The organism is Pseudoduganella sp. R-34, assembly GCF_049904655.1.
Lineage (GTDB): Bacteria > Pseudomonadota > Gammaproteobacteria > Burkholderiales > Burkholderiaceae_D > Rugamonas.
On the sequence record NZ_CP184572.1, the window covers coordinates 5,596,210 to 5,824,870 of the forward strand.

At 63.9% G+C, this 228,661-nt stretch carries 200 protein-coding genes and 1 tRNA gene (2 of these 201 running past the window's edge); 97 read left to right on the forward strand and 104 right to left on the reverse strand.

Features of this window, described 5'->3' with window-relative positions:
* From ACN9MW_RS25750 to ACN9MW_RS25790, 9 genes are all read left to right on the forward strand, one after another.
* Positions 1 to 105 carry the final stretch of a sensor histidine kinase gene (locus tag ACN9MW_RS25750; protein ID WP_426164165.1) on the forward strand. It extends 1,587 nt beyond the left edge of the window, so only the last 105 of its 1,692 coding nucleotides appear in the window; its start codon lies off the left edge, out of view; the stop codon is at positions 103 to 105.
* A complete protein-coding gene (locus ACN9MW_RS25755) occupies positions 102 to 1,643 on the forward strand; it encodes a sigma-54-dependent transcriptional regulator (protein WP_426164167.1) in 1,542 nt (513 codons plus the stop codon). Before ACN9MW_RS25750 ends, ACN9MW_RS25755 begins: the two co-directional genes overlap by 4 nt.
* Before the next feature lie 62 nt (positions 1,644 to 1,705).
* Positions 1,706 to 4,441 (forward strand): alpha-1,6-glucosidase domain-containing protein, encoded by a 2,736-nt coding sequence (locus ACN9MW_RS25760; RefSeq protein ID WP_426164169.1) that lies wholly within the window; start codon positions 1,706 to 1,708, stop codon positions 4,439 to 4,441.
* Positions 4,442 to 4,467: 26 nt separating this feature from the next.
* Positions 4,468 to 4,977 carry an O-acetyl-ADP-ribose deacetylase gene (locus ACN9MW_RS25765; protein WP_426164171.1) on the forward strand — a complete coding sequence of 170 codons (510 nt, stop codon included), beginning with the start codon at positions 4,468 to 4,470 and terminating at the stop codon, positions 4,975 to 4,977.
* A 42-nt stretch (positions 4,978 to 5,019) separates the two neighbouring features.
* Positions 5,020 to 5,322 (forward strand): hypothetical protein, encoded by a 303-nt coding sequence (locus ACN9MW_RS25770; RefSeq protein WP_426164173.1) that lies wholly within the window; start codon positions 5,020 to 5,022, stop codon positions 5,320 to 5,322.
* A gap of 20 nt (positions 5,323 to 5,342) precedes the next feature.
* Positions 5,343 to 5,885 (forward strand): DUF488 family protein, encoded by a 543-nt coding sequence (locus ACN9MW_RS25775; RefSeq protein ID WP_426164175.1) that lies wholly within the window; start codon positions 5,343 to 5,345, stop codon positions 5,883 to 5,885.
* A 199-nt stretch (positions 5,886 to 6,084) separates the two neighbouring features.
* Positions 6,085 to 6,546, forward strand: coding sequence for a GNAT family N-acetyltransferase (locus ACN9MW_RS25780; protein ID WP_426164177.1), 462 nt, complete (start codon positions 6,085 to 6,087; stop codon positions 6,544 to 6,546).
* Positions 6,543 to 6,995, forward strand: coding sequence for an HAD domain-containing protein (locus tag ACN9MW_RS25785; protein ID WP_426164179.1), 453 nt, complete (start codon positions 6,543 to 6,545; stop codon positions 6,993 to 6,995). Before ACN9MW_RS25780 ends, ACN9MW_RS25785 begins: the two co-directional genes overlap by 4 nt.
* Positions 6,996 to 7,344: 349 nt before the next feature.
* Positions 7,345 to 7,824, forward strand: coding sequence for a hypothetical protein (locus ACN9MW_RS25790; RefSeq protein ID WP_426164181.1), 480 nt, complete (start codon positions 7,345 to 7,347; stop codon positions 7,822 to 7,824).
* Between the two features lie 300 nt (positions 7,825 to 8,124).
* On the opposite strand, the gene ACN9MW_RS25795 is transcribed toward ACN9MW_RS25790, so the two are convergent.
* From ACN9MW_RS25795 to ACN9MW_RS25815, 5 genes are all read right to left on the reverse strand, one after another.
* The gene (locus ACN9MW_RS25795) at positions 8,125 to 8,805 is read right to left on the reverse strand and encodes a hypothetical protein (RefSeq protein WP_426164183.1); all 681 of its coding nucleotides are present in this window, start codon (positions 8,803 to 8,805) and stop codon (positions 8,125 to 8,127) included.
* A 172-nt stretch (positions 8,806 to 8,977) separates the two neighbouring features.
* On the reverse strand, positions 8,978 to 10,597 hold the full coding sequence (locus ACN9MW_RS25800; RefSeq protein WP_426164185.1) for an alpha-amylase family glycosyl hydrolase: 1,620 nt from the start codon (positions 10,595 to 10,597) through the stop codon (positions 8,978 to 8,980).
* Between the two features lie 10 nt (positions 10,598 to 10,607).
* Positions 10,608 to 12,242, reverse strand: a complete 1,635-nt coding sequence (locus ACN9MW_RS25805; RefSeq protein ID WP_426164187.1) for an alpha-D-glucose phosphate-specific phosphoglucomutase — start codon at positions 12,240 to 12,242, stop codon at positions 10,608 to 10,610.
* A gap of 69 nt (positions 12,243 to 12,311) precedes the next feature.
* Entirely contained in the window at positions 12,312 to 13,643 is a 1,332-nt protein-coding gene (locus ACN9MW_RS25810) for an MFS transporter (protein ID WP_426164189.1), read from the reverse strand.
* A gap of 104 nt (positions 13,644 to 13,747) precedes the next feature.
* Positions 13,748 to 16,081, reverse strand: coding sequence for a TIM-barrel domain-containing protein (locus tag ACN9MW_RS25815; protein WP_426164191.1), 2,334 nt, complete (start codon positions 16,079 to 16,081; stop codon positions 13,748 to 13,750).
* A 92-nt stretch (positions 16,082 to 16,173) separates the two neighbouring features.
* Between ACN9MW_RS25815 and ACN9MW_RS25820 the strand changes: the two genes are divergently transcribed.
* Positions 16,174 to 17,991 (forward strand): M2 family metallopeptidase, encoded by a 1,818-nt coding sequence (locus tag ACN9MW_RS25820; RefSeq protein ID WP_426164193.1) that lies wholly within the window; start codon positions 16,174 to 16,176, stop codon positions 17,989 to 17,991.
* A 58-nt stretch (positions 17,992 to 18,049) separates the two neighbouring features.
* Here the strand turns inward: ACN9MW_RS25820 and ACN9MW_RS25825 are convergent, their stop codons facing one another.
* Positions 18,050 to 20,788 carry a TonB-dependent receptor gene (locus tag ACN9MW_RS25825; RefSeq protein WP_426164195.1) on the reverse strand — a complete coding sequence of 913 codons (2,739 nt, stop codon included), beginning with the start codon at positions 20,786 to 20,788 and terminating at the stop codon, positions 18,050 to 18,052.
* Positions 20,789 to 21,103: 315 nt separating this feature from the next.
* Between ACN9MW_RS25825 and ACN9MW_RS25830 the strand changes: the two genes are divergently transcribed.
* A complete protein-coding gene (locus ACN9MW_RS25830; RefSeq protein WP_426164197.1) occupies positions 21,104 to 22,927 on the forward strand; it encodes a glycoside hydrolase family 13 protein in 1,824 nt (607 codons plus the stop codon).
* A complete protein-coding gene (locus tag ACN9MW_RS25835) occupies positions 22,927 to 26,100 on the forward strand; it encodes an alpha/beta hydrolase-fold protein (protein WP_426164199.1) in 3,174 nt (1,057 codons plus the stop codon). The genes ACN9MW_RS25830 and ACN9MW_RS25835 overlap by 1 nt, the downstream gene beginning before the upstream one ends.
* On the opposite strand, the gene ACN9MW_RS25840 is transcribed toward ACN9MW_RS25835, so the two are convergent.
* The 4 genes from ACN9MW_RS25840 to ACN9MW_RS25855 form a co-directional block, all read right to left on the reverse strand.
* Entirely contained in the window at positions 26,097 to 27,728 is a 1,632-nt protein-coding gene (locus tag ACN9MW_RS25840; protein WP_426164201.1) for a methyl-accepting chemotaxis protein, read from the reverse strand. The genes ACN9MW_RS25835 and ACN9MW_RS25840 overlap by 4 nt on opposite strands.
* Positions 27,729 to 27,833: 105 nt before the next feature.
* Positions 27,834 to 28,340 carry a GNAT family N-acetyltransferase gene (locus ACN9MW_RS25845; protein ID WP_426164203.1) on the reverse strand — a complete coding sequence of 169 codons (507 nt, stop codon included), beginning with the start codon at positions 28,338 to 28,340 and terminating at the stop codon, positions 27,834 to 27,836.
* Positions 28,337 to 28,900 (reverse strand): GNAT family N-acetyltransferase, encoded by a 564-nt coding sequence (locus ACN9MW_RS25850; protein WP_426164205.1) that lies wholly within the window; start codon positions 28,898 to 28,900, stop codon positions 28,337 to 28,339. Before ACN9MW_RS25850 ends, ACN9MW_RS25845 begins: the two co-directional genes overlap by 4 nt.
* Positions 28,893 to 30,194, reverse strand: coding sequence for an amidohydrolase family protein (locus ACN9MW_RS25855; RefSeq protein ID WP_426164207.1), 1,302 nt, complete (start codon positions 30,192 to 30,194; stop codon positions 28,893 to 28,895). The genes ACN9MW_RS25850 and ACN9MW_RS25855 overlap by 8 nt, the downstream gene beginning before the upstream one ends.
* A 174-nt stretch (positions 30,195 to 30,368) precedes the next feature.
* Between ACN9MW_RS25855 and phaP the strand changes: the two genes are divergently transcribed.
* The 4 genes from phaP to ACN9MW_RS25875 all read left to right on the forward strand — a co-directional run bounded on the left by phaP (position 30,369) and on the right by ACN9MW_RS25875 (position 36,605).
* Positions 30,369 to 30,989: a TIGR01841 family phasin gene (phaP, locus tag ACN9MW_RS25860; RefSeq protein ID WP_426164209.1), complete on the forward strand. Its 621-nt coding sequence runs from the start codon at positions 30,369 to 30,371 to the stop codon at positions 30,987 to 30,989.
* 144 nt (positions 30,990 to 31,133) lie between these two features.
* A complete protein-coding gene (locus ACN9MW_RS25865; RefSeq protein WP_426164211.1) occupies positions 31,134 to 32,885 on the forward strand; it encodes an ABC transporter ATP-binding protein in 1,752 nt (583 codons plus the stop codon).
* 115 nt (positions 32,886 to 33,000) lie between these two features.
* Entirely contained in the window at positions 33,001 to 34,659 is a 1,659-nt protein-coding gene (locus ACN9MW_RS25870; RefSeq protein WP_426172301.1) for an ABC transporter ATP-binding protein, read from the forward strand.
* Positions 34,660 to 34,736: 77 nt separating this feature from the next.
* The gene (locus ACN9MW_RS25875) at positions 34,737 to 36,605 is read left to right on the forward strand and encodes a methyl-accepting chemotaxis protein (protein ID WP_426164214.1); all 1,869 of its coding nucleotides are present in this window, start codon (positions 34,737 to 34,739) and stop codon (positions 36,603 to 36,605) included.
* Here the strand turns inward: ACN9MW_RS25875 and ACN9MW_RS25880 are convergent.
* Positions 36,602 to 38,152, reverse strand: coding sequence for a hypothetical protein (locus ACN9MW_RS25880; RefSeq protein ID WP_426164216.1), 1,551 nt, complete (start codon positions 38,150 to 38,152; stop codon positions 36,602 to 36,604). The genes ACN9MW_RS25875 and ACN9MW_RS25880 overlap by 4 nt on opposite strands.
* Entirely contained in the window at positions 38,149 to 39,024 is an 876-nt protein-coding gene (locus tag ACN9MW_RS25885; protein WP_426164218.1) for an ABC transporter ATP-binding protein, read from the reverse strand. The genes ACN9MW_RS25880 and ACN9MW_RS25885 overlap by 4 nt, the downstream gene beginning before the upstream one ends.
* 279 nt (positions 39,025 to 39,303) lie before the next feature.
* Here ACN9MW_RS25885 and ACN9MW_RS25890 point away from each other — a divergent pair, with 279 nt between their 5' ends.
* Positions 39,304 to 41,376 (forward strand): GGDEF domain-containing protein, encoded by a 2,073-nt coding sequence (locus ACN9MW_RS25890; RefSeq protein ID WP_426164220.1) that lies wholly within the window; start codon positions 39,304 to 39,306, stop codon positions 41,374 to 41,376.
* On the opposite strand, the gene ACN9MW_RS25895 is transcribed toward ACN9MW_RS25890, so the two are convergent.
* Positions 41,373 to 41,696, reverse strand: a complete 324-nt coding sequence (locus ACN9MW_RS25895) for a hypothetical protein (protein WP_426164222.1) — start codon at positions 41,694 to 41,696, stop codon at positions 41,373 to 41,375. The two genes, ACN9MW_RS25890 and ACN9MW_RS25895, sit on opposite strands and share 4 nt — an antisense overlap.
* A 51-nt stretch (positions 41,697 to 41,747) precedes the next feature.
* Here ACN9MW_RS25895 and ACN9MW_RS25900 point away from each other — a divergent pair, with 51 nt between their 5' ends.
* A complete protein-coding gene (locus ACN9MW_RS25900; RefSeq protein WP_426164224.1) occupies positions 41,748 to 42,386 on the forward strand; it encodes a hypothetical protein in 639 nt (212 codons plus the stop codon).
* Here ACN9MW_RS25900 and ACN9MW_RS25905 read toward each other — a convergent pair.
* Positions 42,370 to 42,651, reverse strand: coding sequence for a hypothetical protein (locus tag ACN9MW_RS25905; protein WP_426164226.1), 282 nt, complete (start codon positions 42,649 to 42,651; stop codon positions 42,370 to 42,372). The two genes, ACN9MW_RS25900 and ACN9MW_RS25905, sit on opposite strands and share 17 nt — an antisense overlap.
* A gap of 44 nt (positions 42,652 to 42,695) precedes the next feature.
* Positions 42,696 to 43,151 carry a hypothetical protein gene (locus ACN9MW_RS25910; protein WP_426164228.1) on the reverse strand — a complete coding sequence of 152 codons (456 nt, stop codon included), beginning with the start codon at positions 43,149 to 43,151 and terminating at the stop codon, positions 42,696 to 42,698.
* 109 nt (positions 43,152 to 43,260) lie between these two features.
* Here ACN9MW_RS25910 and ACN9MW_RS25915 point away from each other — a divergent pair, with 109 nt between their 5' ends.
* Entirely contained in the window at positions 43,261 to 44,289 is a 1,029-nt protein-coding gene (locus ACN9MW_RS25915) for a hypothetical protein (RefSeq protein WP_426164230.1), read from the forward strand.
* On the opposite strand, the gene ACN9MW_RS25920 is transcribed toward ACN9MW_RS25915, so the two are convergent.
* Genes ACN9MW_RS25920 through ACN9MW_RS25930 form a run of 3 tightly spaced genes read right to left on the reverse strand, consistent with a single transcriptional unit; the run spans position 44,256 to position 46,762 of the window.
* Positions 44,256 to 45,458 carry a DUF418 domain-containing protein gene (locus ACN9MW_RS25920; RefSeq protein ID WP_426164232.1) on the reverse strand — a complete coding sequence of 401 codons (1,203 nt, stop codon included), beginning with the start codon at positions 45,456 to 45,458 and terminating at the stop codon, positions 44,256 to 44,258. The two genes, ACN9MW_RS25915 and ACN9MW_RS25920, sit on opposite strands and share 34 nt — an antisense overlap.
* A complete protein-coding gene (locus ACN9MW_RS25925) occupies positions 45,455 to 45,808 on the reverse strand; it encodes a DUF6404 family protein (protein WP_426164234.1) in 354 nt (117 codons plus the stop codon). The genes ACN9MW_RS25920 and ACN9MW_RS25925 overlap by 4 nt, the downstream gene beginning before the upstream one ends.
* 18 nt (positions 45,809 to 45,826) lie before the next feature.
* Positions 45,827 to 46,762, reverse strand: a complete 936-nt coding sequence (locus tag ACN9MW_RS25930) for a LysR family transcriptional regulator (RefSeq protein ID WP_426164236.1) — start codon at positions 46,760 to 46,762, stop codon at positions 45,827 to 45,829.
* Between the two features lie 103 nt (positions 46,763 to 46,865).
* On the opposite strand from ACN9MW_RS25930, the gene ACN9MW_RS25935 reads away from it, so the two are divergent.
* The 12 genes from ACN9MW_RS25935 to ACN9MW_RS25990 all read left to right on the forward strand — a co-directional run bounded on the left by ACN9MW_RS25935 (position 46,866) and on the right by ACN9MW_RS25990 (position 55,019).
* Positions 46,866 to 47,705: a phytanoyl-CoA dioxygenase family protein gene (locus ACN9MW_RS25935; protein WP_426164239.1), complete on the forward strand. Its 840-nt coding sequence runs from the start codon at positions 46,866 to 46,868 to the stop codon at positions 47,703 to 47,705.
* Positions 47,702 to 48,520 carry a sugar phosphate isomerase/epimerase family protein gene (locus ACN9MW_RS25940; protein WP_426164241.1) on the forward strand — a complete coding sequence of 273 codons (819 nt, stop codon included), beginning with the start codon at positions 47,702 to 47,704 and terminating at the stop codon, positions 48,518 to 48,520. Before ACN9MW_RS25935 ends, ACN9MW_RS25940 begins: the two co-directional genes overlap by 4 nt.
* Positions 48,521 to 48,544: 24 nt before the next feature.
* Positions 48,545 to 49,501 (forward strand): hypothetical protein, encoded by a 957-nt coding sequence (locus ACN9MW_RS25945; RefSeq protein ID WP_426164243.1) that lies wholly within the window; start codon positions 48,545 to 48,547, stop codon positions 49,499 to 49,501.
* Positions 49,502 to 49,614: 113 nt separating this feature from the next.
* On the forward strand, positions 49,615 to 50,082 hold the full coding sequence (locus ACN9MW_RS25950; RefSeq protein WP_426164245.1) for a hypothetical protein: 468 nt from the start codon (positions 49,615 to 49,617) through the stop codon (positions 50,080 to 50,082).
* A complete protein-coding gene (locus ACN9MW_RS25955; RefSeq protein ID WP_426164247.1) occupies positions 50,075 to 50,581 on the forward strand; it encodes a DUF4240 domain-containing protein in 507 nt (168 codons plus the stop codon). Before ACN9MW_RS25950 ends, ACN9MW_RS25955 begins: the two co-directional genes overlap by 8 nt.
* A gap of 16 nt (positions 50,582 to 50,597) precedes the next feature.
* On the forward strand, positions 50,598 to 51,260 hold the full coding sequence (locus ACN9MW_RS25960; protein ID WP_426164249.1) for a site-2 protease family protein: 663 nt from the start codon (positions 50,598 to 50,600) through the stop codon (positions 51,258 to 51,260).
* Positions 51,257 to 51,919 (forward strand): hypothetical protein, encoded by a 663-nt coding sequence (locus tag ACN9MW_RS25965; protein WP_426164252.1) that lies wholly within the window; start codon positions 51,257 to 51,259, stop codon positions 51,917 to 51,919. Before ACN9MW_RS25960 ends, ACN9MW_RS25965 begins: the two co-directional genes overlap by 4 nt.
* 359 nt (positions 51,920 to 52,278) lie before the next feature.
* The gene (locus ACN9MW_RS25970) at positions 52,279 to 52,641 is read left to right on the forward strand and encodes a hypothetical protein (protein WP_426164254.1); all 363 of its coding nucleotides are present in this window, start codon (positions 52,279 to 52,281) and stop codon (positions 52,639 to 52,641) included.
* A gap of 93 nt (positions 52,642 to 52,734) precedes the next feature.
* Positions 52,735 to 53,187 carry a nuclear transport factor 2 family protein gene (locus ACN9MW_RS25975; protein ID WP_426164256.1) on the forward strand — a complete coding sequence of 151 codons (453 nt, stop codon included), beginning with the start codon at positions 52,735 to 52,737 and terminating at the stop codon, positions 53,185 to 53,187.
* Between the two features lie 105 nt (positions 53,188 to 53,292).
* The gene (locus tag ACN9MW_RS25980; protein WP_426164259.1) at positions 53,293 to 53,598 is read left to right on the forward strand and encodes an NIPSNAP family protein; all 306 of its coding nucleotides are present in this window, start codon (positions 53,293 to 53,295) and stop codon (positions 53,596 to 53,598) included.
* Between the two features lie 57 nt (positions 53,599 to 53,655).
* Positions 53,656 to 54,132, forward strand: a complete 477-nt coding sequence (locus ACN9MW_RS25985; protein WP_426164261.1) for a cupin domain-containing protein — start codon at positions 53,656 to 53,658, stop codon at positions 54,130 to 54,132.
* An 11-nt stretch (positions 54,133 to 54,143) separates the two neighbouring features.
* Positions 54,144 to 55,019 carry an alpha/beta hydrolase gene (locus tag ACN9MW_RS25990; protein ID WP_426164263.1) on the forward strand — a complete coding sequence of 292 codons (876 nt, stop codon included), beginning with the start codon at positions 54,144 to 54,146 and terminating at the stop codon, positions 55,017 to 55,019.
* A gap of 4 nt (positions 55,020 to 55,023) precedes the next feature.
* On the opposite strand, the gene ACN9MW_RS25995 is transcribed toward ACN9MW_RS25990, so the two are convergent.
* Genes ACN9MW_RS25995 through ACN9MW_RS26005 form a run of 3 tightly spaced genes read right to left on the reverse strand, consistent with a single transcriptional unit; the run spans position 55,024 to position 57,632 of the window.
* Entirely contained in the window at positions 55,024 to 55,767 is a 744-nt protein-coding gene (locus tag ACN9MW_RS25995) for an anaerobic ribonucleoside-triphosphate reductase activating protein (protein WP_426164265.1), read from the reverse strand.
* On the reverse strand, positions 55,727 to 55,900 hold the full coding sequence (gene nrdD / locus ACN9MW_RS26000; protein WP_426164268.1) for an anaerobic ribonucleoside-triphosphate reductase: 174 nt from the start codon (positions 55,898 to 55,900) through the stop codon (positions 55,727 to 55,729). Before nrdD ends, ACN9MW_RS25995 begins: the two co-directional genes overlap by 41 nt.
* A gap of 10 nt (positions 55,901 to 55,910) precedes the next feature.
* Entirely contained in the window at positions 55,911 to 57,632 is a 1,722-nt protein-coding gene (locus tag ACN9MW_RS26005) for a ribonucleoside triphosphate reductase (protein ID WP_426164271.1), read from the reverse strand.
* Positions 57,633 to 57,769: 137 nt separating this feature from the next.
* On the opposite strand from ACN9MW_RS26005, the gene ACN9MW_RS26010 reads away from it, so the two are divergent.
* A complete protein-coding gene (locus ACN9MW_RS26010; protein WP_426164274.1) occupies positions 57,770 to 58,093 on the forward strand; it encodes a low molecular weight protein tyrosine phosphatase family protein in 324 nt (107 codons plus the stop codon).
* Between the two features lie 13 nt (positions 58,094 to 58,106).
* Positions 58,107 to 58,343: a hypothetical protein gene (locus ACN9MW_RS26015; protein ID WP_426164276.1), complete on the forward strand. Its 237-nt coding sequence runs from the start codon at positions 58,107 to 58,109 to the stop codon at positions 58,341 to 58,343.
* A 17-nt stretch (positions 58,344 to 58,360) separates the two neighbouring features.
* Here the strand turns inward: ACN9MW_RS26015 and ACN9MW_RS26020 are convergent, their stop codons facing one another.
* The 3 genes from ACN9MW_RS26020 to ACN9MW_RS26030 form a co-directional block, all read right to left on the reverse strand.
* Positions 58,361 to 60,676 (reverse strand): CHASE domain-containing protein, encoded by a 2,316-nt coding sequence (locus ACN9MW_RS26020; protein WP_426164279.1) that lies wholly within the window; start codon positions 60,674 to 60,676, stop codon positions 58,361 to 58,363.
* A gap of 77 nt (positions 60,677 to 60,753) precedes the next feature.
* Positions 60,754 to 61,821 carry an HD-GYP domain-containing protein gene (locus ACN9MW_RS26025; protein ID WP_426164282.1) on the reverse strand — a complete coding sequence of 356 codons (1,068 nt, stop codon included), beginning with the start codon at positions 61,819 to 61,821 and terminating at the stop codon, positions 60,754 to 60,756.
* A 40-nt stretch (positions 61,822 to 61,861) separates the two neighbouring features.
* Positions 61,862 to 62,173: a hypothetical protein gene (locus ACN9MW_RS26030; protein WP_426164285.1), complete on the reverse strand. Its 312-nt coding sequence runs from the start codon at positions 62,171 to 62,173 to the stop codon at positions 61,862 to 61,864.
* A 123-nt stretch (positions 62,174 to 62,296) separates the two neighbouring features.
* Between ACN9MW_RS26030 and ACN9MW_RS26035 the strand changes: the two genes are divergently transcribed.
* From ACN9MW_RS26035 to ACN9MW_RS26090, 12 genes are all read left to right on the forward strand, one after another.
* Entirely contained in the window at positions 62,297 to 62,752 is a 456-nt protein-coding gene (locus ACN9MW_RS26035) for a MarR family winged helix-turn-helix transcriptional regulator (protein ID WP_426164288.1), read from the forward strand.
* Between the two features lie 94 nt (positions 62,753 to 62,846).
* Positions 62,847 to 63,845: an alpha/beta hydrolase fold domain-containing protein gene (locus ACN9MW_RS26040; protein WP_426164291.1), complete on the forward strand. Its 999-nt coding sequence runs from the start codon at positions 62,847 to 62,849 to the stop codon at positions 63,843 to 63,845.
* Between the two features lie 168 nt (positions 63,846 to 64,013).
* Complete coding sequence (locus tag ACN9MW_RS26045; RefSeq protein WP_426164294.1) at positions 64,014 to 66,389, forward strand: M1 family metallopeptidase; 2,376 nt, start codon at positions 64,014 to 64,016, stop codon at positions 66,387 to 66,389.
* On the forward strand, positions 66,386 to 66,874 hold the full coding sequence (locus tag ACN9MW_RS26050) for a DUF6702 family protein (RefSeq protein WP_426164297.1): 489 nt from the start codon (positions 66,386 to 66,388) through the stop codon (positions 66,872 to 66,874). The genes ACN9MW_RS26045 and ACN9MW_RS26050 overlap by 4 nt, the downstream gene beginning before the upstream one ends.
* A gap of 73 nt (positions 66,875 to 66,947) precedes the next feature.
* Positions 66,948 to 68,873 (forward strand): TonB-dependent receptor, encoded by a 1,926-nt coding sequence (locus ACN9MW_RS26055; protein WP_426172303.1) that lies wholly within the window; start codon positions 66,948 to 66,950, stop codon positions 68,871 to 68,873.
* Positions 68,874 to 68,887: 14 nt separating this feature from the next.
* Positions 68,888 to 69,601 (forward strand): 2OG-Fe dioxygenase family protein, encoded by a 714-nt coding sequence (locus ACN9MW_RS26060; protein ID WP_426164300.1) that lies wholly within the window; start codon positions 68,888 to 68,890, stop codon positions 69,599 to 69,601.
* 42 nt (positions 69,602 to 69,643) lie between these two features.
* A complete protein-coding gene (locus ACN9MW_RS26065) occupies positions 69,644 to 71,005 on the forward strand; it encodes a hybrid sensor histidine kinase/response regulator (RefSeq protein WP_426164303.1) in 1,362 nt (453 codons plus the stop codon).
* Complete coding sequence (locus ACN9MW_RS26070; protein ID WP_426164306.1) at positions 70,987 to 71,802, forward strand: response regulator; 816 nt, start codon at positions 70,987 to 70,989, stop codon at positions 71,800 to 71,802. Before ACN9MW_RS26065 ends, ACN9MW_RS26070 begins: the two co-directional genes overlap by 19 nt.
* A 74-nt stretch (positions 71,803 to 71,876) precedes the next feature.
* Positions 71,877 to 72,761 (forward strand): DUF6662 family protein, encoded by an 885-nt coding sequence (locus ACN9MW_RS26075; RefSeq protein ID WP_426164309.1) that lies wholly within the window; start codon positions 71,877 to 71,879, stop codon positions 72,759 to 72,761.
* A gap of 11 nt (positions 72,762 to 72,772) precedes the next feature.
* The gene (locus ACN9MW_RS26080; RefSeq protein WP_426164311.1) at positions 72,773 to 73,312 is read left to right on the forward strand and encodes an FMN-binding protein; all 540 of its coding nucleotides are present in this window, start codon (positions 72,773 to 72,775) and stop codon (positions 73,310 to 73,312) included.
* Positions 73,312 to 74,103, forward strand: a complete 792-nt coding sequence (locus ACN9MW_RS26085; protein ID WP_426164313.1) for an FAD:protein FMN transferase — start codon at positions 73,312 to 73,314, stop codon at positions 74,101 to 74,103. The genes ACN9MW_RS26080 and ACN9MW_RS26085 overlap by 1 nt, the downstream gene beginning before the upstream one ends.
* Positions 74,100 to 74,549 (forward strand): hypothetical protein, encoded by a 450-nt coding sequence (locus ACN9MW_RS26090; protein WP_426164315.1) that lies wholly within the window; start codon positions 74,100 to 74,102, stop codon positions 74,547 to 74,549. Before ACN9MW_RS26085 ends, ACN9MW_RS26090 begins: the two co-directional genes overlap by 4 nt.
* A 72-nt stretch (positions 74,550 to 74,621) precedes the next feature.
* Here the strand turns inward: ACN9MW_RS26090 and ACN9MW_RS26095 are convergent, their stop codons facing one another.
* Positions 74,622 to 75,566: a LysR family transcriptional regulator gene (locus ACN9MW_RS26095; protein WP_426164317.1), complete on the reverse strand. Its 945-nt coding sequence runs from the start codon at positions 75,564 to 75,566 to the stop codon at positions 74,622 to 74,624.
* A 97-nt stretch (positions 75,567 to 75,663) separates the two neighbouring features.
* Between ACN9MW_RS26095 and ACN9MW_RS26100 the strand changes: the two genes are divergently transcribed.
* Positions 75,664 to 76,197, forward strand: a complete 534-nt coding sequence (locus ACN9MW_RS26100) for an ester cyclase (protein WP_426164319.1) — start codon at positions 75,664 to 75,666, stop codon at positions 76,195 to 76,197.
* Here ACN9MW_RS26100 and ACN9MW_RS26105 read toward each other — a convergent pair.
* Positions 76,194 to 77,441 carry a DUF1501 domain-containing protein gene (locus ACN9MW_RS26105; RefSeq protein ID WP_426164321.1) on the reverse strand — a complete coding sequence of 416 codons (1,248 nt, stop codon included), beginning with the start codon at positions 77,439 to 77,441 and terminating at the stop codon, positions 76,194 to 76,196. The two genes, ACN9MW_RS26100 and ACN9MW_RS26105, sit on opposite strands and share 4 nt — an antisense overlap.
* 11 nt (positions 77,442 to 77,452) lie before the next feature.
* Positions 77,453 to 78,814, reverse strand: a complete 1,362-nt coding sequence (locus tag ACN9MW_RS26110; protein WP_426164323.1) for a DUF1800 domain-containing protein — start codon at positions 78,812 to 78,814, stop codon at positions 77,453 to 77,455.
* Between the two features lie 140 nt (positions 78,815 to 78,954).
* Between ACN9MW_RS26110 and ACN9MW_RS26115 the strand changes: the two genes are divergently transcribed.
* The 8 genes from ACN9MW_RS26115 (at position 78,955) to ACN9MW_RS26150 (ending at position 89,331) form a co-directional block, all read left to right on the forward strand.
* Positions 78,955 to 80,358, forward strand: coding sequence for an efflux transporter outer membrane subunit (locus ACN9MW_RS26115; protein WP_426164325.1), 1,404 nt, complete (start codon positions 78,955 to 78,957; stop codon positions 80,356 to 80,358).
* A 13-nt stretch (positions 80,359 to 80,371) separates the two neighbouring features.
* Positions 80,372 to 81,517 carry an efflux RND transporter periplasmic adaptor subunit gene (locus ACN9MW_RS26120; RefSeq protein WP_426164327.1) on the forward strand — a complete coding sequence of 382 codons (1,146 nt, stop codon included), beginning with the start codon at positions 80,372 to 80,374 and terminating at the stop codon, positions 81,515 to 81,517.
* A 9-nt stretch (positions 81,518 to 81,526) separates the two neighbouring features.
* A complete protein-coding gene (locus tag ACN9MW_RS26125) occupies positions 81,527 to 84,625 on the forward strand; it encodes an efflux RND transporter permease subunit (protein WP_426164329.1) in 3,099 nt (1,032 codons plus the stop codon).
* Between the two features lie 10 nt (positions 84,626 to 84,635).
* Positions 84,636 to 85,100, forward strand: coding sequence for an AraC family transcriptional regulator (locus tag ACN9MW_RS26130; protein ID WP_426164331.1), 465 nt, complete (start codon positions 84,636 to 84,638; stop codon positions 85,098 to 85,100).
* Positions 85,101 to 85,102: 2 nt separating this feature from the next.
* A complete protein-coding gene (locus tag ACN9MW_RS26135) occupies positions 85,103 to 85,606 on the forward strand; it encodes a DUF1003 domain-containing protein (protein ID WP_426164334.1) in 504 nt (167 codons plus the stop codon).
* An 85-nt stretch (positions 85,607 to 85,691) separates the two neighbouring features.
* Positions 85,692 to 88,025, forward strand: a complete 2,334-nt coding sequence (locus tag ACN9MW_RS26140; RefSeq protein ID WP_426164336.1) for a VIT domain-containing protein — start codon at positions 85,692 to 85,694, stop codon at positions 88,023 to 88,025.
* Complete coding sequence (locus ACN9MW_RS26145; RefSeq protein ID WP_426164338.1) at positions 88,022 to 88,807, forward strand: archaeosortase/exosortase family protein; 786 nt, start codon at positions 88,022 to 88,024, stop codon at positions 88,805 to 88,807. The genes ACN9MW_RS26140 and ACN9MW_RS26145 overlap by 4 nt, the downstream gene beginning before the upstream one ends.
* Positions 88,804 to 89,331 carry a hypothetical protein gene (locus ACN9MW_RS26150; protein WP_426164340.1) on the forward strand — a complete coding sequence of 176 codons (528 nt, stop codon included), beginning with the start codon at positions 88,804 to 88,806 and terminating at the stop codon, positions 89,329 to 89,331. The genes ACN9MW_RS26145 and ACN9MW_RS26150 overlap by 4 nt, the downstream gene beginning before the upstream one ends.
* Here the strand turns inward: ACN9MW_RS26150 and ACN9MW_RS26155 are convergent.
* From ACN9MW_RS26155 to ACN9MW_RS26175, 5 genes are read right to left on the reverse strand one after another with little or no spacing between them, the layout of a single operon-like run.
* A complete protein-coding gene (locus ACN9MW_RS26155; RefSeq protein WP_426164342.1) occupies positions 89,328 to 90,716 on the reverse strand; it encodes an efflux transporter outer membrane subunit in 1,389 nt (462 codons plus the stop codon). The two genes, ACN9MW_RS26150 and ACN9MW_RS26155, sit on opposite strands and share 4 nt — an antisense overlap.
* Complete coding sequence (locus ACN9MW_RS26160; RefSeq protein WP_426164344.1) at positions 90,713 to 91,855, reverse strand: HlyD family secretion protein; 1,143 nt, start codon at positions 91,853 to 91,855, stop codon at positions 90,713 to 90,715. The genes ACN9MW_RS26155 and ACN9MW_RS26160 overlap by 4 nt, the downstream gene beginning before the upstream one ends.
* Positions 91,852 to 93,477 (reverse strand): MFS transporter, encoded by a 1,626-nt coding sequence (locus ACN9MW_RS26165; RefSeq protein WP_426164346.1) that lies wholly within the window; start codon positions 93,475 to 93,477, stop codon positions 91,852 to 91,854. The genes ACN9MW_RS26160 and ACN9MW_RS26165 overlap by 4 nt, the downstream gene beginning before the upstream one ends.
* Positions 93,478 to 93,515: 38 nt before the next feature.
* Positions 93,516 to 95,795 (reverse strand): catalase, encoded by a 2,280-nt coding sequence (locus ACN9MW_RS26170; RefSeq protein WP_426164348.1) that lies wholly within the window; start codon positions 95,793 to 95,795, stop codon positions 93,516 to 93,518.
* A gap of 15 nt (positions 95,796 to 95,810) precedes the next feature.
* Positions 95,811 to 96,071: a hypothetical protein gene (locus tag ACN9MW_RS26175; RefSeq protein WP_426164350.1), complete on the reverse strand. Its 261-nt coding sequence runs from the start codon at positions 96,069 to 96,071 to the stop codon at positions 95,811 to 95,813.
* 136 nt (positions 96,072 to 96,207) lie between these two features.
* On the opposite strand from ACN9MW_RS26175, the gene ACN9MW_RS26180 reads away from it, so the two are divergent.
* The 4 genes from ACN9MW_RS26180 to ACN9MW_RS26195 all read left to right on the forward strand — a co-directional run bounded on the left by ACN9MW_RS26180 (position 96,208) and on the right by ACN9MW_RS26195 (position 102,410).
* On the forward strand, positions 96,208 to 98,319 hold the full coding sequence (locus tag ACN9MW_RS26180) for a hypothetical protein (RefSeq protein WP_426164352.1): 2,112 nt from the start codon (positions 96,208 to 96,210) through the stop codon (positions 98,317 to 98,319).
* Between the two features lie 83 nt (positions 98,320 to 98,402).
* The gene (locus tag ACN9MW_RS26185) at positions 98,403 to 99,200 is read left to right on the forward strand and encodes a substrate-binding periplasmic protein (RefSeq protein WP_426164354.1); all 798 of its coding nucleotides are present in this window, start codon (positions 98,403 to 98,405) and stop codon (positions 99,198 to 99,200) included.
* A gap of 71 nt (positions 99,201 to 99,271) precedes the next feature.
* A complete protein-coding gene (locus ACN9MW_RS26190; protein WP_426164356.1) occupies positions 99,272 to 100,396 on the forward strand; it encodes a branched-chain amino acid ABC transporter substrate-binding protein in 1,125 nt (374 codons plus the stop codon).
* 253 nt (positions 100,397 to 100,649) lie between these two features.
* Positions 100,650 to 102,410, forward strand: coding sequence for a methyl-accepting chemotaxis protein (locus tag ACN9MW_RS26195; RefSeq protein ID WP_426164358.1), 1,761 nt, complete (start codon positions 100,650 to 100,652; stop codon positions 102,408 to 102,410).
* A gap of 1 nt (position 102,411) precedes the next feature.
* Here ACN9MW_RS26195 and ACN9MW_RS26200 read toward each other — a convergent pair whose 3' ends face one another.
* From ACN9MW_RS26200 to ACN9MW_RS26270, 15 genes are all read right to left on the reverse strand, one after another.
* Positions 102,412 to 103,080: a 4'-phosphopantetheinyl transferase superfamily protein gene (locus ACN9MW_RS26200; protein WP_426164360.1), complete on the reverse strand. Its 669-nt coding sequence runs from the start codon at positions 103,078 to 103,080 to the stop codon at positions 102,412 to 102,414.
* The gene (gene entS, locus ACN9MW_RS26205; protein WP_426164362.1) at positions 103,070 to 104,293 is read right to left on the reverse strand and encodes an enterobactin transporter EntS; all 1,224 of its coding nucleotides are present in this window, start codon (positions 104,291 to 104,293) and stop codon (positions 103,070 to 103,072) included. The genes ACN9MW_RS26200 and entS overlap by 11 nt, the downstream gene beginning before the upstream one ends.
* Positions 104,294 to 104,313: 20 nt before the next feature.
* The gene (locus ACN9MW_RS26210) at positions 104,314 to 111,507 is read right to left on the reverse strand and encodes an amino acid adenylation domain-containing protein (RefSeq protein ID WP_426164364.1); all 7,194 of its coding nucleotides are present in this window, start codon (positions 111,505 to 111,507) and stop codon (positions 104,314 to 104,316) included.
* 9 nt (positions 111,508 to 111,516) lie between these two features.
* On the reverse strand, positions 111,517 to 111,729 hold the full coding sequence (locus ACN9MW_RS26215; RefSeq protein WP_426164367.1) for an MbtH family protein: 213 nt from the start codon (positions 111,727 to 111,729) through the stop codon (positions 111,517 to 111,519).
* Positions 111,726 to 112,928 carry an enterochelin esterase gene (gene fes / locus ACN9MW_RS26220; protein WP_426164369.1) on the reverse strand — a complete coding sequence of 401 codons (1,203 nt, stop codon included), beginning with the start codon at positions 112,926 to 112,928 and terminating at the stop codon, positions 111,726 to 111,728. Before fes ends, ACN9MW_RS26215 begins: the two co-directional genes overlap by 4 nt.
* Positions 112,925 to 114,571, reverse strand: coding sequence for a PepSY-associated TM helix domain-containing protein (locus ACN9MW_RS26225; protein ID WP_426164371.1), 1,647 nt, complete (start codon positions 114,569 to 114,571; stop codon positions 112,925 to 112,927). Before ACN9MW_RS26225 ends, fes begins: the two co-directional genes overlap by 4 nt.
* Before the next feature lie 3 nt (positions 114,572 to 114,574).
* On the reverse strand, positions 114,575 to 114,871 hold the full coding sequence (locus ACN9MW_RS26230) for a hypothetical protein (protein WP_426164374.1): 297 nt from the start codon (positions 114,869 to 114,871) through the stop codon (positions 114,575 to 114,577).
* Positions 114,868 to 115,116 carry a hypothetical protein gene (locus ACN9MW_RS26235; RefSeq protein WP_426164376.1) on the reverse strand — a complete coding sequence of 83 codons (249 nt, stop codon included), beginning with the start codon at positions 115,114 to 115,116 and terminating at the stop codon, positions 114,868 to 114,870. Before ACN9MW_RS26235 ends, ACN9MW_RS26230 begins: the two co-directional genes overlap by 4 nt.
* Positions 115,094 to 118,204, reverse strand: coding sequence for a multidrug efflux RND transporter permease subunit (locus ACN9MW_RS26240; RefSeq protein WP_426164378.1), 3,111 nt, complete (start codon positions 118,202 to 118,204; stop codon positions 115,094 to 115,096). Before ACN9MW_RS26240 ends, ACN9MW_RS26235 begins: the two co-directional genes overlap by 23 nt.
* A gap of 6 nt (positions 118,205 to 118,210) precedes the next feature.
* Entirely contained in the window at positions 118,211 to 119,368 is a 1,158-nt protein-coding gene (locus ACN9MW_RS26245; protein ID WP_426164381.1) for an efflux RND transporter periplasmic adaptor subunit, read from the reverse strand.
* Between the two features lie 16 nt (positions 119,369 to 119,384).
* Positions 119,385 to 120,218, reverse strand: a complete 834-nt coding sequence (dhbA, locus tag ACN9MW_RS26250; protein ID WP_426164384.1) for a 2,3-dihydro-2,3-dihydroxybenzoate dehydrogenase — start codon at positions 120,216 to 120,218, stop codon at positions 119,385 to 119,387.
* A gap of 8 nt (positions 120,219 to 120,226) precedes the next feature.
* Positions 120,227 to 121,087: an isochorismatase family protein gene (locus tag ACN9MW_RS26255; RefSeq protein WP_426164386.1), complete on the reverse strand. Its 861-nt coding sequence runs from the start codon at positions 121,085 to 121,087 to the stop codon at positions 120,227 to 120,229.
* Positions 121,088 to 121,102: 15 nt separating this feature from the next.
* Positions 121,103 to 122,677: a (2,3-dihydroxybenzoyl)adenylate synthase gene (locus ACN9MW_RS26260; RefSeq protein ID WP_426164389.1), complete on the reverse strand. Its 1,575-nt coding sequence runs from the start codon at positions 122,675 to 122,677 to the stop codon at positions 121,103 to 121,105.
* Positions 122,674 to 123,786: an isochorismate synthase gene (locus ACN9MW_RS26265; protein ID WP_426164392.1), complete on the reverse strand. Its 1,113-nt coding sequence runs from the start codon at positions 123,784 to 123,786 to the stop codon at positions 122,674 to 122,676. Before ACN9MW_RS26265 ends, ACN9MW_RS26260 begins: the two co-directional genes overlap by 4 nt.
* A 77-nt stretch (positions 123,787 to 123,863) precedes the next feature.
* Positions 123,864 to 125,813 carry a TonB-dependent receptor domain-containing protein gene (locus ACN9MW_RS26270; RefSeq protein WP_426164395.1) on the reverse strand — a complete coding sequence of 650 codons (1,950 nt, stop codon included), beginning with the start codon at positions 125,811 to 125,813 and terminating at the stop codon, positions 123,864 to 123,866.
* A 128-nt stretch (positions 125,814 to 125,941) separates the two neighbouring features.
* Between ACN9MW_RS26270 and ACN9MW_RS26275 the strand changes: the two genes are divergently transcribed.
* Positions 125,942 to 126,841, forward strand: coding sequence for a LysR family transcriptional regulator (locus tag ACN9MW_RS26275; RefSeq protein WP_426164398.1), 900 nt, complete (start codon positions 125,942 to 125,944; stop codon positions 126,839 to 126,841).
* On the opposite strand, the gene ACN9MW_RS26280 is transcribed toward ACN9MW_RS26275, so the two are convergent.
* Entirely contained in the window at positions 126,792 to 127,745 is a 954-nt protein-coding gene (locus tag ACN9MW_RS26280; protein ID WP_426164401.1) for an alpha/beta fold hydrolase, read from the reverse strand. The genes ACN9MW_RS26275 and ACN9MW_RS26280 overlap by 50 nt on opposite strands.
* 160 nt (positions 127,746 to 127,905) lie before the next feature.
* On the opposite strand from ACN9MW_RS26280, the gene ACN9MW_RS26285 reads away from it, so the two are divergent.
* The 5 genes from ACN9MW_RS26285 (at position 127,906) to ACN9MW_RS26305 (ending at position 131,001) form a co-directional block, all read left to right on the forward strand.
* Positions 127,906 to 128,838 carry an alpha/beta fold hydrolase gene (locus ACN9MW_RS26285; protein WP_426164404.1) on the forward strand — a complete coding sequence of 311 codons (933 nt, stop codon included), beginning with the start codon at positions 127,906 to 127,908 and terminating at the stop codon, positions 128,836 to 128,838.
* Positions 128,839 to 128,990: 152 nt separating this feature from the next.
* Positions 128,991 to 129,545, forward strand: coding sequence for a hypothetical protein (locus ACN9MW_RS26290; RefSeq protein ID WP_426164407.1), 555 nt, complete (start codon positions 128,991 to 128,993; stop codon positions 129,543 to 129,545).
* A 132-nt stretch (positions 129,546 to 129,677) separates the two neighbouring features.
* A complete protein-coding gene (locus tag ACN9MW_RS26295; protein ID WP_426164410.1) occupies positions 129,678 to 130,184 on the forward strand; it encodes an SMI1/KNR4 family protein in 507 nt (168 codons plus the stop codon).
* Positions 130,185 to 130,198: 14 nt separating this feature from the next.
* A complete protein-coding gene (locus ACN9MW_RS26300; protein WP_426164413.1) occupies positions 130,199 to 130,546 on the forward strand; it encodes a hypothetical protein in 348 nt (115 codons plus the stop codon).
* A gap of 143 nt (positions 130,547 to 130,689) precedes the next feature.
* On the forward strand, positions 130,690 to 131,001 hold the full coding sequence (locus ACN9MW_RS26305) for a hypothetical protein (RefSeq protein WP_426164415.1): 312 nt from the start codon (positions 130,690 to 130,692) through the stop codon (positions 130,999 to 131,001).
* Between the two features lie 49 nt (positions 131,002 to 131,050).
* Here ACN9MW_RS26305 and ACN9MW_RS26310 read toward each other — a convergent pair.
* The 3 genes from ACN9MW_RS26310 to pepN form a co-directional block, all read right to left on the reverse strand.
* A tRNA-Thr gene (locus ACN9MW_RS26310) sits at positions 131,051 to 131,126 on the reverse strand.
* A gap of 67 nt (positions 131,127 to 131,193) precedes the next feature.
* Entirely contained in the window at positions 131,194 to 132,201 is a 1,008-nt protein-coding gene (locus tag ACN9MW_RS26315) for a class 1 fructose-bisphosphatase (RefSeq protein WP_426164418.1), read from the reverse strand.
* 23 nt (positions 132,202 to 132,224) lie between these two features.
* Positions 132,225 to 134,840: an aminopeptidase N gene (gene pepN, locus ACN9MW_RS26320; RefSeq protein ID WP_426164421.1), complete on the reverse strand. Its 2,616-nt coding sequence runs from the start codon at positions 134,838 to 134,840 to the stop codon at positions 132,225 to 132,227.
* Positions 134,841 to 135,002: 162 nt separating this feature from the next.
* Here pepN and ACN9MW_RS26325 point away from each other — a divergent pair, with 162 nt between their 5' ends.
* Entirely contained in the window at positions 135,003 to 135,641 is a 639-nt protein-coding gene (locus tag ACN9MW_RS26325; RefSeq protein WP_426164424.1) for a DUF4136 domain-containing protein, read from the forward strand.
* Positions 135,628 to 137,019: a C13 family peptidase gene (locus tag ACN9MW_RS26330; RefSeq protein ID WP_426164427.1), complete on the forward strand. Its 1,392-nt coding sequence runs from the start codon at positions 135,628 to 135,630 to the stop codon at positions 137,017 to 137,019. Before ACN9MW_RS26325 ends, ACN9MW_RS26330 begins: the two co-directional genes overlap by 14 nt.
* Here ACN9MW_RS26330 and ACN9MW_RS26335 read toward each other — a convergent pair.
* From ACN9MW_RS26335 to ACN9MW_RS26400, 14 genes are all read right to left on the reverse strand, one after another.
* On the reverse strand, positions 137,006 to 137,758 hold the full coding sequence (locus tag ACN9MW_RS26335) for an alpha/beta hydrolase (protein WP_426164430.1): 753 nt from the start codon (positions 137,756 to 137,758) through the stop codon (positions 137,006 to 137,008). The two genes, ACN9MW_RS26330 and ACN9MW_RS26335, sit on opposite strands and share 14 nt — an antisense overlap.
* Positions 137,745 to 138,551, reverse strand: coding sequence for a hypothetical protein (locus ACN9MW_RS26340; RefSeq protein WP_426164433.1), 807 nt, complete (start codon positions 138,549 to 138,551; stop codon positions 137,745 to 137,747). Before ACN9MW_RS26340 ends, ACN9MW_RS26335 begins: the two co-directional genes overlap by 14 nt.
* 2 nt (positions 138,552 to 138,553) lie before the next feature.
* Complete coding sequence (locus tag ACN9MW_RS26345; RefSeq protein WP_426164436.1) at positions 138,554 to 139,342, reverse strand: YaiO family outer membrane beta-barrel protein; 789 nt, start codon at positions 139,340 to 139,342, stop codon at positions 138,554 to 138,556.
* On the reverse strand, positions 139,332 to 140,492 hold the full coding sequence (gene wecB / locus ACN9MW_RS26350; RefSeq protein WP_426164439.1) for a non-hydrolyzing UDP-N-acetylglucosamine 2-epimerase: 1,161 nt from the start codon (positions 140,490 to 140,492) through the stop codon (positions 139,332 to 139,334). Before wecB ends, ACN9MW_RS26345 begins: the two co-directional genes overlap by 11 nt.
* Positions 140,493 to 140,505: 13 nt before the next feature.
* Positions 140,506 to 141,594 carry a polymer-forming cytoskeletal protein gene (locus ACN9MW_RS26355; RefSeq protein WP_426164442.1) on the reverse strand — a complete coding sequence of 363 codons (1,089 nt, stop codon included), beginning with the start codon at positions 141,592 to 141,594 and terminating at the stop codon, positions 140,506 to 140,508.
* Positions 141,591 to 142,844, reverse strand: a complete 1,254-nt coding sequence (locus ACN9MW_RS26360; RefSeq protein WP_426172304.1) for a glycosyltransferase — start codon at positions 142,842 to 142,844, stop codon at positions 141,591 to 141,593. The genes ACN9MW_RS26355 and ACN9MW_RS26360 overlap by 4 nt, the downstream gene beginning before the upstream one ends.
* Before the next feature lie 299 nt (positions 142,845 to 143,143).
* Positions 143,144 to 143,965, reverse strand: coding sequence for a sterol desaturase family protein (locus ACN9MW_RS26365; RefSeq protein ID WP_426164444.1), 822 nt, complete (start codon positions 143,963 to 143,965; stop codon positions 143,144 to 143,146).
* Positions 143,966 to 143,979: 14 nt separating this feature from the next.
* On the reverse strand, positions 143,980 to 144,765 hold the full coding sequence (locus ACN9MW_RS26370) for a PEP-CTERM sorting domain-containing protein (RefSeq protein ID WP_426164447.1): 786 nt from the start codon (positions 144,763 to 144,765) through the stop codon (positions 143,980 to 143,982).
* Between the two features lie 172 nt (positions 144,766 to 144,937).
* Positions 144,938 to 145,069 (reverse strand): hypothetical protein, encoded by a 132-nt coding sequence (locus ACN9MW_RS26375; protein WP_426164449.1) that lies wholly within the window; start codon positions 145,067 to 145,069, stop codon positions 144,938 to 144,940.
* Between the two features lie 7 nt (positions 145,070 to 145,076).
* Positions 145,077 to 146,051, reverse strand: coding sequence for a quinone oxidoreductase family protein (locus tag ACN9MW_RS26380; protein WP_426164451.1), 975 nt, complete (start codon positions 146,049 to 146,051; stop codon positions 145,077 to 145,079).
* A gap of 11 nt (positions 146,052 to 146,062) precedes the next feature.
* Positions 146,063 to 147,673 carry an alpha/beta hydrolase family protein gene (locus ACN9MW_RS26385; protein WP_426164453.1) on the reverse strand — a complete coding sequence of 537 codons (1,611 nt, stop codon included), beginning with the start codon at positions 147,671 to 147,673 and terminating at the stop codon, positions 146,063 to 146,065.
* 65 nt (positions 147,674 to 147,738) lie between these two features.
* A complete protein-coding gene (locus tag ACN9MW_RS26390) occupies positions 147,739 to 148,137 on the reverse strand; it encodes a methylglyoxal synthase (RefSeq protein WP_426164455.1) in 399 nt (132 codons plus the stop codon).
* Positions 148,134 to 149,057, reverse strand: a complete 924-nt coding sequence (locus tag ACN9MW_RS26395) for a DMT family transporter (protein ID WP_426164457.1) — start codon at positions 149,055 to 149,057, stop codon at positions 148,134 to 148,136. The genes ACN9MW_RS26390 and ACN9MW_RS26395 overlap by 4 nt, the downstream gene beginning before the upstream one ends.
* Before the next feature lie 156 nt (positions 149,058 to 149,213).
* Positions 149,214 to 151,709, reverse strand: coding sequence for an alkaline phosphatase D family protein (locus ACN9MW_RS26400; protein ID WP_426164460.1), 2,496 nt, complete (start codon positions 151,707 to 151,709; stop codon positions 149,214 to 149,216).
* A gap of 197 nt (positions 151,710 to 151,906) precedes the next feature.
* On the opposite strand from ACN9MW_RS26400, the gene ACN9MW_RS26405 reads away from it, so the two are divergent.
* From ACN9MW_RS26405 to rng, 8 genes are all read left to right on the forward strand, one after another.
* A complete protein-coding gene (locus ACN9MW_RS26405) occupies positions 151,907 to 152,632 on the forward strand; it encodes a YebC/PmpR family DNA-binding transcriptional regulator (RefSeq protein WP_426164462.1) in 726 nt (241 codons plus the stop codon).
* Between the two features lie 5 nt (positions 152,633 to 152,637).
* Positions 152,638 to 153,909, forward strand: a complete 1,272-nt coding sequence (purD, locus tag ACN9MW_RS26410; protein WP_426164464.1) for a phosphoribosylamine--glycine ligase — start codon at positions 152,638 to 152,640, stop codon at positions 153,907 to 153,909.
* 123 nt (positions 153,910 to 154,032) lie between these two features.
* The gene (hemF, locus tag ACN9MW_RS26415; protein ID WP_426164466.1) at positions 154,033 to 154,944 is read left to right on the forward strand and encodes an oxygen-dependent coproporphyrinogen oxidase; all 912 of its coding nucleotides are present in this window, start codon (positions 154,033 to 154,035) and stop codon (positions 154,942 to 154,944) included.
* Complete coding sequence (locus ACN9MW_RS26420; RefSeq protein ID WP_426164468.1) at positions 154,941 to 155,588, forward strand: nicotinate-nucleotide adenylyltransferase; 648 nt, start codon at positions 154,941 to 154,943, stop codon at positions 155,586 to 155,588. The genes hemF and ACN9MW_RS26420 overlap by 4 nt, the downstream gene beginning before the upstream one ends.
* Before the next feature lie 3 nt (positions 155,589 to 155,591).
* Positions 155,592 to 156,299: a ribosome silencing factor gene (gene rsfS, locus ACN9MW_RS26425; RefSeq protein WP_426164470.1), complete on the forward strand. Its 708-nt coding sequence runs from the start codon at positions 155,592 to 155,594 to the stop codon at positions 156,297 to 156,299.
* Positions 156,300 to 156,770, forward strand: a complete 471-nt coding sequence (gene rlmH / locus ACN9MW_RS26430) for a 23S rRNA (pseudouridine(1915)-N(3))-methyltransferase RlmH (protein WP_426164472.1) — start codon at positions 156,300 to 156,302, stop codon at positions 156,768 to 156,770. It begins immediately after the preceding gene.
* Between the two features lie 15 nt (positions 156,771 to 156,785).
* On the forward strand, positions 156,786 to 157,406 hold the full coding sequence (locus ACN9MW_RS26435) for a Maf family protein (protein WP_426164474.1): 621 nt from the start codon (positions 156,786 to 156,788) through the stop codon (positions 157,404 to 157,406).
* Entirely contained in the window at positions 157,406 to 158,872 is a 1,467-nt protein-coding gene (gene rng, locus ACN9MW_RS26440) for a ribonuclease G (protein WP_426164476.1), read from the forward strand. Before ACN9MW_RS26435 ends, rng begins: the two co-directional genes overlap by 1 nt.
* A 16-nt stretch (positions 158,873 to 158,888) precedes the next feature.
* Here the strand turns inward: rng and ACN9MW_RS26445 are convergent, their stop codons facing one another.
* The 3 genes from ACN9MW_RS26445 to ACN9MW_RS26455 all read right to left on the reverse strand — a co-directional run bounded on the left by ACN9MW_RS26445 (position 158,889) and on the right by ACN9MW_RS26455 (position 161,641).
* Complete coding sequence (locus tag ACN9MW_RS26445; protein WP_426164478.1) at positions 158,889 to 159,569, reverse strand: hypothetical protein; 681 nt, start codon at positions 159,567 to 159,569, stop codon at positions 158,889 to 158,891.
* Between the two features lie 125 nt (positions 159,570 to 159,694).
* Entirely contained in the window at positions 159,695 to 160,378 is a 684-nt protein-coding gene (locus ACN9MW_RS26450; protein WP_426164480.1) for an alpha/beta fold hydrolase, read from the reverse strand.
* A gap of 51 nt (positions 160,379 to 160,429) precedes the next feature.
* Entirely contained in the window at positions 160,430 to 161,641 is a 1,212-nt protein-coding gene (locus ACN9MW_RS26455) for a YncE family protein (protein WP_426164482.1), read from the reverse strand.
* Positions 161,642 to 161,669: 28 nt separating this feature from the next.
* On the opposite strand from ACN9MW_RS26455, the gene ACN9MW_RS26460 reads away from it, so the two are divergent.
* Together ACN9MW_RS26460 and ACN9MW_RS26465 are read left to right on the forward strand one after the other, a co-directional pair.
* Positions 161,670 to 162,020: a hypothetical protein gene (locus ACN9MW_RS26460; protein ID WP_426164484.1), complete on the forward strand. Its 351-nt coding sequence runs from the start codon at positions 161,670 to 161,672 to the stop codon at positions 162,018 to 162,020.
* Entirely contained in the window at positions 162,017 to 163,354 is a 1,338-nt protein-coding gene (locus tag ACN9MW_RS26465; RefSeq protein WP_426164487.1) for a hypothetical protein, read from the forward strand. Before ACN9MW_RS26460 ends, ACN9MW_RS26465 begins: the two co-directional genes overlap by 4 nt.
* Here the strand turns inward: ACN9MW_RS26465 and waaF are convergent.
* Complete coding sequence (gene waaF / locus ACN9MW_RS26470) at positions 163,344 to 164,318, reverse strand: lipopolysaccharide heptosyltransferase II (protein ID WP_426172305.1); 975 nt, start codon at positions 164,316 to 164,318, stop codon at positions 163,344 to 163,346. The genes ACN9MW_RS26465 and waaF overlap by 11 nt on opposite strands.
* Before the next feature lie 153 nt (positions 164,319 to 164,471).
* On the opposite strand from waaF, the gene ACN9MW_RS26475 reads away from it, so the two are divergent.
* Positions 164,472 to 165,305 carry a glycosyltransferase family 2 protein gene (locus ACN9MW_RS26475; RefSeq protein ID WP_426164490.1) on the forward strand — a complete coding sequence of 278 codons (834 nt, stop codon included), beginning with the start codon at positions 164,472 to 164,474 and terminating at the stop codon, positions 165,303 to 165,305.
* A 9-nt stretch (positions 165,306 to 165,314) separates the two neighbouring features.
* Here ACN9MW_RS26475 and ACN9MW_RS26480 read toward each other — a convergent pair whose 3' ends face one another.
* Together ACN9MW_RS26480 and ACN9MW_RS26485 are read right to left on the reverse strand one after the other, a co-directional pair.
* Positions 165,315 to 165,914, reverse strand: a complete 600-nt coding sequence (locus ACN9MW_RS26480; RefSeq protein ID WP_426164492.1) for a response regulator transcription factor — start codon at positions 165,912 to 165,914, stop codon at positions 165,315 to 165,317.
* 2 nt (positions 165,915 to 165,916) lie between these two features.
* Positions 165,917 to 167,476, reverse strand: coding sequence for an ATP-binding protein (locus tag ACN9MW_RS26485; RefSeq protein ID WP_426164494.1), 1,560 nt, complete (start codon positions 167,474 to 167,476; stop codon positions 165,917 to 165,919).
* Between the two features lie 160 nt (positions 167,477 to 167,636).
* Between ACN9MW_RS26485 and ACN9MW_RS26490 the strand changes: the two genes are divergently transcribed.
* Entirely contained in the window at positions 167,637 to 167,867 is a 231-nt protein-coding gene (locus ACN9MW_RS26490; protein WP_426172307.1) for a DUF6139 family protein, read from the forward strand.
* Positions 167,868 to 167,943: 76 nt separating this feature from the next.
* Here ACN9MW_RS26490 and ACN9MW_RS26495 read toward each other — a convergent pair whose 3' ends face one another.
* From ACN9MW_RS26495 to ACN9MW_RS26520, 6 genes are all read right to left on the reverse strand, one after another.
* Positions 167,944 to 168,201 (reverse strand): KTSC domain-containing protein, encoded by a 258-nt coding sequence (locus tag ACN9MW_RS26495; protein WP_426164496.1) that lies wholly within the window; start codon positions 168,199 to 168,201, stop codon positions 167,944 to 167,946.
* A gap of 18 nt (positions 168,202 to 168,219) precedes the next feature.
* On the reverse strand, positions 168,220 to 169,434 hold the full coding sequence (locus ACN9MW_RS26500; RefSeq protein WP_426164498.1) for a hypothetical protein: 1,215 nt from the start codon (positions 169,432 to 169,434) through the stop codon (positions 168,220 to 168,222).
* A gap of 2 nt (positions 169,435 to 169,436) precedes the next feature.
* Positions 169,437 to 170,957 (reverse strand): MBOAT family O-acyltransferase, encoded by a 1,521-nt coding sequence (locus ACN9MW_RS26505; RefSeq protein ID WP_426164500.1) that lies wholly within the window; start codon positions 170,955 to 170,957, stop codon positions 169,437 to 169,439.
* 108 nt (positions 170,958 to 171,065) lie between these two features.
* Positions 171,066 to 174,605: a DNA polymerase III subunit alpha gene (gene dnaE, locus ACN9MW_RS26510; protein WP_426164502.1), complete on the reverse strand. Its 3,540-nt coding sequence runs from the start codon at positions 174,603 to 174,605 to the stop codon at positions 171,066 to 171,068.
* 60 nt (positions 174,606 to 174,665) lie between these two features.
* Complete coding sequence (locus ACN9MW_RS26515) at positions 174,666 to 175,085, reverse strand: type II toxin-antitoxin system VapC family toxin (protein WP_426164504.1); 420 nt, start codon at positions 175,083 to 175,085, stop codon at positions 174,666 to 174,668.
* A complete protein-coding gene (locus ACN9MW_RS26520) occupies positions 175,082 to 175,324 on the reverse strand; it encodes a type II toxin-antitoxin system Phd/YefM family antitoxin (protein ID WP_426164506.1) in 243 nt (80 codons plus the stop codon). The genes ACN9MW_RS26515 and ACN9MW_RS26520 overlap by 4 nt, the downstream gene beginning before the upstream one ends.
* Positions 175,325 to 175,452: 128 nt before the next feature.
* Between ACN9MW_RS26520 and ACN9MW_RS26525 the strand changes: the two genes are divergently transcribed.
* On the forward strand, positions 175,453 to 175,755 hold the full coding sequence (locus ACN9MW_RS26525) for a c-type cytochrome (protein WP_426164509.1): 303 nt from the start codon (positions 175,453 to 175,455) through the stop codon (positions 175,753 to 175,755).
* Positions 175,756 to 175,964: 209 nt separating this feature from the next.
* A complete protein-coding gene (locus ACN9MW_RS26530) occupies positions 175,965 to 176,846 on the forward strand; it encodes a sulfurtransferase (RefSeq protein ID WP_426164512.1) in 882 nt (293 codons plus the stop codon).
* A 178-nt stretch (positions 176,847 to 177,024) separates the two neighbouring features.
* On the opposite strand, the gene ACN9MW_RS26535 is transcribed toward ACN9MW_RS26530, so the two are convergent.
* Positions 177,025 to 178,443 carry a DEAD/DEAH box helicase gene (locus ACN9MW_RS26535; RefSeq protein WP_426164515.1) on the reverse strand — a complete coding sequence of 473 codons (1,419 nt, stop codon included), beginning with the start codon at positions 178,441 to 178,443 and terminating at the stop codon, positions 177,025 to 177,027.
* Between the two features lie 119 nt (positions 178,444 to 178,562).
* Here ACN9MW_RS26535 and ACN9MW_RS26540 point away from each other — a divergent pair, with 119 nt between their 5' ends.
* From ACN9MW_RS26540 to ACN9MW_RS26560, 5 genes are all read left to right on the forward strand, one after another.
* Positions 178,563 to 181,640, forward strand: a complete 3,078-nt coding sequence (locus ACN9MW_RS26540) for a diguanylate cyclase (RefSeq protein ID WP_426164518.1) — start codon at positions 178,563 to 178,565, stop codon at positions 181,638 to 181,640.
* Positions 181,637 to 181,840, forward strand: coding sequence for an oxidoreductase-like domain-containing protein (locus ACN9MW_RS26545; protein WP_426164521.1), 204 nt, complete (start codon positions 181,637 to 181,639; stop codon positions 181,838 to 181,840). Before ACN9MW_RS26540 ends, ACN9MW_RS26545 begins: the two co-directional genes overlap by 4 nt.
* Positions 181,841 to 181,943: 103 nt before the next feature.
* Positions 181,944 to 183,206 (forward strand): NRAMP family divalent metal transporter, encoded by a 1,263-nt coding sequence (locus ACN9MW_RS26550; protein ID WP_426164524.1) that lies wholly within the window; start codon positions 181,944 to 181,946, stop codon positions 183,204 to 183,206.
* Between the two features lie 5 nt (positions 183,207 to 183,211).
* Positions 183,212 to 183,544, forward strand: coding sequence for a hypothetical protein (locus ACN9MW_RS26555; RefSeq protein WP_426164526.1), 333 nt, complete (start codon positions 183,212 to 183,214; stop codon positions 183,542 to 183,544).
* 29 nt (positions 183,545 to 183,573) lie between these two features.
* On the forward strand, positions 183,574 to 184,353 hold the full coding sequence (locus ACN9MW_RS26560) for a substrate-binding periplasmic protein (protein WP_426164528.1): 780 nt from the start codon (positions 183,574 to 183,576) through the stop codon (positions 184,351 to 184,353).
* Here ACN9MW_RS26560 and ACN9MW_RS26565 read toward each other — a convergent pair.
* Genes ACN9MW_RS26565 through lpxO form a run of 3 tightly spaced genes read right to left on the reverse strand, consistent with a single transcriptional unit; the run spans position 184,322 to position 186,398 of the window.
* Positions 184,322 to 184,522 (reverse strand): hypothetical protein, encoded by a 201-nt coding sequence (locus tag ACN9MW_RS26565; protein ID WP_426164530.1) that lies wholly within the window; start codon positions 184,520 to 184,522, stop codon positions 184,322 to 184,324. The genes ACN9MW_RS26560 and ACN9MW_RS26565 overlap by 32 nt on opposite strands.
* A 57-nt stretch (positions 184,523 to 184,579) precedes the next feature.
* A complete protein-coding gene (locus ACN9MW_RS26570; RefSeq protein ID WP_426164533.1) occupies positions 184,580 to 185,464 on the reverse strand; it encodes an alpha/beta hydrolase in 885 nt (294 codons plus the stop codon).
* A 34-nt stretch (positions 185,465 to 185,498) separates the two neighbouring features.
* Entirely contained in the window at positions 185,499 to 186,398 is a 900-nt protein-coding gene (gene lpxO / locus ACN9MW_RS26575; protein WP_426164536.1) for a lipid A hydroxylase LpxO, read from the reverse strand.
* Positions 186,399 to 186,498: 100 nt separating this feature from the next.
* On the opposite strand from lpxO, the gene ACN9MW_RS26580 reads away from it, so the two are divergent.
* Complete coding sequence (locus ACN9MW_RS26580) at positions 186,499 to 187,335, forward strand: methyltransferase domain-containing protein (protein WP_426164539.1); 837 nt, start codon at positions 186,499 to 186,501, stop codon at positions 187,333 to 187,335.
* A 3-nt stretch (positions 187,336 to 187,338) separates the two neighbouring features.
* On the opposite strand, the gene ACN9MW_RS26585 is transcribed toward ACN9MW_RS26580, so the two are convergent.
* Positions 187,339 to 188,334, reverse strand: a complete 996-nt coding sequence (locus ACN9MW_RS26585) for an alpha/beta fold hydrolase (RefSeq protein WP_426164541.1) — start codon at positions 188,332 to 188,334, stop codon at positions 187,339 to 187,341.
* Between the two features lie 115 nt (positions 188,335 to 188,449).
* Here ACN9MW_RS26585 and ACN9MW_RS26590 point away from each other — a divergent pair, with 115 nt between their 5' ends.
* A complete protein-coding gene (locus tag ACN9MW_RS26590) occupies positions 188,450 to 189,268 on the forward strand; it encodes a helix-turn-helix domain-containing protein (protein ID WP_426164543.1) in 819 nt (272 codons plus the stop codon).
* On the opposite strand, the gene ACN9MW_RS26595 is transcribed toward ACN9MW_RS26590, so the two are convergent.
* From ACN9MW_RS26595 to ACN9MW_RS26620, 6 genes are all read right to left on the reverse strand, one after another.
* Positions 189,265 to 189,987, reverse strand: coding sequence for a PEP-CTERM sorting domain-containing protein (locus ACN9MW_RS26595; protein ID WP_426164546.1), 723 nt, complete (start codon positions 189,985 to 189,987; stop codon positions 189,265 to 189,267). The two genes, ACN9MW_RS26590 and ACN9MW_RS26595, sit on opposite strands and share 4 nt — an antisense overlap.
* 81 nt (positions 189,988 to 190,068) lie before the next feature.
* The gene (locus ACN9MW_RS26600; protein ID WP_426164548.1) at positions 190,069 to 190,950 is read right to left on the reverse strand and encodes an SMP-30/gluconolactonase/LRE family protein; all 882 of its coding nucleotides are present in this window, start codon (positions 190,948 to 190,950) and stop codon (positions 190,069 to 190,071) included.
* A complete protein-coding gene (locus ACN9MW_RS26605; RefSeq protein WP_426164550.1) occupies positions 190,950 to 192,359 on the reverse strand; it encodes an MFS transporter in 1,410 nt (469 codons plus the stop codon). Before ACN9MW_RS26605 ends, ACN9MW_RS26600 begins: the two co-directional genes overlap by 1 nt.
* A 51-nt stretch (positions 192,360 to 192,410) precedes the next feature.
* Positions 192,411 to 193,991 (reverse strand): aldehyde dehydrogenase (NADP(+)), encoded by a 1,581-nt coding sequence (locus tag ACN9MW_RS26610; RefSeq protein WP_426164552.1) that lies wholly within the window; start codon positions 193,989 to 193,991, stop codon positions 192,411 to 192,413.
* On the reverse strand, positions 193,991 to 194,902 hold the full coding sequence (gene kdgD, locus ACN9MW_RS26615) for a 5-dehydro-4-deoxyglucarate dehydratase (protein ID WP_426164554.1): 912 nt from the start codon (positions 194,900 to 194,902) through the stop codon (positions 193,991 to 193,993). The genes ACN9MW_RS26610 and kdgD overlap by 1 nt, the downstream gene beginning before the upstream one ends.
* A 118-nt stretch (positions 194,903 to 195,020) precedes the next feature.
* The gene (locus ACN9MW_RS26620; RefSeq protein ID WP_426164556.1) at positions 195,021 to 195,752 is read right to left on the reverse strand and encodes a FadR/GntR family transcriptional regulator; all 732 of its coding nucleotides are present in this window, start codon (positions 195,750 to 195,752) and stop codon (positions 195,021 to 195,023) included.
* A 131-nt stretch (positions 195,753 to 195,883) separates the two neighbouring features.
* Between ACN9MW_RS26620 and ACN9MW_RS26625 the strand changes: the two genes are divergently transcribed.
* Positions 195,884 to 196,585: a FadR/GntR family transcriptional regulator gene (locus ACN9MW_RS26625; RefSeq protein WP_426164558.1), complete on the forward strand. Its 702-nt coding sequence runs from the start codon at positions 195,884 to 195,886 to the stop codon at positions 196,583 to 196,585.
* Positions 196,586 to 196,657: 72 nt separating this feature from the next.
* Positions 196,658 to 198,427 carry a GDSL-type esterase/lipase family protein gene (locus ACN9MW_RS26630; RefSeq protein ID WP_426164560.1) on the forward strand — a complete coding sequence of 590 codons (1,770 nt, stop codon included), beginning with the start codon at positions 196,658 to 196,660 and terminating at the stop codon, positions 198,425 to 198,427.
* Here ACN9MW_RS26630 and ACN9MW_RS26635 read toward each other — a convergent pair.
* The 4 genes from ACN9MW_RS26635 to garD are packed head-to-tail and all read right to left on the reverse strand — an operon-like array spanning position 198,424 to position 204,245.
* Positions 198,424 to 200,958 (reverse strand): family 43 glycosylhydrolase, encoded by a 2,535-nt coding sequence (locus ACN9MW_RS26635; RefSeq protein WP_426164562.1) that lies wholly within the window; start codon positions 200,956 to 200,958, stop codon positions 198,424 to 198,426. The two genes, ACN9MW_RS26630 and ACN9MW_RS26635, sit on opposite strands and share 4 nt — an antisense overlap.
* Complete coding sequence (locus ACN9MW_RS26640; RefSeq protein ID WP_426164564.1) at positions 200,955 to 201,860, reverse strand: aldose 1-epimerase; 906 nt, start codon at positions 201,858 to 201,860, stop codon at positions 200,955 to 200,957. The genes ACN9MW_RS26635 and ACN9MW_RS26640 overlap by 4 nt, the downstream gene beginning before the upstream one ends.
* Complete coding sequence (locus ACN9MW_RS26645) at positions 201,857 to 202,672, reverse strand: NAD-dependent epimerase/dehydratase family protein (protein WP_426164566.1); 816 nt, start codon at positions 202,670 to 202,672, stop codon at positions 201,857 to 201,859. The genes ACN9MW_RS26640 and ACN9MW_RS26645 overlap by 4 nt, the downstream gene beginning before the upstream one ends.
* A 16-nt stretch (positions 202,673 to 202,688) precedes the next feature.
* A complete protein-coding gene (gene garD, locus ACN9MW_RS26650; RefSeq protein WP_426164568.1) occupies positions 202,689 to 204,245 on the reverse strand; it encodes a galactarate dehydratase in 1,557 nt (518 codons plus the stop codon).
* 154 nt (positions 204,246 to 204,399) lie between these two features.
* On the opposite strand from garD, the gene ACN9MW_RS26655 reads away from it, so the two are divergent.
* From ACN9MW_RS26655 to ACN9MW_RS26690, 8 genes are all read left to right on the forward strand, one after another.
* Positions 204,400 to 205,803 carry a glycoside hydrolase family 88/105 protein gene (locus ACN9MW_RS26655; protein WP_426164570.1) on the forward strand — a complete coding sequence of 468 codons (1,404 nt, stop codon included), beginning with the start codon at positions 204,400 to 204,402 and terminating at the stop codon, positions 205,801 to 205,803.
* Between the two features lie 9 nt (positions 205,804 to 205,812).
* On the forward strand, positions 205,813 to 207,024 hold the full coding sequence (locus ACN9MW_RS26660) for a DUF4861 family protein (RefSeq protein ID WP_426164572.1): 1,212 nt from the start codon (positions 205,813 to 205,815) through the stop codon (positions 207,022 to 207,024).
* On the forward strand, positions 207,021 to 208,925 hold the full coding sequence (locus ACN9MW_RS26665) for a glycoside hydrolase family 28 protein (RefSeq protein WP_426164574.1): 1,905 nt from the start codon (positions 207,021 to 207,023) through the stop codon (positions 208,923 to 208,925). Before ACN9MW_RS26660 ends, ACN9MW_RS26665 begins: the two co-directional genes overlap by 4 nt.
* Before the next feature lie 126 nt (positions 208,926 to 209,051).
* Complete coding sequence (locus ACN9MW_RS26670; RefSeq protein ID WP_426164576.1) at positions 209,052 to 212,000, forward strand: TonB-dependent receptor; 2,949 nt, start codon at positions 209,052 to 209,054, stop codon at positions 211,998 to 212,000.
* 107 nt (positions 212,001 to 212,107) lie between these two features.
* Positions 212,108 to 213,394, forward strand: a complete 1,287-nt coding sequence (locus tag ACN9MW_RS26675; protein WP_426164578.1) for an HD-GYP domain-containing protein — start codon at positions 212,108 to 212,110, stop codon at positions 213,392 to 213,394.
* A gap of 115 nt (positions 213,395 to 213,509) precedes the next feature.
* Positions 213,510 to 213,824, forward strand: a complete 315-nt coding sequence (locus tag ACN9MW_RS26680; protein WP_426164580.1) for a hypothetical protein — start codon at positions 213,510 to 213,512, stop codon at positions 213,822 to 213,824.
* Positions 213,825 to 213,992: 168 nt separating this feature from the next.
* Positions 213,993 to 215,300 carry an FAD-dependent oxidoreductase gene (locus ACN9MW_RS26685; RefSeq protein ID WP_426164582.1) on the forward strand — a complete coding sequence of 436 codons (1,308 nt, stop codon included), beginning with the start codon at positions 213,993 to 213,995 and terminating at the stop codon, positions 215,298 to 215,300.
* A gap of 112 nt (positions 215,301 to 215,412) precedes the next feature.
* Positions 215,413 to 217,542, forward strand: coding sequence for an alpha-amylase family glycosyl hydrolase (locus ACN9MW_RS26690; RefSeq protein ID WP_426164584.1), 2,130 nt, complete (start codon positions 215,413 to 215,415; stop codon positions 217,540 to 217,542).
* A gap of 1 nt (position 217,543) precedes the next feature.
* Here ACN9MW_RS26690 and ACN9MW_RS26695 read toward each other — a convergent pair whose 3' ends face one another.
* From ACN9MW_RS26695 to nosZ, 12 genes are all read right to left on the reverse strand, one after another.
* Positions 217,544 to 219,568 (reverse strand): hypothetical protein, encoded by a 2,025-nt coding sequence (locus ACN9MW_RS26695; RefSeq protein WP_426164586.1) that lies wholly within the window; start codon positions 219,566 to 219,568, stop codon positions 217,544 to 217,546.
* On the reverse strand, positions 219,561 to 219,929 hold the full coding sequence (locus ACN9MW_RS26700) for a YbaN family protein (protein WP_426164588.1): 369 nt from the start codon (positions 219,927 to 219,929) through the stop codon (positions 219,561 to 219,563). Before ACN9MW_RS26700 ends, ACN9MW_RS26695 begins: the two co-directional genes overlap by 8 nt.
* Before the next feature lie 7 nt (positions 219,930 to 219,936).
* On the reverse strand, positions 219,937 to 220,515 hold the full coding sequence (locus tag ACN9MW_RS26705; protein WP_426164590.1) for an MEDS domain-containing protein: 579 nt from the start codon (positions 220,513 to 220,515) through the stop codon (positions 219,937 to 219,939).
* A gap of 66 nt (positions 220,516 to 220,581) precedes the next feature.
* Positions 220,582 to 220,893, reverse strand: coding sequence for a cupin domain-containing protein (locus ACN9MW_RS26710; RefSeq protein WP_426164592.1), 312 nt, complete (start codon positions 220,891 to 220,893; stop codon positions 220,582 to 220,584).
* Entirely contained in the window at positions 220,850 to 221,911 is a 1,062-nt protein-coding gene (locus ACN9MW_RS26715; RefSeq protein WP_426164594.1) for an FAD:protein FMN transferase, read from the reverse strand. The genes ACN9MW_RS26710 and ACN9MW_RS26715 overlap by 44 nt, the downstream gene beginning before the upstream one ends.
* Entirely contained in the window at positions 221,911 to 222,234 is a 324-nt protein-coding gene (locus tag ACN9MW_RS26720) for a c-type cytochrome (protein ID WP_426164596.1), read from the reverse strand. Before ACN9MW_RS26720 ends, ACN9MW_RS26715 begins: the two co-directional genes overlap by 1 nt.
* A 34-nt stretch (positions 222,235 to 222,268) precedes the next feature.
* Positions 222,269 to 222,787, reverse strand: a complete 519-nt coding sequence (locus ACN9MW_RS26725; protein WP_426164598.1) for a nitrous oxide reductase accessory protein NosL — start codon at positions 222,785 to 222,787, stop codon at positions 222,269 to 222,271.
* Positions 222,784 to 223,608 carry an ABC transporter permease gene (locus tag ACN9MW_RS26730; RefSeq protein ID WP_426164600.1) on the reverse strand — a complete coding sequence of 275 codons (825 nt, stop codon included), beginning with the start codon at positions 223,606 to 223,608 and terminating at the stop codon, positions 222,784 to 222,786. The genes ACN9MW_RS26725 and ACN9MW_RS26730 overlap by 4 nt, the downstream gene beginning before the upstream one ends.
* Positions 223,592 to 224,512 (reverse strand): ABC transporter ATP-binding protein, encoded by a 921-nt coding sequence (locus tag ACN9MW_RS26735; RefSeq protein ID WP_426164602.1) that lies wholly within the window; start codon positions 224,510 to 224,512, stop codon positions 223,592 to 223,594. The genes ACN9MW_RS26730 and ACN9MW_RS26735 overlap by 17 nt, the downstream gene beginning before the upstream one ends.
* A complete protein-coding gene (locus tag ACN9MW_RS26740; protein ID WP_426164604.1) occupies positions 224,493 to 225,776 on the reverse strand; it encodes a nitrous oxide reductase family maturation protein NosD in 1,284 nt (427 codons plus the stop codon). Before ACN9MW_RS26740 ends, ACN9MW_RS26735 begins: the two co-directional genes overlap by 20 nt.
* A 4-nt stretch (positions 225,777 to 225,780) precedes the next feature.
* Positions 225,781 to 227,946 (reverse strand): 4Fe-4S binding protein, encoded by a 2,166-nt coding sequence (locus ACN9MW_RS26745; protein ID WP_426164606.1) that lies wholly within the window; start codon positions 227,944 to 227,946, stop codon positions 225,781 to 225,783.
* 21 nt (positions 227,947 to 227,967) lie between these two features.
* Positions 227,968 to 228,661: the final stretch of a TAT-dependent nitrous-oxide reductase gene (gene nosZ / locus ACN9MW_RS26750; protein ID WP_426164608.1), read on the reverse strand. It continues 1,235 nt past the right edge of the window; 694 of the gene's 1,929 nt are visible here — the last part of the coding sequence; its start codon lies beyond the right edge, outside the window; the stop codon is at positions 227,968 to 227,970.

Below are 228,661 nucleotides of genomic sequence, written 5' to 3' on the forward strand. Positions count from 1 at the left end.
ATCGCGCAGGCAATGAACGGCCGCCTGTCGGCCCGCAACCTGGACGGCGGCGGCGCGCAGTTTGAGTTACGCTTACCGCTTATCAAGGAAGGAGCCGCCCCATGAAGGCGCTATTGGTTGAAGACGAGGCCGCGCTGCGGCTGGCCACCTCGCAAACGCTTGAACTGGGCGGTTTTGCGGTGCAGGCCTGCGCGAGCGCCGAGGAAGCACTGCCGTTATTGCTGGCGAACTTCGCAGGCGTGGTGGTGACCGATGTGCGCCTGCCGGGGCTTTCAGGCCTGGACTTGCTGGCGCGCGTGGCTGCTCTGGACGCCGAGCTGCCGGTCATCGTCGTCACCGGCCATGGCGACGTCAGCATGGCCGTCGAAGCCATGCGCGCCGGCGCTTACGACTTCATTGAAAAGCCGTTCGCCTCCGAACGCCTGATGGATGCCGTCAAGCGCGCCCAGGAGCGCCGCAACCTGGTGTTGGAAAACCGCCGCCTGCGTTCCGAGCGCGCGCAGCATCCCGACATGCCGGACCTTATCGGGCGCTCCGAAGCCATCGAACACCTGAAGGTCGTGGTGCGCAATGTGGCGCCGACCGGCGTCGATATCCTGGTCAATGGCCAGACCGGTACCGGCAAGGAAGTGATGGCACGGCTGATTCACGCGGCCAGCGGGCGCAAGGGGAATTTCGTCGCGATCAACTGCGGCGCCTTGCCGGAGTCGGTATTCGAGAGCGAGATCTTTGGCCACGAAGCGGGTGCCTTCACCGGCGCGCAAAAGCGGCGCATCGGGAAGCTGGAATTTGCCAACGGCGGCACGGTTTTCCTCGACGAGATCGAGAGCATGCCGATGGCCTTGCAGGTCAAGCTCCTGCGCGTACTGCAGGAGCGGCGCCTTGAGCGGTTGGGCGGGAACGAGTCGGTCGCGCTGGATTGCCGGGTAGTCGCCGCCAGCAAGGCCGACTTGCTGGCGCTGTCGGCGCAGGGCCTGTTCCGCGAGGACCTGTATTACCGGATCGGCGTGATCAGCATCGACTTGCCGCGCTTGCGCGACCGGCGCGAGGATATTCCGCTGCTGCTGGCGCACTTCGTCGCCGAGGCAGCACAGCGCTACCAGCGGGCGATGCCGATGTGGACGCCGGAGCAGATGGCTGCGTGGCAAGCTGCGGATTGGCCGGGCAATGTGCGTGAACTGCGCAACTTCGCGGAACGCCTGACGCTTGGGCTGGTACCTGCTGCGCCGGTCGCAGCGCCGCACAGCATCCCGGCTGGTGTCGCCGCCCCAGCCACGCCCGGCAGCACTGCCGGTCCGGCTTTTGCCACTGGTGCGGGCATTTCGTCGCCTGCGGGCGCCGCGACGGGTGCCGGCATGGAATGGGCCGCCGGCGCTGGAGCATCCGGCAGCGCCGCGATGAGCGCCGGCGCTGCGTCGGCTGCCGGCGTCGTGATGGCGGCCGGCGTTCCCGCCGCGGGCGCTGCGGGGACGGAGGCCGAGCAGCCCTCCCTGCCGCAGCAAGTCGACGCTTTCGAGCGCGACCTGATCCTGCGTGCCCTGGCAGCGGCCGATAATAATGTGGCACTGGCCGCCGACCGCCTGCTCCTGCCCCGCAAAACGCTGTACGACAAGCTGAAAAAGCACCAGATCCAGCGCGACTGAAATGTAGTAAAGCTACAGATTTTGCGGTAAGATTTTCGTAGCATCACTACTACGGAGACAAAATGAAGCAGCGCACCCTGGTCGCGGCCCTGCCGGCGGTTTTTGCGGCAGTTTCCGCCGCGGCAGCGCCGACCACCGCCCTCACCGCAGCGCCAACTGCTGCGACACCGCACACGCTGGCCTCTTGCGAAGGCCCGCACGAAACCGTGCTGGCCCGTACGCAAGGCTTCGACGCCCGCGCCCTGTGGCTGGATGGCAGGCTGGCGAAATGGACCGGCGCCCAGGCTGAGGGCAGCTTCAAGCTCTATTACGCAACCGCAGCCGGCATCAGCGCTCCGCAAGGCGCCACCGTGAGCGGAGCGGATGGTGCGCTGCAGCTCAGCGCAACGACAGAAGCGCTTCCCTCGCCTCTGGCCGAGCGCTTCAGATATACCGGAGACGGCGTGCTGCTCGCGCTGTCCACCGCCGACCGCGCCCACCTGCCGGCGCTGCTGCCGAAACAACTCGTGCTGGTGCAGGAGAACGCCGACGGCACCGTGCGCGACGCCACGGCTTTGCAAGTCCCGGGCGTGCTGGATGACGTCTACGCCGCTGCAGAACAAACGACCGACCTTGGCGCTAGCATCGCCAAAGGCGGCACCACATTCAAGCTGTGGGCGCCGACCGCGCAACGCGTCTCCGTCTGCGTCTTCGACTCCGGCAGCAGCAAGCCGAAATCCATCACCACCATGCATGCCGATGCGAAAACCGGCATCTGGTCCGCCAGCGCGCGCAGCAACCTGTCCGGCCGCTACTATAAGTACGTGGTGGACGTGGTCGCGCCGAAAACTGGCCTGGTGCGCAACGCCGTTACCGACCCGTATTCCGTCAGCCTGACCGCCGATTCCGCCCGCAGCTACATCGCCGACCTGGCCGACCCGCGCCTGGCACCAGCCGGCTGGAGCAAGGACCAGCCGCCTGCCACAGTGAAGGCGCAGCCGGACATGTCGATCTACGAGCTGCATGTGCGCGACTTCTCGATCAACGACCTGTCGGTCAGCGCCATGAACCGCGGCAAATACACGGCCTTCCGCGAGACCGGTTCCAACGGCATGAAGCATCTTGCCATGCTGGCCAAGGCTGGCCTGACCGACGTGCACCTGCTGCCGATCTATGACCTGGGCAGCGTGCCGGAAAAAGGCTGCGTCGCCCCGGTCGTACATGGCGCGCCGGACAGCGACCAGCAGCAGAAAATCGTCAGCGACAACGCGCTGAAGGACTGCTACAACTGGGGTTACGACCCTTGGCATTACAACGCACCTGAAGGCAGCTACAGCACCGATGCGGCCGACGGCGCGCGCCGCATTATCGAGCTGCGCGAAATGGTGATGGCGCTGCACAAGACCGGCCTGCGGGTCGGCACCGACGTGGTCTACAACCACACCTACCGCGGCGGCCAGCACGAGCGCTCGGTATTGGACCGCATCGTACCCGGCTATTACCAGCGGCTGAACCTGAAAGGCGAAATCGAAAACTCCACCTGCTGCTTCAACACGGCCACAGAGAATCGCATGATGGCCAAGCTGATGATCGATTCGGCCGAACTGTGGACCAAGCACTACCACATCGATTCCTTCCGCTTCGACCTGATGGGACACCAGCCGCGCGCCGCAATGGAAGCGCTGCAGGCGCGCGTCAATAAAGCGGCCGGGCGACACGTGAACCTGATCGGCGAGGGCTGGAACTTCGGCGAAGTAGCCGACGGTGCACGCTTCGTGCAGGCTTCGCAACTGTCGCTGAACGGCAGCGGCATCGGCACATTCAGCGACCGCGCGCGCGATGCGGTACGCGGCGGCGGCGCTGGAGATTCGGGTGCGCAAATGGTCGCGCAGCAGGGGTTCGTCAATGGCCTGGTGTACGACCCGAACGCCGGCGCCGGCCTGCGTCCCGTGACGGACCTGATGAAGGCATCCGACCTCGTGAAGGTCGGCCTGGCAGGCTCGATCCGCAGCTACCGCATGCAGACCTTTACCGGTGAAACCAAGGAACTGCAGGCCATCGTGTACGGAGGCAACCAGCCGGCCGGCTATGTGAGCCAGCCCAGCGAAGTAGTCAACTACGTGGAGAACCACGATAACCAGACGCTGTACGACATCAATGCCCTCAAGCTGCCCATATCCACGACCAGCGCCGACCGCGCACGCGTGCAGATGCTGGCGGCTGCAATCAACGCCTTCTCGCAGGGCGTGGCGTATTACCACGCCGGGTTTGAAATCCTGCGTTCGAAATCGATGGACCGCAACAGCTTTGAATCGGGCGACTGGTTCAATCGCCTCGACTGGACCTACCAGACCAACTACTTCGGTTCCGGCCTGCCGCCTGCTGCAGACAACGGCAAGGACTATGCACTGCTCCAGCCCTTGCTGGCCAATCGCGCGCTGCAGCCAACGCCCGTCGATATCGCATTCGCACGAGACACCTTCCGCGACCTGCTGCGCATTCGTGCCAGCAGCACCCTGTTCCGGATGCGGACCGCGGACGACATCAGGAAACGCCTGCACTTCCTGAACACCGGGCCGGAACAGGTAGCAACCGTCGTCGCGGCACGCCTGGACGGCGCTGGCTACGAAGGCGCGGGGTTCAAGACGGTGGCTTATTTTATCAACGTGGACAAGGTGGAGCAGACTATCGTCGCCGCTGGAGAAGCCGGCAAGGCTTATCGCCTGCATCCCGTCCAAGCTGGCGCGGCGGCTCGCTACGACGCAGCAACGGGCAGCTTCACCATTCCGGCGAGGACGGCTATAGTGTTCGTTGAATAAACTCAAAGGCCGCCGGCCGCCCAGCCATGACAATCACCCTTCGCGCGATTCAAGGCGATATCACCACACTTTCGGTCGACGCAATCGTCAACGCTGCAAATTCCTCGCTCCTGGGCGGTGGCGGCGTTGACGGCGCAATCCATCGTGCTGCCGGGCCGGAGCTGGTCCACGAATGCCGGCTTCTCGGCGGCTGCAAGACCGGCCAGTCGAAGCTGACCAAGGGCTATCGGCTTCCGGCCAAGTACATCATCCATACCGTAGGACCGGTTTGGCGCGGCGGCAACAGCGGCGAGCCGGAGCTTTTGGCGGCCTGCTATCGCGGCAGCATGGCGCTGGCGGCCGAGCATGGCGTAGCCACGCTGGCATTCCCCAGCATCAGCACCGGCATCTATGGCTACCCGATCGACTTGGCCGCAACACTCGCCGTGGCGACAGTCCGCGCTGCGGCCGAACAATTTCAAGGAATTAAAGAAATCATCTTCTGCTGCTTCTCCCAAGCCGACCTGGCTGTCTACGAAGAGGTCCTTACTCAGTGACTCTTCCAGGAAAAAAATTGCCGACGCATCGAAGTGGGGCAAGTGCGCTATCGCTACATCATTTCAACATCGGCAGCAGGTCGCGACGGCGATATTGCGTTGAACGTGACGATTCAGGCCGAAAGTGGCAGTGGCTGCATCCTTAAGATAGCGGGGCTGAGCACCCGCGATCCCTGGCTTGATTTTCCCCAGCCCGAATCGGCGGACAAATACCTGAAATTGAGGCCACGACACGTGGCCTCACTTATCAAGCATGCACTTGCAAATGGATGGAGTGCTCAACAGGCTGGGGCGCCATTTCAGATGAACGCAAATGAATGTGCGTTCATGCCAGAATGTGAGTAACGCCACCGCGAAAGCTGAGCATGACGCCGGAACTCGTCTGCACCATCGGCCATTCGAACCGCACAATCGAAGAGTTCATCGGATTGCTGCGCCAGAACGGCATCGAATGCCTGCTCGACATCAGGACAGTGCCCAAGTCGCGCCATAATCCGCAGTTTGGACAGGACCAGCTAGCAGCGTCGCTCAGCGCAGCAGGGATAGAATACCGCTACATGCGCGGGCTTGGGGGGCTGCGCCATCCGCGCAAGGACTCTGAAAATTCTGGGTGGCGTAACCTGTCCTTTCGCGGCTATGCCGACTATATGCAGACGGAGGAGTTTGCGGAGAACGTCGATGCAGTGGTTGAACTTGGACGCAACAAGTGCTGTGCGCTGATGTGCGCCGAAGCAGTGCCGTGGCGCTGTCACCGCTCACTGGTAGCCGATGCTTTGCTGGTCCGCGGCGTGCACGTGGACGACATCATCGACGCGCGACAACGGCGACCACACAAGATGACGCCATTTGCCAGCGTTGAAGGGGTACGCATTACTTATCCCGGCGAAGAAAAGCGTGGAGATCGGTGAGCTTTTGGGTCAGCGCGTGATGATATCCTGCTCCAATTTTGGTCTCCGCCATGAAGCGAACTTCACACGCGCTGTTCGTCGCAGCCATAAGCGGCTCGTTGCATTAGGCCAATGAGGTTTATCTACCCAAATCCGCAACAAGACGAGTGTGAACTATGCCAACCGCCTGGTTCGGATCTCAAATAGGAACAGCTTAGTAATGACCGTGCGCAAATTCAAAGCAGCAGACTTCCCTGCAGTCTGCCGCATCTATCTCGAAGCCAAGCGGGAAGAGCTCAAGTTCGAGCCCTACCCTCTTGACGTCACGCCACTGGAACAGGACGACGACATCCTGGCGGCCTTTAACGAGTCCGCAGTTACTGTGTTCGACGATGGCGCGGTACGCGGGTTCGCGGCGACTTTTGCCGACCAATTGAGGGCGCTGTTTGTGGATGGCGAGGTGCGCGGAAAAGGTATCGGACAGGCATTGCTGGATGCCGTGGTGGCGAAAGGAACACAAGGCGTTTCTCTGAACGTCGCAAAGTCCAACGTGGATGCCTTGCGGTTTTACATTCGGAACGGATTTTCGATTGCTGGTGAAACGGTGCGCCAGTACTCCGGATTAGAAATCATGTACGTCCAAATGCAGCGAGCGGCCAAGTCTGGGGAAGCCATCACATGATTTTGTTTCTGGATTTCGATGGCGTACTTCATCCTTTTCCGATGAGGCCGACCGACAAGCATTTTTCACAGATGTCGTCGCTGTGGAAGGTGTTAGACAATATTCCCGAAATCTCTGTCGTCATCACCTCCACGTGGAGAGAACAGTATCCGTTCACAGAATTGATCGAACTGCTGAAGGCCCAGGGAGGTGATCGCTTCGCCGCGCGATTCGTGGGTGTCACCCCGATTCTGGAGGGAACCGCAAACTACGTGCCAGGAATTCGCCAGCGCGAAGTCGAAACGTGGTTGGCCGAAAACAAGGTCGAGCACGAGCCCTACATAATCCTGGATGACATTGAAGAGTATTTCAATTCGACCTGCAAGAACTTATATCTTGTTGATGGCGTGACGGGACTTACTGATGACGATGTCAAAGCCATTGCCCTGTGGTTGAAACCAGCGGCATGACAAAATAAACCGGCAGCCCGGGAACCGACCAGAGGCCGGCCCGAGCGGTGTCAGTGGGGAGGTGGCTTACGCCCATAACGTTTCATTGCTGGCTTGTCTGCCCACCTCACATCCACTATATCAAGTAGCTCTGCCCCTTGGTACCCGAAACCGGTTTCGGGTCTCATTCAGTCTAATAGGAGCATTCTGGGTCTAATTCGGGATAGGAACCAGGGGGATACGTCTAACACAGCCCAAGAACTCATAGGGCAAGTCCAATTCGATCTACACTTTTGACGTCAAAATCTAAAAGGAACCATTATTCAGTTCCGTGATCCAACCTTTAGACCATTTTCGAAAGGATTGAATCATGGCCTACGAAGCGAAACAAGCAGTCTATCTTCCAGTCGCCGACTTTCTTCAACTAGAGCTCTACCTGATGGATGCACGCCCAGGCGTCAAGCCAGAAGAGTTTGTCACGGACATGTTGAATCATTGGCTGGCGATAGAATTGGAGCGGCAATCATTGCGCGAGCGGGGTCATGCAATGCGCGGTTTTCAATGGAAGAATGTGTTCCTGCCCGATGGAACTGCTCTTCGAACCAGCCACTGCAACGCCATCGAATATGCCAAAGTGGTGGGCGATCATATCTTAGCCGATGACGGCGTACGGTTGACGCCGTCTCAATTTTCCAATCGACGAGCCAAGGGCCGCAACGCGTGGCGATTCGTCTGGTTGCGCTTTCCTGGTGACGATTTCTGGATGCGAGCTGCCACGTGCAGAATGCGGCATCACGAGCAGCAGTCCAGACAGTCTAAAATCAAAATTGACCAGTCTAACGCGGTCTAGCCTTGAAGGACCGAGGGTCCAAATCGGTCGATGAATTTCCCTGAAGGGGCGATTTCGGTCTAGCGCCCCCGCCCCACCCTATATAACTAGCCCGCTTTAGACCAAATCGTCACGATTTAGTGTGGATTAGACCGTAGATTGAAAAAACACCGCAAACGCCATGCTCTCGTATCGTCTTGGAACCGATCAAAGGACTGACTCTCGTGCTTGGATTTTTGTTGGAGTAGCTGGATGCAACGACACATTGGGCGCGGCTGAACATCGCTCTTTGGCCGAGCTCACGCAACTACCTCGCGAACTCTAATTCAATTTCTTCGGGTTCGCTTCCGCGGCTTCCATTTGAAGGCGGAGTGCGCGCAGGCCGACCCGCTGGATACGGGCAAGCGGCCGCTGGGGTGCTGGCCGTGCTTCCTTATCTCTCGTTGCGCCGTACATCATCAGCTGAACCTTCTCCAACTCGGTGAGCGAAAATGGTAAAGGCGCTTCCGACGCCTCGAAGAAGTTGATCCCAATGTGGATTGGAACCGAAGTACGTGGTGGCGAGTTGGCGGAGTAGACCAGCGTGATCGGCTCCACTTTCGGTGCTGAGTTCGAAGTGGATTCTATCCACAGCTTGGCGCGGCAAACCTTAGTGTAGTTTATTCCACCCTCAGTCCTGTCCGGGAGCTTCTCGTGGTCAGTCAGCCTCACCTTGATCTCGCTTCTAAGCTCCCTGAAGTTGCTCTTTCTTAGGTAAGCGCCAAGGCCAATTTTCTGCCACCCTTCCGGCATCCGCGCGTAAAGCCGGGGCAAGAGCCACATGACGTCGTGGTCAACCGCGAGGAACGGCTGGTAGGCGTCAATCATCGCCTGGTGCCAGGGCGGCACAGGAATAGCCGCAGGAAACGCCTTCTGCGACGCGCTTTGCACTGCCTTCTGCAATGCGCGTTGCGATACATCGTCGAAAGCCCTTGATACTATCGTGTAAACGTGTGCCTCCATCTCGTCCTCCGCGCGCCCACTGTCGCAGTCTGGAACGCCAGAACACCCACTCAGGAAAAGCAGGCATGACAAAACGGAGGCAATTACTCGTAACATCGCTGAATTGATTTTTTTACAATCCGGTAGTTTGCCGCAAACTGCGCGCTTCTGGCAAGCCGGACCCAAGCCGGCCTTACGGCGAGAGCAGGATTGTGGAGTTTTTGCCGTTGGTGCGAACGACGCCGTCCTTCACGGTATAGGCGACGCCGGCGTAGGCATCTTTTACTTTGGTGCCGTCTGCAAATACGCTGCCGACCGCGATATCCACTGGCTGGCCGGTCTTCACATCCAGCGCCACGACTACCTTGTCCTCGCCACGTACGCGGCTGAAGGTGTACGGCAGGTCCGCCAGCTTCTTATGCTCGCCGGCGCCGACCGCAGGATGCGCCTGGCGGAATTTCCCCAGCTTTGCCCAGTGCGTCCTCACTTTGGCATTTGTTTTCAAGTCGCCCCAATTCATGAAGGAGCGCAGCTTCGCATCGCCCTTCGCTTCGGCCACGTCAAGTCGCCGTGAGATTTCGTCGCCGTAGTAGATCTGTGCGGCGCCGGGGGCAAGCAGCAGCTTGTTGGCTGTCTCGAACGGCTTCTGGCGCGCCGGGTCGAAGGGATTGCCGTCGTCGTGCGAATCCATATAGTTCATGACCGAATGCCCTTTCAGCGGACCCGCGAGTTGCGTCGCGTATTTGCTGAACAGGGATTCGTAGTCGCCCTTCGCGTCATGCACCATGCCGAAGTTGATCAGGCCATCAAAGCCATTGGCGAAGTAATTGGCTTTCTCGCCGCCGCCCATATCGAAGTCCTGTCCATGGACGATGTTGTAGTTGTAGACCTCCGCCAGCATGTAGAAGCGGCCATCGCCCAGCACTTTCCTGGGGTTCAGGCTTTTCCATTCGTCGTGCGCGGCCAGGGCGACCTTGCGCAGCTCGGCCCATACCGCAGGTTCAACGTGCTTGGCCGTATCCGCGCGGAAGCCGTCAACGCCGTACTTGCGAACCCAGTCCGCGTGCCATTTCATCAGGTAGTAGCGCGGGGCGCGTGGATAGCCGGTGCGGGTAAAGAAGCCATCGAGCTCTTTCACTTCGCGTTCGTAGCGGCCTTCGGCTTTCCACTTGGCTGCCAGCGCTGGCGGCAGTTCCACCGGCGCATCGCTCTCGGTGCGGAAGTCTGGCAGGTTCTTTACCAACGTGCAGCTTACGGTGGACGGCACGTCCTTGTACTGGCATTGCGGCTCGGTGCGTACCCAGCCTTCGGGCCAGACAGGATCGGCCTCCGTCACTGGGCCCGTGTGGTTCATCACCACGTCCAGCAGCACGCGAATGCCGCGTGCATGGGCGGCTTCAACGAAATCGCGGAAGTCTTTTTCCGTGCCAAGGTTGGCGTCCATCGCAGTAAAGTCGCGCGCCCAATAGCCGTGGAAGCCGAAGGACTTGCCGGTTCCTTCGTCCGTGCCGGCGTGGATTTGCTCGACTGGCGGGGTGGTCCAGATCACGTCCACTCCCAGGTCGTCGAAATAGCCGGACTTGATCTTTGCCGTCAGCCCCTTGAAATCGCCGCCCATGAAGCCGCGCAGTGGTGCAGCGTCTGCCTTGCGGCCGTAGGCCAGGTCGTTTGCCTTGTCGCCATTGGCGAAACGGTCGGTCACCAGGAAGTAGACGGTCGCATTCTCCCAAAGGAAGGGCTTAGGCGGCGCCGCCGATGCGCTGTTGGCGCCAGCGGCAAGTAGCAAGGACAATGCGAGGGATGAAAGTTTCATTCAGCTTTTCCTATGTAATGACTGTTGGATTACTGCGGCCTGTGTGCATGGCGATGCTCGCCACGCTGTCTGCGATTGCAATCAGCCCTGCGAGGGCTTGCTGCGTTGGGATATGGTGCTGCTCCGGATCGGCCTCGTAGCGTTCCAGGTAGACGCGCAAGGTGGCGCCCTCGGTGCCAGTACCGGACAGGCGGTACACAATGCGCGAGCCGTCCGTCATCATGATGCGGACGCCTTGCTGGCTGGCGTGCGAGCCGTCCACCGGGTCGGTATATTCGAAATCGTCGGCGGCCTGCACTTCGTAATGGTTCAACTTCTGCCCCGGCAGGTTGGGCAGCTTGATGCGCAAGTCCTGCATCAGGAGCTGCGCCGCATCGCTTGCGATGGCTTCGTAATCGTGGCGCGAGTAGTAATGGCGGCCAAAGCGCTGCCAGTGCGCCGTGACGATGTCCTGCACCGAGCCGCCGCGCACGGCCAGCAGGTTCAGCCAGAACAGCACGGCCCACAGGCCGTCCTTTTCGCGGATGTGGCGCGAACCGGTGCCGTAGCTCTCTTCGCCGCACAAGGTGGCCTTGCCGGCGTCGAGCAGCGTGCCGAAGTACTTCCACCCGGTTGGCGTCTCATAGCAAGGCACGCCAAGTTCCGCAGCCACCCGGTCGGCGGCACGCGAGGTGGGCATGGAACGGGCAATGCCGGCGATACCGTCTGCATAGCCTGGCGCTACGGTCGCATTCGCAGCCAGTACGGCCAGGCTGTCCGAAGGTGTGACGACGAAATCGCGACCGACGATCATGTTGCGGTCGGCGTCGCCGTCGGAGGCGGCACCAAAGTCCGGCGCGGCGTTGGCGCACATGATGTCGAGCAGTTCTTCGGCGTTCACCGGATTGGGGTCGGGGTGCACGCCGCCAAAGTCCTCCAGCGGCGTGCCGTTGATCACGGTGCCCTCCGGTGCGCCCAGCATTCCCTCCAGGATGGCGTGGGCGTACGGGCCGGAAACGGCATTCATGGCGTCGAACCGCATGGTAAAGCCGCCGGCAAACAGGCGGCGAATGGCGTCGAAGTCGAACAGCTTCGCCATCAGTTCCGCATAGTCGGCGACGGGGTCGATGACTTCGACCGCCATGGCTTCGACGGGCGCGCGCGCGCCGGGTGGATCGATGTCGATATCGGGTGCATCGCTGATGCGGTATTGCGCCAGCGCCAGCGTGCGTTCGTAGATTGCTTCGGTCAATGCTTCCGGCGCGGGGCCGCCGTTGGCGGCGTTGTACTTGATGCCGAAATCGCCGTCCGGGCCGCCGGGATTATGGCTGGCCGACAGGATGATGCCGCCCAGTGCACCGTACTTGCGGATCACGCAGCTTGCAGCGGGCGTGGACAGGATGCCGCCCTGCCCGAGCAACACGCGTGCAAAGCCGTGCGCGGCGGCCATCTTCAGGATGACCTGGATTGCTTCACGGTTGTGGAAACGGCCATCGCCGCCAAGCACCAGGGTCTTGCCGGCGGCTGAGCCGAGCGTGTCGAACACGCACTGCACGAAATTTTCAAGATAGTGAGGCTGCTGGAAAACTGCGACTTTCTTGCGCAGCCCTGAAGTCCCCGGGCGTTGCCCGGGGATAGGAGTAGTTGCCACCGTCTGGATTGCCATATTCGCTCCTCCTTGATTAGAGGATAGTTTTACCGCGAATGGCGCGTTCGGTGCGCGCCGCTGGATGGCTTAGGCTTCTTTCTTGGCAGAGTCGCTGACGATCAGGCAAACGATGCCGCCGATCGCCATCGAGACGCCGCCCAGCACCAGCACATTCACCGAGTGGCCATTGAACAGGTGCTTGATGACAGGGCCGAGCACCAGGTTGGCGACAATCTGCGGCAACACCACGAAATAGTTGAACACGCCCATGAAGTAACCCATGCGCTTGGCCGGCAGCGCACCAGCCAGGATCGCATACGGCATGGTCAGGATGCTGGCCCACGCAATGCCCACGCCGATCATCGGCAGCATCAACATGTTCTTGTCATGGATGAAGGCGATGCTGATCAGGCTCAGGCCACCAATCACCAGGCAAAGCATGTGCACCACTTTACGGCTGGTGACGTGCGCCAGCTTAGGCAGCAGGAAAGCCACCAGCGCGGACACGCCGCCGTAGATCGCGAACAGGTTGCCGACCCAGTTGCCCGCCTCCTGGAAGATGGCCGACTTGCCGTCGGTGGTGCCGAACACGTTTTCAGCAACTGCCGGGGTAGTGAAGACCCACATGCCCATCAGCGCAAACCAGGTGAAGAACTGCACCAGAGCCAATTGCACCATGGTTTTCGGCATGTGCACGAAGCCGCCAAACACTTCCTTCAGTGAGAACAGGAAGCCGCGGCGCTGCGCCTTCTCCATGCGGAACTTCTCGACATCTTCCGGAGGCAGTTCGTCGGCGGTCAACACGGTCCATAGCACCGACAGGAAGTATGCAGTACCGCCAGCATAGAACGAGTAGCGCACGGAGTCGGGGATCGCGCCGTTGACCACTTCATTGCTGACGTGAAGGAAATTGGTGAAGATCATTGGCAGCAGTGAAGCAATCACGCCGCCCAGGCCAATGAAGAAAGTCTGCATCGCAAAACCGGCGGTCTGCTGCGATTCATCCAGCTTGTCGCCGACGAAGGCGCGGAATGGCTCCATCGAGATATTGATCGATGCATCCATCAGCCACAGCACGAGGATCGCCATCCACAGTGCGCTCGAATTCGGCATCAGGAACAGTGCAATGCTCGCCAACAGGGCGCCGACAAAGAAGAAAGGACGACGGCGTCCCCACTTCGCGTGCCAGGTGTTGTCGCTCAGGTAGCCGATGATCGGCTGCACCAGCAGGCCGGTGACCGGAGCAGCAAGCCAGAACAGCGGCAGTTCGTCCGGGGTCGCGCCCAGGGTCGAGAAAATGCGGCTGGTATTGGTGTTCTGCAGTGCGAAACCGAACTGGATGCCGAAGAAGCCGAAGCTCATGTTCCACAACTGCCAAAAGGTCAGCCGCGGCTTGCTGATGATGGAATGCATTTGCATCACTGTCCCCGAGTAATTTTGTAGCAAAATAACATGGCGAATTCAGGCTGTCAATCTACAGACAGCCCGCAAATTCGCCATTTTTCGACGCTTTTGTAGTCAGGCTACAAAACAACAGACAGTTTTGCCTTCATTGCACTACCTGCCGGCAGCGCCAGTCGCAGGGTGTGGCTGCGGGCATCCCAGCGGGCCTCGACAGCCTTGCCATCCAGCTTCACGCTGCGCGGACGGCTCGCTATATTGTGGACCTTGAGCGCGTAGACGCGGCTGACCGGCTGCCATGCTTTGCCCACTTCGGTCTCAATGCCGATTTCGAAACCGTTTGCCGATGCAGCGCCGGCAAAGTGAGCGATTTCGTACTGTCCCTGTTCGTAGGCATTGGCGGTCGCGCCGTCGTCGTCGTACAGCTTGCCGCTGGAGGCGCCGGCTGTGGCGTGGTAGTAGTAATTCAACTCGATCTGCTTCGTGTTGTAGTCGCGCGTGGTCTGCACCACCTTAGCCAGCGGCACGAATGCGCCGGCGCGCACGAATACCGGGATATGTTCGGCGGCCACCGGCACCACCTCGTTGATGCCACCCTTGTGCGCGGCATCGCTATGGAAGTCGAACCAGATCCCGGCCGATGCCGGGAAATTGACTTCCTTGCATTGCGCTCCGGGCTCGGTAACAGGCGCCACCAGGAAGTCCCGGCCCCACAGGTAGGTCGATGCCACGGCGTTGTCGCCGCCCTCGAACATGATCGGGCGCATCAGCGGCAGGCCGGTCTGGCTGTTGTCGAAGGCTGCACTGTAGTTATAAGGCAGCATGGCGTAGCGCAGGCGGATCGCGTCGCGGGCCAGCGCTTTGGTGCGTTCGGTGCGGAACACCGGTTCGGCCGGAACTTCCTCCTGCGCGTGCGGGCGGAACACCGGCTGGAATACGCCGTACTGCAACCAGCGCACATACAGTTCGTCGTCCAGCATCGGCGAGGCAAAGCCGCCGAGGTCGGAATGCATATAGGCCAGGCCCTGCATGCCCATCTGCAGCGCGATTTCCATCTGCGACTGCAGGCCGCCCCAGCTACGCTGCACGTCGCCCGACCATGGGATCATGCCGAAGCGCTGCGAGCCGGAGTAGCCCGCCCGCATCAGGATGAAGGGACGTTCGTTCGGGTAGTCTTTCTTGTAGCCTTCCGCGATCAGGCGCGCCCAATCGTGGCCGTAGATATTGTGGACCTGGTCTGCGCCGAGTTGGCCATGACTGCCGTGGCGCAGCGCGGATGGGTGCACTTCCGGCTCGCCGAGGTCGCCCCACCAGCCGGCAACGCCACCCTCTTTCAGCTCCTTGTAGATATTCCAGAACCAGTCGCGCCCTTCCGGGCGGTACAGGTCGACCAGGCCGGTATTGCCGAAGTAGAAGTCGTACTTATATGGCTCCCCCTGCGCATCCGTGGCCAGCACGCGGCGCTCGACCGCCTCTTGCCAACGGGTGGAAGTGGTCAGCACAAATGGTTCGGTAATAACGACGGTCTTCACGCCCTTTGCCGCCAGGTCGGCCATCATGCCTTTCGGATTGGGGAAGCTCTCCTTGTCCCAGGCCAGGTTGCCCATGGTGCCTTTGACGGTCTTGCCGAACCAGTACAGGTCCAGCACCACCGCATCGACCGGGATCTTGTCGGAGATGAACTTATCGACCACGGCGCGCGTCTCCGCCTCCGTATGGTAGCCGAAGCGGCTGGCGAAGTTGCCGAAGGCCCAGCGCGGCGGCAAGGGCTGGCGGCCGGTCAGGCTGGTGTAGTTGGCGACTACGTCTTCCCATTGCTCGCCGGCGATCACCTGGTAAGTCTTGCGGCCGCCAATGGTTTCGTAGGACAGCGTACCGTCTTTCCTGCTATCGAAATCCAGGTAACCAATCTGCGGGTTATCGAAGTGGATGGCGTACTTCTTCGAGGACAGCGCCATCGGAATAGTGAAATTCAGCAGCTGCGAGCGCGCTTCATAGCCGTAGTGGGCACGGTTGTACAACTGGAAGCGGTTGCCGCGGCGGTTCATGCCTGTAGCTCGTGCGCCGGCGCCATACAGGGCTTCATCGCCGTCCAGCGCAAATTCGATCGCTTCCAGGCCGCCTTCGCGGCGATACCCGCGCTTCTCGGCGACCAGCGGCTGGCCTTTATACAAGTAGCTGATGCGGAACGGCTGCTTTTCCACGCGCACCGTGATGCCCGGCGTGGCGAATTCCAGTGCGCCGCCTTCGTCGCGCAGCGTGCTGACCACAACGGCAGGCGGCAGCACTACCGCGTGCGACACCGCGTCCGCCACTTCCCCCTTTGGAACAAAGGTGGTCTCCACAACAGCCGCGGAGTAAGGCTTGATGATGTATTTGCCATCGTTTGTGCCGATTTCCAGGACATTGCCGCTTTTCGCGGCAGATAAGAAATGGCGATCCGCGTTCTGCGCCATGGCAGCCTGGCTAATAAGGGCCAATATTGCAAATTTAATTAGTTTCATGGGGTGATATATTAGCGGGCAGTTTTATCTGAGAGGAGAATGAATTGAATAAAACGACTATGAAAAAACCGATGGTCCTGGCCCTCGGCCTGGCCCTGGCAGCGGGCTTCGCCCACGCCGCGCCAGCCGCAAAAAAAGCCAAAGGCACTCCTGCCGAAGCGAAGAAGTTCATCGCGCAGACTGAAGAGAAATTCGACAAGCTGGGCAACGATGCCAACAAGGCCGCCTGGGTTGCGCAGAACTTCATTACCGACGATACCGAAGCGCTGACCGCCTACTTCGGCGAGCAGCAACTGGACGCGTCCGGCCAGGCTGCCCTGGAAGCGCGCCGCTTTAACGGCGTCAAGCTGGCGGACGACGAAGCGCGCAAGATCAAGTTGCTGCAACTGACCCTGATGCTGCCGGATCCGAAGGAGCGCCAGGCTTACGCCGACGCCAACGCCAAGCTGAATGGCGCGTACGGCAAGGCCAAGTACTGCCCGACCCCGGACAACTGCAAGGCCCTGGGCGAACTGGAAAAGACCCTGGCCACCAGCCGCGATCCAAAAGTCCTGCTGGACGCCTGGAACGGCTGGCACATGCAATCGCCTTCCTACAAGAAGCTGTACACCGACTACGTTGAACTGTCCAACAAGGGCGCGCGCGAAATGGGCTATGCCGACACCGGCGCCCTGTGGCGCTCGGGCTACGACATGAAGCCGGAGGAATTCTCGGCCGAGATGGAACGCATCTGGCAGCAAGTGAAGCCGCTGTACGATTCGCTGCACACCTACGCCCGCTACAAGCTGCGCGAAACCTACGGTCCGGACCAGGTTCCGCTGACCGGCCCAATCCCGGCCCACCTGTTCGGCAATATGTGGAGCCAGAGCTGGGAAAACATCTACCCGCTGCTGATGCCTGCCTCCGGCGCCTCCAAGTTCGACCTGACCAATGTGCTGGAAGAGAAAAAGACCAGCGCCAAGGAAATGGTGCAATACGGCGAGCGCTTCTACACCTCGCTGGGCATGCCCAAGCTGCCGGAATCGTTCTACCAGCGCTCCCTGCTGGAAAAACCGCGCGACCGCGACGTGGTGTGCCACGCTTCGGCATGGCAGCTTGACGGCAAAGACGACGTGCGCATCAAGATGTGCATCCGCCCGACCGAAGAAGAATTCGCCGTCATCCACCATGAGCTGGGACATATCTATTACGACCTGGCCTACAAGAACCAGTCCAACCTGTTCCGCACCGGCGCCAACGACGGCTTCCACGAAGCGATCGGCGACACCATTGCACTGTCCATCACCCCGAGCTACCTGAAGAAGGTCGGCCTGATGAACGAAAACCCGGACCCGAACGCCGACATCGGCGTGCTGCTGAAGCGCGCCCTGGCCAAGGTTGCCTTCCTGCCGTTCGGCTACTCGGTCGACAAATGGCGCTGGGACGTCTACAGCGGCAAGACCAAGCCTGCGGACTACGACAAGAGCTGGTGGCAGCTGCGCGAGCAGTACATGGGCGTGAAGCGCCCGCTGCCGATGCTGGCTGACGGCTTCGACGCCGGCGCCAAGTACCACGTTGCAGCCGACGTGCCTTACGCCCGCTACTTCCTGGCCCACCTGCTGCAATTCCAGTTCCATCGCGCCCTGTGCAAGGAAGCCGGCTACACCGGCCCGCTCCACCAGTGCTCGATCTACGGCAGCGAAAAAGCCGGCAAGAAGCTGTGGAGCATGCTGGAGATGGGTACCTCCAAGCCGTGGCCTGAAGCCCTGAAGGCAGCTACCGGCGAAGACCGCATCGACGGCCAGGCCCTGCTTGACTACTTCGCTCCGCTGAAGGTCTGGCTGGACGAGCAGAACAAACAACTGGCCGCGAAAGCGAAGTAAATAAGCAAGTAATACAAAAACGGGGGCCGCGGCCCCCGTTCTTTTTACCCCTGGATGCTTAGAACTTGTAGTTCGCGCCCAGCAGGAAGGTGCGGCCATACTTCTGGTATTCCAGTTGCTGGTTGCGGTTGCCGTTGTAGGTCTCGTAAGCAGCATCGCGCAGGTTGTTCACCTGCAGGACCAGGCCTACGCCCTTGAACATGCCTTCGTTGAAGGTGTAGCCAACCTGGAAGTCCAGGATGTTTTCGCCAACAACGTAGCGCAGCGAACGCTCACCGGCGAAGTTGCCGATCTCACCCACGAAGTCCGAACGCTTGCGCTGGCTCAGGCGAGTCTCGAAGCCGGCCTTCTCGTAGTACACGGTCAGGTTGCTGGTGTGCTTCGACAGGCCTGGCAGCATGATGTTCTCGCCCAGACTCGCATTAGGCTCCTTGATGGTGATGGCGCTGTCATTGTACGAGTAGCTGCCGCTCACGCCAAAACCGTCCAGCACCGGCGTTACCATATTCAGCGGCAAGGACGCGGTCAGCTCCAGGCCCTTCATGTTGCCGCCCTTGCCGTTGTAAGGAGCAGTGTATTTGCCGATCGGAGTAATCGCCTTGGTGCCAGGAATCTGCGCCGAGAAGTCGTGATCGATTGTCTGGGTGAAGATATAGGTATCCAGCTTCTTGTAGAAGAACGCCAGTGCTGCGTAGGCTTTCTTGCCGAAGTATTTTTCATACGACAGGTCAAAGGCCTTGGCGCGCCATGGATCTAGCTGGGCATTGCCACCCTTGCCGCTCGGCTTGAAGTCGTTGGTGCCGACGTTGAAGTCCAGTGCGGAGCTCAACTGATCAACACGCGGACGAGCGATCTGCTTGGCCAGGGCCATACGCACAGTGTGGTCGTTCGGCAGCTGGAACGCCAGGTTCAGGCTTGGCAGCACGTCGGTGTAGGTCTTGCCATCGTGGATAGGCTTGACTTCCTGGCCGGCAGGCGCGGTGCCATCCCAGTATTTGGCATCGGAAGACTGGTCGGTATGCTGCACTTGCACGCCAAAGTTACCGCGCAGGCTGACGTCGCCCAGCTCGTGTTCGATATTTGCCTTGGCGAAGGTAGTGGTGACCTTCTCGTTCACGGTCCAGGCCTTCGCGATCAGGTAGCTCTTGTCTTCGGTCGGGGCGAAGGTCATGTACTTAGCCACAACACCCGGCACGTTCCACGCAGGAATAGTGCCTACGCCAGCGAAGCCCAAGTCAACAGGCGCATACATCAAGTCCGACGAAATGGTGGAAGGAGCACCAGCCAGCTTGATGTCGCCTTCCGGCTGGTGTTTATCCTTGCTGCGATCAGCGTAGTGGACACCAATGTCGAAGCTTGAGAAGTACTTCTCAAGAGCGCCGAAAGACTGAATGTTGGCAGCCAGCTTGAAGCCATTCAACTTGTCTTCCACGCGCGGAGTCTTGCCGTAGCCGGAGCCGTAAATGGTGTTACGTAGGTACAGGTTGGCCGGGTTGCTGTAGTCGCGGCCCGGATCCATGGTCGGGAATCCGCCTGTGCGCAGCGCCAGGGCAACAGAGTCCAGGTATGGATTGCCGGCAGTGTCACTGATCTGCAGGTTGTTTTCCAGGTTCACTTCATTGCGCTTTGCAGTGGAGCGGCTCAGGTCAGCCACCAGGGACCAGCCGTTCATCTTCCATTCATTGTTCCAGCCGATGGCGCGGATATCGTCCTTGCGCTTGTCGTACATGCCGCGCACCAGCGGGTACACGTTGTTAGCAGTACCGGTAGCAAATGAGCCGTTGTTGGTGGTGACGTCGGTGAACAGCAAATCAGGTTTGTTGTTGCCGTTGTAGCCGCCGACGTGCACTTCGAACTGGTTGGCAGTGTCTTCATGCTTGAAGCGCGAAGCGTACACGTCGATCATCGAGGTGAAGTTCTTGTTTGGACGGTATTGCAACACGCCCATCAGCCCGTCGCGCTTGTTGTAGCCGCTGCGTGCCAGGGACTTGATCCCGTCGGTGACGTTGGTACCTGCAGGTACGCCTGCACGGGCTTCGTTTTTCCATGGCTCATACAAACCGGTTTCACGAGCCAGCACCGGGGAATCCAGGTGGGCGAAGCCGATTGCCACACCGATGGTGCGGTTGGCAAACTGGTCGATGTAGCTGGCGCTGAAGCGGCCGCCGCGCGAATCGGTGTCGGCGATGCTGCCCAGCGAATTCTTCTCCATGCGGGCGTTCATGGACACGGTACGGCCGCCGAAGGCCAGCGGACGCACGGTCTGCAGGTCCAGGGTGCCGGACAGGCCCTGGCCAACCATGCCGGCGTCAGGGGTCTTGTAAATGGTCACGCCGCTGATCAGCTCAGACGGGTACTGGTCGAATTCCACGCTGCGATTGTCGCCGGTGGAGACTTGCTCACGGCCGTTCAGCAGGGTGGTGGCAAAGTCCGGGGACAAGCCGCGGACCGCGATGTTTTGCGCACGGCCGGCAACGCGCTGGGCGGCCAGGCCTGGCAGGCGGGCGATGGATTCGGCGATGGAGGTATCAGGCAGCTTGCCGATGTCCTCCGCGGAGATGGCCTCGACGATGGAAGTCGCGTTTTTCTTGACGGAGATCGCGTCCTCAATACCGCGGCGAATGCCGGACACGGTCACAGTTTGCATCGGCGCGTCAGCTGCCTGGCCGGTGGCGGTGGTGGTTGCGGTCTGCGCGTACGCAGAGCCCGCGAAGGCGGATACAAATACAGCACATCCAGCCGCAACCGGACTCAGTCGGAAAGCGGTATTGCCTCGCTTGTTGGCGAAGATAGTCATCAAAGTCCCCTCACTCATTAAACATTCTTTCCCGCAACCTACACAGACCGGTTTATTTCGACTACACGGGAATCCTTGGAAAGCGAACGCTCTTACGGACGCTCTGAGGCGGATTCTGTACTAAAACTAGATTTGGTGTCAATGAATGACCATCATCATTCCTGTGTATTTCTGCCTTTCGCAGCGGCTTCTCTCTGCCATTCGGAGCCAGCACGTTGTATTTCGGCTACAAATCTAGACATATTCATGTGTAGTAGAACTACAGTCAATTTCGGTGTATTGTCGGGCCCATAAGACGTCCAGACCGGAGATTTCATGAAGAAGACCGCTTTCGCCGCCCTGCTTGGCCTTGCCCTACTGCAAGCCGCCCATGCAGCCCCGCCAACTGTCCAGCATATGGAGCCTCCTTTCTGGTGGGCCGGCATGCAGAATCCCAAGCTGCAACTCATGGTGAATGCGCCGAAGGTGGCGGACCTGGAACCAACGATCGACTATCCGGGCGTGCGGATCGGGAGCGTGAGCCGGGTGGCCAACCGCAACTACCTCTTCATCGACCTGGTACTGGCGCCGGACGTGGCGCCTGGCCGTTTCGACATCCGCTTCGCCGCGCCGGGCAAGCAAAGCCTCACATATGGTTACCAATTACTGGCGCGCACGCCCGGTTCGGCGCAGCGCCAGGGCTTCAACAGTTCCGACGCGATTTACCAAGTCATGCCGGACCGCTTCGCCAACGGCAATCCAGCCAACGACAACATGGCCGGCATGCCGGACAAGGCCAACCGCGCCGAGGGCAACGGCCGCCACGGCGGCGACCTGGCAGGCATGGCGGCGCACCTGGACTATATAAAGGACATGGGTTTCACGCAGGTGTGGCCAACCCCGCTTGTGGAAAACAACCAGGATATCCACTCCTACCACGGCTATGCAGCAACCGACCATTACAAGATCGACGCGCGCTACGGCAGCAATGAGGATTACCGCAATTTTGTGGCACAGGCGCGCACGCGCGGCATCGGCGTGATCCAGGATGTCGTGTTGAGCCACATCGGCAGCCGCCACTGGTGGATGAAAGACATGCCGATGCAGGATTGGCTCAGCTACGACGGCAAGTACACGCCGACCGCGCACCACCGCGTTGCCAGCGTCGATCCGTACGGCAGCAAGGAAGACGCGCGCAACTTCACCCAGGGCTGGTTCGGGCCGCATATGCCGGACATGAACCAGACCAATCCGTTTGTGGCGAACTATCTTATCCAGAACAATATCTGGTGGATCGAGTACGCCGGCCTGTCCGGCCTGCGCGTGGATACCTACGGCTACTCCGATACCGCCTTCCTGACTGAATGGTCGAAGCGCGTGCGGGCGGAATATCCGAAGCTGAATATGGTGGGCGAGGAATGGAGCACCCGGATTCCTATCGTGGCCCGCTGGCAGGCCCTGAACGCGCCCAGCATGATGGACTTCCCGCTCAACGACGTGCTGCGCAAGGCATTGGGCGACACGGACGGCACCTACCGCCTGTACGACGTCTACGAGACGCTGGCGCAGGATTACCTTTATCCCAACCCGTCCAATCTGGTGCTGTTCGAAGGTAATCACGACCTGGCGCGCAGCTTCAGCATGGCGAACAGCGACCCTGCCCTGCTGCGCATGGCGCTGGCCTTTACGCTGACCGTGCCGCGCATCCCGCAGTTCTACTACGGGACTGAAATCCTGATGCCGAGCACCGTGAAAGGCCGCGACGATCCATCTTACCGCCACGATATGCCAGGCGGCTGGGCAGGCGACAAAGTGAATGCCTTTACAGGCGAAGGCCTGAGCGCGGAGCAGCGCGACATGCAGTCCTTCGTGAAGAAGCTGGCCAACTGGCGCAAGACTTCCAGCGCGGTCCAGCACGGGAAGATGATGCAATACGGGCCGGAACAGGATACGTATGTCTACTTCCGTCATGACGGCAAGCAGAAGGTCATGGTCGCGCTGAACAAGAACGCAAAGGATGTGACGCTGGATGCGGACCGTTTCCGTGAAATGCTGGACGGCGTACGCAGTGGCACGGACATCATCACTGGCCGCAGCATTCCGCTGGCGGGCAAGTTCACGCTTCCGGCCCGTTCCGTCCTCGTGATGGAGGTCCAGTGATGCTGCGCCGCCCGCTGCCTGCCGCTGCCATCGGGGTCGCCTTCGCAACTGCGGGCGCGCTGGCGGGCGGCCCGGCACTGGCACATACCAGCATCGAGCTACCATTCGGCAGCTACAAGGCCAGCTTTGCAACGCCGGATGCGCAAGCGGCGCTGCGCAGTTACACGCAGTCCACCAACATGCCCCTGCGCGACAATGCGCCCCAGTCAATCGCCTTCAGCGAGCAGGCCGGCTCGCCCAAAGTCCGCAGCGGCAACCTGGCCTTCGACGCACTGTTCGCGCTGGCGATGACGGAAATGAAGCAGGACTCGGTGCAGGCCATCCGCGATGGCAGCTACAACGGCGGCCAGCCGATAGCTTGCGAATGCTTCGAGACCGGCGAAAAATGGCACTACGTGTGGACGCGCGACTTGTCCTACGCTGCCAACCTGGGCCTGGCGATGCTCGATCCTCAACGCACTCGCAACTCCCTGCTGTTCAAGCTTTCCGGCTACCGTAACGGCAAGCCGCTGCTGGCGGCCGGCAGCGAAGACGGCCTGCAGATCGTGCAAGACACGGGCAGCGGCGGAAGCTGGCCTGTCAGTACGGACCGTGTCAGCTGGGCCTTCGGCGCCGAGCAAACGCTCAAGTCGCTGCCGGAGGAAGAACGCGCGAAGTTCGCCGCCACTGCCTTGCAGGCGCTGCGCAACACGATCGAGAACGACCGCATCGCCGCTTACGATCCCGCCAGCGGCTTGTACAACGGCGAGCAGTCCTTCCTCGACTGGCGCGAACAGTCGTATGCAGGCTGGATTCCCAACGACCTGTCCAGCATGGCCACGTCCAAGTCGCTGTCGACCAATGTCGCCCACTACAAGGCGCTCACACTGGCGGCAGAACTGGCGCAGCATGCCGGCGACAACGACGGGGCGCTGCGTTACGCGCGTTGGGCGTCAGGCTTGAAGATTGCGATCAACGACCGGCTTTGGCTCAAGGACGCCGGCATGTACAGCAGCCTGGCCGCTGGTCACTTCGACGGCGCCGCCATGCACAAGTTTGACTGGCTTGGCCAGTCGCTCGCCATCATCACCGGTGTGGCCGATGCCGGGCAGGCGCAGTCGATACTGGCCCGTTATCCTCACGGACCGTTGGGCGCGCCGGTCATCTGGCCGCAGCAGCCAGGGGTGCCGGTGTACCACAACCGTGCCTTGTGGCCTTTCGTTACAGCTTATGGCTTAAGGGCCGCTGCGCAGTATGCAAACGTGGCCGTTGCCGATGCCGCCTATGCCAGCTTGCTGCAGGGCGCGGCGCTCAATCTGTCGAATATGGAGAACATGGAGTGGCAAGGTGGCGATCCTTCCGCGCCGGCCATCAATTCACGCCGCCAGCTTTGGTCTGTGGGCGGCTTTCTTGGGATGGTGGTGCAGCAGGTGTTTGGCGTCGGCGCCGATGCCGAGCGGCTGCACCTCAATCCCTTCATCACCGCCCGGCTGCGGCGCGAGTGGTTCGCGGGCAGCGATTCGATCGAGCTGTCCGGCCTGGTCTTGCACGGCAAGCGGCTGCATATCAGGATCAAGCTTCCCCCGCCTGTTGCGCTCGAGGGCTATTACATGCCGGCGGGCGGCAAGCTGAATGGCAAGGATGCGCGCGGCCCGGTTGCATGGAACGAACTGGCCGACGATAACCTGATTGAAATAGAAATGGGCACGCTGGTGCCCGGGCGGCAGCAGATCACCTTCGCAGGCAGCGAAGCCGCTTCGACTGCACCGCCAGAACCGGTCGTCCGGCAAGCAGGAGCCGGCATCCTTCACATCGCGCCGGGAGCGGGATCGCAAGAAGGCACGCGCTTCAACGTGTACCGCGACGGACAACTGGTCGCCGCAGACATCACCGCCGGCAGTTGGCCGCCTGGCCCTGCGGCCGCAACGTCGTCCTGCCATGCGGTGGAAGCAGTCTACCCGGCCACCGGCTTGCGAAGCCATCACTCGCAGCCGCTCTGCCCCACCCCAGCCGGCGGCACGGCCGGGCCAAGTGCCGTGACGGACAGCGTGACCGCAACAAAAGACGGGCGCTACTACGTCCAGCTTCGCTACAACAACCACGCCCACCAGATCAACCTCGGCATCACCAACGCCGTGCAGTTCCTGCGCCTGCGCGACAAACACGGTGCGGTCGCAGCGGAAGGCGTCATCCAGATGCCGCACAACGCTGCTGCCAACGGCCCGGCATGGTCGACTCCCCTGCCCGCCACGCTGAAGCAAGGCAGCTACCGGCTCGAACTGCAGCCCTTCTACAATATGAGCAGCCTGCACGCCAACGCCGGCTACGCCGACGCGGGCGGCAGCAACGGCGCACGCAACGATGCCGAAGTGCTGGCGGCACGCCTCCTGCCAGCAGCGGCAGCAAGCAAACCGCCGCTGCACGGCACCTTGCAGCTGGTGGAAAAGTTCAAATCGCCCCAGTTGGCCAACGAACGCACGCTACGCATTTATCTGCCGCCAAGCTACGGCAGCGACACCAGGCGGCGCTATCCTGTACTGTACATGCACGACGGCCAGAACCTGTTCGACGCCACAACCGCCGGCTACGGCACAGAATGGAACATCGACGAGGTGGCGGACCGCCTGGTGCGCCAGGGCGACATGGAGGAAGTGATCGTGGTCGGCATCGACAACACCCCCGACCGCATCGCCGAATACACCCCATGCTGCGACCCCAAGCATGGCGGAGGAAAGCTGAACGCCTACGCCGACTTCGTGGCGAAAACAGTCAAGCCATGGGTGGACAAGCAATACCGCACCAAACCCGGCCGCATGCACACGGCGGTGATGGGTTCATCGCTGGGCGGCCTGGCATCGATCGGCATCGCGCAGCGCTATCCGCAAACATTCTCGATGGCAGGCGGCGTCTCCAGCTCCTTCTGGTGGAACAACCGGGAAGAAGTGAAGCATCCGCCGAAGAAGATGCCGGTCCGGTTCTACATCGACGTGGGAACGGTCTATGACGGCCAGGAAGACAGCGAAGCATTCCACCAGGCCATGCTGAAGAACGGCTACCGCGAAGGCCGGGACCTGCGATTCTTCGTCGACGAAGGGGGACGCCATAACGAGCAATCGTGGGCCGGCCGCGTGCATGCTGCGCTGGCCTGGTTCTTCGGCAAACCAGGCCGCGCCGCGCCGCAGAAGGCGCGTTAAGCCGGCAAGGCGCGCAAGCTGCGGCTTGCCGACAGTTTCATGTGCGAGCCGCCTGCCGTCTCGCGCACCTTGAACACCGACACCGCTTCCTCCAGGCTTGCGGCCTGCTGCTGCAAGGCCTCGGCAGCCGCGGCGGCTTCCTCGACCAGCGCCGCATTCTGCTGCGTCACGCTGTCCATCTGGGTGATGGCATCGCTGATCTGCTCGATCCCGTCGCGCTGCTCCCCGGTTGCCACGGCGATCTCGCCGATGATCGAGGTAACACGGCGCACGCTGTTGACAACTTCCTCCATCGTGACGCCGGCCTCGCCCACCAGGCGGCTGCCCTCTTCCACGCGTTCGACGGAATTGCCAATCAGTTCCTTGATCTCCTTCGCGGCCGCAGCGGAGCGGTGCGCCAGGTTGCGCACCTCGCCCGCCACCACGGCAAAGCCGCGGCCTTGCTCGCCGGCGCGCGCAGCTTCCACCGCCGCATTCAGCGCGAGGATATTGGTCTGGAAAGCAATGCCATCGATCACGCCGATGATGTCGACAATCTTGCGCGACGATTCGTTGATCGCACCCATGGTCTGCACCACTTCCGAAACGGTCGCGCCGCCGCGCACGGCGACATTGGAAGCCTCGTCGGCCAGCTTGCGCGCCTGGGTCGCATTCTCATTGTTCTGGCGCACGGTGCTGGTCAGTTCCGTCATCGACGACGCGGTTTCCTCGAGCGAACTGGCTTGCTGCTCGGTGCGCGTCGACAAGTCCATGCTGCCGGTCGCCACCTCGCTCGATGCGCTGGCGATCGTCTGGGTGCCGGTGCGCACACGGCTCACGATATCGGACAGGTTGCCGCTCATTTGCTTCAATGCCGACAGCAGTTCGCCCACTTCATCCTTGGTGCGCACGTCCACGTCGACGCTCAGGTCGCCCGCCGCGACCGTCTTGGCGATATCGATCGCCTGGTCCAGCGGACGCGTGATGCCCTTCACGATCCACCATACGATGACCGCACCGATCACCGTCGTGACCACCAGCACCACCAACAGGGTAACGGTAGCAGAGCGGTTGGCCGCTTCCGCCGTCGCCACCGCTTCTTCCGCATTCTTCTTGGACTGCGCATCGATGAACGCCACGATTTCGTCGATCTTCTTGGTTGGCGCGCGGTCCATGCCGGCAACGGCCTTGTCGAGAATCTTGTAGCTTTCCGGGTTGGCCGCATCGAACTGCTTGAGCGCGGCCATATAGCTCTTGCCAAGGTCCTCGTGCATCTTGATCGCTTCGTCATCCAGCGTGGTCTGCAGGTTCAGCTTTTTCAGCATGGCCGACAGCTTCTGCAGCTCCGCGTTGGTAGCCTGGCCGCTCTTGACGAAGGCTGCGGAATATTTTTCGAGCTGCGCAGGATCGTGGCCGCGCACCAGGATGTTCTTCCACTCCTGCACCTGGATCTTGAATTCAACCTGCGCGCCGCGCGCAGTATCGACGGCCTGGGTCAGGTCAACCGAGCGCTGCATGCTCTGGGCATTGCTGGATTTGATGAAGCTGATGGCGCTCCAGCCCTGGTAGCCGACCGTCAACAAGGCCAGCATGAAGAAAGCGCCCAGCAAGGCCAGGCGCACTCCGATCTTTAGATTGCCGAAGTTCATGATTAGTTTCCCCTTGGTAAAAAGGCGACATTATGCCTTCAGGACTGCAATCGTCATCATGCGCCCTAAAGTACCAAAAGCCAAGAAACCTGTTTTCGCAACAACCTAGCTGTGGCGCGGGGGAAACTCCATGCGGTAAAGATCCGTCTTTCCCGCATCAAGCCGCTCGACAAAGTGCATGCCAAGCTTCATCAGCAACGCTGACGACGCCGTATTGCCGGGCGACACGATGCCTAGCAAGCGCGGCAAGCCAACGACATCGCGGCCGTAGGCCATGGCCGCCGATGCCGCTTCCCACGCATAGCCCTGGCCCCAATAGGCTGGCAGGTAGGCATAGCCTATATCGGTATCGGGCAAGGTGTCGCGCTTGATCAAGCCGCACATGCCGATGGCGGCGCCATCTTCCTTGCGCACCACCATCCACAAGGAATAGCCCAACCGGGCCTGCATGGCGACGGGGCCGGCGAGCAAGGCGGCGCGCGCGCCTTCAAGGTCGCGCACGCCCTTGTCGCCAATGTTTTCGAGGAAGGAAGGCTCGTTCACCAGGCGCAGGTAGAACGCAGCATCATCAACAGTTGCGGGACGCAGGGTCAGACGTCTGGTATCGATCATTGCTCCGGCCAATCGTTAGGGTCGGCCAGGAACTTGTACATCACATACACGTCGACAAAACCGAGCTGCTTGTGGCGATAGGCGCGCGGCAGCGTGCCTATGACTGAAAAACCGAGCCGCTTCCACAGCAGCACGGCAGAAACATTGGTACTGACCACATAATTGAACTGCATGGCGAGGAAGCCATCGCGCCGCGCCTGTTCCAGGCAATGGCGGCCCAGCATCTTGCCGATGCCCACGCCTTGCGCAGCGGGGCTGACCATGAAGGAAGCGTTGGCTACATGCGAACCCCGGTCGAGCTGGTTGGGCAGCAGGCGGTACATGCCGAGCAGGCGGCCGGTATTCAGCACCGCCACCCAGCTCTTGATGCCGCGCCCGAACCAGTACGCGTGGCAGTCGTCGCGGCTGGTCTCCGCGGCGAAGTAATAGGTATCACCGCTGGCGATCAGCTCCTGGAAAATCGTCCACATGGAGTCGAAATCGGCTTCAGTAGCCGGGCGGATGACGATGTCTTTCAAAGCTGCTCCCATCGGCAGGAATGATGCTGAATTTTCATGCATTTTCCCTTGCAAGTCCAGCATGCCCGGACAGGCGGAAATCGACTTGCTGCGGCCGGCCCGGCAAGGCCAGGCGCGCCGCCGCCCGCGGCGATTCAGCCACCACCTGCCCGCGCCGCAGCACCAGCCGCCGCGCAGCGCGCAGGCGGATTGCCTCCACCGGATCGCGGGCATCGAGCAGCACCAGGTCGGCGTGGCAGCCGGGTTGCAGGCCGTAGCCATCCAGGCCGAGGATCTTTGCCGGTGTTTCCGTCACCGCCGCAAAGCAGGCGCGCATTGCATCCTGCCCGGTCATCTGCGCCACGTGCAAGCCCATGTGGGCCACTTCCAGCATGTCGCCCGAGCCCAGGCTGTACCACGGATCCATCACGCAATCGTGGCCGAAGGCGACGTCGATGCCGTGCGCCAGCAGCTCCGGCACACGCGTCATGCCGCGCCGCTTGGGATAGCTGTCGTGGCGCCCCTGCAAGATGATGTTGATCAGCGGGTTGGCGATGGCGGCCACGCCGGCTTCACGGATCAGCGGCAGGAGCTTGCTGGCGTAGTAGTTGTCCATCGAATGCATGGACGTCAGGTGCGAGCCGGCCACGCGGCCCTGCAAGCCAAGACGCTGCGTGTGGAAGGCCAGGGTTTCGATATGGCGCGACAGCGGATCGTCCGATTCATCGCAGTGCATATCGACGCGCAAGCCCTTCCCGGCCGCGAATTCGCACAGCACGCGCACAGACTCGGCGCCATCGGCCATGGTGCGTTCGAAATGCGGAATGCCGCCGACCACGTCGACGCCCATGGCAATTGCGCGCTTCAGGTTGTCCAGCGCACCTGGGCAGCGCAGCACGCCATCCTGCGGGAAAGCCACCAGTTGCAAGTCAAGGTAAGGAGCCACGCGGCGTTTCACATCCAGCAGCGCTTCCACGGCGAGCAAGCGCTCGTCGCACACATCAACGTGGCTGCGAATGGCGAGCAAACCGCGCGCCACGGCCCAATCGCAATACTGCAAGGCGCGCTCCACCAGCGCTTCCTGCGTCAGTTCTGGCTTCAGCTCGCCCCACAGCGCAATGCCTTCCAACAGCGTGCCCGACTGGTTCACACGCGGCAGGCCGTAGCTTAGCGTCGCGTCCAGATGAAAATGCGCATCGACGAAAGGCGGCGTGACCAGGTCGCCTTCCGCATCGATCTCGCGAGCCCCCTTGGCTTGCAAAGCAGGAGCGACATCGACGATGCGTCCCTGCGCGATGGCGATATCGACGCCCTGGCGGCCATCGGGCAAACTGGCATTGCGGATTACAAGATCCATCGCTTAGCTCCACAGGTGGGGATGGCCGATTGTAGGCAGGCTGGCCAGGGCACGCAATGTTGCACTGCATAACTTCTGCTTCAATAGTCGGCAAAAATGTCTTTCCATTACCATATTTCGTCGCTAGAATGGGTTTATTGCAGCGCACCATTTCCCATCGATCCAGGAGAAAATATGTTTTCGATTCCCGAGCAATTTTCCGCAGCCACCAAGTCGCAGCTGGAAGCGCAGCTGAAAATCCTCAACAACTTCGCCACCACTGCCTTCGAAGGCGCGCAAAAGGTGATTGCGCTCAACCTGAGCACCACCAAGGCCTCCGTCGAAAAAAGTTCCGCCGCTGCGCGCGAGCTGCTGGAAGCGAAAGACCCGCAAGAATTCTTCGCCAGGAGCACTGCCCGCGTGCCGAATCTCGACGGCCTGTTTGCCTACAACCGCGAGCTGTTCAGCATTGCCAGCAAGACCCAGGCGGAACTGTTCCAGGCAGCGCAGGAGCAATTGAAGGAGGCAGGCCAGCAGGCCGCGAAAGTGCCCAAGCTGGCCGCACCGATCGCTGCGCCAGCGCCAGTGGCGGCCCCTGCTCCGGCACCAGCCACTGCCCCCGCACCGAAGGCGGCCAAAACCGAAGCCAAGCCATCCCCCAAAGCTGACGCCAAGCTCGAAGCCAAGCCCGAGGCAGCAGAAAGCAAGCCAGAAGCCAAAGCCGAAGCAAAAGCCGACACCAAGCCAGCCAAGCCAGCCGCCAGCTTCCCCGACCCAAAAGCCGCCCACGCCAACGGCGCCAAAGCCCACAAGTAAATTAAAAGTCGGGGTCAGGTCTGGCAATCCGCCAAAATGGCGGATTGCCAGACCTGACCCCGACTTTCATCTTGGCGCGCTCGGCGAAAAATTCTGCCCTGAGGTATCCTTGCAGGCTCTTGGCAGCATTTTTCTAGTAAGCATATGAGTTTATCGCGCCTGATCGGTGGCTTCGTCCGCAGCCATTGGCGTCCTTACGCAGCCGCCGGCGCCATGCTGACCGGCGTTGCCGTCATCGGTATCTGTATTCCGCGCCAGATCGGCTATATGGTTGATGGCCTGGCGGCGGGCAAGCTTGGGCCTGAGGCTTTGTGGCAGGCGATCGGCCTGCTGCTCTTGCTGGGCGTGGCAAATTATGGCTTGCGCGTCGCCTGGCGCATGAAGCTGTTTTCGGCCGCTTATCAATTGGGCGTTGAGCTGCGCACGCGCTTCTACCGCCGCTTGTCGCTGCAAGGTCCGCAATTCTTCCAGAAGCAGCGCACCGGCGACCTGATGGCCCTGGCCACCAACGACATCGATGCGATCGAGATGGCGGCTGGCGAAGCAATGCTGGCCGGTTTTGACGGTTCGCTCACCCTGCTGCTGGTGCTGGGCATGATGCTGGTCGGCGTCGACTGGCGCCTGGCCTTGTTCGCGCTGATTCCGTTCCCGCTGATGGCCTGGGCTTTCTGGCGCATCTCGTCGCATATCCATACCGCTTCCGCCGATTCGTTGAAGCGCTTCAGTGCCTTGAATGATCATGTGCAGGAAACGCTGTCCGGCGTGCGTACCCTGCGTGCGCTTGGACTGGAACAGCGCAGCAGCAAGCGTTTTGAAGAACTGGCTGGCGCCGCTGCCGACGCCAGCCTGACTGCGCAGCGCTGGGAAGCGGCGTATGAGCCGGCTGTCGGCTTGACGCTTACTGCGGCCACCGGCCTGTCGCTGGGCCTGGGCGGCTTTCTCGTGTGGCGCGGCGAATTAAGCATTGGCGAGCTGACGTCTTTCAGCATGTACCTTGGCCAGTTGATCTGGCCGATGTTTGCGGCGGGCTGGGTGCTGTCGCTGATCGAGCGTGGCCGCGCCGCCTATGCGCGCTTGCAGCCGATGCTCGATGCCCCCTTGAGCATCGAAGACCATGGCACCTTGCCGCATGTTGCGCCCGGCAACCTCGAACTACGCGGCGTGGGCTTCGCCTATCCCGGCCAGCACGAGCCGGCGCTGTCCGATATCTCGCTGACCTTGAAGCCGGGCCAGACCCTCGGCCTGGTCGGCCCGACCGGCGCCGGCAAGTCGACCCTACTGCGCGTGCTGCTGCGCCAGGTCACGCCAACGCAGGGCAGCGCGCGATGGAGCGGCCACGCGCTGGACCAGTACACGCTGCAGGCGCTGCGCGCGGCCATCAGCTGGGTGCCGCAGGAGTCGTTCCTGTTCTCGGCTTCGATTGCCGACAATATCGCGCTGGCCAAGCCCGGCGCCACGCGTGCGGAAGTCGAGCGCGCAGCCGGCCTGGCTGCGATCCACGACGACATCCTGCTGTTCCCGCACAAGTACGAGACTGAAGTCGGCGAGAAGGGCATCACCTTGTCCGGCGGCCAGCGCCAGCGTGTTGCAATCGCGCGCGCCCTGCTCTCGGACAACGATTTGCTGCTGCTGGACGATGCCTTGTCCGCAGTGGACACCGGCACCGAAACCGCCATCCTCGAGCACCTCGAAGAACTGCGCCGCGCCCACGCCAGCCGTTGCGCCATCATCGCCAGCCACCGCCTGAGCGCCGTGGTCGATGCGGACCAGATCGTGGTGCTGCAGCATGGCCGCATCACCGAATCAGGCACGCATGAAGAATTGCTTGCGCTGAACGGCTGGTACGCCAGCCAGTGGCGCTACCAACAACTGGAGGCCAGCCTTGACGCAGCCTGACAAAACAAGCGCGCGCGAACAGACGCGCCAGGCCGTCGGCCTCCTGAAAGAAGCTTCCGGTCCGGATCTGCACCATCTCGGCTGGGCCGTGCTGTGGCTGGCCTTTGCAGCCGGCATGGAAGTGCTGGGTCCCCTGCTGGGCAAGCGCCTGATCGACGAACACCTGCTGCCAAGGCACCTGGACTGGACCCGCATGGCCCTGCTGCTGGGCGGCGTGCTGCTGACCGGCTGGATCGCCACCTGGGTGCGCTACCTGCAACTGGCCCGCCTGTCCGGCGTCGCCATGCGTTCAGTGCAGCGGCTGCGCGAGCGCGTCTACAGCCACGTGCTGCGGCTGCCGATGGCCTTTTTCGATCGCGCCATCACCGGCCAACTGGTGTCGCGCGTGACCAACGATACCGAGGCCGTGAAAGGCCTCTACATCCAGGTCCTGTTCGTGATCCTGGACAGCACCATCGTCCTGGCCGGCACCGTAGCCGCCATGGCCTGGCTGGATTGGCGCCTGATGACCCTCGTGGTCGCGCTGCTGCCTTTCGTGCTGGTGATCGTGTGGGCTTACCAGCGCCTGAGCGCTCCGGCCGTGACCCGCGCCCGCCAGCTGCGCAGCGACATCAATGCGCAGATCGCCGAATCCATCGGCGGCATGACCGTACTGCAGGCGAATAATGCAGAGCAGCGCTTCGGCGAACGCTTCGCGCAAACCAACGCGGAACACTACACGCAGCGCCTGGCCGAGATCCGCGCCAACGCCTGGCTGCTGCGTCCCGCGCTCGACATGCTGAACATCCTGCTACTGGCGTCCGTGATCTTCATGTTCGGCCAGCGCGACATGAGCGCGGCGGAAGTGGGCGTGCTGTATGCCTTCATCAACTACATCGCGCGCGTCATCGAGCCGCTGATCCAGATCACCATGCAGTTCAGCCAGTTGCAGCAATCGGTGGTGGCGACATCGCGCGTAGCGATCCTGCTCGGCGAACAGAGCGCGCCGGAACATCGCAGCGCTGCCGGCTCCCATGTGCGCCACGCCGCCAACGATGACGGCGCCCCCGCCATCGATATCCGCGCGCTGGATTTCGAATACATCGAAGGCCAGCGGGTGCTGCACCAGTTGTCGCTGGAGATTCCGCAAGGCGCCTTCTTCGGCATCGTCGGCCACACCGGCAGCGGCAAGTCGACCCTGCTGTCGCTGCTGCTGCGCTACTACCCCGCCCCGCACGGCAGCATCCGCATGAATGGCATGCTGCTGGACGAAATCGACAACGAGCAGTTCCGCGCCGACGTGGGACTGGTGCCGCAAGATCCCTTCCTGCTGGCCGCTTCCGCTCGCGAAAATATCGACATGGGCCGCGGCCTGCCGCGGCAGGAAATCGAGGCCGCGGCGCGTGCGGCGCACTGCCACGACTTCATCATGGCGATGGAAGACGGCTACGAAACCGTGCTGGGTGAAGGCGGCTCGCGCCTGTCCTCCGGCCAGAAGCAGCTCATTGCCATTGCGCGCGCACTGGCGGGCAAGCCGCGCATCCTGCTGCTTGACGAAGCCACCTCGCGCATCGATTCGCACACCGAACAGATCGTGCAGGTGGCGCTCAAGGAACTGCGCGGCCAGGTCACCATCATCGCCATCGCGCACCGCCTGTCCACCATCCGCGAGGCGGACCGCATCATCGTGCTGAACCACGGACGCATCGTGGAACAGGGGCCGCACGAGGACCTCATGCAGATTGACAACGGCTTGTACCAGCGCCTTTACCTTTTGCAACAGCTCGCCGCCTGATTCTGGTTTCCGCACGATAAGAATTACTAGTTGCCTGGTAGTCGGGGTATGCTGTCCTCCAGAGGGGGGACAGCGCCATGCAAAAGAACCTATCCATCAAACGTATCTTCCTGGCGTTTTTTGCCATTACGGTCGCGCTGGCAACACTGACCATGCTGGCATTGCTCCGTGTCTCCAGCAAAGGCGCGGAAGCCAAGCAGGCCGCCGATTCGCGCTACCAGTCCTATCTGCTTGCCGACGAATTGCGGCAAAGTTCGGACGACCTGACCCGCCTGGCACGCACCTATGTGGTGTCGGGCGAGGCGGCTTACGAGCAGCAGTACATGGACATACTGGCCATCCGCAACGGCCAGAAGCCGCGCCCGAAAAACTATGAACGCATCTATTGGGACTTCGTCGCCGCAGGTACGCCTGTGCCGCCCTCCTCCGGCCAGGCCATCGCCTTGTCGGAGCTGATGAAACGCGCCGGCTTCACCGGCCAGGAATTCGCCAAGCTGAAGGAAGCGGAAGCCAACTCCAACGAGCTGGTTCACACCGAGGTGATCGCGATGAACGCGGTCAAGGGCAAGTTCGATGACGGCAAGGGCGGCTTCACGCGCGAAGGCCCGCCCGATCCGGAGATGGCCCGCCGCATCATGCATGACAAGGCCTACCACCAGAACAAGGCCAGGATCATGCAGCCGGTGAATGAGTTCCTGGCCCTGCTTGACGAACGCACCAGCGCCGAAGTAGCGGCAGCCAGCACCGCCTTCGAACGCGCCCAACGCCTGGCGCAGGCGCTGCAAGCCATGTCGGTCATCGCAGCCGTGGCATGCCTGCTGTTCGCTTACCGCTACATCCGCTCGGGCCTGCAACAGGCGATCGATACCGCCGAATGCATTGCAGGCGGGGATTTGAGCCGGGACATCGACTCCAGCCGCAGCGACGAAATCGGCCAGCTGCTGCAAGCGATGGAGCACATCAACAAAGGCCTGGCGGAAATGATCGGCAATATCCGCAACAGCACCGACCAGATGACAGTGGCCACCGGCGAGATCGCCAAAGGCAACGCCGACCTGTCAGCCCGCACCGAAACGCAGGCTTCCTCGCTGGAGGAGACGGCCAGCGCGATGGAGAACCTGACCGACACCGTGCAGCAGAACGCCAGCAACGCACAGCAGGCCAACCATCTGGCAGCAGATGCGGCGCAGGTGGCGGAGCAAGGCGGCGACGTCGTCGCGCAGGTGGTTGCCACCATGGGCGCGATCAAGGATAGTTCGGCGCGCATCAGCGACATCATCGGCGTGATCGATGGCATCGCGTTCCAGACCAATATCCTGGCGCTGAATGCGGCAGTGGAAGCTGCAAGGGCGGGCGAACAAGGGCGCGGCTTTGCAGTGGTGGCGTCGGAGGTGCGCAACCTGGCGCAGCGCAGTGCGGCCGCGGCCAGGGAAATCAAGGAATTGATCGGCACTTCGGTGTCGCGTGTGGAAGAAGGCGGACGGCTGGTCGATGCAGCCGGCGATACCATGCAGCGTATTGTCGCTTCGGTGCACAAGGTGGCCGGCATCATGGGGGAAATTAGCAGCGCCAGCCAGCAGCAGGGCAGCGGCATCGGTGAAGTGAACCAGGCGATAGGACAGATGGATGCGATGACGCAGCAAAATGCGGCGCTGGTCGAGCAAGCTGCTGCCGCGGCGGAGAGCTTGCAGGAGCAAGCCCAGGCACTGGCGCAGGCGGTCAGCATCTTCCGGCTGAAGGGCGGCGCCGTAGCCGCCAAAGCGCGCACCGGGGTCGCGCTGGCGGCCAAGGTGCCGGCAAACGTGGCGGCACCCCGCGCCACAGCCAGGGCCTCCGGCCGCAACGCTGCCGGCGCGGCGCCGCCCCGCTCCGGCGACCCGGAGCGATCCCGGCGCGCTACAGCGCGCAATACGGCGCCGGCAAGCGAAGGCTGGGAAGAGTTCTAAGTGCTGCGCCAGCGGTTGGCGTGCACGAATCCCGCGGCCCACGCGAGGCAGCCCGCAATCGCCCATGCCGACACAGTCGCCGCGTTTGCGGAGCCATTGAAGCCGACCAGGTCCAGCGCGGCTTCTTTCGGCGTATTGAGCGCGATATACCAGGTGAACAGGAACAACGCCAGGAACAGCCGCGACCCGCGCGTCAAGCCACCCAGCAGGCTGGCGGCAGATGCCAGCGCCAGCACGCCGGAAACTGCAGCAACAGCGCGCAGCGGAGCGTCGAGCGACCAGCGCAGGGCCACGATGGCAAGCGGCAGGGCGAGCACAAGGCTGGCCGCCCACTGCCGCAGGTAGCGCCGCGCCAAGCCTCCAGGCAGCGCCGCGGTCATCGCATCCGCCCCGCTCTGCCAATCGCGCGGCGCGATGCCGCACACAATCATGCCCCACCCCGCCACGCCGGCAATCATCACGCCCGGAAGAACCTCGGATGCCGCCAGCGTTGCCGCCACGATGCCCGCTGCAAGAACCAGCGCTGCGGAAGGCGACATGGACAGCACAAGCGCCACTTCCGCCAGTACTTCGCCAGCAAAGCCCGGCACGCGCATCGCCAGTCCCGGCAAGGGCCGCAGCACCACCGCCACCGGGCGCAGCGCACGGTCGGCCAGCGCCAGCAGGCGGTTGCCGCGCGCCGATCGTGGCCGCACCCGGTCCGGCGAATAACGGTGGAAGAACAGGGTTGCCGGCACCAGCAGCAGCATGGACAGCGACAGCGTCGCCGCACGGATGCCCCACGCTTTGAGTGTCCACAAGGTCGCCGGAAAGACCAGCGTCGCTTCAGCCGGATCGAAAGCACTCCGGCCTATGACAAAGGATGTCGTCGCGAAATGTTCGCGCAGTGTCGTCACGGCCACCGACAGCCCCGAGAAATCGAGAAACATCGGCCACAGCGCTCCCGGGCTCTCGGTCACTCCAACCAGCGCGCCGAACTGCATGCACCACAGGAAGAAGAACAATACGTCGCCGCGCTTGCCCAGCAACGGCCCGATATTGTCGAACAGGACTGCGCAGGCGGCCACGTAGCTGACGATCGGCAGCAGCATCAGCAGATAGGTCTGCAGGTAGACCAGCACTTCGATCGGCCCTTCGCCGCGCAAGGCATGCAGCGCCAGGGTGGAAGCAAGGTAGGCGAGCACGAACAGCACCAGGTACGCCACGCCGCCCAGCCAGCGCCCGGCAACCAGCACGGCATTGCTGGCGCCTGTTGCACCAATCACTGCGCCCATGCCGCTTTGCAGGTCGTCCGCAACGCGCCCGCGCACCAGGTAGAAGCCTGCCAGTCCGAGCAGCATGCCGGCGATATGGGCACTGCCAAAGGCCAGCGCCTGGCTGGTGTACAGCACACGCTGTTGGTCGATCATCATCATCGTGATGCCATCGGCCGGATCGGAAATGCCGAGCCAGCACAGGGCCATCGCCGCCAGCAGCGCCACCAGCGTGGACCGCCGGCGCAGCCGCAAGCGCACCTCATTGAGCGCCATGACACCGATTGCATTCATGCGGCCTCCGCAACCGGTTCCGACAGCGCATAGCGTTGCGCCATCAACGCTTCTTCCAGGCTCGGCTCGACCGCATGCGCGCCCGCAAACGGCTGCCCCGGATGCGCCACGCGCAGCTGCACCTGCGGGCCCTGGCGTTGCGCCTGCAGCACATGGAAGCGGCTGCGCAGCGCATCGTAATCGGCGGCATCGACGCTGGCCTGCCACACCTGGCCGCGCGCCCGCTGCAGGATGGCGTCCGGCGTTTCCAGCGCCAGCAAGCGGCCCTTGCGCATGATGGCCAGTTGGCCGGCGATGCTCTCCACATCCGGCACGATATGGGTCGACACGATCACAAGCTTGCCAAAACCCAGTTCGGACAACAGGCGGCGGAAGCGCAGGCGCTCTTCCGGGTCCAGGCCCGCTGTCGGTTCATCCACGATCAGGATATCGGGATCGTTCAGCAGCGCCTGGGCGATCCCCAGGCGGCGCCGCATGCCGCCCGAGAACGATGCCGCCGGCCGCCGCGCATGCTCGGACAGGTTCACCAGTTCCAGCAGGTGGCGAATGCGGGCGGGGTCGCGCACGCCTTTCAGCGCAGCGAAATACTGCATGCACTCCAGCGCGCTCAGGTTCGGATAGACCCCGAACTCCTGCGGCAGGAAGCCAAGGCGGCGCCGCATCGCATCCGGATTGCGCACAATGTCCTGGCCATCGAACAGGATGCTGCCGGCAGTCGGCCGCGACAGCGTGGCGACCAATTGCATCAAGGTGGTCTTGCCGGCGCCATTGTGACCAACAAGCCCGACCACGCCACTACCAAGTTTCAGGGAAACGTCATCCACCGCTTTCAGTTCGCGGAAGGCCTTGCTGACATTGCGCAATTCGAGCATCTTGTTTTCGCCTCAAGTATGTTGTTGAAGCAAACTTTATCGAGCCCGCAGCGGGCCCGCGCAGGAAATGCGATGAACGGTAAAAATCGAGGGCCAGGCGGAAAGCGATGGCAAGTAGTTTCACAAGTGGAAATTCCACTTGCATTTTCCCCACAGTTGGGGCGTCTATCATGCAAATAGTGAGTCGTATTGCGGATTTCCCGCTTGCAACAGGCATATAATGAACCGCACACGCTGCTCATGCGACCCCAAGGACTCAAGTTGCCAGGCTTTCCGGTTTTGACGATTTCCAAGCGCCTCCGAACGCTGGCGGGCGCCTGCCTGCTTGCGCCCTGCCTTGCATTTGCCCAGTCGCCCCTCGACAGCGAAATCGCGCAGATCCGCGAACTGGTGCGTTTCGTTCCCGAAAAGGCCCTGGTCCAGTTGCAGCAGATGGAACCGGTGGCGCGCTCCGCCCCGCCCCTGACCCGCGCCGAATTCCTGGCCCAGCTCAGCCTGACCCACCGCAGCCTGGGCAAGCATGACGTGGCGCTGGCGCTGGCCGAAGAACTGCATGACTTCGGCCGTGCCCAGGACAACAAGATCATCATCGCCAAGGGCTTGCTGACCAAGGCCTACGTGCGCTCGGCGATGAACGAGCGCCAGGTGTCGCACGAACTGGCGTTCGAAGCGGAAAAGCTGGCCAGCGACACCAACGACATGTTGCTGCGCGTGCAGTCGACCATCACTGCCGGCCAAAGCTACGCTGAACAGGGCAATTATCCCGTGGCCCTGATTCGCCTGCAGTCGGCAGTGGAGCTGGCGCAAAAGGTCGAGAGCGACAAGGTACCGCTGGCCAGCGCGCTCAATGCGCTCACCCTGTTCTACACCCAGGTGCGCGAATACGACAAGGCGTGGGAAACGCTGGGCGAAACCTTCGAAGTGTCGGAGACCCTGAATTCGCCGGGTCGCATGGCGATCGCCAACAACACCGAATATGGCCTGGCGGTCGACACGCAGCAATACAAGCGCGGCATGCGCGCCCTGCTGGCCAACCTGGACCTGACCCGCAAGCTCGGCGCCAAGCGCATGATCGCCACCACGCTGGTGAACCTGTCCGATATCAACCTGAAGCTGCACGATTTCCCCGCCGCGCTGCGTTTTGCCAACGAAGCTTCGGCCGCCGCGCGCGATGCGAACGACGATGCCAACGAAGCCACGGCGCGCATCAATGCCGGCCAGGCCTACATGGGAACCAACAAGGTCGCGGAAGGAAAGAAGTCCTTCGCGCTCGGCATGGCCTATTACGAAAAGACCGGCGACAAGCCCGAGCTGCAAGCCCTCCTGACCGAATACGGCGAAGCGCTGGAACGCGTGGGCGACTACCAGGGTGCGGTGGAAGCCTACCATCGCGAGCGCCAGATCTCGAACGAATTGTTCGAGTCGCAGCGCAAGAAGACCATGTGGGAGCTGCAGGAAAAGTACGACACCGAAAAGAAGAAGCGCCAGATTGAACAGCTATCGCACGAAAACCAGGCCAAGGGCGCGGAGCTGACCGCGCGCCGCCTGCAGCAGCGCATCTGGTGGCTGCTGGCGGTGGTGTTCGCGCTGGCTGCCGTGATTGTCGGCCTGCTGTATCGCAAGGTACGCCAGGCCAATGCCCAGCTCGAGGTGAAGAACCTGGAGTTGAAGGCGCAAAGCTCGCTCGATCCGCTCACGGCGCTGTACAACCGCCGCCACTTCCAGGAATACATGCGCACGCACAACCAGGTGGAGCGGCGCGGCGCCAACGGTGAAGACATCGTCGGCGCCCTGTTCCTGCTGGACGTCGACCACTTCAAGCACGTCAACGACACCTACGGCCACGCCGCCGGCGACGCGGTGCTGAAGATGATAGCGGAGAGCCTGCGCATCGCGCTGCGCGAGACCGACATGATCGTGCGCTGGGGCGGGGAGGAATTCCTGGCCTTCCTGCCGGCCATCCCGCGCAACGGCGTGGACGAAATCGCGCGCCGCATCCTGAGCTGCGTGTCGTCGCAGCCGGTGCCGTTCCAGGACCACATGATCCACGTGAATGTATCGGTCGGCTTTGCGCCATTCCCGCTGGCGCCGGGCGGCCTGCCGCTGCCTTGGGAACGTGCGGTCAACCTGGTGGACATGGCGCTGTACCTGGCCAAGGCCCATGGCCGCAACCGCGCCTACGGGGTGCGCGGCTTCAGCAACTTCGAACAGACCTCGATGGAGGCCATCGAGCAGAACCTGGAGCAGGCCTGGCGCGCCGGCTTTGTCGACCTGACGCTGGTGTTGGGCGGCATGCCCGACGAGCCGCCGCCTTCCAATGTGGTGCCGCTGAAGAGCAAATCAGGGAACTAGTTCTTTTCCTTGCGCGCCTCGCGGGCCGACTCCTGCATTTCCTTGCCAGCCTGCTCGACTTTTTCGCCGATTTTTTCGGTGGCCTTGTTCAGCTTTTCGCCAGCCTGCTGGGCCGCCTGGTCCAATTTCTCGCCGGCCTGGCCCAGTTTTTCTTCAGCCTTGCTGGCCGCCTGGTCCAGCTTTTCGCCTGCCACGCTGGCGGCCTTGTCGATCTCGCGGCCGGCCTGTTCCGCCGGACCGATGCGCTTGTCTTCCGGTTTCTGGCAACCGCCCAGGGCCAGCGCCAGCGTTGCAAACAGCACGGCAATCATGCTTTTCATGGTGTCTCCTTTCCTTCCAGCATAGTGAAAATGTTACGCTAGAATACTCCAATGGACGCGCACATTCCCATCCTTAAGCGGGCGGGCATGGTGCTGGTGGTGCTGGGCACCTGCGACCTGCTGGCCATCCGGTCCGGCCTTTTCCTGCTCGGTGCGGCAGCCGGTATCGGCTTGCTGTCCGGCAGCCTGCACATGGCGTCGCTGGTGCGCTGGGGGGCCGCCTTTGCCCTGTGCGCGCTGGGCGTGATGATGCTGGCCTGGCCCCTGATGCAGCCGGTCGACCTGACCCTGACCCAGCTCAGGCTGCAGCCGCGCATCCTCCCCTCCCTCGTCACCAGCGCAACCTGGCTGTTGCTGCTGCACTGGCTGTACCGCACCCTTGGCGCGCCCGCTGTTCTTGCCGCGCGCCGCGCCGCCGGCCACAAGGCGCGCCACATGGGACTGGCGGCCGCCAGCGGCGCCGCGCTGTCGCTGATGCTCTGCGTCACACTGTCGCTACTGCTGCATGGCGATGCCGCGGAACGCGCAAGGCGCGCGGCCGAACGCCAGTTCGGGCCCGACTACCGCTATCACGTGGCAGCGCTGAAGGTCGACGGAAAACGCGTGGAAGGGCTGGTCACCGCGTGGAATGGCAACGAGATCCGCCACATCCCGGTGGCGTGGCAGGAAGATGCTAACGGCGACCGATGACGAAGGCGCCGACCAGCGCCGCCACGCCGAACACCAGCAAGGTGCTGCAAAACGCCAGGTTGAGGAACTTGGAAAGGTTCAGCACCCCGAGCACGGCGGCGGCCAGGAAAGCCAGCCCGAAGAACAGCAGCCAGCCGGCCGTGTCGGCAGCCGGCAGGTCGGCGCCGCGCGCTTGCACATGGCGCATGAAGGAACGCCGGATAGCGTTGGATGCCAGCAACACCAACAGGAAAACGCCACCTGCAGCTAAAAGATTTACCTGCATCTGCCCTCCAATGTTTGGCTTTGGGCTGATGGTAGCACCGAGTCTTAATCGGCGACGATCTTTTTGGGCGGCGGTGGCGGAGCGAAGGCGACGTTATCGCCTTCCGGTGCGGAATCCTGGGCGTCGGAAAACTCGAGCCAGCGATCCAGGCTGGCTCGGCGGCGGATGGTGATGCCCTTGTTGCTGATGTAACCGATCTGCTCGAAGTTATCCAGCTTGCACACCATCTTGGAGGTGGTGGGCAGGTTGTCGCGCAGGCGGTCGTAAGCCTTGCGCGCCTTCTGCTCCCACTTGGCCAGGGTTGGCTCGTTGAAGCGGTTGCTTTCGTAATAGATGGTCAAGGTATGGTCGTGATTGCCGAAGCCGACGACCGCCGCGCCCTTGCGGACAGCGGACAGGATATCTTCCTTGATATTGGCGGTCGGGACGAAAATGGCCGCACGGCTATCCGTTTCATCGGGCCGCTGGAGCGGCAAGTCCTGGCCAAACTGTACACCCATTGATGTTTCTCCCCGGCTATATTCGTCCGATTCTACCTCGCGCCCCTTCCCGGTTCAAGCGGCGGCACGCCGTATAATGCGCATGCCTCATCCTCTTTATAGCCTGATAATGACCGCTTTTCCACCTGCCGCCCGCGATACGGCAGCCCGCAATGTACGCGACCTGCTTGCCCACGCCATCGAATACGCCGCGCCGCAGCAGGCTTTGCTGGTGTTCGACCAGCGCAGCCCGCTTTCCATGGTGCTGGCGGACGCCTACCGCGCGGCCCTGCCGGAGGGCCGTTTCATCGACTTCGACACGGTGCAGCCGGCCGACGTGCTTGCGGCTTTCGAGCAACTACGGGCGGGCGACCTGGTGGTGCTGGTGCAAACCACCAGCTTCCGCCTGAACGAATACCGCATCCGCATGGAGCTGTTCAAGCGCGGCCTGAAGGTGATCGAGCATATGCATTTGTCACGCATGCCGGACGGGCAAGGCCTGGTCTATATCGATGCGCTGGCCTACGACCCGGCGTATTACCGCGGCGTCGGCCATGCTTTGAAGGAACGCATCGACCGCGCGCAGTCGGGCGTGGTGGAGAGCGGCGGCGAACGGCTGGTGTTCGCCTCTGCGTTTGAAGAAGCCAAGCTGAATATCGGCGACTACAGCGCCATGAAGAATGTCGGCGGCCTGTTTCCGATCGGCGAAGTGTTCACCGAAGCGCAAGACCTGGAAGCAGTCAACGGCCGCGCCAAGGTCTTCGTGTTCGGCGATACCACGTTCCACGTCAACCGCCCGGCCACGCCGATCACCATGATCGTGGAAAAGGGCCGCGTGACCGGCGCCGAGAAGAGCACGCCGGAGTTCGACAATATGCTGGCAATCATTCGCGCGCATGAAGGCGAAGTGTGGGTGCGCGAACTCGGTTTCGGCATGAACCGCGCCTTCTCGCGCGAGCGCACAGTGGACGATATCGGCACCTATGAGCGCATGTGCGGCATCCATCTCTCGCTCGGCGCCAAGCATGGCCAGTACCAGAAGCCACAGTTCAAGCGCAAGGACGCCCGCTACCACGTCGACGTCTTCGTCCAGACCGATGCGGTCTACCTCGACGACGACCAGGTCTACCGCGACGGCGGCTGGGCGCCTGCTTCCTGAGGCAACCACTGCCAGTTGGTGATGGCGCGCAGCAGCCACTCGGCGGGGCCGTAGGTGTAGTGCTTGAGCCACCAGGCGCTGAGGGCCATTTGCGCGAGATAGATCGCAGGCACCAGGGCAAGAACGGCGATCGGCGGGAGTTCATCGCACAGGCGCATGCCGTAACCGGTGAACAGCAAGGCCATGACCAGCGACTGCATCAGGTAATTGCTCAACGCCAGCTTGCCCATCGGCGCCAGCGCCGCGATCAGCCGCGCGCCGCGACGGCTCTCGAACAACAGCATCAGGACGACCACATAGGCCGCGGTCAGGATCGGCGCCGTCAGGTAGCTGAGCGCCGTCGAGAATATCATCAGCACGCCGCCCGGCGCGAACTCGGAAGCAGCCGCATACAGCAAGGCGCCAACCAGCCCGAACGTGGCGGCCAGGCGCAGGATCGGGCGCACCAGCTGCTCGATTGATCCGACACGCTCAAGCAGGTGCGCACGCCCCGCTCCCAGCCCCAGCAAGAACATCGCCAGCGCGCTCGGCCCCTGGCCAAACATCAGGAAGGCCACAGTCGACGGAAATTCGTCCATGATGAATGCCTGCGTGCTGCGGGCATCGCTATGGAAGGCGGCCAGCTTGGCAAAAACAGCCTTCAGCTCCGGGGGGCCCGCTTGCGGCGAGAGCATCACAACAACGCCCAGCACGACCAGCATGAAGGCCGCCAGCATCAGCAACAGCGCAGCACATTCGGCCGAGCGCCACCTGCGGCCATCCCACTCACGGCCATACCAGACCAGCAGCAAGAAACTCAGCAAACCATACAGGTGCAGGATATCGCCATAGAACAGGAAACAGCCATGCAATCCGCCCAACAACAGCAAGCCTGCCGCCCGGCGCAGCATGCGCGGCCGGAATGCGGCGCCTGCACGCTCGGCGGCCCAGGCCTGGAGCATGAAGCTGTAGCCAAACAGGAAAGAGAACAGCAGGTAGAACTTGGCTTCGAACAGCAGCGCGACGATGAAGCGCACCGCCATATCAAGCGCGCTCGCATAGCGCGGGTTGTTCACGCCGGAGGCAAAATAGGGATCGGCGAACGACCAGATATTGACGGCCAGGATGCCGAACAGCGCAAAGCCGCGCAAGGCGTCGACATTGAGCAGGCGCTCCTTGCTTTCCCTCATCGCAGCCCCAGCTCCTGCCACGTCGGCAATTTATTGACCCGTCTCGTGCGCAGGAAAAATGCAGCCATCAGCAAGGCCAGCGCCAGGCCAAACAAAGCACCGGACAGCAGGACCGAATTTTTCACAACCAGTCTTTGCGCTGTTCCAAACGCCATACCCAGGGTCGCGACAGCGCTGTAAGCCAGCCAAAACACCAGTAGATTGACGTGGAAAGGAGCAAACAGCGGTGGCGGAACCCGGATGCCAATGCTCCACATCATCCGATGCAACAAAGGCAGCAAATCCCGGCTGGGGAAGCCTGCTGCCTCCAGCAATTCAATTGCGCGCTCATGTCGTGAATTTTTCATCATCGGATTGTCGCATCACGGTTACAAAATAAGCAACCCCGCATCCGCCAAGGCTTTGTCCCAAGGGGGCGCGGGCTGGTACTCGTCCACCAGGAAATCGATCAGCGCCCTCACCTTCGGCGATAGCTGGCGCGTGGCCGGGTACAGGGCGCTCAAATGGTTCAGGGGTAAGTCCCAGTCGGCCAGCACCGGCACCAGCCGCCCTTCGATAAGGTCGCGCCAGGCCAGGAAGGTTGTCGTATAGACGATGCCCAGCCCGCGCAAGGCCGCATGCTGCAGAACCATTCCGTTATTGGCGGTGAAGGCCGGCGTCACGCGTACTGTGGCCTGCTCCTCGCCGCGAGCGAAGTGCCAGGCGATACCGCCGGTGAGGTGGCTGAAGTGCAGGCACTGGTGGCGATGCAGGTCCTCTGGAATCTCAGGCCGGCCTGCCCGCGCCAGGTAGGCCGGCGAGGCGCACAGGATGCCGCGGCAAGGCGCCAAAGGCCGTATTGCCAGCGCACGGCTGTCCGGAATCCCGCCCACGCGGATCGTCAGGTCGAAGCCGTGTTCGATCGGATCGAGCAGTGCATCGTCCACATGCAGCAGCGGCGACAACTGCGGATGCGGCAAGCTAAAGCGCGCCACCGCATCGGCCAGCCATTCGCTGCCGAAGCTGGACGGCGCCTGTATCCGCAGCGGCCCTGCCAGCTCGACGCCGGCATGCGTCACCACCCGCGCCGCTTCCTGCGCCTGCAGCACCGCCAGCGCGCAAGGCTCCAGGTAAGCCTGCCCGGCATCGGTCAGGCTCACATCGCGCGTGGAGCGGTGCAGCAGGCGCGCATTGAGCCGTTCTTCGAGCGCAATCACATGCTTGCTCACCATGGCGCGCGTCATGCCCAGCCGGCGCGCGGCGCCGCTGAAGCTGCGCTGCCGCGCCACCTCCACAAAGATTTCCATTGCCTTGAGCTGGTCCATGGGTCGATTGTCTCCATTTCAGAGACAATGTGTCAACCGTTTGCGCATTGTTGGCATCCAATGACTTCCCTACAATGACCTAAGTTAAGAAAAGGAGCGCCACATGCTGACCGATGCCCAGAAAGCCCAATACGCCAAGGATGGCTTCATCGTCATCCCCGGCTTCAAGACCGCGGAAGAAATCGCCGCCCTGCGCGCCCGCGCCGCACAAGTCGTGAACGACTTCGACCCGGCCGTCGCGCAAGGCATCTTCACCACCAAGGAACAGGAGAAGAAGGCCGACGACTACTTCCTCGGCTCGGACAACACGGTGCGCTGCTTCTTTGAAGAAGAAGCCTTCGGCCCGGACGGCCAACTGAAGCAGGCCAAGGAGCTTTCGATCAACAAGATCGGCCACGCCATGCACGACCTGGACCCGGCCTTCCGCGCGTTCACCGCCGATGCGCGCCTGGAGCAGATCGCCCGCGATATCGGCCTGGCCGAACCGCAGGTCTGGCAATCGATGTACATCTTCAAGCAGCCCGGCATCGGCGGCGAAGTGCGCTGGCACCAGGACGCCACCTACTTCGACACCACCCCGATCAGCGTTACCACCTTCTGGTTCGCACTGGAAGACGCCACGCTGGAGAACGGCTGCATGTGGGCCGAACCGGGCGGCCATCGCTCGCCGCTGCGCGAACGCTTCATCCGCGAAGGCGACCAAGTGAGCGTGGAAAAGCTGGACAACACGCCATGGCCGACCGACGCCACCGCCGTGCCGCTCGAATGCAAGGCCGGCTCGCTGGTCTGCTTCCACGGCCTGCTGCCGCACTACAGCGCGCCGAACCGTTCGCCTGTTTCGCGCCACGCCTACACGCTGCACGTCACCGACGGCCGCGCCGAGTACTCCAAACGCAACTGGATCCAGCGCGATGCGTCCTTCCCCGTGCGAGGCTTCCTGTGAAAATCAGCATCTTCGCGCCGCACTGGGGCAGCAACGACTTGCCGCCCGACGTCTTCATCGCCAAGGTGAAAGAGGCCGGCTTCGACGGCATCGAAATGTCGCTGCCGCTGGACCGCGCGCAGCGCGACAACTGGGTCTACAAAATCGCCAACGCCGGACTGGACCTGATTGTCGCTCAATGGGAGACAGTCTTCCACAGCGACTTCGACGCGCACAAGCAAGCGCTCGGCGAACTGCTGCGCAATGCCTGCGAAGTGCAGCCAGTGCTGGTCAACTCGCACACCGGCAAGGACTGGTACACGCCAAGGCAAAACGAAGAACTGATCGCGCTCGCCGCCGGCATTTCGAAGGAATATGGCGTGCCGGTGGTGCATGAGATCCACCGCAGCCGCTTCAGCGGCCACCCGATGCTGCTGCTGCCCTACCTCGATCGCCTGCCGCAATTGCACCTGAATGCCGACCTTTCGCACTGGTGCGTGGCCTGTGAATCGCTGCTCGAAGACCAGGAGCTGACACTGGCCAAGGTACTGCCGCGCGTGCGCCACATCCACGCGCGCGTAGGCCACCAGCAAGGCCCGCAAGTGGCCGACTTCCGCGCGCCGGAGAATGCCGATGCGCTGCAGGCCCACCTGTCCTGGTGGGACCGCATCATCGAACTGCGCCGCAACGACGGCGCCGAACGCATGACGCTCACGCCGGAGTTTGGTCCGGCCCCTTATACTTTCACCTTGCCCTATACCGGCCAGCCGGTGAGCAATGCGTGGGAGCAGAACGTGGCGATGCTGGACCTGCTGCGCAAGCGCTATTGCATATAATGCCGGTGGCAGATTGAGCTGAAGATGAAACGCCTATTCTCCATGTTGGTTCTTGCGGGTTGCTGCCACGCCGCGGCCGCGCTGGCGGACGACTTCCCGGCCAGCTACATCCGCGCCCAGCTGCAGAAGGCAAACAATCGCGTCGACGTCGACCTGGCCGCCCTTGCCCCAGGCAAGCCGGTCAAGGTCGATTACGTTGACGCGCCGGTGTGGATCTACCGTCGCACGGCCGAAGACCTTGAATATCTGCGCGGCGGCCCGACGACGCAGCTCGCCGACCCGGAAGGAAAAAACTGGGCTGAGTCGATCGCCGCCTCCAACCAGACCTCCGCATCGTCCGCGTGGACGCGACTCTTCATGTTCGGCCAGCCGCCGATAGAAAAGACACGCTATCGCTCATTCAAAGACGAATACCTGGTGATTGCAGCATGGAGTCCGCACTCGGGATGTTCGCTGCAATTCCAGGAGCCCGATCGCCGCCAGGAGAAGCAGGCGCTGTTTCTCGATCCTTGCCGAGGCGCCAGATTCGATGCTGCGGGACGCGTGCTGAAAGGTGAGCTCTACACCCCGCCCGGACAGCCAAAGGAAAACACCCGGTACAACCTCTTCGTGCCTCCACACTATTTCGTTTCAAATTCACGCCTGACGATAGGCCTGCAGGCTGGAGCATCCCTGCCTGAATTCGACGCAGCAACGCTGCGTAACTATCAAGGGATGGATCACAATGAGCGCCTGGCCGCCGCAGCTGCCTACAACGATATTGCGGAGGTACGGAAAGCCCTGAAAGCGGGTGCCAACGCCAGCGCTTATGTCCCCGGAAAGAGAAACCCCTTCGACGCTGCGATCGTCGGCGGCAGCATGGAGATTATTCAACTGCTGGTCGCGAATGGCGCCCTCCCCACCCCGAACTCCCGCAATGCCGCCACCTTCGTGAAGCGGCAGGAGGTGCTTGAACTGATCGACCGGCTCGAAAAACGCTAGAAGCAGAGCCCCGCGCGGCACATCCACGGGATTGGCGATTTTGCAATTAACTGGCATACTTTAAATTGCAAATCCGCAATAATTAATCCCGCAAAAATGCGCGCCGAGCCTTTATGACTTACACCAACAGGACCATTCCAGTCTTTCTCGGCACCGCCGCCGCTCTCGCTCTCGTCAACATCCTGGGCACCATCGCCGTCAATGTTTTGGTATGGATCGGCATGAACCAGGGAACAGACCTGGGCCAGGCAATCACGGCCGCGGTCGGAAGCCCCTGGTATCAGAAAGCTTCGATCACTACGCAAATTTTCGCCAGCATCATCGGCGGCTACATGACCGCGTCATTGGCTGCCAATCAGCGCTACCTGAACGCCGCGATCGTTGGAGCGCTACAGAGCGCATGGTTTGCCATCTTGCATACCTTCCCCATTCAGGGCGCGGAGTTCGACATAATTTCAATCATCATCTGGTTCGTGCTGCCGCTGCCGGCTTCCGTCCTTGGCGCATTCCTTTACACGCTGCTCCTGGTGCCAGGTCCGGCTCCCCAACACAAAATCAGCACGGAGAACATCCATGGATAAAGCAGGATTCTGGAACATCATCGACAAGTCGCGGCACGCTGCCGGCGGCGATCCGGAGCGGCAGCTTGACTCGCTTGGTGAACTGCTCGCAGAGATGTCGCCCGAAGAAATCGTGTCCTTCGACCGCCATTTGTCCGAGTACCATGCTCGGGCCTACCATTGGGACCTCTGGGGCGCGGCCTACATCATTGGTGGCGGATGCTCGGACGACGGCTTCCTTGATTTCAGGGGCTGGCTGATTTCCCGGGGCGAGAAAGTCTACGAAGCCGCAATGTCCAACGCCGATTCGCTTGCAGCGGTCGTGGAGGACCATGATGGCGAGTGCCAGGTCGAGGGCTACCAGTACATCGCCTGGCAGGCCTGGGAGGAAAAAACTGGCAAATCGTACGATGACTTCCCCGAGCACGACCTGCCAAAGGGAGGCGAAATTGAAGGCTCTCCATGGGAAGAAGAGGACCTGGATGCCCGGTTCCCCGAGCTTACCAGGAGGTTCGGCTGAGTAATGTCAAGGTGAAATGATGCCCTGGCTGGTCCAAACCTTCGCTCTTCTCTGCGCTCTCGCCTCTGTCCACGTCGCCGCAACAGCGCTGGCGGCGCACTGCGCCGGCATCCCTGTTCGCAAGGTCTCCTTCGGAACAGGAGCAGCGATTTGGGAGAGCGGCAAGTTCCGGCTCGGATGGTTTCCAATGAGCGGATACGTCCGATTGAAAGACTCACGCGAAGAGATTCTCTCCGACGCCGACATGGCCGACGCGTTCGACCATGCCCCGGTCTGGAAACAGATCGCCGTTCCAATTGCCGGCCTCGGATCGGTCCTGCTCATCACAATGCTGACACTGGGACATGAGGGAGCGGAAGCCTTTGCCGGCGCCTTCCGCCAATTGGTCCTTGGCGCGCTCAGTCCTTTCACCGACGCCCAGGAATACCTGCGGGCAGGCAGGACTTTTGCCGGCTCGCACTCCCTGGCCGATTTTGCGGGACTTCTCGGAGCAAAGATCGTGGCAATGAACCTCTTGCCGCTGGGCGGACTCAATGGCATGCATCTTCTCCTCACGCTGATACGCGGAAAGCAGCCCAGGCAGTGGGAGACTCCCCTCATCCGGTGGACTTTCCAGCTGATGCTGTTCCTGTTCGGCAGTTGGCTACTCGCGATCGCCGTTTTCGTTGGGGGGAAATGATGGGAGTTGAATATCGCCACTTCTTCGTAGTGGATCAGGAGAACTGGCATCCTGAGCAGGACACGTTCGAGCGCGTGAACAAGGTGCTCGGATCTTGGGGCCTTAACGACGAGCTGTTGGAGATCGTCGACCTCACGGCCGGAAAGCAAAGCCGGACCACCGATGCAAGCATTCCGAAAGGCCTTGCGGGCAAAGTGTTCAAGTTCGCAGGCCCAAGTGGGGGGAAAGTCGCTCGCCTTGCGGGTCCTTCTTTCCATGATTGCGAGGACGAGGAGCGCTATCTTTCGGAGATCCTCGTCATAATTGGCGAGGACTACAGGATTCAGTGGAGCTGTGAAGGACTTTTCTTCGAGCTGCTGGAGGCGCCCACCATCGCTTACCAGGACGAAGAACCATATGGGACGGCCTACGCCGAGTCATTCCCGTCCACGAATACGACAGCGCCGAAGATAAAGCTGCACGTCGAGGATTACGCGAGGAAGCATCTCGCTTCAACGGAATGCAAAGGATATTGGCGCGCGGCGGTAATCCTCGACTTTGGCAAGGACCTGCCCACGTTTGCCGATGAAGTACGCTCCTTGCCAAACCGTGAATTCGTGGAGGCGCTGCGGACTGCCTTGCGCGCCCAATCAATTATCGAAATTGGAGAGTTCTACTAGGACTTCCAAAGCCCGCTCGTTTGTATTTTTCGTCGCTCGCAGTCAGCGATCCTTTCAAGCAGCCGTTCAAATTCTATCCAAACCATGACCTACCCTACTGTCCTGGATCCGCTAAAAGTTGGTGAGTACCCCGCCTCTACCAAGGCCGGCGGTGGCTACGTGTGGGATGCTGTCCTCGAGTACGACGAACCAGTGCCGGGCCAGTATTTCCACGTCCGCGAGGAGCGAATTACGGAATGGCCTGTAGCCTTCCTCTCGCGGCCACAGCGCGACGCCTTCACCATTCCCGAATTCCTCGCCCCCGACGCCCCGTCGAACCGGCTTGAAATCTTGCGCGGTCTCGCTCCACGGAGCAGGAAATGCTGACCATCGCCGCATTGCTGCTCTTCTTCACGGGCGTCGCCCACTCATACCTGGGCGAGCGCTACATCCTGATTCGCCTCTTCAAGCGCGACAACCTGCCCGCGCTCTTCGGCGGGACCGACTTCACCACGGGCACGCTCAGCTTTGTCTGGCATCTTCTGACCTTGGTCTGGTGGGGCATCGCGGCCACCGTCCTTCTGGCATCGGCAAAGCCGGTCGAGACCCGGACAGTTCTTCAGGTCTTCAGCATCGTCGCCTTGGTATCCGGTTTGTTCCCTCTCTACTTCACCCGCGGCCGGCACCTTTCCTGGATAGTGTTCTTCGCCGTCGCAGCACTTCTCTGGCTAGGCTCCCCGTGACCGCGGACTGCCACCGGTCCAGGGTTTGAAATGACGGCGTCCTGGTCTACGATGGACGCATTCCCATCCAGCAGCCAATTCAGGAGAATCAGGATGTACCACGCTATCGTACGTCGCAAGATCACGAAGGTATTCGCAGGGCTCAACGAAGGCAGAATAGATGCGGTGACCGACGAACTGGCGTCCAATGCCACGCACTACTTTGTAGGCACGCACGCCTTGTCCGGCACCCGCAGGACTCCGGAAGCCATCCGCGCATGGTACGAACGTCTGCTCCGCCTTCTGCAGGGAATTAACTTTACTCTTCATGAGGTACGGGTTTCGGGCTGGCCATGGCGCACGCAGGTTGAGGCCATCTGGACTGAAACCAACAATGGGACCGACGGCGTCAAGACCACCGCTGAAGGCGTCAACCTGATTGAGATCCGCTGGGGTCGCGTGACCAGTGTCCGCATCTATCCCGATACCGCCGCATTGGAACGAACCTTGCACCGCATAGCGGCCAAGGGCACGGCGGAAGCAATGGCAAGCCCCATTACATCGTGAATTCCACGCGCATAGCGGTCCATCTGTTGCGAAAACTGCGCAGGGCGCGCGCACAGGTTCCGCCTCCCTTATACTAGGGCACACCGCCCCCCATGAAGATGCCCTATGATCACCTGCTACCTTCGCTACATCATCGATCCGTACAAGCTCAAGGAATTTGAACACTACGGGAAAATGTGGATTCCGTTAGTTGAGAAGTTTGGCGGCGCGCACCACGGTTACTTCATGCCTTCCGAAGGTACGAACAACGTCGCGCTTGCGATGTTCTCGTTTCCGAGCCTCGCGAAGTATGAGGAGTACCGGATCAAGTCCCTCGAAGACCCGCAGTGCCAGGCTGCTTTCAAGTATGCCGAAGACACCCGCTGTATCGTCAGTTACGAACGAAGCTTCTTCCGCCCCGTCTTCGCGTAGAAGGCGTTCAGGCATAAGGGCGGACATGCCGGTCACCATGATCATTGAGGAGCATACATGCCTGTCATTCGCACCAGCCAACGACAAGTCGAGACCAGCGAGACCTCTACCCCCGGCGTCTTGAATCGGGAAGAGTGGATCAGTGAACCCGGCGGATTAACCCAGTTTGGCGCATTCATCCATGTGCTCATGCCGGGCACACGGTCCTCGCTCAAGCATTGGCATCAATCGGAGGACGAACTCGTGGTCGTCCTTGAGGGCGAGGTCACAGTTGTCGAAGGCGAGACCGAATCCCTCCTCGGCCCGGGCGACGCGGTGGCATGGCCGCATGGGACGCCAGTTGGACACTATCTCTGGAACCAGGGTCAAGTACCGGCCCGATGCATGGTCGTCGGAACACGGGCAACAATCGACCGGATTACCTACCCCGATCATGACCGGGTGCTGCACCGTGACAGATCACAAGATGGCGACATATGGACCGATTCAACAGGCTGCGCTGCTGACAGTCCTTATAAATTATGGACGCCATGAGGATCTGACCAATGAACGAGCTCGATCGATTGGAGGCGATGTTTCGTGCACGGCCGACAGAACTCACCATCGCTCAGCGCCGGGAGGCATGTGATGCCTTGGCCGGCCTCTATCCGACTGCCGCGGACGTCAGCGTCGCTCCCGTCATGGCGAACGGCGTTCCCGCCGAATGGACCTTCACTTCGGACGCGCGCGAAGACGGCGTCATCCTCTACCTGCACGGCGGCGGCTTCGTATGGGGTTCCCTGGAAAGCCACCGGCATTTTGTCAGCGAACTGGGTCGCGCGGCGGAAATGAAGACCTTCGCCCTGGACTATCGGCGCGCTCCCGAATTCCCCTTCCCTGATGCGCTGGATGATGCCGTTAACGGATACCAGTATTTGCTTGATCGGGGAATGCAGCTTACAGTGGCAGGCGATAGCGCTGGCGCCGGCCTTGCCATCGCCATGCTGGTGCGTTTGCGGGAATTGGGCCTGCCCCAGCCGGCGAGCACGGTCCTGTTCTCGCCCTGGGCCGACATGACCATTGCGGCAGGCAGCTACGCACGAAACGCCGAACGCGACCCGGTGCTGAACCGCGAACTCATGCTGTTCCTGGCCGAGCAATACCTCGGCGACCGGCCGCGGAACGTGCCCCTGGCCTCCCCTGTTTTCGCCGATCTGCACGGCATCGCCCCGCTCAACATCTTCGTCGGCGCCACTGAAGCGCTGCTCGATGATTCCATCGCCCTCGCCCGTGCAGCCACCATCGCCGACGTACGCGTGCGGCTCGAAATATGGCCGAAGATGTTCCACTTCTGGCCCAACTATTACCAGGAACTGAAGGAAGGCAAACAAGCCCTGGACATGGCGGGGTCGATCCTGCGTGATGCCATGCTGGTGAAGTGATCAGCTAGCCATTCGCTTGCCGAAGCGTGAACTGGCGGAACCGCGACTTCACCTGGCCGGCCAATTCGCCGTGCAAAACGCCTTCGCTGGCGGAATTGATCAAATCCTGGCTGCGGCAGCCAACCGAACGGAAATCCTGCAGTGCATACGTCTCGCAACCCATGCCGGAAATCTGCTCCACCAACGCGGCCAGGTGCCGGGGTGTAGTCAGCCTGGGATGGATCGTGGTCCTGAATTCGTACGGAACGCCGCTCTCAATGACAAGGCGGGCGGCGGTGCGCGCTGCTTGCGCGCTGCCGCTGACGCCAGTGATTTCATCGTAGGCCTCGAATGAGGTCTTGATGTCGAGGCCTACCCAGTCCGTCAGCGGAAGCACCTGCTTCAGGCGCTCAGGGTAGATGCCTGCGGTGTGCAAGCCCACCTTGAAGCCGAGCGCTTTCACGCTGCGCATCGCATCTTCCAGCGCCGGATCGAGGGTCGGCTCGCCGCCGGAAAACACCACGGCGTCAAGGAGCCCTGCCCTGCCGGCGAGAAAAGCGAGCATGTCGCGCCAGGCGATCGCCGGCGCAACGTCCCTGGGCTGCAAGTGCGGGTTGTGGCAGTACCCGCAGCGCCAGGGACAGCCCTGGACGAACACAACGGCTGCCAGCTCGCCGGGATAGTCGGTCGACGTAAACCTGGCGTAGCCGCCGACCTTGAGCTCCCTGTCAGCCATTGTTCCGGCGCTCGACGAAATAAGTGCGCTCATTGAATTCCCCCTTCTTGCCAACGTTGAAGGACGAGTACGGGCGGTGATACCCCATTACACGCGTCCAGATTTCGCAAGGCTGGCGCTCTGCGTCGGTGAGGGCGATTTCCTGGTTTGGCTGCTTGGCGGTCATGCCTATCTCCTTAGTCAAGTGAAAGTTCGCGCGTCTTGCGCGCAAGGATGTCCTCATCGCATTTCGGACAGAATTCGTGCTTGCCGCTCAAGTAGCCGTGTTTCGGACAGATCGAGAACGTCGGCGTCACCGTGATGTACGGCAGGCGGAAGTGCGTCAGTGCGCGCTGCACCAGGTGGCGGCAGGCATCGGCGCTGGATACCTGCTCGGTCATGTACAGGTGCAGCACGGTGCCGCCTGTGTATTTCCGTTGCAGCTCGTCCTGCCGCTCCAGCGCTTCGAACGGGTCATCGGTGAAGCCCACCGGGAGCTGCGAAGAGTTGGTGTAGTAAGGCATTTCCGGCGTGCCTGCCTGCAGGATCGACGGCATGCGGGCACGGTCCTCCTTGGCAAAGCGGTAGGTTGTGCCTTCGGCCGGCGTAGCCTCGAGGTTGTACATATGTCCTGTCTCTTCCTGGAACTCCAGCATGCGGGCGCGGATGTGATCGAGCAGGCGTATCGCCAGCGCGGCCCCGGCTTCGGTGGTGATGTCTTCCGTGTCGCCGCTGAAGTTGCGCAGCATTTCGTTCATGCCATTCACGCCAAGCGTGGAGAAATGGTTGCGCAGCGTGCCGAGGTAACGCTTGGTATAGGGGAACAGGCCGCCATCCATCAGGCGCTGGATCACCTGGCGCTTGATCTCCAGGCTGGTCTTGCCCAGTTCAAGCAGTTCGTCCACGCGTGCAAACAGCGCCGCCTCGTCGCCTGCATACAGGTAGCCAAGGCGGGCGCAGTTCAACGTGACCACGCCCAGCGAGCCGGTTTGTTCGGCCGAGCCAAACAGGCCGTTGCCCCGCTTGAGCAGTTCGCGCAGGTCGAGTTGCAGGCGGCAGCACATGGAGCGGATCATGTTCGGCTTGAGTTCCGAGTTCACGAAGTTCTGGAAGTAAGGCAAGCCATAGCGGGCAGTCATTTCGAATAGCAGGTCGGCATTCGGGCTGTGCCAGTCGAAGTCCGGCGTGATGTTGTAGGTCGGGATCGGGAAGGTGAAGGCGCGGCCTTTGGCGTCGCCGCGCATCATGACTTCGATGTAGGCGCGGTTGATCATGTCCATCTCTGCCTGCAGGTCGCCATAGGTAAACGGCATCTCTTCGCCGACGATCACCGGCACCTGCTCCTGCAAGTCTTCCGGACAGGTCCAGTCGAAAGTGAGGTTGGTGAAAGGCGTTTGCGTGCCCCAGCGCGAGGGGACGTTCAGGTTGTAGACCAGTTCCTGCATGGTCTGCAGTACCTGTTCATAGCCCAGCCTATCCTTGCGGACGTAGGGCGCCATATAGGTGTCGAAGGAGCTGAAAGCCTGGGCGCCGGCCCATTCGTTCTGCAAGGTGCCAAGGAAGTTCACGATCTGGCCGGCGGCGCTGGAGAGGTGCTTCGGCGGCGCCGATTCCACCTTTCCCGGCACGCCGTTCAGGCCTTCGTTCAGCAGCGTGCGCAATGACCAGCCGGCGCAATACCCGGCCAGCATGTCGAGGTCATGGATGTGGATATCGGCATTGCGATGCGCTTCGCCGACCGTGCGCGGGTAGACGTGGTCGAGCCAGTAGTTGGCGACCATCTTGCCGGAAATGTTGAGGATCATGCCGCCCAGCGAATAGCCCTGGTTGGCATTGGCGTTCACCCGCCAGTCGAGCTGCTGGAGGTATTCATTGATCGAGGACTCGACGTCCACGGTAGTCTTGCGGGCAGGGTTCATTATTCTCTTAAACTAGATGTTGTGTTGCGATGGATATTACACACTAAATGTAGTGAACAGCGACTTGACGGCGCTGATTTTTGATTTCCTTGATCTGGTTTAAATTTGATAAGATTCGTGCAAAATTCGCCTATACCATGAAACGAGCACTCTTCATCTGCACGCAAAATCGCTTGCGCAGCCCGACAGCGGAGCATGTATTCGCGAGCTGGCCCGATGTGGAGACCGATTCCGCAGGCCTGGGCAATGACGCCGACGTCCCCCTGTCGAGCGAGCAGATCGCGTGGGCCAACATCATCTTCGTGATGGAGAAGACTCACCGCAACCGCCTCTCCCGCGATTTCAGGGCGCACCTGAACGGGAAGCGCGTGATTTGCCTCGACATTCCTGACGACTACGAATACATGCAGGCCGAACTGGTTCGGCTCCTCGAAGCCAAAGCCGGCAAGTTCCTGCGCTGATCCTGGAATGACGATGCCTACCAAAAGCGTTGATGACTACGAGATTGAGTACACCGGCGAACTACTTGAAGGCACGAAGCAATGGGGCGCCTACGTCTCCATCTTCGCCCCTTCCGCGAACCCGATGCATATGACCCATATCTATCCGAAGCGACGCGTGTCGGCAGACCAGACCTTTCTGGACCAGCATGCCGCCGAAGGCGAAGCGGAGCGTGCTGCATTGAAAATCCTGGAAGGCTTGCGCACCTGACTTCTGGCTTTGCCCGACTACTGCGCATGAAGCAGGTCGGTTTCAGCCAGTTCCTCCTTCGCGGGAACCTGGCGCGGCAAGTTCATGATCACGGTAGTGCCTTTTCCAGGCTCGGATTCAACGTGGATGGTCCCGCGCAAGACGCCGGTAACGAGGTTGTAGACGATGTTCATGCCGAGCCCTGACCCGCCCTGCCCCATCTTGGTGGTGAAGAAGGGATCGTACACCTGGCGCAGCGTGCGTGCACTCATGCCATTGCCGTCATCGGCAAAGCGCAGTTCGACATTATCCTCGTCCATCTCGACGGCGCTGATGGTGATATGCCCGGACTCCCGGCCCTCGAAGGCATGCATGATGGCGTTCTGGATCAGGTTGCTCAGCACCTGGCCCACGCTGCCGGGGTAGGACATGAAGTTGAGCGTCTCCGGCATCCACACCTTCACTTCGCAGTTGGCACGGCGCAGCTGGGCGGAATAAGTCGCCAGCGTGTCGTGCACCACGCCATGCAGGTTGAACGAACGCCGTTTGTCGGAGGTCTGGTCGACCGCCACCTGCTTGAAGGAGTGGATCAGGTCAGCCGCCCGCGTCAGGGAGTTGGTGATGATCGAGCACGCCATACGCGCATCCTTCAGATGCGTATCGAGGGCCGAGCGCTTGATGCCGCCCTCGGAGAGCTGGCGCTCAAACTCCTTGCACATGTCGCTCAAGGCCGTCGCGGTCAGCAGGCTGTTGCCGATCGGCGTATTCAGTTCGTGCGCAATGCCTGCTACCAGCGCGCCCAGCGATGCCATTTTCTCGGACGTGATCAGGTTGGCCTGCGCCTGTTTCAACGTCAGCAGCACGGCCGACAGATCCTTGTGCGCCATTTCCACGTTAGACTTTTGCAGTGCCAGCTCATTCAGGCTGCGCTCCAGGCCATGCTTGGTGTCGACCAGCGCTGCCTCGGTCTGCTTGCGCTCCGTGATATCGATAATGACCCAGACGCAGCCTTTGCGCGGCTCATTCTCGTCCAGCATGCGTCCGTTCACCATGCACCACAGGCGCCGGCCGCTGGAGCTGGCCAGCTCCAGCTCGAAATGCATCGGCGTGCCATCGGCCACGCAGGCAAAGGGATCGCTCAGCCCGCCCGTCAGCATATTGCAGGAGCGGCCCGCCAACTGGCCCGGCTGGTAACCCATCATCTCTTCCAGCCCGCGGTTGCAGCGCACGATCAGCCCGTTGGCGAACAAGCCGATGCCGACAATGGCGCTATCCTGCAACGCACGCAATTCGTCGGCAGTGACGCGCAGCTTTTGCGCCAGCGCGCGGCGCCGCTGCAATGTCATGATCTGCGCGCCGATCAGGGCGCTGATGATAAAGCCGGCCAGGCCGATCACCGTGATCAGCCTCAAGTCGCGGCTATAACGCTCGCTCGCATGGCCTTCGAATTTCATGATCCAGCGCCGCTCGCCGACATCGAGCGGGATGCTGCTGGTCAGGCCAGGCAGCGCCGGCATGCGCTCGCCAGAACCAAGCTTGCCGAAGCTGTTGAACATCAGGTTGTCGACCGTAGCCGGCATCTTGCCCCCGTCGCTGATGTAGCCCGCATCGTTGATGCTGACATAAAGGTGCTGCAGCATCGGACTGTCGATCGTTTCCGACATCAGGTCGTTGACACGGAAAACAATGGCGACAAAGCCCACCAGCGCTGCGTCGCGCTCCTGCTCCGTCAACAGCGAGGCGCCACGGCGGTAGATCGGTGCGCGCGCAACGAAGCCGGGCTGGCCGCTGGCGTCCTGCACCAGGGTGATGCGTTCGGTGGCCACCACGCGGCCGGTGGCCTTGCCCAGCTGCAGGGCCTTGTAATGCGGAGGCAGTGCGGCCAGGTCCAGGCCGAAGGCGTTTTCATTGCCCCTCATCGGCTCGTTGTATTCGATCAGGAAGTGCTCCTGCCGCACCGAAGCCGGATGCACCTTGTAGTCGGGATAGCCGCCGCTTTGCAGGCTGTCATCAGCACGGATGCGTACCGCATAGGCATCCAGTTGGCTGGATGGCACGCGCCGCACGAACTGGATGGCCTGGAAGCCGGGATAGCGGCGCTTGAGGTCCAGCTCGCGCACATAGCGGCTGAATTCCACGCGCGAGACATCGTCCTTCACCGCGAACACGCCCTTAATGCTAAGCAGCATGTCGAAGTAGGTTTGCAAGCGAAGCTGGGTGTCGCGCGCAATTTTTTGCGTGTCGCGCTGGAAGGCTTCATTGGTCTGGCGGTCCTGCACATTCATCACGAACATGCAGACCCACACGGTAACGCAAATACCGACAATAAAGGCCAGGTATCCGTGTATGCGCATGCTTGCTCCGACGGGACTATGGAGACGACTATAGCATAGTGAAATCCCTCATACGCCAGGGAAACGGTCAGCCGTTGTTACCCTGTCGCATCCTGGTATCGCAGCGCAATTTCCCTGACCTGTTCCTCGGCGGCCAGCAGCGCATCGACCACATCCGGGTCGAATTGCTCGCCGCTGCCCTGGCGGATCAGTTCGATGGCAGTTTCGTGGGTAAAGGCCGGACGGTATACGCGCTCGGATACCAGCGCATCATAGACATCGGCCACCGCGACCAGGCGCGCCGCTACCGGAATGGCATCGCCAGCCAGGCCTTGCGGATAGCCGGAGCCATCGTAGCGCTCCTGGTGGCTGTAGGTGATCTCGCGCGCGAAGCGCAGGAAGGCGTTGGAGAAGCCCAGCTCGCGCTCCACCCCGGCGATGGCATCGCGGCCGTGCACCGTGTGCAGCTTCATGATCTCGAATTCTTCCGGCGTCAGGCGGCCCGGCTTGAGCAGGATCGCATCGGGAATGCGCACCTTGCCGATATCGTGCAGCGGGGCTGCCTTGAACAGCAGCGGGATATGGGCCTCCACCAGTTCATTGGCAAAACGCGGGTTGCCCTGCAACTGGCGCGCCAGCGCCAGCACGATGTGCTGGATGCGGCGCAGGTGCGAAGGGTCTTCCTCGTCGCGCCATTCGGCCAGGCTGGCGATGGCCCAGGCAGCGGCATCGGCGATCTGGCCCAGTTCATTGAGCCGGTTGCGCTGGCGCTGCACCTTGGCGCGCGCCTCGCGCAACTGCAGGTGGGTGGCGATGCGCGCGCGCAGCAGCTCCGGCACCAGCGGGCGCGCCACCACGTCGGAAGCGCCTTCGGCCAGGGCGCTTTGCTCCAGGTCCGGCTGGCCGCGCTCGATCATGGCGATCAGCGGGATGCCGGCAGTGTCCGGATTGCCGCGCAGGCATTGGCAAACCGCAAAGCCATCGCGCACCACGTCGACCAGGATCAGGTCCGGGCGCGGCAACAGCTCCGCCGAGGCAAGCGCGTTGTCGCCATCTTCGACCAGGCGCACGGCATACCTGTCTTCCAGCAGGTGGCTGAGCTGTTGCAGGTGGTCGGCCGATCCGTCAACGATCAGCAGCAGCGGCTTGGTCTTTGGGCTCTTCATTGCGGCATGATACCGCACGGGAACAATACGCAGGGAATGTTCAGTCGGCGAGGGCCGGCGAGCCATCGGGCAGGAAAGCGCCGAAACAACGGGTGCATTCGATGCAGAACAGGTGCGCCACCCGCACGTTCTTCTGGCGCAGGACAAGTTGCAGGTGGCCCTCTTCGCAAATCGGGCAGGTTTCGCGCATGGTGCCGCAGGCCAGCACGTCATCGGCCAGGTAGTTTTCGTCGTAGCGCACACCATCAACGACGCGCTGCGGGTCCAGTTCGACCAGGAAAAGCACGGGCTCCGGGCCTCGCTGGTCGGGCACTGGGTAGGCGCCTGAATGATAGTGATTCATTTGATTCATTGTCATCCCCTTTGCCCAGCGCAGGTTACGGGCACTTTAACGATAGTCAAAGATTCCTCATCAGGCAAGGTCAACGGAAAAATTTGCTTGCAATTAGATCGCGCACTATCTATACTGCCAGGCATGGATACGAAATCATTTGACCTCGAGCAGGTTCCCAAGCTGGACCAGCAATTGTGCTTCGCCTTGTACTCGACTTCGCTGGCGATGAACAAGCTGTACCGCAAGCTGCTGCGCAAGCTGGGCCTGACCTACTCGCAATACCTGGTGATGATGGTGTTGTGGGAACAGGACGAGCAAACGGTGTCGGCCCTGGGCGAGCGCCTCTTTCTCGACTCGGCCACGCTGACGCCGCTGCTCAAGCGGATGGAGCAGGCCGAACTGATCACCCGCACCCGCTGCCCGCAAGACGAGCGCCAGGTGATCATTGCCCTCACCCCGCACGGCAGCGAGCTGCGCAACGAGGGTGCCAAGCTGCCGGCTTGCGTGCTGGGCGCCAGCGGCTGCGACCTGGAGCAAGTGATTCGTTTGCAGCGCGAGCTGTCGGTCCTGCGCACCAGCCTGATGAACAACGCGTAACAGTCAGGTGCCCACCTTGGTGTCGCCAGTGTGGGCATTTTTTAAAGCCAATTAAGTAGCGCACTATTTAATCGTTAACTAAAGGAGATTTGCCATGAAAACCCTTATCGCCGCTTCCGCCCTTACCCTCCTCGCCGGTTCCGCCGTCGCCGCCAGCCTGCCGGGCGTAGAACCGCAAACCGCGCAATTCCTGAAAGCGCTGGAAGGTGGCAAGCCGCTGGAATCGCTGAGCCCTGCCGATGCACGCCAGGTACTGGCCGGCGCCCAGCAAGGCGCCAGACTGCCTGCCGCCGACGTGTCCGACAAGGTGATCGATGTCGATGGCGAAAAGATCAAGCTGCACATCGTGCGCCCGGCCGGCGCCAAGGGCACCCTGCCGGTCTTCATGTTTTTCCACGGCGGCGGCTGGGTGCTGGGCGACTTCCCCACCCACGAACGGCTGGTGCGCGACCTGGTAGTGAACTCTGGCGCCGCAGCCGTCTTCGTTGACTACACCCCTTCGCCGGAAGCCGGCTATGGCGTGGCAATCAAACAAGCCTATGGCGCCACCAAATGGGTCGCGAAAAATGGCAAGGAAATCAACGTCGACGGCACCCGCCTCGCAGTGGCCGGCAATAGCGTCGGCGGCAATATGGCTGCGGTAGTGGCGCTGATGGCGAAAGACCAGGGCCAGCCGAAACTGCGCGCCCAAGTCCTGTTGTGGCCTGTCACCGATGCCGATTTCGACAACGCCTCCTACAAGCAGTTCGCCGATGGCCACTTCCTGACCCGCAATGCGATGAAATGGTTCTGGGACAATTACACCACCGACCTCGCCAAACGCAAGGAAATCTACGCCTCGCCCTTGCAGGCCACGACCGAGCAATTGAAAGGCCTGCCGCCAACCCTGATCCAGACCGCCGAATTCGACGTGCTGCGCGACGAAGGCGAAGCGTATGGCAAGAAGCTCGATGCCGCCGGTGTCGAAACCGCCACAGTCCGCTACAACGGCATGATCCACGACTTCGGCCTGCTGAACGTGCTGAGCAACGCCCCCGGCACCAAAGCCGCGATGCGCCAAGCCGGCGAAGAGCTGAAATACCGCCTGAAGTGAAAGATGAAAGTCGGGGTCAGGTCTGGCAATCCGCCAAAATGGCGGATTGCCAGACCTGACCCCGACTTTCACCACAGATGTTTCAGGTTTTTTACAAATAAACGAAGTGTCGCAGGACAAAGCTCTCTAGAATAGCCCGGCATTTATTACAACAAGCTTGGGGATTCGATGAAACGCTTTCATTTCGGCCTTGCCGCACTTTGCCTGACGGCGACGGCTTTCGCTGCCGAACCATTCGATGACAAGTTCCGCCAGCTCGATGAGCTGCTGCCTTCCGCCAACCAGTACCGCACCGCTTCCGGCGCTCCCGGCCATGCCTACTGGCAGCAGCGCGCGGACTACACCATCCGCGCCACCCTGGATGAGGCCAACCGCGCCATTTCCGGCAGCGGCCAGGTCACTTACCACAACAATTCGCCGGATACCCTGCATTACCTGTGGCTGCAGCTTGACCAGAACATCTACAAGCCGGATTCCGATGCCCGCATGACCATGACCGCGCCTTCGCGCGAGGCCTGGGGCCGGGCAAAGAGCGATGAAGAAGGCATGAAGTATGAAGGCCTGCGCAATATCCTGGCCGGCCGCGATTTCGATGGCGGTTTCAAGATCGGTTCCGTCAAGGGTTCCGGCGGGGCTCCGCTGCAGTACACCGTCAACCGCACCATGATGCGCATCGATCTGCAGCAGCCGCTGAAACCGGGCGAGAAGTTCAGCTTCTCCATCGATTGGACCTACAAGATCAATGAGCAGAAAGTCCTTGGCGGCCGCTCCGGCTACGAGTACTTCGCAGAGGACAAGAACGCGCTGTTCGAAATCGCGCAGTGGTTCCCGCGCATGGCCGCCTACTATGACGTGTACGGCTGGCAGCACAAGCAGTTCCTGGGCTCCGGCGAATTCACGCTGGAGTTCGGCGACTATGACGTGCAGATCACCGTGCCGGCCGACCATATCGTGGCCTCCACCGGCGAATTGCAGAATCCCGGCGAGGTTCTGACTGCGGCCCAGCGCGACCGCCTGGCAAAAGCCCGCACCAGCAAGACCCCGGTCGTCATCGTGACCCAGGCCGAAGCCGAACAGGCCGAGAAGAACCAGGCCAAGGGAATCAAGACCTGGCACTTCAAGGCGAAGAACGTGCGCGACTTCGCCTGGGCTTCTTCGCGCAAGTTCATCTGGGATGCGCAGGGCTACAAGAAGGATGGCAGCAACCTGATGGCCATGTCCTATTATCCGAAGGAAGGCAACCCGCTGTGGGAGAAGTATTCGACCGCCGCCATCATCCACACCATCGAACAGTACAACAAGTACAGCCTGGATTACCCGTACCCGACTGCGATTTCCGTCAATGGCCCGGTGGGCGGCATGGAGTATCCGATGATCTCCTTCAACGGTCCGCGTCCGGTGAAGGACAAGAAGACCGGTGAAATCACCTATACCAAGCGCGCCAAGTACGGCCTGATCGGCGTGGTGATCCACGAAGTCGGCCACAACTACTTCCCGATGATCGTCAACAGCGACGAGCGTCAGTGGACCTGGATGGATGAAGGCCTGAACACCTTCGTCCAGTCGCTGGCCCAGGAAGCCTGGGAAGACAACTACCCGGCCGGCCGCGGCGATCCGCGCTTCATCGTCGACTACATGCGTTCGAAGAACCAGGTGCCGATCATGACCAACTCGGAGTCGCTGCTCCAGTTCGGCAACAACGCTTACGCCAAGCCTGCCGCTGCGCTGAACATCCTGCGCGAGACGGTGCTGGGCCGCGAGCTGTTCGACTACGCCTTCCGCGAATACGCTCGGCGCTGGAAGTTCAAGCGCCCTACCCCGGCCGACTTCTTCCGCACCATGGAAGACGCGTCGGGCACCGACCTTGACTGGTTCTGGCGCGGCTGGTTCTACACCACCGATGCGGTCGACGTGTCGATCGACGGCATCAGCGAGTACGGCGTGAGCACCAGGAATCCGGAAACCGAGAAGGCCTGGAAGAAGGCGCAGCATGATGCGGAGCCGGTCTCCATCATCGACCAGCGCAACAAAGGCATGGTGCGCAAGGTGGACGAGCAGCCGGCCCTGAAAGACTTCTACAACGAGCACGACGACTACACCGTCACCAACGCAGACCGCAACAAGTACGCCGAGCAGGCCAAAGAGCTGGAACAATGGGAAAAGGACCTCCTGGCACAGGGCAAGCACCTGTACCTGGTGGACTTCTCGAACCTGGGCGGCCTGGTGACGCCGCTGATCCTGCAGATCGAACTGAAGTCGGGCAAGAAGTATATCGAGCGCATTCCCGCCGAAGTATGGCGCTATTCGCCGAAGAAGATCACCAAGGTGATCGTGACCGACGAGCCGCTGCTGTCGCTGGTGCATGACCCGTACTGGGAAACCGCCGACATCGACCAGTCGAACAATGCCTGGCCGCGCAAGGTGACGCCTTCCCGCCTGGAGCTGTTCAAGTCGCGCCAGCCGGAAAACATGATGAAGGACTTCAATACGCCGCTGAAGAAACAGGATGCTGAAGGCGACAAGGAAGGCGCCAAAAAGGAATGATGCGTTTCAAGGCCGTCCTCGCGGCGGCGCTGCTCTGGTGCAGCGCCGCCGCCCAAGCCCATAATTTTCACGTGGGTTTGACCGAGATCAGCTTCAATCCGCGCTCAGGCAGTACGGAAGTGGTTCATACTTACACGGCGCATGATGTGGAGGCGCTGCTGATGAACCTGTACCAGCGCCAGTTCGACCTTGGGTTGGAGGAGGATCAGGCCGTGTTCCGTCGCTACCTCGAAAAGCAGTTCCGCATCAGCGTCAACGGCAAGCCGGTGGCGCTGCAGTGGGTCGGCATGCAAGCCAATGCCGACAGCATCAACGTGTTCCAGGAAATCGAAAAGACCGCCTTGCCGCCTGGCGCCGTCCTGCGCGATGGCGTGCTGACGGATTTCCTGCCGCAGCAAGTCAACAACGTCAACGTCAGCGGCCCCGGCCGCCCGGCCGCTTCCATCGTCTTCAACCGCGATCGTCGTGAACAGCCGCTTCCCTGAGAGGCGGCGGCTGCCAGCCCTCGCGCTGGCCGGGCTGCTCGCGCCGGCGGCCGCCCATGCCGACGATCCCTTCATGCAGCGCGTGCTGGTCGAAGGCGCGCGCGCCAGCCAGCTTGGCGTGGCCGATTCGGCCGGCATGGGCAGCGTGTCGCAGCGCCAGCTCGAGGCGCGCACCATTTACCGTCCGGGCGAATTGCTCGAGGCAACCCCTGGGCTGGTGGCCAGCCAGCATAGCGGCGAAGGCAAGGCCAACCAGTTCTACCTGCGCGGCTTCAATCTCGATCACGGCACCGACCTGCGCACCACGGTGGACGGCATGCCGGTCAACCAGCGCAGCCATACGCATGGCCAGGGCTGGACCGACCTCAATTTCATCATCCCCGAACTGGTGGCGCGGCTCGATTACAGCAAGGGGCCGTACAACGCGAGCAACGGCGACTTTTCCTCCGCCGGCGCCACGGCGATCAATTATTCCAGCCGCCTGCCGCAGGACCAGGCCAGCGCCACCGCAGGCCAGAACGGCTACGGCCGCGCCCTCCTGGCGGGCTCGCGCGAATCCGGCGACAAGGGATCGCTGCTGTACGCAGTGGAAGCCGTGCACAACGACGGCCCATGGACGCGCGGCGACAACTACCGCAAGCTGAACGCCGTGCTGCGCTACAGCGAAGGCTTTGCCAACAACGGCTACACCATCACCGCCATGGCCTACCGCGGCGCATGGAACGCCACCGACCAGATTCCACAGCGCGCCGTGGACAATGGCTTGCTGGGCCGCTTCGACGGGATCGACCTGACGGACGGCGGCCAGGCACGCCGCTTCAGCCTCTCTGCCGCCTGGGCGCGCAGCGACGACAAGCAGACCACGCGCGCCAACGCCTACGTCATCAACAACCGGCTCGAGCTGTTCTCCAACTTCACGTATTTCCTGGACGATCCGCTGCATGGCGACCAGTTCGCCCAGCCGGACCGTCGCGTGACCAGCGGTTTCGATGTGAGCCATAGCTGGCATGACCATATGGACGATATGGCGTGGAGCACCACGCTGGGCCTGCAGGCGCAGAACGACAATATCTTCAATGCCTTGCAACATACGCAGGCGCGCCAGGTGCTGGCGACCGTCCGCGCCGACCATATCGTCGAAACCAGCGCCGCCCTCTACCTGCAGCAGCGCCTGCGGGTCACGCCATGGCTGCGCGGCGAAGCCGGCGTGCGGCTGGACCGCTACCGCTTCGGCGTCGGCCAGGCACGCGCCGGCGATACGCTGGCGAGCCCGGGCATCAGCCTGGCTTTCGGGCCATGGGAACGCACCGAGTTTTACCTGAACGCCGGCCGCGGCTTCCACAGCAACGACGCGCGCGGGGTGACGCAGGCGCAGGAGCCGGCAACGCCCCTGGCCCGTTCGCGCGGCCTCGAATTCGGCCTGCGCAGCGAAGCAGTCAAGGGCCTGCAAACGGTGGTGGCCCTGTACCGCCTGGACTTCGACTCGGAACTGATCTACCTCGGCGACGCCGGCAGCACCGAAGCGGGCCGCCCGAGCCGCCGCTACGGCATCGAGTTCTCCAACTACTACAAGCCGTTCAAATGCCTGTCGCTTGATGCCGACCTGGCGTTTGCGCGCGGCCGCTTCCGCCAGGCGGCGCCGGAGGGCGAGCGCATCCCCGGCGCGGTAGAGGGCGTGGCGCAGCTGGCCGCCACTCTCACCCCGGCAGGCCCCTGGTCCGGCTCCCTGCGCCTGCGCTGGTTCGGCCCGCGCCCGCTGGTGGAAGACAACTCTGTCCGCTCGAAAGCCAGCGCCACCGTCAACGGCCGCCTGGCCTACAAGCTGGCCGCACGCGCCACGCTGGAGCTGGAAGGCTTCAACCTCGCCAACCGCCAGGTATCGGCCATTGACTACTTCTACGAATCGCGGCTGGGCGGCGAAGCCGAGGCCCGGGCGGACATCCACTTCCACCCGATCGAGGCGAGATCTTTCCGCCTCAGCCTGAATTACGCATTCTAAGTACAATAAGGGGCATGATGACGCCACTGCCCCAATTGATCCACACCCTGCGCAGCGCCGGCTACGCCCTGCTCAAGCCGGCCGACGTGGCCAGCCTGGCCGGCTGCTCCCTGGATGAACTGAATTCCCTGGTCCCGAGCTGGGACGACCTGGCACCGGACAACTACCTGAAAGACGGCGGCCGCTATCGCCGCCGCCGTCACTCCTGCTTCGTGCAGGATGGCCTGGCCCTGGACCAGACTGCCCACCGCGCCCACTGGCAGCCGGTCGAATACAACGCCCTGCACGGCGGCATGCGCCGCCTGTTCGAACCCATCGCCCCGCAAACGGTGGCCAACCAGGCGTGGACCAAGCTGCTGGCCGCCATCGGCCAGGCCTGCGCCCAGGTACGCGGCCAGCATCCCTGGTACGTGGAAGCCCACCAGTTCCGCATCGACACTACCGACGGCATCGGCCGCCCGACCCCGGAAGGCGCCCACCGCGACGGCGTCGACTTCGTGGCCGTGCTGCTGGTCGGCCGCCATGGCATCAAGGGCGGCGAAACCCGCGTGTTCGAGGCCGACGGCCCGAACGGCAAGCGCTTCACCATGACCGAGCCCTGGACCATGCTGCTGCTGGACGACGCGGCTGTCATCCATGAATCGACCCCGATCCAGCCGCTGGCCGAACATGGCCACCGCGACACCCTGGTCATCACCTATCGTGACGGCGGTTTCCAAGGCGGGTGAAAAAACGGTATAGTCTGAACACCCAACCATTTCGGAGGTGACTTGGACTCCAGCTACGAAATCGCGCCCGATGAGCTGGAAATACTCATCGTGGAGGACAGTCCAACCCAGGCCGAGCGCCTGCGGCGGCTGATCCGGTCCTCGGGCTATCATGCCAGGGTGGCGGCCAACGGCAAGCTGGCACTGGCCGATATTCGCGAACACAAGCCGCACCTGGTGCTGTCCGACATCGTCATGCCCGAGATGAACGGCTATGAGCTGTGCCGTGCCGTCAAGGCCGATCCGGCCCTGCGCGATATCCCGGTCATCCTCGTGACCTCGCTGACCGATCCCAAGGACATCATCCGCGGCATCGAATGCGGCGCCGACAACTTCATCCGCAAGCCCTACGCCGAGGACTACCTGCTGAACCGCATCGGCCAGATGCTGGTCAACCAGAAGCTGCGCAAGAATTCCAGCATGGAGGTCGGCATCGCCCTCTACCTGGGCGACCAGAAACACTTCATCAATGCAGAACGCCAGCAGATCCTCGACCTGCTGATTTCGACCTACGAGCAGGCGGTGCAGGTCAACAGCGAGCTGCAGGCGCGCGAGCGGCAGGTGATCGAACTGAACATGCGCCTGGCGCACCATGCCGGCGAGCTGGAAACCATCAACCGCGAGATCGCGCTGAAGAACCTGGAACTGGCCGAGGCCAGCCGCATGAAGTCGGCCTTCATCGCCAATATGTCGCACGAGCTGCGCACGCCGCTGAACGCCATCATCGGCTTCACCGGGGCGCTGCTGATGAAGCTTCCCGGCCCGCTGACCGACGAACAGGACCGCCAGCTCAACACCATCCGTTCCAGCGCGCGCCACCTGCTCTCGCTGATCAACGACATCCTGGACGTGGCCAAGATCGAAGCCGGCAAGGTCACCCTGACGGTGGAATCCGTGCACTGCCAGCAGTTGATAGGCGAAGTGGCCGATACCTTGCGCCCGCTGGCCGCGCAAAAGGGCCTGGAAGTCTTCATCGACATGCCGGAGCAGCCGATCGTTCTGCAGACCGACCGCCGCGCGCTGGCGCAAATCATCATCAACCTGGCCAACAACGCGATCAAGTTCACTGAAAAGGGCATGATCAAGCTGGCGCTGAAACAGCGCACTGACGAAGAGCAGGCTGTGATCACGGAGTTCAGCGTGACCGACAGCGGCAGCGGCATCAAGGAAGAGGACCAGGCCAAGCTGTTCCAGGCCTTCTCGCAGCTGGATAACACGTCGACGCGGCATGCGGAAGGCGCCGGGCTTGGCCTGTACCTGAGCCAGAACCTGGCCAACCTCCTCGGCGGCTCGCTGTTCTTCAGCAGCGACTTTGGCAAAGGCAGCACCTTCACGCTTGCGCTCAAATGTCGGCACGCATCCTGATCATTGAAGACAACCAGGCCAATATGGACCTGATGACGTACTTGCTGCAGGCCTTCGGCCATCGCCCGCTGTGCGCCAGCGACGGTGAAATGGGGGTAGCGCTGGCCACCAGCGAAAAACCGGACCTGATCCTGTGCGACCTGCATCTGCCTAAGCTTGACGGGCCGGGCGTGCTGGCGCGGCTGCGCGCCGATCCAGCCACGCAGGCGATTCCGATCCTGGCAGCCAGCGCGCTCCCCGTCACCGACGGCTGCGCAGCCCTGCGCCGCGCCGGATTCTCCGGCTGCCTGCCCAAGTCGATGGAGCCGGATGTGCTGATTCCGGCCCTGGAATCCTTCCTTCCGGCGCACCTGCGCCGCGCCAGCGCGCAACCGGCGCCCGCCACTGCGGCGCCGGCCGCGCCATCCGCAGCGGCCGCGGCGCCCTTGGCCTCGCCGGCACGGTCCCGCGTGCTGCTGCTCGACGCCGCGCCCGAGAATTCCGGGCTGGTGGCGGCCATCCTGGCACACAGCGGCTACTCCGTCAGCACGGCTGCCAATCCAATGGATGCCGGCGTACTGCTGGACGGCCATCAGTTCGACCTGGTGCTGTGCGAGCTGGGCTTGCTGGAGGCCGGCCGCCTGGCCTTCCTGGGCGATGCGCTGGAAATGGCGCCGGGGCTGCCGGTGCTGCTGATCCGCCCCGATGACGAAGACGAGCTGGGAACGCTGGGCGCCGGACGCAAACGCAGCGTGCTGTCCCATCCGCTCGACCCGCAACAACTGGTCGGCGCCATCGAAGCCCTGCTGCGCAGTTAAGGGTTCCCCTCACTTGCAATGCGAATGATTCGCATTTATTATTGCGCATTTTTCAACTTCGTTAAACCAGTTCAATGCGCAAACATGTCGTACTGGCCGCCGGCTTGCTGGCCGCCTTGCCCGCCCTCGCGGATGAAAACCTGTTCGGCTACGTCCGCGGCTCCGAAGTCCTGCCAAAAGGCAGCGGCGAGTTTTACCAATGGGTCACCCAGCGCAACAACAAGGGCAGCGGCCACTACCGCGCGGTGGACACCAAGACCGAGATCGAATACGGCGTGACCGACCGCTTCCAGGTATCGGCCGAAGTGAACGGCCTGGCCGTCAAGAGCCAAGGCCTGCTGATCAACGGCTACCTGCCGAAGGACATTGATTCCAACCTGCGCCTGCAAGGCTTTGAAGTCGCAGCCAAGTACAACTTCCTCAGCCCGGCCAAGGACGATTTCGGCCTGTCCGCCTATACCTCCTTCGAATACGGCCGCCTGGACGTGCACTCGGGCCAGCGCAAGCGCGAACTGGAATTCGAAGCGCAACTGCAGGCGCAGAAGTACTTCCTGGAAGGCCAGCTGACCTGGGTGGGCAATATCGGCCTGCGCGCAGCGCACGAAAAACGCAAGGCCATTGCCGACCTGCCGGAAGACTTCGAATGGCCGACCGATCCGGAGATGGAAATCTCGACCAAGATCGGCACCGGCCTGTCCTACCGTTTCGCACCGGGCTGGTATGCCGGCGTTGAAGCGCTGTTCGAAAACGAGTATGAGACCGAGGTTGGGCAGGAGCGCTGGTCGGTCTTCGGCGGCCCTTCGCTGCACTATGGCGGCAAGCAATGGTGGGCGACGCTGACCGTGTTCCGCCAGCTGCGCGGTGGCGGCGAGCGTTACGACGGCCAGCCTGCGAAGCAATTGCACCTGATCGAGCGCACCAAGAACGAGCTGCGTTTGAAGGTCGGCTACAACTTCTAAAGGGAATCGCCATGAGTGCACTTCGCTGGAATGCCTTCTTCCTTCCTGTGGCCGTGCTGGCCGGTCCCACGGCCTACGCCACCGACTACCTGACGGTGGCGCAGGCGCAGGAGCAGTTGTTTCCCGGCGCCCAGTTCAGCGAGCAGACCCTGAAGTTCAGCGGTGAACAGCGCGACCGCATCAAGGCCGCTGCCGGCGTGCGCCAGCGCAACGACGAAATGAAGCTCTGGCGCGCCGAGAAGAACGGCAAGCTGCAGGGCTGGCTGATGGTCGATGAAGTGATCGGCAAGCACGAGTTCATTACCTACGCCACCGCCATTGGCGCCGATGGCAAGGTAGTCGGCATCGAAATCATGAGCTACCGCGAAACGCACGGCGGCCAGGTACGCGAGCCGGCTTGGCGCAAGCAATTCGCCGGCAAGTCGGTCAGCGATCCGTTCAAGCTGGACCAGGACATCCAGAACATCAGCGGCGCCACCCTGTCGTGCCGCAATGTGATGGATGGCGTCAAGCGGCTGCTGGTAATCCAGCAGATGTTCCTCAAGGCCTGATGGACGTAGTGCGCCGCATGCGCCCTGCATTGGGCACTTTCGTCGAGGCAGGCTGCTCCGGCAGCGCCGGCCTGCCCGCCCTCGACGCGGCCTTTGCCAGCCTGGCACTGGCGCAGGAACGCTGGAGCTTCCAGGACCCGGGCAGCGAACTGTCGCGCATCAACGGCAGCGACGGCGGCTGGGTCGCCGTGCATGGCGACACGGTCCGCTTGCTGCGCCTTGCACGCGGCCTGATGCTGGCCAGTGGCGGCTACTTCGACTTTACCGTCGGCGGCGCGCAGGTGCGCCGGGGCAGCCTGCCCGACCATGGCGGCTTGCCCGCGCTGGAACGCGGCTCGGCGCTTGACGTGGAACTGGGCAGAGGAGCTGTCCGCTTGCGGCGGCCGGTGCGCCTGGTGCTGGACGGAATCGCCAAAGGCTTTGCCGTCGATGTGGCCTGCCGCGCCATGCGCCGGGCCGGCGCGGTGGCGGGCTGGATCAACGCCGGCGGCGATCTCCGCGTCTTCGGCGACATCGAACTGCCGATTGCCCTGCGCGGCGAAGACGGCGGCGTGCGCCCTTGCGGCACGCTGCGCAACGCAGCTTTCGCCAGTTCGATGGTGGCCTCCCGGCGCGACGAATCCTTCGGCGCCGACATCATTGGCCCGGCCGGTCTGGCGCCGCAACAAGGCGTCTGGTCGGTGACCGCGCGCAGCGCGTGGCGCGCCGACGCATTGACGAAGGTGGCCGCCATTGCGCCAGCGCAGGTACGCGCAGAACTGCTGGCAAGCCTGGGAGGGCAAGTGGCATGAAAGGCTATCCCCGCTGGTTCTTGCGCGCGCTGCTCGGCGCGCTGCTGATGATGCTGGTCACCGGCCTGTTGCTGGCGCCCGGCACGCTGGTGATGCGCGCCGAAATGGACCTGCCCTGGCGCCTGCCGGGCGAAGCCCGCGTTTACACGGCGATGCTGCACGCAGCCGGCGGCTTCAGCCTGGCGGCGTTTACCGGGTCCTTATGGAGCCTGCACATGCGCGCGGGCTGGCGACGCCGGAAGCACCGTGGCAGCGGCTTGTTCGTCGGCTCTTTGCTGGTGCTGCTGTGCATGAGCGCCGTGGCAGTCTATTACCTGGGCGAGGAACAAGCGGGCACCATGGCGGCGCTGCTGCACCTGGCCCTGGGCATCGTCCTGCTCGGCCCTTTCGGCTGGCACTGGCTGCGCGGCTACCGTAGCCGGCATCATCATGGCCCAGCGGTTTAAGCCAGCACCAGCCAGCCCAGTGCGATCAGGCTGAACACCGCGGCGATCATGCCGAGCGTGTTCTCCGACCGCTCATCGGGGCTGGTCAACTTCCATAGAAACTTCAGCATGATTCTCGTCCCCAACCGCGTCCCAACGCCAGGCAGACGTCAGGCGTACCTGCAGGTAATCAAGGAAGAGGCGAACCCGGAGCGGCAGGTTGCGGCCGTGCGGCAGGATCGCCTGCAGCGGCGCGGCCGGCATGCCATAGCGTGGCAACAGGCGCTGCAAGCGCCCGGCCAGCAGGTCATCGCCCACATCCCAGATCGATTTTACTACCAAGCCACTACCTTGCAGCGCCAGCATGTGCGCAGCCTGGCCATCATTGGTGAGGAAGGTTGCGGCCACGCGCACGCTGGCCTCACCAGCAAAGCGCCAGTCGACGCGCCGGGCGTCACCGATCACGATGCAACGATGCCCGGTTAGCTCAGCAGGACTTGCCGGCGTGCCGTGCTGCGCCAGGTAGGAGGGCGCGGCGCACAGCACGCGGAAATTCGGCGCCAGCCGGCGCACCACCAGGTTGGGATCTTCCACGCTGCCGAAGCGGATCGCCATGTCCTGCCCGGTTTCCAGCAGGTTCACTACCGTATCGGTCAGTTCAAGCTGTACCTGCAGGCCAGGGTGCTGGCGCTGGAAGTCGGCGACGATGGGAACGATGTGCTGGCGTCCAAGTTCGGCTGGAGCGCTCAGGCGCAGCAGGCCGTCCACTTCTTGCCGGCTGTGCGCGAGCAGGGACTCGGCCTGGCCAACCTCCTCCAGGATGCGCAGGACGCGCGCATGGAACAAGGCACCGTCGGCCGTCAGCGCCTGGCGCCGGGTGGTCCGCTGCAGCAGACGCAGGCCGATATTCTTCTCGAGCTGCGCCAGGCGTTTGCTCACCACCGATAGCGGCAGTTCAAGTTCACGCGCCGCGGCCGACATGCTGCCTGCCGCAACGATGTGCGCAAAAGCCCGCAGGGCCGGCAAATCATCAAGCATGGGCCGATTCTCCCTGAATTGGAAAGTATGTATTCGTCATTGCCGTCTATTTTAGCCACACCAGGGCGAATACCATGCAATTCTTTCCAAAGGAGATATGATGAAACAGCTGACCACCCTATTGCTGGCTGCCCTGCCCCTGGCTGGCGCCCACGCGGCCCCCGAAGCGCAACTGGTCCATCCCCGCCAGCAGCTTGTCGACCCTTCGCTGCCGGCGGCACAGGCCGAAGCCAGCGTGCTTGCCGCCCGCCGCTACGCATCGTTCTGGAACAACGGTGACGAAGCGCTGGCCCGCGCCGCGCTGGCGCCAGGATTCACCGACCGCACCCTGCCGCCTGGCCGCGCACAAGGATTGCCAGGCCCGTTGGCGGCATCAGCCTTCGTGCGCGCTGCCGTACCCGATATGAGCGCCGAGATCGAGCAACTGATTGTCAGCGGCGACCGCGCCGTCGTGCACTTGCGCTTCCGGGGCCATTTCACCGGCAGTTTCAAGGGCGTGCACGGAAAAGGACAGGCGATCGACTTCATCGCCACCGACATCTACCGCGTCGTTGACGGCCGCATCACCGACAACTGGCACATCGAAGACAACCTCGCCTTCCTGCGCCAGCTCGGCGTGATCGGAGACTAAGCCAGCAACTGCAGGCGCGCAGTGGAAGGCAGGCCGGGGAAGGTGCGCGCCAGCGCCGTGTCGGGCAGGCGCAGGTGGCGCTCGGCCACGTGCGCCAGCACATGGCGGAAGTCGGTGGTCACAGGCAGGTCGAGGCCCTCGTTCAACTGGGCCTCGGCCAGGCCTTTCCATTCGCCTGCGACCTTGCCGCCCTGGAGCTTGCCGCCCAGCAGCCACATGGCGTTGCCGTGGCCATGGTCGGTGCCCCGGTTGCCGTTCTCGCGCGCGGTGCGGCCAAACTCGGACATCACGACAATCACGGTATCGTCGAACAAGGGGCCAAGGCGCTGCGCCAGCGTCGCCAATCCCTGCCCCAGCGGCTGCAGGCGGTTAGCCAGTTGCCCGGTGCCGGCACCCTGGTTGGCATGCGTGTCCCAGCCGCCCAGCGCAACGAAGGCGAGCTGGATGTTCGGATTGTTGCGCATCAGCGTGGCGAGCCTGCCGGCATCGTCAGGGAAGCCGTTCGGCAGCGGCGCGCCGTTATCGGCCGCCTGCATCTCGGACATCATGCCGCCGTTGGCAGCGGCCATCACTTCCTCATGCGCCTTGCGCCCGGCCTGGTACACCTTGCCGTAGCGTTCATTGCCGGCGTACAGCGCGTCGAAAGCCTTGGCGATCTGCGGCCGGTCGAGTGGCGTGGAGCGGGTGCCGGCCGCGCCATTGGCAAGGTTGGTGGCCGGCTGCGCGCCCGACAGCACGCGCGGCATGACCGGGCCGATGCTGAGCGCCCGCGTCGGCGTGGTGTTACCCGGCAGGCTGCCAAGCAAGCGGTTCATCCACCCATCCTTCGTGCTTTTCACGCCCGGCGTGGCGGACTCCATATAATCTTGCGCATCGAAGTGGGAACGGCTCGCATCCGGCGAGCCGCTGGCGTGCACGAAGGCCAGCTTTTTCTGCTCCCACAGCGGCATCAAGGGCGCCAGCGCCGGATGCAGGCCAAAGTAGCCGTCCAGGTTCAGCGCGCCGTCCTCGGCGCCCGGCCTGGCCAGCGCAATATTCGGGCGCAGGCGGGCATATTCGGGGTCGGCCACCGGCGCCACCACGTTCAGGCCGTCCACCGCGCCGCGCAGCATGACGACGATCAGTTTTTTCGCGGTGGGCGAGCTGCTGCCGGGGGCCATGGTCGCTGCCCAGGCATGGGGGCTGAGCGGCAGCATCAGGCCGGCGCTGGCGGCAAAGGCGTTCAGGAATTGGCGTCGTTGCATGGCGCGCTCCGTTAGCGTTGCATGAAGTCGGGGCTGCCGAGCAGCATGGCGGCGCGCAGGCGTTCATTGCTGTCGGCGACGATGGCGGCAGTCTGTTTCGACACCGAGGCGCCTAATGCTTCCTGCACCTTGTCGGCATCGGCGCCGTTGGAAAATGACAGCGCGTAGCTGATGCGGCGGCTCAGGCCATCCGGGTTCAGCCAGGCGCCTTCGGTGTTCTTGTAGCCATCCGGCGTCTGGCAGCCGTACAGGGGCATGCCGAGCCGGTTCAGGATGCCGACCAGCGGCTTCACTTCGGGCATCGGCATGGCAGCGGCGCGCGAGGCGGATACCACGTACTGGTAGGGCGTCTTGAACTTGGCGCCGGCATATTGCTGGTCCATGAACTCCGGGCTGGAGAACAGGGTGCGCAGCACGGTGCGGATATCGCCCTTGCTGGCGATCCAGCTTTGCGCCAAGCGCTCCACCAGCGCGGGCGGCGGCTGGTCGGCCACGAAGTACTGCGCCAGCTTGCTGCTGACATGGCGCGCGGTCGCGGGGTGCGTCGCCAGCACGTCCAGCGCATACTCGCCTTCCGCTTCCCCGCGCGCGGTGACCGGCTTGCCCAGCCAGGTCTTGGCGCCGTTATCGTGGCGGCGCGGATCGAAGGCGAACTGGGCGTCGCGCTTGGGGCGGTAGGTCCAGCCGGTCAGCATGCGCGCGAGCTCGGTCACGTCTTTCTGGGTATAGCCGCCGTCCACGCCCAGGGTGTGCAGCTCCATCAGCTCGCGGGCGTAGTTTTCATTCAGGCCGCCAGCCTTCGAGACCCAGTTATCCAGGTAGAACAGCATGGCTGGATGATGGGCCGTGGCGCCGAGCATCTGGCGGAAGGAGCCAAACACGTAGGGACGGATCGCATCGCGCTCGTAGCTGGCCACCAGGGCGCGGTCCTGGCCTTTGCCTGAAAATACGTTGAAGTGGTTATACCAGAAGTCAACCATCACCTCTTCCAGCTGGCGCGGGCTTTCGATGGCGCGCAGCAGGCGGGCTTCGGCTGCCTCGGACGCCATCTGCTGCACCACTTCCCGGCGCTCACCCTGGTCGCCGCTGCGTGCTTCCTGGAATCGTTCCAGCGCATCGCCCGCGCTCATTTTCAGCGTTTCCAGCCTGTCCAGCCGCTGGGCTAACGCACCAGGCAAGGCCGGCGGGGTGAGTTGCTCATCAATATAAGCTTGCACGCCGGACTGGCGCACCCGCTCGATATCGCCGGGCCGCGGTCCATATGCCAGCCGGTTCAGCACATGGACAGCTGCCTGCTCGCCGGCCAGTGGCGCAGCCCACAGGGCGGCCTGGGGGAGCGCCGCAAGCACGGCGCCGAGTATCCAGCTTCGCATGATGTCGTCTCAATACAATGATCTACAGGACTTTCTTTATACGCTAGCCGCCGGATTGAGGGCAAAGACTCCTTTGTATCAGGATGTTAATTGTTTGATTTGTATGCTCTAATTCACGTTGCGCAAATTGAAAGGACGGCATGAAGAGATATCAGGTCCCGCTATCGGTGGCGGCCATGCTGGCGCTCAGCGCCTGCGGCATCACCGGACCGGCGAACAAGGTCGCGGCGGATGCGCCGCAACAATGGCAGGCCCCCCTGCCCCATAACGGCAGTACCGGTGAACTGGCCAATTGGTGGCAGCGCCAGTCCGATCCGCTGCTGGTGCAGTTGATCGAGGCCGCACAGGCGGCCAGTCCCACCATCGCCAGCGCCCAGGCGCGCTTCGCAGCAGCCAGCGCCGAGCGCACCGCCGCCGGCGCCGCCCTCGCACCTTCGCTGACCGGTGTACTGACCTCCACCCGCATGAGCCAGCAGTCCGCCAGCGCTCCTACCAATACCACCACCCAGCTGCTGGCCCAGGCCCAGTGGGAGATCGACCTGTTCGGCGGCGGCCGCGCGCGCCGCAACGCTGCCATCGCGCGCCACGAGGGCGCGCAGGCGGGCTGGCACGAAGCCCGCGTCAGCGTGGCGGCCGAAACGGCCAACCAGTATTACAGCCTGCGCGCCTGCGAAAAGCTGCTGGACGTTGCCCGCATGGATGCCGCCTCGCGCGCCCATACCGCGCGCCTGACCGACATCACCACCAAGGCCGGCTTCCAGTCGCCCTCCGCCAATGCCCTGGCCCGCGCCAGCGCCGCCGACGGCAATAACCGCGCGGTGGCCCAGCGCGCCGCCTGCGACAGCGAACTGAAAGTGCTGGTGGCGCTGACCGCCATCGCGGAACCGGAGCTGCGCGCGCGCCTGGGCGACAGCGCAGCCGATGCCGTGCTGTCGCCGGAAGCCGGCGTCGCTATCGATACGGTGCCGGCCCAGGTGCTGGCGCAGCGTCCGGACGTGTTCAACGCCGAGCGCGAAGTGGCTGCTGCCAGCTACGACGTCGCCAGCGCGCGCGCCGAGCGCCTGCCGCGCCTGGGCCTTTCCGGCTCCATCGGGCGCGGCCGCCTGCATGCCGGCGGCCAGGACATCACCGCCAACGTATGGACCATCGGCCCCCTGCAAATGACCCTGCCGATCATCGACTGGGGCGTGCGCCGCGCCAATGTGGAAGCTTCCCGCGCCCGCTATGACGCAGCCGTATCGAGCTACAAGGCCAGCGTGCGCCAGGCAGTGTCGGAGGTTGAACAGGCGCTGGTGGCGCTGCAAAGCACGCAGGAGCGTGCCGAGGATGCGCAAACCGCGCTGGACGGCTATCGCAGCTTCTTCACCGCGACCGAAGAACGCTACAAGAACGGGCTGGCCAGCCTGCTTGAACTGGAAGACGCCCGCCGTACGCGGCTGGCCGCAGAAAACACAGTGGTGAACCTGCAGCGCGAACGCAGCGCCGCCTGGATCGCCCTGTACCGTGCAGCAGGCGGCGGCTGGGCCGCACCTGCCGCGCAATAAGATTGGACAAACTATGAAACCACTGCACCGCACTCCCTCCGCTGTCGCCGCCCTGGCAGTTGCTACTGCCCTTGCCGCCCTGGCCCAGGCGCCCTGCGCCATGGCCGAAGACAAGAAGCCTGCCGCCGCCAAGCCATCGCTGACCGTCACGACCGTCCGCCCTCAGAAAACCAGCCTGCCGATCCGCCTGACCGCCAACGGCAACGTCGCCGCCTGGCAAGAGGCAATCATCAGCAGCGAATCGAACGGCCTGCGCCTGTCGGACGTCAAAGTCAACGTGGGCGACGTCGTCACCAAGGGCGAAGTACTGGCCGTGTTCGCGCCGGAAACCCCGCAGGCCGAAGTGGCGCAAGCCAAGGCCGCCTTGATGGAAGCCGAAGCTGCCGCCGCGGAAGCGAAGGCCAATGCCGAGCGCGCACGCTCGATCCAGGACACCGGCGCCCTGAGCGCCCAGCAGATCAGCCAGTACACCACCGCCGAAGCCACGGCCCAGGCGCGCGCCGCCTCCGCCAAGGCCATGCTGGCGTCGGCCGAACTGCGCCTGCGCTACACCAGGGTGGTCGCGCCCGACGCGGGCGTGATCTCGGCCCGCAGCGCCACCGTCGGCGCCGTCGCCGGCCCGGGAACAGAGCTGTTCCGCATGATCCGCCAGGGACGCCTGGAATGGCGCGCCGAAGTCACGGCCGCCGACCTGCGCAACATCAGGATTGGCGGCAATGCCGTCGTCAAGGCCGCCAATGGCAGTGAACTGACCGGCAAGGTGCGCATGGTGGCGCCGACCATCGACCCGCAGACCCGTTCCGCCCTGGTCTATGTCGACCTGCCGCCGAATAACGGCAAGCAGGCGCCGTTCAAGGCCGGCATGTTCGCCACCGGCCAGTTCGAGCTTGGCGCATCCGATGCGCTGACCGTGCCGCAGCAGGCGATTACCGTGCGCGATGGCTTCAGCTACGTCTTCCGCCTGAACCAGGACCAGCGCGTGAGCCAGGTCAAGGTGCAGCCGGGCCGCCGCATCGGCGACCGCATTGAAGTGCTGTCCGGGCTGGCGCCCGATGCGCAGATCGTGGCTGCCGGCGCAGGTTTCCTGAACGACGGCGACCTGGTACGCAATACCGGCGCGCCGGCGCAAGCCGCTGCGGCGGTCAAGCCGGCACGCTAAGGAGGCGCCGTGAACTTTTCCGCCCTCTCAATCAAGCACCCGGTTCCGGCGATCATGCTGTTCATCCTGCTGTCGCTGGCAGGCTGGATGGCCTACCGCGCCAACCCGGTGCAGGACTTCCCGGACATCGAACTGCCGATCGTCACCGTTTCCGCCTCGCTGCCCGGCGCCGCGCCGGCCCAGCTGGAAACCGAAGTGGCGCGCAAGATCGAGGATTCGGTCGCCACGCTGCAAGGCGTGAAGAACATCTACGCCAAGGTGCTGGACGGCACCGCCACCATCACCGTTGAGTTCATTCTCGAGAAGAACCTGTCCGACGCAGTCAACGAAGTGCGCGACGCCGTCACCCAGGTGCGCGCCGACATGCCCGGCGAAATGCGCGACCCGGTGGTCAGCAAGGTGTCCACCGCAGGCCGCGTGATCCTGGCCTTCACCGTCACGCCGAAGCAAGGAACGAAGATCGACGATGCGGACCTGAGCTGGTATGTGGACAATACCGTGGCCAAGAAGCTGCTGTCGGTGCCCGGCGTCGGCGCCGTCAAGCGCGTCGGCGGCGTGAGCCGGGAAATCCGCGTCGAGCTGGATGACGAACGCATGGCGGCCCTGCGCGTGTCCGCGCTGGACGTGTCGCGCATGCTGCGCCAGGTGCAGAAGGAAGCGCCGGGCGGGCGCGGCGACGTCAGCGGCGCCGAGCAATCTGTGCGCACCATCGCGACCGTGAAAAGCGCGCAGGAACTTTCGCAGATGGATATCCCGCTGGGCGATGGGCGCCACATCCGCCTCGATCAGGTGGCCGACGTGACCGACACCATTGCCGAACCGCGCTCGGAGGCGACGCAGGACGGCAAGAAGGTCGTCGCCTTCGAAATCTTCCGTACCAAGGGTGCCAGCGAAACCCAGGTCGCCGCCGATGCGCGCGCGGCAGTGGAGCAATTGCGCAAGGCGCATCCGACCATCGACATCACGCAATCGATCGACAATGCCGAGCCGGTTGCCGAGAACTTCGACGGCTCGATGGAACTGCTGTACGAAGGCGCCATCCTGGCCGTGCTGGTGGTGTGGTGGTTCCTGCGCGACTGGCGCGCCACGCTGGTAGCTGCTTCGGCGCTGCCGCTGTCGGTGCTGCCGGCCTTCCTCGGCATGTACTGGATGGGCTTCACGCTGAACACCGTGACCCTGCTGTCGCTGGCCCTGGTGGTCGGCGTGCTGGTGGACGACGCGATCGTGGAAATCGAAAACATCGAGCGCCACCTGCACATGGGTAAAACGCCGATGCAGGCCGCCCTTGAAGCGGCCGACGAAATCGGCATGGCGGTGATCGCCACCACCTTTGCCCTGGTTGCCGTATTCCTGCCGACCGCCTTCATGGGCGGCATTCCCGGCAAGTTCTTCAAGCAGTTCGGCTGGGCCGCCGTGCTGGCGGTGCTGGCGTCGCTGGTCGTGGCGCGCTTGCTGACGCCGATGATGGCGGCCCACCTGCTGAAGCAGACCGACAAGCCGCAGCAGGAAGACGGCTGGATCATGCAGCGCTATATGAAGACCATGCGCTGGTGCCTGGATAATCGCGGCAAGACCGCGCTGGCCGCAGGCGCCTTCTTTGTCGGATCGATCATGCTGGTGGGCCTGCTGCCGACCGGCTTCGTGCCGCCGGCCGACCGCGGCCAGACCATGGTCAACCTGGAACTGCCGCCCGGCTCCACGCTGGCTGAAACGCGCGCCATCGCCGAGCGCGCCCGCCTGGCCATCATGGAAGTCAAGCCGGTCACCAACGTATTCAGCTCCATCGGCGGAGGCTCTTCCGGCGACGCCTTTGCACCCGGCGCCGCGGCCGAAGCGCGCCGCGCCGTCCTGACCATCACGACCAGGCACCGCAACGACCGCAAGGAGTCGATGCCCCAGATCGACGACATGATCCGCGAAAAGCTGTCCGCCCTGCCGGGCGCGCGCTTCACCGTCGGCCCGCCGGATACCGGCGTGAAGATGCAGCTCGTGCTGCGTTCGGAAGACCCGGTGGCGCTGATCGACTCGGCGCGCAAGGTGGAGCGCGACCTGCGCACCCTGCACGGCATAGGCAATGTCACCTCGAGCGCTTCGCTGGTGCGTCCGGAAATCATCGTGCGCCCCGACTTTGCCAGGGCGGCCGACCTGGGCGTGACCGCCAATGCCATCGGCGAAACGGTGCGCGTGGCCACCGCGGGCGACTACGACTTCGAACTGACCAAGATGAACCTGGCCGAACGCCAGGTGCCGATCCGCGTCAAGCTGCCGGACAGCGTACGCGCCGACCTGGATGCCATCGGCCGCCTGACAGTCCCCGGCCGCAATGGCCCTGTGATGCTGGCCAATGTGGCGACCATCACCATGGACTCCGGCCCGGCCCAGATCGACCGCCTGAACCGCAGCCGCAACGTGACGCTGGATGTGGAGCTGGGCAGCCGCTCGCTGGGCGAACTGGATGAAGAGGCACGCCAGCTGCCGTCGATGAAGAACCTGCCGCCAACCGTGACCCGCGCCGAGCTGGGCGACACGCAGGAAATGCAGAACCTGTTCGCCAGTTTCGGCATCGCCATGCTGATCGGCGTGCTGTGCATCTACGGCGTACTGGTGCTCCTGTTCCACGATTTCCTGCAGCCGCTGACCATTCTTGCCGCGCTGCCGCTGTCGATCGGCGGCGCCTTCGTGGCGCTGCTGGTGACGCAGAAAGCGCTGTCGATGCCATCCATGATCGGCCTGATCATGCTGATGGGGATCGTGACCAAGAACTCGATCCTGCTGGTCGACTATGCCATCCTGGCGCGCGCCGAAGGCATGAGCCGCTTCGATGCGCTGGTCGACGCCTGCCACAAGCGCAGCCGCCCGATCCTGATGACCACCATCGCCATGGGCGCCGGCATGATGCCGCTGGCCATGGGCTGGGGCGCCGACCCGAGCTTCCGCTCGCCGATGGCGATTGCCGTGATCGGCGGCCTGATTACTTCCACCCTGCTGTCGCTGCTGGTGGTGCCGGCCGTGTTCACCTATGTGGACGATGCCGAACACCTGATCAAGCGCATCGTGCATAAGGTCCGCAAGCCGCACAAGCATGCACCGGCGCCCGTCGCCGAATGAGGAGCCTGCCATGAAAGTCCGCACCGTAGAAATAGAACCGGCCCGCGTTGCCTGCCTGCGCCACACCGGGCCCTTTGGCCCGGCCCTGGGCGATTTCTGGCGCGACGTGGTGGCGCCGTGGATGCAGTCCAACGGCCTGATGGGACGCGTCACCTACGGCGTGGCGCTGGATGATCCCGGCAATACTCCGCCAGAGAAGTGCCGCTACGACGCCTGCGTCGAAGTCGGGCATGACGACCCGGCGCCGCCGCCAGCGGCGCTGGCAACCATTCCCGGCGGGCGCTATGCCGTGGCGGACTATTATGGCCCGGCAGGCGGTATTGGCGACGCGTGGCATGAATTCTATTCACGGGGCTTGCCCGAGGCGGGCTTGAAAGGCCGCCCCGGCCCCTGCTTCGAACGTTATGCCGCAGATTTTCGAGCCGACCCGCAAACGGGCGAATTCGCCTGCGAACTCTTTATCCCGATCGACTGATCATGAGCAGCCAGCCAGGCCACGACAGCGACCACCTGCGCTTTCATCGCGAACATGAACACCTGAGCAAGACCTTTGGCGCGGACACCTTCGGCCTCAAGGCCGAAGCGTTCGCCCGCTTCTTCGGCACGCCGCTGTTCCTCGGGGCGCAGACTGTCATCGTGGCGGTGTGGATCGGTGCGAACATCTGGGGCCTCACGCGTTTCGACCGCTACCCCTTCATCCTGCTGAACCTTGCGTTCAGCCTGCAGGCAGCTTACGCGGCGCCGCTGATCCTTCTCGCGCAAACGCGCCAGGCCGAACGGGACAAGGCCCACAACGATGCCGACGCGCGCCACCGCGAGGCGCTGGCACAGCAGGCGGCCCGCCACACAGCGCAGATGATGGAGCTGCTTCGCCAGAATACTGAACTGACCCAGACCACCAAGGAGCTGGTCGAGCGCATCGACAAGCTGACCGCTGAAGTTCACGGTCACCTGCTGCATGAGCGGAAGGACGGTTCCTGAGCATCACGCAGCTTCACAGGAAACACATAATCAACGCATAATCGGCATTCACAATTGCGCTTCCACCATCCACCATGGAAGCGCAATGCCAACAAATTCCGCCGTAGCAGGCCGGCCGGCAAACGGGACTATCGCGTTTGTCGCACTGTTCGGGGTCGCCCTGCCCATCGCCGCGCTGCTGTTTGAGTCAATCACCGGCATGTGCCGCCAGATCTTCTTCGATCCCCTTCCGACGCCGATTCACTTCGCCTTGTACGCCACCATTCCATTGGCAAACGTACGGCTATTGCTCGCATTGAGGCGCGGCGCGGCATTACCACCGCGCTGGGCCCTTTTGCATGCATTCTCAGCCGGCGTTGCCGTGTTTTACAGCCTGGTATTCCTACCGATATCCCCCATTGCGGCATTCGCGGTCATCGCGCTCGGCATCGGCCTGCTTGGCCTCTCGCCGATGTTTGCCGTGGCATGCGTCGTATTCTCCCGAAAGGCATTGAGGGCTGGAAGCGGACAATCGCCTGGCAAGCTGTGGCAAGGCATTGCGCTCGCATTCCTGGTACTGCTGGTGATTGATGCCCCGTCCACCATGACAAGGATCGGCATGCAGATGGCTGCGTCGGATTCCGCCGAAATTCGCTTGCGCGGCATCCGGCTCTTACGCAAAGTGGGCGATGAGGACTTGATGCTGCGCCTTTGCTACCGCCAGGGCGCACAGGCGACCGACCTGCTCGGCACCCTGTTCACAAGCCAGGCGGAAGCCGACCCGCAGCGTGCCCGGACCGTCTTCTACCAGGTGACGGGAACGGTATTCAACTCCCGCCCCGCCCCTGTTCACCGCTCGATGCGCGAGTGGGAGCGCACATTCGACGATGGCCTGGGAAATGCCGATGTCGGCCAGCGCGTCAACGACGTCGCGCTGGCAGCCTCGCGCATGGATGGATCGATTGACGCCAATGCCGCGCTGGGCTACATGGAATGGACCATGGAGTTTCACAACAAGTCGCCCAGCCCGCAGGAAGGCCGGGCCGAAGTAGTCCTGCCGCCGGGCGGCGTCGTGTCGCGCGCAACGCTGTGGATTGACGGAGAGGAGCGCGAGGCCGCTTTCGGAGCCCGCGCGCAGGTACGCGAAGCCTACGCGAAAGTGGTCAGAAAAAACCGTGATCCGCTGCTGGTCACCACGGCGGGGGATGACCGGATTCTGGTGCAGCTGTTTCCAATCCCCCCATCCGGCGACATGAAAATCCGCCTCGGCATCACCATTCCCCTGGTGACTCAAGGCCAGCAAGCAATGCATCTCCGGTTGCCGGCCTTCAGTGAACGCAACTTCGACCTGGCGCCGGACTTGCGCCACGCCGTATGGTTCGAGTCAGCCGCACCGTTGAAAGGCAGCCCCGGGTTAAGAGCCCAGGCAGGCCCACGCGGCATCTTTGCCGTACGCGGCGAACTGGCCGAACCCTTGCCGGCGCATCCAATGCATACGGTCTGGGTGCCAGGCGCGCGGCCGGCAGCGCTGGCATGGAGCACCGATGAGAAAGGCGGAGACGGCAAGAACGTCGTCCAGGAAGTCAGCGAAGCCACCGCCATTCCGCCGCAGCGGGTGGCCATCGTCATCGACGGCTCGGCCTCAATGCTGCAACGGAAGCATCAACTGCTTGAGGCCCTGGCTTCCTTCCCGCGAAACATCGAGATGGCCGTGGTGTTTGCCGGGGACGAGACACCGTCGCTGTTCCTCCATGACGGCACCAACTCGCTACTTACGCGCCAGTACATCGGCAAGCTGGACTTCGCCGGCGGACGCGATAACAGCGAAGCACTGGGTATGGCGTGGGACTGGGCCGCCATGTCGTCGCGCGGAGCGATTGTATGGATCCATGGCGCCCAGCCGCTGGCATCCCAGTCAACGGGCGCCTTGCAGCAGCGGCTGGAACGCAGGGCAAGCCAGGTCGCCCTGTATGACCTGGCCGTGGAACGGGGACCAAACGTGATAGCGCAGCAGCTCGAGGGAGCAAGCGCGGTAGCAAGCTTCGGCAACCTGGCCGAAGATCTCGGCAAGCTGTTTGCACAATGGGCGCCCGGAGCCAGGCGCACGGTCCTGTTGCGCGAGCGACGCAGCGGCGGTGGCATGCCACAATCGAGCCAAACCTCGCAGCACCTGGTGCGGCTGTGGGCGGCAAACGAAGTCGCCGCAATGAGCGCAGCCTCGTCCCGGAAAGCGGATGCCGTCAGCCTGGCCGTACGCTACCAGTTGGTTACCCCCGTCACCGGCGCCGTGGTGCTGGAAACGCGCGAGCAATACAAGGATGCCGGCCTGGAGCCCGTACCGCCGGGCAGCGTGCCGACTATCCCTGAGCCGGAAACCTGGGCGATGATCCTGGTGGCGACCCTCATGCTGGCGTGGCACCGCCGCCTCAGGCCGCAATGAAGCCGGCGCCATTTCCCCTGCTGCTGGCCGCATTGTGCCTGGCGTGCTGGCCGGTCCTGCTCTGGTTCGCCACGGGCACGCTGGACGGTTCGAACGACAGTGCAGGCTTGCTGGCCGCGGCGGCCGCCGCAGCCGTCGTAGCCTTTGCGCCGGCGCAGCAAACCCTGGCACGTCCGCTGCTGCTGCCGTGCGCATGCCTTGCCGTCTATCTCGCCGCCACCATTTGCAAGGTACCTGTGCCGGCGCGTTCGTTGATCCTTGCGGCGGCAATCACTGCGCTGGCCAGCAGCGCCAGGCTGGGCAAGCGATTTGACGTAGCCCTGTTCTCGCTTTGCATCCTTGCATTGCCGTTCGCCGCAACCTTGCAGTTCTACCTGGGATATCCGCTGCGGGTTCTCGCCGGCGACGTCTCGGTTTTCCTGCTGCGCATGAACGGCGTCCTCGTAACGCGCGAGGGCGCCATGCTGGCATGGCATGGACAGCTGGTGTCGATCGACGCACCATGCAGCGGAGTGAAAATGCTGTGGACAGGCCTGCTCCTGGCAAGCGCCGCGGCAGGAGCCAAGCGCCTTGCATCGCTACCCACGGCTGCGGCGCTGACGCTGGCAGTCGTCGTGGTCGTTGCGGCCAATGCACTCCGCGCTTCGGCGCTGTTCTACGTGGAAACCGGCATCGTGCACCTGCAGCAGGCGGCGCATGGCGCCATCGGCATCGTCAGCTTTGCCGGCGCGGGCGCGGCAATCCTGTTCATGACCCATCGCATGGGCAGGAGTGCTCCATGAGACCGTTAGCCGCCATGGCGTTCGCAGGCTTGTGCGTTTTGGCCGCGCTCGCGCCCGCGTGCGTCGAAAGCGGTGCAAGCTCCCGCGTCATGGCCGGCTTTCCAGGATGGCCCGCCAGCTTTGAAGGCAAGCCGCTTTCGCCGCTTCCCCTCACGCCGATCGAAGCGCGTTTCCAGCAGAACTTCCCTGGACGCGTAGGCCGATTCAGCGATGGCGAGCGCGAAATCGTCATCCGTTGGGTGGACCGGGGCACGCGCAAGCTGCATGCAAGCAGCGACTGCTTCAAGGCGAATGGCTACGAGCTCGCCATGCGGCCCGTCAAGATCGTCGGAAACGAGCGCTGGTCGGGCTTCATCGCGTCCCGCGGAGCGCAGAAGCTTGAAGTGCACGAACGGATTACCGATGGCCACGGCGGGCAGTGGAGCGACGTCTCGGCCTGGTATTGGGCAGCGCAACTGGGGCAGACAAACGGACCGTGGTGGGCCATCACCGTTGCGAAAAGCGCCAGCGGGCATGCGCCTTAGTCGGCCGCCCAGCCGCCGCCCAGTGCGCGGTACAGGTCCACGCTGGCGCCTAGCACGCGGCTGCGCAACTGAAGGCGCGTCACGTCGGCGTTGAACAGCGTGCGTTGCGCATCCAGTTCTTCCAGGTAGGAGGCGTAGCCATTGCGGTAGCGGTTGCGCGCAATGCGCAGCGTTTCGGCCGCCGTGGCGCGGCGCGCGTCATTCTGTACCGACTGCTCCTGCAAACGCTGCAAGGCCGTCAGGCTGTTCTCCACTTCCACCAGCGCCGCGCGCACCGTCTGCTCGTAGGCCACCAGCGATTGGTCGCGCTGGGCGGCGGCGGCATCGGTCTGCGCCTGCACGCGGCCGCCATCCCAGATTGGCGCGGTCATGCCTGCGCCTACGCGCCACAGGAAGGTCGGATCGTGCAGGAACTTGCTGAAATCCGGCGATTGCATGCCGCCGGTAGCGGTAAGGCGGAAGGCCGGCAGCAATTGCTCGCTGGTCGCCCGCACCCCGGCCTTCGCTGCCGCCAGATTGTGCGCGGCGCGCGCGATGTCGGGACGCCGCTGGAGCAAGCTTGATGGGAGGCCGACCGGTATTTCCGGCGGGGACAGTTCGTCCAGGGTCTTGCCGCGCGCGACCGGACCTGGGCTGCTGCCGGCCAGCAGGGACAGTGCGTTTTCCTGGTCGCTGATTTGCCGCTGCAACTGCGGGATCTGTTCGGCGGCGGCCTCGTACTCGGCTTGCGCCTGCAGCCATTCCAGGCGCGAGGTATAGCCGGTCTCGAACTGCCGCTGCGCCAGCCGGCGCGAATGCTCGCGCAAGTCCAGGGTGGCGCGCGCCAAGTCGAGTTGGGCATCGAGCCCGCGCAGTTGCAGGTAGCCGTTGGCAGCCAGCGCCGCCACCGACAGTTGCGCGGCGTCAGCGTTGGCCTGTTCGGCTGCCAGCGATTGCCCTGCCGCCTCGCTGGCACGCGCCAGGCGCCCCCACAAGTCGACTTCATACGCCGCCTGGAACTCGCCGGAAAAAAGGTTGGTGATGTAGGGCACGCCGTTGTAGGCCAGTGTGCGCGTGCGCACTGGCGTCAAGGTGGCGCCCAGCGTCGGCGCCCGGTTGGCCTCCGCCGCCGCCAGCCGCGCGCGGAACTCCACTACGCGCAAACGCGCCAGGCGTGCGTCCGTATTGTGCTCCAGCACTCGATCCACCAAGGCGGACAGCGCCGGGTCGCCGTACGCCTGCCACCACTCGCGCTCCAGCTGGGCCCGTGATGCGGGCCCAGTTGTGGCGGGAGGCTGGCTGCGCCATTGCCCGGGGACCGACAGCTGCGGTTCGAGCGCTGCGGGGATGCGCGCGGCGCAGCCGGCCAGCGCCAGGGCAACGCATGCGGCAGCGCTACGCTTCATGGCCGCGCTCCCGCTGCTTTCTCGTTCAGGACAGCGGAGGTATCGACGCTGACGATGACCGACATCCCTGGCCGCAGGCGTTGCGCCAGCTTCTGGCCCTGGTCGATCCTGATCCGCACGGGAATCCGTTGCGAGATCTTGACGAAGTTGCCCGTTGCGTTATCTGCCGGCAGGACGGCGAACTCGGAACCGGTGGCAGGCGATATCCGCTCAACCTGCCCGGTCAGGGTGGCGCCATCCAGCGCGTCGACCTTGAAGGTTGCGCCCTGCCCCACCTGCACGGCGTTCATCTGCGTCTCCTTGAAGTTGGCGATTACCCACATCTCACGCGGCACCAGGCCCATAAGCTGCGCACCGGAGGCCACATACGCGCCACGCCGCACGTTCACCTGTCCGAGTTGCCCGTCGGCCGGTGCGACGATGCGTGTATTGTCCAGGTCCACGCTTGCTGCTTTCAGCGCCGCCTCCGCATTTGCCACTGCCGCCTCCAGGGCGCCGCGATTCACGGTGACGGATTGCGCCTGCTGGCGCGCGATATCCACGTTCGCCCTGGCCTGGGCTACCGCCGCCAGCGCCTGCGCACGCGCCGCTCGCTGCGCATCCTGCTCGCGTACCGACAGCGAACCGTCGCCGACCAGTTGCTCCGCCCGCCCGTAATCTGCCGAAGCACGCGCCGCCTGCGCCTGCGCATTCGACAGCACGGCTTCCTGCAGGGCGATGCCGGCCCTGGCGCTGGCGCGCGACTGTTCCCAGTTCGCCAGTGCTGCCTTTTGCGCGGCCAACTGGGCCTGTGCCTGCTCGAAGCGCTGGCGGTAAATGCGCGAATCCAGTTCCACCAGCAGGTCGCCCTTGTGCACGAACTGGAAGTCCTGCACCTTCACGTCCGCTACATAAGCAGGCAGTTGCGATCCTATGACTGTCACCTGACCGCGCACCGTGGCGTTCTCGGTCGACACCACTGGACTGGTGAAGGGCGGCAGGCGCCACGCGTACAGCACGATCAGTACGCCAATCAAGGCGATCAGGGCGAAACCAATGCCCGACAGCCACTGTGCGCGCCGGTCTGGCGCAGGAGGCGCAGGCGCGGTGGCGGGTGCCGCAGTTGCGGGAGTCTCGTTTGCTGGTGGTGATGCGCTCATTGAGCCCCCGAATTGGAAAGTGAAACCTGCGCCATGCCAGTCTGCGCATTCTGCGCCGGCGCCGCCGGACGGGTGGCCGTGCACACCTGCCACGCATAATGCAGCGCCATCCACGCCAGCGTGCCGCAAGCAACAAAGAAGATCATCAGGAAGACGTCGTTATAGGCCAGGATATTGGCCTCCCGGGTCGCCGCCCCGCTCAGAGACGGCAGGCCGAACGCCTGCACCCGCGACGCTACCTGCGGGTCCTGCAGCGTCAGGTGCTCCACCAGCTGGCTGGAATGGAATTTTTCACGCAGCACCTGGAACGTCCCCACCAGCGCCGAGCCAAGCAGGCTGCCCAGGTTCTGCGTCATCGAAAACATCAGCGAGAAGCTGATCAGGTTGCACGGCTGCGCGATCACCGCACCGAATCCCGACACGAAGATCGGCCCAAGGAAGAACGTGCCGCTGAACGCCAGCAGGAACTGGCTGAAATACATCTGCTCCGGGCGCGTCAGGCTGGTGGCCTGCGAATCGATCCACGCTCCCACTGCCATTAGCGCCAGCGCGAACATCAGCATCGGCTGCAGGCGCTGCGGCGCGATGAGCAGGGCACTGGCGAGAATGCCCAGCGTGGCCCCGGCCAGGGCCACCAGCCACAGGGTTTGCATCTGGTCGTTGTTCAAGCCGATCGCCTGCAGGAAGCCGACCGCGCCGCCCGCCTCCGACTGCACCACGCGGATCAGCAGCACCGAGATCGCCAGGCGCGTCATGCTGGCAGTGGTCAGCCAGCGCGTATTGAGCAGGGGCTTGCGCCGGTTATGTTCGATTGCCACCGCCGCCGTGAACAAGATGATGAAGGCGACCAGGGCCCAGCCGATCCAGCGCGCCTCGAACCACCATACCGTGCGCCCCAGCGCCAGCACGGCGCACAGGAAGGCCACGCCGGGCGCGAACAGCGCAAAGGTCACGAAGTCCATTTTCTCGAACGCTTTCACGCGGTCGCCGGGAGGAAGCTTGAGCAGCAGCACGCAGCCGAAGGACAGCAGCGCCATGCCCAGCTCGAAAGAATACAGGCCGCGCCATTCGGCGATGGACAGCAGTTCGGAAGAGAAGATGCGCGCCAGCGGCAGCGACAATTGGGCAAAGCCGATGCCCAGCACCACACCCTTCAAGCGGTGCTGGGCCGGGAAGGCCTGCAGCACATAGTACAGCCCCAGCACCGTCAGCGCGGCGCCGCTGATGCCGTGCGCCGCACGCACCGCGATGGCCGACGCCAGGCCGTGCACGAACAGGTGGGCCACCGTGACCACGGCATACAGCAACAGGAACAGTTCGGTGAACAGGCGCAGGCCAAACTGCTGGCGGAACTTCACCAGCAACAGGTTCATGGAGACATTGCCCATGACGTAGGCCGCCGGCAGCCATTGGATCTCCGCGCTGGTCACGCCCAGCGAGCCCTGGGCATAGACCAGGTTGACCGTGACCAGCGCGTTCCCGAGTCCGCCGGTCAGCGCGACGATCAGCCCAACCAGGAGGAAGGCCAGCCGCTTTGGTGCCGAGTGCAGCGGCGTAGAGGGAGAGCCCGGCAGCAGCGGGCGCTCGTGAGGCAGCCATTTTTGTGGGGCGTACTCATCCATTGGATTAGTCTACACCCAGGCAGAACGGCTGCCTACAACTACACTGCCGGCGGGTCGGTCTCCCTGTCGAACACGCGCGGCCCCGCCAGGGCTGCGATGAATGCCGCCAGGGCCGGCTGCAGGTCGGCCGGCGCCGTGCCTATCAGGCCCGGGTCGGGCACGCCGCCCGGCAAGGTCGCCGGCACTCCTGCTGCCGCCAGCAGCGTCGCCCCCGCGCCCACCACCATCAGCGGCTTGCAGTGGCGGTATTGCAGCGTCACGAACTCCACTGCCAGCGCGTTGGCCGCCAGGGTTTCGGCCGCGGCATCGCCATCGGGCACCACCACGGCATCGAACAGCACTGCCGGCCCGGTCTCCAGCGACATGTCGGCCTCCAGTCCGCCGACCATGCCGACGTGGGGCGCCACCAGGCGCGTGACCGCGCCCTGCGCTTCCAGCCCGGCCTGCAGCGCATCGACCATGGCCTCGTCGCAGCCGGCCGCGATCAGGATCGCGACCTTGCGGCCGTGGATGCCCACCTGCCCCGGCCGCGACAGAAGCGACAGCCCGGGCGACGGTTGGTAGGTGGGCAGCTCGCGCGTCGTGGCCATCGGCTGCGCATCCGGCACCCTGGTCCCCAGGCGCAGCGCCACCATGTCCGCCAGCGCCGCATCGACGTTGACCAGCATGGACAAGGTGCGTTCGCGTATGGCTGGCACCTGCACCTTACTTAATTCGAAGCTGAAGGCATGCGCGATGTGCATCTGCTCGGCCGGCGTCTGGCTTTGCCAGAACAGGCGCGCCTGCGAGTAATGGTCGGCGAACAGTTCCGGCTTGCCGCGCACCTTGTCTTCCTGCACCGGTTCCGGGAAAGACGTGAAGCCCATGCGGCCGGCCTGGAAGGGGCAGCCTCCGCCCAGCGAGTTCGGTTCATACGCTACGCGGCCGCGATGAATGGCCTGGCGGTGCATGCCGTCGCGCTGGTTGTTGTGCACCTGCGCGACCGGGGCATTGATCGGGATCTCATGGAAATTCGGCCCGCCCAGGCGGCTGATCTGGGTGTCCACGTAGGAGTGGATGCGTCCGGCCAGCAGCGGGTCGTTGCTGAAGTCGATGCCCGGAACGACATGGGCGGCGCAGAACGCCACCTGTTCCGTCTCGGCGAAGAAGTTGTCGGGGTTACGGTCCAGCACCATGCGGCCGACCGGCTGCAGCGGCACCAGTTCTTCCGGCACGATCTTGGTCGGGTCGAGCACGTCGAACGGGAATTCCGCCGCTACTTCTTCTGTGAAGACTTGCAGCGCCAGCTCCCATTCCGGATATTCGCCCATTTCGATCGACTCCCACAGGTCGCGGCGGTGGAAATCGGGGTCGGCGCCGGAAATGCGCACGGCCTCGTCCCACACGAGCGAATAGGTACCCTGCCTGGGCAGCCAGTGGAACTTGACGAAGCGCGACTGCCCCGCCGCATTGACCATGCGGAAGGTATGCACGCCGAAGCCCTGCATGGTGCGGAAGCTGCGCGGGATGGCGCGATCCGACATCAGCCACATCAGCATGTGCATCGATTCCGGCATCAGCGACACGAAATCCCAGAATGTGTCATGCGCGCTGGCCGCCTGCGGCATGGCGTTGTGCGGCTCCGGCTTGACCGCATGCACCAGGTCCGGGAATTTCATCGCGTCCTGGATGAAGAAGACAGGCATGTTGTTACCGACCAGGTCCCAGTTGCCTTCGTCGGTATAGAACTTGACGGCGAAGCCGCGCACGTCGCGTGCGGTATCGGTCGAGCCGCGCTCACCGGCCACGGTGGAGAAGCGCACGAAAACCGGTGTGCGCTTGCCCGCAGCGGCAAACGGCGCGGCGCGCGTCAGCTCCGTCAGCTCGCGGTAGCACTCGAAGTAGCCGTGCGCTGCGGAGCCGCGTGCATGCACCACACGTTCGGGAATGCGCTCGTGGTCGAAGTGCGTGATCTTCTCACGCAGGATGAAGTCTTCCAGCAGCGCGGGGCCGCGCAGGCCGGCCTTCAGGGAATTCTGGTTGTCGGCAACCGGCACGCCCTGGTTGGTCGTGAGCGGCTGGCCGCCGGCATCGGTACGGACCCGGTCGAGCGGTCCGTTATTGGGATTGTCGCCCTGCGGCGGCGTGCCGGCCCCGGCCTTGGGCGATGCGGCGCCCTCGCTGGCGGTGCCGGCTGTCTCCAGCGGATCCGCTGGACTGGCAGTGGCGCCGGCAGGCGGAACGCCCGCGCCATGCTCCGCAGCCTTGTTGACGTTGTAGGGAAATTGCGCGGCCAGTCCGGCGCCGCGTTTAGCCGGGTCAGGTTTGGTCGTGGGCACGGCGCGCTCCCCGGTTCAATGCTTGCGCGAACCGAGCAGCTTGGAGACAGCGTAGCCTGCGGCCAGCGCAACCAGCAGCGATTTGCCCGGGCTCTGGCGCACGTAGTTGCGTCCGGATTCGGCGAAGCGCTTGTAGGCAGCATTCAACTGGTCGCCTTTGGCGCCCACCTGGTCGGTGATGCTGGTGATGTTGTCGGCCACCTTGTCAATCGTGCTGTGCATGCCGGCGCGCAAGTCCTTGGCCGGGTTGTCGCTGCGGGTGATGTTGTTGTCCATGATCGGGTTCCTTATCGTTCAGGTTGCAGTGGAAGGGTCAAGATAAGGCTGCACGCTTGCATCCACCGTGCGCCACCTAACGATGTGCGGCGGCGATTTCAGGCAAGCTGAGATTGTCCCTGTTGAAAGGTGCCGTGTGATTCCTATCGACCCTGTCACGAGCGCAAGCACCGTCACGCCGGCAACGCTGGGCGACCGTGTGGCGCCGGCTTCGGCGACGCCTGCGCCCGCCAATACCACGCCCTCGGTGTCCTCGCTTGGCCTGTTCCTGTCCAACCTGGTCCTGGCGCAGCGGCGCTTGCGCGAGCTGGCCGCATCAGGCGGCGATGCCGCGGCATTCGCAGCTGCGGCCCAGCAGGTGGTCGAGAACATGAATGCCAACGCCCCCGCCACCCTGGCGGCCGTGCTGACATCGCAACAGGCAGCGCTGGGGCAGGCCGGGATCAACGTCGCCAGCGGCGGCACGCTGTCGGCGGACGACGGCACCCTGGCGGCGGCGTTCAACGCGGCGCCGCAACGTGCCATCGCCGGGCTCGGCGAAGCGGTCGGCGCGGTGGCCGACGCTGCCGCTGCCGCTGCCCAGCCTGGCGCCGGCGCACTGGCGCTGGCAGCCGCTGACGATGCAGCAGCGACACCGTCGCCCAACCTGGCAGACCTGGCAACTCAGCAGCGTATTGCGGCGGAACAGGCGGCCGAAACCCGCCGCGTTGCCAGCGAGGCCCTGGCCGCCAACCAGCTGGAAAATACCCAGCAGCAGCGTATCGCCGAGGCACAGGCTGCGGAAACGCGGCAATTGGAAAGTACCCGGGAAGAAGACCTCGCCGCACAGGCATTGGCCGACCGCCTCGACGCCGCGCGCCGCGCCGCCGTGCAAGAGGCCGAAACCAACCAGCTCGGCCGCACCCGTGCCGAACGCGCGGCGGCCGACCGTCTCGATACCGCACGCCGGCTGGTCGCAGAGCAAGCGGAGTCCGCCGAGACGGAAGAACTGATCGCCGCCCGACTGGCACTTGCCCGCCAGCAGGCAGCAAGCACTGCGAATGCCGCGCCCGCCAGCACTGCCGCCGCCAGCGCTGCCGCCGGCAATGCACCAGCCGGTTCGGCTGGCGCGACGGCAGGCGAAACGCCATCACCGGCCCAGGCTGGTGCTGCCACGAACGCAACAGCAACGATCGCTGGCCCGCCGACGCCTGAGCAGGCCGCGACAGTGGCCGCACAAGAATTCCGTGCCGAGCAAGCCGCGACAAGCGCCGCACGTACGCGACAGGACCAGGCAGATGCCTCTGCAGCACAGGCCAGGCGCATTGCCGAAGAAAGCGAACGTACCCGCGCAGCCGCGACAAGCGACGCCCTGTCCCTGCAAGACAGGTTGACCGCCCAGCGCCTGGAACAGGCAAGGAGCGCCGCCCGCGATGTGGCGACCGAACAAGCAGAAGACCGTCTCGAAGCTCGCCGCCAGGCATTGCGTGAAGCCCAGGCCGCTGCGCAAGCTGCCGCCACGCTGACCAGCAACGCTGCCATCGCGCCACCGGCCGCCCCGCCCAACCCGGCCGTCGCTGGTGCACCGGCTGCACCGCCTGGCGCCGTCCCACCCGGCAATACCGCGATCCGCCCACCGGAGGCAGCAATCAGCGCGGCAGGACCACAGGTCAGCGGCGCAAGCGCAAGCGGCATTGCCGCCGGCCCAGGACCAGGCCCGGCGGCGGGCGCCGGCCAGGCCGGCGCCACCGCGGCAGGCACCTCCGCCACGGCCGCTTCTGCTGCCGCCGCCGCGCAGGAAGCGAGCGCAGCCGCCGAGCGCGCCGCCCTTGCTGCCGAGGCGGCGCGCCGCGCTGCCGCTCCCACGTCGCAGCAAGCCCAACGCCTGCAAGCCGCCGACCCCGCCATTGCCGCCGCTGTGGCGGCCTACCGTACCGGCGATATCGCCGCCGCGGCGGGACGTCCTCCCGCCGCGGCGCCGGCCATCGAACCGGTTCCCGCCCCGGTGGCCGTGCCCGCCACCACGCCCGTCGCGCCGGTCCAGTCACGCCCGGTCCAGCGCGCAGCAGAGCCCGCTACCGGCCGCCATGCCGGCGCGGGCGGGCAGCCGGGCAACAGTGCCGGCAGCGGCGCAGCTGGCGCCGGCACGCCCGGCGAAGGAGCACTGGCAGGGCGCGCACGCGGCGGGCGGGCTGCGCCTGGTGCGCCGCAGGCTCCAGGCACGCCGGCAGCGCCGCCTCCCGGCAGCCGCATTGACAATAATGCTTGAAAGCAAACGGAACGTTGTCGGCACGCACTAGCTGATCTGTATCGTGCTCCCCCTCCCTTCCAGCCGGCGGCAAAATCAAATGCATGATTTCCACGCCTCGCCGCCGCTTGCTGCGCACCGGTCCCCTGCTGTTGGCCAGCGCCCTCGGCTTGCCCATCCGGGCCGAGCCGCAGCCGTTCACGCTGATTGTCGGCGAAGCACTGGACCAGAACGGGAAGGTGCAGGCGCTGCGCCCCTGGCAGCAACAATTGTTCGCGTACCTTGAAGCCGAACTCGGCGTCAAGTTCCAGCTCCGCATGTACCCCTGGGCGCGCGCCGAACGCAATGCCCGCAATGGCGCCGGCCTGGTTTTCGGCCTGCCCAAGAATTCCGATCGGTTGCGCGACCTGCACTACAGCGAACCGGTCGCCAGCAATACCTTGTGGATCGTCACCCGCAGCGACGCCACATTTCCTTTCGAATCACTGGCCGACCTGAAAGGCAAGACCGTCGGCGCCGTCCACGGCTACGGATACGGCGAAGAATTCGAACAATCGCGTAACAAACTGTTTCGCGTGGAAGACGATATTCCATCGCGCACCATACGCCTGCGGCGCCTCCTGTTGAAGCGGGTGGACGCTGTGCTGCTTTTCCAGCCTGACTGGCAGAATGCGGCAGAAGTGCAAGCCGAGTTGCGCGCCTTCGCTGCCCCTCTGGCCAGGGAACTCCAGTTGCCGCCGGGGCTGACGCTCAGCGTACTGCCTCGCCCAGTCCAGGCCGAGAACCAGCAGTACTTCGCTATTTCCAAGGGCAAGGACGCCGGCCTGATCGACCGCATCAACGCCGCCCTCGCCAAGCAGCAAAAGCGCGCCTCCCTCTCCAGGCCTCCCCGTGCTTCATGATGCGCTGCGGCTTGCCGCGCCGCCCGGATTGTGGATAATCACGCCATCGACAAACAAAGGGAGACCCTTCGATGAAGCTGAAGCACTCGGCAAGCGCAGTGGCGCTGCTGGCAATGGCCGCTGGCGCCTGCGCGCAGGACATGGTGGTAAAGATCGGCCATAGCGGCCCGCTGTCCGGCGCACAAGCGTTTTCCGGCAAGGACAATGAAAACGGCGCTCGCCTGGCCATCGAAGAACTGAACGCCAAGCCGATCACCGTCGGCGGCAAGAAACTCAAATTCGAACTGATGTCGGAAGACGACCAGGGCGACCCGAAAGCTGGCGTTTCCGCCGCCCAGAAGCTGGCCGATGCCGGCGTCAAATACGTGGTCGGCCCGTACAACTCCGGCGTCGCCATTCCCGCTTCCCGCATCTATAACGAAGCCGGCGCCCTGATCGCACCGGTAGCAACCAACCCGAAGTTAACACAACAAGGTTACAAGGGAATCTTTCGCATCAATGCCAGCGACACCCAGCTCGGCTCCAAGATGGCGCTGTACGCCGCCAATGAGCTGAAGGTGAAGAATGTCGCGGTAATCGACGACCGCACTGCCTTCGGACAGGGCCTGGCGGAAGAATTCAAGAAGCAGGCACGCGCTTCCGGCCTGCAGGTCGCCGGCCACGAATACACTACCGACAAGGCGGTCGACTTCACCGCCATCCTGACCAAGCTGAAATCGAAGAACGTCCAGGCCGTATTCTTCGGCGGCTACGCGCCGCAAGGCGCACCGATGGCGCGCCAGATGAAGCAGCTGGGCATCCAGGCCAGGCTGCTGGGCGGCGACACCATCTGCACCGCGGAAATGGGCAAGCTGGGCGGCGATGCCGTCGGCGACAATGTCCTGTGCGCGCAGGGCGGCGCGCTGCTGGAGAAAGCGGCTTCCGGCCCGGCCTTCAAGGCCAAATTCAAGAAGCGCTTCAATGCCGAACCGGACGTCTATGCGTCGGCCTACTACGACGCCGTGCTGATGTACGCCGCCTCGATGCAGAAGGTGAATTCGATCGACCCGGCCAAGGTCGGCGCCGATATTTCCGCCGGCAGCTACAAGGGCGTCTCCGGCACATACGCCTTCGATGCCAAAGGCGACATGAAGTCCTCGCCAGTGACCATCTTCAGCTTCAGGAACGGCCAGCCGGCCCCCATAGCAAGCTATTAAGAAGCCCCGCTTCCCCTGCGGCCGGCCACAGCAGCCGGCCGCAGTTCCCAACTGTCGCGAATCTTCCACAGTGACAATTGGAGAATTTATCGCGCGTTTTTGCCGCTAGACTCCTTCCTGTAGTTGCTGCACGGCCCCCCGGCCGCGCCACATGGCAACTCGCCAATCGGCCCTGTCCACGCTGCTTGCACCTGTCATTACTTCCGCCCAGCTTCCGCTGGCTGCCTGAACGCGAATCCGTGGAGAGACAACAATGAACCTCAACCGAATGAAAGTCGGCACCCGCTTGCTCAGCGGCTTTGCCATCATTGCCCTGGTGGGCGCCCTGGTGGCCGGCATCGGCATTGTCAACATGAGCAAGATGAACGATATGGGCGAGCGCGTCTACGAACGCGAGTTGCTTGGCTTGTCGTACATAAAGGAAGCCAATATCAACCTGGTGTTCATCGGACGTTCGCTGCGCGGCTTGCTGTTGGCATCCAGCGAGCAGGAACGCGACAAATACCTGGCACGCATCGAAACCGGCCGCAGCGAGATGCGGGCCAACCTGGCCGAAGCGGACAAGCGCTTCTTTTCTCCCAAGGGGCGCGAATTGCTGGCCAAGCTGAACAGCGAACTCGATGCCTACGACAAAGGCGTGCAGGAAGCCATGCGCCGCGCCAGGGCCGAGCCACTGCAGGAAAACCGTGAACTGGTCAACTATGTGCTGGGCTCGATGGCCAGCGTTTCCAACTCGGCTGACGACCGCATGTCCGAACTGGCGCGCATGAAGGAAAAGAACGCTGCCGAAGCGGCACGCGCCTCCGTCGACCTGTACCAGTCCAGCCGCAACTTCATGATCATGCTGGTGGCGGGTAGTGCATTGATGGGCCTTGGCCTGGGCGCGTGGATCACCCGCGGCCTGCTGCGCCAGCTGGGCGGCGAACCGGCTGATGCCGCGGCGATTGCCGAACGCATTGCCGGCGGCGACCTGTCGGTCGACATCCGCACCAGGCCGAACGACAAGTCCAGCATGCTGTTCGCCCTGGGCCGCATGCGCGACAGCCTGGCACAGATCGTGGGCCAGGTGCGCAGCGGCACGGAAACCATTGCCACTGCCACCCAGCAGATCGCGGTGGGCAACCAGGACCTGTCCTCGCGCACCGAGCAGCAGGCCGGCTCGCTGGAAGAAACTGCTTCGTCGATGGAGGAACTGACTTCCGCCGTACGCCAGAACGCCGACAATGCGCGCCAGGCCAACCAGCTGGCCGCGTCGGCATCGGAAGTGGCGACGCGCGGCGGCGCCGTGGTCGCGCAGGTCGTCGATACCATGGGCTCCATCAACGAGGCCTCGAAGCGCGTGGTGGACATCATCTCGGTGATCGACGGCATCGCCTTCCAGACCAATATCCTGGCCCTGAATGCCGCGGTGGAAGCGGCGCGTGCCGGCGACCAGGGCCGCGGCTTTGCCGTGGTGGCCAACGAAGTGCGCACGCTGGCGCACCGCTCCGCAGGCGCGGCCAAGGAAATCAAGGCGCTGATCGAGAACTCGGTGGCCTGCGCGGAAAGCGGCAGCAAGCTGGTGGACCAGGCCGGCCGCACCATGGACGAAGTGGTGGCGAGCATCGCCAGCGTGAGCGACATCATGGCGGACATATCGGCGGCCAGCGCCGAGCAATCGACCGGCATCGACCAGGTCAACCAGGCGATCTCGGAGATGGACCACGTGACCCAGCAGAACGCCGCGCTGGTGGAGGAGGCTGCCGCCGCAGCCGAATCGCTGCAGTCGCAGGCCAGCCAGCTGTCGGAACTGGTGGCGGTATTCACCTTGCACAAGGCGGCAACCAGTGCCGCCATCGCCGTGGCCGCCGCACCGCGCGCACCGGCCCATGCCGGCAAGCCGGCCAGCCAGCGTACGGCAACACCCCGCCCTGCACTGCCGCAACAGGCGCCCAGCCAGCACACCATTCCGCAGCGCGCCCGCAGCAAGGCCGCAGTGGTGAAGGACGACGCCGGCGCGTGGGCGGAGTTCTGAATCAGCCTGGGCCGCTCGAGCTGCCGGCGGCCGGCTTTTCCGCGCTGATCCAGGCGATTGCGGCCGCATAGCCTGGCGGCGCGGGCAAGCTGGCGGCGGCGAATCCTGGCCATGGCCAGCGGCCATAGGCCAGCCGGTAGCGGCCTTGTTCCAGCGCCAGCACCGACAGTTCATTCAGGTATTTCCCGATTCCTACGCCGATCGCCTTCAACACCGCTTCCTTGCCAACCCAGCGCGTGAAGAAATTCATCGGCGCCGCGCGCTCGCGTGCTGTCAGCGCTTCCTCTTCCACGCACGACAGGCGCTCGTCCTGCCTTTCGATGTCGACCCCGACCGGTCCCTGGCTGGACAAGGCGATCAAGGCATAGTCGCCGGAATGCGATACATTGAACCACAACCCCTGCACGCCGGCCAGCGCGGGCTTGCCGTGGCGGCCGGTGCGCAGCATCACTTCCGCGGGTGCGCATGCCAGCGACTCGCCCAACAGGCGGCGCAAGGCGGCACGTGCCAGCACGTAGCGGCGCAGCGCCGCAGGTGCGCGAAATTCTTCCGCCCGCCCGCGTTCGGCCCCGTTCAGCAATGCCCATGCCGGCTCCAGCGCGCCATCGAGCCGCACGCGCCACACGCTCAGGCCGGCCGGCAGCGGCGCATCCAGTTTCTCAGGCAGCATGCAGGGCAGGATCGTTGAGCGGTACGTTGCGCAGCCGCTTGCACAGGCCGAACATGGCCAGGCCCAGCACGCCCGCCGCGACGCCCAGGACGAAAATGCCGGCGGTGGCCGACAACAGCTTGCCCAGCAAGCCGATGCCGATCGTGGCCAGCGAATCGCCAGCCGCATCCTGCGCCGCCCACAGGCCGTTGACGCGACCTAGGTAGTGGTCCGGCGTATGGCCCTGCACCAGTCCGTACTGCAGCAGCGACGCAATCGACACGCAGTAGCCGAAACAGGCCAGCAGCGCCAGCACGAAGGGGAACGCAGGCTGCACGCCCAGCAGCATCAGGCAGGCGAATGCCGCCAGGCTAGCACCGATCATGGCGCGGCCGGGGCGCTGCAGGCGCTCGGTCCAGCCGCTGACCACCGCACCCAGCGTGGCGCCCAGCGACACCGCCGAATACATCAGGCCCAGTTCCAGCGCCCCCGGCGCCATGGCCGGGAACAGCACGCGCACTGCCGTGGTCAGCGTCACCAGCGTGCCGACCAGCACCGTGGCGGCCAGCACCGGGCTGGTGGACAGGAAGCGCACCCCGTCGGCCAGCGCGCGCAGCGGGTGCTCATCGCTCGCATATTGCGGCAGCATGGCGGGCAGGCGCAGCAAAGGCAACAGCGTCAGGCCGGTGCCGACGGCGGCGACGGCATAGGCCCAGCCCACGCCGGCAGCGGCAATCAGGACGCCGCCGATGGCCGGCGAAATCACCGTCGCCAGCCGCATCGAGACCATGCTGATGGCGCGCGCCTGCATCAGGTTTTCGCGGCCGACGATGGCGGGCATGCAGGCCAGCAGCGCCGTCACGCCCAGGGCGCCGAAGAAGCCGTCCCAGGCCGACAGCAGGCACACCGCCCACAGCGACGGCGCCGGCAGCCAGGCATTGGCAGCCAAGCCGACGAAGCCCAGGCCGCAGATGGCGCGCGCCAGCAGGATCAGCTTGCGGCGGTCGTAGCGGTCGGCCAGCACGCCGCCCAGCAACAGCCCGGCAAACATGCCGCCGCCTTCCAGCGCCAGCGCCAGTCCCACCTGCAGGCTGTCGCCGGTCAGCGCGTACACCTGCATCGGCACCGCCACCGACAGCATGCCAAGCCCCAGCAGCGAGATGGTGCGGGCAATAAAGACGCTGCGGAAGTCGCGGTTGCGCCGCAGCAGGCCAAGGTCGACCAACATTTTCATGCTCATTTCCATTCCTTCGTTCATGCGCTGCGCCGCTGGCGCAGCTGGAGCCGCTGCTCTGCGCTGCCGATGGCGCGGTCCAGCAGCGGGCCAAGGGTTTCCAGCGATTGCGGCGACAGGATGTTTTCGTGCGAGCAGTGCGCCAGGTGGTGCACTTCCAGGTCCGCCACATGCCGGTGCCATGCCTCGACCGGGCGGATATACTCCGGCAAGGACTGGCCGGCGATGAACAGCGTGACCGGCCCGTCATAGTCCGGCGTGCGCGTTTGCGCCAGCAAGCGCACGGCGTCGCGGTAGTTGGCAAAGACCTGCTCCAGCATGGCCGCCTTCTCCTGCCGCAGCACTTCGTCGGTCTCGCCGTCGTAGGCATCGCCCAGCAGGCGTTCCTGTTCGCGTTCCGCGCCCAGCGCCGCTTCGGCGCCTTGCGGATCGGTCCAGTCGTGCACCTCGGCCGGATAGGTATCGAGCAGTCCGAGGAAGCTGACTTCCTCCCCTTGCGCCCGCAAGCGCTCGGCCACGCCGTAGGCGACGGTGCCGCCCAGCGAGTAGCCCAGCAGGTAGTACGGCCCCTGCTGCTGCACGCCGCGCACGATCTCCACCTGCCGGTCCAGCAGCGCTTCCATGTCGCGGCTGGCAGCCACCAGGCCATGGGAACGGGGCGACTGCAGGCCGACGATGGCGCGGCCGCCGCCAAGATAGCGCGATAGCACGCTGTACTGCCATGCGAAACCGGAACCCGGATAGAAGCAGATCAGCGGCGGCCCGTCGCCCTGGCGCAGCTGGATCACCTCGTCAAAGCCGTCGTTGCCGAAATCGTTGACCATGCCCTGGCTGTTCAACAAGGCTGCCAGGCGCGCCACCGTCGGCGCCGTCATGACCTGGCCCACCGTGATGCGCCGCTGCAGCGTGCGCCGCACTTCCGCCGCCAGCTTCATGGCCAGCAGCGAATGCCCGCCAATGGCGAAAAAGTCGTCGTCGGCGCCCACCGCCCCGGTCCCCAGCACACGCGCGAACACTTCGGCCAGCCGTTCTTCCAGCCCGCGCGCCGGGGCCCGGCCGGCCGGCGTGCCGCTGCGTGCCGGCAGCGGCAGCGCCTTGCGATCGAGCTTGCCGTTGGCGCTGAGCGGCAGGGCTGGCAGCGCCATCACCGCCACCGGCACCATATGGGACGGCAGGCGCGCCGCCAGTGCGCTGCGCAGCTGCTCCCCATCCGGTTCTGCGGCCGGCGCCGCGACCACATAGGCCAGCAATTGACGCGCATCCGCAGCGCCGCTGTCGCCGCCCAGCACTGCGGCTTGCACCGCTGCTTCGGCCACGCCCGGCTGCTCGCGCAACGCGGCCTCGATCTCGCCCAGCTCGATGCGTTGGCCGCGGATCTTCAGCTGGTCGTCGGCGCGGCCCAGGTACTCCACGATGCAGCCTTCCAGCCAGCGCACGATGTCGCCGGTGCGGTACAGGCGGGCGCCGGCCACGAACGGGTCGGCCACGAAGCGCGCCGCGGTCAGCCCCGGCTTGCCGATATAGCCGTCGGCCAGCTGGACGCCGCCCAGGTACAGCTCGCCGACCGCGCCCGGCGGGACCTGGCGCAGCCAGCGGTCCAGCACACGCAGCTGGGTGTTCCAGACCGGGCGCCCGATCGGCACGCCAGCACCGCCCTGCCCCATGTCGCCAAAGGCGGGCATGTAGCTGACGTCCACCGCAGCTTCGGTCGGGCCGTACAGGTTGTGCAGTGCCGCCGAACTGTATTGCGCGAATTCGCGCGCCAGCGACTTGCCAAGCGCTTCGCCGCTGCAGAAGACCAGGCGCAGGCTGGTGCAACGGCGCTCACCGAGCTCCGACAGGTGGCCAGCAAACACCGACAGCATCGACGGTACGAAATGCAGGCAGGTGACGCCATGCCGCTCGATAGCCTGCACCAGCGCGGAAGGGTCGCGATGCGCATCCGGCTCGGCCAGCACCAGGCAGGCGCCCTGCATCAATGGCCAGAAGAATTCCCACACCGAGACGTCGAAGCCGCAAGGGGTTTTCTGCAGCACGACATCTTCCTCGCGCAGCTGGTATGCATACTGCATCCAGGCGATACGGTTGTAGATCGCCCGGTGCGGCACCATGGTGCCCTTGGGACGGCCGGTGGTGCCGGAGGTGTAGATCACGTACGCCGGATGCGCCGGCGTGATCCTGACGTCCAGCTGCGGCGCAGGCGCGCCGGCCTGCGCCAGTTCGTCAAAGCGCAGCACCGGCGCGGCGGCCGATGCGAAGCGTCCGGCGTGGGTCTCGTCGGTGACCAGCAGGCGCGGCCCGGCGTCGGACAGCATGTAGGCCAGGCGGTCGGCGGGATAGCCCAGTTCCAGCGGCAGGTAGGCGGCGCCGGCTTCGATCACGGCCATGATGGCGATGCTGAGGCGCACCGAGCGCGGCAACGCCACCGCCACGATGTCGCCCGGCACAACGCCCTGCTGCACCAGTTGCGCTGCCAGGATGCACACCTGGCGCCGCATTTCGGCGTAATCCAGTTCGCAGCGCGCGTCGGCCAGCGCCGGGCGGTTGGGCGTGCGCCGCACCTGCGCGGCCAGCACGTCGCGCAGCGTCAGCGCGGACAGGTCGACGCTGGTGTCGTTGGCGGCAAGCAGCGCCTGCGCCTCGCCGGGCGTCAGCAGCGGGTAACGCGCCAACGGCAGCTGCGGCCGGTCCAGCGCCGTGCGCAGCACTTGCGCCACGCGCTGTGCCAGCGCAGCGGCATCGACGGCGGCGCCGCGCTGCTCGACCAGCAGCGTCAGGCGCTCGCCCGGCAGCACCAGCAAGGCCAGCGGGTAATGGCTGTAGCCGCGGTTGACCACTTCGCCGATGCGCAGCGGGTGGCCGTCGCATCCCGGCAGCTCCTGCGCCAGATAGCCGTTGTCCGGGTAGTTTTCCACCACCAGCAGCGTGTCGAACAAGGCCGCCGCGCCGGCCGCGCGCTGGATCGCAGCCAGTCCCAGACCGTCGTGCTCCATCAAGGCGATATGGCGCCGCTGCAGCGCAGGCAGCTGGTCCCACAATGGCTGCGCCGCATCGAGGCGGGTGCGGACCGGGATCGTGTTGAGGAAGAGGCCGACCTGCTCCTCGATGCCGTCGATCCCGCCGTGGCGCCCCGACACCGGGCTGCCGAACAGCACGTCGCTGCGGCCCGCCATCATGCCCAGCACCTGTCCCCAGACCGCCTGCATCAGCACATTGAGCGTGATGCCGCGGCTGCGCAATGCGTCCTGCAGCTTCGCCGTCAGCGATGCCGGCAGTTGCAGCATGTATTCCTGCACCGGCGCAGCCTCCGCGGCGGCGTCGAACAGCAGCAGCGGCTCCGCGCCCTGCAGGTCCTCGCGCCAGGCGGCTTCCGACGCTGCGGTATCGCGTTGCGCCAGGCATTCCACCACACGCTCGTAGCTTGCGCGCAGGGGGGCAAGCGCGGCGCCGGGCTGGCGGTAGGCCGCCATCAGGTCGCGCAGCAGCAGCGGCGTGGACCAGCCATCGATGACCAGGTGGTGCACAACCAGCAGCAGCACGTGGCGGCGCGGCGCCAGTGTCGCCAGGGCCGCCTGCAGCATGCCGCCGAAGCGCGTGGTCGAACCGTCCCGCGCCAGCAAGGCGGACTGCAAGGCAAGCAGTTGCGCCTGGGCCTCCGCTTCCGGCAGGTGGCCGAAATCGTGCTGTTGCCACGGCCATACGGGCATCGCCCCGGGCGCGGGCATCAGGAACAGGGGCCGTTCGGCCGCATCAAGGTCGAACATGCCGCCCAGCTGAGGATAGCGGTGCAGGACGGCTCCGAGCGCGCCATGCAGCCGTGCCGCGTCGACTTCGCCTTCCAGGTGCAGCAATGTGAATGCGTTATAGCTGCCCTGCCCCTGCGCCGCTTGCGCCGTTTGCGCATGGAACAGCATGCCCGCCTGCAGCGGCAGCACGGGCAGGATCGCGCCGTGCGCACCGTGGCGTTGCTGCAGCAACGCGCGCTGCTGCGCGGTCACGGCGTCGGACAACAGTTCCGCCGGCGAAGCGGCGCCCGTCACGGCAAAAGGCGCCAGTTGGCCGGCCATGGCACGTGGCGTGCGCTGCGCGAACACCGCGGCCGGGCGCAGCAGGTAGCCGCAATGGCGCAGGGCGGTGCACAGCATGATGGCGGAAATGCTGTCGCCGCCAAGGGCGAAGAAGTCGTCGCCGGCCGACACGTGGGCGAGCTTCAGCACTTCGGCCATGGCGCGCGCCACCAGCAGGGGCAGCGGACCGGCAACATCGTCCTGCGCGGCCGATGCGCTCGCGGCTGCGGCCTGCGGCGCCGGCAGCTGCTTGCGGTCGACCTTGCCGCTGACATTGCGCGGAAACTTGTCGAGCACGACCAGCGCAGCCGGCACCATATAGTCAGGCAGGGACTGGCGCAGCGCCGCCAGCAGTTCGGCGCCACGGGCCGCCCGCCCGCCCTCGTCCAGGGCCGGCACCACGCAATAGCCGACCAGGCGGTGCGTATTGTTGACTGCCTGCGCCAGCACCGCCACGCTTTCCACCCCGGGCAGCAGCGACAGCGCATTCTCCACTTCGCCCAGCTCGACGCGGTAGCCGCGCACCTTGACCTGGTCGTCGCCGCGGCCGAGGAATTCCAGCAGGCCCGCATGGCTCCAGCGCACCAGGTCGCCGGTGCGGTACATGCGGCTGCCAGGTTCGCCGAACGGGCACGCCACGAAGCGCGCAGCGCTCAGGCCGCCGCGCGCCAGGTAGCCCCGGGCCAGGCCGGCGCCGCTGATATACAGCTCGCCCGCCACGCCGACGGGCACCGGCATCAGCCGCGCGTCCAGCACATGCGCCACCGTATTGCCGATCGGGCGGCCGACTACCGGCTGCTCGCTGTCGGCCAGCGCGGCGCGCAGCGTATCCACCGTGTACTCCGTCGGGCCGTACAGGTTGTGCGCCTGCAGGCCGGGGAAGGAGCGCAGCTGCTGCCACAGGGCTGCCGGCGCCGCTTCGCCGCCGATGAGCAGGAGCGCCGGCTGGTGCCGCCCCGGCGCCATCAGGCCGTTGCCCAGCATCTGCGCCAGGAAGGAAGGCGGCAGGTCCATGGCGTCGATGCCGATGCGCTCGACTTCCTGCACCAGGCCGTACGCATCGCGCCGCATCTCCTCGTCGAACACATACAGTTCCTGGCCGCGCAGCATCCAGAACAGCTGCAGCCAGGACGAATCGAACGAGAACGAGTGCGTATGGGCGGCGCGCAGGGCGCGGCCGGGATGGCGCGCTGCCACTGCCGCCAATGCCGGGCCGTATACCGACTCTTCGTGCGCCTGGAACAGGTTGAGCAGGGCGCCATGCGTGTTCATGACGCCTTTCGGCCGCCCGGTGCTGCCGGATGTGAAGATGATGTAGGCCACGCCATCGGCCGGCAGCAGCCCGCCCCGCTCCTCCTCGCCCAGCGGCGCACAGGACAGCTGGTCCAGCGCAGTGCGCGCGGCGGCACTGTCGACGTCGATGCGGGCAATGCCTGCCGGCGGCGCGATAGCAGCCGCGCCGGTGGACAGCAGCAGGACAGGCGCCGCGTCCTCGCACATCATGGCGATGCGGTCCGCCGGGTAATCAAGGTCCAGCGGCAGGAACACCGCGCCGCATTCCATCACGGCCAGCATCGCGACCACCGATTCGGCCGAGCGGGGAATCGCCACCGCAACCACCCGGCCGGGGCCGGCGCCCTGGGTGCGCAGCAGGCGCGCCAGCTGGGCGACACGGTCCGCCAGGGCGGCAAAGCTCAGGCTGACGGCGCCGCACACCAGCGCCAGCGCGTCCGGCCGCGCCGCCGCTTGCCTCGCCAGCATGGCCGACAGGCGGTCCACGCCGGGCGGCGCGATGTCCGGTCCGCGCGACCAGGCGCCGATGCGGGCCAGTTCGTCCTCCGTGGCGGGCGCCAGCGCCTGCAGCTCGCGCTGCGGCTCCGCCAGCCATTGCTGCAACATGCCGGCCAAGCGCGCCGCATGCTGCTCCAGTTCCGCCACTTCGTAGCGTGCCGCGTCGGCGCGCAGTTCAAGCGAGATATGCTCGGCCACCTGCAGGTTGAATTCCAGGTCGTCCACCGGTCCGGTCGCCAGGTGATGCGTCAGGCCCTGCAGGCCAGCCAGGTCCAGCCGGTAATCGAACATCTTGAAGTTGACCAGCGCGCCGTACAGTTTGCGGCCGGTCCCGACCAGGCCCGCGTCGCGCTGGATCTGCTCCGCTTCATAGCGCTGGTGCGGGCGCACCACCTGGACGGCGGCGCGGAAGGCGCGCGCCACACCAAACCAGTCCATGCCGCCGGCCATCTCGACCGACAGCGGCAGCACATTGACCGTCGGCGCCAGCGCGTTGATGGCGCGCGCGCCCATGCGCCGCATGAACGGCATGCCGATGGCCTGCCGCTTCTGCCCGGTCATGCGGTACAGGTAAGCGGCCAGCAGGCCATGCAGCAGGTCCGGCACAGCCAGGCTTGCGGAAGCGGCGTAGCGCTGCAGGCCGGCGGCCGTATCGGCCGGGAATTCCCATGCCACGCTGTGTACACGGCCGGATGGCGGCGCATTGCGCAACGACAGGGTGGCCGCCGGCGGCAGGGCTTCGCAGAAGCCGGCCCAGAAGGCACGGTCGCGCTCCCGCGCATCGCTGCGCTGGTAGGCCTCGTATTCCGCGACTGCCACGGCCGCCGAAACGAAAGGCGACGGCGCGGCGGCAGCGCCGGCTGCCAGTGCGCCATAGTGGGCGGCGATGCGCCGCGTCAGGGCGAGGAAGCTGAAGCCGTCCAGCATGATGTGGTGGAAGCGCTGGTACCACAGCCAGTGGTCCCGGCCGACCTGGAACAGGGCCTGGCGGTAGCACGCATGGCCGCCGGACAGGTCGAACGGCGCCGCCATGTCGTCCCGCATCCAGGCGTCGGCCCGCTGCCGTGCGTCGGCATGGCAGCGCAGGTCGAGCTGCACCGGCGGGTCGATGCCGTCTGCAGCGGAAGCTGTGCGCAGCTGCTGGCGCGCGCCGGCTTCGGTCTCGACGTAGCGGGCAGTCACCGTATCGGCTTCGGCCAGCCCGCGCTGGATCGCGCGCGACAGCAGCTCCGGCTGCAAGGCGCCGCGCACTTCGATGCAGTGGGCAATGAGGTAGCCCTGCTTGTTCTCGGCCACCTGGTCTGCCAGCCAGATGCCAAGCTGGCTGCCGTTCAGCGGCAGGTATTGCTGGTCCATGGATTTTCCTCAGGCGCGGGCCGCGAACGGGTTGATGGTGTGCCAGTAGCTCTCGATGTAGTCGATGCACTCGCGGCGCGACGCCGGACCGTGCTGCACTTGCCAGCCGGCCGGTTGCTCGGCGAACTCGGGCCACAGGCTGAATTGGCCGGCGCCGTTGCGCAGCACCGTGAACCGGTAGCTTTCGTCGTCAAAAGGATTGGTCGTGTTTTCGTTGCTCATGGTTCCTGGGTCTCGTCAAAGTCATTCATCAATTCACACAGCCCTTCCAGCAGGCCGTCGCGCCAGCACAGCCAGTCGTGGCCGCCGCGCACTTCGCGCAGCGTGGAGCGGTGGCCGGCGGCGCGGAGCGCCTGGTGGAAGGAGCGATTCGGGCCAAGCATCTGGTCTTCGTAGCAGCCGATCTCCAGCAGGAAGCGCAAAGGCCGGCCGGCAGCCGGTCCTTGCGCCACCGAGCCGGCAAGCCAGCCGCCGCTGGCGGTATCGGATGGATCGGGCCACCAGAACGAACCGGATTGGCTCAGCACATTGCCAAAGCGCGCGGGCCAATGCAGGGCCGCATAGGCTGCAGCAAGGCCGCCGAAGCTCTGTCCTGCGACAATCGTGCGCCCCGGCAGGGCGCTGAACGGTTCCAGCGCGTACGCTGCCGGCAGCAGTTCCTGTTGCAGGGCTTCCCAGAACGGGGCGTGGCAGGGCAACTCCAGGGCGCGCCGTTCCGGCGTCACGGCATCGACCAGCAGGTAGATCGCCGGGGGCAGCGCCCCTTGCGCAGTCAATATGTCCAGCGCCCCGAACAGCGGCATCTGCCGCGCCCAGTACTGGCCATCGAGCAGGACGACCAGCGGCGCATCGTTCGCTTCCTGCGGCGCCGTGCGGTAGATCCACGTGTCCCGGCCGAGGTCCAGCGCGGCACTCTGCCAGCGATGCTGGTGCAGGCGGCCTTGCGGCGGACCCGCCTGCGCCCAGGCGGGATGGCTGGCGGCATCCGGCAGCAGCAGCGGCGACAGGGGCAGGCCCCAGCTGCCGCCATGGGCCGGGCCCGGATTCAGCGGGTCGGCCTGGGCGTTTGTCTCCAGCAGGCCGACCCACCAGCGGCGCAACGCTGCGCCGCCGCCCTCTTGCGGCGCTTCCTGTCCCGCGCCAAGCGGCATCAGGAAGTAGCTGCCGCGCCAGTCAGGCGGCAACCGGGTGCTCCAGCTCCACACGTCTGTCCCGGGATGGTGGCGCATGGCGGCCGGTCCCACGCCGGGGTGCGGCGTGTGCGAATACACGTCGATGTAGACAGCCCGCGCCTGCGCGGCGGCTGGCGCACGCCACAGGAAAGTGACGTTGCAATCTGCGGCGTACTCCAATAGCGGGGTGCCGCGCGCGGCGACCTCGTCCCACCATGCCGGACTGCCAAGATCGGCACGGTCCATCATGCCTGGCGCTCCTGCGGAAATGCCGGTTCCGGCGCAGCCGCGGCAGGCGCCGCCCACACGCTGTCCAGCGGACCGCTGCGGGCACGGCGTGCAGCCAGGCGCGCCCCCCATGCCAGCGGCAACGCCAGCACCAGCGCAGTCAGGTCGACAGCCACCGCGCCCAGGCTGCCATGCGCCCACATGCCGAGCGAAGGCGCCAGGCGCGCCAGCAGCGAGGTGGCGGGAATCGCGCAGCCGGCCAGGGCGCACAGCGCCAGCAATTCTGGCGCGGCACGCGCGGCGCCGCGCCAGAAGGCCCACGCCACACAGGCCAGGAAGACGATGTAGTAGGTCGTCATCAGCACCGCATTGAGGTTGCCCGACGCAGCGTGCAGCCACTTCGCAGCCAGCAAAGCAGCCGCCACGCCGGCCACGCTGCCAAGGCAGACGCCGACAGTGGCGGCGGCCAGGACGGCCGTGCGGCGCGGCTGGGCCGGTGGCGCCTGGTCGCGCAACTGGTTCTTGCGGCGCTTCTCGAGCCACAGCAGGTTGCCCGAATAGAACAGGAACGCTCCGGACAGCCCGAAAGCGAAATAGATCCAGCGCATCCAGTCACCGCCGTAACTGCCGAAATGCAGGGCGAAGAACGGCGCCACGAGGCTGCTCCACGTATCGCTCTTAGTGGGCAGCATGCTGCTGTTCAGCACCTGGCCGTTGTACGGGTCCATCAGGAGATAAGCGGATACCGCGCCGCGCACCACGTAATCCTCATTGGCCACGCCGACGCGGACCAGGGGACGCGGGCTCTCCAGGTCCATGAACAGCATTTCCGTCACCTCGAATCCCGGTGCTTCCTGCTGCGCCAGGCGAACCAGTTCGCTTGCCGGCGCCAGCTTCGTCACGTCGCCCGGTCCCGCGGTTCCGCTCGGGCGTGCCCACATCTTCTGCTCGCCGTACACCACATGCTGCAGGCTGTCGTAGAACTGGTCGTGGAAGGCGAACACGATCACCGTCAGGCTGATCACGATGTGGAACGGCAGGCTGGCGATGCCGATCACATTGTGCGCATCGAGCCAGAAGCGCTTGCGGTTCTTGCCCTTGCGCAGGGCGAAGAAGTCCTTGACCAGCGTCGGCAGCAGCAGGACCACGCCCGACACCAAGGCCAGGAAATACAGCACGCCCGCCACGCCCATCAGGTACACGCCCAGGTACTCGTCGCCCAGCGTGCCGGGAATGCCGCCGGTGCGGTGCAGCATGTCGACCAGTTCGCCGAGCAGGGACGGCCGCACCTCCTGCGCCACCAGCTTGCCTTGCTCGTCCAGGCTTGCCTGCCAGCGCATGGCGTTCAGGTCGATGTCGCGCCCCGCATGGCCCGCGCTCCAGGTCACCGGCGCCGGATTGTTTTCATGCCGCACCACGTGCAGCGTGAATTCCTCGCGCGCAGCGGGATGGGCAGCCAGCACTTCGCGCACCACGCTGTCGACCTGCTGAGGCGCCAGCGCGCTGGCCAGGGCGGAGGGTGCGCTGACCCAGCGCTCCAGCGGGTGCTTGAACATGGTCAGCGCGCCGCCAAAGAAGCCGATGAACAGCAGGATGCCGGCGCAGATGCCGGTCCAGGTATGAAGGGATTGGTAAATGCGAAGGATATCGCTGCGGACTTTCATGGCTTACCCCAGGGTGGAACGGATGTAGAACAGCAGGCTGTAGGCGGCCACATTGGCGCCGCCCAGCCACAGCACGGCGCGCAGGCCGCTGCGGAACAGGTAGACCGTGGAGAAAACGGCCATCCACAGCGGCGCCATGATCCACATGACGAACTGCGCCTTCTCGCGGGCATTGATGCCGCCCGGCCCGGCCCAGGCGAACAGCCCGGCGAGGGCCAGCGCCAGCGTGGCGCCCAGCACTGCGCCGGCAAAGGTCTTGCTCCACCAGTCCGGCCGGATCGCATCGGGTTTGGCGCTCATGGTTTTCCTTTCAACAGGGAGCCGAACGGCAGCAGGCTGAATGCCAGCATGCTGGCGACAGTCCACGCGAACACCGCCGCCAGCGGCGACAGCGCAATGCAGGCGGCGGCCAAGGCCAGCAGCAGGGCCAGCGCGCCGGCCGCCACGCCAAGCGGGCCAATCGGCTGCGCCAGCCAGCCCTGGTGGCGGTGGCCGAGGTAGAGCAGGCAGCAGCCCGCAATGTCAAGCAACAGGAACAGGATCATTTGCAAATGCCCGGCGTTGGCCGAGTTCAAGGATGGAGAGATAGAACAGCGGCACCAGGAACACGCCCAGGGCCGTGGAAAGGAGCACGCCACCCAGCACGCTGGCCCCGATGGCCTGCTGCGCTGCCGCGCCGGGCCCGTTGGCCAGCACCAGCGGCACGATGCCGGCGCCGAACGCCAGTGAGGTCATCAGGATGGGCCGCAGGCGCTGGCTGGCGGCGGCCGTGACGGCAGCCCAGGGCCCCTGCCCTGCGCGCACCGCCGCCTCGGCGAATTCGACGATCAGGATCGCGTTCTTGGCCGACAAGCCCACCGTGGCCAGCACGCCGACCTGGAAGAAGATGTCACGCTCGAGACCCAGCACGCCGGCGCCCGCCACCGCTCCCAGCACGCCCGGCGGAATTGCCAGCAGCACGCAGAACGGGATCGACCAGCTGCCATACAGGCCGGCCAGGCAGAGGAACACGAACAGCACCGATACCGCGTACAGCATGGGGGCCTGGCCGCGCGACAGCTGGTCCTGGTAGGACAGGCCGCTCCATGCCAGGCGGCTGGAAGGCTGCTGCGCCACCAGCGCCTCGATGCGCGCCATCGTGTCGCCGGAACTGGCGCCGGGCGTTCCGGCGCCGCTGATGTGCACTGCCGGCAGGCCGTTGAAACGGCGCAGCTGCGTCGGGCCGCTGTCCCAGCGCGTACCGGCGAAGGCGGACAGCGGCGTCATGGCATTGCCGCTGCCGCGCACCGACCAGTGCTGCAGGTCGTCCGGCGCGGCGCGCCACTGCGCATCGGACTGCACCAGCACCTTGCGCACGCGGCCTTCGTGCAGGTAGTCGTTGACGTACACGCCGCCCCAGGCCGCGCTCAGGGTGCTGTTGACATCGTCCAGGTTCAGGCCGAGGGTCAGCGCCTTGGCCTGGTCGATGTCGATGCGCAGCTGGGCCTTGCTTTCGCTGCCGTCGGCTTCCGCATACATCACGCCGGGCAATTCACCCGCCCCGGCGGCCAGTTGGGCGGCCCGTGCGGCCAATGATTCCGGCGTCGCGCCGGAAGTATCCTGCAGCCAGAATTCGAAGCCGCTGGCCTCCCCCAGGCCGTCGATCGGCGGCGGCACCATGGCAAACACCCGTGCATCGCGCAGCTTGCCCAGCGCGCCGGTGGCGCGCGCGGCAATCGCCTGCGCCGAGTTCTCCGCTCCCTTGCGTTGCGACCAGTCCTTCAGGTTGACGAAGGCCATGCCGGCATTCTGGCCGGCGCCGCCCATGCCCATGCCGGCAATGGTGTACACCATCGCGACGTTGTCCTTCTCGTTCTCGCGGAAATGGCGCTCGATCTGACGCGCCAGTTCGGCCGTGCGCGGATAGGTGGCGCCGGCCGGCAGCGCAAAACGCACCATCACCGTGCCCTGGTCGTCGACTGGGATGAAGGATGCCGGGAGGCGCTGGTAGCCCCAGGCGGCCGCCCCCAGCAACACGGCGTACACCGCGCCCAGGCGCCAGCGGCGGCCGGGCAATTTTTGCAGCAGCCCGTCGTAGCGCCGCTGCAGCGCCGCCATGGCACGCGCAAATCGCCCGTCCGCACCGTGCGCCGCGGCGGGACGCAGCAGCGCTGCGCACAGCACCGGCGTCAGGCTGATCGCCACCAGCACCGACAGCGCCATGGCTGTGACCAGCGTGACAGAAAACTGGCGGTAGATCACTCCGACCGAACCGGAGAAGAAGGCCATCGGCAAGAATACCGCACCCAGCACGATGGCAATGCCGGCCAGCGCACCCGTGATGCCGCGCATCGACTGCAGGGTCGCTTCGCGCGCGCCGATGCCTTGTTCCGCCATGATGCGCTCGACGTTCTCCACCACGACGATGGAATCGTCCACTAGCAGGCCAATCGCCAGCACCATCGCAAACAGCGTCAATGTATTGATCGAGAAGCCGGTCAGGGCCAGCACGCCGCAGGTGCCAAGCAGGACCACCGGCACGGTGATCACCGGCACCAGCGTGGCGCGCCATCCCTGCAGGAAGACGAACATCACCAGCACCACCAGCAGCACGGCTTCGGCCAGCGTCACCGCCACCTGGCGGATTGACAGCTTGACGAAGCGCGTGGCGTCCTCCGGATAGGCCGCCTCCACGCCGGCCGGGAAAGACGGCTGCAGCGCCGCGATGCGCTCGCGCACGCCGGCCGCCGTGGCCAGGCCGTTGGCGCCCGGCGCCAGCATGACCGCAAAGCCCGAAGCCGGCTGGCCGTCCAGGCGCGACGCGGCCCCATACGATTCGCTGCCGAGCTCCACCCGCGCGACATCGGACAGGCGCACCACGGCACCGTCCGGGCGGGTCTTCAGGATCAGGTCGCGGAACTGCTGCGGCGTTTTCAAACGCGACAGCGCAGTCACTGACACGTTCAGCGCCTGCCCCGGCGGCGCCGGACGCGCGCCAAGCTCGCCCACCGGCACCTCGGTATTCTGGCTTTCGATGGCGCGCACCACGTCAGCCGGCATCAGGCCGAAACTGTGCAGCTTATGCGGATGCAGCCACACGCGCATGGCATACGGCGAGCCGAAATTCCGCACCTCGCCGACACCCGGGACGCGGCTGACCGCATCGATCACCTGGCTGCTCATCCAGTCCGCCAGCGCCGCCTCGCCCAGCGCGCCCTGGCGGTCGCTGAACACCACCACCATCAGGAAGCTGTTCTGCATGGCCGTCACGCTCAGGCCATTCTGCTGCACCGCACGCGGCAGGCGATAGGCCAGCTGGTTCACCTTGTTCTGCACCTCCAGCTGGGCCAGCTCCGGGTCGGCGCCCTGCTCGAAGGTGAGCATGATCTCCGCCTCGCCCGCCGAGCTGCTGCTGGCATCGAAATAGGTCAGGTGCTTGAGGTTCTTGAGCTCCTGCTCCAGCACCTGCACCACGCTGTGCTCGACCACCTGGGCCGAGGCGCCCGGATAGCTGGCCGACACCCGTACCGTCGGCGGTGCGATGTTGGGATACTGTGCCACCGGCAGCAGGGCCAGCGCCAGCAGTCCGCCCAGCATGACCGCCGCCGCCAGGACCCAGGCCAGCACCGGCCGGGCGATAAAGAAACGCGCCACCACCGCTCAGCCCTCGTGCCCCGGCTGCACCGGAACGGATGCCGCGCCCAGGGCCGCACCGCGCCACTCGACCGCATTGACGCGCCCTCCCGGCGCCGCCTTCATGGCCCCCTCGACGATCACTCGCTCGCCCGCCCGGACACCCGACAGCGCAGCCCAGCGTCCCTGGTGGCTTCCGGCCAGCACCAGCTCGCGCAATTCGACCTCGCCCTTTGCGTTGACCACCAGCGCCGACGCCTTCTCCCCTTCGCCCAGGCGCACCGCCTGCTGCGGGAGCATCACCACTTCCGGCTGCACGCCGTGCTCGACGCGCGCCCGGACGTACATGCCGGGAACCAGCAGGCGCTCCGGATTCGGAAAGCGCGCCCGCAGCGTCACCATGCCGGTCTGCTGGTCCACCTGCATTTCCGCGAACTGCAACTCGCCGGCATGGGCGTACTCGCTGCCGTCTTCCAGCGCCAGCGTCACGGCGCGCGCTCCCGGCTTCAGGCTGCCGCTGCGCAGCGCACGCTGCAAGGCCAGCATCTGCTGGCTGGACTGCACCACGTCCACATACACGGGGTCAAGCTGCTGCACGCGCGCCAGAGGTTCCTGCTGCGCGCGCGATACCAGCGCGCCTTCGGTGGCTTCCGCGCGCCCGATGCGGCCGGCGATGACGGCACGCACCTCGGTGCGCTGCAGGTCGATTTCCGCCGCCCGCAGCGATGCCTGGCGTGCGCGCACGCGGGCCAGGCCCTGCTGATAGTTGGCTTGCGCCAGGTCGTGGTCCTGCTGCGTCACCGTGCGCGAATCCAGCAGGCGTGCGTAGCGCTCGGCGATCACGCGCAGGTTGACCAGGTGGGCCTTTTCCAGCGCCAGCTCGGCGCTGGCCTGCTCCTGCCGCGCCGCATAGCTGGCACTGTCGATGCGGTACAGCAGTTGCCCGGCCCGCACGTCGGCGCCTTCCTCGAAATAGCGCCCCACGATCACGCCGTCGACCTGCGGCCGCACTTCCGACACGCGCACGGCCGCCACGCGGCCCGCCAGCTCACTGTTCAGCGGCAGCTTCTCCAGCGCCAGCGTGGCCACGGCCACTTCCGGCACCGCCGGCGCGGGCGGCTTCTCGTCTTTCGCGCCACAGGCGGCCAGCAGCAACAGGGCCGGCAGGTACTTCATGAATCGCATATTTGCTCCAATCCGGTCATGCTGCCAGCGTGGCTCCGCCGTCGACGACCAGGTCCTGCATGGTGATATGGCTGGCCAGGTCGGAGGCCAGGAAAACAATGGTGTTGGCGATCTCGCGGGCGGTGGCAATCTTGCGCAACGGGATGCCCAACTTGAACTGCTCGGGCAGGCCGGCGATGGTGCGCTGCATGCCTTCGTCGTCCGGCAGCATGGAGCGCAGCATCGGCGTATCGGTGGAGCCGGGCGACACCAGGTTGCAGCGCACGCCGTACTGCGCCAGCTCCAGTCCCGCGCAATGGCTCAGGCTCACCAGCGCCGACTTGGAAGCGCAATAGGCCACCATGTTCAGGCGCGGGACGTGCGCCGCGTTCGACGCCACGTTGACGATACTGCCGAAACGCTGCGCCTTGAACTGCGGCAGCAGCCGGCTGAGGATGTGGAACACGCCGCTGACATTAATGTCGAAGCAGGCCTGCCAGTCCTCGGCGCTGGTGTTCTCCAGCCGCCCCAGGCGCAGCACGCCGGCCGCGTTGACCAGCACATCCACCCGCGGCGTTTCCAGCAGCAGCTGGTCGAAAGCCGCGGCGATCGCCGCGCGGTCGGTGATATCGAGCTGCACGGTCTTGAACGGGTACTTCTTGCCGTGCCGCGAGCCCAGCTCCGAATCGAAGCATCGGTCGATGCCGATCACGCGCGCACCCAGCTGGCGAAACGCCATCGCCGCCTGGTAGCCGATGCCGCGCCCGGCGCCGGTCACCCATACCTGGCGCCCTTCGAAGTGGAAGCCGGGAGGACGCGGCGGCGCCTGCGGACGCGCCGAAGCGAGGTTGTTCTGGTCGGCCAGGAACATGGCTCACCTCATGCGGCGATCTTGCGCTGCAGGACGTCCCACCACGCGTTGAGCGTCGGCGTGCCGGCCAATTCTTCGAAGCTGACGCGCAAGCCCAGCTTCTCCCATTCGGCCACCAGCGCCATCACTTCCAGCGAATCGAGGCCGTAATCGACCAGGTTGTCGTCCGGCCCGAAGCTGCCCTCCTCCAGGCGCGGCAGCAGGCTGGCGCGCAGCCAGTCGATGGTCAGCGGCGGACGCGCGGCGAGCACCTGCGCCGTATGGGTCACGCTGCCGCAGCGACCAGCCACGTAGCGCAGCGCCATGCGATGCTCCTCTTCGCTGAAGTCGGCCAGCGCGTCGGCAACCATGAACGGCTGCACGTCGCGCATGAAGGCGTCCAGCGCAGTCGTCATGCAGCCGATATGGGCGTACACGCCGGCGATCAGCAGCTGGTCGCGGCCCCAATCGCGCATCAGGGACTGCAGCTCGGAGCGCTGGAAGGCGCTGTAGCGCCATTTGACCAGTACCGTATCGCCCGGCAGCGGCGCCAGCGCGGCGGTCACCTGCTGCAGCGCCGGATCGGCTGTGGTCAGGCCCGGGCCCCACATATCGTTCAGCAGCGCGCGCTCTTCCGGGCTCTGCTTGACCGGCTGCGCGGTGTACACCACCGGCACGCCGGCCGCCCGCGCCCATGCGCACAGCGCGGCGATATTGGCCACCAGCGCGGTGCGCAGTTCGCTGTCCTGGCCATAGAAGCGCAGGAAGTAATCCTGCATGTCGTGCACCAGCAGCACGGCGCGGCCGGCCTCGGGCTGCCACGCCACCTTGTTGGCGGGCAGGCTGTCCGGCTGCGGCATCGGGTAGGAAGAAATAACGGGAATACTCATGGTCCAGGCTCCATCTCAGTTCGGGATGCTGGCGCGCAGCGCCAGCTTGTCGGTCTTGCCGACCGCCGTCAACGGCAGGCGGTCCAGCATTTCAAAGCGGTCGGGCAGCTTGTAGTCGGCCACGCCCAGGCCGCGCAGGTATTTGCGCAGTTCGACCGGGCGCAGGCTGTCGCCGCGCGGCACGATGCAGGCGCAGCTCATTTCGCCCAGCAGCGCATGGGGCACCGAGATCAGCGCCGCCTGCAGCACGCCCGGATGGCGCAGCAGCAGGTTTTCCACTTCCTCCGCCGCGATCTTTTCGCCGCCGCGATTGATCTGGTCCTTCACCCGGCCGACGACGCGCAGGTTGCCGCCGGCGCTGCGCTGCACCAGGTCGCCCGTGTGGTAGAAGCCGTCCGCATCGAATACGCGCGCATTGTGTTCGGCAGCGCGGTAGTAGCCGCGGAAGGTGTAAGGGCCGCGCGTGGCCAGCATGCCGGTCTCGCCGTCGGCAACCTGCTGGCCGTCCGCGTCCAGCACGCGCACCTCGTCGGCGTCACTCATGGGGCGGCCCTGGGTGGCGTAGACCACGTCGTCCGGATCGTCCAGGCGCGTGTAGTTCACCAGGCCCTCGGCCATGCCGAATACCTGCTGCAGCGCGCAGCCCAGCTCCTGCGGTACACGGCGCGCCAGCGCTTCGGCGAAGCTGGCGCCGCCCACCTGCAGCAGGCGCAGCGAGGACAGCTGCGCGCGGCGTTCCGGCTGCTGCGCCGCCTGCAGCCACAACGCCACTGCCGACGGCACCAGCGCCGCCATGTTCACGCCATGCCGTTCGATCAAGGCGAAACAGGCCAGCGGTTCCGGCGCCGGCGCCAGCACCACGGTGCCCCCGGCGTGGAATACGCCCAGCGCGCCGGGGGAGCTGAGCAGGAAGTTGTGGCCTGCCGGCAGTGCGCACAGGAAGCGCGTGCCGCGGTCCAGACGGCAGATTTCCGCACTGCGCCGCACACTGTAGTAGTAATCGTCATGGGTGCGCGGGATCAGCTTGGGCGTGCCGGTGCTGCCGCCGGACAGCTGGAAGAACGCCACTTCGGAAGCGGGTGCATGCTGCGGCCGCGGCCCGATGCCCTGCGGCTGTTCGCGGAAGCCGTCCGCGCCCAGCACCATGGTGTGCGGCACGGCCAGCTCGCGCGCGAACGCGTCGTTGGCGAACAAGGGGTGGCTGGCCGAAGCAACCAGCAGCTTCGGCTGCAGCTGCTGCGCATACGCCGTGAGCTCCAGCCGTTGATGGCTGAACAGCGCATTCACCGGCGCCACGCCGGCCTTCAGCAAGCCAAAGAAAGCGATATACAGCTCGGCCACATTGGGCAGCTGCACCAGGGCGGTATCGCCCACGCCCAGCCCGCGCCGGGCCAGCGCTTGCGCCAGTTGTTCCGCCTGCTCGTCCAGTTCGCGATAGCTGAGCATGCGCTCGCCGCAGATCACGGCGATGCCCTGGGGATGTTCGCGCGCCTGCCGCTCCAGGATCTCGGTCAACGGCAAGCCGGCCCACAGTCCCTGCTCGCGGTAGCGTTGCGCCGCGTCCTGCGGCCAATGAGTGAATTCGATCACGCGGCCTCCCTTGCGCTCAGGGCGCCAAGCATGGTCTGCAATTTGGCCTGGGTTTCGGCCCATTCGGCATCCGGACAGGAATCGGCCACGATGCCGGCTCCGACAAACAGCTGCACGCGGTTGCCAGCCACCCGGCCGCAGCGGATGGTCACGGCCCATTCGCCGTTGCCTTCATCGTCGCACCAGCCCACCATACCCGCGAACAGGCCGCGGTCGAATGGTTCGACCAGGTCGATCAACTTGCGCGCCAGGCGTGTCGGGAAGCCGCAGACGGCGGGCGTCGGATGCAGGCGGCAGGCCAGCTCCAGCGCCCCCATCGCCGGATCGTGCAGCTCGCCTTCGATCGGCGTCGACAGGTGCCACATGGCGGCAGTCGAAAGCAGCGACGGCCGCTCCGGAATCACCAGGTCGCGGCAGACCGGCGCCAGCACGCGGCGGATCTCGTCCGTCACCAGGCGGTGTTCGTAGGCGTCCTTGGAAGAGCGCAGCAGCGCCTCGCTCACCTCGCGATCGCGCACCGGATCGGCATCGCGTCGCGCAGAACCGGCCAACGGATTCGATTCCATGCGCGCGCCCTGCTTACGCAACAGCAGCTCGGGGCTGACGCCCACCAGTTCCGAACCGTCGGCCAGCGGCAGGCGGAACTGGAAACCGGAAGGATTGCGCGATACCAGGCGACGGAAGATATCGCCAGCATCGGCATGGCCGGCCAGCTCGACGTCCAGCAAGCGCGACAGCACGGCCTTGCGGATGTCGCTCAGGCCGAAGTTGGCCACAGCCTGGCGCACGCCCTGCTTGAAGCGCTCCTCGCCGGGAATGCTCTGCGTATGAAGGATGGGCGGCAAGTCCGACGCTTCGCCACGCGCCACATCACCGCGCTCGACGAATTCGGACACCACCGGCACCACCAGCGCGGACGGCTGGCGCGTATCGAAGGGAATGGCGCCCAGCGCCACCGGATGCGGATTGCCGCGCGCGCGCGCGCGGCGCAAGGCTGCCGCGACATCGGCCTGCAGGCGGCCGGCATCGTGTGCCGGCGTTTCGATGCGTTCCGCAACGCCGCTGCCACGCAGCGAACGGTGGCGCGACAGGAATAAGCTTGTAGCCATGTTCTACCTCGCAAACTGTTTGAATGGTTCGCTGGCTTTACGCTGGCTAGGGAATTCAGGGGCATGCCCCTGCGGGGTCAGAAGCCGTAAGTGGCGCTGACGTAGTAATTGCGGCCCAATTCGAAGAAGCTGAAGTTCTTGCTCTTCTCGGACAGGTCGACATCGGTCAGGTTCTTGACGCCGGTGCGCAGCGTCCAGTGCTTGCCGACCTTGGCCGAGAGGCCCAGGTCGACGCGGGTATAGGCCGGCAGTTCCTTCTCGGAGTAGAACTGCTTGCCGGTATAGTGCGCCGACAGCGACGCCTGCACCCCGGGTACTGCGGTCCAGGCCAGGCCGATGTGGCCCACGTTCTCGGGACGGTTGTCCAGCACCGTAGTCTTGCCGTTCTCGTTGACGTAATCAGCCTTCAGGTGAGTGAAGTTGCCCGACAGGGTCAGCGAAGGATGCAGTTGCACGCTGCCCTCCAGTTCCAGGCCCTTGGTCTTGGCCTGCGCAACGTTGACCCAGCGGCGCGAATTGGTCGGCGCATCGTAGGTCGCCACGATCATGTCGTCCACATCGTTCTTGAAGACGACGGCGGTCAGGTCCCAGCCTTTCTGGTGCACTTCGAAGCCCAGCTCGTAGTTGGTGCTGGTCTCGGGAGACAGTTCCGGATTCCCTGCCAGGAAGCAGCTTCCGCCGCAGCTCACGATACGGTACTCCTTCGTCAGCTGATAGGCGTCCGGCGCCTTGAAGGCCTTGCTGATGCCGCCTTTCACGGTCAGCGAATCATTGCTTTGCCATACCAGGTAGCTCTTGGGCGAGAAGTGGCTGCCAAACACGCTATGGTCGTCCAGGCGGCCGGCCAGCGTCAGGTGCAGATCCTTGGCCAGGGCCAGTTCATCCTCGATGAAAACAGCCTTGCTGTCGGTGCTGACCTTGCCGGTATCCTTGTAGCTGACCGCATCGCGGATCACCTGGCGGCGCAGGTCGACGCCGGCAGTCAGCGCGTTGATGCCAAGGGTGGTATTGCCGTAGAACTTGGCATAGGTGTTCTCTTCCTTCAGGGTGCGCTGTTGCGGCGCATCGTAGCGCGTGTTGAAGTCATGGATTTCAGCGCTCTCGCGGGTGATGTAGGCCGTGGTGTTACCCCAGCCCCAGTCGGCGCGGTGGGTCAGGCCATAGGTGTTGCGCTCGATTTCCTGGTCGCGAATGTCCTTCGATTCGAAATTCCACTCGGGGAAGAAGGCGTAGTAGTACATCACGCGCGGGCGCTTGTCCTTGTTGTAGCCCAGGTCGAAATCCAGCGACTGGTTTTCCGCCAGTTGCCAGGTCAGGGTGCCGGTCAGGTTGCTGGCCTTTTTCTCTTCCAGGCGCGGGGTGCGCGTCGCGTCGCTGGCCGGGGCGCCCCACCATGCGTCGCGGTCATAGCGCTCGCCGGCCAGGGACAGGCTGAAAGTGTCGCTCAACGCGCCCGACAGGCTGGCGCCGACGCGGTACTGGTCGCCGCCATAGCCGCTGTCCACCTCACGGTACTCACCGGTCAAGCTGCCCTTCCACTCCCTGGTGGCCGGCCAGGTGATGATGTTGATCACGCCGCCCATCGCGTCGGAGCCGTACAGCGCCGCCATTGGGCCGCGCACAATTTCCACCCGCTTGATGCTGGACAGCGGGATCGAGCTGAAATCGAAATCGCCGCCGCGCCACAAGGCTCCGCCGGACGAGACTCGCTTGCCGTTCACCAGCATCAGCGTGTACTTGCCGCCCAGGCCGCGAATGCGGATTTCGTCGCGGCCATTATCGTCGGTCTGGTTATTGACGCCGACGCTGTCGCGCAGCAGGTCGGCCAGGCCATTGACCGGCGACCTGGCGATATCTTCGGCTGTAATGACGGTGGTGAAGGCAGGTGCTGCGGCCACGGTGTGGGCGCGCATGGAGGCGGTTACCACAACGACGCTGCCATCGCCGACACCGCCTGCATCATCGGCAAACGCAGGAAGGCCGATGGCGGCCAGGCTTGCCGCGATGAGGGATTTCGAAAGGGACATAACAAGGTTCAAGAATTAAAATGAACGCAAATGATAATCATTCGCATTCAATCATGCAAGAAGTATAAGGCAAAAAAGTTAATCTGTCTTAATTATTAACGGCTACCATCCTCGCCAGGAGGAAAAACATGGATCACATGCACCTGATGACGGTATTCGTGGCGGTTGGCGAGCAGGAAAGCTTTGCCGCCGCCTCGCGCAGCCTTGACATGTCGCCGGCGGCGATCACGCGCGCCATTTCGGCGCTGGAGGAAAAGCTGGGTGTCCAGCTGCTGCAGCGGACCACGCGCAATGTGCGCCTGACCGAAGCCGGCCAGCGCTATCTGGACGACTGCCGCAACATCCTGGCCAGCATCGAAGAGGCCAATGGCGCCGCCGCCGGCATCAACGCCGAGCCCAAAGGCAACCTGGCCGTCACCGCCTCGGTCCTGTTCGGGAAGCAATTCGTCACACCCTGCATCGTGCAATTCCTGAAGCAGTACCCGGAGGTCGACGTCTCGGCCTACTTCCTCGACCGCGTCGTCAACCTGATTGAAGAAGGCATGGACGTAGCCGTGCGACTGGGTCCCCTGCCCGATTCCAGCATGAAGGCCTTGCGCGTTGGCCAGATGCGGCGCGTGCTGTGCGCTTCCCCCGAGTATCTTGCCCGGCATGGCGTGCCGCGGCATCCGGAAGAGCTGCAGCAGCATACGATTATTTCGGCCAGCAATATCACGCCGCGCGTCGAATGGAAATTCGGGCGCGACGGCAATCCGCTCACCGTCCGCATCAAGCCCCGGTTTACCGTAACCAGCAACGATGCTGCGATTCGTGCGGCCGTCGAAGGATTGGGCATCTGCCGCCTGCTGTCCTACCAGATGGCTGAAGAACTGGCGACAGGCCAGCTGAAAATCATCCTGCCGGAATTTGAAGAGGAGCCATGGCCGGTGCATATCCTGCACCGCGAAAGCAAATACGGCTCCTCCAAGGTGCGCAAATTCATTGACCTGCTGGCGCAGCACCTGCGGACGCACCCGCACCTGAACTGAGCTTGCCGAGGAAATCGCCGGTGATCGCGGCGACGTCGTCCAGCCGGGTATCCATCACAAAGTGACCACCGTCCAGGATATGCACTTCGGCTGAAGGATTGTCGCGCTTGAAGGCTTGCGCGCCGGGCACCGTGAACGCCAGGTCGTGCTTGCCCCATACCACCAGCGTGGGCAACTGGCGCTGTTTCAGCCAGGCCTGCCATTCAGGATAAGCCGCCAGGTTGTGCTGGTAGTCGTAAATCAGATCGGCCTGGATGCGCGCCTGGCCAGGGCGATTGAGATAGGCATGTTCATCCATCCACAAATCCGGATCGTAGGCTTCGATTGCAGGATCGCTGCCGATATGCCGTGCGCGCGTCGCCGCCACTGACTGGTGCACGGCGATGACGTCCTTCTCGTGCGCGGCGCGGTCCGCCCAGAACGGCTTGCGCTTGGCCCACATCGCGCCCAGCCCGTCTTCGTACACATTCCCGTTCTGGAACACCAGCGCCTGCACCGCTTGCGGCCTTGCCTGTGCCATGCGCATACCGACCGGCGCACCGTAATCCTGCATTAGCAGCACATAGCGTTGCGTACCGACGGCATCTGTGAATTTCTGCATCACCGCCGCCAGGTTGTCGAAGGTGTAGGCGAACTTCGCCGGATCGGGCGCGTCGCTGTTGCCGAAGCCGGGATAGTCCGGCGCCAACAGGTGATAGCGGTCGCCCAGCCTGCGCAGCAGCCCGTCGTACATGCGGGACGAACTTGGCACGCCGTGCAGCAGCAGGACGGTCGGCTTGCTCGCATCGCCGGCTTCGCGGTAAGCGATATTGATGCCATCGACGGCGACGGTGCGGTAAGCAACGGGTGCCGCGTGCGCGGCTCCGGCAAGTGCAATGGCGGCAGCTGCTACGAATGCTTTCATGTTGTTCTCCAGAGGATTGTCAATGGCCCCACTCTATCGACACCCTGCGCCAGGCGGAACGCCGCCCGGCGAAATGGATTGTTTCGCTGCGCGTAGTTCCGGCACCCAGGGACGCTTCCTACAATCCATCCCATCAAAACCACTCTTGAAGGAAACGAACATGAAAACCTCCCGCATCGCCGCGTCCCTGGCCCTGGCCTTCGCTGCCATCACCGCATCCGCAGCCACCACGGACGTGAGCTACCGCACCGTAAAGGTCGATGGCGTCAACATCTTCTACCGCGAAGCCGGCCCTAAAGATGCGCCCACCGTGCTCCTGCTGCACGGCTTCCCCACCTCGTCCCAGATGTTCCGCAACCTGATTCCGCAGCTGGCCGACCGCTACCACGTGATCGCACCCGACTATCCGGGTTTTGGCCAGAGCGATGCCCCTGCCGTCGACAAGTTCGCCTACAGCTTCGACAACCTGGCGAACGTGGTCGACAAGTTCACCGTCGCCGTCGGCGCATCGAAGTACGCCTTGTACGTACAAGACTATGGCGCTCCGATCGGCTTTCGCCTGGCTGCCGCGCATCCCGAGCGCGTATCCGCCATCGTGGTCCAGAACGGCAATGCCTACACCGAAGGCATCGACAATGAATTCTGGGCGCCGTTCAAGGTCTACTGGGCTGACAAGACCGAAGCGAATGCCGCCAAACTGAAACCGTTCTTCGAGATCGGTGCAACCAAATGGCAGTACACGCATGGCGCGCGCGACGCCAGCAAGATCAGCCCGGACGCATGGACCGTCGACCAGGCCTATATGGACCGTCCCGGCAACAAGGATATCCAGCTCGAGCTGTTCTACAGCTACGGCAGCAATCCGGCGCACTATCCGGAATGGCAAGCCTACTTCCGCAAACACCAGCCACCGATGCTCATCACCTGGGGCAAGAACGACCAGATCTTCCCTGCAGCCGGCGCCGCGCCTTACTTGCGCGACCTGCCCAAAGCCGAGCTGCACCTGCTCGACACCGGCCACTTTGCCCTCGAAGAGGAAGGCGAGCAAATCGGCAAGCTGATGCGCGGTTTCCTCGCACGCAAGGCTAGATAGCCTAAAGCAAGTTCATGCGCACGATTGAGCATGAGTTGCAAATGGTTAAATGTTTTTTTAGTATCTGATTCGCCTCGAAAATAGCGCCCACTGTAATCTTGAAACCACTAACGAGCAAAGCCAAGCCGGGAGATTTGTTTTACGTCCCGGCCATGAACAAAGAGGGTAAATCTGGCTTTGTGATCGGGCGCTATATTGAGCTTGTCCCCACGAATGTTGGTCATTTGATCGAAGTATTCGCAAGGTTTTATACGGAGCTGCCCCAGTCGATCGACGCGGTCGACAAAAGCCAGCGGCTATTCCGCCCGATCATGTGCTCGCTACGATTTGCCGAGATTCCCAGATGGAAGGTGCTGTTCAGCGATCCCGATTACGACAAAAGCCAATCGGACTACGGCAGAATTGCCATCGCATTTAGTACAAAACTTTGGATGGGCGGAAAGAGCCGGAGCGCAATAAAGGATGAACTAAGGGAGTTTGAGGACGCGACCTGCTGGCGGATGCATCACATCGTTTTCAGGGTCCATGCACATCTGGCCGGAATCTTCGGCCCTAATGATTGGTATGACTATCATCGCGTACCAAATGGACAGCGCGTAGACGACCCCGCAGCAAAGGAAAAAGTAATTGCCTTGGCTGAAGCAATGGATGCGTGTTTTGAAATTTGGTCAGGGGAGATCAAGACCCGCAAAGGAGTCTGCCAATGAGCTCAGCATGCATTCCACTGCGCGCGATGCCAGTCCTGTATGAATACCAGGGAATTCCTCTTGGGGTAAGCCCGCCGCTTTTGGTGCTGGAAAGTTTCGTGAAGGAGGCTTGTTTAAAGCCGAGGCAATAGAATGAAGAACAACGAGTTTTACGGCTGCTCACAACCGCTTGAAGATGTTGACCTGGATGCTTGCGAAGCAGTGCTGAGGCATAAGCTGCCAAGCGAGTTTCGTCAGCACTATCTGAAATATAACGGTGGGGTACCAGAAGATAGCCTAATTCCAGGCAACGACGAATGGGAGCCCTTGGAAATAGCAGGCTTTTATCCGATTAGGCACAGGAGGAGCGCTGCTGGTTCTCAAAGTTCGCTACTAATAGAGCACTATCAGTTGATGTGCGCAAAAGATGTCATTCCCGATCACCTGCTTCCTTTCGCCTACGACCCTGGAGGGAATTTCTTTTGCCTTCATTTGTGTGACGGTTCGGCGCATTTCTATGCGACAGACGGATTTGATCCAGCTCGGAGTGTTGCGGAAAATTTCGTCAAAGCGCAGAGACGTTTGGCTGGCTCGTTCAAAATTTTCATGGATAGTTTGATGCACAACTCAGAGTACGATTCCGACGAATGGCCCGAATAAAATAAGGAATTTCAATGATTGAGCACTTTAAATCCATTTCGGAGCTGATAGCCGGCCTAAAAGGACTAAAGCAGGAAGCATGGATTCATACAGATGTGGAGGCTTGGTTGTCGAATCCGCAAAAGGCAGAATTTTATTATGTGCCTTGGGACTACGTGCAAAGCCTGGAAGACGATGAGGTCTTTTTAAACGATGATGGCTTGGAACTTCCACTTGTTTTGAGAGATAAGAATTTGAAGGAGTGGATGCTTGTGAATGTCCTTGCACATATCTCGAATTCCATTAGTTGGGAGAAGGCGGGGCCGCAAGAATTCATTGACCAAGTCAACTATTACCTTGAATTTGATACCTTTAAGCGGTGAAAAAAGAAGGCCCGTGCACATCGCAAGCCGATCGCGGTCTCGTCGCAGTAACGGAAAGTAACGCAGCGCCATGCACATTTGAGTTGAACCAAACGGGCGCTTGGTGGTATGGCGAAAATGATAGGATCACTTGAGGAGCCGCCATGGTTGTTACGCCACTACCAGAGCTCGCTGACCACGAAGAGCGCTTGAACCAGCTGGAGAATGCAATGGTCAATCTTTCATGCGAATTGAAGGCGCTGCGGGCGCATATCGATTGCCGGTTCAAGGAAATCGAGACGCAAATCGAGACCGGATTGAATTCCCTCCGCCTTGAGTTGCGAGCAGAATTCGAAGCAAAGCTGCACGAGGCCGTGGAAAAACTCCACGCCCGCATGGACGCCCAGCATCATCAAATGATCGCACTTCAAGTCGCGATATTTCTCGCGCTGATTGCACTATTCGCCCAGCGTTAAACGAAAAAACCCTGCCAGATCAATGACCTGACAGGGTTTTTATACGTCCTGGTGCCGGAGAAGAGAATCGAACTCCCGACCTTCTCATTACGAATGAGCTGCTCTACCAACTGAGCTACACCGGCAAAGAGCCCGGATTATAGCAAACAAACTTGCGCGTTTGCTAGTATCGGGACGCCATCATTGTAAAAATTACACGCCTTCCTGGTGATAGCTGGTAACCAGTGCCACTTCGTCGCGGGAACCGAGGAAGACCGGCACGCGCTGGTGCAGCTTCTCAGGCTGGATGTCGAGGATGCGGCGCTTGCCGTCGGTGGCCATGCCGCCGGCCTGTTCGACGATGAAGGACATGGGGTTCGCTTCGTACATCAGGCGCAGGCGGCCTGGCTTGCTTGGATCTTTCAGGTCGGCCGGGTACATGAAGATGCCGCCGCGGTTCAAGATACGGTGCACGTCGGCCACCATGGAGGCGATCCAGCGCATATTGAAATCGGTGCCGCGCGGACCGGTGGTGCCTGCCAGCAGTTCGCCGATGTAGCGCTGCACCGGCGCGTGCCAGTGGCGCTGGTTGGACGAGTTGATCGCGAATTCCTTGGTCTTGGCTGGAATCTGCATATTGCGCTGGGTCAGCACCCACGAACCCATCTCGCGGTCCAGGGTGAAGCAGTTCACGCCGTTACCGGTGGTGAGCACCAGCAGGGTCTGCGGGCCGTACAGGGCGTAGCCGGCGGCCACTTGCTTGGCGCCTGGCTGCAGGAAGTCCTGTTCGGTCGGCTCGGTCATGCCTTCCGGCGCTTTCAGCACGGAGAAGATGGTACCGATCGATACGTTGACATCGATATTGGAGGAGCCGTCCAGCGGGTCGAACACCAGCAGGTATTCGCCTTTCGGGTAACGGTTAGGAATCGGGTGGATGTCTTCCATTTCTTCCGAAGCCATTGCTGCCAGGTGACCGCCCCATTCGTTCGCTTCCAGCAGGATCTCGTTGGAGATCACATCCAGCTTCTTCTGGACTTCGCCCTGCACGTTTTCCGATTCCAGCGCGCCCAGCACTTCGCCCAGTGCGCCCTTGCCGACGCTGTGGGAAATGGTTTTGCAGGCGCGGCCCACCACCTCGATCAGGAGGCGCAGTTCGGCCGGAATGGAGTGGTGCTGGCGTTGTTCTTCAACGAGGTATTGGGTCAGGCTGATACGTTTCATTGTTTCCCTAGGTTTGTGCTTAATTAGTTTGCGAGTGCTTTGCTGACCACTTCCATCACGTCATTCGACAACGGCGTGGTGGCGGCGACTTTTTCCAGCGCGTGCCGCATGTGGACTTGCAGCGCCGGCGCATAACGGCGCCAGCGGTCCATGCTGCGTGCCAGGCGTGCGGCGACTTGCGGGTTCAGGGCGTCGAGCTTGATCACGTGTTCGGCCCAGAATTCGTAGGCGCTGCCATCGGCAGCATGGAATTGCGATGGATTCTGGTTGCAGAAGCTGAACAGCAGACTGCGCGCGCGGTTCGGGTTCTTCAGCGTGAAGGCCGGATGTTTCATCAGTTCGCGCACTTTGGCCACATTGGTGTGCGGGGCGGAGCCTTGCATGGCGAACCACTTGTCCACCACCAGCGCTTCGGCTTTGAAGTCCTTGTAGAAGGCGTCCAGCTGCTTGCCGGCGTCGGCGCCGCTGTGGATCAGGGCGGACAGGGCGGCGGCGCGATCGGTCATATTGGTAGCGGCAGCGAACTGCTCGCCGGCCAGCTTGGCCGCTTCTGCGTTCGGCTGCACCAGCAGGTAGGCCAGCGCCACGTTTTTCAGGCCGCGCTTCCCGGCCGAGATGGCGTCCGGGCTGTAGGCGCCTGGCGTTGCATTTTCTGCATACACCTGCAGCAGCTCCGCATGCAAAGCAGTACCGATGGCGTGTCGCACGAACTGGCGCGCGCTGTGGATTGCTTGCGGGTGCACCACTTCCATCTGCTCGGCGATGATCGTCTCCGACGGCAGGATCAGGCATTGCTCACGGAAGGCGGCATCCAGCTCCTTGTCGGTCAGGACCGCGCGCAAGGCGCCGATGTAGGTGTCGTCCAGCTCGAGCGGCTTGTCGTCCAGCACCGCCTGGGTCAACGACAGCAGGCGTTCCATGGCCAGGCGCTGGCCGGCTTCCCAGCGGTTCACCGGGTCGCTGTCGTAGCGGAACAGGTGCAGCAATTCATCGTCGGTGTACGGGTACTCCAGCACGACCGGTGCAGAAAAATCACGCAGGATGGACGGCACCGGCGCCTCGGCAATGCCTTCGAAGCGGAACGTCTGTTCGGCCTCGGTCAACTCTAGTACGCGGGTCGAAATCAGGTCCTTGCCATCGCGGCCGAGCAGGCCCACGGCGACCGGGATGTGGAACGGCAGCTTGTTGTCCTGGCCCGGCGTGGCCGGGCAGGACTGGCGCAGCGTCAGTTCATACACTTGTTTGGCGCCATCGTGATGGCCGCTGGCGCTCACCACCGGCGTGCCGGCCTGGCTGTACCAGCGTTCGAATTGCTTCAGGTCGCGCTTGTTGGCGTCGGCCATCGCGGCGCGGAAATCGTCGCATTGCACGGCCTGGCCGTCATGGCGTTCGAAATACAGGTCCATGCCCTTGCGGAAGCCTTCGCGGCCCAGCAAGGTCTGGTACATGCGCACCACTTCGGCGCCTTTTTCGTACACGGTCACCGTGTAGAAGTTGTTGATTTCGACGAAGGAATCGGGACGCACCGGGTGTGCCATCGGGCCGGCGTCCTCCGGGAACTGGGCCTGGCGCAGCGTACGCACCTGGTCGATGCGGGTCACGGCGCGGCCGCTGTCGGTGCCGATCATGTCGGCACTGAATTCCTGGTCGCGGAACACCGTCAGGCCTTCCTTCAGCGACAGCTGGAACCAGTCGCGGCATGTCACGCGGTTGCCGGTCCAGTTGTGGAAGTATTCGTGGCCCACCACTGCCTCGATGCCGGAGTAGTCGATGTCGGTTGCGGTGCGCGGGTTGGCCAGCACGAACTTGGTGTTGAAGATATTCAGCCCCTTGTTTTCCATCGCGCCCATGTTGAAGTCGCTCACGGCGACAATCATGAAGCGGTCCAGGTCCAGCTCCAGGCCCCAGCGTTCCTCGTCCCAGCGGATGGAATTCTTCAGCGACTGCATGGCGTAGTCGGTCTTGTCGAGGTTGCCCTCTTCCACCCACACCTGCAGCAGCACTTCGCGGCCCGACTTCAGCTTGAATTTCTCTTCCTGGCACACCAGGCGCGCTGCCACCAGGGCGAACAGGTAGGACGGCTTCTTGAACGGGTCTTCCCACTTGGCATAGTGGCGGCCGTCACCGAGCTCGCCCTCTTCCAGCAGGTTGCCGTTGGAGAGAAGGACCGGGTATTGCTCCTTGTCGGCGCGCAGCATCACGGTGTAGCGCGCCATCACGTCCGGACGGTCCGGGAAGTAGGTGATGCGGCGGAAGCCTTCGGCCTCGCACTGGGTGTAGAAACCGCTGCCCGAGGTGTACAGGCCCGAAAGCGTGGTGTTTTCAACCGGGGCGCAGGTGGTTTCGATCTCCAGCAGCACATTGACCGGCGCGTTACGGATGGTCAGGGTGTTGTTGCCAATAATGTACTGGTTTGGGTTCAGCACCATCCCGTTCATGCGCAGGGCGATCAGCTCAATGGCTTCGCCGTGCAGCACCAGGTCGTGGCTCTTGCTGTCCGGGTTATGGCGCAGCTGCACGCGGTTGGCGACGATGGTACAGGCGGGATCGAGGTCGAAGCCCAGTTCCACGGTCTCCACCAAGTAGCTGGGCGGGGTGTAGTCTTTACGATAGATCGTTTGCGGGCTGTCGGTACGCATGGTTTGGGCGAGCGAGGACAAAGAAGACTATTTTACCAATACCGGAAGCCGGGCACGCCCGATTCTTTTCCGCTCTCCCCGCGGGGGTAACATTCTGTAATAATTAGGTGAAACGCATGTTGCCGGATTAAACTGGCCTATGAGTATAAAAGGAGTGTTGCCATGAAAGCGCTAGCCATTTTGGTGGCGGCCACCAGTTTGTTGCTGAGCGGCTGTGCCACTACCCTGCACAGCAACGTCACGGTGTTCCACGAGTGGCCGAGCGACATGCAGGACAAATCGTATACCTTCGAAACACCGGCGCCGGGCGAGGATACGCTAGAATACCGCAGCTACCAGAACCTGGTCAGCGGTGAACTGGCCAAGCTGGGCTTCAGCCAGGCCGCCAGCACCAAGGACGCCAAGCTGCGCGTCGGCATGCAGTTCAGCACCATCGACCGCCCGGTCAAGGTCCTGACGGCGACCGACCCGTGGATGTATGGTCCCGGCCCATGGGGTTATTACCCGCGCTGGGGCTACTACCCTTACCGTTATCGCTACTACGGTTTCTACCGCCCATACTACGATCCGTGGATGTGGGGCCCGATGGAATTCCGCGAAACCATCCAGCATAACTATGACCGCAACCTGCGCGTCACCATCAACAACCTGCAGGGCAAGAAGCTGTATGACGTAACGGTGCAGAACACCAGCCGCAAGCAATCGACGCCGCTGGTCATGCCCGCCCTGGTGCAAAGCGCCTTCACCGGCTTCCCGGGCGAAAGCGGAAAGGCCAAGCGCGTAGATCTTGAGCTCCAATAACGCCGTCAAATCGATCGGGCGGTGGTTGCGCGAAGGCGCTTCCACCGCTTTTTTCCGTTCGCCGCGCTGGGAAGGCCTGTCCACCGGACCGGGCGTCGTCGCGGCCCTGGTATTGCTGGTGCTGGCGATCTCCTTATCGTTCCAGCGCCTGTATATCCAGGGACCGGCGATCTTCTACTGGAAGGCCATCGCCTACGGCTGGCTGCCTTTCGCCCTGCTGCCCTTCTATGCGCTGATGACACGTGGAACAGGGCCGAGCGGGCGTCCCGGCGCGGCGCCGGACCTGGCGCTGCTGACTACCCTGCTGCTGGCGCAGACCGTCTGGCTGGAGCTGTTTGTTGACCTGTGCTTTGCTGCCATGCTTGATGGCGGGTCTGAAGCCTGGTCGGTGCGCTACCTGGGGCAATGGGGCGCGTGGATTGCCTGGGGGATTCCGGTCACCCTGATGATCCTGTCGCAACTTGTGCTGCTGGCGCGCGGCGGACGCGGTCGGCGCTGGCCGCTGGCGTTCGCAGCGGGCATGATGGCGGGCGTCGTGGCGCTGGGTGTAGCCACCCAGCAGCCTGATTTCTGGTATCCGAAAAAGCAGGAAGCCAACAACGAGGAATCGTCGCGCTACCTGAAGCTGACCGCGGAACTGATGGAGTCGCAGCCGGTGCTGTTGTCGCGCCAACTGGCAGGGCTGGCGCCGCAGCGCCCGGGCAAGGTCGACATGTATGCGCTGACCTTCGCGCCTTACGGCGATGAGGTGTTCCGGCGCGAGAGCCAGATGGTGGCGGACGTGATGTCGCAGCGCTTCGGCACGGAAGGCCGCACACTGCAGCTGGTGAACCATTTCCAGACTGCCGAAAAACTGCCCTGGGCCACCACCGTGAACCTGCAGAAGGCGATCCGCAGCGTGGCGCGTACCATGGACAAGGACGAAGATGTGCTGTTCATCTACCTGACTTCGCACGGCGCGCGCGAAGGCCAGTTGGCGGCGGACTTCTGGCCGTTCGAATTGACCGAGCTGACCCCGTCCATGCTGCGCAAGTGGCTGGATGAAGCGGGCATCCGGAATCGCGTAATTGCAGTGTCGGCCTGCTTCTCGGGCAGCTGGATTCCGTCGCTGAAGGACGATGCAACCATGGTGCTGACTGCAGCCGATGCCGACCACACTTCCTACGGCTGCGGCTACAAGTCGGAGCTGACCTTCTTCGGCCGCGCCATGTTCGACGAACAGCTGCGCACCCACACGCGCTCCTTTGAGCAAGCCCATGCCGCTGCCCGGGAAGTCATCCGCAAGCGCGAAGTGGAGGCGGGCAAGGACGACGGCTATTCGAACCCGCAGATCTCGGTCGGGACCGCTATCCGCGCCAAGCTCGCTACTTTCCAATAACGTCGCGCAGTGAGATGTCGTTGTGACCCACACCAGGAACGACGTGGAGAGTGGCCAGGCCAGGGCGGAAGCTGCGGTACAGGGCTTCACTGCTGGCGCGCGGAATAACCTCGTCGCGCTCGGCGGCGAGGATGGTGGTCGGGGCGTTGACCTTGGGCGCGTAGCTGGCCGAGTCGTAGCGGTCGCGCAGCAGCAGGCGTACCGGCAGCCAGGGAAAGTGGTGCGAAGCCGCGCCAGCCATGCTGTCGTAGGGCGTGACCAGCACCAGCCGGTCGACCGCCTTGACGCTGGCCAGCCGGGTGGCAATGCCGCTGCCAAGGCTGCGTCCCACGACCGTCACCTGGGGATGCTGGGCGCGAACATGCTCGTACAGTGCCAGCGCATCGGCAAACAAGCCGGTCTCGGTCGGCTCGCCCGGCGTTGCGCCGTAGCCGCGGTAGTGCATTAAATATAGCGCCTGGCCGGGAAAGACAGCCTGCAGCTCCGGCAAGCCATACCCCACCGCCTCGGCATTGCCGCCAAAGTAGATCACTGCAAAAGGCCCCGGCTGCTCGTGCAACGTGACGCCAACGCGCACGCCGGCGCCCAATGTCAGCACAGTGCCGCCTTCAAATGCCTGGGGGTAGTAGATCATGCTGCGCTGGCGGAAAAACACCACGGTGCACACGGCCAGGTAGGCTACCAGTGCGGTCAGCAGCAGCGTCGTAGCCATGCGCATGAGCGGCTTACGTGCGCGCATCCGCGCGCGCCCAGCTCATGCCCCAGGAGTACAGGGCGACAAACATCATCACATCCATGAAGATGCCGAATACCAGGTACAACAACGGCAAGAACAGCAACGTTAAATGGTGCAGCACATATGCATGCAGCAAGTACTGCATGGGGAAAGCCACAACGAAGTAGGCCAACGTACACACGGTCAAGCCGACTTTGCGCCATAGCGAAAATCCGAACATGTAGTAAGTCGCGCCTAGTCCCCACGGCATCATGAACAGGAAGATCAACGCCATCGTCAGCGTATCGCCCAGGTAGCGCGCCGAGTCATACGGAAACTCGCCCGGCAGGTAGTGGAAAAAAATCAGCGCCGTACCCTGCACCAGCAGGCAAGCTCGCACGATGTACTGCAATGGCAGGAAGCGGTCGCGCGATACCAGGAACGTCGCCAGCAAGGCAAGCACGCAACCCGCCAGCGTGATCCACCACAGCTGGTCGCCTGGATCTCCGGCAGGGAGCAGCGGAAACGGCAGGTCCAAGTAGTAGGCCCCCAGGTCGACCTGGCGAAGCGCGACACTCCCCTGCGGGGCGAGACGTGGCAGCCAGAATTCGAACAGGCCACGCCACAGTGCAAGGATCGGCGACAACAGGCAAAGCAGCACGACGGTAAACACGGCGGGCAGCGCCAGGGATCCCAGCAGGTTGGTGCGGCTTAGCTTGATCTGGTACATCGAGCGGTGCAGCTGGATCGCGCTGCCGCCGAAGCCGCGAAAGCGCATATCGTCGATCTTGCGCTGCAATGCATGCAATTGCTTCACGCTCAGAATTCCTTGAACAGGGCCGCTTCCAGGCCGCGGCGGTCATAGAAAGGGTTATGGTAAGCCTCCGCGCGCAACTGGAAGCCATAGGTCGGGGCCAGCCACTTGCGCCAGGTGCCGCTGACGACGCTGCTGCGGAAGTTCACCAGCAAGTCTGCCGAACCGGCGCCGATGTACTGGTAAGCCTCCTCGCCCATATCGTAGCGCAACGCGATGTATTGCTGTTTGTTGTAGCCCCAGGTCGCGGCAATATACTTGGCGTTGGCCATCACGCCGCCCGGGTTGCTGCGGTTGATTCGGGTGCCGCCCTGCAGCACCCAGGCATTCGGCAGGTACCACGACAGGCCAAGCAACAGGCTGCGATCGCGATGGCCGTCGCGCGCATTCACTGCGGTCACGCCGACGGTGGCAATCACATTGCGGGCGTCGCCCAGCTTGCGGTTGATCACCGCGTCGCCGCGCGACTGCGGGAAGAAAAAGCTGCTGCCATGGCTGGCGGCCAGGCTGCCATACCAGTCCTCATTGAAGACGTGGGTAACGCCGCCCACTACCAGGGCGCCATGCGCGCCGAACTGGCGTGCATTCACCAGGTCCGCATTCCACACCGTCGCGTCGGAGGTCCGCAGCGAGCCCCGCACGAATTGCTGGTTCCAGGTGCCAAAGCCGTCGCTCAGGCTATGGTGCAGCACCCCTGCTTCAACCGTGCCGGTGTTATCGGCCTGGGCCGTAGGCTGCCCGGCCGCCAGCAAGGCTGCCAGGCCAATGAAAGGCAGGCGTAACTTACGAGTCATTCATACTCCGTATCATGATGTCTTTGATGCGTGCGGCGGCAAAGCCGTCGCCGAAGGGATTGGGGGCGGCACGCATTGCCGAATAAGCATGGGCGTCCGCGCGCAGCGCATCGACGGCCTCGATAATGGCTGCGCCATCGGTACCGATCAGGCGTCCCCCGCCGCTGGCCACCAGTTCCGGCCGCTCGGTGGTTTCGCGCAGGATCAGCACCGGCACGTGCAGGCAAGCCGCTTCTTCCTGGATGCCGCCGGAATCGGTCAACACCAGCCAGGACTGGCGCAGCAGTTGCAGCGTGGTCGAATAGTTCAGTGGCCGGGTCAGGAAGATGCGTTCCGATACTTCTTCCGGCAGGTCGGTGAACACTTCATCGACCGTCGCCCGGATCTTTGGATTGCTGTGCACCGGCCAGACGATCACCAGGTCTTCGTCAGACAGCAACAGCTTGCGCACCGTGGTCGAAATCGACAGCAGGGGCTGCCCCAGGTTTTCGCGGCGGTGCGCCGTGATAAACACCAGGCGCCGCCCTGCCGCCACCTCCTGCAGGCCGCGCAGCTCGTCGCTGGACAATTCATCCGGGTTGCCTGCCAGCTCCGGGTCGGTGGTTGCCAGGCGCACTGCGTCGACAATAGTATTGCCGACCATATGGATACGGTCGCCTCCGACGTTTTCACGCAACAGGTTCAGGCGCGCGTTTTCAGTCGGTGCGAAATGCCAGTCCGCCAGCCTGCCGATCAGCTCACGATTCTGCTCTTCCGGGAACGGATTGAAGCGGTTGTGCGAGCGCAAGCCCGCCTCCACATGGCCCACCGGGATATGCTGGTAGAACGCCGCCAGTGCCGCCATGGCCGCGCTGGCGGTATCGCCATGCACCAGCACTGCTGCGGGCTTGACTGCCTCGAAGGCTGCGCCCAGCTTTTCCAGCAACATGGCCGACAGGTGATGCAGCGCATCGGACGTGCGCTGCAGCGGCAAGCTGAAGTCGGGCAGGATCTTGAAGAAGCGGTACATCGGGTCGGCCATGTCTTCGTGCTGGCCGGTATGCAGCAGCAAGGGCTCCAGTCCCTCGTGCTTCAGCGCGTAGTAGACCGGCGCCATCTTGATGATCTCGGGCCGCGTGCCCATGCAAAGGAGGATGCTGTTTGCGCTCAAAATGGCTCCTGTGTCAGTTAATGCTTGTGGAGGGAACGACGTAGCCGAGCTCCCTCGCCCACACGGTGCCATGCGCTACCGCACCTTCGCACACGCGGATTTCAACGGCGGTCACGGTGGTTTCCGCGCCGTCCGCCCCGAGCACCGTGCCGGCATCGATCCGGATGGTCTTTTCGCAGACCAGCGGGCCGCGGATCGTACAGCCGGGGCCAATGAACATATCGCCGCTGCAGACCACTGCACCTTCGATGCGCGCTCCGGCTCCAATGTGCAGGTCGCCGTGGCACTTGACGCTGCCTTCGAGCATGGCGTACGCGCCGACCGTCATGCTGCCGCGCGCGACCAGGTCGCCATGGTGGAAACAGGCTTCCGGCAGGTGCAGGTCGCCGCCTGCCAACCAGCGCCCGGCGGCATCGTCCAGCAGCACGGCCGGACGCTCCAGCGTGGCGCGGCTGGTCGGTTGCGGCAGCGGCGCCGGCGCCGCATCGCCGAAGCGGATCAGCGGCGCATGCATGCGGCCAAAGCGGGTGTCGCCATGCAGCACCAGTTCCTGGCTGGCAGACACCCGGCCGAACAGGCGCGCGCGGCGGCTGGCGGTAAAGCGGGTATCGCTGTGCGCCCAGCGCAGCACGTCGCACTGCTCGCCGAGCACGATCTCGCCGCGCGCCAGCAGGGCGCGGAACGAGTTTTCGCTGCCGGTGCGAATCGCGCCGGCGGCAAACACTTCCTTTTCGTACAGCAGCCCCTGGCCCAGTTCCAGCGCGCCCGTACCCAGCACCATCTGGTCTACCGCCTGCGCAACACGCTCCTGCTCGGTGATCGAAGGTTTGCCATCGGCGCCCACCAACTGGTAGCGGTCGCCCGTTGCCAGCCGGCCGTTGCGCGGCACGGTGGCGGAGCCGCTGGTCTGTGCCAACTCGGCAAACTGCTCAGTGAGGAACTGGCGGAAACGGTTGGCGAAGTGTTTGATATTGCCATCGTAGTCGCGCACTACTTTCAGCGGCTGCGCGTCGCGCCGGACGCGCCATTCAAGCAGCGCCGGCAGCAAGGGCAGCAGGAACAGCAGCGCCTGGCAAGCAAGAAACAATACGATCCAGCTCATGGCCTTGGCTCCGGCTGGCGGTAACGCGCGGTCTTGTCCCATTCCAGGCTGCGCCGGAACAGGCCATCGAACAGCACCTGCCTGAAGGTGGCGATGGTGATGGAAAGCAGGCTGACCAGGAAGCCGAAGTAATTCAGCGGCATCAGGCGGATACGTTCGCGGCTGCCGTCCAGGTAGACGGCGGCGCCGATCTCGAAGAAGACGGCGAAGTTGCCCAACGCGCTGTAGGACATCAGGCAGAACAGTGCCAGCACGCCCGTCAGCCAGTGGTTGGCGTCGAAATAGAACAGGATGATGGCCAGTATCCAACCGGCCAGCAGGATCGGCGACATGGCAAACACGCCCAGCAGCAGCATGCCGTCGAGCTTTTCGCGTAGCGCTACCTTGTCGCTGGCCAGCAGTGCGCCCGCATAGCGGAAAGCAGCCTGGTTGTGGCCTTTCGACCAGCGCATGATCTGGCGCACCCGTACCGGCCAGGTTTCCGGCACTTCCTCGTAGCACTCGGAGCGGTTCTGGTAGGCGGTTTTCCAGCCGCTTAGCAGCAAGCGATATGTCAGGTCGGTGTCTTCGGCCAGCGCGTCTTCGCGCCAGCCGCCGATTGCTTCTAGCGCGATGCGCCGCACGCCGCCGACCGTGCCGCCGTATTGCGGCACCAGCGACAGGTTCATGCGCGCCTGCTGGTCGACCTGATAGCCACCGGAGCGCTCCATGTCCAGCAGGCGGGTCAGCAGGTTGCTGCCGGTGTTCAGCGGCACTACCCTGCCCATTACGGCGCCAACCTCCGGGTCGAAGAATGGCGCCACCAGCTGGCGCAACAGGCCGCGTCCCGGCACATAGTCGGCATCGAACACGATCAGGATGTCGCTGTTAACCTGTGCAGTCGCATCCTTCAGCGCGGCCGCCTTGCCCGGCTTGCCTCCGCCGCGGTGGAACGGCGTGATGCGGCCCGGATGTGCGGCGCAGATCTCGTCGATGATGCGGCGCGTGTCGTCGGTCGAGCGATCGTTGACCGGCATGATGCGCAGGCGATCGCGCGGGTAGTCTACTTCCAGCAGGGCGCGCAGCGAATCGGCAATCACGACCTGTTCGTTATGCGCAGCCACCAGCACCGTCACGCTCGGCCAGTTGCCGCTGTCGACATCCAGGTAGGGATGGCGCTGGGCGCCGTACAGCCGGTTGAAAGTGAAGTAATAGTGCCGCACGGTGTACACCAGCACCAGCGCAATCACAGCCCACAGCAGGTAAAGCATGATGGTCAGCGTGCGCGAGGTCAGCAGTTGCTGGTGGCGCGACTGGACCTGGTCATGGATGCCGAGCCAGTTATTGTTCTCGGCTTTTTTATGCAAGGCTGAAGAGGGATCAAGGCTGAAGCCTGGCGCGGCCGCCGCTGACGCAGGCAACGCAGGCGCGGGAGCAGCCAGGACCAGCGCCAACGACAGCCACCAGCCGGCAAACAGCCCAAGGACTTGCAGGGTTAAGCGACGGCGCCCGGTCATCGCTTCAGCCTGCGCCAGTTCGGTGGAATTTCTTGGTAAGGCATTTTGACAAATCAACTTTCAGTTCGGTCTGACGTGACGGCCGGCATGGCCGGCGAAAACGGTGCGGCGAGTTGCCCGCCTAGCTGGCTGGAAACGGCGGTATCGCTACCATATTCCGCCGGCCAGTGGCCCGGAAGGTAGTGGGTGCCGAATACCCGGTCCAGCAGCGGCAGCATGGCGGCAAAATTGCGGTCGACATGGTTATGGCGCGTATGGTGCCAATGGTGGAAGGCCGGACTCGACAGCAGCCACTCCAGCGGCCCTAGGCGCACCCGGATATTCGAATGGATGAAAAAGCCCCACACGCTGCCAACCAGGATTACCGCGACCGGCGTCGCGCTGGCTGCCGCGTCTGGGCCTGCCAGGCCGAGCACGTAGAGGGGCAGCAGGCTGCACAGCCGCGTGAACAGCAAATCGACCGGATGCGCGCGCGTATTGGTCAGGAAGTAGACGTGGGCAGCGCTATGGTGCACCGCGTGAAAGCGCCACAGCAGCGGCCAGCGGTGGGCCAGGCGGTGCGACCAGTAGGCCCCGACGTCACCGACCAGCAGTGCCAGCGGCAGGCGCAGCGCGAGCGGCAAAGCCGCCAGCGTCTCCGGCACCGCGACTGGTACCAGTGCGCGCGACAATTGCGCAACGAGCGCCAGCGGCACCGCCAGCACCAGCATCGGCAGCAGGCTGTTGGCAAAATAATAGAACAGGTCCGGCCAGCGCTGGCGCTCGCCGGGCTGCGCCTGGCGCACGGCGAGATAGCGTTCCAGCGGCAGAAAGATGGCGCACAGCACGCACAGCCACACTGCCAGCCGCAGGACCTGTTCAGCCAAGGCTGTCACGGCAGGGCTTCAGCTCAAGGCTGGCGACGACGGCGCAGCGCCAGTGCCAGCAGTCCGAGTCCGGTCAGCATGACCAGCAGGCTGGCAGGCTCCGGCACTTCGGCAGGCGGGGTACCGTTGTCCGGCGTGTCGATGGCAAACAGGGAAACGCCGTCAAGCAGGGAAAACGGCGGGTGGCCTTCCGGCGTTCCGGCGGCCAGGAAGGACAGCAAGCTGCCGCTGGACTTGGCGGTAAACGTGAACGCCTCCTGCATCCAGCCGCTCGATGCCTGGCTCTGGTTGTTGTAGGTGGCGGTTTCGAAGGTGTTGCCGTCGATGCTCACGCTCCATTTTTCGCTGGTCTCGCCAAAGAAGCCCCACTGCTGGGCAGCCGCCCATTCGAACCGCAGCATATACGTGGTGCCGATTTCCAGGTCGCTGATCGCCTGCTGGATGGCGACCACGCCGTAGGCGCCGTCGGCGGCGATGAAGTTGCCGCCGTTGGCGCTGCTTGCCAGCGCGTTGGCGCCGCCGTTATTGGCGCCCCACAATTTCAGGGGAACGTCGTTCTGGCCACCGAACCAGGACACGGCACCGGTGGTGTCTGCGGTTCCGGAAGCAAAGACAAAATTGTATCCGCCGGGCGCAGACCAGCCAGACACGGAGGTATTGAAGTCCACCTGGCCATTGCCATTGGAAGTCAGTTCAAAGCCGCCGTTTTGTACCAGGTTGACCGGGCCGGCGTGGGCGGCCGCCACCAGCAGCAAGGCCGCCACGGCCGTGAAACTTTGCAATACTTTGCCCAACATTGCGTTCTTCATAATTCTTCCTTGAAATTCAAATGTCCCGGCGGAACGCAAGCAAGAATTATGCCAAACTCAATAACTCATCAGTAAACTATTGACCGCAATGGCAATTACTCCAGGGTAATGCCAATTATGTGAATGGCAAAGTTCCTTAGTGTAAAGAAATTCGACATCAAGTATTTGAAGTTCAGCGGTAATAGGCTTCGCTGGCAAACGTGATGAGACCGATCAAGGCTACGGCACTCAGCAGGACGATCAGCAGGCGTCCAAATTTCGGGGTACCGTCGTCATCGTCGGCTGGGCGGTTCTGGTCTGTCATAGTGAAATCAAGGCAGGAGGATGGTGGAGCCCGTGGTGCGGCGCGCCTCAAGATCGCGATGCGCCTGCCCCACATCCGCCAGATTATACCGCTGCTTGATTTCGATCTTCACGTCGCCGCGCGCCACCACGTCGAACAACGACTGCGCGCAAGCCTCGAGGTCGGCGCGCGTCGTCGTGTAGTTGCCCAGCGCAGGACGGGTCAGGAACAGCGAGCCGCGCGAAGCCAGTTCGCCCAGCGAAAAGTTCGCCACCGGACCGGAGGCATTGCCGAAACTGACCATCATGCCGCGCGGGCGCAGGCAATCGAGCGAACCGATAAAGGTATCCTTGCCGATCGAATCGAACACCGTGGAGACGCCTTTGCCGCCGGTGATCTCGCGCACCCGCTCAGTGAAATTTTCCGTGTTGTAGTTGATTGCGTGGGCGGCGCCATGTTGCAGCGCCAGCGCCACCTTTTCGTCCGAACCGGCGGTGCCGATCAGGTTCACCCCCAAGGCACGCGCCCACTGGCAAGCGATCAGGCCCACGCCTCCGGCCGCCGCATGGAACAGAATCGTGTCGCCCGCCTTGAGCGGCGCCGCGCTGTGGAACAGGTATTGCACCGTCATCCCTTGCAGCATCATGGCCGCCGCGGTATCGCTGCCGATAGAATCGGGCAGCTTCACCAGCAGGCTGGCGGGCATATTGCGCGCCTGCGCGTAGGCGCCATTCGGACGGCCGGCATAGGCCACCCGGTCGCCCACACGCACATGGCTTACGCCCTCGCCCACCGCCTCCACCACGCCGGCGCCTTCCTGTCCGAGCCCGCCCGGCAGCGGCTGCGGATACAGGCCGGTGCGGAAGTACACATCGATAAAGTTAAGGCCGATCGCCTCGTGCCGCACCGTCGCTTCGCCGGGGCCGGGCGCCCCTGTTTCGACATCGACGTATTCCATCACTTCCGGCCCGCCGGTGCGGAACATGCGTATCGCCTTGACCATTCAATACTCCTCTAGTGTGTGATAAAGCCGCGCTCGCGCAGCCATTGCGTCATGCGCGGATAGTGTTCGCGCGCCCAGTGCGTGGAATTGATATATGCGCTGCCCCCATCGAGATCCGTTTCCCACAAGCCGTGCGCGGCGCGCGGCAGCATCCAGACCTGGTGGTCCTTGTGGCCGCTCGCATCCAGCGTCTGCCGGAACAATTCCGCACTCTTATGCACGGGAACGAAGGCGTCCTTCTCGCCGAGGATGTACACCACGGGCGCCTCCAGTTTCTTCAGGTCCGGCAGCGGATCGTAGCTGTAAAAGGCCGTGCTGGTCTCGCTCGGTTTCTCCTTCAAGGTATCCGGCACAATTTCGACCTGGTTGGCCCAGCGCGCATTCTCGCCGACGCGCGCCGCGGCCAGCAATTCGGCCCTATTCGCGCCGCGGCTGGTCACCCAGCGCATCAGCTTTTCCTGGTAGGCGGCGCCGGCCCTCACTTCGTCTTCGCTGAAGCCTCGCGCACGCAGCGAGTTCTCGATGCGGTACACCTCCTGCTCGGCAGGCGGCACGGCCGACGCGGCTTGGGCAATCACGAAGGCGACCTTTTGCGAACGTACCGCCGCCAGCGGCGCCAGCCAGCCGCCCTGGCTGTGGCCCCAGGTGCCGATCGCGCCGGCCTTGATGTCGCTGCGCTTGCCGAGCAGCTCGATACCTGCGATGGCATCGTCGGCCAACTGCTCCATGGTGGCCTTGTTGAATTCACCGGTGGATTTTCCGACGCCGCGCTTGTCGTACATCAGCGCGGCCATGCCGTGGGCCGCGAAGTAATAGGCTTGCAGCGCATAGGCGCCGCGCGGGGCGGGGCTCGACATCTGCGTCAGCACGATGGCCGGGAACGGCCCCTTCCCTTCCGGCAGCACCAGCGTGCCGGACAGGGTGACGTCGCCATTCCTGAACGTGACTTCTTCCGAACGGAATTGCAGGCGCCGGCCGGCCTCTTTCTTGCCGGCCTGCTGCCAGGTCATCTTGCCGCCATCGAAGCGCATCGTGGTTTCGCGCACCGCGGGATTCAGGTTGCCGGCGCCGGCGTAATACACGTTCTCGCTTTCGGCGAACATGGAAGCGTAGCGGCCCGTGCTCATATCGGTGTAGAACATTTGCGGGAAGTCGCCCCATTCCGACAGCACGACGATGCGCTTGCCAGGGAATTCGTAGGCGCCCAGCAGCGGCTGGTGACGGGCTGGATCATCGGCCAGGGTGCGGCGGAAAGCAAATTGGCCCTCCTTCCCGTTCAGGCTCACTTTGCCGGCCAGCAGGTCGCCTTGCAGCTTCCCGTCAAACTGCAGCACGCCGTCCGGGCCGGGCAGGTTGAAGCGCACCTGCCTATCCTGCTGCGCGACGGCGTCCAGGGGCAGGCCTTTTTTCTCGAAGGCGGGCATGTCGACAGTGGCCTTGCCATCCGCGCCAAAGTGCGGCCGCAGGAAATTGAAATCATTGCCGACGCCGTAGGTGCCGACCCAATGGCCGGCCAGTGAGGACGCTGCGGCATGCGCAGCGAATGTGGCCGATGCGGCATGCGCAGCGAATGTGGCCGATGCGGCAGCAATGGCGGCGATCGCGCCAAGGATGGATTTCATGCAGGCTCTCCTCTATCTTGTAATGAGGGCGCTACATTGCCAGCGCGCGCGGCGCCGGCCAAGAATCATGCGACAGGCTGCGATTTTGCGGCATCAGCCTGCAGTTGCGACAGCACCAGGTGGGCGCTTGCCAAATTGGTAGCGCAAGCAACGTTGTGCACGTCGCAGGCGCGCACCAGTGCATTGATATCCGGCTCGTGCGGCTGTGGCGTCATCGGGTCGCGCAGGAAGATGATGGCATCGATATGGCCATCTACCAGCAGGGAGCCGATCTGCAGGTCGCCGCCCAGCGGGCCGGAGTGCTTGCGCTCCACGGTCAGGCCCACTTCTGTAATCAGGCGGCCGCCCGTGGTACCGGTCGCGCACAGCTTGCAGGTGCGCAGGAAGGCAGCGTACTCGCGGGCCAGCGCGATCATGTCGTCTTTTTTCTTGTCGTGGGCAATCAGGGCAATGCGGGGCGTCATTTCTCTTTACCTTTCACTTTCGACAGCAGATAGATACCGGCCAGCACCAGGACCGTTCCCGCCAGTTGCCAGCTGGTGACAGGTTCGGACAGGATGACGGCGCCAAAGAACAGGGTGGAGACAGGACCGATCATGCCTGCCAGCGAAGCGGGACCGGCGCCAATGCGCTGCACCGCGATCATGGTCATAAATACCGGCATCACCGTGCACAGGATGCCGTTCACCAGCGACAGGCCGTACACCTCCATCGGCTGCACCAGCAGTCCAGCAGGCCGCAGGATAAAGAACTGGCCGATGCAGGCGGCGCTCGACACGCACATGGCGTACGACACCAGACGCAGCGAGCCAAGGCGCTTGACCATTTCGCCGGAGCCCAGCAGGTACAGCGCGTAGGCCAGCGCGGAACCCAGCACCAGCAGCGAACCCAGGGCCACGTTGCTGCCGCCATCGCGCAGGTCGTGGAAGAACACCAGCACAATGCCGGCGTAGGCAGTCAGCAGCGAAAGCCACTGGCTGCGGCCGATATGCTTCTTCAGCCATAGCGCGGAACCCAGCAGCACGAAGGTCGGCGTCAGGAACAGGATCAGCCGCTCAAGGCCGACGGTAATGTATTGCAGGCCGAGGAAATCAAGATAGGACGAAAGATAGTAGCCAACCATGCCAAGGCCGATCAGGCGCCAGGCATCGGCGCGGCTCAAAGGCGGATCGGTGCGCATCTTCCACAGTGCGATGGCGGCGAAGACAGGCAGCGAGAACAGCATGCGGAAGGCGATCACCGTGACCGCGTCGAGGTGGTAGCGGTACAGCAGCTTGGCCACGATGGCCTTGGTGGAAAACAGGACGGCGCCGCCGATAGCAATCGCCAGCCCTCCCAGGTAGGCGGCGCGTTTGCCCTGCGGTTCCGATGTGGCTATTTCCATGCCACCATTGTAGCGGCAAGCCGCCAGGCTTGCTGGCGGCCCGTTAAAGCCGGCAAGTCAGTGCCTGACCCGCAGGGTCAGGCACTGGTCTGCGGCGGCCGCATGCAGGTGCCCGACCCTGCGGGTCGGGCACCGTTGTGCCGGTTTTGACGGCGTTTATGACACGACCACGGCCGCCTGGCCAGCGGTGACGGTGGCGGTCGTGACCTTGGCGATCACGGTCGCGGGCGCATTGCCGCCAACCAGCTTGTTCACCTGCTTGAACTGGGCCACCAGCGAGCCCGGGGTCAGGGTCACCACGGTAAAGCCCTGCGCATCGGTGTTCACGTGACGCAGCCATGGGTTGCTGTTCAGGCTGGACAGCTGCTGCGCCAGGCCGACCAGGGTGGCGAAGTTGGAGTCGGCCTTGATGGCCGACAGCACGGCATCCATGGTGGCGTCCAGGACGGCCTCCGGCACGCCTTTCGCACCAAGCGCGCCGCGCAACTGGATCATCAGCGAAGTCGCCAGGGAATCGGCGGTCGGCGACACCTTGCCCATCGTGTAGTCCAGCAGGTTGACGTTCAGCGCGATGGTGCCGACGTTCTGCACCGGCACGGACAGCGGCAGGGACACCAGCGTGCCCAGGCTGCCAAGGCTCGCCGAAGCTTCGCGCAGGTAGGTGAAGAAGGAATCGGAGCTGACGCCGGCCGATACCAGGTCCACCATCACCGGCGTGCCGCCGCCCGCCGCGTCGTAATCGTCATTCACTGTGCCGGCGAAGAAGGAATGGATGTCGCCGGTCAGCGCCACCACGTTGCCGATGCTGTTGGTCTTCAGGTGCGCCATCAGGTTCTTGCGTTCGGCGTTGTAGCCGTCCCACTGGTCGCAGTTGATCAGGAACTTGCGGAAATAAGGCGCCAGCGCGGCGGCCTGGCCCGATGCAAGCACAAACACCGATGCTGCGCCCTTGGCCTGCACATCCGGCTTGATGTAGCCGATCGCGATGCCTTGCGCGGCTGCGGTAGCCTGGGCAACAGCGTTGCCGCCCGACTTGGCTGAGTTTTCCGCCTGGCCGAATGCCAGCACCGCCACGCTGGCCTGGGTCGAGTTCAGCCCGGCGCCGACGGCAGCCGTCAGGCGCGCGCTGGTGTCGCCGCCTCCGGCGGCGGAAGTGGCGATCGCAGTCGCGGCCGCAGCAGCCACGGAAACCGAAGCGCCGGCGGTCATGGCGCCGACAATCGCGCTGGCAACCGGCACATTGCCGCCGGTCGAGGTAGCAGCCGTGGTGCCGATGTCGGTGGCCAGCTTGGCAACCGCCTGCAGCGCCACCAGGGTGGCGATGGCGTCAGTGCCGCTCAGGCCCATGCGCAGCAGCGACACTTCGTTGCCCCACAGTTTCCAGGTCGAGGTGGAAGCCTTCATGGTGTTCTTCCACCAGTCGCGCTGGGCGGCGCCCAGCATGCTGATGGCGGCCAATGGATCGGAGCCGCCCACGGCAGCCACTTTCTGCGCTTCGGCGGCGCTGTACAGGTCCTGCGCCACCAGGTAGCGCGCGCCGATGCTGCCCAGCGGCTGGCCTGTGGCCGGATTGGCCATCTGCTCCGGCACCACGTGGTCGGCGCGATACAGGCGCTCGTCGGTCATCACCAGTTGCATCAATTTACCGAACTGGAAATCACGGTAGATCCTGATGTTCTGGAAGCCGGTGGCCGCACTGTCCAGCGTGACGTCGGCCGGCATGAACTCGAACCAGGCCTGGTTTGCGCTGCGGCGGCGGTTGGTGTCGTGCTTTTCGCCTTCCGAATAGGTCTGGGTATCGCCCCAGGAATCGTCGCTGAACTCGTGGTCATCCCAGATCGCGATGAAGGCGAAGCGCTCGTGCACGGCCTGCAGGCGGGTGTCGGTACGGTATTTCTTGTACAGGTAGCGGTAGTCGGCCAGGGTGGTCGCGTATTTCGCGCCCGAGCTGCCATTCTTGAAAGTACCGTCCGGCAGGGTCAGTGCGCCATGGCGGGATTCGACCGAGCCAACCTGGAAAGCCTCGCCCACGGTCTCGTAAATGTAGTCGCCAAGGTGGACGATGAAGTCCAGTTTTTCATTTTTGGCAATATGATCCAGGGCGCCCCAGTGGTTGATGCTCCAGTCCTGGCAGGTCAGGTAGGCAAACTGCAGCTGCGACACGCTGGCGTCGGCCGCCGGCGCGGTCTTGAAGCGGGCCACGTTGGAACGCACGTCGCCTGCGCTGAACTGGTAAAAGTAAACGGTATTCGGCTGCAGGCCGGTGACCTTGTGGCGGATCGTATTATCGAAATCGGCATTCAGTTCAATCTGGGCATCGACCACCATCGTGCCTTCGAGCGCCTTGTTGCCGCCCAGGGATGCCGTATTGTCAGCCGCGGAGACCTGCACGCGCACCGTTACGCCGCTCCTGACGGTGACGGTGGCCACGTCGTCGAGGGAGGTAGGCACCACGCGGGTCCACAGCATGATGCTGTCAGCGCGCGGGTCGCCGGAGGCTACGCTTTGCGGAAACTTCCAGTTGGCGCCGGTCGCGGGCGGCAAGCCGGGTGCCGGCGGGGTGTAATCGCTGCCGCCGCAGCCCACCAGGCCGCTGGTGGCAGCCGATACAGTAATGAAGCCGCCCAATTTGATAAATTGCCGACGATCCATAAGTCTCCTTCAATATAAAAGTTGTTGTTTTACGATGGTAACTTTACAAGCCGATGAAATGCCCTCGAGGAAAGCTACTAAACATGCCTGCAAGGGGTGCCTTGGCACTTTTGGTCGCGCCGGCGCGACAAATTCATAGAGGTACCGGTATGCTAGAATGTCGCCCTCGATTGCATACCGTCTAAGGAAGATTGAACATGGCTGGACACAGCAAATGGGCCAATATTAAGCATAAAAAGGCTGCAACGGACGCGAAACGCGGCAAAATCTGGACGCGTCTGATCAAGGAAATCACGGTGGCTGCACGCATGGGCGGCGGCGACCTGAACTCCAATCCGCGCCTGCGCCTGGCAGTCGACAAGGCCGCTGACGCCAATATGCCGAAGGACAACGTGAACCGCGCCATTACGCGCGGCACCGGCGGCGGCGACGGCGCCAACTATGAAGAAGTGCGCTATGAAGGCTACGGCATCGGCGGCGCGGCCATCATCGTGGACTGCATGACCGACAACCGCGTGCGTACCGTGGCTGAAGTGCGCCATGCCTTCAACAAATACGGCGGCAATATGGGCACCGAAGGTTCCGTGGCCTTCATGTTCCAGCACACCGGCCAGTTCCTGTTCGCCCCGGGCACCGATGAAGCCAGGCTGATGGACGCCGCGCTGGAAGCCGGCGCCGAAGACGTGGTGACCGACGAAGAAGGCGGCATCGAAGTGCTGTGCGGCCCGCACGATTTCGCCGGCGTGAAGGATGCGCTGGAAGCGGCTGGCTTCAAGGCCGAAGTGGCGGAAGTGATCATGAAGCCTGCCACCGAGACCGTATTCACCGGTGAAGACGCAGCCAGGATGCAAAAGCTGCTGGATGCACTGGAAAACCTGGACGACGTCCAGGAAATCTATACCAACGCTGTCATCGAAGAATAATCCTTATGAAGATCCTGGTAGTCGGCTCGGGTGGCCGTGAACACGCTTTGGCTTGGAAACTGGCGCAGTCGGAACGCGTACAGATGGTCTATGTTGCGCCTGGCAACGGCGGCACCGCGCGCGATGTGCGCCTGGAAAACGTGCCGATCACCGACCTGAACGCGCTGGCCGATTTCGTCGAGCAAGAGCACATCGGCCTGACCGTGGTCGGCCCGGAAGTGCCGCTGGCTGCCGGCATCGTCAACCTGTTCCGCGCGCGCGGCCTGAAAATCTTTGGCCCGACCAAAGAGGCTGCGCAGCTCGAGTCGTCCAAGGATTTCGCCAAGGCCTTCATGAAGCGCCACGGCATCCCGACCGCCGAATACGAAACCTTCGCCGACGCCAAGGCAGCCCACGCGTACGTGGATGCCAAGGGCGCGCCGATCGTCATCAAGGCCGACGGCCTGGCCGCCGGCAAGGGCGTGGTGGTTGCCATGACGCTGGAAGAAGCGCATGGCGCGGTCGACCACATGCTGTCCGATAACGCCTTCGGCGACGCTGGCGCGCGCATCGTGATCGAGGAATTCCTGGCCGGCGAAGAAGCATCCTTCATCGTCATGTGCGACGGCAAGAACGTACTGCCGCTGGCCACCTCGCAAGACCACAAACGCCTGATGGACAACGACCAGGGCCCGAACACCGGCGGCATGGGCGCCTACTCCCCTGCCCCGATCGTGACCCCGGCCATGCATGCGCGCGTGATGCGCGAGATCATCATGCCTACCATCCAGGGCATGGCGAAAGACGGCATCCAGTTCACCGGCTTCCTGTACGCGGGCCTGATGATCGACGCCGCCGGCAACCCGAAAACGCTGGAATTCAACTGCCGCATGGGCGACCCGGAAACCCAGCCTATCATGACGCGCCTGAAGACCGACCTGCTGGGCGTGATGGAATACGCCGTCAACGGTAGCCTGGACCAGGTGGAACTGGAATGGGACCGCCGCACCGCCGTAGGCGTGGTGCTGGCAGCCGCCGGCTACCCTGACGCGCCGCGCAAGGGCGACCACATCCACGGCATTCCGGCTGAAACCCCGGATTCGGTCACTTTCCACGCTGGCACCACCGATGATACGGAGGGCAAGCTGATCACCTCCGGTGGCCGCGTGCTGTGCGTGGTGGGCCTGGGCGACAACGTGAAAATGGCGCAGAAGCAGGCTTACGAAGCGGTCGACAAGATCGGCTTCGAAGGCGTGCAGTTCCGCCGCGATATCGGCTGGCGGGGCTTGAAGCACTAAAACCAGTAAACCGGTGTCAGACCCACAGGGTCCGACACCAGCCGGCGACCGCCGCGTAACGGGGTGTCTGACCCTGCGGGTCAGACACTGGTTTACCGGTTTAAGGAAGAAAGCAAGAAGAAAATGACCGCCCCCAACCCACAAGAAGTCAAAGCCTGGCTGCTTGGCCTGCAAGACCGCATCATCTCCGCCCTGGAGGATGTGGACGGCAAGCCATTCCTGCGCGATGCGTGGGAACGCCCGGAAGGCGGCGGCGGTATCTCGCGCCTGGTCGAAGAAGGCAACGTCTTCGAGCGCGGCGGCTGCAACTTCAGCCACGTGACCGGCGCCAAGCTGCCGCCATCGGCCTCGGCGCACCGTCCGGAGCTGGGCGGCCAGCCATGGGAAGCCATGGGCGTCAGCCTGGTGCTGCACCCGCGCAATCCGTACGCGCCGACAGTGCACATGAACGTGCGCTTCTTCAGCACCAGCACCGCCGACGGCAAGCCGGTCTGGTGGTTCGGCGGCGGCATGGACCTGACGCCCTATTACGGCAACAGGGAAGACGCGAAGCACTTCCACGCCACCTGCCGCGATGCGCTGGCGCCATATGGCGAGGACCTGCACCCGAAATTCAAGAAATGGTGCGACGAGTATTTCTACCTGAAGCACCGCAAGGAAGCGCGCGGCGTGGGCGGCATCTTCTTCGATGACTTCAACGCCCTTGGCTTCGAGAAGAGTTTTGAAATGACCCGCAGCGTGGGCGACGCATTCCTGGCCGCCTACCTGCCGATCGTGAAAGCCCGCAAGGACACGCCCTACGGTGAACGCGAACGCGACTTCCAGGCCTACCGCCGCGGACGTTACGTCGAGTTCAACCTGGTGTTCGACCGCGGCACCCTGTTCGGCCTGCAGTCCGGCGGCCGCACGGAGGCGATCCTGATGTCGATGCCGCCGGTCGTCAAATGGCGCTACGACTGGCACCCGGAAGACGGCAGCCCCGAAGCGGCGCTGACCACCGACTTCCTGCCGCACCGCGACTGGCTGGCCGAGTGAAACGCTGCATCGCACTGCTGGGAGGCAGTTTCGATCCGGTGCACAACGGCCACGTCGCGCTTGGCAAGCAATTTGTCCAGCTGCTGAACGCCGATGCACTGCTCGTCATTCCGGCCCTGCCCTGGCAAAAGGGCGCGCTGGTGGCGACGCCGCAGCAGCGGGTGGACATGCTGACTTTGGCCTTCCAAGGCCTGCCCTGCCCCGTCACGATCGACTGGCAGGAACTGGCGCGCGGCAGCGCCACTTATACGATCGAAACGTTGCGGGCAATCCGCGCCGACGTAGGGCCCGATGTATCGCTGGCCTTCCTGATGGGCGCGGACCAGCTGCAGCGACTGAATACCTGGCACGAATGGCGCAACCTGTTCGACCTGGCCCACTTCTGCGTGGCGGCCAGGCCCGGCTTCGAGCTGGACGACGCCCACGTGCCGGCCGAGGTGGCAGCTGAATTCCAGCGCCGCCTGGCCACGCCGGATCAGGTCAGGAACACCCCGGCGGGCATGACCATGCTGGCGGCTGATTTAGCCGTCGACATCTCGGCCACTGCCATTCGTGCTGCATTACAACGTGGGGATGGGGCGAACTCGCTTCTGCCAGCGGTAGTGCTAGACTATATTGAACAACATAATTTGTATAAGAACTAAATAATGGATATCAAAAAACTGCAATCCATCGTCGTGGACGCCCTGGAAGACGTCAAGGGCCAGGAAATCGTCCTGTTCGACACCACCGGGCTGACCAGCCTCTTCGATCGCATCGCCATCGCTTCCGGTACTTCCAACCGCCAGACCAAGGCACTGGCTGCCTCGGTGCGCGACAAGGTGAAGGAAGCCGGCGGCGACGTGATCGGCATCGAGGGTGAAGACACCGGCGAATGGGTGCTGGTGGACCTGGGCGACATGATCGTCCACATCATGCAGGCGCCGATCCGCGCTTACTACCGCCTGGAAGAAATCTGGGGCGAAAAGCCGGTGAAACTGGGCGCCGCCAAGCGCAAGTCCACCGCCGAAGGCAAGGCTGCAGCGGAAAAAGAGGCTGCGCCGAAGAAATCCGGCCACCTGGCTGCCACCAAGGCTGCCAAAGCCGCCGAAGCCGTGGTCGAGAAGAAAGCAGCGGCCAAGAAGCCTGGCACCGTGAAGGCAACCGCCGCTGCCGGCGCCGTGGCCAAGAAAGCCGCCGCCAAAAAGGCCGCGCCGAAGGTCGTCGCGCCGGAAGGCAAGAAAGTGAAGGTTGCTTCCACCAAGACCGCCGAGGCATCCGCCAAGGCCGCCAAGGAAAAGAAAGCCGCCGCTGCAGCCGCAACGCCGGTCAAGACCGTCATCAAGCGCCTGAAGAAGGCTGCTGCGGCTGAGTAAGTGCAGCTGATCATCGCTGCGGTCGGCCACAAGATGCCGGCCTGGATCGAGAATGGCTTCACCGAATACGTGAAGCGCATGCCGCCGGAACTGCGCATCGTGCTGAAAGAGATCAAGCCCGTTGAGCGTTCCGGCAGCAAGACGGCAGCCACCGCCATGGCCCTGGAAAGGGAGCGTATCGAGGCGGCCCTGCCGAAATCGGTGCGCATCATCGCCCTCGATGAGCGTGGCAAGGACCTGACCAGCGTGGGCCTGTCCCAGCAGCTGGAAGCCTGGCAGCAGGATGGCCGCGATACGGCCTTCCTGATCGGCGGCGCCGACGGCCTCGATCCGGGGCTGAAGGCCAGGGCGGAAGGCATGATTCGCCTGTCCAGCCTGACCCTTCCGCATGGCATGGTACGCGTCATGCTGGCCGAACAGTTGTACAGGGCGTGGACAATAACGCAAAACCACCCTTATCATCGTGTCTAAACCCTAAGGCATACGATGAAACTGGCCGAAAAAAAGATCTACCTGGCTTCCAAGAGTCCACGCCGGCGCGAATTGCTGCGCCAGATCGGCGTGGACTTTGAGTTGCTCCTGCTGCGTAATGACGGCCCGCGCGGGCCGGATGTCAGCGAAGACGTCCATGCCGGCGAAGAGCCGCTGGCCTATGTCGGCCGCGTGGCCCAGGAAAAAGCCGACTTCGCCTGGGACATGATCCAGCGCCGCCGCCTGATCCTGCGCCCCATCCTGGCCGCCGACACCACCGTCACCATCGACGGCGAAATCCTCGGCAAGCCGGCCAATGTGCGCGAGGCCACCGACATGCTGCACAAGCTGTCCGGCCGCACCCACCAGGTCTTGACCTCGGTGGCCGTGCATTCGCAGGATTTTTCCGGCCATATCACCCAGGTCTCCGACGTCCGCTTCGGCAAGCTGACGGAGGCCGAGATCAAGACTTACTGCGCCACCACCGAGCCTTACGACAAGGCCGGCGGCTATGGCATCCAGGGCCTGGCCGCCCTGTTCGTTGAACACATCGAAGGCAGCCACTCCGGCATCATGGGCCTGCCGCTGTACGAAACGGCGCAACTGTTGCGCCAGGCAGGATTGAAACTCCCCTGATGAACGAAGATATCCTCATTAATATCACCCCCCAGGAAACCCGCGTCGCCCTCATCGTCCAGGGCGCCGTGCAGGAACTGCATATCGAGCGCACGCTGACGCGCGGCCTGGCGGGCAACGTCTATTCCGGCAAAGTGGTGCGGGTGCTGCCCGGCATGCAGTCGGCCTTCATCGACATCGGCCTGGAACGCGCAGCCTTCCTGCACGTGGCCGATATCTGGGAAGCCCGCCCGCATGACGGCGCCCAGAACGCGACCCCGACCCCGATCGAAAAACTGCTGTTCGACGGCCAGGTGCTGACCGTGCAGGTGATCAAGGACCCGATCGGCACCAAGGGCGCGCGCCTGTCGACGCAGATCTCGATTGCCGGCCGCATGCTGGTCTACCTGCCCCAGGACGGCCATATCGGCATCTCGCAGAAGATCGAAAAAGAGTCCGACCGCGAAGCGCTGCGCGCGCGCATGCAAGGCCTGCTGCCGGAAGACGAAAAAGGCGGCTACATCGTGCGCACCCAGGCGGAAGACGCCTCGGACAGCGACCTGCAGGCCGACGTCGAATACCTGCGCAAGACCTGGGGCGCGATCTGCCATGGCGCGCGCACCCGCCCGCCCACTTCCCTGCTGCACCAGGACTTGAGCCTGGCGCAGCGCGTGTTGCGCGACTTCGTGCATGACGAGACGGCCACCATCCAGGTCGATTCGCGCGAAAACTTCCTGTCGCTGACGGAGTTCGGCCGCGTCTACACGCCATCGGTCCTGTCGCGTTTGCAGCACTACACCGGCGAGCGCCCGCTGTTCGACCTGTACGGTGTGGAAGAAGAAATCCACCGTGCCCTGGGCCGCCGCGTCGACCTGAAGTCCGGCGGCTACCTGATCGTCGACCAGACCGAGGCCATGACGACCATCGACGTCAACACCGGCGGCTTCGTCGGCGGCCGCAATTTTGCCGACACCATCTTCAAGACCAACCTGGAAGCGGCGCACGCCATCGCGCGCCAACTGCGCCTGCGCAACCTGGGCGGCATCATCATCCTCGACTTCATCGACATGGAGAACAACGAGCACCGCAACGCCGTGCTCGCGGAATTGAAAAAGGCCCTGGCGCGCGACCGCACCAAGGTGTCGGTGTCCGGCTTCTCCGCGCTGGGACTGGTGGAGATGACGCGCAAGCGCACGCGCGAATCGCTGGCCCACATCCTGTGCGAGCCCTGCCCCGCCTGCGAAGGCAAAGGCCAGGTCAAGACCTCGCGCACCATCTGCTACGAAATCCTGCGCGAACTGCTGCGCGAAGCCAAGCAGTTCAACCCGCGCGAATTCCGCATCCTCGCCTCGCAGGAAGTGGTCGACCTGTTCCTGGAAGAAGAATCGCAGCATCTGGCGATGCTGGGCGACTTCATTGGCAAGAAGATTTCGCTGCAGGTCGAGACCAGCTACCATCAGGAGCAGTACGACGTTATCCTGATGTGACGAAGACTTACGCCAATTACTTCTCGACTGCCGGCGGCGATGCGGTGACTCTGCCAACACTGAAGTAGCCGTTGAAGCGGCGGTCTTTATCCTCGAAGCCGATGCGTTTGGCCGGCGTGGCGCCGTCCGGTTCATTGCCGTCGAGCGGATTGGCATCGCAATACGGCGCGCAAGCCCATGCCTCGCCCCCAGTGTAGCGCGCGTTCAAGCTGAGAACGTTGTTTGACCTGGCCTGAACATATTGGCCGAATGGGACCGAAGTAAAGCTGTCGCCCTTCCCAGCCGCCAGCTGTGCATGGGTTCCTCCTACCAAGACCAGGTTGTATCCGTTTTCCAGCCGATGCCGCAGGAAATTTTCGCCCATTGCGGCGTTGCTGTCTGCAACTCCCCTTCCCGGTACAAAACCGACCACCGGTACACCTTTCAGCGCGCGGTGCAGTTCCAGCATGGCCAGGCTGGTTCGCCCATCATGCACCCGCCAGCGCGGTGATGACAACAAAGCCGCTTCGTCGATTTCGCCACGCAGGTACTTTGCCGTATGTTCGGTGTCTGCGGCATCAAGCTCCAGGAACACCTTGACCGTCTCTCCGCGGTCGAGGAACTCACGGACGCAGGCGGAGAAGAATGCTGGAATCTCGTTCGTGCCATGGATCTCGCCAAAAATGACAGTCCCCGCCTGCGGCAGGCGCTGTTTCAACGGCAGCTTGCCTGCGCCACCGACGCAAACATCATCCCCACCGCCAGCGCTCCGCTCATCAAGGTACGCATACCTAGCCTCCTGTGAAAGTTGGCGGAGTATAGCGTTAATACTAAGGAAATTTTCTATTGAAAAATCACGGTGATGGCGGTTGCCAGCGACTGCGGCTGCTCGAGCGGAATCAGGTGGCCTGCGTGGGGAATTGTCGCCAGCTTTGCGCCAGGGATGCCCTCGGCCAGTTCGCGCGCTTCTTCGGGCCTGCGCAACTGGTCTCCGGCTGCCGCGACAACCAGGGTCGGACATTGGATGTCGGACAGGCAGGCTGTATCGGCGTCGCGCACAATCAGCGACTGGCGCACGAAGACCTCGCGGCCCAGGCGTTCGCCCATCGCGCGCACCCGCGCCACCAGCGCTTCGTTGGCAGCATTGTCGCGATGCAGCGATTGCGCGATGGCGGCGCGGCCCAGTCCACGGAAAGGGCCGAGCGGCGTGGCGCGCGCGGCCCTGGTACGCTGTTCGACCTGCAGCGGCAGATCAGCCCGGCTGGAAGTGGCGACCAGCGCCAGCGCCTGCACGCGGCCGGGCGCGAGACGGACGATTTCGCGCGCGACATAGCCGCCCATCGAGAAACCGAGCAAGGTGAATCGCGACGGGCACTTCGCCAGCACGGCCTGCGCCATGGAAGCAATGGAATCGCCTTCGGCCAGGCTGGCGAAATGCAGCGGGAGTTCAGGAGGCAGGAACGGCAGCATGCCATCCCATAAGGCGTCGTCCAGCATATAGCCGGGAATCAGGACCAGCGGTGTCATGCCGCGAGTATACCCCCGGTGCCGGCAGCTGGCACGGCACCGAGGGCAAGTTCAATGTCCCATCATCTCATTCCACTGCGGCAGCAGCACAATGCTGTTCGGGTTCAAGCCGGCGTTCTTCAGCGTGTCCATGCTGGTGACGACGGTGCCGGACTGCAGGTCAACCACGGTGACCGAACCATCGCTCATGCCCGGCAGGTTGAGCAAGGCATTCTGCACGAAGGCGTATTTGCCGTCCTTGGTAAAGGCCACGTGGTGCGCGCCTTCCGCTGCGGGGATGGACTTGAGCAGCTTTGGCTCGCCGGCCTTGGCTGAAATGTCGAAGACGTGCAGTTGGCCCGGCTTCGCGCTGGTTACGTACATGCGCGTGGCGGCCTTGTTGAAGTAGATCTCAAGCGGTACGCCTGCCTTGGCCTCGGCAAAGTCGTACACCTGCGCCACTTCGAAGTCCTTCTTGTCCTTGTTCCAGCTTGCGGTCCACAGCGTGCCGCCATACATATTGGTGATGTAGGCCACGGCGGGTTTTGCATTCGGCACGAACAGGACTTCGACCGGCGCTTCGCCTGCGGGTGAAGCTTTCCTCGATACCTTGTAGGTGCCCAGCACCTTGCCGGTGCTGGCTTCCACCGCGCTGATCACTTCCCCCGGGTCGCCCAGGTCGGAGGCGCGCACGGTCGACGTGAGCAGGATGCGGTCTGCCGCACCGGAAACGGCCAGCCCATGCGGATATGGCGCCGCCACCTTGATGGTGGAAAGCACCTTGTCGCTATGGGCGTCGCCCACCACCATGGCCTGGCTGCCCATGCAGCTCACATACCAGCGCTTGTGGTCGGGTGAGAAGGCGATATCCTCGCCCACGCTGCAGTCGGGAATGCTGACGGTGGTCATGGCATAGTCCTTCGACTTCATGTCTATCACGCGCAGCTCGGTCTTGCCCAGCGCCGTGATGTAGGCCTTGCTCATGTCGTGGTTGTAGAAGATGTGGTGCGCCACCAGGTCGGCCGGCAGCGGGATGTCCTTGACGATCTTGCCGAAGGCCTTGGAGTTGGGATCGACATCGACAATCGCGATGCCCTCCTTGCGTGACGCCGGCGCCACGGGATTCTTGAGCGCCTTGAGCGACTCGGCGGACTTGCTTTCATAATTCATCATCGCCAGGATTTCGGCGCTGGCCAGGGCGGGGATGCCCAGGGCGACCGCGAGGGGAAGCAGGAAACGGATACGCATGGTCCACTCCTTCTTGTGCAGGGTCAGTCGTTGCATATTACGCCTGCTGGACTAGAATCTCCATATGCGCCTGCCCCGCCAATACTGGCTGTTTGCAACGCTAACGCTGTTGGCAGGGACGCCTGTGTGGTCCGCGCAACAAAGTGCCAGCTTCGAAGTCAGGCAGCAGCGCATTGCCAATCCGGCACCCACCGTGCGCGTGCCGCAGGGCGATACGCTGGTGCTCGAATTACGCAGCGATACAGCGCTCGACCTGCACCTGCATGGCTATGACCGGATGTTGTCGCTCAAGCCCGGCATCCCGGGGCGCCTGCAGCTGCAGGCACAAGCCGCGGGCCGCTTTCCCCTTGCGGCGCATGGCAAGGGGCACCACCACGCGCCGGCGCTGCTTTACGTGGAAGTCATTCCCAGATGAAGCGCTGGCTGCTGGCAGCCATTCCCCTGCCTGCGCTGGCGCACGGATTCGGCCAGCGCTTCGACCTGCCGCTGCCCTTGTGGATGTTCATGGCAGGCGCCGCGGCCACTGTCGCTGTCACCTTCCTCTTGCTGGCGCGCCAGCGCAATATGCAGCCACGCCCCGTTGGGCAAGCTTTCATTTTGCTTCGAAAAGTGCCCCTGGCTGGCGCGCTCGCGACCAGCCTGCGGCTGGCGGTGCTGGCACTGTACCTTCTCGTGCTGTGCGCCGGGTTTGTCGGCACGCAGAACCCCTTTAAGAATATCGCGCCCGCCATGGTCTGGGCCATTTGGTGGGTCGGCATGGCCTTCGTATCGGCCTTGCTGGGCGACCTGTGGGCGCTGGTCAATCCGCTCAATACCCTTTGCCGCTGGACGCTGGGCGACCGCCCCGGCAAGCTGGCCTGGCCCCAATGGGCAGGCGTGTGGCCGGCCGCCCTGCTATTCCTCGCCTTCGTGAACATGGAATTGAACTGGGAGGGCAGCGAGCAGCCGGCCAGCCTGGCGGCCGCCATGCTGGCTTATTCCTGCCTTTCCTGGCTGGGCATGTTCGTATTCGGGCGACGCACATGGCTGGCGCATGGCGAGGTGTTTGCTGTGGTCTTCGGCTTGCTGGCGCGCTTTGCACCGAACCAGGTGCAGGACGGCCGCTGGCAACTGCGGCCTTTCGGCGCCGGACTACTGCTCGGCGCGCCGCTGGGCTGGTCGCATATCGTGCTGGTGATGCTGATGCTGGCCTCTGTCAGTTTTGATGGCCTGCTGGAGACCCAACTGTGGCTGGATTTGCAAGCCGCCCTGCCATGGCCGCCCGTCCTGCTGCGCGCCGCCACGCTAGGTCTCTTGCCGGCCTTGTTCCTGCTGGCCTATCTTGCCGTATGCCGTGCCATCGCCTGGTGCGGCGGCGGCGCTTCGCTGGCCACGACCGCCGGCTGGTACGTGCTGACGCTGGTGCCGATCGCAATCGCCTACCATTTCGCCCACTACCTGTCCTTCCTGGCGATGGCGGGGCAATACCTGATCCCCCTCGCTTCCGATCCGCTCAACCTGGGGTGGGACCTGTTCGGCACGCGCTTCTACTTCATCCGGCTAGGCATCGTGGATGCGCGCATGGTCTGGTACGTGTCGCTGTTCGCCATCGTGGCGGGGCACGTGGCGGCGGTCTGGCTGGGGCACCAGACTGCCTTGCGCCAGTTCGGCACACGCGCCAGCCGCAGTCAGTTGCCGATGCTGGCGCTGATGGTGTCTTACACCTTGCTGAGCCTCTGGATCATCGCCCAGCCGGTGGTCAACGGCTGAGCATTGGCTCCAGCGTTTGCCACACTTGGCCAGAACTGATGCCGTGCATGCAGTTTTGATGGCCGAGCGGGCATTCGCGCTGGCGGCATGGCGAGCATTCCAGTCGCAGCGAGATCGAGGCGGCCAGGTCGGAGAATGGCGGCGCGTGATCGGGATCGGTCGGACCGTAGATGGCGATCACTGGCCGGTTCAGCGCGGAGGCCACATGCAGCAGCCCGGAGTCGTTGCTGACCACAGCCGCAGAACGTGCGATCAAGGCCACTGCATTGGACAGGCTGGTCTTGCCGGCCAGGCTGACCAGGCCGGCAGGGGCGCCGGCTGCAGCAATGACGTCGTCGCAAGTCGGGCCATCCTTGGGCGAACCGAGGAGCGCAACCTGGGCTTGCGGGTCGCGCGCCAGGATATGCTGCGCCAGCTGGCCGAAATGCGCGGGCGGCCAGCGCTTGGCGCCCCCGAACTCGGCGCCGGGTGCAAACACCACCAGCGGTCGCGCCGGGTCCAGGCCGACCTTGGCGCAGGCCGCGGCCATTTGCTCGCTGCTGGCGGCCATGCGCGGCTTGGGCATGCCGCTGCGCAGCGGCGCTCCCGGCGCGTCGGCCAGGGCGGCGTAGAACGGCACCATCGGCCTCGGCGGCGTGTCGTCATGGTGCATCACGTTGATCAAGCCATAACGGCTTTCTCCCTTGTAGCCGACGCGGCGCGGAATGCCGGCCAGCCAGGGGATCAGGGCGTACTTCAGGGTATTGGGCAGGATATAGGCGTCAGCGTAGCCGCGCTGGCGCAGCAGGCGCGCATAGCGCCAGCGCTCCTTCAACTGCAGTGCGCCATGGCGGAACGGCGTTTCCAGCACTTCGGCCACTTCCGGCATCTGGCGCCAGACCGGCGACACGGCCGGCGGCGCCAGCACGTCGATCGGGCGCTCCGGGTGCAGCGCTTTCAGGCGCTGCAGCAGCGGCTGCGCCATCACGGCATCGCCGATCCAGTTGGGAGAAATCACCAGGGTCCTCACCGGCAGGCCTCCTGTCCGGCGCAATTCGAATCGTGCATCCGGCACTGGTATACTGGCGGATTGGCATCCGCCAGCAGGACGGCATTTCTTCTTAATCTTTTGGCATCCATGCAACTAGCTTCAACCATCTCGTTAATTATCACCACATACAATCGTCCGGACGCCCTGACGGCCGTGGTGGAGGCCTGTTTTGCGCAGGACGATCAAGATTTCGAGATCATTATCGCCGATGACGGATCGACCAACAACACGCGGGATACCGTGGCCGCCTTGCAGGCGCGCTCCCCGGTGCCGCTGAAGCACGTGTGGCAGGAAGATATCGGTTTTCGCGCGGCGCGCGCGCGCAACCTGGGCATTCTTGCAGCGCAAGGCGAATACATCGTCTTCATCGACGGCGACTGCGTGCCGCAGAAGAACTTCATCTCCAGCCACCGCCGCCTGGCCAGGCGCGGCCATGTGGTGACGGGCAGCCGCGTGCTGCTTAGCGAAACCTATACGCGTCGACTGCTGGAGCAGCACCTCGACATCCAGCGCCTTGGCCCCTTGGAGAAACTCAAGCTGTACCTGACCGGCGGCGCCAATAAATTCCTGCAGACGATACTGACCTTGCCGGACGTGGGGCGTGAAAGCAAACACTTTACCTGGCGCCGTATCAAGAGCTGCAATATGGCGGCATGGCGCAGCGACCTTGACCTGGTGAACGGCTTCGACGAGAGCTTCACCGGCTGGGGCCACGAAGATTCCGACCTGGTGCTGCGCCTGTTCAACGCGGGCGTGATGCGCAAGAGCGGGGCCTTTGCCACCGAGGTCTATCACCTGTGGCACCGCGAAGCGAAACGCGACCAGGAATCAAGCAACCGCTCGGCGGTGCTGCAGCGGGCAATCGACAAGACCACGCAAGCCGTGGCCGGCCTGCGCGAGCTGCGCGCCAGCGCAACTTAAGCACGCAATTTAGTCGCGTAGCGCGACGCGCACCAGGTCGGCCACGTTATCCACGCCCAGCTTGGCCATCAGGCGCGCCTTGTGGACTTCCACGGTGCGCACGCTGATGTTCAGCTGGGGGGCGATCTCCCGGTTATGGCGTCCCATCACCACCAACTCGAACACTTCGCGCTCACGCGGAGTCAGCTCGGCCAGCAACTGGTCGCGCTGCTGGCGGCGGTCGTGGTCCTGGCGCTGGCGCAACTGCATCGAGAACGCTTCCTCGATGGCCGCAATCAGCTTGTCGTCGTCGAACGGCTTTTCCAGGAAATCGACGGCGCGCGCCTTGAAGGCTTCGCGCGCCGAGCTGACGTCGCCATGGCCGGTCACGATAATCACCGGCAGCAGGCAGTTCATCTCGTTGAGCTTGCGCTGCAAGGCCAGGCCGTCCATGCCGGCCATGCGGATGTCGGCCACCAGGCAGCCGGCCCATTCGGGCAGCCAGGCCTGCAGGAAGGCTTCGGCACTGGCAAAAACGGCGGTGCGATAACCGCGCACGCCCAGCAGCAGGCCAAGGGCATCGCGCAGCGACGGATCATCGTCGACAATGAAAACGGTAAGGTTTGACAAGGCTATTCTCCAGAGTCCAGCGCCGGCAGTATAAAACGAAAGATGCCGTGACCGGCAACTTCTGCCCATAAAGTCCCGCCGTGCGCCTCCACGATGGAGCGGCTCAGCACCAGCCCCAGTCCCATGCCGCTGGCCTTGGTCGATACAAAAGGCTCGAACAGGCGCCCGGCCGCCTGCTGCGTCAGGCCGTCGCCGCTGTCTTCCACCGTGAAGCGCAGCTTGCCGCCGACGTTTTCCGCCATGAGCCGGATGCTGCGCTGTCCTGCGGGACGCATGCGCACCGCATCCAGGGCATTGGCCAGCAGGTTGCGCAAGACCAGCTCCACCTGCAGGCGGTCGACCTGCACCGCCAGCGCCGGCGCCTCGGCGACCGTGACTTGCACCCCATGTTCGGCGAATTGCGGGCCAAACTGCTGCACGATGCCCGCCTGCAGGGCCGCCGCACTGACGGTCTCGAGCTGCATGGCGCCGGTGCGGAAGAAGTCGCGCAGGCGGCGCACCACTTCCGCCGCGCGCGCCGATTCATTGATCATCTGGCCGATGGCGTTCTTCAGCAGGTCGCCCGCCTCGCCGCGCGCCAGCAGGTGCTCGCAGGCCTTGCCGTACACCGCCAGCGCCGTCATCGGTTGGTTCAGCTCATGTGCCAGCGCGGCCGCCATTTCGCCGGCCGCAGCCAGGCGCAGGGTTTGCTTGAGTTCTTCCGCCACCTGGCGCCGTTCGTCGACCACGATGCCGATGAAGAAGCCCACCAGCGCCAGCACGGCATCGAGCACCTGCAGCTCGGTCACGGTGATGTTGTTGGCATGGTTGCCCCTGACCAGGGCCACGATAGCCAGCTGCAGCACGAACACCACCAGGGCCGCGCCATGCACGCCCTGGCGCGAAGCGGCCCAGATCAGCGGCAGGAACAGGAAATAGAAATGCTTGAATTCGGCCGTCATGATGTAGCCGAACACCGCCCACAGCACGAAGATCGCCAGCGCCAGGTAGCCCAGGGTTTCCGGCTTCCAGGTGGCTTCGCCCAAGCGCGCCCGGTCCTGCGGGTTGGCCAGTTTCCACAGCAGCGGCATGCTGACCACGACGCCCACCATGTCGCCGAAGCCGAAGCGCCATACCGCGCGCAGCCAGTCGTCCCACGGCACCAGCCCAAGCCAAGCCAGCAGGCTGATATGGCCGACTGCATTCAGCATGGTGCCGGCTGCAACCATCAGCAGCCAGCGATAGAAGCTGGAGCGCGAACTGAAGATGGCGCCGCCGCCCAGCGCCCGGCGCAGGGCTTCTCCCAGCAGGCCGTAGCCGCACAGCAACCACGCAGCCGTGAGCAGGGTGCCTGCCGGGCCGCCGGGCAGGCCGCGCACCAGGACATCGCCCGCCACCAGGGCCATGAACCACGGCAGCGCGGCGCGCCGCCCATACACCAGCCAGAACACCAGGCCCAGTGCCGTGTCAGGGTTCCACGGCGTGATGTTCAGCCCCAGCAGCGGCTCGACATAGGTAATCCAGTCGAACAGCAGGTAGGTCAGGACAAAACCGGCGGCCGGCAGCAAGAACGGAAAACGCATAAGGCAATTCGCGGGCTTCAGGGAAGTATGTTGATCCAGGTTAATTTTACTGCTTTGCGCTGGCCATGCCGGCAATCTTGCATGGCCACAGCCAGGCAAGCGGAGTAGAATCAAAGCGTTACGCCAGCCTGTGCGTAGGACTAGTTGAAGGGAGATGAAGATGCGCCTGGATATCTATCGTCGTGCCGAACATGACGGCATTTTTTCCTATCTCGCCGTGCCCGAGGGCAAACCCATCCCACAGGAAGCCATCAACACCGACTGGCTGCCAGCCGAGCAATCGCTGGAGGTCGATGATGATGTGCAAGTCCTGCCTGACTACCACATCGACCGGCTGACCCAGCAGATGGGCAGCAAAGGCTACGCCATTACTGCGCTGAAAGACATGTAATTGAAAGTCGGGGTCAGGTCTGGCAATCGGACATTTCGCAAGCGAAATGTCCGATTGCCAGACCTGACCCCGACTTTCAATCGAACAGCTCGTCAAGGCCGGCGGGACGCGTTCCCGCCTGCGGCTTGGCGCGCCCTTTGCGGCCGGTGAATTCTTCTTCGATGTTGTCGCGGTAGAAGCTCCACGCGCTACCCGAGGTGGACAGGCGTTGCCAGACGTCGCGGCCCACGCCTTCGTAATCGATGGCGCTGCCGTCGTCGAACTCGACGCGCAGCATGCGCGCGCGCTCGTCATAGCCAATGGCGCGCAGCTTGCCTGCGTTAATGCGTTTCATGTCCATCTCATCGCTCCTTCACAACTGCTTCTCCTGCCTGCGTACTGCGCGCGCGACCAACTCCCTCGCCTCGGCAAACAGGCCCGGCTGCGCCGCCACGCAATGGGCACGCTCGGCGGCAATGCGCTGCCGGTCATGCTCCAGGTTCTGCAAGGTCAGCGCCATGCCGAAACCATTGTCCGGTGCATCGGCCAGCATGCGCCGCATCATCTCTTCACCCAGCGCCGGCTTCTGGTGCCCGGCCTCCCAATACCATTGCGTCGTGCCCTTTTCGCCCGGTCCCGGAATCGCCTCGCAATTGAATTCGCCGAACCCGCTGAAGTCATGCACCGCGATGTGCGCCTGCGGATAGCGGGCGCGCGCAGCCTCTGCCTCTTCCAGCACGATACGCTTCCATTCCTCGAAACGCGGCCACATGCCGCTTGCTTCGAATAGCGCCAGCATCTGCGCATGGTAAGCGTACACCATCAGGCGCAGGTCGACGCCCGGATTATCGCTGGCCGCGGCATCGACCAGGGCGCGCAATTCCGCCCGCAGCCCTTCGCGATCCAGGCCTCCCGGCGCTTTCCTCACCAGCGAAGCCGCACTCTCTTCCGCGCGCTGGCGGAAGATCTTGTAATAGCCGTCGTAGCGCGCAAACTTGACGTACTGGTTCAGCGGATTCAAGCCGCGCTCGGTCATGGTCTCGGCTTCGCGGTCGCCCTGCATCGTAAAGGTAGTCGCAGCGTCGCGCAAGGCGGCAAGCGAGAACAGGCTCTCCACGCGCCAGCCCAGTTTTCCCGCCCCTGCCACAGGCACCCGGCGCGCTCCGCCACGCTGGCCCGGCGCCAGCAAGGCATCATGGAAATCGACGCCTGCAATCACGCGCGAAGGCCTGATGCCGAAACTGCGCAAATACTGCAACTGCCCGGCCGCCACCATGGTGCCGGTTCCCGCCAGCCCGAGGTTGTAGGCGCTTCCTCCCAGCAGCGGGCTGTCCGGGTCAAAGCCGACTTCCACCCGCGAATTGCCGAGCAGGAACTGGGTGGCCCCCAGGCGCTGGGCAATGGACAATTTGATCTCGTTGCGGAAGTGCTGCGGCACCGGCTTTTCGGCATTCAGGCCCGGCTCGCGCACCAGGCCATACAGGCCGTAGGGGTCGGCCAGCACGACCACGCCGGCCACCAGCACGAGGCCCGCTAGCATGGCCAGGCCAAGCTTGCTCAGGTAACGATGGTGCGAGGCATTGGACATGGTCAGAACTGGAAATAAAGGAACTCGCTCGGCCGCGAAAGGGCCAGCAAGCAAAACACCGCCAGCATGCCGGTCACCAGCGCCGGACGCGGCGCCGGCAGCCAGGCCAGGCGCGCTGGCGCCGTGGTGCCGTCGTGGTCCAGGGCCGGCTCGAAGCGATGCATGATTTGCTGCGTATTCGGCGCCAGGAAGGCCACCAGCGCGGCAACCGTCACCCAGCACCAGGTTTCGATGAACTGGGTAGCACCGCCCAGCGTCCACTTGATTCCCAGGGCGGCCAGCGCCTCGTGCAGGTTCCCCAGGCGGGCGCCGATTGCATCGGGCAACGCCACGCCGTACTGGCCGGACATGCCAGCCACGATGCGCATGGCGGAAGGCAGGTCTGCCGCGCGGAAGAACACCCAGGCATAGGCCACGGCGATGAAGGTCAGGGCCCAGGCCGCGACAGCGCCTGCCCTGCCGCCGCCCTGCCAGCCAAGGCGTGCCTTGAGTGCATGCCAGGCGTGCGCCAATACCAGGTAGGCCCCATGCAGCCCGCCCCACAGCACGAAATTCCAGCTTGCCCCATGCCACAGGCCGCCCAGCACCATGGTCAACATCAGGTTTGCCTTGGCACGCACGGCGCCGTGGCGATTGCCGCCGAGCGGGATGTACAGGTAGTCGCGCAGGAAGCGCGACAAGGTGATATGCCAGCGCCGCCAGAAATCCACGATGTTGAGCGCCTTGTAGGGCGAGTTGAAATTCAGCGGCAAATGCACGCCGAACATGCGCGACAGGCCGATCGCCATGTCCGAATAGCCGGAGAAATCGAAATAGAGCTGGAAGGTATATGCCAGCACGCCGCCCCATGCCAACAGCAGCGTGGGCTCGCCGGGCGCCGCAAACAGGGCGTTGGCATAGGGCGCCAGCGTATCGGCCAACAGCGTTTTCTTGGCCAGGCCAAGGATGAAAATGGTGGCGCCGACCGAGAAGTTCTCTGCCCGCGGCAAGGCATTCCGCGGATCGGCAAACTGCGGCATCATTTCCTTATGGTGCAGCACCGGCCCGGCCACCAGGTGCGGGAAGTAGGTAACGAACAGCAGATAGTGGATGAAGCGCCCTTCCTGCACAAAACCGCGCGCCGTGTCGACCAGGAAGGCGACCTGGGTGAAGGTGAAGAACGATATGCCGATCGGCAGCACCACTTGCAGCAGGTCTGCATGCTGGCCGGTCAGGCTGGTGTAGAAAAAGTTGGCGTACTTGTAGTAGCCGAGCAGCAGCAGGTTGGCCGCGACGGCGCCGCCAAGCCACCAGCGGCGTGCCCGGCCCTGCGCCCGGCGAATCAGCTGCGCGCAGCCGTAGTTGGCGACGATGGAGCCAAGCAGCAGCGGTACATAGCGCACGTCCCACCAGCCGTAGAAAAACAGCGAGGCCAGCGCCAGCCACGCCACGCCCCACTCCGGATGGCGGCGCGCGAGCAGGAAGTAGCCGGCCAGGGCGAGCGGCAGGAAACCCAGCAGGAAGCTGAAAGAGTTGAACAACATGATCGGCAGGCCACCATGCGAATGGTTGGGTACTACCGGATTATGTTGAGATATTAATAACGCCGTCGCACGATACCGCTGAGCTGCGCCGGCGTTCCGCGCACCGGGTTAATACTCGATTGCAACTTCCTGTGCCCCCAGGCCCTGCTCCAGCGCAATTTTCAGCGCATCCGACGGCGCCACGCGCCAGTCGTCGCCAAGCTGCAACACGCAGTCGATGCCTTGCGGCCGGACGCGCATCGACACCGGCAAACCGTATTCGTCGCGGTGCGGGCCGAGGATCTCGGCCAGCTTGGCGGTCGGCACGGCCTTCGGCAACGCCAGGCCGATCTGGCGGCCAAACTGGATGCGGGCGGCGGTGATGTTGTACACCTTTTCCGCCGAAATGCGCAAGCCGCCGGAGAAGCGGTCTTCCGACACCTTGCCCGTGACGCACAGGAATTCGTCTTCCTTGAACATATGCTTGTTCGGCTCGAAGACTTCGTTATAGACGGTGACTTCGACCACGGCGGTCTTGTCGTCCAGCGTGACGATCAGCAGCTTGCCGCGCTGGGTCATCTGGGTGCGGATGCCGGAAATCACGCCGCACATCATGCGCGGTTCGCGCGACGGCTCGAGTTCGGACAGCTTGGTGCGCGCAAAGCGGCGCGCTTCCTGCTGGTAGGAGTCGAACATGTGGCCGGACAGGTAGTAGCCCAGCGCGATCTTTTCTTCCGCCAGCTTTTCGCGGTCGGTCCACGGCGTGGCCGCCACGTAATCGGGCGGCGCCACCAGGTCGGAATCGTCGCCGCCGAACAGGCTGACCTGGTTAGCCGACTTGGCTTCCTGGTCGGCATATTCCATGGCGAAGCCCACGGAGGCAAACAGCACCGCGCGGTCGACGCCGAAGCAATCGAAGGCGCCGGAGCGGATCAGCGCTTCCACCGTGCGGCGGTTGATCTGCTTCTTGTCCACGCGCTTGCAGAAGTCGAACAGGCTGGTGAACGGGCCGCCTGCTTCGCGCGCGGCGATGATCGCTTCGATCGCGTTCTGGCCGGCGCCCTTCACGCCGCCCATGCCGTAGCGGATCTTGGTTGCCTTCTTGCCCGGCTCGCCGTCCGGGCGGAAGCGGTAGGAGGACTGGTTCACGTCCGGCGGCAGGATGGTCAGGCCGCACACGTCGATCGAGTCCTCGACCAGGATCTTGACCTTCTCCGTGTCGTCCATGGCCAGCGACATGTTGGCTGCCATGAACGCTGCGGTGTGGTGATGCTTGAGGTAGGCCGTGTGGTAGGACAGCAGCGCATAGGCAGCCGCGTGCGACTTGTTGAAGCCGTAGCCCGCGAACTTTTCCATCAAGTCGAAGATCTCGTCGGCTTTTTCGACGGTCAGCCCGCCCTCTTGCGCGCCCTTGCGGAAGATCTCGCGGTGCTCCGCCATCTCCTCGGCCTTTTTCTTACCCATGGCACGGCGCAGCATGTCCGCGCCGCCCAGCGAGTAGCCGCCGATGATCTGCGCCATCTGCATCACCTGTTCCTGGTAAACCATGATGCCGTAGGTTTCGGACAGGATGCCCTCGGTGCGAGGGTCGGGGTAATCGAATTTTTCGCCGTGCTTGCGCTTGCAGAAGTCCGGGATCAGGTCCATCGGCCCCGGACGGTACAGCGCCACCAGCGCGATAATGTCTTCGAAGCGGTCGGGACGCGCGTCTTTCAGCATGCCCTGCATGCCGCGCGATTCAAGCTGGAACACGGCGACGGTTTTCGCCTTGGTCAAGAGCTCATAAGTCGGGCGGTCGTTCAGAGGCAGCTTGGCCAGGTCGAAGTCCTTGGTGCCTTCCGGATCGAGGTCCTTGATGTAGTTGACCGCGCGGTCGAGGATGGTCAGCGTGGTCAGGCCCAAAAAGTCGAACTTCACCAGGCCGACGGCTTCCACGTCGTCCTTGTCGTACTGCGACACCACGCCGGCATCGCCGCCCTGGGTGTACAGCGGACAGAAGTCCGTCAACTTGCCCGGCGCGATCAGCACGCCACCGGCGTGCATGCCGATGTTACGGGTAATGCCTTCCACCTGCTGCGCCAGGTCGAGCAGCTGGCGCACTTCCTCTTCGTTCTCCTGTCGCTCTTTCAGCAGCGGTTCTTCCTCGATCGCCTCGGCAATCGAAACCGGCTTGCCCGGCTTGAACGGAATCAGCTTCGACACGCCGTCGCAGAACATATAGCCGAAGTCCATCACGCGGCCCACGTCGCGGATTGCGCCTTTCGCCGCCATGGTACCGAAGGTAGCGATCTGCGACACCGCCTCGCGGCCGTACAGGTCCTTCACGTGCTGGATCACCAGTTCGCGCTTCTCCTGGCAGAAGTCAATATCGAAGTCGGGCATCGATACCCGTTCCGGATTCAGGAAGCGCTCGAACAGCAGGTTGTACTTCAGCGGATCCAGGTCGGTAATCTTCAATGCATACGCCACCAGCGAGCCTGCGCCGGAGCCGCGGCCCGGGCCGATCGGCACGCCGTTGTTCTTGCCCCACTGGATAAACTCCGCAACGATCAGGAAGTAGCCCGGGAACTTCATCTTGATGATGGTGTCGTTCTCGAACTTCAGGCGCGCCTCGTAGCGCGGGCGCTCCTTCTCGCGCTTCTCGGGATCGGGGAACAGCTGGACCAGGCGCTCCTCCAGGCCCTTCTGCGTTTCCGCCACCAGGAATTCGTCGATCGACATGCCCGGCGTCGGGAAGTTCGGCAGCTGCGGCTTGCCCAGGGTCAGCGTCACATTGCAGCGCTTGGCGATTTCCACCGAGTTTTGCAGCGCGGCCGGCAGGTCGTGGAACAGTTCCGCCATTTCGGCCTGCGTGAGGAAGCGCATCTGCTCGTTGAAACGCTTGACGCGCTTGGCATTGGCCAGCATCTCGCCTTCCGCGATACAGACGCGCGCTTCGTGGGCGATGAATTCATCCTTCGACAGGAACTGCACCGGGTGCGTCGCCACGACAGGCAAGCCAAGCTTGGCCGCCAGCGCGACGGACTGGCGCACCTGCACCTCCTGGTTGGCCTGGCCGGCACGCTGGATCTCGACGTAGAAATGGCCGTTCGGGAAGATTTCCGCCCATTTGCGGGCATTGGCCTCGGCCAGGTCAAGATTGCCGTTTTCGATGGCCTGGCCGATGTCGCCAAAGTGCGCGCCGGACAGCGCGATCAGCGCATTGGCGCCGCTCTCGCCGGGCAGCAGCGGGTATTCCTTGTTGGCGCGGTCGCGCAGCCACTCGGTACGGATCTCGGCGCGGCCCTTGTACTGGTTGTTCAACCACGCTTCCGACAACAGTTCGCACAGCTGCAGGTAGCCCATGCGGTTCTTCGCGAACAGCATGATGCGATGCGGCTTGTCGCGGTTCTCGTCGTTGGTGATCCAGGCGTCGACGCCTACAATGGGCTTGATGCCCTTGCCGCGCGCCGACTTGTAGAAGCGCACCATGGCGAACATGTTCGCCAGGTCGGTGATGGCCAGCGCGCCCTGCTTGTCCTTGACCGCCGCCTTGATCATGTCATCGATGCGCACCAGGCCATCGACAATCGAGTACTCGGTATGCACGCGCAGGTGGACGAATTGCGGTCCCACCGGGGCTGCGGCTGGCGTGGCGTCTACTGGCTGGTCGATTGTTTCAATGCTCATGGGGCGGGCGGATTTCAAGTCGAATATCCCCCTATTTTAACGCCTGAGCTGCCTCTACCGCTATTCGTAGACGGTGCCGCCGGCCGCGCGCATGGCCGCAGCCAACTGGCGGTCAAAAGTTGCCAACGCAGCGCCTGAGCGCATGGCTAGTTCCAGATAAGCGGCATCGTAAACGGTAAGGCCTGAGATTCTTGCACGCGCCAGTGCCTGGTGTTTAGTTGATGACAAAGACACATCTTCAGTCTTGATTGGCAAGGCATCGAGCAAATTCAAAAATTCGTCGACATGGGCCATCGTGAGACAGCCGCGCCTTTCTGCCACAAGCAAACCGTTCGCAATTTCGAGATGCCAAATCGCTGGAACCAGGATGTCTGCCGTCCCAAACGCCATTCGAAGCTTTCGCGCGCAATCGCGCTCAGCAGGGTCAAAGCGTTCAAAGCGCCACGCCATTGCCATTGACGCATCCAGGACCAGCTTCATTCTCGACCTTGCCGGATCCAGTTTCGAATTTCATCATCGCTGACGCCTTTGACCAACTCCAGTCTCCCAAGAGCGTCGACTGTCTCCTTGACATCGCGTTGCTCGCCCATACGCGACGGAACGAGGTCGGCAACCGGTTTTCCACGCACAGAAATGGTAAAACTTTCCCCCTCACCCACACTTCTTAGCAGCTCGGAAAACCTTGCCTTGGCATCAAATGCCCCTATCCTCTTGAACATAAGACCCCCAACGAACTAGCCTGTTGACTAGTTCAGTATAGGACGCGCGATAATTGCTTACAAATGAGGCCGCTGCTTCCGCGTGGCACGGCTAGAATCACCCTTACCAATCCCCCTTGGAGAGAAAGATGAAAATTGTTGCTGCTGCCCTGCTGATGACTGCCTCGCTGGCGGCCTATGCGGAAGAACCTGAGCAGTTGGCCAAATCGAAGAGCTGCTTCGCCTGCCACGCCATGGCCAAGAAGCTGGTGGGACCGTCGTTCAAGGATGTCGCGGCCAAGTACAAGAACGACAAGGGTGCTGAAGACAAGCTGATCCTGAAGGTGCTGCAGGGCGGTTCCGGCACCTGGGGCGCGGTGCCGATGCCGCCCAACCAGGTGACCGATGCCGAAGCTCACCAGCTGGTGCGCTGGGTCCTGGCGCAGAAGTAAGCGCTAACCGGAGCGCCCGCCTCACGCAGGCTTGCGAAGGCGGAAGGTGTTCTTGCTGATCAGGTGATCGCCGTTCGCGCGGCGACGCCTTGCTCGGATGCCATGTCGTAGAACGCCATAATGTCGCGCGCCGGCTGCCTATTATTTGGGCATTCCGCCGAGTGCGGCTATAATGTCGGCTGTTCCGGATTCAATCGATTACCAATCCCATGCAAGCAACCATTGAAAACGCGCCTGCAACGCCCGGCGCGGCACCAGCCGTTTACGTCAACATCGCGGCCTACAAATTCATCACGCTCGACAAGCTGGACGAGCTGCGCCCGCAATACCAGGACATCTGCGCCCGCCTGGGCCTGAAGGGCACCATCCTGCTGACCCCGGAAGGCATCAATATGTTCCTGTCCGGCACCCGCGCCAATATCGACGAGTACCTGGCCTGGGTGCGCAGCGACGCCCGCCTGGCGGACCTGGAAGTGAAAGAGAGCCTGTCGGCCGAGCAGTCGCACCGCCGCATGCTGGTGCGCATCAAGAAAGAAATCATCACCATGCGCCATCCGCTGATCCGTCCGGAAGACGGCCGCGCACCGCATGTGAAAGCCAAAGACCTGAAGCGCTGGCTCGACCAGGGTCACGACGACAACGGCAAGCCGGTCGTGATGGTCGAAACCCGCAACGACTATGAAGTGGACGTCGGCACCTTCAACAACACGGTCGACTACCGCCTGACCAAGTTCACCGAGTTCCCGGAGATCATCGAGAAGCACAAGGCCGACTTCGAAGGCAAGACCGTGGTGACCTTCTGCACCGGCGGCATCCGCTGCGAGAAAGCCGCGATCCACATGCAGAACATCGGCTACGACAATGTCTACCAGCTCGAAGGCGGTATCCTGAAGTATTTCGAGGAAGTGGGCGGCGCCCACTACACCGGCGATTGCTTCGTGTTCGACTACCGCACTGCGCTGAACCCGCAGCTCGAGCCAACCGAAACCAAGCAGTGCTTCGCTTGCCGCGCGGTGGTTACCCCGCGCCAGCAACTGGCGCCGGAATACGTGCCGGGGGTGTCGTGCCCTGCCTGCTTCGGCAAGCATTAAACGAGTGTCAGACCCTGCGGGTCTGACACTGCCTTGCCGGTTTTCCTGGGAGAGTGGGCGGCGCGTTCGAAAACCGGTAAACCGGTGTCTGACCCTCAGGGTCAGACACCATCGTCCAGCAAGCAATAAAAACAAAGGGCCCGTTCGACGGGCCCTTTTCTTTGCTGCCGATGGCGGCTTAGCCTTTCGGCAGGCCGCCCAGCAAGGCGGCGATCTTCTGCTTCGGCTTGGCCGGTGCGGCCGGCGCGGCGGCGGCAGGCGCGCCGTTGCTGCGGGTCGGCTCATACGGTTTCAGGAACCATGGGTCGACCTTCTCGCGGCGAGGTGGTGGTGCGCCTTCGCGGCGTTCGCCACTGCGCGGCGCGCGGTCGCTCTGGGTGCGGTCGCGGCGGCGGTCGCCATGGCGCTCATCGCTGCGGAAGCCGCCCGGTACGAAGCCTTCCAGCGTGCCGCGCGGGACGGTCTGCTTGATCAGCTTTTCGATGTCGGCCAGCAGGCGTTCATCCTTGTCCGAGTAGATCGAGATCGCGTCGCCCGAGGCGCCGGCGCGGCCGGTACGGCCGATGCGGTGCACATAATCTTCCGCGTTATACGGCAGGTCGAAGTTGATGACGCAAGGCAGGTCGGAAATGTCCAGGCCGCGTGCCGCCACGTCGGTAGCCACCAGCACGTCGATCTCGCCTTTCTTGAAGGCTTCCAGCGCCTGCATGCGTTCCTGCTGCGTCTTGTCGCCGTGGATGGCGGCCGCCTTCATGCCCTCGGTCACCAGGCCGCGCGCCAGGCGCGAGGCGCCGATCTTGGTATTGGAGAACACGATGACCTGCTTCAGCTCGCGCTGGCGCAGGATGTGGGCGACCGCGTCGCGCTTGTGGTCTTCGTTGACCTTATAGACTACCTGGGTCACCTTGTCGGCGGTAGCGTTGGAGCGCGCCACCTCGATGGTGATCGGATCGGTCAGGAAGCTCGATGCCAGCTTCTTGATCTCCGGCGAGAAGGTGGCCGAGAACATCAGGTTCTGGCGCTTCTTCGGCAGCAGGTTGATGATGCGCTGCAGGTCGGGCAGGAAACCCATGTCCAGCATGCGGTCGGCTTCGTCCATGACCAGCATCTGCACCTGGCCCAGCGAAATATTCTTTTGCTCCACGTGGTCCAGCAGGCGGCCCGGCGTGGCGATCACGATTTCCACGCCGCTGCGCAGCTTTTCAGTCTGCGGCTTCATGTCCATGCCGCCGAAGACCACGGTGGAACGCAGCGGGGTGTGCTTGCAATAGGCAGCCACGTTTTCCGCCACCTGCACCGCCAGCTCGCGGGTCGGCGCCAGCACCAGGGCGCGCACCGGATGGCGCGCCGGGCTCATCGACGTATTCGCATGGGCCAGCAGCAGCTGGATGATCGGCAGGGAAAAACTGGCCGTCTTGCCGGTACCGGTCTGGGCGGCACCCATCACGTCGCGGCCCTGCAGCAGGATCGGGATCGCTTTCGCCTGGATCGGCGTCGGGTGCACATAACCCTGGTCGGTCAGTGCGCGCAGGATTTCCGGCGCCAGGCCGAAATCGGCGAACTTTACTTGCTCAGGGGTGTTCTCAATGTCAGACATACAATTCTTAAGGTTAACAGCGGCCAACCCCGCATGATACCCGAGAACTGTGGTAAAGCGCATGGATTGGGGCAGCGGAGCGGAAATTATTGCTGGGTTGGAAGCTATAATGTCACTAAATGAATGCTACTGACGCCCGCGGCTGGCACCTGAGCCGCTTTATTTTGCTGCTTATCCTGGCAAGCTGCCTGCTCACTGCCATCGCCCAGGCTGCCGCGCCTACCCTGCGCTTTCGCAAGCTCGGGCCGTTAGGCAATGACGAACCTTCAATGTTATCGCTGCTGCAAGACCAGCGCGGCTTCATGTGGATCGGCACCCAATCGAACGGCCTGTACCGCTACGATGGCTACCGTGTCACCAAGTACCGCAGCAAAGCCGGCAACCCGCGCGCCCTGCCGCATGACCGCGTTGCGGCGCTGTTTGAAGATGGCCAGGGCCGTTTGTGGGCCGGCACCCAGGACGGCCTGGCGCGCTTCAACCCGGCCAGCAACGATTTCACGACTTTCTTGCCGGTCAACGCGCCCAATAACGGCCGCATCATCCGCGCCATCGTGTCCGATGGAAAAGGCGGCATGTGGCTGGCCACCTGGGGCGGCCTGCAGCACTTTGACCCCGGCAGCGGCACCTTCACCGTTCATGTGCACGATCCGGCGCGCCCGGGCAGCCTGGGCGGCAACGACCTGAATGCACTGGCGGTCGATAGCAAGGGCGGCGTCTGGGCCGCCACCTGGCCAGGCGGCCTGGACTACCTGCCTGCCGGGGCCAGCGAGTTTGAACACCGCCGCGTCGACAAGGGCCAGGATCCGAACGCGCGCGCCAACATCGTGCGCGCCCTGCAGTTCGACCGCAACGGCGTGCTGTGGATCGGCACTGAAGGCGGCGTCTGGCGCTGGGACAGCAGCAAGCCGTGGGAAACACGCGACAGCGTGCCAGTGCCCGACAGCCGCGTCACCAGCTTCTATTTCGACCGCGACAATACCTTGTGGGCCACGACCCTGTCGGCCGGCCTGCTGCGCTGGGATGCAACGGCGCAGCGCTTCGACCAGTACAGCCACAACAGCGACGACCCGTATTCTCTGCCGGGCGACAATCTGCGTGCCATGCTGCAGGACCGCGGCGGCATGCTGTGGATCGCCTCGTTTACCGACGGCATTGCCCTGGTTAACCTGAGCAGCAGCGGCTTCACGCGCTACCTGCCGTACCGCCTGGACGGCCGCCATGGCCGCGCCAACAACGCCTTGCTGAGCCTGGAGAATGGCCCGCACGGCACGGTCTGGATCGGCGGCAACCTCGGCATTGGCTTGTTCGACCCCGCCAAGGGCGAAGTGCTGCGGCGCTACCATGCCGACGACCGGCCCGGCTCGATGAACAGCAATATCGTCTACAGCCTGTACCAGCAGCCCGGCGGCCCGCTGTGGGTGGGCACGGCCAACGGCTTGAACCGGCTGGATGCGCTGGACGGCAAGTTCCAGCTGGTCCGCTTCGGCAATACCGCCAGCGACTTCATCAATTCCATCGCACCCGGCAAGGATGGCGTGCTGTGGCTGGGCACGGGCAACAGCCTGGTACGCTACGACACGCTGCGCGACCGCTCCCTGCTGTTCTACCACGACCCGCAAAACCCGGACAGCCGCAGCGTCGGCGGCACCAGCGTGGTGCTGGAAGACAGCAAGGGCCGCGTGTGGATGGGTTCGGAATTCAACGGCGGCGGGCTCGACCTGCTGGACCCGGCCACCGGCAAGTTTCGCCACCTGCGCGCCGGCGGACCGGAAGGCATGATCGACGATAACGTCACCGCGCTGCACCAGGACGCCGCCGGCCGGCTCTGGATCGGCACCTCGCGCGGCCTGCTGCAGCTGGAAGAGAGCGCTCGCGGCGACTTGCGGCTGCGCTCGCATGCCGCCGCCGTGCAGCACCTGAAGACACTGGCCATCCAGTCCGACGCCAAGGGCAGGATCTGGATCAGCACGCTGGCTGGTCTGTTCCGCCTCAACCCCGGCAATGGCTCGGCCCAGCTCTACACCGTGGCCGACGGCATGACCGACGGTTTCACCACCAATGCCTCGGCGCCGGGCGCGGACGGCAAGCTGTACTTCGGCGGCGTGCACGGCATGACCGGCGTCGAGCCGGAGCAGGTGCGCAGCAACTCGGTGCCGCCGCAGGTGGCCATTACCGATATCAAGCTGTTCAGCCACTCGCTCAGCGAGGGCCGCTTCCGCGACCAGGCCTGGCTGGAAGGCCCGCTGACGGCGCCCACCGGCCTGGTGCTGTCGTCGCAGGCGACCGCCTTCACCATCGAATTCGCGGCCCTGCACTTCACCGAGCCTTCGCAAAACCGCTACGCCTACCAGCTGGAAGGCTTTGACCCCGACTGGCAGGAAACCGATGCCGAACGCCGCGTGGCCACCTATACCAACCTCGACCCGGGCCGCTACGTCTTCCGCGTACGCGCCGCCAACCACCACGGCAGCTGGAGCAAACAGGCCGCCACCTTGGACGTGACTATCACGCCGCCTTTCTGGCAGACCACCTGGTTCCGCCTGGCCGCAGCCGCCGTGATCCTGGGCGGGCTGTGGAGCCTGTACCACTGGCGCATCCGGCGCCTGACACGCCTGCAGGCCGTGCTCGAGCAGCAGGTGGCCGCCCGTACCGCCGAGCTGGAAGACTCCAACCGCAAGCTCGAAGCGCTGAGCCAGACCGACGGCCTGACCGGCGTCAGCAACCGGCGCGGCTTCGACCTGGCGCTGGAAGCGGAATGGCGGCGCGCCCAGCGCACCGGCCAGCCGCTGGCGCTATCGATGCTGGATGTGGACTACTTCAAGAAATACAATGACCGCTATGGGCACCTGGCCGGCGATGCCACGCTGCGCGCAGTGGCGCGCGTGATCACCGAGCATGGGCGGCGCAGCTCGGACCTGGTGGCGCGCTACGGCGGTGAAGAATTCGCGCTGCTGTCGGTAGCCACCCCGGGCGCCGATGCGATCGGCGTGGCGCAGACCATCTGCGCCGAACTGGCGCGGCTGCAGCTTCCGCACGACGCCTCGCCGTTCGGCCTGGTGACCATCAGTATCGGCGTGGCGGTGCTGGTGCCGACCGAAAACAGCCGCCCCGAGCAACTGGTACGCCTGGCCGACGAAGCGCTCTACCGCGCCAAGCAGCGCGGCCGCAACCAGGCCTTGCTGGCAATGGAAGAATGATGGACGACACTGAAGCACCTGCCGACGACCCCAAGCCGCAACCGCCGGCCGAACCCGGCCCCGACGACTGCTGCCACAGCGGCTGCACCTGGTGCGTGCTCGACCTCTACTACGACGACCTGGAGCGCTACCGCATCGCCCTTGCCGCCTGGGAAGCTCGCCAAAAGCAAGTCGGGGTCAGGTCTGGCAATCCGCCATAAAGCGCACATTCGTGCGCTTTATGGCGGATTGCCAGACCTGACCCCGACTTTCATGTTCGTGACTTAACGGAAGGCTGCTCCTGCTCCCGCTAGCATCGGGGGCATGGAACAGCAGAGCCAATCATGGCTGGACAAGCTCGGCCCGGGCCTGGTATCGGGGGCTGCCGACGATGATCCCAGCGGCATCGCCACCTATTCCCAGGCCGGAGCGCAATTCGGCCTGGGCATGCTGTGGCTTGGGCTGTTCACCTATCCGCTGATGGTCGGCATCCAGGAAACCAGCGCGCGCATCGGCCGCACCAGCGGGCGCGGGCTGGCTGCCAATATGCGCCGCTGCTTCCCGGCCTGGCTGCTGTACTGCATGGTCAGCCTGCTGCTGCTTGCCAACACCATCAATATTGCGGCCGACCTGGCCGCCATGGGTGACGCGCTGCACCTGGTGGCGGGCGGCAAAGCGCAGTGGCATGCCCTGGCTTTCGGCTTGCTGTCGGTAGCGCTGCAGGTCTTCATCCCCTACCAGCGCTACGCGCGCCTGCTAAAATGGCTGACGCTGGCCCTGCTGGCCTATGCCGCCACGGTGCTGGTGATCGACGTGCCCTGGCGCGAGGTGGCCAAGCGCACCTTCTCGCCGCACATCCAGTGGAACAAGGAATACCTGACCACCATGGTGGCGGTGTTCGGCACCACCATCAGCCCCTACCTGTTCTTCTGGCAGGCCGCGCAGGAAGTGGAAGAACTGCAGGCAGACCCGGAGGCCGAACCGCTCAAGCGCGCGCCGCGCCAGGTGCGCCCGCAACTGCGCCGCATCAAGCTCGATACCGCTATCGGCATGGGCTTTTCCAACCTCGTGGCATGGTCGATCATGCTGACCACCGCGGTCACGCTGCATGCGCACGGCATCTTCCACGTCGGCTCGTCAGCCCAGGCCGCGGCGGCGCTGCGGCCGATTGCGGGCGAGCTGGCGTTTGCGCTGTTCGGGCTGGGCATCATCGGCACCGGCCTGCTGGCGATTCCTGTGCTGGCCGGGTCGGCGGCCTACGCCATGGCCGGTGCGTTCAACTGGCGCAGCAGCCTGGAACTGGAACCGCTGGCCGCGCGCAAGTTCTACGCCATCATTACCGCCGCCACGCTGGCCGGCGTCTGCATTGGCTTCTTGCCGATGGACCCGATGCGCGCGCTGTTCTGGAGCGCGGTGGTCAACGGCGTGGTGGCGGTGCCGGTCATGGTGGTGACCATGCTGCTGTCGACCCGGCGCGGGGTGATGGGCGAGGTGGTCCTGTCGCGCCGCCTGCGCGTGCTGGGGTGGTCCTGTACAACAGTGATGGCCCTGGCCGTTTTGGCCATGTTCGCCAGCATGGTAAGCTAGCGGACATGGACAAACGACACTTCCTGCTGGCCCTTGCGGCCGCAATGACCCTCCCTGCCCTGCCAGCGCTGGCCGCCGAGCCTCGCCCATTCCCGCCCAACGCCAAGCGCGGCAAGATTACCTTCGGCTATGCGCCGGACATCGTTGTCGACGGCAAGCCGCGCCAGCTTTCGCCAGCTGCACGCATCTTCAGCGATGAAAACCTGACCGTGGTGCCGAGCGCGCTGGCCGATGCGACCTTCATCGTCAACTACACGGAAGACATGAACGGCAATCTCAACCTGGTCTGGATCCTGACTTCGGAAGAAGCGCGCCTGCCGGCAGCCAGCGCGCGCTGAGACCGGGTCGCGACGCCCGGAGGCGCGCCATGGCACGACCGCACCTGTTGCTAGTGTTTTGCAGCGCCCTCGCTGCGGCGCCGGCTGGCGCCGATACCATCGTCAAGGCCTACAACAGTTATCGCGGGCCGCCCTACATCGACGGCAAAAGCGGCCTGGCGCCCGACCTGGTGCGCTATGTGAACCGCAAGCTCGAAGGCCGCTATACGCTGCAACTGGTGTCGTTGCAACGCCGCCAGCTCAACCAGCTGATGGAGGCATCCGGCGGCTTCGACGGGGTGGCGCTGTTCCTCTCGCCGGCCTTCATCGGCGACGTGCCGCGCAAGCGCTTTCACTGGAGTCCGCCCTTCCTGGACGACAGCAATGTCATCGTGTCGCGCATCGACAATCCTGTGCTCTACCACGGCGCGGCTTCGCTGGTCGGCCTGCGCTTTGCCGGCATTTACGGCAACCGTTATCCCGGCATCGACGAATACGCCGGCAAGAGCCTGACGCGCAGCAATGCGCCCGATGCCATGAGCAACCTGCGCAAGCTGGCGGCGGGACAGGCCGATTTCACGGTGATGCCGCTGAGTGCTTTCCGTTACCTGCGGCGCCAGATGGACAGGGAAAAGCTGCCCCTGGGGCAGTTGCATGTGGGCGACAAGCCCTTCAGCCAGTTCGGCCGCCATTTCGTGCTGGCGCGCGATGCCGGGGCGCTGGCGGCGGAGCTGGACAAGATCGCTGCCGCCATGCCCTGCGATCGCGCGTGGCGCCGCATCGCGCTGCGCTACCACTTTACCGTCGCCGACGCCGACGCTTGCCGCTGAAGCGGGCAGCGGCGCGGAAGGCAAGCAGCAACACCAGGCTCATGCCGCACAGGGCTTGCAGCGTCGGCTTGTGCGCGGAATCATCGACCGTTTCGTACTTGCTGCCCGACAGGACGTTATTGACCAGGGCCGGATCGACGTCCAGCATCATGCTGCCAAGGTTGGCCAATATAAGTTGCTGATTTTAAATGCAGCGTTTTTTCATCTGTAAAGAATTCCGACAGGCTCAGGACTTGAGCAGGCTGTCGATGAAGGCTTGCACCGCACTCGTATAGCCGCTGTCGGCGCCAAGCTGCAGGTTGATGTCGCGATGGCTCTTCGCCTGCTCCAGCACTTCGGCGCGGCTGCCGCTGGCGTGCAGCCGTTGCGCAAAATCGTGGGCCTGGCGGCAGGAGCTGTCGCGCTGGCTGGAGCACACCAGCAGCATCGGCTGCGCGCCCGTTTGCAGCGCGTGGGCCGGCGATACCTTGCGCCAGAAGGCCGGATCGCTGCCGAATGCTTCGTCGTACAAGCGCGGGTGGCGCTGTTCCATGATCTGCGGCACATCCAGCGCACCGCTGTCGAGGGCAATGGTGCCGAGCCAGCTGCTGCCGGGCGCCAGCGAAGGCTGGGCCGACAACAGCGCCACCAGGTGCGCCCCGGCTGAATGGCCCATCAGGATGAAGCGGCGCGCATCGCCGCCCCAGCTGGCGGCCTTGTCCTGGGCCGTGGCCAGCGCCAGCGCCACGTCCCGCGCCTGCAGCAGCGGATCGGCATCGGGCAGCATGCGGTAGTTGATCGAAATGACCAGGTAGCCGCGCCCCGTGAAATACGGCACCTTGTTCTCCACCACGGCCGTTTCGGCCTTACCGCCGATGCGCCAGCCGCCGCCGTGCACCATGAAAATGACGGGGGCCCTGGACGCTGCCTGCGCAGGGAGGTAGACGTCGAAACGCTGGCGGGGATCGCTGCCGTAGGGGATGTCGCGCAAGGCTTTGCCGGGGGCGGCGTCATGCGCAGTGCGGGACGCCTGGCGTTCCAGCAGCCGGTCGCGCAAGGGGCCGGCGCCGGCTGCAAGGGTGGTGGCGCCCAGCACGATGGCCAGGACGCCGGCGGGGATTCGGTGCCGCATGCTGCCTCCTTTTGACGAGGCAGCGCGGGCCGCCTCACATGTAATAGATTGCTGCTGCGAGGCCGATGATAAGGCCAAACTTGGTGAACTTGTAGACGGTCTTGTTCCAGGCCTTGAAGGCGCGGCGGTATTTGCCGGCGTAGAAGGAGACGCGGAACAGCTTCGACACCAGGCCGACCTGGTCGCCCTGCTCGTTGGGCGAAGCGGCGGCAGTCATCATGGTGCGGCCGAGGAAGCGGTTGATCGCCTGCGCCCAGCGATAGCGCATCGGACGCTCCACGTCGCAGAACAGGATGATGCGGTCGCTCTCGGAACCGTTGATGGCCCAGTGAATATAGGTTTCATCGAAGATCACGCCCTGGCCGTCGCGCCAGCTATGGCGCTCGCCGTCGACGTCGATGAAGCAGCGGTCGTCGTTCGGCGTGGCCAGGCCCAGGTGGTAGCGCAGCGAGCCGGCGAACGGGTCGCGGTGCGGATTGAGCTTGCCGCCCGGCGGCAGTTCGGCAAACATGGCCGCCTTCACCGACGGGATCGCGGCCAGCAGCGCATAGGTCTGCGGGCACAGTTCCTGGGCCGAAGGGTGGCTGGCGTTGTACCACTTCAGGTAAAAGCGCTTCCAGCCATTCTTGAAAAAGGAATTGAAGCCGGCGTCGTCGTTCTTTTCCGACGCCTTGATCTTCTGCAGGCGCAGCAGGTTTTCCGCTTCGGCGCGGATCACTTGCCAGTTGTCTTCCAGCGGCTTGAGTTCCTTGAAGGTGTCAACCGGCAGGTAGGGCGTGGATGGCACGCGCGAGAACCAGTGCATGAAGATATTGATGGGGGCCATGAACGACGAGTGGTCGAACAGTTGGCGGCCGATCGGGAGACGTACCTTGCCACGGAAGTGGATATGCAGGACGGACAGGATGTAAAAGCCGACAACAGCCCATTTCATTGCGAAACCTCGGAAAGATCCAAACCTGCGATTCTACCGCAGTCTGCAAAGTGAGTATTTGTGAATATCGCAACAATGTAAGCATGCTATCGTGGCGCGCATGACTTGTATTATTTGCTACGCCCCATTGAAGACCGGCCTGTCAGGCTGGCACCGGACCTGCCCCGGCTGCGCCTACGAAGGCGCAGCCCATTCCGCCACACCCGCGACAAGCGACGAAGACCTGCGCGAAGCGTCCCTGAATGCGCTGCGCCAGGAGAACTGCCGCACCATCGTCGCCCTCACCCGCCAGTTCGCGGCGCCGCGCGCCAACACCTTGCTTGACGTGGGCAGCGCCCATGGGTGGCTCCTGGAGTCGGCAGCCTGCGCGTTCGACGTGCTGGGGGTCGAGCCGGACGAAGTGCTGGCCCGGCAGGCGAGCGAGCGCGGGCTGCCGGTGCGCCTCGGCTACTTCCCCCAGGCGCTGGCGGACGGGGAGCAGTTCGACATCATCGTGCTGAATGAAGTGATCGAACATATCCCCGATATCCGCGCCGCCCTGCGCGACTGCCACCAGCACCTGGCCCCGGACGGCACGCTGGTGCTCAACCTGCCCAGCAGCCGCGGCCTGTGCTACCGCCTGTCCAAGCTGTTCGCGCGCGCCGGGCTGCATGGCCCGTTCGACCGGCTGTGGCAGAAAGGCATGCCTTCGCCGCATGTCCATTACTTCAACCCGGCCAACCTTACCAGGCTGGTGGAGCGAGAAGGCTTCACGCTGCGCCACAGCAGCGAACTGGCCGTAGTGAAAAAGCAGGGCATGTGGCGCTGGATGACCGTGTTTGGCCAACTCCATCCATTCAAGGCGCCGCTGCGCTACCTGGGCATGCGCTGGCTGCTGCTGCCGCTGATGCGGCTATTCCCCAGCGATATCATGGTGTGCATCTACCGCAAGCGCTAGGCATCAGGCGCTGCGCCACAGCGCCAGCGCTTCCCGCGCCACCAGGCCTGGCTGCTCCTCGGGCCAGAACAGCTTGCCGCCTTCGATGCGGCGCACGCCCTTGCTGTTGCCGAATGCCTGCTCGAGATAGTCGGCGCCGCGCGGCGGGAAGATTTCATCGGCCATGCCCCACAGCACGCGCACCGGCGCCGTGCTGGCCTTCAGGGCGGGCTTGATGCCGTGCAGGGCATTGCGTTCCAGCGCAGCGATGTAGCCGTGCAGGCGCTGCGGGTTGTCGACCAGGGGGCGCAGGTAGGTTTCGAACACCTCGTCCGCCAGCGCGGCCGGCCGGGCGTAGCAGATGCCGCCCAGGCCTTCGGGCGAGCGCGCCTTGTCCTTGTCGGCCAGCCAGGGCGCCAGCCACTCCTGCGCGAACTTGCCCTGCTTTGCCAGTTCGATCACCGGCTGCATGGCCGGCGGCGGGCAATCGAGTTCGGTGTCGCAGTTGGCAAGCAGCAGGCTGCGCACGCGCTCGGGATGCAGCACCAGGAACAGTTGCGCCACGGCGCCGCCGCTGTCGCTCGCAACCACGTCAACCTTCTCGACGCCCAGCTTGTCGAGCAGTTCGGCCAGCATGGCGACCTGGCCTTCCGGATCGAGTTTGGCTTGCGGCGCCGGTTCGCTATGGCCAAGGCCAAGAAAGTCCGGCGCGATGCAGCGGCGATGCGGCGCCAGGCGCGCTATTGCGCCGCGCCACTGGAAGCTGTTTAGCGGCAGGCCATGCAGGAACAGCGCTGCCTGCGGGCAGCGTCCGCGCTCGACCACCGCAACGCGTCCAGCGCTGGTGGCCACAAAGCGCCGCGAGGCGCGCCACGCACGCGCATCGCGCGCCGCCTCGGCCCGCAGCGCCGCATCGGCGGGCGCCAATTCCTTCGCCGCGCCCGCGGCGCTGGCAGGGCGCGCCACGCCGGCCGCAGCGGCGAATGCAATGGCGGCTTTCAAAAGGCTTCTGCGATTCATGCTCATCTCCTGCAAGACGGGTTTCGATGGGATGCATGATCGGGCCGGGTCTGATGCGAAGCAATGACCTCCGAGGTCATGGAAGCGCAGCGCAAAACCTTGTTACCATGGCCACATGAATGCAAACCCGCTTCCGATCGCCCACGTCGGCGCCCTGCTGCGCGAGTGGCGCTCCGCCCGCCGCCTGAGCCAGATGGACCTGGCGCTGGACGCCGGCCTCTCCACACGCCACTTGAGCTGCATTGAAACCGGCAAGGCCCAGCCCAGCCGCGAGATCCTGGCGCGCCTCGCCGACACGCTGGAAATGACGCTGCGCGACCGCAACTCGCTGCTGGTCGCCGCCGGCTATGCGCCGCGCTACACGGAATCGGCGCTGGCCAATCCCGAGCTGGCGCCGATGCGGCGCGCGATCGAAGCAATGCTGAAGCAGCAGGAACCCTACCCCGCCTTCCTGATGAATCGCCACTGGGATATCGTGATGGCGAACGGCGCCGCCGTCCGCATGAACCGCTGGCTGCTGGGCGGCCGCGACAGCCCGCACCGCAATATGCTGCGCCATGCCTTCGACCCGCAGGACTTGCGTGCCGTACTCGTAAATTGGGAGGAAATCGCGGGCACCCTGCTGGCCCACCTGCACAAGCTGGTCGCCACGGCGCCCAGCGACGCGAAGGCGCGCGAGCTGCTGGAAGAAGTCCTGGCCTATCCGGGCGTGCCTGAAAAATGGCGCCAGCGCGACCTGCGCGCCGTGCCCGCGCCGCTGCTTGAAACCGTATTCGAGCGCGACGGCCGGCGCGTGGCATTCTTCTCCACCATCACCACCTTCGGCACCCCGCGCGACGTCACGCTGGAAGAACTCCACATCGAATCGTGCTTCCCGGCCGACGAAGCCAGCGCGGCATTCTGCAGCGCCCTCCAAGAGGATCCGGCAAATTAGCCGCGCTTCCGCCTGCGCAGCCCTGCGATGGCAACCAGGCCGATGCCAAACAGTGCAGGCGCCGCCGGTTCAGGCACGGCAGCCATTTCCAGCTTGCCATCCCATCCTTCCGCCTCGATCAGCGACTCGTCGCCAGTCACCGGATCGACGCTGCTGCGATCCCACTCTGTCATGAAAGTCTTCCTGGTAAAAGCCTGGCGCTGCCACAAGGAGCCTGCAAGTGCCGCATCCATGGCCGTATCGAGAGCCAGCCCTGCGCCCTGATAGCGAAATATGTAACCGGTGAAAAAGCCCTTGCGAGTGATACCGGTCGCGTCGTCAGAATCCACGTAACTGATGGTAGTGAAATTGAAGTAGCCTGTATAGCTACCATCGCCATTGACCTGGAGCCGGGAAATCAGGCCTGCACGGGGAGGTTCCGTGCTTCCCGTCCGCCGCTGGTATGCATCGTCGTACGGCGAGCGGAAGTCTGCGGTGTCCAGATCGAACCAGCAATGCGAGTTATGCGCGGTCCCGGAATAGCTGCCGAAGCAGCTCGACGGCGTCAGACTGGAGCGCATTGTCCCGCCAAATGGGGTGAAGACTTCCGAGTCTTCCAGAGTGCCCGCTCCCGTGGACGTCCAATGAACTGCGGAAGTGACGTTAAAGCTGCTTGTAATGCCAGCATGCGCCGGCGCGGCAAGGGCCAGCAGCATGGCCGGCAAAACGAAAAGTTTCATACTTTATTTGCAATTGGTAAAAAATAAAGTATGAACGGAAATTAACAAAAAGAAAACTCACCTTTGCAGAATTGCAACAGATTAATGAGCGTTCCATCGAACTTCGGCGAGACCCTGCACGCCGGGACGCAGCAGCAAGACCGAGCCGGGCCAGTCGTCGCCGGCACTGCCCGGGTCGATCGAGGTCACCAGCAGCGTGGACAGGTCGGGACCGCCGAAACTGCACATCGACGGCTTGGCAAACGGCAGTGCGATTGCCCGATCGAGCGCGCCGCCCGGCGTGTAGCGCTGCAGCAGGCCGCCGTCATTGGCGCAGGTCCAGTAGCAGCCGTCGGCATCGACAGCGGCACCGTCGGGACGGCCTTTCTGCGTTCCCAGGTCGAGGAAGATGCGCTTGTTGTGCGGCGTGCCGCTGCCGATGTCGTAATTAAAGGCCCACACCATGCGCCGCTTCGGGTGCGAGTCGGACAGGTACATCACGTCGCCGCGTGGCGAGAACGCCGTGCCGTTCTGGGTCAGCATGCCGGACACGAAAGGCGCAGACAGCCCTTCCGCGGCGGTATAACGATAGAGCTGGCCGACCGCGCGTTCCGCCGCCATGTCCATGAACATGGTGCCGGCCCAGAAGCGTCCTTGCCGGTCGCAGCGGCCGTCGTTGAAGCGCATGCCCTGGCCCAGCTCGGAAGATGGCGGCGCAGCCAGGCGCTCCGCCGATACGCTGCCGTCATCCTGCAGCACGAGGTGGAAGATGCCCGTCTCCATGCCTGCGATGAAGCCGCCGCGCGCGGCGGGCGACAGGCAGGCCACCATCTCCGGGGCCTCCCAGAAGCGGGTCGCGCCGCTGGCGTAATCGAGGCGCCAGATGCGGCGCGCCGGAATGTCGACCCAATACCAGGCGCCCTCGTCCGCGTGCCAGGTGGGGCTTTCACCCACCGTGCAATGTACACCGCTTACTTTTTCCATCAGAGGTCAGTGATTTCCTTGTGCGCAGGCACCAGCGCCTTCATGATGCACCAGGCGAGCAGGTAAGCCAGTGCGCAGAAGGTGAACATGATCATGTAGCCGGTCTGGATCTGGCCCAGCGCGTTGTAATAGTCGAACAGCTTGCCGGCCACCTTGGTGATCAGCACGCCGCCCAGGCCGCCTGCCATGCCGCCGATGCCCACCACGGAGCCGACGCTGTGCTTCGGGAACATGTCCGACACGGTGGTGAACAGGTTGGCGGACCATGCCTGGTGCGCCGAGGCGCCGATGCCGATCAGGATCACCGGCACCCAGATGCCGAGGTAGCCAAGCGGCTGCGCCAGCAGCACCGCCAGCGGGAAGAAGGCGATGGCCAGCATGGCGCGCATGCGGCCGTGATAAACGCTGGCGCCGCGATTGATGAAGAAGGTCGGGAACCAGCCGCCGCCGATGGAGCCGAACATGGTCATCGAATACAGCACCGCAAGCGGCACCACCATTTCGGTGGCCGACACGCCGTATTGGGCCGACATGAACTTCGGCAGCCAGAAAAGGAAGAACCACCAGACGCCGTCGGTCAGGAATTTGCCGACCGTGAAAGCCCAGGTCTGGCGGTAGGCCAGCAGCTTGAACCAGGAAGCCTTGCGCGCAGCGGCGCCGGCCGGCGCTGCCGCCGGAGCATCGGCCGCATCGCTGTTGATGTAATCGAGTTCCGCGCGCGACAGGCGCTTCTGCCTTGACGGCGCATCGTAGAAAACCAGCCAGAAGCCCATCCAGAGGAAGCCGATTGCGCCGATGATGATGAAGGCGGACTGCCAGCCCCAGGCCTCGGCGATCAGAGGCACCGTGATCGGCGCCAGGATCGCGCCGATATTCGCGCCGGAGTTGAAGATGCCGGTGGCGAAGGAGCGCTCCTTCTTCGGGAAGTATTCTGCGGTGGCCTTGATGGCGGCAGGGAAGTTGCCTGCCTCGCCCAGCGCGAGCACGGCGCGGCCCACCATGAAGCCGGCCACCGATACGGGTACGGCGGCAATGCCCACCGCAGCGAGGACGTTGGAGAACGTGGCGCCGATCGGCACCGAGTAGGCGTGCAGGATCGCGCCAAGCGACCATACGACAATGGCCAGCACGAAGGCGCGGCGCGTGCCCATCCTGTCGATCACGCGGCCGGCGAACAGCATCGAGATCGCGTACACGAACTGGAACACGGCGGCGATGTTGGCGTAGTCGGTATTCGACCAGCCGAATTCCTTCGACAGCGCGGGCGCCAGCAGCGACAGCACCTGGCGATCAAGGTAGTTGATGGTGGTGGCGAAGAACAGCAGGCCACAGATGGTCCAGCGGTATTTGCCGATGGCGGCGGCCGGTTCGGCCGCCAGGCCGACGGCTTGCGGGTTGGGCTGATTCATAGTTTCTTGTATTCGAAAGCGGCCGGCGTCTCCTCCGGCCGTACTACTCAATCAAACTGCCGTGCGCAGCTCCCCATCCACGATGCGTGCCAGGCGCAGTGGATTATCGTCCTGCAGGGCGGCCGGCAGCAAGGCCGCCGGCACATTCTGGTAGCTTACCGGACGCAGGAAGCGCTCGATGGCCGTGGCGCCGACGGACGTGGTGCGGGTGTCCGAAGTGGCCGGGAACGGGCCGCCGTGCACCATCGCGTGGCAGACCTCGACGCCGGTCGGAAAGCCGTTGAACAGCACGCGGCCCGCCTTGCGTTCCAGCGTCGGCAGCAGCCGGCCCGCCAGCGGATGGTCGTCGGCCGTGCAGTGCACGGTGGCGGTCAGCTGCCCTTCCAGGCTGGCGGCAAGGCGCAGCATTTCGGCTTCGTCGCGGCAGGCGATCAGTACCGAGGCCGGGCCGAAGACTTCTTCCTGCAGCGCGTGGCTGGCAACGAAAGTCTCCGCGTCGACGCGGAACAGCGCAGCCTGGGCGGCGCAGCCGGCGCCCTCTTGCTGCCCCAAGGCCAGCAGCTTGACGCCTGCGGCATCGGACAAGCGGCCGACGCCGGATTCATACGCCTTGTGGATGCCGGCGGTCAGCATGGTGCCGGCGCCTTTCGGCTGCAGCGCAGCGGCTGCGGCTGCGGCAAAGCGGTCGAAATCCGGACCGGCCACGCCGATCACCAGGCCTGGATTGGTGCAGAACTGGCCGACGCCCATGGTCAGCGACTCGACGAAAGCGGCGCCCAGTGCTTCGGCGTTTGCAGCCAGGACCGCGGGCAGCATGAAGACCGGATTGATGCTGCTCATTTCCGCATAAACCGGGATCGGCTCATGGCGCGCGGCGGCGGTGCGCATCAGGGCCGTACCGCCCTGGCGCGAGCCGGTAAAGCCGACAGCCTTGATCGACGGGTTGGCAACCAGCGCCTGGCCAACCACGCGGCCATCGCCGTGAATCATGGAGAACACGCCTTCCGGCATGCCGCAATCGGCGACCGCCTTCTGCACGGCGCGCGCCACCAGCTCGGAGGTGCCAGGATGGGCGGCATGCGCCTTCACCACGACCGGGCAGCCGGCGGCCAGCGCAGATGCGGTGTCGCCGCCCGCGACAGAAAACGCCAGCGGGAAGTTGGACGCGCCGAACACCGCGACCGGGCCGACGGCGATCTTGCGCAGGCGCAGGTCTGGGCGCGGCGGCGTGCGCTGCGGCAGCGCGGAGTCCAGCGTGGCGTGCTGCCAGTGGCCATCGCGCACGACTTTTGCGAACAGGCGCAGCTGGTTGACGGTGCGGCCACGCTCGCCTTCCAGGCGCGCTTGCGGCAGGCCGGTTTCGGCCATGGCGCGCTCGGTCAGGGTGGCGCCCAGCGCATCGATGTTGCTGGCGACCGCCTCCAGGAAGGCGGCGCGCGCTTCCGGCGTGGTGGCGCGGTAGGCGTCGAAGGCCTGTTCGGCCAGCGCGCAGGCACGCTCCACATCCGTCAGGTCGGCCTGGCCGAACGGCGGCTGCAGGTTTTCCCTGGTCGCCGGGTTGAAGGCCAACAGCGTGCCGGCAGCGCCGCGCACCAGTTGCCGGCCGATGATCATTTCACCGGTGATCTGCATTATTGAGCACCTTGCTTCTTGATCAGGGCCAGCAGCATGGCGTCTTCTTCCGCGGTCAGGTCCGTCAGCGGAGCGCGTACCGGGCCGCCGGAATGGCCAACCAGGCGGGCGCCGGCCTTGACGATCGACACGGCATAGCCGGCCTTGCGGTTGCGAATGTCCAGGTATGGCAGGAAGAATTCATCCAGCATGCGGTCGGTTTCGGCGGTATTGCCGGCTGCGGTGGCGTGGTAGAAGTCCATCGCCAGCTTCGGCACGAAGTTGAACACGGCCGAGGAGTAGACCGGGGTGCCCAGCGCCTTGTAGGCGCCGGCATACACTTCCGCAGTCGGCAGGCCGCCCAGGTAGGAGAAACGGTCGCCCAGCTTGCGGTAGATCTGCACCATCAGTTCGATTTCGCCCACGCCGTCCTTGAAGCCGATCAGGTTCGGGCAGCGCTCGGCCAGGATCGCCAGCGAATTGGCGTTCAGGCGGCAGTTGGCGCGGTTGTACACGATCACGCCGATCTTCACGGAGGCGCACACCTGGGCCACGTGTTCGATCAGGCCGTCCTGGCTTGCCTCGGTCAGGTAGTGCGGCAGCAGCAGCAGGCCGTCGGCGCCCAGGCGCTCTGCTTCCTGCGCCAGCGCGATGGCCTGGCGGGTCGGGCCGCCGGTGCCAGCCAGCAGCGGCACCTTGCCGCGGCAGCTTTCCACGGCAACCTTGATCACCTGCGAATATTCAGGAGCGGTCAGCGAGAAGAACTCACCGGTGCCGCCAGCGGCGAACAGTGCGCTCGCGCCGTACGGAGCCAGCCAGTCCAGGCGTTCGGCATAGGTTTTGGCGTTGAAATTGCCTTCAGCGTCAAAGTCGGTGATCGGGAAGGACAGCAGGCCGGACGACATGACTTTCTTGAGTTCTTGCGGGGACATGGACATCGTTGACTCCTAAGTGTGGTTTTTGCACGAATCGAGCGCGAGCTCAGTTGTAAGTCATCGTACAACCTAGTTTAAGCGAACGCAAGCGAAAAAAGGGGACGTCCCCCTTTTTTTATGCGGCGTTTTCGAAACGTTGCTGGGCCTGCAACAGGCGTTCGCGCGAGTTGGAAAGGTGGGTGCGCATGGCGGCGCGGGCAGCTTCCGGATCCTGGCGCTGGATGGCGCGGAAGATGTCTTCGTGTTCGCGGTGCACGCGTTCGAGGTAGTCGGCCGGACGGTCCTGCGCCAGGTTGGCGGTGTTGACGCGCGCGCGCGGAATGATCGCCTGTCCGAGCTGGCCGAGGATGTCGACGAAGTAGCGGTTGCCGGTGGCCTTGGCGATCACCAGGTGGAAGCGCCGATCGGCTTCCACCGAGGCGCGGCCCTGCTCCATCGCCTGCCGCATATCTGCCAGCGCCTGCGCCAGTTCAGCCACCTGCTCGTCGCTGCGGCGGGTAGCAGCCAGGCCAGCGGTCTCGGTTTCCATGCTGATGCGCAGTTCGAGAATGGCCAGCACATCGCGCACGGTGACGATGCTCTCGGCATCGATGCCCAGGCCACCGCTGTTGCGCGGCTTCTCCAGCACGAAGGTGCCGATGCCGTGGCGGGTCTGCACCAGCCCGGCCGCCTGCAGGTGCGAGATGGCTTCGCGCACCACGGTGCGACTGACGCCGTGCTGCTCCATGATGGCCGATTCGGTCGGCAGCTTGTCGCCGGGTTTCAGCACGCCGCTGTTGATGCTGCCGCTGATCTGTTCGACCACGCCCTGGGCCAGGGTGTGTCGCTTGCGAGGGAGAATAGTCATGGCCTCCATTATACATGCAAAAAAGATGTCAGACATCCTATCAGAGACATCTCCGGCGTTTGGCAGCTGTTGCTTTCTTGCGAAATTGGCCGGACCAAATTAAAATCGGTCGACTTCTCAAGGGACCTCGCATGAACAAAAAAACCGTTGCAACGGAGCCGAATCCAGCAGCCGAACAACGGCTGTACCGCGTGGTCGCAGCCAAGATCCAGGACCTGATCCGCGAAGAGAACATCAAGCCCGGCACCCGCCTGCCGGCAGAGCGCGACCTGGCAGCGAAACTGAGCGTCAGCCGCGCTTCGCTGCGCGAGGCGCTGATTGCCCTGGAGCTGTCCGGCATCGTCGAAGTGCGTGGCGGTTCGGGCGTGTACGTCAGCGAAAAGGCTTCCGCTCCTTCCGACGTGGCCGAAGGCGGACCGGGTCCGTTCGAAGTGCTGGCGGCGCGCCGCCTGATCGAATCCGAAGTCGCAGCCATTGCAGCCAAGATGGCGACCGATTCCGCGATCGATGCGATCCTGCGTGCGGCGGCCGAGATGGAGCAGCACCACTCTGACCGCGCCACCAATGAACAGGCCGACCGCAACTTCCACCTGGCGATCGCACGCGCTACCGGCAACACCGCGCTGGTGGGGGTGGTCGAAACACTGTGGAACCAGCGCGGCACCATGTGGCACAAGCTGAAAGAGCACTTCCAGACGGAAGAGCTGCGCCAGAACACGCTGGACGACCATCGCAATATCGTGGCGGCCATTGCTGCGCACGATGCGGCCGGCGCCCGCCAGGCCATGCGCGCCCACCTGGAACGCGTTACCAAGACCTTCTCACGCGGCTAAAATAATTTGGCCTGACCACTTGCATGCATGGTCAGGCCAAAATAGAATGAGGTGAACTTCAGGGGGAGCCTCATGCTGCGTCACATCCTTTTGTCCCTGGCCTGCGTGGCCAGCCTGCCGGCTTTTGCTGCCGACCGCATCATCCTGGTCGGCGATTCGACCGTCGCCAGCGGCGGCGGATATGGCGATTACCTGTGCCGGCGGCAGCGCCCCGACACCACCTGCCTGAATCTCGCCAAGAACGGCCGCAGCTCAAGTTCCTTCCGTGCCGAGGGCCGTTGGGACGAGGTGCAGGCCTTGCTGCGCAACGGCGCCGGCTTCCGCAACACTTACGTGCTGATGCAGTTCGGCCACAACGACCAGCCGGGCAAACCGGGCCGCTCGACGGACCTGGTCACGGAGTACCCCGCCAACCTGGCACGCTATGTGGCGGACGTGAAGGCTGGCGGCGGCGTGCCGGTGCTGGTGACTTCCCTCACCCGCCGCAGCTTCCGGAATGGCTATGTCTGGAACGACCTGGCGCCGTGGGCGACAGCGGCGCGCGAAGTGGCCCAGCGCGAAGGCGTGGCCGTACTGGACCTGAATGCCCTGTCGCTGGCAGCCGTGCAGGCAATGGGACCGGCGGAAGCGGACACGCTGGCCCAGCCCAAGGGTGCGGGCTTCGACTACACCCACCTTGGCCCGAAAGGCGGCCGCTTCTTCGGCGACATGGCTGCGCGCGAACTGCTGCGGCTATTCCCTGCCCTCGGCCCGCTCGCTGATCCGGACGACACATCGCGGCAGGCAGCGCGCGAACATGCGCCGGCCGACGGCTGGGCCGGCGAGCAAGGCGGCACGCGCGGCGGCGCTGCGGCTTCCGCTGGCCACGTGCATACCGTCTCCACGCCCGCCGAGCTGAAGACTGCGGTGGCCGGCACTGCCGACGCGCGCATCATTCAGGTGCGCGGCACCCTCGACATGGCCGATGGCGCCAAGGTCGGCGTGGTGCGGCTGCCGTCCAACACCACGTTAATCGGCCTTGGGGAAGATGCTGGTTTCGTCAACGCCAGCCTGATAGTCGGCAATGTGAGCCAGGTCATCATCCGCAACCTTTCGATCAGCAATCCCTGCGATCCCGATCCGAAATGGGACCCGCAGGACGGCGCCAAAGGCAATTGGAATTCGCTGTACGACGGTATCACGGTCACCGGATCGCACCACGTCTGGATCGACCATAACAGCTTCACCGATGCGCCGCGCACCGACGGCCAGTCTCCTAAAGAGAACGGCATGCTGAAACAATGCCACGACGGCGCGCTAGATATCACTTCGGCTTCGGACTTCGTCACGGTGTCGTACAACCACTTCGCTTTGCACGAAAAGAACACGCTGGTAGGCGCCAGCGACCGCGCCACGGGCGATGAAGGCCACTTGCGCGTCACCTTCTCGAACAACTTCTTCGAGCAAGTGACGGCGCGCACGCCACGCGTGCGATTCGGTCAAGTCCACCTGTTCAACAACTATCACAAGGGCTCGCGCAAGCAGGCCGAATATCCGCATGAATACAGCGTCGGCATCGCCAGGCAGGCGCACGTGATCATTGATGCCAACGCCTACGATATCGAAGGCGCGCGCGGCTGCGGCGACGTGCTGCACAATCCCGGCAAATCCGAAGCAGGCGCCGTGCTGGACCACGGCTCGCTCTTGAACGGCAAGGCGCTGGCAGATTGCGGCTTTGCGACCGACGTCGGCTGGAGCGTGCCGTACGCCTTCCGCGCCCTGCCCGCCGCCGACGTGCAGCCCAACGTCATGACCAATGCCGGTGCCGGCCACCTCGGCAAACTGCAGCCAGCATCCCGCTAAGGCGTAATGCGCAGATAATCGATATCGGCGTAGGCGCCCTTCGCGCCGGTGGCGAACAGCCCGACCTGGGCGCCAACCCAGCGTCCCATGGCGGCCGTGAACGGCGTGCCGGCGGGTGTGAAGTTCACCCCGTCCTGGCTGTAGGAGAAGGCGGTTTGTCCGCCTGCGCCAACGTCCATGCGAAGGTGGGTGAAAGTCTTCAGCGGCAAGGCGTTCGACGCTTCCTGCCGCTCCTTGCATTTGTCATTGGCCGCCTCGCAGCGCACGTAGACAATGCGCAGTTCACCATGCTCGCGGTGCAAGCCGAGCCAGGCGTAGCTTTGCCCGTACATGGCCAGGCCGACCGTGTCGCCGTCCGCAACGGCTTGCAGCTCAAGCTTTGCCACTGCAGAAAAGACTGGTGCGGGCAGTTTCTGCGTCAGCACGGCCGGCAGGGAACGCAGCGGTGCGATCGGCGCTTCGCCATTGGCCGGCACCGGAGCAGGCTGCGCGTACAGCCGCAGGAAGCCGGCACGCTCTGTCAGCGAGTACCAGCCGGGGGCCGGATTGACCACCCATTGCCATTGCGGCGCGAGGCGCTTCGCCCGGAATTCGTCGCCGATGTCCGGCCAGGCCGGCGCCGGGACCGACGCTGCGGCAGCCATGGTCGCCGGCTTGGCGAATTCAGCAACCGGTTGACCAACGCCAGGCTTGGCCGAAGCTTCGCCAATGATCGGCCAGCCATCGTCCTGCCAGCGCATTGGCTGTAAATGCACCACGCGGCCGAAAGCGCGCTTGTCCTGGAAGTGAAAGAACCAGTCGGTCCCGTCCTCCGCACGCACCCAGGCCCCCTGGTGCGGCCCGTTGACGGCCGAACTGCCTTGCTCCATCACGATGCGCGCCTCGTACGGTCCGTCGACATGCCGCGAGCGGAACACCGACTGCCACCCGGTCTCCACACCGCCAGCCGGCGCGAACACGTAATACCAGCCGTTGTGCTTATAGAGCTTGGGGCCTTCCAGCGTCTTGTAGCCCGGCAGCGTGTTGCCGTCGATGACCACGCGGCTCACGTCATCCAGCATGCGGCTGCCATCCGGCGCCATCGGGCGCAGGCTCAGGACGTTGTTGAAGCCAGCGCGCGACTTTGCCCATCCGTGCAGCAGCCATGCCTTGCCATCGTCGTCCCACAGCGGCGCAGGGTCGATCAGGCCCTTGCCGGCCATGAGCAGCCGGGGCTTGCTCCAGGGTCCTCCGAATCGCGTGGCGGTGACGACGTAAATGCCGAAATCCGGGTCTGGGTAGAAGATCCAGAATTTGCCATCGTGGTAACGCAGGCATGGCGCCCACACGCCTTTGCCGTGCTGCGGTGCACGGAACGCTTCCTCCGGCACCAGCCGCGGCAAGGCGTGGCCGACCAGCCGCCAGTTCACCATATCGTCGGACTCCAGCAATGGCAGGCCGGGGACGTTGGTAAAGCTCGAGGAAGTCATGTAGTAGCGCGTGCCGACGCGGATCACGTCCGGGTCCGAATAGTCGGCGTGCAGGACCGGGTTGCGGTAGCGGCCATCGCCCAGGTCCGGCGACCACGGCGCACGCGCCATTTGCGGCGCGCCAAACGTGCGCTCCAGGAAGGCTTGCATGGCGTCGACGGCCGGCGCCAGCCAGGGATCGAACAGCCAGAACGAATGCGGCGTGCCGGGCAGATTCACGTGCTCGGTCGGGATTTTGTATTGGGCAAGGCGTTGCGCCAAGGCCTCCCGCCCGACGCTGAAGCGCGGTTGTCCGCTGGTGATAAACAGTATCGGGGCACTGCCGGGGCCTGCATGCGTCAGGGGCGAGGCATCTCGCCAGCGCGCCTCCTGTTCCGCATAACGCCCACCCAACCATGCTCCGGCTGCGGTCGGATTCCTGGACGGGTCGTCTTCATGCTTGCGCGCCTCTTCGGAAGTGAAGTCGGACAGGCCATCGATATTGACGGCCGCCTGCACGGCACTGGCCGCATCACGGCCGTTCGTCGTGCCAACCAGCGCGGCGATCTGGCCGCCCGCCGATCCGCCAGCGACAGCAATGCGCTTGTCATCCAGGCCGTATTGCAATGCCGCGGCGCGCAGCCAGCGAATCGCTTCCCTGACGTCGTCGATCGCAGCGGGAAACTGCGCTTCGCCCGACAAACGGTAGTCGACCGTGGCCGCAGCGAAACCCCTGGCCGCAAGGCGCGCCGCCAGCGGCGCCATATTCTGCCGCGTGCCGCTGCGCCATCCGCCACCGTGGACCAGCACCACCAGCGGCCAGGCACGACCGCGGCCGTCGCCATTTGGCCCGGGCAGGTAAAGGTCTAGCTGCAACGCACGCTCACCGCGCTGGACGTAGCCAAGGTCGCGCAGCACGCGCACTGGCGCCGGCGCTTCCGCACTGGCAATCGCTATGTGCGGGTACTGGCCAGCCAGCTTGGCGTATGTCGTTTCGGCGTTATATGGCGCATCGGAAGCCGCCAGGGCGCTCGGCCCGGCGCCGAGCCAGGCGGCAGCAAGCACGGCTTGCAGCGTCCTCACGCAATCTCCTCAACGGTGAAACGCACGGTACGCCGCAGGTCCTGCCCCGGCGCCAGCACGGTCAGCCCATGCGCAGTCGCACCGCCTGGCAGGTTGTGCGCATTGACCGGATGGTCCACGGGCTCGAAGCAGAAGAAGTCTTTGCCCGGCGGTACATACAGGATGTAATAGCCCATGTCCGTGCTGATGTGCAGGCGCAAGCGGCGCGATGGCCAGTCGATTTGCGCTTTGCCGTCCCAGCCGGTGAAGGCATTGTCGACGCCGTCGCTCGGCAAGGGGCGCGGCGCTTCGCCGCAGAAGTTCCACCCTGGCGGCAGCGCGCTTCGCCCGGCTGGCAACTTGTCGGCGCCGGACAGCCACACGCCGTCGGCCACGGCGCGCAGTCGCGCGTCGTCGGGGCAAGGCATCCATGGATGCAGTCCAAGGCCAAACGGCAGCGGATGCCGGCCGTTGTTCGTGACCTTGAGCGTCACACGCAAGACGTTGTCCGACAGCGTGTAAGCCATGTGGGCGGTGAATGCGAATGGCGAACCATCGCGGCGGTAGAGCGAGAGTACGACGCTGCATTCGTCCCGCGCCTCCACATGCCATGGCATGCGCCAGCCCTCTCCATGGATCGGACAGGGCTCGCCTTCCCGCGTTGGCGCCGGCGTAATGCGGCGGCCCTGGAACTCAAAGCCGCCAGGGGCGATCCGGTTGGACCAGGGGACCAGGGGAAAACAGGCCAGCTGGCCAGGCAGCGGCTGCGCGACGCCATCGGCAAGGGGACGCAGCACGGGTACCGGCTCGGCAGCGAGGGCGCCGGCGCAACCAGGGTTGCCGACCCAGTCAAGCCGTGCCAGCCCGCCGCCGACAGCAGGCAGCACCACGGCCCGCAAGCCGCCGCTGCGCAGCTCAATCATTTGAACATCGGGCCGTCGAGCAGGAATTTGCCGCCCTGGTAGATCGTTGTGACGTCGTCCTTTTCCGGGAAGTCGGACGTATCCGGGAACAGGTGCGCGAACTTGGCCGACGAATCCTTCGGGCGATAACCAAGATGCGCGGCGTAGCGGTTATCCCACCATACCGAATCGTTGTCCGACATGCCGAACACGATGGTGTGGCCCACGCGCGGCGCGAACAGCGAGCAGCGCAGCAGCTCCGTCAGGTCGTCGTAGGACAGGTAGGTCGACATCATCCGCTTGTTGGCCGGCTGCGGGAAGCTGGAACCGATACGGATGCAAACGGTTTCGATGCCGAAGCGGTCGTAGTAATAGCGCGACATCTGCTCGCCGAATACCTTGGAGATACCGTACATGCTGTCCGGACGGGTCGGCATGTTCGCATCCAGCATATCGGTCGTCTTGTAGTAGCCGATCGCATGGTTCGAGCTGGCGAACATCAAGCGCTTCACGCCGTGCTTGTAGGCCGCCTCATACAGGTTCGCCACGCCCAGGATATTGGCCTGCATGATCGCCTCGAACGGCGCTTCGGTCGAGATGCCGCCGAAATGCAGCACCGCATCCACACCCTCCATCAGCTTCATCACAGCCGCCTTGTCGGACAGGTCGCACGGCACCAACTCCTCGCCGGGACGCGCCTCGCCCATGTCCGCGATATCGCTCAGGCGCACCACTTCAGCCCAAGGCTTGATGCGGTCGCGCAGCACCTTGCCCAGGCCGCCGGCGGCACCGGTCATCAGGATGCGCTTGAATGGTTTTCCAGTTTGGCTCATGTCTCTTACTCCGTCATCAGGTTACCGGCGCCGGATTGAACAGCGCCAGTGAATTATGGATCTTCCAGTGTTCGGCCCAGGTTTCCTTGCCGCTCGCCACATCAAGCATCAGGCGGAACAGCTCCCAGCCTACATCCTCGATGGTGGCCTCGCCGCTGGCAATGCGGCCCGCGTTCACGTCCATCAGGTCGTGCCAGCGCTGCGCCAGGTCATTGCGGGTGGCGACCTTGATCACGGGTACCGCCGCCAGGCCGTATGGCGTGCCGCGGCCGGTGGTGAAGACGTGGATGTTCATGCCGGCCGCCATCTGCAGCGTACCGCAAATGAAATCGCTGGCCGGCGTCGCCGCGTAGATCAGGCCTTTCTGCGTCAGCTTGTCGCCCGGCGACAGCACGCCGTGGATGGCGCCCGAGCCGGACTTCACGATCGAACCCATGGCTTTCTCCACGATGTTCGACAGGCCGCCTTTCTTGTTGCCCGGCGTGGTGTTGGCGCTGCGGTCAACCCCGCCGCGCTTCAGGTAGTCGTCGTACCATTGCATTTCGCGGATCATTGCCGCCGCCACCTCAGGCGTCTCCGCGCGGGACGTGAGCTGGTCGATACCGTCGCGTACTTCGGTCACTTCCGAGAACATCACGGCAGCGCCGGCGCGCACCAGCAGGTCGGTGGCAAAGCCCACTGCCGGATTGGCAGTCACGCCCGAGAAGGCATCGCTGCCGCCGCACTGCACGCCCACCACCAGTTCCGAAGCAGGCACCGTTTCGCGCTGGCGCGCATTCAGCACTTTCAGGTGCTGTTCCGCCGTGCGCATGATCGAATCGATCATCGAGTTGAAGCCGACGTGCGCGCCGTCCTGCAGGCATACCACGTCCGGCTCACCGGCCGCCGAGTTGAGATTGGCCGACGCGATCGGGATGCTCCCGGCAGGGAACAGGCGGGTCGGCGGCAGCTTTTCGCAGCCAAGGCTGACCACCATCACCTGGTTGCCGAAATTGGGGTTCTTGCTGATATTGCGCAGCGTGCGGATCGGCACGTCGGCCCCCGGCGCATCGATCGCCACGCCGCAACCGTAGATGTGCTCCAGCCCCACCACGTCGTCCACGTTCGGATAGCGCGGCAGCAGTTCTTCCTTGATGCGCTTGACCGCATGGTCGACCACGCCCGACACGCACTGCACGGTGGTGGTCACGGCCAGGATATTGCGCGTACCGACCGAGCCATCCGCATTGCGGTAGCCCTGGAAGGTGTAGCCCTCCAGCGGCGGCAGCGGCGCCGGCTTGCGGGTGCCGATCGGCAGGCCATCGAGCGAACGGGCGCCCGGCATGCGCAGCACCTTTTCCGAGACCCAGGAGCCGCGTGGAATCGCCTGGTCCGCGTAGCCGATGGTCACGTTGTAGCGCGTCACGGGATCGCCTTCGGCCAGGTCGACCAGGGCGACTTTATGCCCTTGTGGCACGCCTTCCACCAGCGTCAGGCCGTCCGGGAATACCGAGCCGGCCGGCAAGCCGCCGTCATTGACCACGATGGCAACATTGTCTGCCTCGTGCATCTTGATGTAGCGTGCGAGTTTCATTAGATGTCCTTTTGATGATCCTGAACTTCATTTTCAGTATGCCACACAAAAACGACGATTGGCTAGTCCACCTTGCATATTTGGTCTGACCAAATTAGAATGGCCTGACCAGATGACGCAGTTACACCACACTTAAAACGTCGCACGGAGACCCATGAAGCCGACATCGTCCCTGCTGGCAGCCGCCCTGGCCTGCCTCTTCGCCCTCAGCCCTGCCCACGCGGAAGGTCCTTACCGCAATACCGACAACAAAAATCCGAACGACGCCGGTGAAGGCAGCTACCCGGTCCCGTACAAGATGCCGACCGTCGCCGAAATCACCGGCACGCTGCAGAAAGTACGAGGCTACATGGACAGCGTGACGCCGACCCGCATCGTCAGCAAAAAGACCGGCGAAACAATCACCGACCTGAAAACCCCTGTGGCCGACGCGATCTTCGAGCCGAGCAAGGGCGACTTCGGCATCCAGGTGTACGAAATGGGCGTGGTGCATTCCGGCCTGCTGCGCGCGGCCGAAGCGACCGGCGACCGCAGCTTTCTCGCCATGACCGAGCGCCACCTCAACTTCTTCAAACAGACCAGGCCCTACTTCGCCGCCCAGGAAAAGCAGTTCAAGCTGGAGCGCGGCAACAGCTTCTCGCGCTTCCTCGACCCGCGCTCGCTCGATGATTCCGGCTCGATGTGCGCAGCCCTGATGCGCGCCCGCGCCGCCAAGGTCGGCCCCGACCTGGCGGACATGATCGCCACGTGCAGCGACTGGGTCGCCAACAAGCAGTATCGCCTGAAGGACGGCACCCTGGCCCGCAAGCGCCCGCAAGCCGAATCGCTGTGGGGCGACGACCTGTACATGGGCGTGCCGGCGCTGGCCGAAATGGGCCGCATGACCGGCAAGCGCGCCTATTTCGACGACGCCGTGAACAATGTGCTCAACATGGCGGACTACCTGTTCAACCCGCAGTCCAAGCTGTACACGCACGGCTGGCACGCCGGCATGAACGACGCGCCGAACTTCTACTGGTCGCGCGCCAACGGCTGGGCGGTGCTGGCCATGTCCGACCTGCTCGACGTACTGCCGAAAGACCACCCGGGCTATCCGAAAGTGCTGGCGCAACTGCGCCTGTCGCTGCAAGGCATTGCGGAACGCCAGTCCGGCAGCGGCCTGTGGCACCAGATGATCGACCGTAACGACTCCTACCTCGAGACCTCGGCGTCGGCCATCTTCACCTACGTGATCGCCCACGCCGTCAACCAGGGCTGGATCTCGCCTGCACCATACGGCTCCATCGCACAAGCCGGCTGGGCCGGGCTGCAGACGAAAATCACCGGCCAGGGCGAAGTGGAAGGCACCTGCGTCGGCACCACCCTGGCCGGCGACATGGTGTACTACTACAACCGGCCAACCAGCAAGCACGCCCTGCATGGCTACGGCCCCGTGCTGCTGGCCGGAGCCGAAATGATCAAGCTGGTCACCAATCCCAAGCTCGACATCCAGTACCGCGTCCGCACCTATCACTACCTGCCGAAAGGCGGCCAGACCGACTACCGCGAACACCACTGAGGAGCAGCCATGAAGACCACCCGCATCCTTGCCGCACTGGCCGCCGCCCTGCCCGCGATTGCCGCCAGCGCAGCGGAACGCCTGACCATCACGCTGCAGCACGACCTCGATATCGCACGCCCCTCGGAAACGGTGACCGTCCCCTGGTCGGAAGTGAACAAGGCCCTGCCGCACGCCCTGGTCCAGAAAATCGCCGTGCGCGATGCCTCCGGCCGCGTGGTGCCGCACCAGGTCACCAATGTCGCGCCGCAGGCGAAAGACCCGCAGAACGTCGGCACCGCTTACGGCGAGCTGATTTTCCAGCACAGCTTCAAGGCCGGCGAAAAGTCCGCCACTTACACGGTTGAAAAAATCGACAGCGTAGCGCCCGTATTCGCGGCGCAAACCTTTGCCCGCTACGTCCCCGAACGCCTCGACGATTTCGGCTGGGAGAACGACAAGATCGGCCACCGCACCTACGGTCCCGCGCTGGCTGCTCCCGCTCCGGCGGGCGTCGTGAAGGAGGTGCTGGTGACCTCCGGCCTGGACCTGTGGTTCAAGCGCGTGCCTTATCCGATTGTCGATCGCTGGTACAACAAGGGCCACGACCACTACCACCATGACGAAGGCGAAGGCATGGACATGTACAACGTCGGCCGCTCGCGCGGCGCCGGCGGTACCGGTGTGTGGGACGGCGGAAAACTGTACGTATCCACCAACTACGCAAGCTGGAAAGTTCTGGCCAACGGCCCGGTACGTTCCATCTTCGAGCTGTCCTACGCCGCATGGGACGCCGCCGGTCTGCCGGTGACGGAAACCAAGCGCTTCACCGTCGACGCCGGCCAGCAGCTGGACATGATCGAGTCCACCTTCAGCTATGCAGGCGACAAGCCGCTGCCCGTTGCCGTAGGCCTGAACAAGACCCCAAGCGACAAGGGCCAGACCCCTCAAATCGCCACCAGGCGCGAAGGCAAGGTGCTGCTGCAATGGGTCGAGCAAGCCAGCAACGGCGCCTTCGGCACCGCCGTCGTCGTGCCGGCGGCGCAAGGCTTCGCTGAAGACGCCCTGAATGAACTGATCCTCGCCCCGGCAAGCGCCGGCAAGCCACTGCGCTACTACGCCGGCGGCGCCTGGAGCCGCGCCGGCGAAATCACCACCCGCGAGCAATGGGAAGCCTACGTCGCCAACGCCGCCGCCCGCGCCGCCAACCCCGTGCGCACCGCCCTGGCGGCAAGCAAATGAGCGGCCCGCACCGCACCACCCAGCCGAGCCCGTGTCACACCCTGGGGTCAGGCCCCAAGAGTGACACGAGCCCAGCTGTATCCGCTCGCCGCGCCTTGCTCCGTGCAGCGGTCGCCGGCGGGGCATTGATCGCTTCGCAGCCAGCGCTGGCACGTTTCGCGGCGGCCGTGGCGAATGCCGCCGCCAGTGACCCGGCGGGCGGCGACCCATGGCTGCGCGCAAGGGAAATCGCCGCGCGGTTTGCCACGCCGATCGCCTTTCGCAAGCAGGATTTCCTGGTGACGGAATTCGGCGCCAAGCCATGCAAGCTGGTTTCCGTGCAAGGCCAGGTCGCATCGCTCGAACCGGGCACGCTGCAAACGCCGGCAAAAGGCAGTCATGACTGCTACCCTGCCATCACCGCTGCAATCGCCGCCGCGCACCAGGCCGGCGGCGGGCGCGTTGTCATTCCAGAAGGCGCGTGGTACATCAAAGGCCCGCTGGTGCTGCGCTCCAACGTCCACGTGCACCTGGCAAAAGGCGCGCGCCTGGTGTTCAGCGCCAATCCGGACGATTACGCGAAATACGGCGACATCGACTGCGGCAAGAACGGCAAGCTGGTTCGCAGCCGCTGGCAAGGCAACGATTGCCTGAACTTCTCCCCGCTGGTGTATGCCCACGGCCAGAGGAACATCGCTCTCACCGGCGAAGACTGGACCTCCGTGCTGGACGGCCAAGGCGGCGCCCCTTTCGAGAACAATCCGAGCGAATGCTGGTGGGACTGGAAAGGCCGTGGCAAGCCTGCACGCGAACGCACTGAAACAGCCATCAATCCGAACAACGCCGCGCCGGTGCAACGCGCGCCCGGAGAGCGCATCCTGATTCAAGGTTCAGGCAATCGCTGGCAGAGCGACGCGCGCTACCTGCCCGTGCTCTCCGAGTCCAATGTCCCCGCCGATCAGCGCGTGTTCGGCCACGGCCACTTCCTGCGTCCCTGCATGGTCGAACTGATCGAATGCGAGAACGTCCTGCTCCAGGGCTACCAGATCGTCGGCGCCCCGTTCTGGGTGCACCACCCGGTCGCCAGCCGCAACGTCCACTTCAAGGACGTGAACATGGAAAGCCTGGGCCCGAACAGCGATGGCTTCGATCCGGAAGCCTGCGACGGCGTGCTGGTGGAAGGCTGCACCTTCAATAACGGCGACGACTGCATCGCCATCAAGGCCGGCAAGAACAGGGACACCCACTACGGCCCCACCCGCAACATCCTGATCCGCCACTGCGTGATGAACAGCGGCCATGGCGGCGTCACGCTGGGCAGCGAAATGGCCGGCGGCATTGAGCACGTCTACGCCGAGCAGATCGAATTCAGGAACCTGCACTGGGCCAGCGACGCGCTCAACACCGCCATCCGCCTGAAAACCAATATGAACCGCGGCGGCTTCCTGCGCCACCTCTACGTCCGCGACTGCACGCTGCCGAACGGCGTGCAGACCAGCCCGGGCTTCTACAAGCCGCTGCCCGGCACCACCAGGCCGTCCGGTCCGGTCGCGTCAGGCGCCGGCGCCGTGATCACCTTCGACTGCGATTACGCCCCGGCCGACGACGTGGTGCGCACGCGCCCGCCCGAAGTGTCGGACATCGAGATCTCCGGCCTCAAGGTGGGCAACGTCGACACGCCCAATGGCAAGGTCTCCTGCTACCAGGCGATCGTGATGCTGGGTCCTGTCGCCAGCAGCTACAACGGCCCCGCCGGCGCGGCAATTCCGCCGATCGCGCGCGTGAGAATCCGCGACTGCGACTTCGGCACCCCACACAATGCCGGGCAACCGTGGCTTCTGCACAACGTCCGCGCACTGGTTCTCGACAACGTCACCATAGGCGGAAAGCGCTATAGCGGGGAGTTTTCCGCCGACGCCTGATCTGGACAGGCCAATTTTGCAAATAAATACATTTGGACTGACCACCTTGCAAAATTCTTAGCATAAAATAGCGCAACCGGCCTGACCACTTACAAGAGCCGGCTGCAATAATAACCAGGAGATGGCATGAAGTTCACGGATCAAACCGAGGCTTTGCGCAAGTTCGCGCTGCGCCTCGTCGGCACTTACTCAGTCACCGCGCTGGCCATGGGCCTCGCCCACGCACAGGCCACCGCACCGGCCGCGCCGGCCGCGGAACCGGAAATGAAAGTCGTAGTCACCGGCCTGCGCGCCGCGCTGGAATCGGCGCTGAACAAGAAGCGCGAGGACAACGGCATCGTCGACGTCATCAAGGCCGAAGACATGGGCAAATTCCCCGACACCAACCTGGCCGAATCGCTGCAGCGCGTGCCAGGCGTGGTGATCGACCGCGACGCGGGCGAGGGCCGCAGCATCACCGTGCGCGGCCTGGGCCAGGACTTCACCCGCGTGCGCATCAACGGCCTGGAAGCGCTGGCCACTACCGGCGGCACCGACAGCTCCGGCGGCACCAACCGCTCGCGCGGCTTCGACTTCAACGTATTCGCCTCCGAACTGTTCTCGTCGCTGACCGTGCGCAAGAGCTCTTCCGCCGACGTGGATGAAGGCTCGCTGGGCGCCACCGTCGACCTGCAAACCATGCGCCCCTTCGACCTGAAAGGCTTCAACGCCACCATCACGGCCAAGGGCAAGTACAACGACCTGTCGAAGAAGACCGACCCGCGTGTGGCCTTCCTGCTGTCCGACACCTTCGCTGACCGCAAGGTAGGCGTTCTGCTGTCCGGCGCCTTCTCCAAGCGGCAGTTGCTGGAGGAAGGCTTCTCCACTGTGCGCTGGGATAACGGACCATCGAGCGGCGGCTGGTGCGCGCCGCGAGGCGTGGCGGCCAATCCAGCCAACTCCACCGCAGCCACCTGCGGCCCTGCTGCCCAAGGAGTACCGCGCCTGCCCGCTTCGCAAGCGGCGACCGACGCCTACAACCTGGCCAGCAGCGCCGACAACTTCCATCCGCGCCTGCCGCGCTATGGCCGCCTGACCCACGACCAGGACCGCGTCGGCCTCACTGGTTCCGTGCAGTGGCGCCCGATGCAAGGCTCGCTGGTCACCTTCGACATGCTGTATGCGAAGCTCGATGCAACGCGCCAGGAAGACTTCCTGGAAGCGATTTCGTTCAGCCGCTCCGCCAGCCAGGGCGGCAAGCCGCAAACCTCGGTTGTGGAAGCGCAGTACGCGCCAAACGGCAACCTGTTGTACGGTAAGTTCAACGGCGTCGACATGCGCGCCGAGTCGCGCTACGACGAGCTGTCCACCACCTTTACCCAACCGACGCTGACCCTCGACCAGCGCCTGACCGATACCCTGCAACTGCAGGCGCGCGTCGGCCGCGCGACCTCGAAGTTCCGCAATCCGGTGCAAACCACCACCACGCTTGATGCGCTGAACGTGAACGGCTACACGATCGACTTCCGCCAGGACGACCGCCATCCGATCATCTCGCTGCCGTTCGACCCGGCAGCCGGCGGCAGCATGGGAATCGTCGGCGTGCCGCAAGTGGCCAGCGGCACCCAGCCGACCACCATTCCAAATACCACGAGCAGCGAAATCCGCATCCGCCCGCAAGGCGCCAACAACCGTAACGACACGGCGACCGTGGACCTGGCCTGGGAGGCGTCGGACGCGCTGACCGTCAAGGGCGGCCTGAATCGCAAGAAATACGACTTCGATTCCTACGAGTCGCGCCGCGTGAACCAGAACGACACGATCTTCGCGCCGCCGGCCGGCTCCGGCAACCTGACGACCACCGTGAGCGGCTTCGGCAAGGGGCAGAACCTTCCGGCCGGGACCTATACCACCTGGCTGATTCCCGACCTGAACGCCATCGCCAAGGCCTACGACATCTACTGCAATTGCATCAAGAGCGGCCCTGCCGGCGGTCCCGGCGACTTCACCCTGTCCTCCATCACCAACGGCAATGCGCGCGGCAACAACCGCTCTGTCAACGAGGAAGACAAAGGCTTCTACCTCATGGGCGAGTTCAAGACGGAGCTGGGCAGCGTTCCGCTGCGCGGCAATTTTGGCGCGCGCTACGTAAAGACCGAGCTTTCTGCAACCGGCTACCAGGCTGCAGGTGGCGGCACTGCGGTTACCGTCAACAATGAATACTCTGACATCCTGCCGTCCCTGAACATCGCTGCCACGCTGACGCCGGATTTGATCGCCCGCTTTGCCGCGGCCAAGGTCATGACCCGTCCGCAGCTGAACAACCTGTCGCCGGGCGGCACCATCGCCACCACCGGCACGCCAAGCATCACCACTGGCAATCCGCTGCTCAAGCCCTTCCGTGCCAAGACCTTCGACACCAGCCTCGAATACTACTTCGGCAAGAACGCCTTTGTCGGCCTGGGTCTGTTCCAGAAGAACATCAGCACCTACATCCAGTCCCTGCGCACCAATATGGCGTACAAGGACACCGGACTGCCCATGTCGCTGCTGCCAGCCAACTTCACCGGCGAAGAAGTTTTCCAGGTAACGGCTCCGATCAACACCGATGGCGGCAAGCTGAAAGGCTTCGAGCTGAATTACCAGCAGCCGTTCACCTTCCTGCCGGCATGGGGCAAGGACTTCGGCGCGCTGCTGAACTACACCCACGTGAAGTCGAAGATCGAGTATGTGGTTTCGCCAACCAGCGACACCCGCATCACCGACGACCTGCTCAACCTGTCGCCGCGTTCCTGGAACGCCACCCTGTACTACGACAACGGCAAGCTCAGTGCCCGCATTTCGGCTTCCTCCCGTTCCTCGTTCGTGACCCGCGTGCCGGGCCAGAACAACAACGACGTGGAAGGCAAGAACAAGTCGCTGAACGTGGACATGTCCGTGTCGTACAAAGTCAACGACAAGCTGGAACTCACGCTGGAAGGCGTGAACCTGACCAACGAAGAAAACGACCAGTTCGTGAGCCGCGCGCGCAACAGCGTGGTGGTGAACAACGTGACCGGCCGCGAATTCCTGGCCGGCCTGCGCTACAAGTTCTAAGGTGTTTCAAAGGCGTCTCTCCGCCTCTGCTTCCGGCCCCGCCTAGTGCGGGGCTTTTTTTTTCTGCGAGAATGTCCACAGTTGTTCCTTACCCCAAGGTGGACAATATGGCTAGCGATATGCAATTGACGGATATTCCCGGCGAGAGCCCGCATTTTATACGCTCGGTCACCGAGATGGGGGATACGCGCGACGTCATTGCCAGCGAAGACATCTACGCCAGCAACGGCACCAAGATTTTGGCCAAGGGCGCCCGCATCGACAGCAAGCAGTTCGAAAAACTCACCCGCTACAAGCTCTCCGCCCCGCTCGACCAGGTGCTCTCTTCCGACAAGGCCGTCGACGCCGCCACGCTGGCGATCGAGTTCGACCGCATCCTCGAACACGACACGATTTACCGCCAACTCCTGGCGCGAGCCGGCGACCCGCGCCAGCTTAAGCACTGCACCGCCAACCTGCGCCTGCACTCGACCATCGAATTGCGCCTGACCGTCATGGCGGACAAGCACAAGGACGTGTTCGAGCACACGCTGCGTACCGCCATCATCGCCTTCGCCTGCGCCCAGCGCATGGGTGTTCCAGTGGGCGACTTGCCTGCCGTGCTGCTAGCAGCCCTGTGCCACGACTTCGGCGAGATGCACACCGACCCGCGCATTCTCGACCAGGCGCACCATGTCACGGCGGAGGAACGCCGCTTCGTGCACGTGCATCCCGTGACCGGCTACGTTCTGCTCAAGGATTTGCCCGGCTTCCCCGCCGCCGCGAGCAAGGCCGTGCTGCAGCACCATGAACGGCTGGACGGTAGCGGCTACCCCAACGCCCTGCGTGGCGCCCAGGTCGACCGGCTGGCGCGCATCGTTGCCGCCGCCGATGTCACCGAAACCGTACTGCGCCGCCTTGACATGCAGCGCCTGGAAATGCTGTACCGGATTAACAAGCCGCGCTTCGATGGCGATGTGCTGGCAATCCTGCGCGACCTGCTGCAACCGCAGTCCAATCACCCGGCTGAAACCGCCCCCTCCGGCGATCCATCGGAGCGACTGAATCATCTGTCGGAATTACTTCATGCCTGGTTCGACTTGCGGGCAATGCTGCAGCAGCGCCCCGCCGCCGACGCTCCCGGCTCGCCGATGGAATTCCTGTTCGAGCGCATGGCATCGGTCCGTTCGCTGGTACTGCAGGCCGGCTTCAACCCGGACGACATGACCAGCATGCTGGCCATGATGCAGGGCGACCCCGAAGTACTGGCGGAATTGCGCGCCATGCTGGACGAAATGGATTGGCTGCTGGCCGACCTGGCCAATGAAATCGACCGCCGCTCTCCGGAGCTGGACGGCTTGTCGCAGGGTGCGCTGAAAGACCTGATGCAGCACCTGCGCCCCGATGTTCATTAACAAAACGGTTGCAAATGCTTACACCGATTACATGGCGCGATGTTTTTTGCGGGCCGCACCCACCCTATACTGCAGCCACGCGCTTCGCGATAACCAACCAAAGAAAGGGAACGCCATGAAAACCACCAAGCTGTTCGCCGCCGTCCTGGTATCGGCATTTGTCCTGCCTGCCTTCGCCCAGTCCACCCCGAACCTGGACAAGCGCGAAGAGCACCAGCAAGCCCGCATCGCCCAAGGCATCGAATCCGGCCAGTTGACCGCCAAGGAAGCACAGCACCTGGAAGCGCGCGAAGCCAAGCTGGCAAACGACGAAGCGATGGCCAAGGCCGACGGAAAAATCACCCGCAAAGAGCGCCACAAACTGCAGCGCGAGGCTGACCGCAATAGCGCCGCAATCCATCACCAGAAGCACGACAAGCAAACCCGCTGATCGTCCAAGTCCCTTCCCTTCGTGCCGCACCTGTTCGCGTGCGGCACGGCTCCCCTCCTCCGTCCTGCCTATCCCTCCGCCAATCGATAACGTTGTCGATATAATTTGACAACACCATTGTCGCCACGACATTGGCCTGCACGTTCGATATGGAACAGGAGATCCATCATGGCAAAGGGACCAACCCTTCAACGCTATGACGCTATCGTTGTCGGCAGTGGCCCTGGCGGCGCCAGCGTCGCGCATACGCTTGCGCGGCATGGCCAGCGCGTATTGGTATTGGAACAGGGCAGCGGCGCGCCACTAAAGGGCACGCTGGCGCAAATGACGGGGATCGGCGCCATTCCAGGCAAGGGAGCGTTCTTCCACCGCGATGCATCGCTACTGGTGCGCGGACTGGCTACCGGCGGCAGCTCCACGCTGAATTTCGCCACGGCGGCGGCCCCGCCGCTGGAACGCTTTGCAGCGCTGGGCATTGACCTGGCTCCTTCGCTGGCGGAATGCCGCGCCGAACTGCCGATAGGCCAGTTGCCCGATGAATTGCTGGGCCCCATGGCGCAACGCATCATGCAGGCCGCGCTGGCCTCCGGTCTCCCTTGGCAGAAACTCGACAAAATGATCCGCCCCGCCATCTGCCGCAGCGGCTGCTGGCGATGCGTCTACGGCTGCCCCTATGGCGCCAAGTGGACTGCGCGTGACCTGCTGGACGAGGCGCGCCTGCGCGGCGCGCATATCCTGGACCATGCGCCGGTCCGGCGCGTGCTGCTCGATCGAGGCCGCGCCGTCGGCATCGAATACACGCGCGACGGGGCAGTCCTCACGGCCCATGCCAGCGTAGTCATCCTGGCTGGCGGCGGCATCGGCAGTCCGCGCCTGCTGCATGCCTCAGGACTGGCGCCGCGCAGCCTGCCCTTCATCAGCGATCCCGTCGTGGCGGTGATGGGCGTCGTCGACGACATCGACGGCGGCGCCGAAGTGCCGATGACCGCCGGCATGGCGTTGCCGGAAGAAGGCTTGTCACTTGCCGACCTGACCCTGCCCAAGCCGATGTACCAGGCCTTCGCGCTGCAGGTCGGCCGCATAGACCGATTGTTCGCGCACCGCCGCACGCTCAGCATCATGGTCAAGATCCGCGACCTTGCCGGTGGCGGCATCGGCCCGCACTGGGTCGACAAAACGCTGCAGGCCGCCGACCGCGAACGCTTCAAGCGCGGTACCGCGCTGGCACGGCGCATCCTGGCCCAGGCCAGTGCGCGCCATGTATTCCAGAGCTGGCATTTCGCCGCCCATCCCGGCAGTGCGCTGGCAGTTGGGAGCGGCAGCCCGGCCGCTGTCGACAACGATTTGCGTACCTCCACTGCGGGCCTTTACGTCTGCGACGCCTCCGTCCTGCCCGCCCCCTGGGGCTTGCCGCCCACCCTCACTCTGCTTGCACTCGGCAAGCGGCTGGGGCGCCGACTACAGGATTCTTTGTAGTCAAAATACTTCAATTTAATCGCGGATTTTGCTGCGTTTACGCCACATAGCAAGCGTGTGCGTAGTCAAACTACTCCATACTTTGTCAACCAAAACAAAGAAAGGAAGGACTATGGAGACTCAACGCAACAAAGTGTTCGCGGCAATCCTGGCCGCTTTCGCCCTCAACGGGCAGGCCGCCCCGGATACCGCAGTCGGCAACAAGCAAGGCTTCAACACGGACGTGATCTATCAGATCGTGACCGACCGCCTGGCGGACGGCAACAGCGCGAACAACCCCACCGGCGCCGCCTTCAGCTCCGGCTGCACGCAGAAAAAGCTGTTCTGCGGCGGCGACTGGAAAGGCATCCAGAACAAGATCGAGGACGGCTACCTGACCGGCATGGGCATCACCGCCATCTGGATTTCGCAGCCGGTGGAAAACATCACGGCAGTGCTGAACTACTCCGGCACCAACAGCACCGCGTACCACGGCTACTGGGCGCGCGACTTCAAGCGCGCCAACCCGGCCTTCGGCACCATGACCGATTTCACCAACATGATCAACGCGGCCCATGCCCGCAACATCAAGGTGATCATCGATTTCGCGCCCAACCATACATCGCCTGCCTCGGCCACCGATACAAGCTTCGGCGAGAACGGCAAGCTGTATGACAACGGCGCCCTGCTGGCCGGTTACGGTTCCGACCCGAACGGCTACTTCCACCACAATGGCGGCACCGATTTCTCCACGCTGGAGAGCGGCATCTACCGCAACCTCTTCGACCTGGCCGACCTGAACCATAACAGCGCCACCGTGGACGCCTACATGAAGGCTGCCATCAAGGTGTGGCTGGACCTGGGCATCGACGGCATTCGCATGGACGCGGTCAAGCACATGCCCTTCGGCTGGCAAAAGAGCCTGATGTCCTATATCCAGGGCTACAAGCCGGTGTTCACCTTCGGCGAGTGGTACCTGAGCGAAAACGAGGTCGATCCGGCCAACCACTACTTCGCCAACCGCAGCGGCATGAGCCTGCTGGACTTCCAGTTCGCTCAGAAAGTGCGCCAGGTCTTCAAGGACGGTTCGGCGAACATGACGTCGCTGAACCAGATGGTGAGCGATACCGCCGGCCAGTACTCGCACGTGGGCGACCAGGTCACCTTCATCGACAACCACGACATGCCGCGCTTCCAGGTGGCGGGCGCCAGCGGCCGCAAGCTGGAACAGGCGCTGGCCTTTACCTTGACCTCGCGCGGCGTGCCTGCCATCTACTACGGCACAGAGCAGTACATGCAAGGTACCGGCGATCCGGACAACCGCGCAATGATGACGTCTTTCGCCACCACCACGCCTGCGTACGGCCTGGTGGCCCGCCTGGCCCCTCTGCGCAAATCCAATCCGGCCATCGCCTACGGCACGACGCAGCAGCGCTGGGTCAACAACGACGTGCTGATCTATGAGCGCAATTTTGGCAATAACGTCGCCGTGGTTGCGATCAACCGCAACCTCTCCACGGCGACGTCGATCAGCGGCTTCATCGCCGGACTGCCGGCAGGCAGCTATACCGACGTGCTGAATGGGCTTGGCTTCAATGGCAACAACATCACCGTCGGGGCCAACGGTGCGGTCAGCAATTTCACGCTGGCAGCCGGCGCCATCGCTGTCTGGCAGTACACTGCCACGGTGGCTTCGCCAAAACTGGGCCACGTCGGTCCGAACATGTCGATGCCCGGCAAGACCATCACCGTCGACGGCCGCGGCTTCGGCGCCACCAAAGGCACGGTGAAGTTCGGCAGCACGGTGGTCAGCGGCGCCAACATCCTGTCGTGGGAAGACACGCAGATCAAGGTGCTGGTGCCGAGCGTGGCCGCGGGCATGAGCGGCGTGAGCGTGGTCACGGCTGGCGCGGTCACCAGCGATAGCTGGGATAACTTCGAAATCCTCAGCGGCCCGCAAGTGACGGTGCGCTTCGTGGTGGGCAACGCTACCACTTCGCCGGGGGAAAACGTCTACCTGACCGGGGATAAGTTCGAACTCGCCAACTGGAGCGCCACCGCGCCGCTTGGCCCGCTGTTCAACCAGGTGGTCTACAGCTATCCGAACTGGTACACCGATGTCAGCGTGCCGGCCGGCACAACGGTGAGCTACAAGTTCCTGAAGAAGAGCGCCAACCCCACCGTGTGGGAGGGCGGCAGCAACCATACCTTCACCACGCCGGCCAGCGGCACGGCGACGGTGAACGTCAACTGGCAGCCATGAATCAGGGCTTCAGCTTCATGATCGTGTGCTGAGTCGCCACGTATAGCGCGCCCTTCCTGTCTATGGCAAGGGCGCGCAGTTTGCCTGCGTCTTCCGGCAAGCCTTTCCCTTCGGTGCCAACTTCGCCGTCCGCCGATATCTTGCGCAGCATCCCATCATCGATCAGGTAGATGTTGTTGGCAGCATCAGCCGCCGCGTGCGTAATGTTGCGGAAGCGCGCCAGCAATCCTGTTCCATTTCCGCTGCCTTTCCGTTCGCGGCTGCCCGCCGCCAGCCATTGGTAGCCGTCGGCGCCGACGCGGGTGATGTAATGGCCGTGCAGCATGAAGACGGCGTCGCTGGGGGCCACCAGCACATCGCCGCAACCATCACCTGCCCGCAGCTCGATCTTGCGCGCGACGCCGCGGGGTCGAATGCGCCACAGCACGTTATCGGCGCAATACCAGGCCTGGCCGCTGGCATCCGACGCGATGCGGTGCTGGCCCAGGCCGGGCAACATGAAGGGTTCCGCATCCTGGGCGACATAAGCCCAGATGCGTTTCAGCGCAGGCATGAAACCGGTCTGCTCGGGCGTCATGCCAGGCGGCCCGCTAACCAGGGAGATCAGGCCTTCCGCACTCACTCCGGCCAGCCCGCCATTGGCGGTCACAAACACGCCGGTGCTGGGCCGTGCAACCATAGAGCCGTGCAAGTCCACTTGGGCTGCCGCATGGGATTCGCGCAACTTGCGGAAACTGCCCGCCTCCAGCAAGGTACGCACAATGCCCTCCTTGTCGATGCGGCGCAACTGGTCGCCGTCCAGCACATAAAGCCCGCCGTCGCGCCCTACTGCAAGCTGGGTAATATCGCCGAAACGCGCCTGCATTGCCGGGCCATCGCGGTTCAGCGAGGCAGCGTATTGCAGCGCAAATGGCTGCTGCTGGCCGCTGGCGTCCCAGCGCATGGCCGCCAGCCGCTCGGCCAGCAGCACGTTCAGGGCGCCCTCGCGATCGCGCACAACGCCTGACAATTCGCCGGTTACGTCGCCGGTGCCCAGCAAGGGCACAATCAGGCCGTTATGTTCGATGCGGTAGATGGTGCCGGTGGCAGGCGACGTCGCCAGCAGCCGGCCCTGGGAATCCGCAGCCAACTGCCCGGCCGGCACCGCGCGCGCCTTGTCGGCAGTCGGCATGCTCGGGGCTGAATAGCGACGCAGGCATTTGCCGCGCTGGCATTCGTCCAGCGCCCCCGCCACGACACCTGCATCGTGCTCGGCATCGGCCGGCCGCGCCTCTTTTGCTTCGCGTACCGCTTTCTCGGCAGCGCCGCGCACCGCCGCGATCACGCTGACGGAGACGCGCTCAGTGGCGTTCCCCTGCTGCGTCTGCGCCTGTCCTTGGTCGGTCGACGCCCCCGATTGCGTGCCGAGCGGCTGCCATTTTCCTTGCCTATCGATGCGCAAGGCGCCGGCTGCGTCGGACAACACGATCCCCCCGCTTGCGTCAAGCGCAATGCCTTGCGGCTGAAACGGCAACCCCTGGGCCATCGTGCTGACCACGCCGTCGACGCCGATGCGCCGCAACGCGCTATTGCCGGCATCGGCCACCAGAAGGCCACCCGCTGCATCGAGCGCCAGCCCGGCCGGATGGTCGAAGCGTGCTGCGATACCCTTGCCGTCATTGCGTCCGGCAGTACCGGCCTGGCCCGCGACCGTGCGCACCTCGCCGGCCGGCGAGATCGCCTTTACCGCATGGTTGCCGGCATCGGCCACGTACAGCGTGCCATCGCTCGCCGCCGCCAGTCCTGCCGGGGCAATGAAGCGCCCCGGCAGGGTCGCCAGCCTGCCATCCGGCATCAATGCCCGAACCGATGCGCCATCTGTGAAATAGATGGTGTCGTCGCTCCCCACCGCGATGCCACGCGGCGTCTCCAGCTTCTCGCTGCGCAAGGCACTGGGCGCTCCCGCAATCACTTCCCAGCGTGCGGCGAAGGCGGCATGGGACAGCAGCAACGCGGCTGCAGCGGCAATCAAACTTTTCTTATTCATCCAGCGGGCGGGAGGTGGGAAGGCGCAACAGGTAAATCGTCACGCCGCAGGCAACCAGGAACAGCATGACTTTCAACGAAAGGAAAGGCACCCTGTACATCGAATAAAACATCGACGGCCACATCATCGCCATGGCCAGGACCTTGCCGCGCAGGGGGATGCCGCGGCCGTCCTCGTAGTCCCGCAGGTAGCGGCCAAAGCGGCCGTGGTTGCGCAGCCAGTTGTGCAATCTGTCCGAACTGCGCGCGAAACAGGCCGACGCCAGCAACAGGAAGGGCGTGGTGGGCAGCAGCGGCAGGAACACGCCCAGGACCGCGAGGACCATGAACAGGCAGCCGAAAGTGACCAGGACGATTTTCATCGCCCCATTATAGCGGCGGGCAGGCCCTCGTATGCGCGTTGTGCACTTCGCGGCAGATCGCCGGGTCGCCGGCATCGAAGCTGGCCTTCGGGTAGGCGCAGAACAGCGGGAACGATTCGCGCTGGCACAATTGCGTCCACATATGTTCCAGCCGCATGGTGGCGCGATACAGCTTTTCTTCCCACAGCAAGGCCACCATTTCGCCGAAGGCGCGCACCGTCGGGTGCTTTTCACGCGCCTTGGCGAGCAATTCCTCTACCATTGCAATGAAACGCGATTCGGCAGGCCAGCCATCAAACATGAAGCGCGCCAGGCAGGCGCGGGCATCGCGAACGATGTACTGGCCGCTCGAGGCAGCAGCGCTGACGCTGATGCCGTTGCGTTCCAGGCGCTGGGCCAGCGCTGCCCGGTGCTCCGGGGTGGCAATAATGACGATGGCGTCGTTGCTGCGGAATCCCTCCACGACAAAAGCCTCCAGCGTATCGAGGAACGATTCTTCGGTTTCGTACATTTGCACCACGTGGTCGCAATGCGAAATATGCTGCCAGAACTCCTCTATCGCTTCCTGCTGCTGCGTCGGTTGCATTCTCTTGGCTCCGAAAATAAAGTGACCAAGAGTAGCAAATAAAATCGGTAAAAGATGCGCGCTTTGTCACGCGCCGCGGCCATGCAGGTGCACCGCGAGCCATAAGGCGCCATCGGACACCTTCTTCACCGTGTGCGCGGTGCGCGCCGGCAGGAACAGGTAGTCGCCAGCCCTCAACGGCACCTTGCGCCCCGCAACTTCAAGCATGGCCTCTCCGGTCAGCAAGATCACCCATTCGTCCTGCTCCTGTACGTATTCCTGGGATTCGATTTTCGACGTGCTGACGATGCGCTCGATCACCAGCCCCTTGTGCGACAGCAGCGTATCAAAGCGCTCACCCGTTGCGGGCGGCAGTGCATCCTCGTACAGATTTCCCATTTCCGTTTCCCTGGTCAGTGCGTGCCATCATGGCAGGCGTAGCATACACCTCGCCCTGCGCGTCGATCAGCATGGCTTCCTTGAGATCGAGCCGTTGCGCCATGCCGCACCAGCCCTGCGGGCCGACAACGAACAGCGGCTTGGAGTTACCATCCGAACGCAAGCCGGCATCGGCCCCACCGGAGGTGATGATGGTCACCGATGCCACCAGGTCCACCGTCTGCCCAGTGCGTGCGTCGATGATGTGGGCATGGCGCTTGCCATCCTTCATGAAGTAGCGCTCATAGTCGCCGCTGGTGCCGATCGCCTCATTGTCATGCAGGGCCACGCGCGCCACCATCTCCGGCCCGCGCGGATTGCGGATGCCGACCATCCATGGCCGCGAGCCAGGCTGGCCGAGTGCAATCGCGTTGCCGCCAACATTGACCAGCGCCGCTTTGACGTTGGCCCGGCGCAGGATTTGCGCCGCACGGTCCAACGCATAGCCCTTGGCGTAGCCGCCCAGGTCCAGCATGACGGCGCGGTTGCTGCTGGTAATGCGGTTGCCGTCGAAATGCAGGTCCGCCATGCGCGGATTGGCCTTCACCAGCCTGTCGACTTCTTCTGCCGGCGGGCCGCCAGCCGTAATATCGTTCTTCTGGAAACCCCACAACCGGATCAGCCGCCCGATTGCGGGGTTGAACGTATCGCCGGAGCGCGCCGACAGTTCGGCTGCGGAGCGCAACAGCCCCACCATTTCCTCGTCTGCGTCGAAAGACTCGCCGCGGGCGATAGCATCGTTCAGCGCCGTGAGCTGGCTCGGTTGCCAGGCGTGGTACTTGTGGTGCAGGCGGTCGAACTCGCGCAACACGGCCGCGCCCTGCTCGCGCGCCTCCGCTTCGGAAGGCCCGTAAATGCTGACCTCCACCTGCGTGCCGAACACATGCCCCTGCACATGGTGCACCTCATCCCTGGCCGTGCAGGCCGCCAGCAAGGGCAGCAGCACGGCGCAAGCCAACAGCCGCCGGCGCTGCATCATCAGCTCTTGGCCATGAAGTCGATGGCGGCCTTCACCTCGTCGTCTTTCAGGCCAGGATTGCCGCCTTTTGGAGGCATCATCTTGAAGCCGTTCAGGCCGTGGGTGTACAGCACTTCCTTGCCCTGCTTGACACGCGGGCCCCAGGCGGCCTTGTCGCCGACCTTAGGCGCTCCCAGCACACCGGCGGCGTGGCAGGAGGCGCAGTTGGCCGAATAAATCTTCTCGCCGTTGACGCCGGCGCCCTTGGCAGGTGCGGCGGCCATGACCGCAGGCGCCAGTACGGCGGCAGCGATAGCGACGGTCAGCTTGGTAAATGTTTTCATGCTTGTCTTCCTCTTGGTTGGTGGGTAAAAAACTTCAGCGCATTGAGTCATCACGCGCGTCGTGGGCAGGCTTGGTGCCCAGCTTGAGCACGTCCGGCTTGACCTGGCTGTAATCGAGCACGCGGCCGCCTTCGCGTGCTGCGAACGCTTGCGCATCCTCCTTGCTGGCAAAGGTGCCGATAGTCGGTCCCATGGCGCCCCGCGCGCGGCTGTCGATTACAAAGAATGCGTTGCGGGCTTCGATCCAGTGGCCGCGCGGCTTGTTCCAGTCGGCCTTGCCCATGTCCTGCACGTAGCTGGCGCCTAAGCCGCGCTGGCCATCTTCGCCGAACAGCACCTCAAACAGCTCGGACAGGCTGCAGAAATAGTCGATATGGCCGTCCTTGAACACGATTTGCGCCTTGGGGCCCGGATAGTCCTTGAGGCTCATGCCGTCCAGCGCGCAAGCTGCGTCGTCCGCCGGCTCGCCGGCCGCCAGCGAGCGGGCGGCATCGCCGCAGGCAGCCAGCATCAGGACCACCACCATGGCGGCGGCATTTCGCTTGAACTTCATTTGAACCTCCACGTTGCAATGGCGAAGGGAACTGCGATCCAGGCCAGCATCACGCCAGCCAGCAGGCCCGGACTGGTCATATGCTCCGGCATCACGGTGGCCAGGCCATACAGGCCCTGCACCTGCTCGGAGCTGAAGATGTTCAGCAGGCGGAACACGTCTGCGGGATTGAGCATCAGCAAGGCGCCGAACACGCTGCTGTCCAGGGCTCCCTGCGACAGCACCAGCACCCCCATCAGCACCATGTCGAACACCAGCACGAACAGGAACCACAGGCCGATGGCCACGCCGCTGGCGCGGATGCGGTTGTGCGCCAGCACCGACAGGCACAGCGACATGCTGAGGAATGCCAGTCCCAAAAGAATGGCGCTGCCGGCGAAGCCGAGGAAATGCATGGCGTCGCGCGCATCGAGCTGGTTGGAGAGCGCCAGCAACGCCACGCCGAAGCCCAGGGCTGTCGATGCAGCCAGCGCTGCCGCCAGGCCGGCAAATTTTCCGAGCAGGAGTTCAAAGCGCGTAATCGGCAGCGACAGCAGCAACTCCAGCGAACCGCGTTCACGCTCGCCGACGATCGCGTCGTAGCCAAGGAGCAGCGCAATCAGCGGCACCAGATAGGTGACAAGGCTGGACAGGCTGACAATGGTGACGTCGATGCCGCGGTATCCCACGCTGCCCTGCTGCGCCATGCCAAACCAGGCAATGGCCAGCGCAAACACCGCAAACACCAGCGCCACCGCCAGCACCCAGCGGTTACGCAGGCGGTCACGGAACTCACGCGAGGCGATGGTGGCCGCCGCCGACCAGTCAAGCCGCGCGTGCATGACGGCCTCCCATCCCGAAGAACAGGTCTTCCAGCGACGGTTCGTGGATCGCCACGTCATCGATGGAGTCGCTGAGCGTGGAAATCAGCTGCAGCATCTGGATTTTCTGCCGTGGCGCGCAGGGAACGCGAATGCAATCGCGCTCCACGCGCACCTGGTGTCCACGCAGCGCGGCAATCACGCGGCTGGTGCCGCCGGCGCGCGCCACCAGCCGTATTTCTGCAGGCATGGCCGCTCCGGCGCGCAACTGCGCCAGCGTGCCTTGCGCCGCGATGCGGCCCCCGCTCAGGATCACCAGCTCGTCGACCCGCTCCTGGATTTCAGCCAGGATGTGCGAGGTAATGATGATGGTCGCGCCCTCCTCGCGCAGCTGGTGCAGGATACGGTAGAAATCGTGGATGCCGTCCGGATCGAGCCCATTGGTCGGTTCGTCGAGGAATACCAGTTCCGGCGCCCCGAGCAGGAGCTGGGCGAAGCCAAGTCGCTGGCGCATGCCCTTGGAATATCCGCCGACGCGGCGGTCCGCCGCTGCAGACAGCCCGACCCTCTCCAGCACATTGCCGCAGGCACTGCGCGCGACTTTTTTCAGGTCGGCGAACAGGTGCAGCAGTTCCATGCCGGTCAGGTTGTCGTAGGCAACGAAGCTCTCCGGCAGGTAGCCGATACGCCGCCGCACGTCGCGAAACGCGCCGTCACTTGTCCGCACGCCGCAGATGCGCACTTCGCCGAAACTCGGTTCCAGCAAGCCAAGCATCATCTTGAACAGGGTGCTTTTTCCGGCGCCGTTATGCCCGATCAGGCCCAGCATGCGGCCGCGTCCCACGGACAGGTCGACGCCGTCGACCGCCTGCAGCGCTCCATAGCGCTTGCCCACGGCGCGCAAGTCAATCAGCTTGTCGTCCATGCCATTTTCTCCAATCGGTGTTCCAGGGCTGCATGCGGGCGTGCTTGTCGATCACGCTCGGTGCGCGCAGCAAGGGGAATTGCCGCGACACGAAGCGCAGCGTTTGTACGGCGGGGCTGCTCAGCAGGAGCTTGAGCAGCGGGTATTGCCAGTGCAGGCGGTCGACCACGTCGTTGGCCTGGTACAGCACATCGCCGTTGCCGTCGTTATCCTGGTCCCAGCCGCTGTAATTGCTCCAGTAATTGCCCTTGTTGCGGCCCCATTCGACATCCTTGGAAGCGACGAACTTGACCTGCTCCGCATTGTTGATAAAGTCGTTTCCATCCACAGTGTTATTGCTCGAACCGGCCGTCAGGTGCACCCCGGTGCGGTTGCCGATCACCAGGTTGCCGCGCAGGATATTGAATTCGGCATCGTAGATAAAGAAGCCGCGCCCATTGCCGGCGACAACGTTGTTCTCGATGACGGAATCCTGGATCGTGCGCAGCATGATGCCGTGGTCTTCGTTGCCCCAGGCGACGTTGTTGCGCACTGTGAGGTTGCGCACTTCCATCAACGCCAGCCCGGCGCGGCTCTGGTACACGGTGTTGCCTTCCCAGGAGCTGTTGTGGGTGTTCATATAGTGCGTTCCGTAGCGCACGTGGTGCACGGTATTGCCACGAAATGTGGCGCGGCGCGAGTAGTCGACGTAAATCCCGTCGCGCACATAGCTGATCGTGTTGTCGATGACCTGTGTGTCGTCGGTGTTGTAGACCTGGATGCCGTTGCCGCGCATCTGCGACATCAGGTCGCGGCGGCCGGTAACCAGGTTGCCTTGCAGGACGGCGCCGCGAGACTGTTCGAGCCAGATGCCGAACAGGTTGGTGACCAGGTCGCAGTTGGCGATCACGATGCGGTGCGAGCCTGGCATCACGTAAATGCCGGCATTCTGCGAACCGAGGTCGGTGCCGCTGTCGCGCACGATCAGGCCACGGATTGACACGTCAGCCGATTTGACGCGAATCACGTCGCCCTCGTAGCCAGCGGCGATAGTCGGCTTGCCCACGCCCTCCAGGCGCAACGGCTTGTCGATCAGGATGCGTTCCCTGTAAGTACCGGCCATGACCTGGATCGTGTCGCCGGGGTGTGCCTGGCCGACGGCAGCGGCGACCGATTCGCCGGCGCGGACCTGGAGCACGGCCGCGTGCACGCCTGCCGAGGCGCAGGCCAGCATCGCGGTGATGGTCGCGGCCAGAGCGGCCGCGCAAACCCTGAGGACACTCATGGTTTTACCCTGCCTTCCTTTTCAGCTCACTGCGAACCGCATCCAGCGAAATAAAGTAGCCGCGTTCATCGATAGGCGTCAGCGGCTGGCCATTCTTCTCGCGTGTCTTGCGCTCCTTGGCCAGCAGCGGGCAGGCATGGTCGTCGTAGTACATCACCATGCAGTCCAGGCACAGCAGGCATTCCTTCTGGTCGATGCGGCCCTGCGCATCGATAGCGTGGGAACCGCAGCCCTTGGCGCAAGCAGTGCAGGTCACGCACTCCTGCTTGCGCTTCAAGCCGAACAGGCGGAAGAAGCTTGGCACGGCCAGGCCGGCGCCAAGCGGGCAGATGTACTTGCAGTAAGGCCGCTCGCTCAGGATCGAAATGCCGAGGATGACCGCCACGAAGGCAGCAAAGGGCCAGCCGCGATTCAGCACGCCCACCAGGAAGGTGGTTTTGAACGGCTCGATCTCGGCCAGGTGCTCGGCCAGCTCCATCGAGTAGAAGGACACGCCAACCAGCACCGCGAACACGCCGTACTTCACCCATTTGAGCTTGTCGTGCACGCGCTTCGGCAGCAGTCCCTGGAAACGGCCCAGCCCGATCAGCGTGCCAAGCTTGTACGCCAGATGCTGAAGCGAACCGAAAGGGCACAGCCAGCCGCAGAACAGCCCGCGCCCCCACAGCACCACGGTGACCACCATGAACCACCAGAAGATAAAGATGAACGGGTCGGACAGGAACAGTTCCCACTTCCACTGATAGACCAGGGAATGGAACCAGGTCATCACCTGCGTAATCGACGGCTGCGCCTTCAGGTACAGGCCGAAGAATCCGACCGCGATTACCCACAGGATGGTGCGCGGAATGCTGATCAGCGGCTTGCTCTTGCGGCTGGAGGCGCGCACCAGCCGGTCGCGTTGCGAGTACAGGCCTGCAGTGGCCAGCAGCGCCAGCACGAACAGCGTAAGTTCGCCCTTGCGCGCCAGCCAGGCGGCCTTCCAGGCCGGCACCGGACGCTCGACTTTCGGGCGACCGCCTTCCAGGTAGCGCGCCGGCGTCCAGTATTCTTCGTCAAAGTGCACGAACACCTTGGTGTGCGTCTGCATGTCCAGCTTGTTGGCCAGCAGGCTCAGTTGCCACGGCCACGCAGGGTTGAAGTTTGCTGAACGGACGATGAAGATCGCCGATTCCGAGTACTCCGGCGCATCGGCCGGCTCAAGGTGATACAGGTTCAGGTAATCGGTATCTCGGAAGGTGAAGCGGTCGGTATCCTGGCGCACCTGGATGCGGTCATAGATGCCGCCGCGCACAAAGCCGGAACCCTTGAACGATTCCAGGCCGGTGCCGATGATGAAGATCGCGTGCTCGTCCTCCTTCAGGTCCTGCATCAGGCGCGCATAATTGCGCTCGCCCAGCAGGCTGGCGCCGACGGTCGGCACGTTCAGGTAGCCGAAATGCAGGTCCATGTGGGGCTTGCCGCCGGAGGGCAGGCCGACATCCGCGCTTTCCACCCGCAGGTGCTGGACCGCGCCCTCCTTGACGAGCGCGGCCCAGTCCAGACGTTCGCGCAGCGGCGTGAAATGGGCGCGCGGTTTGACCATCCCCTTGAAGATGCCCACCTGCTTGCCAATCTCATACGCGCTTTGCGCAATGGTCTGGTTCTCGGCTATGGCAGTAACGGTGGCCCCGCTGATCGCATCAAGATCACCACCATCACGTCCAAGGCCGAGTTCCAGCTTGGCGTCGCCGGGCTTGCCGAAGTACTGCTTGACGAACTTGGTCAGCACAGTTTCGGGAATGCCCGCCAACAAAATCGGTTCGGAGTGCTTCAGGATACGCACCCCGGTAATCAAACCTTTGGTATCCATGCCGATCAGGGTGACGACCGGCTTGCCAGAGTAAGCCGGAATGTCCACCACATCGGTGGACAGGAACACATAGCCCACCATCTTCTGCTTGCCCTGCTCCAGCGCGTAGCCTTCGACGTAGGCCGGGGCGCCTTTGCGCTTGGAAAACACCGTTGCGGCAGGCAGCACGTCGCTGCATGGCGCTTCGGCACACAAATCGGGACCACCCATCAACCCCGCGGACAGCACGGTGTCGTACATCGAAGTGGCCGAGGCGGGCGCTGCGCACAACGTCGCAAGCAGCGCTGCCCAAAGCAGGGAAATCAGTCGATACAGCATGGATAAACCACCCTCGCGGGCTTAAGCCTCCACCAGGAAGCGGCTGCGCATTTCAAGGTGCAGCGCGTGGCAGAAGTGCGTGCAATACATCCAGAACGCACCGGCATGGTCAGCCTTGAAGGTGACCGACTTGGTCTCCTGCGGGTTGACGATGAAGTTGATGTTGTAGGTCGGCAGCGCGCAACCGTGGGTCAGGTCTTCCACCTTGTCATGATTGGTCAGCGTGATCGTCACCTCGTCGCCCTTCTTCACCTTGATGACCGGCATGCTGAAGGCTGGCGCCTGGGACATCAGGCGCACATGCACCTTGTTGCCATTGCGCGTAATGCCCGCGTTATCCGCCGTCACCTTGTTCGGGAAGTCGTCCATGTTGTAGATCTGGCGCGTCTTCACGATATCGCGGCGCACGATGATCGCGTCATGCGGTTCCGGATAAGCGGTATGGTCGGAAATGATCACCATCTTGTCGCCGGTGATGTCGATCAACTGCTCCGTTTCGCTGTGCAGCGGGCCGACCGGCAGGAAGCGGTCTTTCGAGAACTTGTTACCGGAGTTGAAGTACTTGCCGTCCGCTTCCTTGGTTTCACCCATCGAAGCGTAGCCGTGGCCCGGCTGGTAGTGCACGTCCACGCGGTCCACCACCGGCTTGACGCTCTTGTCGCCCTTGAACTGCGCGATGGCGGCAGCCACGTTCCACTTGACGATCTGGCTGTCC

Coding starts and splice junctions, on each gene's coding strand:
- ACN9MW_RS26165 (WP_426164346.1), bottom strand. CDS start 93,477: ATGGATGAGTACGCCCCACAAAAATGGCTGCCTCACGAGCGCCCGCTG.
- ACN9MW_RS25795 (WP_426164183.1), bottom strand. CDS start 8,805: ATGGAGGCACACGTTTACACGATAGTATCAAGGGCTTTCGACGATGTA.
- ACN9MW_RS26020 (WP_426164279.1), bottom strand. CDS start 60,676: ATGCGCATACACGGATACCTGGCCTTTATTGTCGGTATTTGCGTTACC.
- ACN9MW_RS26610 (WP_426164552.1), bottom strand. CDS start 193,991: ATGCAGATCACCGGTGAAATGATCATCGGCCGGCAACTGGTGCGCGGC.
- fes (WP_426164369.1), bottom strand. CDS start 112,928: ATGATGGACCGTGCCGATCTTGGCAGTCCGGCATGGTGGGACGAGGTC.
- ACN9MW_RS26405 (WP_426164462.1), top strand. CDS start 151,907: ATGGCTGGACACAGCAAATGGGCCAATATTAAGCATAAAAAGGCTGCA.
- ACN9MW_RS26155 (WP_426164342.1), bottom strand. CDS start 90,716: ATGAAGCGTAGCGCTGCCGCATGCGTTGCCCTGGCGCTGGCCGGCTGC.
- dnaE (WP_426164502.1), bottom strand. CDS start 174,605: ATGAGCATTGAAACAATCGACCAGCCAGTAGACGCCACGCCAGCCGCA.
- ACN9MW_RS26075 (WP_426164309.1), top strand. CDS start 71,877: ATGCGCAAACATGTCGTACTGGCCGCCGGCTTGCTGGCCGCCTTGCCC.
- ACN9MW_RS26185 (WP_426164354.1), top strand. CDS start 98,403: ATGATTTCCACGCCTCGCCGCCGCTTGCTGCGCACCGGTCCCCTGCTG.
- ACN9MW_RS26485 (WP_426164494.1), bottom strand. CDS start 167,476: ATGCGTTTTCCGTTCTTGCTGCCGGCCGCCGGTTTTGTCCTGACCTAC.
- ACN9MW_RS25980 (WP_426164259.1), top strand. CDS start 53,293: ATGATCACCTGCTACCTTCGCTACATCATCGATCCGTACAAGCTCAAG.
- ACN9MW_RS25970 (WP_426164254.1), top strand. CDS start 52,279: ATGCTGACCATCGCCGCATTGCTGCTCTTCTTCACGGGCGTCGCCCAC.
- ACN9MW_RS26080 (WP_426164311.1), top strand. CDS start 72,773: ATGAGTGCACTTCGCTGGAATGCCTTCTTCCTTCCTGTGGCCGTGCTG.
- ACN9MW_RS26550 (WP_426164524.1), top strand. CDS start 181,944: ATGGAACAGCAGAGCCAATCATGGCTGGACAAGCTCGGCCCGGGCCTG.
- ACN9MW_RS25790 (WP_426164181.1), top strand. CDS start 7,345: ATGGCCTACGAAGCGAAACAAGCAGTCTATCTTCCAGTCGCCGACTTT.
- kdgD (WP_426164554.1), bottom strand. CDS start 194,902: ATGTCCCCGCAAGAACTCAAGAAAGTCATGTCGTCCGGCCTGCTGTCC.
- ACN9MW_RS25975 (WP_426164256.1), top strand. CDS start 52,735: ATGTACCACGCTATCGTACGTCGCAAGATCACGAAGGTATTCGCAGGG.
- ACN9MW_RS26070 (WP_426164306.1), top strand. CDS start 70,987: ATGTCGGCACGCATCCTGATCATTGAAGACAACCAGGCCAATATGGAC.
- ACN9MW_RS25800 (WP_426164185.1), bottom strand. CDS start 10,597: ATGAAACTTTCATCCCTCGCATTGTCCTTGCTACTTGCCGCTGGCGCC.
- rsfS (WP_426164470.1), top strand. CDS start 155,592: ATGGATATCAAAAAACTGCAATCCATCGTCGTGGACGCCCTGGAAGAC.
- ACN9MW_RS26110 (WP_426164323.1), bottom strand. CDS start 78,814: ATGCGAAGCTGGATACTCGGCGCCGTGCTTGCGGCGCTCCCCCAGGCC.
- ACN9MW_RS25930 (WP_426164236.1), bottom strand. CDS start 46,762: ATGGACCAGCTCAAGGCAATGGAAATCTTTGTGGAGGTGGCGCGGCAG.
- dhbA (WP_426164384.1), bottom strand. CDS start 120,218: ATGTTCCTGGCCGACCAGAACAACCTCGCTTCGGCGCGTCCGCAGGCG.
- ACN9MW_RS26290 (WP_426164407.1), top strand. CDS start 128,991: ATGAACAAAGAGGGTAAATCTGGCTTTGTGATCGGGCGCTATATTGAG.
- ACN9MW_RS26160 (WP_426164344.1), bottom strand. CDS start 91,855: ATGAGCGCATCACCACCAGCAAACGAGACTCCCGCAACTGCGGCACCC.
- ACN9MW_RS26590 (WP_426164543.1), top strand. CDS start 188,450: ATGAATGCAAACCCGCTTCCGATCGCCCACGTCGGCGCCCTGCTGCGC.
- ACN9MW_RS26265 (WP_426164392.1), bottom strand. CDS start 123,786: ATGGCTACAAGCTTATTCCTGTCGCGCCACCGTTCGCTGCGTGGCAGC.
- ACN9MW_RS26355 (WP_426164442.1), bottom strand. CDS start 141,594: ATGAGCTGGATCGTATTGTTTCTTGCTTGCCAGGCGCTGCTGTTCCTG.
- ACN9MW_RS25920 (WP_426164232.1), bottom strand. CDS start 45,458: ATGAGGGAAAGCAAGGAGCGCCTGCTCAATGTCGACGCCTTGCGCGGC.
- ACN9MW_RS26050 (WP_426164297.1), top strand. CDS start 66,386: ATGATGCGTTTCAAGGCCGTCCTCGCGGCGGCGCTGCTCTGGTGCAGC.
- ACN9MW_RS26305 (WP_426164415.1), top strand. CDS start 130,690: ATGGTTGTTACGCCACTACCAGAGCTCGCTGACCACGAAGAGCGCTTG.
- ACN9MW_RS26710 (WP_426164592.1), bottom strand. CDS start 220,893: ATGGGAAATCTGTACGAGGATGCACTGCCGCCCGCAACGGGTGAGCGC.
- ACN9MW_RS26245 (WP_426164381.1), bottom strand. CDS start 119,368: ATGCGATTCATGAAGTACCTGCCGGCCCTGTTGCTGCTGGCCGCCTGT.
- ACN9MW_RS26670 (WP_426164576.1), top strand. CDS start 209,052: ATGAAGTTCACGGATCAAACCGAGGCTTTGCGCAAGTTCGCGCTGCGC.
- ACN9MW_RS26120 (WP_426164327.1), top strand. CDS start 80,372: ATGAAACCACTGCACCGCACTCCCTCCGCTGTCGCCGCCCTGGCAGTT.
- ACN9MW_RS25880 (WP_426164216.1), bottom strand. CDS start 38,152: ATGAATGCAATCGGTGTCATGGCGCTCAATGAGGTGCGCTTGCGGCTG.
- ACN9MW_RS26660 (WP_426164572.1), top strand. CDS start 205,813: ATGAAGACCACCCGCATCCTTGCCGCACTGGCCGCCGCCCTGCCCGCG.
- ACN9MW_RS26630 (WP_426164560.1), top strand. CDS start 196,658: ATGCTGCGTCACATCCTTTTGTCCCTGGCCTGCGTGGCCAGCCTGCCG.
- ACN9MW_RS26600 (WP_426164548.1), bottom strand. CDS start 190,950: ATGGAAAAAGTAAGCGGTGTACATTGCACGGTGGGTGAAAGCCCCACC.
- ACN9MW_RS26010 (WP_426164274.1), top strand. CDS start 57,770: ATGAAACGAGCACTCTTCATCTGCACGCAAAATCGCTTGCGCAGCCCG.
- ACN9MW_RS26150 (WP_426164340.1), top strand. CDS start 88,804: ATGAGACCGTTAGCCGCCATGGCGTTCGCAGGCTTGTGCGTTTTGGCC.
- ACN9MW_RS25945 (WP_426164243.1), top strand. CDS start 48,545: ATGAAACGCCTATTCTCCATGTTGGTTCTTGCGGGTTGCTGCCACGCC.
- ACN9MW_RS26280 (WP_426164401.1), bottom strand. CDS start 127,745: ATGAAAGCATTCGTAGCAGCTGCCGCCATTGCACTTGCCGGAGCCGCG.
- ACN9MW_RS25830 (WP_426164197.1), top strand. CDS start 21,104: ATGAAGAAGACCGCTTTCGCCGCCCTGCTTGGCCTTGCCCTACTGCAA.
- ACN9MW_RS26370 (WP_426164447.1), bottom strand. CDS start 144,765: ATGAAGAACGCAATGTTGGGCAAAGTATTGCAAAGTTTCACGGCCGTG.
- ACN9MW_RS25965 (WP_426164252.1), top strand. CDS start 51,257: ATGATGGGAGTTGAATATCGCCACTTCTTCGTAGTGGATCAGGAGAAC.
- ACN9MW_RS25760 (WP_426164169.1), top strand. CDS start 1,706: ATGAAGCAGCGCACCCTGGTCGCGGCCCTGCCGGCGGTTTTTGCGGCA.
- ACN9MW_RS26500 (WP_426164498.1), bottom strand. CDS start 169,434: ATGTCCAATGCCTCGCACCATCGTTACCTGAGCAAGCTTGGCCTGGCC.
- entS (WP_426164362.1), bottom strand. CDS start 104,293: ATGAAAATGTTGGTCGACCTTGGCCTGCTGCGGCGCAACCGCGACTTC.
- ACN9MW_RS26230 (WP_426164374.1), bottom strand. CDS start 114,871: ATGAGCGCCAAACCCGATGCGATCCGGCCGGACTGGTGGAGCAAGACC.
- ACN9MW_RS25905 (WP_426164226.1), bottom strand. CDS start 42,651: ATGCAGGTAAATCTTTTAGCTGCAGGTGGCGTTTTCCTGTTGGTGTTG.
- ACN9MW_RS25990 (WP_426164263.1), top strand. CDS start 54,144: ATGAACGAGCTCGATCGATTGGAGGCGATGTTTCGTGCACGGCCGACA.
- ACN9MW_RS26595 (WP_426164546.1), bottom strand. CDS start 189,987: ATGAAACTTTTCGTTTTGCCGGCCATGCTGCTGGCCCTTGCCGCGCCG.
- ACN9MW_RS26720 (WP_426164596.1), bottom strand. CDS start 222,234: ATGAAAACATTTACCAAGCTGACCGTCGCTATCGCTGCCGCCGTACTG.
- ACN9MW_RS26685 (WP_426164582.1), top strand. CDS start 213,993: ATGGCAAAGGGACCAACCCTTCAACGCTATGACGCTATCGTTGTCGGC.
- ACN9MW_RS26285 (WP_426164404.1), top strand. CDS start 127,906: ATGAAAACCTCCCGCATCGCCGCGTCCCTGGCCCTGGCCTTCGCTGCC.
- ACN9MW_RS26315 (WP_426164418.1), bottom strand. CDS start 132,201: ATGAAACGTATCAGCCTGACCCAATACCTCGTTGAAGAACAACGCCAG.
- ACN9MW_RS26115 (WP_426164325.1), top strand. CDS start 78,955: ATGAAGAGATATCAGGTCCCGCTATCGGTGGCGGCCATGCTGGCGCTC.
- ACN9MW_RS26535 (WP_426164515.1), bottom strand. CDS start 178,443: ATGTCTGACATTGAGAACACCCCTGAGCAAGTAAAGTTCGCCGATTTC.
- ACN9MW_RS26095 (WP_426164317.1), bottom strand. CDS start 75,566: ATGCTTGATGATTTGCCGGCCCTGCGGGCTTTTGCGCACATCGTTGCG.
- ACN9MW_RS26665 (WP_426164574.1), top strand. CDS start 207,021: ATGAGCGGCCCGCACCGCACCACCCAGCCGAGCCCGTGTCACACCCTG.
- ACN9MW_RS26195 (WP_426164358.1), top strand. CDS start 100,650: ATGAACCTCAACCGAATGAAAGTCGGCACCCGCTTGCTCAGCGGCTTT.
- ACN9MW_RS26505 (WP_426164500.1), bottom strand. CDS start 170,957: ATGTTGTTCAACTCTTTCAGCTTCCTGCTGGGTTTCCTGCCGCTCGCC.
- ACN9MW_RS25825 (WP_426164195.1), bottom strand. CDS start 20,788: ATGACTATCTTCGCCAACAAGCGAGGCAATACCGCTTTCCGACTGAGT.
- ACN9MW_RS26275 (WP_426164398.1), top strand. CDS start 125,942: ATGGATCACATGCACCTGATGACGGTATTCGTGGCGGTTGGCGAGCAG.
- ACN9MW_RS26035 (WP_426164288.1), top strand. CDS start 62,297: ATGGATACGAAATCATTTGACCTCGAGCAGGTTCCCAAGCTGGACCAG.
- ACN9MW_RS25925 (WP_426164234.1), bottom strand. CDS start 45,808: ATGATGAAAAATTCACGACATGAGCGCGCAATTGAATTGCTGGAGGCA.
- ACN9MW_RS26625 (WP_426164558.1), top strand. CDS start 195,884: ATGAACAAAAAAACCGTTGCAACGGAGCCGAATCCAGCAGCCGAACAA.
- phaP (WP_426164209.1), top strand. CDS start 30,369: ATGTTTTCGATTCCCGAGCAATTTTCCGCAGCCACCAAGTCGCAGCTG.
- garD (WP_426164568.1), bottom strand. CDS start 204,245: ATGAAACTCGCACGCTACATCAAGATGCACGAGGCAGACAATGTTGCC.
- ACN9MW_RS26540 (WP_426164518.1), top strand. CDS start 178,563: ATGAATGCTACTGACGCCCGCGGCTGGCACCTGAGCCGCTTTATTTTG.
- ACN9MW_RS25785 (WP_426164179.1), top strand. CDS start 6,543: ATGATTTTGTTTCTGGATTTCGATGGCGTACTTCATCCTTTTCCGATG.
- ACN9MW_RS26200 (WP_426164360.1), bottom strand. CDS start 103,080: ATGCTGCCTGAGAAACTGGATGCGCCGCTGCCGGCCGGCCTGAGCGTG.
- ACN9MW_RS26740 (WP_426164604.1), bottom strand. CDS start 225,776: ATGAGTGTCCTCAGGGTTTGCGCGGCCGCTCTGGCCGCGACCATCACC.
- ACN9MW_RS26585 (WP_426164541.1), bottom strand. CDS start 188,334: ATGAATCGCAGAAGCCTTTTGAAAGCCGCCATTGCATTCGCCGCTGCG.
- ACN9MW_RS25900 (WP_426164224.1), top strand. CDS start 41,748: ATGGACGCGCACATTCCCATCCTTAAGCGGGCGGGCATGGTGCTGGTG.
- ACN9MW_RS26300 (WP_426164413.1), top strand. CDS start 130,199: ATGATTGAGCACTTTAAATCCATTTCGGAGCTGATAGCCGGCCTAAAA.
- ACN9MW_RS25960 (WP_426164249.1), top strand. CDS start 50,598: ATGATGCCCTGGCTGGTCCAAACCTTCGCTCTTCTCTGCGCTCTCGCC.
- ACN9MW_RS26475 (WP_426164490.1), top strand. CDS start 164,472: ATGCAACTAGCTTCAACCATCTCGTTAATTATCACCACATACAATCGT.
- ACN9MW_RS26175 (WP_426164350.1), bottom strand. CDS start 96,071: ATGGACAACAACATCACCCGCAGCGACAACCCGGCCAAGGACTTGCGC.
- ACN9MW_RS26520 (WP_426164506.1), bottom strand. CDS start 175,324: ATGTTCAAGAGGATAGGGGCATTTGATGCCAAGGCAAGGTTTTCCGAG.
- ACN9MW_RS26555 (WP_426164526.1), top strand. CDS start 183,212: ATGGACAAACGACACTTCCTGCTGGCCCTTGCGGCCGCAATGACCCTC.
- ACN9MW_RS26745 (WP_426164606.1), bottom strand. CDS start 227,946: ATGCTGTATCGACTGATTTCCCTGCTTTGGGCAGCGCTGCTTGCGACG.
- lpxO (WP_426164536.1), bottom strand. CDS start 186,398: ATGAAATGGGCTGTTGTCGGCTTTTACATCCTGTCCGTCCTGCATATC.
- ACN9MW_RS26045 (WP_426164294.1), top strand. CDS start 64,014: ATGAAACGCTTTCATTTCGGCCTTGCCGCACTTTGCCTGACGGCGACG.
- ACN9MW_RS26270 (WP_426164395.1), bottom strand. CDS start 125,813: ATGTCCCTTTCGAAATCCCTCATCGCGGCAAGCCTGGCCGCCATCGGC.
- ACN9MW_RS26715 (WP_426164594.1), bottom strand. CDS start 221,911: ATGATGCAGCGCCGGCGGCTGTTGGCTTGCGCCGTGCTGCTGCCCTTG.
- ACN9MW_RS26360 (WP_426172304.1), bottom strand. CDS start 142,844: ATGCTTTACCTGCTGTGGGCTGTGATTGCGCTGGTGCTGGTGTACACC.
- ACN9MW_RS26730 (WP_426164600.1), bottom strand. CDS start 223,608: ATGCACGCGCGGCTTGACTGGTCGGCGGCGGCCACCATCGCCTCGCGT.
- ACN9MW_RS26435 (WP_426164474.1), top strand. CDS start 156,786: ATGAAACTGGCCGAAAAAAAGATCTACCTGGCTTCCAAGAGTCCACGC.
- ACN9MW_RS26395 (WP_426164457.1), bottom strand. CDS start 149,057: ATGGAAATAGCCACATCGGAACCGCAGGGCAAACGCGCCGCCTACCTG.
- ACN9MW_RS26645 (WP_426164566.1), bottom strand. CDS start 202,672: ATGAGCCAAACTGGAAAACCATTCAAGCGCATCCTGATGACCGGTGCC.
- ACN9MW_RS25840 (WP_426164201.1), bottom strand. CDS start 27,728: ATGAACTTCGGCAATCTAAAGATCGGAGTGCGCCTGGCCTTGCTGGGC.
- ACN9MW_RS25845 (WP_426164203.1), bottom strand. CDS start 28,340: ATGATCGATACCAGACGTCTGACCCTGCGTCCCGCAACTGTTGATGAT.
- ACN9MW_RS26015 (WP_426164276.1), top strand. CDS start 58,107: ATGCCTACCAAAAGCGTTGATGACTACGAGATTGAGTACACCGGCGAA.
- ACN9MW_RS26580 (WP_426164539.1), top strand. CDS start 186,499: ATGACTTGTATTATTTGCTACGCCCCATTGAAGACCGGCCTGTCAGGC.
- ACN9MW_RS26025 (WP_426164282.1), bottom strand. CDS start 61,821: ATGAAGAGCCCAAAGACCAAGCCGCTGCTGCTGATCGTTGACGGATCG.
- pepN (WP_426164421.1), bottom strand. CDS start 134,840: ATGCGTACCGACAGCCCGCAAACGATCTATCGTAAAGACTACACCCCG.
- ACN9MW_RS26140 (WP_426164336.1), top strand. CDS start 85,692: ATGCCAACAAATTCCGCCGTAGCAGGCCGGCCGGCAAACGGGACTATC.
- ACN9MW_RS26620 (WP_426164556.1), bottom strand. CDS start 195,752: ATGACTATTCTCCCTCGCAAGCGACACACCCTGGCCCAGGGCGTGGTC.
- ACN9MW_RS26675 (WP_426164578.1), top strand. CDS start 212,108: ATGGCTAGCGATATGCAATTGACGGATATTCCCGGCGAGAGCCCGCAT.
- ACN9MW_RS25935 (WP_426164239.1), top strand. CDS start 46,866: ATGCTGACCGATGCCCAGAAAGCCCAATACGCCAAGGATGGCTTCATC.
- ACN9MW_RS25885 (WP_426164218.1), bottom strand. CDS start 39,024: ATGCTCGAATTGCGCAATGTCAGCAAGGCCTTCCGCGAACTGAAAGCG.
- ACN9MW_RS26495 (WP_426164496.1), bottom strand. CDS start 168,201: ATGAAACGCATTAACGCAGGCAAGCTGCGCGCCATTGGCTATGACGAG.
- ACN9MW_RS25995 (WP_426164265.1), bottom strand. CDS start 55,767: ATGAGCGCACTTATTTCGTCGAGCGCCGGAACAATGGCTGACAGGGAG.
- ACN9MW_RS26530 (WP_426164512.1), top strand. CDS start 175,965: ATGCAAGCAACCATTGAAAACGCGCCTGCAACGCCCGGCGCGGCACCA.
- ACN9MW_RS26055 (WP_426172303.1), top strand. CDS start 66,948: ATGCAGCGCGTGCTGGTCGAAGGCGCGCGCGCCAGCCAGCTTGGCGTG.
- ACN9MW_RS26190 (WP_426164356.1), top strand. CDS start 99,272: ATGAAGCTGAAGCACTCGGCAAGCGCAGTGGCGCTGCTGGCAATGGCC.
- ACN9MW_RS26690 (WP_426164584.1), top strand. CDS start 215,413: ATGGAGACTCAACGCAACAAAGTGTTCGCGGCAATCCTGGCCGCTTTC.
- ACN9MW_RS25855 (WP_426164207.1), bottom strand. CDS start 30,194: ATGGATCTTGTAATCCGCAATGCCAGTTTGCCCGATGGCCGCCAGGGC.
- ACN9MW_RS25870 (WP_426172301.1), top strand. CDS start 33,001: ATGGAAGTGCTGGGTCCCCTGCTGGGCAAGCGCCTGATCGACGAACAC.
- ACN9MW_RS26345 (WP_426164436.1), bottom strand. CDS start 139,342: ATGACTCGTAAGTTACGCCTGCCTTTCATTGGCCTGGCAGCCTTGCTG.
- nrdD (WP_426164268.1), bottom strand. CDS start 55,900: ATGACCGCCAAGCAGCCAAACCAGGAAATCGCCCTCACCGACGCAGAG.
- ACN9MW_RS25875 (WP_426164214.1), top strand. CDS start 34,737: ATGCAAAAGAACCTATCCATCAAACGTATCTTCCTGGCGTTTTTTGCC.
- ACN9MW_RS26135 (WP_426164334.1), top strand. CDS start 85,103: ATGAGCAGCCAGCCAGGCCACGACAGCGACCACCTGCGCTTTCATCGC.
- ACN9MW_RS26225 (WP_426164371.1), bottom strand. CDS start 114,571: ATGAAAGTCCGCAGCGATATCCTTCGCATTTACCAATCCCTTCATACC.
- ACN9MW_RS25950 (WP_426164245.1), top strand. CDS start 49,615: ATGACTTACACCAACAGGACCATTCCAGTCTTTCTCGGCACCGCCGCC.
- ACN9MW_RS26235 (WP_426164376.1), bottom strand. CDS start 115,116: ATGATCCTGTTCCTGTTGCTTGACATTGCGGGCTGCTGCCTGCTCTAC.
- ACN9MW_RS25915 (WP_426164230.1), top strand. CDS start 43,261: ATGACCGCTTTTCCACCTGCCGCCCGCGATACGGCAGCCCGCAATGTA.
- ACN9MW_RS26130 (WP_426164331.1), top strand. CDS start 84,636: ATGAAAGTCCGCACCGTAGAAATAGAACCGGCCCGCGTTGCCTGCCTG.
- ACN9MW_RS26400 (WP_426164460.1), bottom strand. CDS start 151,709: ATGGATCGTCGGCAATTTATCAAATTGGGCGGCTTCATTACTGTATCG.
- ACN9MW_RS26060 (WP_426164300.1), top strand. CDS start 68,888: ATGATGACGCCACTGCCCCAATTGATCCACACCCTGCGCAGCGCCGGC.
- ACN9MW_RS26695 (WP_426164586.1), bottom strand. CDS start 219,568: ATGAATAAGAAAAGTTTGATTGCCGCTGCAGCCGCGTTGCTGCTGTCC.
- ACN9MW_RS26460 (WP_426164484.1), top strand. CDS start 161,670: ATGCGCCTGCCCCGCCAATACTGGCTGTTTGCAACGCTAACGCTGTTG.
- ACN9MW_RS26295 (WP_426164410.1), top strand. CDS start 129,678: ATGAAGAACAACGAGTTTTACGGCTGCTCACAACCGCTTGAAGATGTT.
- ACN9MW_RS26640 (WP_426164564.1), bottom strand. CDS start 201,860: ATGATTGAGCTGCGCAGCGGCGGCTTGCGGGCCGTGGTGCTGCCTGCT.
- ACN9MW_RS25955 (WP_426164247.1), top strand. CDS start 50,075: ATGGATAAAGCAGGATTCTGGAACATCATCGACAAGTCGCGGCACGCT.
- ACN9MW_RS26380 (WP_426164451.1), bottom strand. CDS start 146,051: ATGGTCAAGGCGATACGCATGTTCCGCACCGGCGGGCCGGAAGTGATG.
- ACN9MW_RS25755 (WP_426164167.1), top strand. CDS start 102: ATGAAGGCGCTATTGGTTGAAGACGAGGCCGCGCTGCGGCTGGCCACC.
- ACN9MW_RS26385 (WP_426164453.1), bottom strand. CDS start 147,673: ATGAAATCCATCCTTGGCGCGATCGCCGCCATTGCTGCCGCATCGGCC.
- ACN9MW_RS26570 (WP_426164533.1), bottom strand. CDS start 185,464: ATGCGGCACCGAATCCCCGCCGGCGTCCTGGCCATCGTGCTGGGCGCC.
- ACN9MW_RS26005 (WP_426164271.1), bottom strand. CDS start 57,632: ATGAACCCTGCCCGCAAGACTACCGTGGACGTCGAGTCCTCGATCAAT.
- ACN9MW_RS26490 (WP_426172307.1), top strand. CDS start 167,637: ATGCGCCTGGATATCTATCGTCGTGCCGAACATGACGGCATTTTTTCC.
- ACN9MW_RS26725 (WP_426164598.1), bottom strand. CDS start 222,787: ATGAAGTTCAAGCGAAATGCCGCCGCCATGGTGGTGGTCCTGATGCTG.
- ACN9MW_RS26105 (WP_426164321.1), bottom strand. CDS start 77,441: ATGCAACGACGCCAATTCCTGAACGCCTTTGCCGCCAGCGCCGGCCTG.
- waaF (WP_426172305.1), bottom strand. CDS start 164,318: ATGGCGCAGCCGCTGCTGCAGCGCCTGAAAGCGCTGCACCCGGAGCGC.
- ACN9MW_RS25910 (WP_426164228.1), bottom strand. CDS start 43,151: ATGGGTGTACAGTTTGGCCAGGACTTGCCGCTCCAGCGGCCCGATGAA.
- ACN9MW_RS25775 (WP_426164175.1), top strand. CDS start 5,343: ATGACGCCGGAACTCGTCTGCACCATCGGCCATTCGAACCGCACAATC.
- ACN9MW_RS26085 (WP_426164313.1), top strand. CDS start 73,312: ATGGACGTAGTGCGCCGCATGCGCCCTGCATTGGGCACTTTCGTCGAG.
- ACN9MW_RS26655 (WP_426164570.1), top strand. CDS start 204,400: ATGAAGCCGACATCGTCCCTGCTGGCAGCCGCCCTGGCCTGCCTCTTC.
- rng (WP_426164476.1), top strand. CDS start 157,406: ATGAACGAAGATATCCTCATTAATATCACCCCCCAGGAAACCCGCGTC.
- ACN9MW_RS26145 (WP_426164338.1), top strand. CDS start 88,022: ATGAAGCCGGCGCCATTTCCCCTGCTGCTGGCCGCATTGTGCCTGGCG.
- ACN9MW_RS26450 (WP_426164480.1), bottom strand. CDS start 160,378: ATGACACCGCTGGTCCTGATTCCCGGCTATATGCTGGACGACGCCTTA.
- ACN9MW_RS25850 (WP_426164205.1), bottom strand. CDS start 28,900: ATGCATGAAAATTCAGCATCATTCCTGCCGATGGGAGCAGCTTTGAAA.
- ACN9MW_RS26100 (WP_426164319.1), top strand. CDS start 75,664: ATGATGAAACAGCTGACCACCCTATTGCTGGCTGCCCTGCCCCTGGCT.
- ACN9MW_RS26465 (WP_426164487.1), top strand. CDS start 162,017: ATGAAGCGCTGGCTGCTGGCAGCCATTCCCCTGCCTGCGCTGGCGCAC.
- ACN9MW_RS26335 (WP_426164430.1), bottom strand. CDS start 137,758: ATGCGCGCACGTAAGCCGCTCATGCGCATGGCTACGACGCTGCTGCTG.
- ACN9MW_RS26255 (WP_426164386.1), bottom strand. CDS start 121,087: ATGAGTATTCCCGTTATTTCTTCCTACCCGATGCCGCAGCCGGACAGC.
- hemF (WP_426164466.1), top strand. CDS start 154,033: ATGACCGCCCCCAACCCACAAGAAGTCAAAGCCTGGCTGCTTGGCCTG.
- ACN9MW_RS26210 (WP_426164364.1), bottom strand. CDS start 111,507: ATGGACCAGCAATACCTGCCGCTGAACGGCAGCCAGCTTGGCATCTGG.
- ACN9MW_RS25815 (WP_426164191.1), bottom strand. CDS start 16,081: ATGGCGCAGAACGCGGATCGCCATTTCTTATCTGCCGCGAAAAGCGGC.
- ACN9MW_RS25895 (WP_426164222.1), bottom strand. CDS start 41,696: ATGAAAAGCATGATTGCCGTGCTGTTTGCAACGCTGGCGCTGGCCCTG.
- ACN9MW_RS26525 (WP_426164509.1), top strand. CDS start 175,453: ATGAAAATTGTTGCTGCTGCCCTGCTGATGACTGCCTCGCTGGCGGCC.
- ACN9MW_RS26545 (WP_426164521.1), top strand. CDS start 181,637: ATGATGGACGACACTGAAGCACCTGCCGACGACCCCAAGCCGCAACCG.
- ACN9MW_RS26680 (WP_426164580.1), top strand. CDS start 213,510: ATGAAAACCACCAAGCTGTTCGCCGCCGTCCTGGTATCGGCATTTGTC.
- ACN9MW_RS25805 (WP_426164187.1), bottom strand. CDS start 12,242: ATGGCAATCCAGACGGTGGCAACTACTCCTATCCCCGGGCAACGCCCG.
- ACN9MW_RS26040 (WP_426164291.1), top strand. CDS start 62,847: ATGAAAACCCTTATCGCCGCTTCCGCCCTTACCCTCCTCGCCGGTTCC.
- ACN9MW_RS26560 (WP_426164528.1), top strand. CDS start 183,574: ATGGCACGACCGCACCTGTTGCTAGTGTTTTGCAGCGCCCTCGCTGCG.
- ACN9MW_RS25865 (WP_426164211.1), top strand. CDS start 31,134: ATGAGTTTATCGCGCCTGATCGGTGGCTTCGTCCGCAGCCATTGGCGT.
- ACN9MW_RS25835 (WP_426164199.1), top strand. CDS start 22,927: ATGCTGCGCCGCCCGCTGCCTGCCGCTGCCATCGGGGTCGCCTTCGCA.
- ACN9MW_RS26705 (WP_426164590.1), bottom strand. CDS start 220,515: ATGCAACCGACGCAGCAGCAGGAAGCGATAGAGGAGTTCTGGCAGCAT.
- ACN9MW_RS26215 (WP_426164367.1), bottom strand. CDS start 111,729: ATGAGCAACGAAAACACGACCAATCCTTTTGACGACGAAAGCTACCGG.
- ACN9MW_RS25780 (WP_426164177.1), top strand. CDS start 6,085: ATGACCGTGCGCAAATTCAAAGCAGCAGACTTCCCTGCAGTCTGCCGC.
- ACN9MW_RS26325 (WP_426164424.1), top strand. CDS start 135,003: ATGAAAGCGCTAGCCATTTTGGTGGCGGCCACCAGTTTGTTGCTGAGC.
- ACN9MW_RS25985 (WP_426164261.1), top strand. CDS start 53,656: ATGCCTGTCATTCGCACCAGCCAACGACAAGTCGAGACCAGCGAGACC.
- ACN9MW_RS25810 (WP_426164189.1), bottom strand. CDS start 13,643: ATGCAAATGCATTCCATCATCAGCAAGCCGCGGCTGACCTTTTGGCAG.
- purD (WP_426164464.1), top strand. CDS start 152,638: ATGAAGATCCTGGTAGTCGGCTCGGGTGGCCGTGAACACGCTTTGGCT.
- ACN9MW_RS25765 (WP_426164171.1), top strand. CDS start 4,468: ATGACAATCACCCTTCGCGCGATTCAAGGCGATATCACCACACTTTCG.
- ACN9MW_RS26455 (WP_426164482.1), bottom strand. CDS start 161,641: ATGCAACGACTGACCCTGCACAAGAAGGAGTGGACCATGCGTATCCGT.
- ACN9MW_RS26390 (WP_426164455.1), bottom strand. CDS start 148,137: ATGACGCCCCGCATTGCCCTGATTGCCCACGACAAGAAAAAAGACGAC.
- ACN9MW_RS26030 (WP_426164285.1), bottom strand. CDS start 62,173: ATGAATCAAATGAATCACTATCATTCAGGCGCCTACCCAGTGCCCGAC.
- ACN9MW_RS26605 (WP_426164550.1), bottom strand. CDS start 192,359: ATGAATCAGCCCAACCCGCAAGCCGTCGGCCTGGCGGCCGAACCGGCC.
- ACN9MW_RS26700 (WP_426164588.1), bottom strand. CDS start 219,929: ATGAAAATCGTCCTGGTCACTTTCGGCTGCCTGTTCATGGTCCTCGCG.
- ACN9MW_RS26375 (WP_426164449.1), bottom strand. CDS start 145,069: ATGACAGACCAGAACCGCCCAGCCGACGATGACGACGGTACCCCGAAA.
- ACN9MW_RS26735 (WP_426164602.1), bottom strand. CDS start 224,512: ATGGACGACAAGCTGATTGACTTGCGCGCCGTGGGCAAGCGCTATGGA.
- ACN9MW_RS26515 (WP_426164504.1), bottom strand. CDS start 175,085: ATGAAGCTGGTCCTGGATGCGTCAATGGCAATGGCGTGGCGCTTTGAA.
- ACN9MW_RS26090 (WP_426164315.1), top strand. CDS start 74,100: ATGAAAGGCTATCCCCGCTGGTTCTTGCGCGCGCTGCTCGGCGCGCTG.